At 42.7% G+C, this 230,686-nt stretch carries 215 protein-coding genes, 57 tRNA genes, 9 rRNA genes, 1 other RNA gene, 6 pseudogenes and 1 other annotated feature (1 of these 289 running past the window's edge); of the genes and pseudogenes, 79 read left to right on the forward strand and 209 right to left on the reverse strand.

The window, feature by feature from the left end:
• Positions 1 to 39: 39 nt before the first annotated feature.
• The 59 genes from ACKPCD_RS00320 to ACKPCD_RS00610 form a co-directional block, all read right to left on the reverse strand.
• Positions 40 to 112: transfer RNA gene (locus ACKPCD_RS00320), tRNA-Asp, on the reverse strand.
• 2 nt (positions 113 to 114) lie between these two features.
• Positions 115 to 187, reverse strand: a tRNA-Val gene (locus ACKPCD_RS00325).
• 79 nt (positions 188 to 266) lie between these two features.
• Positions 267 to 338 (reverse strand) — tRNA-Glu (locus tag ACKPCD_RS00330).
• Between the two features lie 100 nt (positions 339 to 438).
• Positions 439 to 510: transfer RNA gene (locus ACKPCD_RS00335), tRNA-Glu, on the reverse strand.
• A 98-nt stretch (positions 511 to 608) separates the two neighbouring features.
• Positions 609 to 680: transfer RNA gene (locus tag ACKPCD_RS00340), tRNA-Glu, on the reverse strand.
• Positions 681 to 704: 24 nt separating this feature from the next.
• Positions 705 to 777, reverse strand: a tRNA-Val gene (locus tag ACKPCD_RS00345).
• 62 nt (positions 778 to 839) lie between these two features.
• Positions 840 to 911 (reverse strand) — tRNA-Glu (locus tag ACKPCD_RS00350).
• A gap of 27 nt (positions 912 to 938) precedes the next feature.
• Positions 939 to 1,026: transfer RNA gene (locus ACKPCD_RS00355), tRNA-Ser, on the reverse strand.
• A gap of 37 nt (positions 1,027 to 1,063) precedes the next feature.
• Positions 1,064 to 1,137: transfer RNA gene (locus ACKPCD_RS00360), tRNA-Ile, on the reverse strand.
• An 11-nt stretch (positions 1,138 to 1,148) separates the two neighbouring features.
• Positions 1,149 to 1,219: transfer RNA gene (locus ACKPCD_RS00365), tRNA-Gly, on the reverse strand.
• A gap of 1 nt (position 1,220) precedes the next feature.
• Positions 1,221 to 1,296 (reverse strand) — tRNA-Asp (locus ACKPCD_RS00370).
• A gap of 90 nt (positions 1,297 to 1,386) precedes the next feature.
• A tRNA-Met gene (locus ACKPCD_RS00375) sits at positions 1,387 to 1,459 on the reverse strand.
• Between the two features lie 102 nt (positions 1,460 to 1,561).
• Positions 1,562 to 1,651: transfer RNA gene (locus ACKPCD_RS00380), tRNA-Ser, on the reverse strand.
• A 21-nt stretch (positions 1,652 to 1,672) separates the two neighbouring features.
• Positions 1,673 to 1,746, reverse strand: a tRNA-Ile gene (locus tag ACKPCD_RS00385).
• A gap of 14 nt (positions 1,747 to 1,760) precedes the next feature.
• Positions 1,761 to 1,834 (reverse strand) — tRNA-Met (locus tag ACKPCD_RS00390).
• A 13-nt stretch (positions 1,835 to 1,847) separates the two neighbouring features.
• Positions 1,848 to 1,920 (reverse strand) — tRNA-Ala (locus tag ACKPCD_RS00395).
• 15 nt (positions 1,921 to 1,935) lie between these two features.
• Positions 1,936 to 2,009, reverse strand: a tRNA-Pro gene (locus ACKPCD_RS00400).
• An 18-nt stretch (positions 2,010 to 2,027) separates the two neighbouring features.
• Positions 2,028 to 2,101: transfer RNA gene (locus ACKPCD_RS00405), tRNA-Arg, on the reverse strand.
• A 5-nt stretch (positions 2,102 to 2,106) separates the two neighbouring features.
• A tRNA-Leu gene (locus tag ACKPCD_RS00410) sits at positions 2,107 to 2,192 on the reverse strand.
• Positions 2,193 to 2,238: 46 nt separating this feature from the next.
• Positions 2,239 to 2,310, reverse strand: a tRNA-Gly gene (locus tag ACKPCD_RS00415).
• 3 nt (positions 2,311 to 2,313) lie between these two features.
• A tRNA-Thr gene (locus ACKPCD_RS00420) sits at positions 2,314 to 2,389 on the reverse strand.
• Positions 2,390 to 2,400: 11 nt separating this feature from the next.
• Positions 2,401 to 2,482 (reverse strand) — tRNA-Leu (locus ACKPCD_RS00425).
• A gap of 3 nt (positions 2,483 to 2,485) precedes the next feature.
• Positions 2,486 to 2,558 (reverse strand) — tRNA-Lys (locus tag ACKPCD_RS00430).
• A gap of 15 nt (positions 2,559 to 2,573) precedes the next feature.
• Positions 2,574 to 2,647: transfer RNA gene (locus ACKPCD_RS00435), tRNA-Asn, on the reverse strand.
• 23 nt (positions 2,648 to 2,670) lie between these two features.
• Positions 2,671 to 2,786, reverse strand: a 5S ribosomal RNA gene (gene rrf, locus ACKPCD_RS00440).
• 94 nt (positions 2,787 to 2,880) lie between these two features.
• Positions 2,881 to 5,795 (reverse strand): 23S ribosomal RNA (locus tag ACKPCD_RS00445).
• A 212-nt stretch (positions 5,796 to 6,007) separates the two neighbouring features.
• Positions 6,008 to 7,566: ribosomal RNA gene (locus ACKPCD_RS00450) — 16S ribosomal RNA — on the reverse strand.
• Together the 16S, 23S and 5S rRNA genes with 24 tRNA genes alongside form the textbook arrangement of a ribosomal RNA operon.
• Before the next feature lie 553 nt (positions 7,567 to 8,119).
• Positions 8,120 to 8,716 (reverse strand): anthranilate synthase component II, encoded by a 597-nt coding sequence (locus ACKPCD_RS00455; protein ID WP_321433710.1) that lies wholly within the window; start codon positions 8,714 to 8,716, stop codon positions 8,120 to 8,122.
• Positions 8,717 to 10,147 (reverse strand): anthranilate synthase component I, encoded by a 1,431-nt coding sequence (trpE, locus tag ACKPCD_RS00460; protein WP_321433711.1) that lies wholly within the window; start codon positions 10,145 to 10,147, stop codon positions 8,717 to 8,719.
• A gap of 647 nt (positions 10,148 to 10,794) precedes the next feature.
• A tRNA-Leu gene (locus tag ACKPCD_RS00465) sits at positions 10,795 to 10,878 on the reverse strand.
• A 42-nt stretch (positions 10,879 to 10,920) separates the two neighbouring features.
• Positions 10,921 to 10,991: transfer RNA gene (locus tag ACKPCD_RS00470), tRNA-Cys, on the reverse strand.
• A 22-nt stretch (positions 10,992 to 11,013) separates the two neighbouring features.
• Positions 11,014 to 11,085 (reverse strand) — tRNA-Gln (locus ACKPCD_RS00475).
• A gap of 7 nt (positions 11,086 to 11,092) precedes the next feature.
• A tRNA-His gene (locus tag ACKPCD_RS00480) sits at positions 11,093 to 11,165 on the reverse strand.
• Positions 11,166 to 11,183: 18 nt separating this feature from the next.
• Positions 11,184 to 11,254: transfer RNA gene (locus tag ACKPCD_RS00485), tRNA-Trp, on the reverse strand.
• Between the two features lie 25 nt (positions 11,255 to 11,279).
• Positions 11,280 to 11,360 (reverse strand) — tRNA-Tyr (locus ACKPCD_RS00490).
• A 14-nt stretch (positions 11,361 to 11,374) separates the two neighbouring features.
• A tRNA-Phe gene (locus ACKPCD_RS00495) sits at positions 11,375 to 11,447 on the reverse strand.
• 232 nt (positions 11,448 to 11,679) lie between these two features.
• A tRNA-Asp gene (locus tag ACKPCD_RS00500) sits at positions 11,680 to 11,752 on the reverse strand.
• Between the two features lie 2 nt (positions 11,753 to 11,754).
• Positions 11,755 to 11,827, reverse strand: a tRNA-Val gene (locus tag ACKPCD_RS00505).
• A 62-nt stretch (positions 11,828 to 11,889) separates the two neighbouring features.
• A tRNA-Glu gene (locus ACKPCD_RS00510) sits at positions 11,890 to 11,961 on the reverse strand.
• A gap of 27 nt (positions 11,962 to 11,988) precedes the next feature.
• A tRNA-Ser gene (locus ACKPCD_RS00515) sits at positions 11,989 to 12,076 on the reverse strand.
• 37 nt (positions 12,077 to 12,113) lie between these two features.
• A tRNA-Ile gene (locus ACKPCD_RS00520) sits at positions 12,114 to 12,187 on the reverse strand.
• 11 nt (positions 12,188 to 12,198) lie between these two features.
• A tRNA-Gly gene (locus tag ACKPCD_RS00525) sits at positions 12,199 to 12,269 on the reverse strand.
• Between the two features lies 1 nt (position 12,270).
• Positions 12,271 to 12,346: transfer RNA gene (locus ACKPCD_RS00530), tRNA-Asp, on the reverse strand.
• A gap of 37 nt (positions 12,347 to 12,383) precedes the next feature.
• Positions 12,384 to 12,456 (reverse strand) — tRNA-Met (locus ACKPCD_RS00535).
• 102 nt (positions 12,457 to 12,558) lie between these two features.
• Positions 12,559 to 12,648 (reverse strand) — tRNA-Ser (locus tag ACKPCD_RS00540).
• Positions 12,649 to 12,669: 21 nt separating this feature from the next.
• A tRNA-Ile gene (locus ACKPCD_RS00545) sits at positions 12,670 to 12,743 on the reverse strand.
• Positions 12,744 to 12,757: 14 nt separating this feature from the next.
• Positions 12,758 to 12,831 (reverse strand) — tRNA-Met (locus tag ACKPCD_RS00550).
• A 13-nt stretch (positions 12,832 to 12,844) separates the two neighbouring features.
• Positions 12,845 to 12,917, reverse strand: a tRNA-Ala gene (locus ACKPCD_RS00555).
• 15 nt (positions 12,918 to 12,932) lie between these two features.
• Positions 12,933 to 13,006, reverse strand: a tRNA-Pro gene (locus tag ACKPCD_RS00560).
• Between the two features lie 18 nt (positions 13,007 to 13,024).
• A tRNA-Arg gene (locus ACKPCD_RS00565) sits at positions 13,025 to 13,098 on the reverse strand.
• A 5-nt stretch (positions 13,099 to 13,103) separates the two neighbouring features.
• Positions 13,104 to 13,189: transfer RNA gene (locus ACKPCD_RS00570), tRNA-Leu, on the reverse strand.
• Positions 13,190 to 13,235: 46 nt separating this feature from the next.
• Positions 13,236 to 13,307, reverse strand: a tRNA-Gly gene (locus ACKPCD_RS00575).
• A 3-nt stretch (positions 13,308 to 13,310) separates the two neighbouring features.
• A tRNA-Thr gene (locus ACKPCD_RS00580) sits at positions 13,311 to 13,386 on the reverse strand.
• A gap of 11 nt (positions 13,387 to 13,397) precedes the next feature.
• Positions 13,398 to 13,479: transfer RNA gene (locus ACKPCD_RS00585), tRNA-Leu, on the reverse strand.
• Between the two features lie 3 nt (positions 13,480 to 13,482).
• Positions 13,483 to 13,555: transfer RNA gene (locus ACKPCD_RS00590), tRNA-Lys, on the reverse strand.
• Between the two features lie 15 nt (positions 13,556 to 13,570).
• Positions 13,571 to 13,644: transfer RNA gene (locus tag ACKPCD_RS00595), tRNA-Asn, on the reverse strand.
• 22 nt (positions 13,645 to 13,666) lie between these two features.
• Positions 13,667 to 13,782 (reverse strand): 5S ribosomal RNA (gene rrf / locus ACKPCD_RS00600).
• 94 nt (positions 13,783 to 13,876) lie between these two features.
• Positions 13,877 to 16,791: ribosomal RNA gene (locus tag ACKPCD_RS00605) — 23S ribosomal RNA — on the reverse strand.
• 212 nt (positions 16,792 to 17,003) lie between these two features.
• Positions 17,004 to 18,562 (reverse strand): 16S ribosomal RNA (locus tag ACKPCD_RS00610).
• A gap of 534 nt (positions 18,563 to 19,096) precedes the next feature.
• Here ACKPCD_RS00610 and ACKPCD_RS00615 point away from each other — a divergent pair.
• From ACKPCD_RS00615 to mscL, 5 genes are all read left to right on the forward strand, one after another.
• Complete coding sequence (locus tag ACKPCD_RS00615) at positions 19,097 to 19,942, forward strand: Cof-type HAD-IIB family hydrolase (RefSeq protein WP_068562378.1); 846 nt, start codon at positions 19,097 to 19,099, stop codon at positions 19,940 to 19,942.
• A gap of 318 nt (positions 19,943 to 20,260) precedes the next feature.
• Entirely contained in the window at positions 20,261 to 21,067 is an 807-nt protein-coding gene (proB, locus tag ACKPCD_RS00620) for a glutamate 5-kinase (RefSeq protein WP_407702686.1), read from the forward strand.
• A gap of 13 nt (positions 21,068 to 21,080) precedes the next feature.
• On the forward strand, positions 21,081 to 22,331 hold the full coding sequence (locus ACKPCD_RS00625; protein WP_321433713.1) for a glutamate-5-semialdehyde dehydrogenase: 1,251 nt from the start codon (positions 21,081 to 21,083) through the stop codon (positions 22,329 to 22,331).
• A gap of 100 nt (positions 22,332 to 22,431) precedes the next feature.
• On the forward strand, positions 22,432 to 23,559 hold the full coding sequence (locus tag ACKPCD_RS00630) for an NAD(P)/FAD-dependent oxidoreductase (protein ID WP_321433714.1): 1,128 nt from the start codon (positions 22,432 to 22,434) through the stop codon (positions 23,557 to 23,559).
• Between the two features lie 88 nt (positions 23,560 to 23,647).
• Positions 23,648 to 24,043 (forward strand): large conductance mechanosensitive channel protein MscL, encoded by a 396-nt coding sequence (gene mscL, locus ACKPCD_RS00635; protein WP_086988449.1) that lies wholly within the window; start codon positions 23,648 to 23,650, stop codon positions 24,041 to 24,043.
• A gap of 181 nt (positions 24,044 to 24,224) precedes the next feature.
• Here the strand turns inward: mscL and ACKPCD_RS00640 are convergent, their stop codons facing one another.
• From ACKPCD_RS00640 to ACKPCD_RS00680, 9 genes are all read right to left on the reverse strand, one after another.
• Complete coding sequence (locus ACKPCD_RS00640) at positions 24,225 to 24,866, reverse strand: bifunctional 4-hydroxy-2-oxoglutarate aldolase/2-dehydro-3-deoxy-phosphogluconate aldolase (protein WP_321433715.1); 642 nt, start codon at positions 24,864 to 24,866, stop codon at positions 24,225 to 24,227.
• Positions 24,867 to 24,898: 32 nt separating this feature from the next.
• Positions 24,899 to 25,966, reverse strand: a complete 1,068-nt coding sequence (gene uxuA, locus ACKPCD_RS00645) for a mannonate dehydratase (protein WP_068562372.1) — start codon at positions 25,964 to 25,966, stop codon at positions 24,899 to 24,901.
• A 29-nt stretch (positions 25,967 to 25,995) separates the two neighbouring features.
• Entirely contained in the window at positions 25,996 to 26,442 is a 447-nt protein-coding gene (locus tag ACKPCD_RS00650; protein WP_086988452.1) for a PTS sugar transporter subunit IIA, read from the reverse strand.
• Positions 26,443 to 26,478: 36 nt separating this feature from the next.
• On the reverse strand, positions 26,479 to 27,366 hold the full coding sequence (locus ACKPCD_RS00655) for a hypothetical protein (RefSeq protein WP_321433716.1): 888 nt from the start codon (positions 27,364 to 27,366) through the stop codon (positions 26,479 to 26,481).
• 95 nt (positions 27,367 to 27,461) lie between these two features.
• Complete coding sequence (locus ACKPCD_RS00660) at positions 27,462 to 27,965, reverse strand: PTS sugar transporter subunit IIB (RefSeq protein WP_086988454.1); 504 nt, start codon at positions 27,963 to 27,965, stop codon at positions 27,462 to 27,464.
• Between the two features lie 30 nt (positions 27,966 to 27,995).
• Entirely contained in the window at positions 27,996 to 28,865 is an 870-nt protein-coding gene (locus tag ACKPCD_RS00665) for a PTS system mannose/fructose/sorbose family transporter subunit IID (RefSeq protein ID WP_321433717.1), read from the reverse strand.
• Between the two features lie 31 nt (positions 28,866 to 28,896).
• Positions 28,897 to 29,721 carry a PTS mannose/fructose/sorbose/N-acetylgalactosamine transporter subunit IIC gene (locus ACKPCD_RS00670; RefSeq protein ID WP_086988456.1) on the reverse strand — a complete coding sequence of 275 codons (825 nt, stop codon included), beginning with the start codon at positions 29,719 to 29,721 and terminating at the stop codon, positions 28,897 to 28,899.
• Positions 29,722 to 29,724: 3 nt separating this feature from the next.
• Positions 29,725 to 30,828, reverse strand: a complete 1,104-nt coding sequence (locus ACKPCD_RS00675; protein WP_068562366.1) for an iron-containing alcohol dehydrogenase family protein — start codon at positions 30,826 to 30,828, stop codon at positions 29,725 to 29,727.
• A gap of 16 nt (positions 30,829 to 30,844) precedes the next feature.
• A complete protein-coding gene (locus tag ACKPCD_RS00680) occupies positions 30,845 to 31,849 on the reverse strand; it encodes a D-isomer specific 2-hydroxyacid dehydrogenase family protein (RefSeq protein ID WP_068562365.1) in 1,005 nt (334 codons plus the stop codon).
• A gap of 253 nt (positions 31,850 to 32,102) precedes the next feature.
• On the opposite strand from ACKPCD_RS00680, the gene ACKPCD_RS00685 reads away from it, so the two are divergent.
• Together ACKPCD_RS00685 and ACKPCD_RS00690 are read left to right on the forward strand one after the other, a co-directional pair.
• Positions 32,103 to 32,978 (forward strand): MurR/RpiR family transcriptional regulator, encoded by an 876-nt coding sequence (locus ACKPCD_RS00685; protein WP_321433718.1) that lies wholly within the window; start codon positions 32,103 to 32,105, stop codon positions 32,976 to 32,978.
• Entirely contained in the window at positions 32,978 to 33,868 is an 891-nt protein-coding gene (locus ACKPCD_RS00690) for an HAD family hydrolase (protein ID WP_068562363.1), read from the forward strand. The genes ACKPCD_RS00685 and ACKPCD_RS00690 overlap by 1 nt, the downstream gene beginning before the upstream one ends.
• 82 nt (positions 33,869 to 33,950) lie before the next feature.
• On the opposite strand, the gene ACKPCD_RS00695 is transcribed toward ACKPCD_RS00690, so the two are convergent.
• From ACKPCD_RS00695 to dnaX, 16 genes are all read right to left on the reverse strand, one after another.
• Positions 33,951 to 34,973 (reverse strand): YdcF family protein, encoded by a 1,023-nt coding sequence (locus ACKPCD_RS00695; protein ID WP_321433719.1) that lies wholly within the window; start codon positions 34,971 to 34,973, stop codon positions 33,951 to 33,953.
• A 16-nt stretch (positions 34,974 to 34,989) separates the two neighbouring features.
• Positions 34,990 to 35,862 carry a 16S rRNA (cytidine(1402)-2'-O)-methyltransferase gene (rsmI, locus tag ACKPCD_RS00700; protein WP_321433720.1) on the reverse strand — a complete coding sequence of 291 codons (873 nt, stop codon included), beginning with the start codon at positions 35,860 to 35,862 and terminating at the stop codon, positions 34,990 to 34,992.
• 48 nt (positions 35,863 to 35,910) lie between these two features.
• The gene (locus tag ACKPCD_RS00705; protein ID WP_288925421.1) at positions 35,911 to 36,201 is read right to left on the reverse strand and encodes a GIY-YIG nuclease family protein; all 291 of its coding nucleotides are present in this window, start codon (positions 36,199 to 36,201) and stop codon (positions 35,911 to 35,913) included.
• A complete protein-coding gene (locus ACKPCD_RS00710) occupies positions 36,188 to 36,940 on the reverse strand; it encodes a tRNA1(Val) (adenine(37)-N6)-methyltransferase (RefSeq protein ID WP_288925419.1) in 753 nt (250 codons plus the stop codon). The genes ACKPCD_RS00705 and ACKPCD_RS00710 overlap by 14 nt, the downstream gene beginning before the upstream one ends.
• Before the next feature lie 111 nt (positions 36,941 to 37,051).
• Complete coding sequence (locus ACKPCD_RS00715) at positions 37,052 to 37,402, reverse strand: DNA replication initiation control protein YabA (RefSeq protein ID WP_068562380.1); 351 nt, start codon at positions 37,400 to 37,402, stop codon at positions 37,052 to 37,054.
• A gap of 59 nt (positions 37,403 to 37,461) precedes the next feature.
• The gene (locus ACKPCD_RS00720) at positions 37,462 to 38,256 is read right to left on the reverse strand and encodes a PSP1 domain-containing protein (RefSeq protein WP_321433721.1); all 795 of its coding nucleotides are present in this window, start codon (positions 38,254 to 38,256) and stop codon (positions 37,462 to 37,464) included.
• A 25-nt stretch (positions 38,257 to 38,281) separates the two neighbouring features.
• Positions 38,282 to 39,271: a DNA polymerase III subunit delta' gene (holB, locus tag ACKPCD_RS00725; RefSeq protein WP_321433722.1), complete on the reverse strand. Its 990-nt coding sequence runs from the start codon at positions 39,269 to 39,271 to the stop codon at positions 38,282 to 38,284.
• A gap of 14 nt (positions 39,272 to 39,285) precedes the next feature.
• Positions 39,286 to 39,615: a cyclic di-AMP receptor DarA gene (locus ACKPCD_RS00730; RefSeq protein ID WP_086988465.1), complete on the reverse strand. Its 330-nt coding sequence runs from the start codon at positions 39,613 to 39,615 to the stop codon at positions 39,286 to 39,288.
• A gap of 296 nt (positions 39,616 to 39,911) precedes the next feature.
• On the reverse strand, positions 39,912 to 40,553 hold the full coding sequence (gene tmk / locus ACKPCD_RS00735) for a dTMP kinase (RefSeq protein ID WP_276641717.1): 642 nt from the start codon (positions 40,551 to 40,553) through the stop codon (positions 39,912 to 39,914).
• Between the two features lie 393 nt (positions 40,554 to 40,946).
• Complete coding sequence (locus ACKPCD_RS00740; RefSeq protein WP_321433723.1) at positions 40,947 to 42,767, reverse strand: ABC transporter ATP-binding protein; 1,821 nt, start codon at positions 42,765 to 42,767, stop codon at positions 40,947 to 40,949.
• Positions 42,764 to 43,204: a MarR family winged helix-turn-helix transcriptional regulator gene (locus ACKPCD_RS00745; protein ID WP_321433724.1), complete on the reverse strand. Its 441-nt coding sequence runs from the start codon at positions 43,202 to 43,204 to the stop codon at positions 42,764 to 42,766. Before ACKPCD_RS00745 ends, ACKPCD_RS00740 begins: the two co-directional genes overlap by 4 nt.
• Positions 43,205 to 43,348: 144 nt before the next feature.
• Complete coding sequence (locus ACKPCD_RS00750) at positions 43,349 to 44,830, reverse strand: MFS transporter (RefSeq protein ID WP_321433725.1); 1,482 nt, start codon at positions 44,828 to 44,830, stop codon at positions 43,349 to 43,351.
• 439 nt (positions 44,831 to 45,269) lie between these two features.
• Positions 45,270 to 45,581 (reverse strand): YaaL family protein, encoded by a 312-nt coding sequence (locus tag ACKPCD_RS00755; RefSeq protein ID WP_068562352.1) that lies wholly within the window; start codon positions 45,579 to 45,581, stop codon positions 45,270 to 45,272.
• 35 nt (positions 45,582 to 45,616) lie between these two features.
• Positions 45,617 to 46,213, reverse strand: a complete 597-nt coding sequence (gene recR, locus ACKPCD_RS00760) for a recombination mediator RecR (RefSeq protein WP_086988468.1) — start codon at positions 46,211 to 46,213, stop codon at positions 45,617 to 45,619.
• Between the two features lie 118 nt (positions 46,214 to 46,331).
• A complete protein-coding gene (locus ACKPCD_RS00765) occupies positions 46,332 to 46,646 on the reverse strand; it encodes a YbaB/EbfC family nucleoid-associated protein (RefSeq protein WP_068562350.1) in 315 nt (104 codons plus the stop codon).
• A 65-nt stretch (positions 46,647 to 46,711) separates the two neighbouring features.
• Positions 46,712 to 48,661: a DNA polymerase III subunit gamma/tau gene (gene dnaX, locus ACKPCD_RS00770; RefSeq protein WP_321433726.1), complete on the reverse strand. Its 1,950-nt coding sequence runs from the start codon at positions 48,659 to 48,661 to the stop codon at positions 46,712 to 46,714.
• Positions 48,662 to 48,948: 287 nt separating this feature from the next.
• Between dnaX and ACKPCD_RS00775 the strand changes: the two genes are divergently transcribed.
• Positions 48,949 to 49,794, forward strand: a complete 846-nt coding sequence (locus ACKPCD_RS00775) for a VOC family protein (RefSeq protein ID WP_321433727.1) — start codon at positions 48,949 to 48,951, stop codon at positions 49,792 to 49,794.
• 153 nt (positions 49,795 to 49,947) lie between these two features.
• Here ACKPCD_RS00775 and ACKPCD_RS00780 read toward each other — a convergent pair whose 3' ends face one another.
• Together ACKPCD_RS00780 and ACKPCD_RS00785 are read right to left on the reverse strand one after the other, a co-directional pair.
• Positions 49,948 to 50,286, reverse strand: a complete 339-nt coding sequence (locus ACKPCD_RS00780; RefSeq protein WP_068562347.1) for a type II toxin-antitoxin system PemK/MazF family toxin — start codon at positions 50,284 to 50,286, stop codon at positions 49,948 to 49,950.
• The gene (locus tag ACKPCD_RS00785; protein ID WP_086988471.1) at positions 50,280 to 50,522 is read right to left on the reverse strand and encodes an AbrB/MazE/SpoVT family DNA-binding domain-containing protein; all 243 of its coding nucleotides are present in this window, start codon (positions 50,520 to 50,522) and stop codon (positions 50,280 to 50,282) included. The genes ACKPCD_RS00780 and ACKPCD_RS00785 overlap by 7 nt, the downstream gene beginning before the upstream one ends.
• 287 nt (positions 50,523 to 50,809) lie before the next feature.
• Between ACKPCD_RS00785 and ACKPCD_RS00790 the strand changes: the two genes are divergently transcribed.
• Positions 50,810 to 51,025 carry a hypothetical protein gene (locus ACKPCD_RS00790; protein ID WP_147413860.1) on the forward strand — a complete coding sequence of 72 codons (216 nt, stop codon included), beginning with the start codon at positions 50,810 to 50,812 and terminating at the stop codon, positions 51,023 to 51,025.
• Positions 51,026 to 51,241: 216 nt separating this feature from the next.
• Here ACKPCD_RS00790 and ACKPCD_RS00795 read toward each other — a convergent pair whose 3' ends face one another.
• Both ACKPCD_RS00795 and ACKPCD_RS00800 read right to left on the reverse strand, forming a co-directional pair.
• Positions 51,242 to 52,096: a DUF368 domain-containing protein gene (locus ACKPCD_RS00795; protein WP_068562345.1), complete on the reverse strand. Its 855-nt coding sequence runs from the start codon at positions 52,094 to 52,096 to the stop codon at positions 51,242 to 51,244.
• A 169-nt stretch (positions 52,097 to 52,265) separates the two neighbouring features.
• A complete protein-coding gene (locus ACKPCD_RS00800; protein WP_321433728.1) occupies positions 52,266 to 52,649 on the reverse strand; it encodes a hypothetical protein in 384 nt (127 codons plus the stop codon).
• A 55-nt stretch (positions 52,650 to 52,704) separates the two neighbouring features.
• Here ACKPCD_RS00800 and ACKPCD_RS00805 point away from each other — a divergent pair, with 55 nt between their 5' ends.
• The 6 genes from ACKPCD_RS00805 (at position 52,705) to ACKPCD_RS00830 (ending at position 57,929) form a co-directional block, all read left to right on the forward strand.
• Positions 52,705 to 53,283: a recombinase family protein gene (locus ACKPCD_RS00805; RefSeq protein WP_321433729.1), complete on the forward strand. Its 579-nt coding sequence runs from the start codon at positions 52,705 to 52,707 to the stop codon at positions 53,281 to 53,283.
• A gap of 133 nt (positions 53,284 to 53,416) precedes the next feature.
• Positions 53,417 to 54,220 carry a MurR/RpiR family transcriptional regulator gene (locus ACKPCD_RS00810; RefSeq protein WP_321433730.1) on the forward strand — a complete coding sequence of 268 codons (804 nt, stop codon included), beginning with the start codon at positions 53,417 to 53,419 and terminating at the stop codon, positions 54,218 to 54,220.
• 113 nt (positions 54,221 to 54,333) lie between these two features.
• On the forward strand, positions 54,334 to 55,695 hold the full coding sequence (locus ACKPCD_RS00815; RefSeq protein WP_321433731.1) for a glycoside hydrolase family 1 protein: 1,362 nt from the start codon (positions 54,334 to 54,336) through the stop codon (positions 55,693 to 55,695).
• 15 nt (positions 55,696 to 55,710) lie between these two features.
• Positions 55,711 to 55,854: a hypothetical protein gene (locus tag ACKPCD_RS00820; RefSeq protein WP_321433732.1), complete on the forward strand. Its 144-nt coding sequence runs from the start codon at positions 55,711 to 55,713 to the stop codon at positions 55,852 to 55,854.
• On the forward strand, positions 55,855 to 57,123 hold the full coding sequence (locus tag ACKPCD_RS00825) for a PTS sugar transporter subunit IIC (protein WP_321433733.1): 1,269 nt from the start codon (positions 55,855 to 55,857) through the stop codon (positions 57,121 to 57,123).
• An 11-nt stretch (positions 57,124 to 57,134) separates the two neighbouring features.
• Positions 57,135 to 57,929: a ChbG/HpnK family deacetylase gene (locus ACKPCD_RS00830; protein WP_321433734.1), complete on the forward strand. Its 795-nt coding sequence runs from the start codon at positions 57,135 to 57,137 to the stop codon at positions 57,927 to 57,929.
• 553 nt (positions 57,930 to 58,482) lie between these two features.
• On the opposite strand, the gene ACKPCD_RS00835 is transcribed toward ACKPCD_RS00830, so the two are convergent.
• Together ACKPCD_RS00835 and ACKPCD_RS00840 are read right to left on the reverse strand one after the other, a co-directional pair.
• On the reverse strand, positions 58,483 to 59,040 hold the full coding sequence (locus tag ACKPCD_RS00835) for a DUF8453 domain-containing protein (RefSeq protein ID WP_321433735.1): 558 nt from the start codon (positions 59,038 to 59,040) through the stop codon (positions 58,483 to 58,485).
• Between the two features lie 123 nt (positions 59,041 to 59,163).
• Positions 59,164 to 59,712 (reverse strand): recombinase family protein, encoded by a 549-nt coding sequence (locus ACKPCD_RS00840; RefSeq protein ID WP_321433736.1) that lies wholly within the window; start codon positions 59,710 to 59,712, stop codon positions 59,164 to 59,166.
• A 344-nt stretch (positions 59,713 to 60,056) separates the two neighbouring features.
• Between ACKPCD_RS00840 and merR the strand changes: the two genes are divergently transcribed.
• Entirely contained in the window at positions 60,057 to 60,455 is a 399-nt protein-coding gene (gene merR / locus ACKPCD_RS00845) for a mercury resistance transcriptional regulator MerR (RefSeq protein ID WP_068624608.1), read from the forward strand.
• A gap of 15 nt (positions 60,456 to 60,470) precedes the next feature.
• Positions 60,471 to 62,111: a mercury(II) reductase gene (merA, locus tag ACKPCD_RS00850; protein ID WP_086988488.1), complete on the forward strand. Its 1,641-nt coding sequence runs from the start codon at positions 60,471 to 60,473 to the stop codon at positions 62,109 to 62,111.
• Between the two features lie 669 nt (positions 62,112 to 62,780).
• Here the strand turns inward: merA and nadE are convergent.
• From nadE to ACKPCD_RS00900, 10 genes and pseudogenes are all read right to left on the reverse strand, one after another.
• A complete protein-coding gene (gene nadE, locus ACKPCD_RS00855; RefSeq protein WP_086988489.1) occupies positions 62,781 to 63,713 on the reverse strand; it encodes an NAD(+) synthase in 933 nt (310 codons plus the stop codon).
• Positions 63,714 to 63,919: 206 nt separating this feature from the next.
• A pseudogene (locus tag ACKPCD_RS00860) lies at positions 63,920 to 64,185 on the reverse strand (ArsR/SmtB family transcription factor).
• Between the two features lie 79 nt (positions 64,186 to 64,264).
• Entirely contained in the window at positions 64,265 to 64,504 is a 240-nt protein-coding gene (locus ACKPCD_RS00865) for an SHOCT domain-containing protein (protein WP_086988490.1), read from the reverse strand.
• Between the two features lie 19 nt (positions 64,505 to 64,523).
• Positions 64,524 to 65,219 carry a PepSY domain-containing protein gene (locus ACKPCD_RS00870; RefSeq protein WP_086988491.1) on the reverse strand — a complete coding sequence of 232 codons (696 nt, stop codon included), beginning with the start codon at positions 65,217 to 65,219 and terminating at the stop codon, positions 64,524 to 64,526.
• Positions 65,220 to 65,892: 673 nt separating this feature from the next.
• Entirely contained in the window at positions 65,893 to 68,061 is a 2,169-nt protein-coding gene (locus tag ACKPCD_RS00875; protein ID WP_321434519.1) for a heavy metal translocating P-type ATPase, read from the reverse strand.
• A 123-nt stretch (positions 68,062 to 68,184) separates the two neighbouring features.
• Positions 68,185 to 68,346, reverse strand: a pseudogene (locus ACKPCD_RS00880) (cation transporter); the annotation flags it as partial.
• A 34-nt stretch (positions 68,347 to 68,380) separates the two neighbouring features.
• Positions 68,381 to 68,989: a CadD family cadmium resistance transporter gene (locus ACKPCD_RS00885; protein WP_321433737.1), complete on the reverse strand. Its 609-nt coding sequence runs from the start codon at positions 68,987 to 68,989 to the stop codon at positions 68,381 to 68,383.
• 16 nt (positions 68,990 to 69,005) lie between these two features.
• A complete protein-coding gene (locus tag ACKPCD_RS00890) occupies positions 69,006 to 69,380 on the reverse strand; it encodes an ArsR/SmtB family transcription factor (RefSeq protein ID WP_177187488.1) in 375 nt (124 codons plus the stop codon).
• 248 nt (positions 69,381 to 69,628) lie between these two features.
• The gene (gene lspA / locus ACKPCD_RS00895; RefSeq protein WP_068624595.1) at positions 69,629 to 70,117 is read right to left on the reverse strand and encodes a signal peptidase II; all 489 of its coding nucleotides are present in this window, start codon (positions 70,115 to 70,117) and stop codon (positions 69,629 to 69,631) included.
• A gap of 207 nt (positions 70,118 to 70,324) precedes the next feature.
• Positions 70,325 to 72,256 (reverse strand): heavy metal translocating P-type ATPase, encoded by a 1,932-nt coding sequence (locus ACKPCD_RS00900; protein ID WP_177187487.1) that lies wholly within the window; start codon positions 72,254 to 72,256, stop codon positions 70,325 to 70,327.
• A gap of 503 nt (positions 72,257 to 72,759) precedes the next feature.
• Here ACKPCD_RS00900 and ACKPCD_RS00905 point away from each other — a divergent pair.
• Positions 72,760 to 73,074, forward strand: a complete 315-nt coding sequence (locus ACKPCD_RS00905) for an ArsR/SmtB family transcription factor (protein WP_068624590.1) — start codon at positions 72,760 to 72,762, stop codon at positions 73,072 to 73,074.
• A 380-nt stretch (positions 73,075 to 73,454) separates the two neighbouring features.
• Here the strand turns inward: ACKPCD_RS00905 and ACKPCD_RS00910 are convergent, their stop codons facing one another.
• Complete coding sequence (locus tag ACKPCD_RS00910) at positions 73,455 to 73,625, reverse strand: transposase (RefSeq protein WP_084254016.1); 171 nt, start codon at positions 73,623 to 73,625, stop codon at positions 73,455 to 73,457.
• A 555-nt stretch (positions 73,626 to 74,180) separates the two neighbouring features.
• Between ACKPCD_RS00910 and ACKPCD_RS00915 the strand changes: the two are divergent.
• Positions 74,181 to 74,642: pseudogene (locus ACKPCD_RS00915) on the forward strand (mercury(II) reductase); the annotation flags it as partial.
• A 96-nt stretch (positions 74,643 to 74,738) separates the two neighbouring features.
• Positions 74,739 to 75,281: a DUF2703 domain-containing protein gene (locus ACKPCD_RS00920; RefSeq protein WP_068624586.1), complete on the forward strand. Its 543-nt coding sequence runs from the start codon at positions 74,739 to 74,741 to the stop codon at positions 75,279 to 75,281.
• Positions 75,282 to 75,796: 515 nt separating this feature from the next.
• Here ACKPCD_RS00920 and ACKPCD_RS00925 read toward each other — a convergent pair.
• The 5 genes from ACKPCD_RS00925 to ACKPCD_RS00945 form a co-directional block, all read right to left on the reverse strand.
• Positions 75,797 to 75,934, reverse strand: a complete 138-nt coding sequence (locus ACKPCD_RS00925) for a recombinase family protein (protein ID WP_321433738.1) — start codon at positions 75,932 to 75,934, stop codon at positions 75,797 to 75,799.
• Between the two features lie 371 nt (positions 75,935 to 76,305).
• Positions 76,306 to 76,905: a YdhK family protein gene (locus tag ACKPCD_RS00930; RefSeq protein WP_068624584.1), complete on the reverse strand. Its 600-nt coding sequence runs from the start codon at positions 76,903 to 76,905 to the stop codon at positions 76,306 to 76,308.
• Between the two features lie 282 nt (positions 76,906 to 77,187).
• Positions 77,188 to 77,469 carry a hypothetical protein gene (locus ACKPCD_RS00935; RefSeq protein ID WP_068561767.1) on the reverse strand — a complete coding sequence of 94 codons (282 nt, stop codon included), beginning with the start codon at positions 77,467 to 77,469 and terminating at the stop codon, positions 77,188 to 77,190.
• 198 nt (positions 77,470 to 77,667) lie between these two features.
• The gene (locus ACKPCD_RS00940) at positions 77,668 to 77,907 is read right to left on the reverse strand and encodes an SHOCT domain-containing protein (protein ID WP_068561768.1); all 240 of its coding nucleotides are present in this window, start codon (positions 77,905 to 77,907) and stop codon (positions 77,668 to 77,670) included.
• Positions 77,908 to 77,927: 20 nt separating this feature from the next.
• Positions 77,928 to 78,617: a hypothetical protein gene (locus ACKPCD_RS00945; RefSeq protein ID WP_086988494.1), complete on the reverse strand. Its 690-nt coding sequence runs from the start codon at positions 78,615 to 78,617 to the stop codon at positions 77,928 to 77,930.
• A 310-nt stretch (positions 78,618 to 78,927) separates the two neighbouring features.
• Between ACKPCD_RS00945 and ACKPCD_RS00950 the strand changes: the two genes are divergently transcribed.
• Entirely contained in the window at positions 78,928 to 79,104 is a 177-nt protein-coding gene (locus ACKPCD_RS00950) for a hypothetical protein (protein ID WP_177187486.1), read from the forward strand.
• A gap of 161 nt (positions 79,105 to 79,265) precedes the next feature.
• Here ACKPCD_RS00950 and ACKPCD_RS00955 read toward each other — a convergent pair whose 3' ends face one another.
• Complete coding sequence (locus ACKPCD_RS00955) at positions 79,266 to 79,832, reverse strand: adenylate kinase (RefSeq protein WP_086988495.1); 567 nt, start codon at positions 79,830 to 79,832, stop codon at positions 79,266 to 79,268.
• 333 nt (positions 79,833 to 80,165) lie between these two features.
• Here ACKPCD_RS00955 and ACKPCD_RS00960 point away from each other — a divergent pair, with 333 nt between their 5' ends.
• Positions 80,166 to 80,852, forward strand: a complete 687-nt coding sequence (locus ACKPCD_RS00960; protein ID WP_068561771.1) for a response regulator transcription factor — start codon at positions 80,166 to 80,168, stop codon at positions 80,850 to 80,852.
• Entirely contained in the window at positions 80,849 to 82,246 is a 1,398-nt protein-coding gene (locus ACKPCD_RS00965) for a sensor histidine kinase (protein ID WP_086988497.1), read from the forward strand. Before ACKPCD_RS00960 ends, ACKPCD_RS00965 begins: the two co-directional genes overlap by 4 nt.
• A 71-nt stretch (positions 82,247 to 82,317) precedes the next feature.
• Here ACKPCD_RS00965 and ACKPCD_RS00970 read toward each other — a convergent pair whose 3' ends face one another.
• The 4 genes from ACKPCD_RS00970 to ACKPCD_RS00985 are packed head-to-tail and all read right to left on the reverse strand — an operon-like array spanning position 82,318 to position 85,229.
• The gene (locus ACKPCD_RS00970) at positions 82,318 to 82,734 is read right to left on the reverse strand and encodes a NusG domain II-containing protein (RefSeq protein WP_370684631.1); all 417 of its coding nucleotides are present in this window, start codon (positions 82,732 to 82,734) and stop codon (positions 82,318 to 82,320) included.
• A gap of 23 nt (positions 82,735 to 82,757) precedes the next feature.
• Positions 82,758 to 82,991, reverse strand: coding sequence for an SHOCT domain-containing protein (locus tag ACKPCD_RS00975; RefSeq protein WP_068561773.1), 234 nt, complete (start codon positions 82,989 to 82,991; stop codon positions 82,758 to 82,760).
• Between the two features lie 35 nt (positions 82,992 to 83,026).
• Positions 83,027 to 83,869: a prolipoprotein diacylglyceryl transferase gene (gene lgt / locus ACKPCD_RS00980; protein ID WP_068561774.1), complete on the reverse strand. Its 843-nt coding sequence runs from the start codon at positions 83,867 to 83,869 to the stop codon at positions 83,027 to 83,029.
• A 43-nt stretch (positions 83,870 to 83,912) separates the two neighbouring features.
• On the reverse strand, positions 83,913 to 85,229 hold the full coding sequence (locus ACKPCD_RS00985) for a M23 family metallopeptidase (protein ID WP_086943876.1): 1,317 nt from the start codon (positions 85,227 to 85,229) through the stop codon (positions 83,913 to 83,915).
• A gap of 260 nt (positions 85,230 to 85,489) precedes the next feature.
• Here ACKPCD_RS00985 and ACKPCD_RS00990 point away from each other — a divergent pair, with 260 nt between their 5' ends.
• Together ACKPCD_RS00990 and ACKPCD_RS00995 are read left to right on the forward strand one after the other, a co-directional pair.
• Positions 85,490 to 85,699 carry an adhesion protein gene (locus ACKPCD_RS00990; RefSeq protein ID WP_069286380.1) on the forward strand — a complete coding sequence of 70 codons (210 nt, stop codon included), beginning with the start codon at positions 85,490 to 85,492 and terminating at the stop codon, positions 85,697 to 85,699.
• A gap of 13 nt (positions 85,700 to 85,712) precedes the next feature.
• Positions 85,713 to 86,351: a TIGR01906 family membrane protein gene (locus ACKPCD_RS00995; RefSeq protein ID WP_321433739.1), complete on the forward strand. Its 639-nt coding sequence runs from the start codon at positions 85,713 to 85,715 to the stop codon at positions 86,349 to 86,351.
• Between the two features lie 174 nt (positions 86,352 to 86,525).
• Here ACKPCD_RS00995 and ACKPCD_RS01000 read toward each other — a convergent pair whose 3' ends face one another.
• The 4 genes from ACKPCD_RS01000 to ACKPCD_RS01015 form a co-directional block, all read right to left on the reverse strand.
• Positions 86,526 to 88,622 (reverse strand): heavy metal translocating P-type ATPase, encoded by a 2,097-nt coding sequence (locus ACKPCD_RS01000; protein WP_321434520.1) that lies wholly within the window; start codon positions 88,620 to 88,622, stop codon positions 86,526 to 86,528.
• 221 nt (positions 88,623 to 88,843) lie between these two features.
• Positions 88,844 to 89,047: a heavy-metal-associated domain-containing protein gene (locus tag ACKPCD_RS01005; protein WP_068561777.1), complete on the reverse strand. Its 204-nt coding sequence runs from the start codon at positions 89,045 to 89,047 to the stop codon at positions 88,844 to 88,846.
• 352 nt (positions 89,048 to 89,399) lie between these two features.
• The gene (locus ACKPCD_RS01010) at positions 89,400 to 91,859 is read right to left on the reverse strand and encodes a heavy metal translocating P-type ATPase (RefSeq protein ID WP_321433740.1); all 2,460 of its coding nucleotides are present in this window, start codon (positions 91,857 to 91,859) and stop codon (positions 89,400 to 89,402) included.
• A gap of 15 nt (positions 91,860 to 91,874) precedes the next feature.
• Positions 91,875 to 92,330, reverse strand: a complete 456-nt coding sequence (locus ACKPCD_RS01015; RefSeq protein ID WP_068624654.1) for a CopY/TcrY family copper transport repressor — start codon at positions 92,328 to 92,330, stop codon at positions 91,875 to 91,877.
• A gap of 308 nt (positions 92,331 to 92,638) precedes the next feature.
• On the opposite strand from ACKPCD_RS01015, the gene ACKPCD_RS01020 reads away from it, so the two are divergent.
• On the forward strand, positions 92,639 to 93,175 hold the full coding sequence (locus ACKPCD_RS01020; RefSeq protein WP_321433741.1) for a hypothetical protein: 537 nt from the start codon (positions 92,639 to 92,641) through the stop codon (positions 93,173 to 93,175).
• Positions 93,176 to 93,267: 92 nt separating this feature from the next.
• Positions 93,268 to 93,504 (forward strand): hypothetical protein, encoded by a 237-nt coding sequence (locus tag ACKPCD_RS01025; protein WP_068561782.1) that lies wholly within the window; start codon positions 93,268 to 93,270, stop codon positions 93,502 to 93,504.
• 169 nt (positions 93,505 to 93,673) lie between these two features.
• Here ACKPCD_RS01025 and ACKPCD_RS01030 read toward each other — a convergent pair whose 3' ends face one another.
• Together ACKPCD_RS01030 and ACKPCD_RS01035 are read right to left on the reverse strand one after the other, a co-directional pair.
• Complete coding sequence (locus tag ACKPCD_RS01030; RefSeq protein WP_068561783.1) at positions 93,674 to 94,126, reverse strand: DUF305 domain-containing protein; 453 nt, start codon at positions 94,124 to 94,126, stop codon at positions 93,674 to 93,676.
• Between the two features lie 267 nt (positions 94,127 to 94,393).
• Positions 94,394 to 94,705, reverse strand: coding sequence for a BRCT domain-containing protein (locus tag ACKPCD_RS01035; RefSeq protein WP_086988504.1), 312 nt, complete (start codon positions 94,703 to 94,705; stop codon positions 94,394 to 94,396).
• A 407-nt stretch (positions 94,706 to 95,112) separates the two neighbouring features.
• On the opposite strand from ACKPCD_RS01035, the gene ACKPCD_RS01040 reads away from it, so the two are divergent.
• Positions 95,113 to 96,309: an ATP-binding protein gene (locus ACKPCD_RS01040; RefSeq protein WP_086988505.1), complete on the forward strand. Its 1,197-nt coding sequence runs from the start codon at positions 95,113 to 95,115 to the stop codon at positions 96,307 to 96,309.
• A 481-nt stretch (positions 96,310 to 96,790) separates the two neighbouring features.
• Here the strand turns inward: ACKPCD_RS01040 and ACKPCD_RS01045 are convergent, their stop codons facing one another.
• The 7 genes from ACKPCD_RS01045 to ACKPCD_RS01075 are packed head-to-tail and all read right to left on the reverse strand — an operon-like array spanning position 96,791 to position 101,891.
• Positions 96,791 to 97,474: a ribulose-phosphate 3-epimerase gene (locus ACKPCD_RS01045; RefSeq protein WP_321433742.1), complete on the reverse strand. Its 684-nt coding sequence runs from the start codon at positions 97,472 to 97,474 to the stop codon at positions 96,791 to 96,793.
• Positions 97,475 to 97,509: 35 nt separating this feature from the next.
• A complete protein-coding gene (locus tag ACKPCD_RS01050) occupies positions 97,510 to 98,313 on the reverse strand; it encodes a Cof-type HAD-IIB family hydrolase (protein WP_086988507.1) in 804 nt (267 codons plus the stop codon).
• A 9-nt stretch (positions 98,314 to 98,322) separates the two neighbouring features.
• Positions 98,323 to 99,231: a class I mannose-6-phosphate isomerase gene (locus ACKPCD_RS01055; RefSeq protein WP_086988508.1), complete on the reverse strand. Its 909-nt coding sequence runs from the start codon at positions 99,229 to 99,231 to the stop codon at positions 98,323 to 98,325.
• Positions 99,232 to 99,272: 41 nt separating this feature from the next.
• Positions 99,273 to 100,082: a PTS system mannose/fructose/sorbose family transporter subunit IID gene (locus ACKPCD_RS01060; RefSeq protein WP_068624642.1), complete on the reverse strand. Its 810-nt coding sequence runs from the start codon at positions 100,080 to 100,082 to the stop codon at positions 99,273 to 99,275.
• A gap of 21 nt (positions 100,083 to 100,103) precedes the next feature.
• Positions 100,104 to 100,928 carry a PTS mannose/fructose/sorbose/N-acetylgalactosamine transporter subunit IIC gene (locus tag ACKPCD_RS01065; protein WP_068624640.1) on the reverse strand — a complete coding sequence of 275 codons (825 nt, stop codon included), beginning with the start codon at positions 100,926 to 100,928 and terminating at the stop codon, positions 100,104 to 100,106.
• Between the two features lie 17 nt (positions 100,929 to 100,945).
• Entirely contained in the window at positions 100,946 to 101,440 is a 495-nt protein-coding gene (locus ACKPCD_RS01070) for a PTS sugar transporter subunit IIB (protein WP_086988509.1), read from the reverse strand.
• A gap of 37 nt (positions 101,441 to 101,477) precedes the next feature.
• A complete protein-coding gene (locus tag ACKPCD_RS01075) occupies positions 101,478 to 101,891 on the reverse strand; it encodes a PTS sugar transporter subunit IIA (protein WP_319215899.1) in 414 nt (137 codons plus the stop codon).
• Between the two features lie 181 nt (positions 101,892 to 102,072).
• Between ACKPCD_RS01075 and deoC the strand changes: the two genes are divergently transcribed.
• The 3 genes from deoC (at position 102,073) to ACKPCD_RS01090 (ending at position 104,675) form a co-directional block, all read left to right on the forward strand.
• Positions 102,073 to 102,786: a deoxyribose-phosphate aldolase gene (gene deoC, locus ACKPCD_RS01080; RefSeq protein WP_321433743.1), complete on the forward strand. Its 714-nt coding sequence runs from the start codon at positions 102,073 to 102,075 to the stop codon at positions 102,784 to 102,786.
• A gap of 66 nt (positions 102,787 to 102,852) precedes the next feature.
• Positions 102,853 to 103,569, forward strand: a complete 717-nt coding sequence (locus ACKPCD_RS01085; protein WP_319466934.1) for a GntR family transcriptional regulator — start codon at positions 102,853 to 102,855, stop codon at positions 103,567 to 103,569.
• 128 nt (positions 103,570 to 103,697) lie between these two features.
• On the forward strand, positions 103,698 to 104,675 hold the full coding sequence (locus tag ACKPCD_RS01090; protein ID WP_086988513.1) for a Gfo/Idh/MocA family protein: 978 nt from the start codon (positions 103,698 to 103,700) through the stop codon (positions 104,673 to 104,675).
• Positions 104,676 to 104,815: 140 nt separating this feature from the next.
• On the opposite strand, the gene ACKPCD_RS01095 is transcribed toward ACKPCD_RS01090, so the two are convergent.
• The 3 genes from ACKPCD_RS01095 to istA all read right to left on the reverse strand — a co-directional run bounded on the left by ACKPCD_RS01095 (position 104,816) and on the right by istA (position 107,548).
• Positions 104,816 to 105,118 (reverse strand): hypothetical protein, encoded by a 303-nt coding sequence (locus ACKPCD_RS01095; RefSeq protein WP_321433744.1) that lies wholly within the window; start codon positions 105,116 to 105,118, stop codon positions 104,816 to 104,818.
• A 412-nt stretch (positions 105,119 to 105,530) separates the two neighbouring features.
• On the reverse strand, positions 105,531 to 106,313 hold the full coding sequence (istB, locus tag ACKPCD_RS01100) for an IS21-like element helper ATPase IstB (protein ID WP_086990953.1): 783 nt from the start codon (positions 106,311 to 106,313) through the stop codon (positions 105,531 to 105,533).
• 11 nt (positions 106,314 to 106,324) lie between these two features.
• Positions 106,325 to 107,548 carry an IS21 family transposase gene (istA, locus tag ACKPCD_RS01105; protein ID WP_319215877.1) on the reverse strand — a complete coding sequence of 408 codons (1,224 nt, stop codon included), beginning with the start codon at positions 107,546 to 107,548 and terminating at the stop codon, positions 106,325 to 106,327.
• 198 nt (positions 107,549 to 107,746) lie between these two features.
• Here istA and ACKPCD_RS01110 point away from each other — a divergent pair, with 198 nt between their 5' ends.
• The gene (locus tag ACKPCD_RS01110; RefSeq protein ID WP_321433745.1) at positions 107,747 to 108,442 is read left to right on the forward strand and encodes a GNAT family N-acetyltransferase; all 696 of its coding nucleotides are present in this window, start codon (positions 107,747 to 107,749) and stop codon (positions 108,440 to 108,442) included.
• Between the two features lie 239 nt (positions 108,443 to 108,681).
• Here ACKPCD_RS01110 and ACKPCD_RS01115 read toward each other — a convergent pair whose 3' ends face one another.
• Together ACKPCD_RS01115 and ACKPCD_RS01120 are read right to left on the reverse strand one after the other, a co-directional pair.
• Positions 108,682 to 109,131, reverse strand: coding sequence for an NUDIX domain-containing protein (locus ACKPCD_RS01115; RefSeq protein ID WP_086990857.1), 450 nt, complete (start codon positions 109,129 to 109,131; stop codon positions 108,682 to 108,684).
• A gap of 129 nt (positions 109,132 to 109,260) precedes the next feature.
• A complete protein-coding gene (locus ACKPCD_RS01120) occupies positions 109,261 to 110,109 on the reverse strand; it encodes an AraC family transcriptional regulator (protein ID WP_086990855.1) in 849 nt (282 codons plus the stop codon).
• Between the two features lie 128 nt (positions 110,110 to 110,237).
• On the opposite strand from ACKPCD_RS01120, the gene ACKPCD_RS01125 reads away from it, so the two are divergent.
• The 3 genes from ACKPCD_RS01125 (at position 110,238) to ACKPCD_RS01135 (ending at position 112,924) form a co-directional block, all read left to right on the forward strand.
• Positions 110,238 to 111,164 (forward strand): YobF C-terminal domain-containing protein, encoded by a 927-nt coding sequence (locus ACKPCD_RS01125; RefSeq protein WP_086990854.1) that lies wholly within the window; start codon positions 110,238 to 110,240, stop codon positions 111,162 to 111,164.
• Positions 111,165 to 111,169: 5 nt separating this feature from the next.
• Complete coding sequence (locus tag ACKPCD_RS01130) at positions 111,170 to 111,610, forward strand: hypothetical protein (RefSeq protein WP_034537918.1); 441 nt, start codon at positions 111,170 to 111,172, stop codon at positions 111,608 to 111,610.
• A gap of 459 nt (positions 111,611 to 112,069) precedes the next feature.
• Positions 112,070 to 112,924: a CPBP family intramembrane glutamic endopeptidase gene (locus ACKPCD_RS01135; RefSeq protein WP_321433746.1), complete on the forward strand. Its 855-nt coding sequence runs from the start codon at positions 112,070 to 112,072 to the stop codon at positions 112,922 to 112,924.
• A 170-nt stretch (positions 112,925 to 113,094) separates the two neighbouring features.
• Here the strand turns inward: ACKPCD_RS01135 and ACKPCD_RS01140 are convergent.
• Positions 113,095 to 113,505 (reverse strand): annotated as a pseudogene (locus tag ACKPCD_RS01140) (recombinase family protein); the annotation flags it as partial.
• Here ACKPCD_RS01140 and ACKPCD_RS01145 point away from each other — a divergent pair.
• Positions 113,501 to 114,784 (forward strand): annotated as a pseudogene (locus ACKPCD_RS01145) (IS1634 family transposase); the annotation flags it as partial. The pseudogenes ACKPCD_RS01140 and ACKPCD_RS01145 sit on opposite strands and share 5 nt — an antisense overlap.
• A 200-nt stretch (positions 114,785 to 114,984) precedes the next feature.
• Here the strand turns inward: ACKPCD_RS01145 and ACKPCD_RS01150 are convergent.
• Genes ACKPCD_RS01150 through ACKPCD_RS01160 form a run of 3 tightly spaced genes read right to left on the reverse strand, consistent with a single transcriptional unit; the run spans position 114,985 to position 116,940 of the window.
• Entirely contained in the window at positions 114,985 to 115,716 is a 732-nt protein-coding gene (locus ACKPCD_RS01150) for a hypothetical protein (RefSeq protein ID WP_119093536.1), read from the reverse strand.
• A 1-nt stretch (position 115,717) separates the two neighbouring features.
• The gene (locus tag ACKPCD_RS01155; protein ID WP_086989635.1) at positions 115,718 to 116,575 is read right to left on the reverse strand and encodes an ATP-binding cassette domain-containing protein; all 858 of its coding nucleotides are present in this window, start codon (positions 116,573 to 116,575) and stop codon (positions 115,718 to 115,720) included.
• Complete coding sequence (locus tag ACKPCD_RS01160; protein WP_086989651.1) at positions 116,572 to 116,940, reverse strand: GntR family transcriptional regulator; 369 nt, start codon at positions 116,938 to 116,940, stop codon at positions 116,572 to 116,574. Before ACKPCD_RS01160 ends, ACKPCD_RS01155 begins: the two co-directional genes overlap by 4 nt.
• A gap of 334 nt (positions 116,941 to 117,274) precedes the next feature.
• Between ACKPCD_RS01160 and ACKPCD_RS01165 the strand changes: the two genes are divergently transcribed.
• Positions 117,275 to 117,787 (forward strand): GNAT family N-acetyltransferase, encoded by a 513-nt coding sequence (locus ACKPCD_RS01165; protein ID WP_321434522.1) that lies wholly within the window; start codon positions 117,275 to 117,277, stop codon positions 117,785 to 117,787.
• A 680-nt stretch (positions 117,788 to 118,467) separates the two neighbouring features.
• Here the strand turns inward: ACKPCD_RS01165 and ACKPCD_RS01170 are convergent.
• On the reverse strand, positions 118,468 to 119,001 hold the full coding sequence (locus tag ACKPCD_RS01170) for a hypothetical protein (RefSeq protein ID WP_321433747.1): 534 nt from the start codon (positions 118,999 to 119,001) through the stop codon (positions 118,468 to 118,470).
• A 603-nt stretch (positions 119,002 to 119,604) separates the two neighbouring features.
• Between ACKPCD_RS01170 and ACKPCD_RS01175 the strand changes: the two genes are divergently transcribed.
• The 5 genes from ACKPCD_RS01175 (at position 119,605) to ACKPCD_RS01195 (ending at position 121,644) form a co-directional block, all read left to right on the forward strand.
• Positions 119,605 to 119,832, forward strand: a complete 228-nt coding sequence (locus ACKPCD_RS01175; protein WP_119093267.1) for a hypothetical protein — start codon at positions 119,605 to 119,607, stop codon at positions 119,830 to 119,832.
• A 137-nt stretch (positions 119,833 to 119,969) separates the two neighbouring features.
• The gene (locus ACKPCD_RS01180) at positions 119,970 to 120,227 is read left to right on the forward strand and encodes a hypothetical protein (protein WP_119093268.1); all 258 of its coding nucleotides are present in this window, start codon (positions 119,970 to 119,972) and stop codon (positions 120,225 to 120,227) included.
• A gap of 61 nt (positions 120,228 to 120,288) precedes the next feature.
• Positions 120,289 to 120,636 carry a DUF1648 domain-containing protein gene (locus ACKPCD_RS01185; protein WP_321433748.1) on the forward strand — a complete coding sequence of 116 codons (348 nt, stop codon included), beginning with the start codon at positions 120,289 to 120,291 and terminating at the stop codon, positions 120,634 to 120,636.
• A gap of 71 nt (positions 120,637 to 120,707) precedes the next feature.
• The gene (locus tag ACKPCD_RS01190) at positions 120,708 to 121,055 is read left to right on the forward strand and encodes a hypothetical protein (protein WP_321433749.1); all 348 of its coding nucleotides are present in this window, start codon (positions 120,708 to 120,710) and stop codon (positions 121,053 to 121,055) included.
• 181 nt (positions 121,056 to 121,236) lie between these two features.
• Complete coding sequence (locus ACKPCD_RS01195; RefSeq protein ID WP_321433750.1) at positions 121,237 to 121,644, forward strand: hypothetical protein; 408 nt, start codon at positions 121,237 to 121,239, stop codon at positions 121,642 to 121,644.
• Positions 121,645 to 121,922: 278 nt separating this feature from the next.
• Here ACKPCD_RS01195 and ACKPCD_RS01200 read toward each other — a convergent pair whose 3' ends face one another.
• A complete protein-coding gene (locus ACKPCD_RS01200; protein ID WP_068562245.1) occupies positions 121,923 to 122,507 on the reverse strand; it encodes a LysE family transporter in 585 nt (194 codons plus the stop codon).
• A 110-nt stretch (positions 122,508 to 122,617) separates the two neighbouring features.
• Complete coding sequence (locus ACKPCD_RS01205) at positions 122,618 to 123,517, reverse strand: LysR family transcriptional regulator (RefSeq protein WP_086989649.1); 900 nt, start codon at positions 123,515 to 123,517, stop codon at positions 122,618 to 122,620.
• A gap of 793 nt (positions 123,518 to 124,310) precedes the next feature.
• Between ACKPCD_RS01205 and ACKPCD_RS01210 the strand changes: the two genes are divergently transcribed.
• From ACKPCD_RS01210 to ACKPCD_RS01220, 3 genes are all read left to right on the forward strand, one after another.
• Positions 124,311 to 125,051, forward strand: a complete 741-nt coding sequence (locus tag ACKPCD_RS01210; protein WP_232309380.1) for a MurR/RpiR family transcriptional regulator — start codon at positions 124,311 to 124,313, stop codon at positions 125,049 to 125,051.
• A 94-nt stretch (positions 125,052 to 125,145) separates the two neighbouring features.
• Positions 125,146 to 126,579 carry a 6-phospho-beta-glucosidase gene (locus tag ACKPCD_RS01215; protein ID WP_086989608.1) on the forward strand — a complete coding sequence of 478 codons (1,434 nt, stop codon included), beginning with the start codon at positions 125,146 to 125,148 and terminating at the stop codon, positions 126,577 to 126,579.
• On the forward strand, positions 126,569 to 127,174 hold the full coding sequence (locus ACKPCD_RS01220) for a YczE/YyaS/YitT family protein (protein ID WP_245734440.1): 606 nt from the start codon (positions 126,569 to 126,571) through the stop codon (positions 127,172 to 127,174). The genes ACKPCD_RS01215 and ACKPCD_RS01220 overlap by 11 nt, the downstream gene beginning before the upstream one ends.
• 276 nt (positions 127,175 to 127,450) lie before the next feature.
• Here ACKPCD_RS01220 and ACKPCD_RS01225 read toward each other — a convergent pair whose 3' ends face one another.
• The gene (locus ACKPCD_RS01225) at positions 127,451 to 128,680 is read right to left on the reverse strand and encodes a glycoside hydrolase family 2 TIM barrel-domain containing protein (RefSeq protein ID WP_086989607.1); all 1,230 of its coding nucleotides are present in this window, start codon (positions 128,678 to 128,680) and stop codon (positions 127,451 to 127,453) included.
• Between the two features lie 357 nt (positions 128,681 to 129,037).
• Here ACKPCD_RS01225 and ACKPCD_RS01230 point away from each other — a divergent pair, with 357 nt between their 5' ends.
• Together ACKPCD_RS01230 and ACKPCD_RS01235 are read left to right on the forward strand one after the other, a co-directional pair.
• A complete protein-coding gene (locus ACKPCD_RS01230) occupies positions 129,038 to 129,613 on the forward strand; it encodes a helix-turn-helix domain-containing protein (protein ID WP_218142828.1) in 576 nt (191 codons plus the stop codon).
• Positions 129,614 to 129,726: 113 nt separating this feature from the next.
• Positions 129,727 to 130,122 (forward strand): putative periplasmic lipoprotein, encoded by a 396-nt coding sequence (locus ACKPCD_RS01235; protein ID WP_086989603.1) that lies wholly within the window; start codon positions 129,727 to 129,729, stop codon positions 130,120 to 130,122.
• Positions 130,123 to 130,383: 261 nt separating this feature from the next.
• Here the strand turns inward: ACKPCD_RS01235 and ACKPCD_RS01240 are convergent, their stop codons facing one another.
• From ACKPCD_RS01240 to ACKPCD_RS01250, 3 genes are all read right to left on the reverse strand, one after another.
• Positions 130,384 to 130,797, reverse strand: a complete 414-nt coding sequence (locus ACKPCD_RS01240; RefSeq protein ID WP_086989601.1) for a Rid family hydrolase — start codon at positions 130,795 to 130,797, stop codon at positions 130,384 to 130,386.
• A 247-nt stretch (positions 130,798 to 131,044) separates the two neighbouring features.
• Positions 131,045 to 131,293, reverse strand: a complete 249-nt coding sequence (locus ACKPCD_RS01245; protein WP_068562239.1) for a GlsB/YeaQ/YmgE family stress response membrane protein — start codon at positions 131,291 to 131,293, stop codon at positions 131,045 to 131,047.
• 230 nt (positions 131,294 to 131,523) lie between these two features.
• The gene (locus tag ACKPCD_RS01250; protein ID WP_086989598.1) at positions 131,524 to 132,507 is read right to left on the reverse strand and encodes an aldo/keto reductase; all 984 of its coding nucleotides are present in this window, start codon (positions 132,505 to 132,507) and stop codon (positions 131,524 to 131,526) included.
• Positions 132,508 to 132,974: 467 nt separating this feature from the next.
• On the opposite strand from ACKPCD_RS01250, the gene ACKPCD_RS01255 reads away from it, so the two are divergent.
• The 3 genes from ACKPCD_RS01255 (at position 132,975) to mgtE (ending at position 137,043) form a co-directional block, all read left to right on the forward strand.
• Entirely contained in the window at positions 132,975 to 133,703 is a 729-nt protein-coding gene (locus ACKPCD_RS01255) for a MurR/RpiR family transcriptional regulator (RefSeq protein WP_160117040.1), read from the forward strand.
• Between the two features lie 115 nt (positions 133,704 to 133,818).
• Positions 133,819 to 135,264 (forward strand): glycoside hydrolase family 1 protein, encoded by a 1,446-nt coding sequence (locus ACKPCD_RS01260; protein WP_287510691.1) that lies wholly within the window; start codon positions 133,819 to 133,821, stop codon positions 135,262 to 135,264.
• Between the two features lie 426 nt (positions 135,265 to 135,690).
• Positions 135,691 to 137,043, forward strand: coding sequence for a magnesium transporter (gene mgtE / locus ACKPCD_RS01265; protein ID WP_321433751.1), 1,353 nt, complete (start codon positions 135,691 to 135,693; stop codon positions 137,041 to 137,043).
• A gap of 156 nt (positions 137,044 to 137,199) precedes the next feature.
• On the opposite strand, the gene yeiL is transcribed toward mgtE, so the two are convergent.
• Positions 137,200 to 137,871, reverse strand: a complete 672-nt coding sequence (gene yeiL / locus ACKPCD_RS01270) for a transcriptional regulator YeiL (RefSeq protein ID WP_321433752.1) — start codon at positions 137,869 to 137,871, stop codon at positions 137,200 to 137,202.
• Positions 137,872 to 137,948: 77 nt separating this feature from the next.
• Here yeiL and ACKPCD_RS01275 point away from each other — a divergent pair, with 77 nt between their 5' ends.
• Entirely contained in the window at positions 137,949 to 138,644 is a 696-nt protein-coding gene (locus ACKPCD_RS01275; RefSeq protein ID WP_160117042.1) for a YjjG family noncanonical pyrimidine nucleotidase, read from the forward strand.
• A 145-nt stretch (positions 138,645 to 138,789) separates the two neighbouring features.
• Here the strand turns inward: ACKPCD_RS01275 and ACKPCD_RS01280 are convergent, their stop codons facing one another.
• The 3 genes from ACKPCD_RS01280 to msrA form a co-directional block, all read right to left on the reverse strand.
• Complete coding sequence (locus tag ACKPCD_RS01280) at positions 138,790 to 139,311, reverse strand: general stress protein (RefSeq protein ID WP_321433753.1); 522 nt, start codon at positions 139,309 to 139,311, stop codon at positions 138,790 to 138,792.
• A gap of 158 nt (positions 139,312 to 139,469) precedes the next feature.
• Entirely contained in the window at positions 139,470 to 140,291 is an 822-nt protein-coding gene (locus tag ACKPCD_RS01285; RefSeq protein ID WP_321433754.1) for a MetQ/NlpA family ABC transporter substrate-binding protein, read from the reverse strand.
• Complete coding sequence (gene msrA, locus ACKPCD_RS01290; protein WP_119093283.1) at positions 140,275 to 140,823, reverse strand: peptide-methionine (S)-S-oxide reductase MsrA; 549 nt, start codon at positions 140,821 to 140,823, stop codon at positions 140,275 to 140,277. The genes ACKPCD_RS01285 and msrA overlap by 17 nt, the downstream gene beginning before the upstream one ends.
• Positions 140,824 to 141,081: 258 nt before the next feature.
• On the opposite strand from msrA, the gene ACKPCD_RS01295 reads away from it, so the two are divergent.
• Positions 141,082 to 141,948, forward strand: coding sequence for a DMT family transporter (locus tag ACKPCD_RS01295; RefSeq protein WP_321378707.1), 867 nt, complete (start codon positions 141,082 to 141,084; stop codon positions 141,946 to 141,948).
• A 225-nt stretch (positions 141,949 to 142,173) separates the two neighbouring features.
• Here the strand turns inward: ACKPCD_RS01295 and ACKPCD_RS01300 are convergent, their stop codons facing one another.
• From ACKPCD_RS01300 to ACKPCD_RS01335, 8 genes are all read right to left on the reverse strand, one after another.
• Positions 142,174 to 143,559, reverse strand: a complete 1,386-nt coding sequence (locus ACKPCD_RS01300) for a M24 family metallopeptidase (RefSeq protein WP_407702687.1) — start codon at positions 143,557 to 143,559, stop codon at positions 142,174 to 142,176.
• Between the two features lie 83 nt (positions 143,560 to 143,642).
• Complete coding sequence (gene map, locus ACKPCD_RS01305; protein ID WP_321433756.1) at positions 143,643 to 144,386, reverse strand: type I methionyl aminopeptidase; 744 nt, start codon at positions 144,384 to 144,386, stop codon at positions 143,643 to 143,645.
• A 94-nt stretch (positions 144,387 to 144,480) separates the two neighbouring features.
• Positions 144,481 to 144,864 (reverse strand): hypothetical protein, encoded by a 384-nt coding sequence (locus tag ACKPCD_RS01310; RefSeq protein ID WP_321433757.1) that lies wholly within the window; start codon positions 144,862 to 144,864, stop codon positions 144,481 to 144,483.
• Between the two features lie 32 nt (positions 144,865 to 144,896).
• Positions 144,897 to 145,295, reverse strand: coding sequence for a DUF3021 family protein (locus tag ACKPCD_RS01315; protein ID WP_321433758.1), 399 nt, complete (start codon positions 145,293 to 145,295; stop codon positions 144,897 to 144,899).
• 288 nt (positions 145,296 to 145,583) lie between these two features.
• On the reverse strand, positions 145,584 to 146,819 hold the full coding sequence (locus ACKPCD_RS01320) for an RNA-guided endonuclease TnpB family protein (protein WP_321433759.1): 1,236 nt from the start codon (positions 146,817 to 146,819) through the stop codon (positions 145,584 to 145,586).
• Positions 146,820 to 147,253: 434 nt separating this feature from the next.
• Positions 147,254 to 147,502, reverse strand: a complete 249-nt coding sequence (locus tag ACKPCD_RS01325; RefSeq protein ID WP_321433760.1) for a hypothetical protein — start codon at positions 147,500 to 147,502, stop codon at positions 147,254 to 147,256.
• 450 nt (positions 147,503 to 147,952) lie between these two features.
• On the reverse strand, positions 147,953 to 148,402 hold the full coding sequence (locus ACKPCD_RS01330; RefSeq protein WP_321433761.1) for a hypothetical protein: 450 nt from the start codon (positions 148,400 to 148,402) through the stop codon (positions 147,953 to 147,955).
• Between the two features lie 93 nt (positions 148,403 to 148,495).
• Positions 148,496 to 148,825, reverse strand: a complete 330-nt coding sequence (locus tag ACKPCD_RS01335) for an arsenic metallochaperone ArsD family protein (RefSeq protein ID WP_321433762.1) — start codon at positions 148,823 to 148,825, stop codon at positions 148,496 to 148,498.
• Between the two features lie 338 nt (positions 148,826 to 149,163).
• On the opposite strand from ACKPCD_RS01335, the gene ACKPCD_RS01340 reads away from it, so the two are divergent.
• Complete coding sequence (locus ACKPCD_RS01340; RefSeq protein ID WP_321433763.1) at positions 149,164 to 149,445, forward strand: hypothetical protein; 282 nt, start codon at positions 149,164 to 149,166, stop codon at positions 149,443 to 149,445.
• A 101-nt stretch (positions 149,446 to 149,546) separates the two neighbouring features.
• Here ACKPCD_RS01340 and ACKPCD_RS01345 read toward each other — a convergent pair whose 3' ends face one another.
• Entirely contained in the window at positions 149,547 to 150,014 is a 468-nt protein-coding gene (locus ACKPCD_RS01345; protein WP_321433764.1) for a hypothetical protein, read from the reverse strand.
• 294 nt (positions 150,015 to 150,308) lie between these two features.
• Here ACKPCD_RS01345 and ACKPCD_RS01350 point away from each other — a divergent pair, with 294 nt between their 5' ends.
• The 6 genes and pseudogenes from ACKPCD_RS01350 to ACKPCD_RS01375 all read left to right on the forward strand — a co-directional run.
• Entirely contained in the window at positions 150,309 to 150,830 is a 522-nt protein-coding gene (locus ACKPCD_RS01350) for a helix-turn-helix domain-containing protein (RefSeq protein ID WP_321433765.1), read from the forward strand.
• 1,194 nt (positions 150,831 to 152,024) lie between these two features.
• Entirely contained in the window at positions 152,025 to 152,171 is a 147-nt protein-coding gene (locus ACKPCD_RS01355) for a hypothetical protein (protein WP_321433766.1), read from the forward strand.
• Positions 152,168 to 152,434: a hypothetical protein gene (locus ACKPCD_RS01360; protein ID WP_321433767.1), complete on the forward strand. Its 267-nt coding sequence runs from the start codon at positions 152,168 to 152,170 to the stop codon at positions 152,432 to 152,434. The genes ACKPCD_RS01355 and ACKPCD_RS01360 overlap by 4 nt, the downstream gene beginning before the upstream one ends.
• A 177-nt stretch (positions 152,435 to 152,611) precedes the next feature.
• Positions 152,612 to 153,085 carry a hypothetical protein gene (locus tag ACKPCD_RS01365; protein ID WP_321433768.1) on the forward strand — a complete coding sequence of 158 codons (474 nt, stop codon included), beginning with the start codon at positions 152,612 to 152,614 and terminating at the stop codon, positions 153,083 to 153,085.
• 170 nt (positions 153,086 to 153,255) lie between these two features.
• On the forward strand, positions 153,256 to 153,444 hold the full coding sequence (locus ACKPCD_RS01370) for a DUF5626 family protein (protein WP_407702676.1): 189 nt from the start codon (positions 153,256 to 153,258) through the stop codon (positions 153,442 to 153,444).
• Positions 153,417 to 153,632, forward strand: a pseudogene (locus ACKPCD_RS01375) (DUF5626 family protein); the annotation flags it as partial. The gene ACKPCD_RS01370 and the pseudogene ACKPCD_RS01375, both read left to right, overlap by 28 nt.
• Here the strand turns inward: ACKPCD_RS01375 and ACKPCD_RS01380 are convergent.
• Positions 153,633 to 154,148, reverse strand: a complete 516-nt coding sequence (locus ACKPCD_RS01380) for a helix-turn-helix domain-containing protein (RefSeq protein ID WP_321433769.1) — start codon at positions 154,146 to 154,148, stop codon at positions 153,633 to 153,635. It abuts the pseudogene before it with no gap.
• Between the two features lie 265 nt (positions 154,149 to 154,413).
• Between ACKPCD_RS01380 and ACKPCD_RS01385 the strand changes: the two genes are divergently transcribed.
• The 10 genes from ACKPCD_RS01385 to ACKPCD_RS01430 all read left to right on the forward strand — a co-directional run bounded on the left by ACKPCD_RS01385 (position 154,414) and on the right by ACKPCD_RS01430 (position 161,392).
• Positions 154,414 to 154,665 carry a hypothetical protein gene (locus tag ACKPCD_RS01385; protein ID WP_321433770.1) on the forward strand — a complete coding sequence of 84 codons (252 nt, stop codon included), beginning with the start codon at positions 154,414 to 154,416 and terminating at the stop codon, positions 154,663 to 154,665.
• A gap of 522 nt (positions 154,666 to 155,187) precedes the next feature.
• Positions 155,188 to 155,592 carry a hypothetical protein gene (locus tag ACKPCD_RS01390; RefSeq protein WP_321433771.1) on the forward strand — a complete coding sequence of 135 codons (405 nt, stop codon included), beginning with the start codon at positions 155,188 to 155,190 and terminating at the stop codon, positions 155,590 to 155,592.
• A gap of 57 nt (positions 155,593 to 155,649) precedes the next feature.
• Positions 155,650 to 155,862: a hypothetical protein gene (locus tag ACKPCD_RS01395; RefSeq protein WP_321433772.1), complete on the forward strand. Its 213-nt coding sequence runs from the start codon at positions 155,650 to 155,652 to the stop codon at positions 155,860 to 155,862.
• 327 nt (positions 155,863 to 156,189) lie between these two features.
• Positions 156,190 to 156,588 carry a hypothetical protein gene (locus ACKPCD_RS01400; RefSeq protein ID WP_086630018.1) on the forward strand — a complete coding sequence of 133 codons (399 nt, stop codon included), beginning with the start codon at positions 156,190 to 156,192 and terminating at the stop codon, positions 156,586 to 156,588.
• Complete coding sequence (locus tag ACKPCD_RS01405; RefSeq protein WP_321433773.1) at positions 156,585 to 157,475, forward strand: hypothetical protein; 891 nt, start codon at positions 156,585 to 156,587, stop codon at positions 157,473 to 157,475. The genes ACKPCD_RS01400 and ACKPCD_RS01405 overlap by 4 nt, the downstream gene beginning before the upstream one ends.
• Positions 157,468 to 158,121 carry an ABC transporter ATP-binding protein gene (locus tag ACKPCD_RS01410; protein WP_321433774.1) on the forward strand — a complete coding sequence of 218 codons (654 nt, stop codon included), beginning with the start codon at positions 157,468 to 157,470 and terminating at the stop codon, positions 158,119 to 158,121. Before ACKPCD_RS01405 ends, ACKPCD_RS01410 begins: the two co-directional genes overlap by 8 nt.
• Before the next feature lie 605 nt (positions 158,122 to 158,726).
• Positions 158,727 to 160,112, forward strand: a complete 1,386-nt coding sequence (locus ACKPCD_RS01415) for a Y-family DNA polymerase (RefSeq protein WP_321433775.1) — start codon at positions 158,727 to 158,729, stop codon at positions 160,110 to 160,112.
• Positions 160,081 to 160,503 (forward strand): hypothetical protein, encoded by a 423-nt coding sequence (locus ACKPCD_RS01420; protein WP_068562206.1) that lies wholly within the window; start codon positions 160,081 to 160,083, stop codon positions 160,501 to 160,503. The genes ACKPCD_RS01415 and ACKPCD_RS01420 overlap by 32 nt, the downstream gene beginning before the upstream one ends.
• Before the next feature lie 108 nt (positions 160,504 to 160,611).
• A complete protein-coding gene (locus ACKPCD_RS01425; protein WP_086989544.1) occupies positions 160,612 to 160,956 on the forward strand; it encodes a general stress protein in 345 nt (114 codons plus the stop codon).
• 64 nt (positions 160,957 to 161,020) lie between these two features.
• Complete coding sequence (locus ACKPCD_RS01430) at positions 161,021 to 161,392, forward strand: general stress protein (RefSeq protein WP_321433776.1); 372 nt, start codon at positions 161,021 to 161,023, stop codon at positions 161,390 to 161,392.
• A 129-nt stretch (positions 161,393 to 161,521) separates the two neighbouring features.
• On the opposite strand, the gene ACKPCD_RS01435 is transcribed toward ACKPCD_RS01430, so the two are convergent.
• Positions 161,522 to 161,974, reverse strand: a complete 453-nt coding sequence (locus tag ACKPCD_RS01435; RefSeq protein ID WP_245734410.1) for a helix-turn-helix transcriptional regulator — start codon at positions 161,972 to 161,974, stop codon at positions 161,522 to 161,524.
• Between the two features lie 95 nt (positions 161,975 to 162,069).
• Between ACKPCD_RS01435 and ACKPCD_RS01440 the strand changes: the two genes are divergently transcribed.
• On the forward strand, positions 162,070 to 162,648 hold the full coding sequence (locus ACKPCD_RS01440) for a hypothetical protein (RefSeq protein WP_321433777.1): 579 nt from the start codon (positions 162,070 to 162,072) through the stop codon (positions 162,646 to 162,648).
• An 11-nt stretch (positions 162,649 to 162,659) separates the two neighbouring features.
• Positions 162,660 to 162,827, forward strand: coding sequence for a hypothetical protein (locus ACKPCD_RS01445; protein ID WP_177187563.1), 168 nt, complete (start codon positions 162,660 to 162,662; stop codon positions 162,825 to 162,827).
• Positions 162,828 to 163,101: 274 nt separating this feature from the next.
• Here the strand turns inward: ACKPCD_RS01445 and ACKPCD_RS01450 are convergent, their stop codons facing one another.
• The 4 genes from ACKPCD_RS01450 to ACKPCD_RS01465 all read right to left on the reverse strand — a co-directional run bounded on the left by ACKPCD_RS01450 (position 163,102) and on the right by ACKPCD_RS01465 (position 165,421).
• Complete coding sequence (locus ACKPCD_RS01450; protein ID WP_321433778.1) at positions 163,102 to 163,431, reverse strand: DUF1905 domain-containing protein; 330 nt, start codon at positions 163,429 to 163,431, stop codon at positions 163,102 to 163,104.
• A 119-nt stretch (positions 163,432 to 163,550) separates the two neighbouring features.
• An RNA gene (ffs, locus tag ACKPCD_RS01455) (signal recognition particle sRNA small type) lies at positions 163,551 to 163,637 on the reverse strand.
• 41 nt (positions 163,638 to 163,678) lie between these two features.
• On the reverse strand, positions 163,679 to 164,194 hold the full coding sequence (gene tadA, locus ACKPCD_RS01460) for a tRNA adenosine(34) deaminase TadA (protein WP_276646741.1): 516 nt from the start codon (positions 164,192 to 164,194) through the stop codon (positions 163,679 to 163,681).
• Between the two features lie 18 nt (positions 164,195 to 164,212).
• Positions 164,213 to 165,421, reverse strand: a complete 1,209-nt coding sequence (locus ACKPCD_RS01465; RefSeq protein WP_321433779.1) for an MFS transporter — start codon at positions 165,419 to 165,421, stop codon at positions 164,213 to 164,215.
• 208 nt (positions 165,422 to 165,629) lie between these two features.
• Between ACKPCD_RS01465 and ACKPCD_RS01470 the strand changes: the two genes are divergently transcribed.
• Positions 165,630 to 166,526, forward strand: coding sequence for a PucR family transcriptional regulator (locus tag ACKPCD_RS01470; protein ID WP_321433780.1), 897 nt, complete (start codon positions 165,630 to 165,632; stop codon positions 166,524 to 166,526).
• Between the two features lie 206 nt (positions 166,527 to 166,732).
• Here the strand turns inward: ACKPCD_RS01470 and ACKPCD_RS01475 are convergent, their stop codons facing one another.
• The 12 genes from ACKPCD_RS01475 to ACKPCD_RS01530 all read right to left on the reverse strand — a co-directional run bounded on the left by ACKPCD_RS01475 (position 166,733) and on the right by ACKPCD_RS01530 (position 175,935).
• Positions 166,733 to 167,068, reverse strand: coding sequence for a hypothetical protein (locus ACKPCD_RS01475; RefSeq protein WP_068562199.1), 336 nt, complete (start codon positions 167,066 to 167,068; stop codon positions 166,733 to 166,735).
• Positions 167,069 to 167,168: 100 nt separating this feature from the next.
• The gene (locus ACKPCD_RS01480; RefSeq protein WP_321433781.1) at positions 167,169 to 169,655 is read right to left on the reverse strand and encodes an ATP-dependent Clp protease ATP-binding subunit; all 2,487 of its coding nucleotides are present in this window, start codon (positions 169,653 to 169,655) and stop codon (positions 167,169 to 167,171) included.
• Between the two features lie 25 nt (positions 169,656 to 169,680).
• Positions 169,681 to 170,142, reverse strand: a complete 462-nt coding sequence (locus ACKPCD_RS01485) for a CtsR family transcriptional regulator (RefSeq protein ID WP_086989528.1) — start codon at positions 170,140 to 170,142, stop codon at positions 169,681 to 169,683.
• A gap of 331 nt (positions 170,143 to 170,473) precedes the next feature.
• A tRNA-Pro gene (locus ACKPCD_RS01490) sits at positions 170,474 to 170,547 on the reverse strand.
• 19 nt (positions 170,548 to 170,566) lie between these two features.
• Positions 170,567 to 170,640: transfer RNA gene (locus tag ACKPCD_RS01495), tRNA-Arg, on the reverse strand.
• A 37-nt stretch (positions 170,641 to 170,677) separates the two neighbouring features.
• Positions 170,678 to 170,749, reverse strand: a tRNA-Gly gene (locus tag ACKPCD_RS01500).
• 9 nt (positions 170,750 to 170,758) lie between these two features.
• A tRNA-Thr gene (locus ACKPCD_RS01505) sits at positions 170,759 to 170,831 on the reverse strand.
• Positions 170,832 to 170,877: 46 nt separating this feature from the next.
• Positions 170,878 to 170,950: transfer RNA gene (locus ACKPCD_RS01510), tRNA-Lys, on the reverse strand.
• Positions 170,951 to 170,955: 5 nt separating this feature from the next.
• Positions 170,956 to 171,028 (reverse strand) — tRNA-Val (locus tag ACKPCD_RS01515).
• A gap of 11 nt (positions 171,029 to 171,039) precedes the next feature.
• Positions 171,040 to 171,155, reverse strand: a 5S ribosomal RNA gene (gene rrf / locus ACKPCD_RS01520).
• 94 nt (positions 171,156 to 171,249) lie between these two features.
• Positions 171,250 to 174,164: ribosomal RNA gene (locus ACKPCD_RS01525) — 23S ribosomal RNA — on the reverse strand.
• Positions 174,165 to 174,376: 212 nt separating this feature from the next.
• Positions 174,377 to 175,935 (reverse strand): 16S ribosomal RNA (locus ACKPCD_RS01530).
• A gap of 499 nt (positions 175,936 to 176,434) precedes the next feature.
• Here ACKPCD_RS01530 and ACKPCD_RS01535 point away from each other — a divergent pair.
• Complete coding sequence (locus tag ACKPCD_RS01535) at positions 176,435 to 177,172, forward strand: prepilin peptidase (protein WP_321433782.1); 738 nt, start codon at positions 176,435 to 176,437, stop codon at positions 177,170 to 177,172.
• Positions 177,173 to 177,456: 284 nt separating this feature from the next.
• On the opposite strand, the gene rpoC is transcribed toward ACKPCD_RS01535, so the two are convergent.
• The 27 genes from rpoC to ACKPCD_RS01670 all read right to left on the reverse strand — a co-directional run bounded on the left by rpoC (position 177,457) and on the right by ACKPCD_RS01670 (position 208,035).
• The gene (gene rpoC, locus ACKPCD_RS01540) at positions 177,457 to 181,101 is read right to left on the reverse strand and encodes a DNA-directed RNA polymerase subunit beta' (protein WP_321433783.1); all 3,645 of its coding nucleotides are present in this window, start codon (positions 181,099 to 181,101) and stop codon (positions 177,457 to 177,459) included.
• A gap of 119 nt (positions 181,102 to 181,220) precedes the next feature.
• Positions 181,221 to 184,748, reverse strand: coding sequence for a DNA-directed RNA polymerase subunit beta (gene rpoB / locus ACKPCD_RS01545; protein ID WP_177208661.1), 3,528 nt, complete (start codon positions 184,746 to 184,748; stop codon positions 181,221 to 181,223).
• Positions 184,749 to 185,057: 309 nt separating this feature from the next.
• On the reverse strand, positions 185,058 to 185,666 hold the full coding sequence (locus ACKPCD_RS01550) for a class I SAM-dependent methyltransferase (RefSeq protein WP_086942742.1): 609 nt from the start codon (positions 185,664 to 185,666) through the stop codon (positions 185,058 to 185,060).
• A 135-nt stretch (positions 185,667 to 185,801) separates the two neighbouring features.
• A complete protein-coding gene (rplL, locus tag ACKPCD_RS01555) occupies positions 185,802 to 186,167 on the reverse strand; it encodes a 50S ribosomal protein L7/L12 (protein WP_321433784.1) in 366 nt (121 codons plus the stop codon).
• Positions 186,168 to 186,252: 85 nt separating this feature from the next.
• Complete coding sequence (gene rplJ / locus ACKPCD_RS01560) at positions 186,253 to 186,753, reverse strand: 50S ribosomal protein L10 (protein WP_321433785.1); 501 nt, start codon at positions 186,751 to 186,753, stop codon at positions 186,253 to 186,255.
• A gap of 37 nt (positions 186,754 to 186,790) precedes the next feature.
• Positions 186,791 to 186,917, reverse strand: a sequence feature (ribosomal protein L10 leader region).
• Between the two features lie 40 nt (positions 186,918 to 186,957).
• Positions 186,958 to 187,647 carry a 50S ribosomal protein L1 gene (gene rplA, locus ACKPCD_RS01565; protein ID WP_086942743.1) on the reverse strand — a complete coding sequence of 230 codons (690 nt, stop codon included), beginning with the start codon at positions 187,645 to 187,647 and terminating at the stop codon, positions 186,958 to 186,960.
• A gap of 104 nt (positions 187,648 to 187,751) precedes the next feature.
• Positions 187,752 to 188,177 (reverse strand): 50S ribosomal protein L11, encoded by a 426-nt coding sequence (gene rplK, locus ACKPCD_RS01570; protein WP_068562458.1) that lies wholly within the window; start codon positions 188,175 to 188,177, stop codon positions 187,752 to 187,754.
• A 127-nt stretch (positions 188,178 to 188,304) separates the two neighbouring features.
• The gene (nusG, locus tag ACKPCD_RS01575; protein ID WP_086989356.1) at positions 188,305 to 188,853 is read right to left on the reverse strand and encodes a transcription termination/antitermination protein NusG; all 549 of its coding nucleotides are present in this window, start codon (positions 188,851 to 188,853) and stop codon (positions 188,305 to 188,307) included.
• Positions 188,854 to 188,994: 141 nt separating this feature from the next.
• Entirely contained in the window at positions 188,995 to 189,165 is a 171-nt protein-coding gene (gene secE, locus ACKPCD_RS01580; RefSeq protein WP_068562460.1) for a preprotein translocase subunit SecE, read from the reverse strand.
• A 35-nt stretch (positions 189,166 to 189,200) separates the two neighbouring features.
• On the reverse strand, positions 189,201 to 189,353 hold the full coding sequence (gene rpmG / locus ACKPCD_RS01585) for a 50S ribosomal protein L33 (RefSeq protein ID WP_072763840.1): 153 nt from the start codon (positions 189,351 to 189,353) through the stop codon (positions 189,201 to 189,203).
• Between the two features lie 191 nt (positions 189,354 to 189,544).
• The gene (locus ACKPCD_RS01590; RefSeq protein ID WP_321433786.1) at positions 189,545 to 191,719 is read right to left on the reverse strand and encodes a PTS sugar transporter subunit IIABC; all 2,175 of its coding nucleotides are present in this window, start codon (positions 191,717 to 191,719) and stop codon (positions 189,545 to 189,547) included.
• A gap of 260 nt (positions 191,720 to 191,979) precedes the next feature.
• The gene (locus ACKPCD_RS01595; protein ID WP_321433787.1) at positions 191,980 to 192,462 is read right to left on the reverse strand and encodes a GNAT family N-acetyltransferase; all 483 of its coding nucleotides are present in this window, start codon (positions 192,460 to 192,462) and stop codon (positions 191,980 to 191,982) included.
• Positions 192,459 to 193,400: a 1,4-dihydroxy-2-naphthoate polyprenyltransferase gene (gene menA, locus ACKPCD_RS01600; RefSeq protein ID WP_321433788.1), complete on the reverse strand. Its 942-nt coding sequence runs from the start codon at positions 193,398 to 193,400 to the stop codon at positions 192,459 to 192,461. The genes ACKPCD_RS01595 and menA overlap by 4 nt, the downstream gene beginning before the upstream one ends.
• An 11-nt stretch (positions 193,401 to 193,411) precedes the next feature.
• On the reverse strand, positions 193,412 to 194,479 hold the full coding sequence (locus ACKPCD_RS01605; protein WP_321433789.1) for an FAD:protein FMN transferase: 1,068 nt from the start codon (positions 194,477 to 194,479) through the stop codon (positions 193,412 to 193,414).
• Between the two features lie 115 nt (positions 194,480 to 194,594).
• Complete coding sequence (locus ACKPCD_RS01610) at positions 194,595 to 195,140, reverse strand: FMN-binding protein (RefSeq protein ID WP_321433790.1); 546 nt, start codon at positions 195,138 to 195,140, stop codon at positions 194,595 to 194,597.
• A gap of 209 nt (positions 195,141 to 195,349) precedes the next feature.
• Positions 195,350 to 196,330 (reverse strand): polyprenyl synthetase family protein, encoded by a 981-nt coding sequence (locus tag ACKPCD_RS01615; protein ID WP_321433791.1) that lies wholly within the window; start codon positions 196,328 to 196,330, stop codon positions 195,350 to 195,352.
• 35 nt (positions 196,331 to 196,365) lie between these two features.
• A complete protein-coding gene (locus ACKPCD_RS01620; RefSeq protein WP_321433792.1) occupies positions 196,366 to 196,788 on the reverse strand; it encodes a NusG domain II-containing protein in 423 nt (140 codons plus the stop codon).
• 72 nt (positions 196,789 to 196,860) lie between these two features.
• A complete protein-coding gene (locus ACKPCD_RS01625; RefSeq protein WP_321433793.1) occupies positions 196,861 to 198,729 on the reverse strand; it encodes an FAD-dependent oxidoreductase in 1,869 nt (622 codons plus the stop codon).
• A gap of 227 nt (positions 198,730 to 198,956) precedes the next feature.
• The gene (locus tag ACKPCD_RS01630; protein WP_321433794.1) at positions 198,957 to 199,544 is read right to left on the reverse strand and encodes a Gx transporter family protein; all 588 of its coding nucleotides are present in this window, start codon (positions 199,542 to 199,544) and stop codon (positions 198,957 to 198,959) included.
• Between the two features lie 382 nt (positions 199,545 to 199,926).
• Entirely contained in the window at positions 199,927 to 200,532 is a 606-nt protein-coding gene (locus tag ACKPCD_RS01635) for a sigma-70 family RNA polymerase sigma factor (RefSeq protein ID WP_177187623.1), read from the reverse strand.
• A gap of 1,106 nt (positions 200,533 to 201,638) precedes the next feature.
• On the reverse strand, positions 201,639 to 202,250 hold the full coding sequence (locus tag ACKPCD_RS01640) for an AAA family ATPase (protein ID WP_321433795.1): 612 nt from the start codon (positions 202,248 to 202,250) through the stop codon (positions 201,639 to 201,641).
• Between the two features lie 7 nt (positions 202,251 to 202,257).
• Positions 202,258 to 203,121, reverse strand: a complete 864-nt coding sequence (locus ACKPCD_RS01645) for a class II fructose-bisphosphate aldolase (protein ID WP_321433796.1) — start codon at positions 203,119 to 203,121, stop codon at positions 202,258 to 202,260.
• Between the two features lie 26 nt (positions 203,122 to 203,147).
• On the reverse strand, positions 203,148 to 203,564 hold the full coding sequence (locus ACKPCD_RS01650; RefSeq protein ID WP_321433797.1) for a tetratricopeptide repeat protein: 417 nt from the start codon (positions 203,562 to 203,564) through the stop codon (positions 203,148 to 203,150).
• A 25-nt stretch (positions 203,565 to 203,589) separates the two neighbouring features.
• Entirely contained in the window at positions 203,590 to 204,873 is a 1,284-nt protein-coding gene (locus tag ACKPCD_RS01655; RefSeq protein WP_321433798.1) for a PTS sugar transporter subunit IIC, read from the reverse strand.
• A 26-nt stretch (positions 204,874 to 204,899) separates the two neighbouring features.
• A complete protein-coding gene (locus ACKPCD_RS01660; RefSeq protein ID WP_321433799.1) occupies positions 204,900 to 205,208 on the reverse strand; it encodes a PTS sugar transporter subunit IIB in 309 nt (102 codons plus the stop codon).
• A 57-nt stretch (positions 205,209 to 205,265) separates the two neighbouring features.
• Positions 205,266 to 207,344 carry a BglG family transcription antiterminator gene (locus ACKPCD_RS01665; RefSeq protein ID WP_321433800.1) on the reverse strand — a complete coding sequence of 693 codons (2,079 nt, stop codon included), beginning with the start codon at positions 207,342 to 207,344 and terminating at the stop codon, positions 205,266 to 205,268.
• A 433-nt stretch (positions 207,345 to 207,777) separates the two neighbouring features.
• Positions 207,778 to 208,035 carry a helix-turn-helix domain-containing protein gene (locus ACKPCD_RS01670; protein WP_321433801.1) on the reverse strand — a complete coding sequence of 86 codons (258 nt, stop codon included), beginning with the start codon at positions 208,033 to 208,035 and terminating at the stop codon, positions 207,778 to 207,780.
• A gap of 349 nt (positions 208,036 to 208,384) precedes the next feature.
• Here ACKPCD_RS01670 and tnpA point away from each other — a divergent pair, with 349 nt between their 5' ends.
• From tnpA to ACKPCD_RS01685, 3 genes are all read left to right on the forward strand, one after another.
• Positions 208,385 to 208,795, forward strand: a complete 411-nt coding sequence (gene tnpA, locus ACKPCD_RS01675; RefSeq protein WP_321433802.1) for an IS200/IS605 family transposase — start codon at positions 208,385 to 208,387, stop codon at positions 208,793 to 208,795.
• A 34-nt stretch (positions 208,796 to 208,829) separates the two neighbouring features.
• Positions 208,830 to 210,344 (forward strand): transposase, encoded by a 1,515-nt coding sequence (locus ACKPCD_RS01680; RefSeq protein ID WP_321433803.1) that lies wholly within the window; start codon positions 208,830 to 208,832, stop codon positions 210,342 to 210,344.
• A 229-nt stretch (positions 210,345 to 210,573) separates the two neighbouring features.
• On the forward strand, positions 210,574 to 210,945 hold the full coding sequence (locus tag ACKPCD_RS01685; protein ID WP_321434523.1) for an aldo/keto reductase: 372 nt from the start codon (positions 210,574 to 210,576) through the stop codon (positions 210,943 to 210,945).
• Positions 210,946 to 211,349: 404 nt separating this feature from the next.
• Here the strand turns inward: ACKPCD_RS01685 and ACKPCD_RS01690 are convergent, their stop codons facing one another.
• Together ACKPCD_RS01690 and ACKPCD_RS01695 are read right to left on the reverse strand one after the other, a co-directional pair.
• Positions 211,350 to 212,303, reverse strand: a complete 954-nt coding sequence (locus tag ACKPCD_RS01690) for an ROK family glucokinase (protein WP_321433804.1) — start codon at positions 212,301 to 212,303, stop codon at positions 211,350 to 211,352.
• 51 nt (positions 212,304 to 212,354) lie between these two features.
• Entirely contained in the window at positions 212,355 to 214,724 is a 2,370-nt protein-coding gene (locus tag ACKPCD_RS01695) for a glycoside hydrolase family 3 C-terminal domain-containing protein (protein ID WP_321434524.1), read from the reverse strand.
• 245 nt (positions 214,725 to 214,969) lie between these two features.
• On the opposite strand from ACKPCD_RS01695, the gene ACKPCD_RS01700 reads away from it, so the two are divergent.
• From ACKPCD_RS01700 to glf, 3 genes are read left to right on the forward strand one after another with little or no spacing between them, the layout of a single operon-like run.
• Complete coding sequence (locus tag ACKPCD_RS01700; RefSeq protein ID WP_321433805.1) at positions 214,970 to 215,668, forward strand: LytR/AlgR family response regulator transcription factor; 699 nt, start codon at positions 214,970 to 214,972, stop codon at positions 215,666 to 215,668.
• A 9-nt stretch (positions 215,669 to 215,677) separates the two neighbouring features.
• Complete coding sequence (locus tag ACKPCD_RS01705; RefSeq protein ID WP_321433806.1) at positions 215,678 to 217,003, forward strand: GHKL domain-containing protein; 1,326 nt, start codon at positions 215,678 to 215,680, stop codon at positions 217,001 to 217,003.
• Between the two features lie 18 nt (positions 217,004 to 217,021).
• Positions 217,022 to 218,137 (forward strand): UDP-galactopyranose mutase, encoded by a 1,116-nt coding sequence (gene glf / locus ACKPCD_RS01710; protein ID WP_321433807.1) that lies wholly within the window; start codon positions 217,022 to 217,024, stop codon positions 218,135 to 218,137.
• Positions 218,138 to 218,251: 114 nt separating this feature from the next.
• Here the strand turns inward: glf and ACKPCD_RS01715 are convergent, their stop codons facing one another.
• From ACKPCD_RS01715 to ACKPCD_RS01755, 9 genes are all read right to left on the reverse strand, one after another.
• Positions 218,252 to 219,235, reverse strand: coding sequence for an alpha/beta hydrolase (locus ACKPCD_RS01715; RefSeq protein ID WP_321433808.1), 984 nt, complete (start codon positions 219,233 to 219,235; stop codon positions 218,252 to 218,254).
• Positions 219,236 to 219,247: 12 nt separating this feature from the next.
• Positions 219,248 to 221,788 (reverse strand): family 78 glycoside hydrolase catalytic domain, encoded by a 2,541-nt coding sequence (locus ACKPCD_RS01720; RefSeq protein WP_321433809.1) that lies wholly within the window; start codon positions 221,786 to 221,788, stop codon positions 219,248 to 219,250.
• An 18-nt stretch (positions 221,789 to 221,806) separates the two neighbouring features.
• The gene (locus ACKPCD_RS01725) at positions 221,807 to 224,194 is read right to left on the reverse strand and encodes a glycoside hydrolase family 3 protein (protein WP_321433810.1); all 2,388 of its coding nucleotides are present in this window, start codon (positions 224,192 to 224,194) and stop codon (positions 221,807 to 221,809) included.
• A 17-nt stretch (positions 224,195 to 224,211) separates the two neighbouring features.
• Entirely contained in the window at positions 224,212 to 225,333 is a 1,122-nt protein-coding gene (locus ACKPCD_RS01730) for a glycoside hydrolase family 5 protein (RefSeq protein WP_321433811.1), read from the reverse strand.
• A 15-nt stretch (positions 225,334 to 225,348) separates the two neighbouring features.
• Positions 225,349 to 226,818, reverse strand: coding sequence for an MFS transporter (locus ACKPCD_RS01735; protein WP_321433812.1), 1,470 nt, complete (start codon positions 226,816 to 226,818; stop codon positions 225,349 to 225,351).
• A gap of 80 nt (positions 226,819 to 226,898) precedes the next feature.
• The gene (locus tag ACKPCD_RS01740; protein WP_321433813.1) at positions 226,899 to 227,726 is read right to left on the reverse strand and encodes a helix-turn-helix domain-containing protein; all 828 of its coding nucleotides are present in this window, start codon (positions 227,724 to 227,726) and stop codon (positions 226,899 to 226,901) included.
• A 256-nt stretch (positions 227,727 to 227,982) separates the two neighbouring features.
• Positions 227,983 to 229,353, reverse strand: a complete 1,371-nt coding sequence (locus tag ACKPCD_RS01745) for an ATP-binding protein (protein ID WP_321433814.1) — start codon at positions 229,351 to 229,353, stop codon at positions 227,983 to 227,985.
• Entirely contained in the window at positions 229,350 to 230,054 is a 705-nt protein-coding gene (locus ACKPCD_RS01750) for a LytR/AlgR family response regulator transcription factor (RefSeq protein WP_321433815.1), read from the reverse strand. Before ACKPCD_RS01750 ends, ACKPCD_RS01745 begins: the two co-directional genes overlap by 4 nt.
• 270 nt (positions 230,055 to 230,324) lie before the next feature.
• Positions 230,325 to 230,686 carry the 3' portion of a hypothetical protein gene (locus tag ACKPCD_RS01755; protein ID WP_321433816.1) on the reverse strand. The gene runs 115 nt beyond the window's last position, so the window shows 362 of its 477 coding nt (coding positions 116-477); its start codon lies beyond the right edge, outside the window; its stop codon occupies positions 230,325 to 230,327.

Below are 230,686 nucleotides of genomic sequence, written 5' to 3' on the forward strand. Positions count from 1 at the left end.
CATCTTGTTAGAAGCATAGCCCACTTTCCAGAAACAAAACGGCTCCGACGGGATTTGAACCCGCGATCTCCTGCGTGACAGGCAGGCATGTTGACCCCTACACCACGGAACCAATGGAGGTTGACGGGATCGAACCGCCGACATCCTGCTTGTAAGGCAGACGCTCTCCCAGCTGAGCTAAACCTCCATAATGCTGGAAACACTGTGAACTGATGTTCAAGTGTCTCATGTCTGTACAACAGCTGAAGCTGCAACAGCCATGACAATGATCCGTACGGGAATCGAACCCGTGTTACCGCCGTGAAAGGGCGGTGTCTTAACCGCTTGACCAACGGACCGTTAAGTTAAAAATACTATTAAGATGGAAAGTGTTGCTTGGAGTTGGGCTCCATTTGTATCCTGTCTGCAGAACAGCCGAAGCCGCAACAGACATGACAATGATCCGTACGGGAATCGAACCCGTGTTACCGCCGTGAAAGGGCGGTGTCTTAACCGCTTGACCAACGGACCGTAAATTTGAAAACTATTTAAATAGGAATAATTGGATGGAGCTAACATCCATTCTTATCCTGTCTAGAAAGCAACTAAAGCCGCAACAGCTAGGATGATGATCCGTACGGGAATCGAACCCGTGTTACCGCCGTGAAAGGGCGGTGTCTTAACCGCTTGACCAACGGACCATAAGTTTAGAATACATATTGCAATGGAGGTTGACGGGATCGAACCGCCGACATCCTGCTTGTAAGGCAGACGCTCTCCCAGCTGAGCTAAACCTCCAGGGATTGAAAATCGTAGAGCCTAGGCTCCGGTGTATCCTGTCTGTGCAACAGCTAGGATAATGATCCGTACGGGAATCGAACCCGTGTTACCGCCGTGAAAGGGCGGTGTCTTAACCGCTTGACCAACGGACCATCTTGTTTATTTTTCTGATAAAGCTACGGAGAAGGAGGGATTTGAACCCTCGCGCCGCGTTAACGACCTACACCCTTAGCAGGGGCGCCTCTTCAGCCACTTGAGTACTTCCCCTAAAAAAGAGAACTCCACTATCTGTATGCTTTATCAATGGGCCTAAATGGACTCGAACCATCGACCTCACGCTTATCAGGCGTGCGCTCTAACCAGCTGAGCTATAGGCCCTTCTTAAAAAAAGCGGGTGAGGAGAATCGAACTCCCGACATCAGCTTGGAAGGCTGGGGTTTTACCACTAAACTACACCCGCATGGCGGCTCCGACGGGATTTGAACCCGCGATCTCCTGCGTGACAGGCAGGCATGTTGACCCCTACACCACGGAACCATGCGTTAAAACTTTTATGAGGTTACACTGTGGGCTTTCGCCCAAGTGTATCATGCTTGTAAGCTGCTGAAGCAGCGACAATCATGACAATTGCGGGGACAGGACTTGAACCTGTGACCTCCGGGTTATGAGCCCGGCGAGCTGCCAACTGCTCCACCCCGCGATAATGAATAATAAGGAAACACTGTGCGCTTACGCTCAAGTGTATCATGTCTGTACTGTCGCTAAAGCACCAACAGCCATGACAATGGCCTAAGGCCACCAAAGGAGGATAAGGGATTCGAACCCTTGCGCGCTTTTACACGCCTGACGGTTTTCAAGACCGTTCCCTTCAGCCGGACTTGGGTAATCCTCCATAAGCTGATACATTTTTTCATGGACCTTGCAGGACTCGAACCTGCGACCGGACGGTTATGAGCCGTCTGCTCTAACCAACTGAGCTAAAGGTCCGAAGCAAGGCATTATAGCGGCGAAGGGGGTCGAACCCATGACCTCCCGGGTATGAACCGGACGCTCTAGCCATCTGAGCTACACCGCCAAAAATGAAAAAATGGAGCCTAGCGGGATCGAACCGCTGACCTCCTGCGTGCAAGGCAGGCGCTCTCCCAGCTGAGCTAAGGCCCCGTGAAGATTGTTGAATCGGGAAGACAGGATTCGAACCTGCGACCCCTTGGTCCCAAACCAAGTGCTCTACCAAGCTGAGCTACTTCCCGGTAATAATTATTAAAAAATGCACCCAACAGGAGTCGAACCTGTAACCGCTTGATTCGTAGTCAAGTACTCTATCCAATTGAGCTATGGGTGCCTAAATGCCGAGAATCGGAATCGAACCGATACGGTGATCACTCACCGCAGGATTTTAAGTCCTGTGCGTCTGCCAGTTCCGCCACCCCGGCATGTTACTGTTGTTTCTTTCATAAGATCTGGCATAGTCCTTATGAAAGCGGAAGACGGGGTTCGAACCCGCGACCCCCACCTTGGCAAGGTGATGTTCTACCACTGAACTACTTCCGCGAATGGTGCCGGCTAAAGGATTCGAACCCTCGACCCTCTGATTACAAATCAGATGCTCTACCAACTGAGCTAAGCCGGCGTATTCAATTATGCGGGTGAAGGGACTTGAACCCCCACGCCTTGCGGCGCTAGATCCTAAATCTAGTGCGTCTGCCAATTCCGCCACACCCGCAAATGAGTTATGCAGGGCTCGAACCTGCGACCCTCTGATTAAAAGTCAGATGCTCTACCAACTGAGCTAATAACTCATCCTAAGAAAAAAACTCCGCAAGTAGGACTCGAACCTACGACATCATGATTAACAGTCATGCGCTACTACCAACTGAGCTATTGCGGAATAATTCACTAAACAAAAAAAAAGCGCGGCAACGTCCTAGTCTCACAAAGGGAAACCCTTCACTACAATCGGCGCTAAGAAGCTTAACTTCTGTGTTCGAGATGGGAACAGGTGTGACCTTCTTGCCATCGTCACCGCACATTTTTAATTAGAGAACGTTGTTCTCTCAAAACTGAATCTACAAAAGTAAAGGGATTCCGAAAACACCGCTTGAGTTTTCTTCTTTTTAAAAATTGGTTAAGTCCTCGACCGATTAGTATTGGTCCGCTCCATACATCGCTGTACTTCCACTCCCAACCTATCTACCTGATCATCTCTCAGGGGTCTTACTCACTTAAAGTGATGGGAAATCTCATCTTGAGGGGGGCTTCACGCTTAGATGCTTTCAGCGTTTATCCCGTCCACACATAGCTACCCAGCGATGCTCTTGGCAGAACAACTGGTACACCAGCGGTGTGTCCATCCCGGTCCTCTCGTACTAAGGACAGCTCCTCTCAAATTTCCAACGCCCGCGACGGATAGGGACCGAACTGTCTCACGACGTTCTGAACCCAGCTCGCGTACCGCTTTAATGGGCGAACAGCCCAACCCTTGGGACCGACTACAGCCCCAGGATGCGATGAGCCGACATCGAGGTGCCAAACCTCCCCGTCGATGTGAACTCTTGGGGGAGATAAGCCTGTTATCCCCAGGGTAGCTTTTATCCGTTGAGCGATGGCCCTTCCATGCGGAACCACCGGATCACTAAGCCCGACTTTCGTCCCTGCTCGACTTGTAGGTCTCGCAGTCAAGCTCCCTTCTGCCTTTACACTCTACGAATGATTTCCAACCATTCTGAGGGAACCTTTGGGCGCCTCCGTTACATTTTTGGAGGCGACCGCCCCAGTCAAACTGCCCGTCTGACACTGTCTCCCTGCTCGCTAAGAGCAGCGGGTTAGAGTGGTCATATCACAAGGGTAGTATCCCACCGTTGCCTCCTCCGAGACTGGCGTCCCGGTATCTTCGGCTCCTACCTATCCTGTACATGTGATACAAACACGCAATATCAAACTGCAGTAAAGCTCCATGGGGTCTTTCCGTCCTGTCGCGGGTAACCAGCATCTTCACTGGTACTATAATTTCACCGAGTCTCTCGTTGAGACAGTGCCCAAATCGTTACGCCTTTCGTGCGGGTCGGAACTTACCCGACAAGGAATTTCGCTACCTTAGGACCGTTATAGTTACGGCCGCCGTTTACTGGGGCTTCAATTCAAAGCTTCGCTTGCGCTAACCTCTCCTCTTAACCTTCCAGCACCGGGCAGGCGTCAGCCCCTATACGTCATCTTTCGATTTTGCAGAGACCTGTGTTTTTGATAAACAGTCGCTTGGGCCTATTCACTGCGGCTGACCTTGCGGTCAGCACCCCTTCTCCCGAAGTTACGGGGTCATTTTGCCGAGTTCCTTAACGAGAGTTCTCTCGCACACCTTAGGATTCTCTCCTCAACTACCTGTGTCGGTTTGCGGTACGGGCAGTTACTTTCTCACTAGAAGCTTTTCTTGGCAGTGTGACATCAGGAACTTCGCTACTAAATTTCGCTCCCCATCACAGCTTGTCCTTGAGAGAAAAAGCATTTCACTCGTTCTCAGACTTGCTGCTTGGACACACATTTCCGATCGTGTGCATTCCTTAGCCTCCTGCGTCCCTCCATCGCTCAAACAAAAGCAACTGGTACAGGAATATCAACCTGTTGTCCATCGCCTACGCCTATCGGCCTCAGCTTAGGTCCCGACTAACCCTGGGAGGACGAGCCTTCCCCAGGAAACCTTAGTTATTCGGTGGACGGGATTCTCACCCGTCTTGCGCTACTCATACCGGCATTCTCACTTCTAAGCGCTCCACCAGTCCTCACGATCTGGCTTCGATGCCCTTAGAACGCTCTCCTACCACGGAACCCATTGGGTTCCATCCACAGCTTCGGTGATCTGTTTAGCCCCGGTAAATTTTCGGCGCAGGGTCACTCGACTAGTGAGCTATTACGCACTCTTTAAATGATGGCTGCTTCTGAGCCAACATCCTAGTTGTCTGTGCAACCCCACATCCTTTTCCACTTAACAGATACTTTGGGACCTTAGCTGGTGGTCTGGGCTGTTTCCCTTTTGACTACGGATCTTATCACTCGCAGTCTGACTCCCGGATCTAAATCAATGGCATTCGGAGTTTATCTGAATTCGGTAACCCGAGAAGGGCCCCTAGTCCAAACAGTGCTCTACCTCCATGATTCGCATATCCGAGGCTAGCCCTAAAGCTATTTCGGAGAGAACCAGCTATCTCCAAGTTCGATTGGAATTTCTCCGCTACCCACACCTCATCCCCGCACTTTTCAACGTGCGTGGGTTCGGTCCTCCAGTGCGTATTACCGCACCTTCAACCTGGACATGGGTAGGTCACTTGGTTTCGGGTCTACGACCTCATACTTATTCGCCCTATTCAGACTCGCTTTCGCTGCGGCTCCGTCTTTTCAACTTAACCTTGCATGAAATCGTAACTCGCCGGTCCATTCTACAAAAGGTACGCCATCACCCATTAACGGGCTTTGACTACTTGTAGGCACACGGTTTCAGGTACTGTTTCACTCCCCTTCCGGGGTGCTTTTCACCTTTCCCTCACGGTACTGGTTCACTATCGGTCACTAGGGAGTATTTAGCCTTGGGAGATGGTCCTCCCGGATTCCGACGGAATTTCTCGTGTTCCGCCGTACTCAGGATACTGGTAGAGCTGATTTGGATTTCGCATACGGGGCTATTACCCTATGTTGCGCAACTTTCCAGTTGGCTTCTGCTATCCATTGCAGTCTCATGTCCCAGTCCTACAACCCCAAAGAGCAAGCTCTTTGGTTTGGGCTTTTCCCGTTTCGCTCGCCGCTACTAAGGGAATCGAATTTTCTTTCTCTTCCTGCAGGTAATGAGATGTTTCAGTTCCCTGCGTGTTCCTCGATACACCTATGTATTCAGTGTAACGTAATATCCTATCAAAGATATTGGGTTGCCCCATTCGGAAATCTCCGGATCAAAGCTTACTTACAGCTCCCCGGAGCATATCGGTGTTAGTCCCGTCCTTCATCGGCTCCTAGTGCCTAGGCATCCACCGTGCGCCCTTATTCACTTAACCTATGGTTAAGCTCGCCATTGCTGGCTTGCTAACTTATTTCGTTAAAAACTCATTTAAGTCAACTTAAAACGCGGTAAAATGTTTAGGTTTCTTACTTTATTTTTGTAGTATTCAGTTTTCAAAGAACAACTTTTTTCTTGCTTGAGAGATTGATCTCTCAAAACTGAACAAAGAATGATTGAACCAAGCAAGGATTCCATTATATTCCTTAGAAAGGAGGTGATCCAGCCGCACCTTCCGATACGGCTACCTTGTTACGACTTCACCCCAATCATCTGTCCCACCTTAGGCGGCTGGCTCCATAAAGGTTACCTCACCGACTTCGGGTGTTACAAACTCTCGTGGTGTGACGGGCGGTGTGTACAAGACCCGGGAACGTATTCACCGCGGCGTGCTGATCCGCGATTACTAGCGATTCCGGCTTCATGCAGGCGAGTTGCAGCCTGCAATCCGAACTGAGAATGGCTTTAAGAGATTCGCTTGACCTCGCGGTCTTGCTGCTCGTTGTACCATCCATTGTAGCACGTGTGTAGCCCAGGTCATAAGGGGCATGATGATTTGACGTCATCCCCACCTTCCTCCGGTTTGTCACCGGCAGTCTCATTAGAGTGCCCAACTGAATGCTGGCAACTAACAATAGGGGTTGCGCTCGTTGCGGGACTTAACCCAACATCTCACGACACGAGCTGACGACAACCATGCACCACCTGTCACTTTGTCCCCGAAGGGAAAGTCCTATCTCTAGGATTGTCAAAGGATGTCAAGACCTGGTAAGGTTCTTCGCGTTGCTTCGAATTAAACCACATGCTCCACCGCTTGTGCGGGTCCCCGTCAATTCCTTTGAGTTTCAGCCTTGCGGCCGTACTCCCCAGGCGGAGTGCTTAATGCGTTAGCTGCAGCACTGAAGGGTGGAAACCCCCCAACACTTAGCACTCATCGTTTACGGCGTGGACTACCAGGGTATCTAATCCTGTTTGCTCCCCACGCTTTCGAGCCTCAGCGTCAGTTACAGACCAGAGAGTCGCCTTCGCCACTGGTGTTCCTCCATATATCTACGCATTTCACCGCTACACATGGAATTCCACTCTCCTCTTCTGCACTCAAGTTCCCCAGTTTCCAATGACCTTCCACGGTTGAGCCGTGGGCTTTCACATCAGACTTAAGGAACCGCCTGCGCTCGCTTTACGCCCAATAAATCCGGACAACGCTTGCCACCTACGTATTACCGCGGCTGCTGGCACGTAGTTAGCCGTGGCTTTCTGGTCAGATACCGTCAAGGCTGGAGCAGTTACTCTCCAACTTGTTCTTCTCTGACAACAGAGTTTTACGATCCGAAAACCTTCTTCACTCACGCGGCGTTGCTCCGTCAGACTTTCGTCCATTGCGGAAGATTCCCTACTGCTGCCTCCCGTAGGAGTTTGGGCCGTGTCTCAGTCCCAATGTGGCCGATCACCCTCTCAGGTCGGCTACGTATCATCGTCTTGGTGAGCCGTTACCTCACCAACTAACTAATACGCCGCGGGTCCATCCATAAGCGACAGCACAAAGGCCGTCTTTCCTTTCCCGATCATGCGATCAAGAAAACTATGCGGTATTAGCACCCGTTTCCGGATGTTATCCCCCTCTTATGGGCAGGTTACCCACGTGTTACTCACCCGTTCGCCACTATCTTCTCAGTGGAAGCAAGCTTCCATAGAAAAGACCGTTCGACTTGCATGTATTAGGCACGCCGCCAGCGTTCGTCCTGAGCCAGGATCAAACTCTCATGTAATGTGGGCTCTTGTACAGAAACCCTCATGAAAAGCTGAATAGCTCTTAATTTCTTGCTGACTTTATGTTTGCGATACGATGTATCGCCTTCGTTTGCTTTGACCGAAGTCTAAGCTCCCTGCACATTTGGTTCGTTCATTCTTTGTTCAGTTTTCAAAGGTCAATCGCGCATCACGTATTACGTGATTGCTTATTCATAATATCACGGCTCCTGCTGTCCGTCAAGCCTTTTCTGAAATTTTTTCAGAAGCATTATCGGCTTGCAGATGCGTGGATCAGCAACTTTTATATAATATCACGCTCTAAATCGTCTGTCAACAATTTTTTCAAATCATTTCAAAGCCGATTCTGGCGGACAACTTCTATATACTATCATCGCAGCCAAATGCTGTCAACGATTTTTTAATTTTTTTTTAAGGCTTCCGTCACCACCCGTATAAACACTGGCGTTCTTCACAATATGGCATGCGGATCAGCGGTCCAACCTCCCTGGATTCCGACTTTCGCATTCGGATTCTCTGATGGATTTGTCCCGCTCACCATGCCTATTTATATCAATTCACAGGTTGTGCTGTTTTTTTGGCGATATTCTCCAAAAAGTTCCGGATAAGCGTCTGACCATCTTTTGTGAAGATGGACTCGGGATGGAACTGCAGGCCATAGACGGCATGCTCCTTGTGCTTCATCGCCATAATGACGCCATCATCGACACTTCTCGAGAGTATTTCCAGTTCATCGGGAAGGCTATTTTCTTCGACAACCAGCGAATGGTAACGCATGACCTCGAAAGAGGAAGCGATCCCTTGGAAAAGCGGATCTCCGTTATGCGTGACCATGGATGTTTTGCCGTGCTTCAGCGTTTCCGCACGAATAACATTCCCGCCATAAGCATACCCGATGGCCTGATGCCCAAGACAGATTCCTAGCAAAGGTACTTTTCCGGCAAACTCCCGGACCACATCAACGCAGATCCCGGCATCTTCCGGCACGCCCGGTCCTGGGGAAAGGATGATGCAGTCCAGGTCCATCCCTTTCATTTCATCAAGTGTCAGAGCATCATTGCGCAGAACCTGCACATCCGGATTGATTTCTCCGATGTATTGATAGAGGTTGTACGTAAAGGAATCATAGTTATCGATCAATAAAATCATTCAGATTACCTCCTTCAAGGCCATTGCTTTGTTGAGCGTCTCGGTATATTCAGATTGCGGAACGGAATCGTGCACAACCCCTGCGCCGGCTTGAACATAGGCGAAGCCGTCCTTCAGAATGATGGTCCGGATGGCGATGCAGGTGTCCATGTTGCCATTATAGGAAAAATAGCCGACCGCACCGGCATAGATGCCCCGCTTCGTTTTTTCCAATTCGTCGATGATGCCCATCGCCCTTATTTTCGGCGCACCTGATACGGTCCCTACAGGCAAACACGCGCTCAAGGCTTCAAAGCAGGTCAGACCCGGTTTCAATTTGCCGGTCACCTTCGAAACGATGTGCATAACGTGTGAATAAATATCCACTTCCATGAACTTATCCAGCTTGACGCTGCCGAATTCGCTAATCCTGCCGATGTCGTTCCTTCCCAAATCCACCAGCATCACATGTTCTGCCCGCTCCTTCTCATCCGCAAGCAGCTCTTTCTTCAATTCATTGTCTTCCTCTTCGTTCTTCCCTCTTCTGCGTGTTCCGGCTATCGGATTCGTCATGACTTCGCCATCCTGAACGGTGACCAGACTTTCCGGAGAGGAACCGACCACCTGGAAATCACCCAGATCGATATAGAAAAGGTAAGGCGACGGATTCTTTGTGCGCAGTCTTCTGTAGATGTCGAACGGTTCGGATTCCGATTTGATAGTCAAGCGCTGCGAAAGGACAACCTGAAAGATGTCGCCCGCTTTGATGTATTCTTTTGCTTTCTCGACGAGTTTACAAAATTCCGCTTCGCTGACATTTGAAGAAACTTCTTGATTCGGATTCACCTCTTGGAAAGGTCGGATGCCATTCGTCTGGTTCATCGTTTCGGCTAACTTTTCCAGATTGGCAGTGATTGTTTCATAATCCTCCGTGTCCTCGGGGAAAACATTATGGACAAGCGTCATCTTGTGCTGATAGTGGTCGTAGCTGATGAATTGCTTGTAGAACATCAAGTAGGCTTCAGGCGCCTGCAGTTCATCCGGGTTCACATTCGGCAGCTTTTCATATTGTCGGATGACATCGTAACCGACATAACCGATCGCGCCGCCGACAAAAGGCAACGGGATATCGGTCTTGAGATACGGAATCGACACCTGCTCTTTTACGTAATCGAGCACCTTGCCTTTTTTGTGCACGGGTTGCCCATCGGTGATGATCGTGACGTCTTCGCCCATACTCGTGATGCTCTTATAAGGGTTCGAACCCAAGAAGGAGTACCTCCCGATTTCCCGCTCCGAAAAGACACTCTCAAACAAAAACTTATGCTCCCCTTCGAGATTGTAGTACATACCGATAGGCGTCAATTGATCCGCATTGACCGTCAAGTGTACCGGAAACACCTTATTATGCTTTTTTGCTGCTGCAAATTCTGTTGCTGTCAGATTAAACATTCCATTCACCCCTAATGAGATTTTTTGCTGTTTCTGCTTGATTCAGGGGATTTTGGGTACAAAAAAAGCCACAACATCCCCTATAATGGGACGATGTAGCCGCGGTGCCACCCATATTAGTTCTCTACTGTTGACTCACACCCGACACTGTCGTTCTTTGCGCTCCTTGCCTCCTTATCGGAATCAAGGACCCAATGCGTCACCAAAAAATGGGCTATGCATTGTTTTCGCGCTAATACTACAGAATCAAAAAAACACTTCCTCCTCAAAAGGACGAAATGTTTCCATTCGTTTGCCACCTCAGTACAAAACTCGCTCTGCGGGTACGGATGTTACTCGATACCCCGTCCTTTTAACGGCGGACTCCCGGTTTTTGCTACTATAATTTTCGCATCACGTCTCAGAGATCCATTCACCGACAGCTACAGTGCTTGGCTTTCACTGCCCCAAACTCGCTTTGACTAAACGCCATTGGTTACTACTTCTCATCACAGATTTTATTAATTTAATTTCAATTAATTATAATCCTTTTCTCATTATTGTCAACTGAAAAATATTTGTCTTTCGAAAAACCACTGAGCCCAGGCAATAGAAAAAGAAGCCGTTCATAACAAAGTACTCCTTGTTATGAACAGCTTCTTTTGTGATACCGGCGGCCGGGGTCGAACCGGCACGCCCTCGCGGGCACTGGATTTTGAGTCCAGCGCGTCTGCCAATTCCGCCACGCCGGCATAATTATGAAGAATGCAATGTTCCATTTTGTTGTTATGGAAAGGCGGTAACCGGATTTGAACCGGTGATAGAGGTTTTGCAGACCTGTGCCTTACCACTTGGCTATACCGCCGAGATGTTGCTATTTGAAAAAACTGGGCTAGCTGGATTCGAACCAACGAATGACAGAGTCAAAGTCTGTTGCCTTACCGCTTGGCGATAGCCCAATAAGAGGGCGACTGATGGGAATTGAACCCACGAATGCCGGATCCACAAACCGGTGCGTTAACCACTTCGCCACAATCGCCATAATATAATGTTGAGACAGGGGTAGTAGGAATTGAACCCACACCGACGGTTTTGGAGACCGTTGTTCTACCTTTAAACTATACCCCTATTCAGAGGATGCTTTTTAAAGAAATGGAGGGAGGCAGATTCGAACTGCCGAACCCGAAGGAGCGGATTTACAGTCCGCCGCGTTTAGCCACTTCGCTATCCCTCCATCATATAAAAAAATGGTCCGAGACGGATTCGAACCGCCGACACCTTGAGCTTCAATCAAGTGCTCTACCAACTGAGCTATCAGACCAGAATATTAAGAAAAGCAGAACGGGTTCGTTCAGACCTGAAAGAATTTTAGGAAATCGTTCCGTATGAGCATCGTAGAGCGCAATATGCTAAGAGACTTCCTGCGTCAGCAGGTTAGTCGAATAGTATCCTTGGCTCGTAGAGACAAGGGGTTCCTTTGTCCTTTCCGAAGGGCTAACCCGTGAAGCTAGACATCTTGTAAGAAGTATAGCACACTTTCCAGAAAGTAAAAACGGCTCCGACGGGATTTGAACCCGCGATCTCCTGCGTGACAGGCAGGCATGTTGACCCCTACACCACGGAACCAATGGAGGTTGACGGGATCGAACCGCCGACATCCTGCTTGTAAGGCAGACGCTCTCCCAGCTGAGCTAAACCTCCAGGGATTGAAAATCGTAGAGCCTAGGCTCCGGTGTATCCTGTCTGTGCAACAGCTAGGATAATGATCCGTACGGGAATCGAACCCGTGTTACCGCCGTGAAAGGGCGGTGTCTTAACCGCTTGACCAACGGACCATCTTGTTTATTTTTCTGATAAAGCTACGGAGAAGGAGGGATTTGAACCCTCGCGCCGCGTTAACGACCTACACCCTTAGCAGGGGCGCCTCTTCAGCCACTTGAGTACTTCCCCTAAAAAAGAGAACTCCACTATCTGTATGCTTTATCAATGGGCCTAAATGGACTCGAACCATCGACCTCACGCTTATCAGGCGTGCGCTCTAACCAGCTGAGCTATAGGCCCTTCTTAAAAAAAGCGGGTGAGGAGAATCGAACTCCCGACATCAGCTTGGAAGGCTGGGGTTTTACCACTAAACTACACCCGCATGGCGGCTCCGACGGGATTTGAACCCGCGATCTCCTGCGTGACAGGCAGGCATGTTGACCCCTACACCACGGAACCATGCATTAAAAAAGTAACACTGTGGACTTGCGTCCAATTGCGGGGACAGGACTTGAACCTGTGACCTCCGGGTTATGAGCCCGGCGAGCTGCCAACTGCTCCACCCCGCGATAATGAATAATAAGGAAACACTGTGCGCTTACGCTCAAGTGTATCATGTCTGTACTGTCGCTAAAGCACCAACAGCCATGACAATGGCCTAAGGCCACCAAAGGAGGATAAGGGATTCGAACCCTTGCGCGCTTTTACACGCCTGACGGTTTTCAAGACCGTTCCCTTCAGCCGGACTTGGGTAATCCTCCATAAGCTGATACATTTTTTCATGGACCTTGCAGGACTCGAACCTGCGACCGGACGGTTATGAGCCGTCTGCTCTAACCAACTGAGCTAAAGGTCCGAAGCAAGGCATTATAGCGGCGAAGGGGGTCGAACCCATGACCTCCCGGGTATGAACCGGACGCTCTAGCCATCTGAGCTACACCGCCAAAAATGAAAAAATGGAGCCTAGCGGGATCGAACCGCTGACCTCCTGCGTGCAAGGCAGGCGCTCTCCCAGCTGAGCTAAGGCCCCGTGAAGATTGTTGAATCGGGAAGACAGGATTCGAACCTGCGACCCCTTGGTCCCAAACCAAGTGCTCTACCAAGCTGAGCTACTTCCCGGTAATAATTATTAAAAAATGCACCCAACAGGAGTCGAACCTGTAACCGCTTGATTCGTAGTCAAGTACTCTATCCAATTGAGCTATGGGTGCCTAAATGCCGAGAATCGGAATCGAACCGATACGGTGATCACTCACCGCAGGATTTTAAGTCCTGTGCGTCTGCCAGTTCCGCCACCCCGGCATGTTACTGTTGTTTCTTTCATAAGATCTGGCATAGTCCTTATGAAAGCGGAAGACGGGGTTCGAACCCGCGACCCCCACCTTGGCAAGGTGATGTTCTACCACTGAACTACTTCCGCGAATGGTGCCGGCTAAAGGATTCGAACCCTCGACCCTCTGATTACAAATCAGATGCTCTACCAACTGAGCTAAGCCGGCGTATTCAATTATGCGGGTGAAGGGACTTGAACCCCCACGCCTTGCGGCGCTAGATCCTAAATCTAGTGCGTCTGCCAATTCCGCCACACCCGCAAATGAGTTATGCAGGGCTCGAACCTGCGACCCTCTGATTAAAAGTCAGATGCTCTACCAACTGAGCTAATAACTCATCCTAAGAAAAAAACTCCGCAAGTAGGACTCGAACCTACGACATCATGATTAACAGTCATGCGCTACTACCAACTGAGCTATTGCGGAATAATTCACTAAACAAAAAAAAGCGCGGCAACGTCCTAGTCTCACAAAGGGAAACCCTTCACTACAATCGGCGCTAAGAAGCTTAACTTCTGTGTTCGAGATGGGAACAGGTGTGACCTTCTTGCCATCGTCACCGCACATTTTTAATTAGAGAACGTTGTTCTCTCAAAACTGAATCTACAAAAGTAAAGGGATTCCGAAAACACCGCTTGAGTTTTCTTCTTTTTAAAAATTGGTTAAGTCCTCGACCGATTAGTATTGGTCCGCTCCATACATCGCTGTACTTCCACTCCCAACCTATCTACCTGATCATCTCTCAGGGGTCTTACTCACTTAAAGTGATGGGAAATCTCATCTTGAGGGGGGCTTCACGCTTAGATGCTTTCAGCGTTTATCCCGTCCACACATAGCTACCCAGCGATGCTCTTGGCAGAACAACTGGTACACCAGCGGTGTGTCCATCCCGGTCCTCTCGTACTAAGGACAGCTCCTCTCAAATTTCCAACGCCCGCGACGGATAGGGACCGAACTGTCTCACGACGTTCTGAACCCAGCTCGCGTACCGCTTTAATGGGCGAACAGCCCAACCCTTGGGACCGACTACAGCCCCAGGATGCGATGAGCCGACATCGAGGTGCCAAACCTCCCCGTCGATGTGAACTCTTGGGGGAGATAAGCCTGTTATCCCCAGGGTAGCTTTTATCCGTTGAGCGATGGCCCTTCCATGCGGAACCACCGGATCACTAAGCCCGACTTTCGTCCCTGCTCGACTTGTAGGTCTCGCAGTCAAGCTCCCTTCTGCCTTTACACTCTACGAATGATTTCCAACCATTCTGAGGGAACCTTTGGGCGCCTCCGTTACATTTTTGGAGGCGACCGCCCCAGTCAAACTGCCCGTCTGACACTGTCTCCCTGCTCGCTAAGAGCAGCGGGTTAGAGTGGTCATATCACAAGGGTAGTATCCCACCGTTGCCTCCTCCGAGACTGGCGTCCCGGTATCTTCGGCTCCTACCTATCCTGTACATGTGATACAAACACGCAATATCAAACTGCAGTAAAGCTCCATGGGGTCTTTCCGTCCTGTCGCGGGTAACCAGCATCTTCACTGGTACTATAATTTCACCGAGTCTCTCGTTGAGACAGTGCCCAAATCGTTACGCCTTTCGTGCGGGTCGGAACTTACCCGACAAGGAATTTCGCTACCTTAGGACCGTTATAGTTACGGCCGCCGTTTACTGGGGCTTCAATTCAAAGCTTCGCTTGCGCTAACCTCTCCTCTTAACCTTCCAGCACCGGGCAGGCGTCAGCCCCTATACGTCATCTTTCGATTTTGCAGAGACCTGTGTTTTTGATAAACAGTCGCTTGGGCCTATTCACTGCGGCTGACCTTGCGGTCAGCACCCCTTCTCCCGAAGTTACGGGGTCATTTTGCCGAGTTCCTTAACGAGAGTTCTCTCGCACACCTTAGGATTCTCTCCTCAACTACCTGTGTCGGTTTGCGGTACGGGCAGTTACTTTCTCACTAGAAGCTTTTCTTGGCAGTGTGACATCAGGAACTTCGCTACTAAATTTCGCTCCCCATCACAGCTTGTCCTTGAGAGAAAAAGCATTTCACTCGTTCTCAGACTTGCTGCTTGGACACACATTTCCGATCGTGTGCATTCCTTAGCCTCCTGCGTCCCTCCATCGCTCAAACAAAAGCAACTGGTACAGGAATATCAACCTGTTGTCCATCGCCTACGCCTATCGGCCTCAGCTTAGGTCCCGACTAACCCTGGGAGGACGAGCCTTCCCCAGGAAACCTTAGTTATTCGGTGGACGGGATTCTCACCCGTCTTGCGCTACTCATACCGGCATTCTCACTTCTAAGCGCTCCACCAGTCCTCACGATCTGGCTTCGATGCCCTTAGAACGCTCTCCTACCACGGAACCCATTGGGTTCCATCCACAGCTTCGGTGATCTGTTTAGCCCCGGTAAATTTTCGGCGCAGGGTCACTCGACTAGTGAGCTATTACGCACTCTTTAAATGATGGCTGCTTCTGAGCCAACATCCTAGTTGTCTGTGCAACCCCACATCCTTTTCCACTTAACAGATACTTTGGGACCTTAGCTGGTGGTCTGGGCTGTTTCCCTTTTGACTACGGATCTTATCACTCGCAGTCTGACTCCCGGATCTAAATCAATGGCATTCGGAGTTTATCTGAATTCGGTAACCCGAGAAGGGCCCCTAGTCCAAACAGTGCTCTACCTCCATGATTCGCATATCCGAGGCTAGCCCTAAAGCTATTTCGGAGAGAACCAGCTATCTCCAAGTTCGATTGGAATTTCTCCGCTACCCACACCTCATCCCCGCACTTTTCAACGTGCGTGGGTTCGGTCCTCCAGTGCGTATTACCGCACCTTCAACCTGGACATGGGTAGGTCACTTGGTTTCGGGTCTACGACCTCATACTTATTCGCCCTATTCAGACTCGCTTTCGCTGCGGCTCCGTCTTTTCAACTTAACCTCGCATGAAATCGTAACTCGCCGGTCCATTCTACAAAAGGTACGCCATCACCCATTAACGGGCTTTGACTACTTGTAGGCACACGGTTTCAGGTACTGTTTCACTCCCCTTCCGGGGTGCTTTTCACCTTTCCCTCACGGTACTGGTTCACTATCGGTCACTAGGGAGTATTTAGCCTTGGGAGATGGTCCTCCCGGATTCCGACGGAATTTCTCGTGTTCCGCCGTACTCAGGATACTGGTAGAGCTGATTTGGATTTCGCATACGGGGCTATTACCCTATGTTGCGCAACTTTCCAGTTGGCTTCTGCTATCCATTGCAGTCTCATGTCCCAGTCCTACAACCCCAAAGAGCAAGCTCTTTGGTTTGGGCTTTTCCCGTTTCGCTCGCCGCTACTAAGGGAATCGAATTTTCTTTCTCTTCCTGCAGGTAATGAGATGTTTCAGTTCCCTGCGTGTTCCTCGATACACCTATGTATTCAGTGTAACGTAATATCCTATCAAAGATATTGGGTTGCCCCATTCGGAAATCTCCGGATCAAAGCTTACTTACAGCTCCCCGGAGCATATCGGTGTTAGTCCCGTCCTTCATCGGCTCCTAGTGCCTAGGCATCCACCGTGCGCCCTTATTCACTTAACCTATGGTTAAGCTCGCCATTGCTGGCTTGCTAACTTATTTCGTTAAAAACTCATTTAAGTCAACTTAAAACGCGGTAAAATGTTTAGGTTTCTTACTTTATTTTTGTAGTATTCAGTTTTCAAAGAACAACTTTTTTCTTGCTTGAGAGATTGATCTCTCAAAACTGAACAAAGAATGATTGAACCAAGCAAGGATTCCATTATATTCCTTAGAAAGGAGGTGATCCAGCCGCACCTTCCGATACGGCTACCTTGTTACGACTTCACCCCAATCATCTGTCCCACCTTAGGCGGCTGGCTCCATAAAGGTTACCTCACCGACTTCGGGTGTTACAAACTCTCGTGGTGTGACGGGCGGTGTGTACAAGACCCGGGAACGTATTCACCGCGGCGTGCTGATCCGCGATTACTAGCGATTCCGGCTTCATGCAGGCGAGTTGCAGCCTGCAATCCGAACTGAGAATGGCTTTAAGAGATTCGCTTGACCTCGCGGTCTTGCTGCTCGTTGTACCATCCATTGTAGCACGTGTGTAGCCCAGGTCATAAGGGGCATGATGATTTGACGTCATCCCCACCTTCCTCCGGTTTGTCACCGGCAGTCTCATTAGAGTGCCCAACTGAATGCTGGCAACTAACAATAGGGGTTGCGCTCGTTGCGGGACTTAACCCAACATCTCACGACACGAGCTGACGACAACCATGCACCACCTGTCACTTTGTCCCCGAAGGGAAAGTCCTATCTCTAGGATTGTCAAAGGATGTCAAGACCTGGTAAGGTTCTTCGCGTTGCTTCGAATTAAACCACATGCTCCACCGCTTGTGCGGGTCCCCGTCAATTCCTTTGAGTTTCAGCCTTGCGGCCGTACTCCCCAGGCGGAGTGCTTAATGCGTTAGCTGCAGCACTGAAGGGTGGAAACCCTCCAACACTTAGCACTCATTGTTTACGGCGTGGACTACCAGGGTATCTAATCCTGTTTGCTCCCCACGCTTTCGAGCCTCAGCGTCAGTTACAGACCAGAGAGTCGCCTTCGCCACTGGTGTTCCTCCATATATCTACGCATTTCACCGCTACACATGGAATTCCACTCTCCTCTTCTGCACTCAAGTTCCCCAGTTTCCAATGACCTTCCACGGTTGAGCCGTGGGCTTTCACATCAGACTTAAGGAACCGCCTGCGCTCGCTTTACGCCCAATAAATCCGGACAACGCTTGCCACCTACGTATTACCGCGGCTGCTGGCACGTAGTTAGCCGTGGCTTTCTGGTCAGATACCGTCAAGGCTGGAGCAGTTACTCTCCAACTTGTTCTTCTCTGACAACAGAGTTTTACGATCCGAAAACCTTCTTCACTCACGCGGCGTTGCTCCGTCAGACTTTCGTCCATTGCGGAAGATTCCCTACTGCTGCCTCCCGTAGGAGTTTGGGCCGTGTCTCAGTCCCAATGTGGCCGATCACCCTCTCAGGTCGGCTACGTATCATCGTCTTGGTGAGCCGTTACCTCACCAACTAACTAATACGCCGCGGGTCCATCCATAAGCGACAGCACAAAGGCCGTCTTTCCTTTCCCGATCATGCGATCAAGAAAACTATGCGGTATTAGCACCCGTTTCCGGATGTTATCCCCCTCTTATGGGCAGGTTACCCACGTGTTACTCACCCGTTCGCCACTATCTTCTCAGTGGAAGCAAGCTTCCATAGAAAAGACCGTTCGACTTGCATGTATTAGGCACGCCGCCAGCGTTCGTCCTGAGCCAGGATCAAACTCTCATGTAATGTGGGCTCTTGTACAGAAACCCTCATGAAAAGCTGAATAGCTCTTAATTTCTTGCTGACTTTATGTTTGCGATACGATGTATCGCCTTCGTTTGCTTTGACCGAAGTCTAAGCTCCCTGCACATTTGGTTCGTTCATTCTTTGTTCAGTTTTCAAAGGTCAATCGCGCATCACGTATTACGTGATTGCTTATTCATAATATCACGGCTCCTGCTGTCCGTCAAGCCTTTTCTGAAATTTTTTCAGAAGCATTATCGGCTTGCAGATGCGTGGATCAGCAACTTTTATATAATATCACGCTCTAAATCGTCTGTCAACAATTTTTTCAAATCATTTCAAAGCCGATTCTGGCGGACAACTTCTATATACTATCATCGCAGCCAAATGCTGTCAACGACTTTTTTAAGTTTCTTATAAAATTGTGGTTTTCATGTCAGCACACGGTTCCTCTGGCTAGCATTTTCAGGTGTTCCATTATATAGTAGAAATGAAAAACGGACAGCCCCATCGGAGGGCAGAAAGCGAGAATTATAATTGGATAAAAAAATCATTTTTTTGGATATTGATGGCACTTTGGTGACGGATGACGGCTGGGTTCCCTCCTCCGCTGCGGACGCATGCAGACAGGCACGCTTGAATGGGCACGAAATTTATTTGTGCACCGGCCGCTCAAAACCGGAAATCTATGATTTCATCATGGAAATCGGCTTTGACGGCATCATCGGTGCTGGCGGCGGCTTTGTTGAACTGAATGACGGAATGCTTTACCATAAGACAGTCCCGGCCAGCGAAGTCAGACGGATGGTGGATTTCTTTGATCAGCATGGCGTTGATTTTTACTTGGAATCAAATGGCGGGCTGTTCGCCAGCAAGAATTTCCTGCCTCATGTGGAACGTTGCATTTACGGTGACATCGCCAATGATCCGGATGCCCGTAGACGTAAAGAAGAACAGCCGCATCCTTTCATCGAGGGATTGATCTACGGTGAAGAGGATCTGTATAAGACTGATGTCAATAAAGCCTGTTTCCTTCAGAGCGACAAACTTTCTTTCGCACAGATCAAGGCGGAATTCGAAAACGCCTTTGACACGATTCAGTGCACCGTCCCTCAGTTTGGGGATGACAGCGGTGAACTGATGGTACCAGGCGTACACAAAGCGACCGCAATTGAAGCGTTACTGACACATCTGAGCCTTCCCAAAGAGCGAACGATTGCAATCGGCGATGGCTTGAACGATTTAGAGATGTTCGACTATTGTGCGGTCGGGATCGCCATGGGGAATGCCAAGGAAGAACTGAAGGCTGTCGCGGATCATATCACAACTTCAGTGGACGATGATGGTCTCTATCAGGCATTCCGTACTTTCGGACTGGTCTGACTGCGTCAGCATAAAAGCTTATCCATTTCATAAAATAATCTTCACAGTTTCTTCATAATTGAGTTTTACTATGAGTGTAGGCCAATCACAAACAATCTTTTTCAATTTCTTTACTCCTCCAAAGTAAAGAGCAACTCCTTTAGGGCTGCCTGATAACTTCAGGCAGCTTTTTTTTGCTATATCTTAATTTTTTCGCCATTCCATGATACTATATGAAGTAATACCTCGCTGGATGCGAGCTCTGCAACACATAAAAAAACTATTCTTTCTATAGAGGAAAAAAATCAAATCGTAAACGGGGATGTGCATATGGAACCTATTCGCAACAAAATATTGGACTGCAAAAGGATCGTCATCAAAATCGGCACAAGTTCTTTGATGCTGGCGGACGGATCCGTAAACTACCAGACTATCGACCGACTTGCTTATGTCTTGACCGTTCTGCGCAATCAGGGGAAGGAAATCGTTTTGGTATCTTCCGGTGCGATCGGTGTCGGACTCAACCACCTGAACCTGCCGCACCGTCCGAAATCCATACCCGAGCAACAGGCAGTCGCTTCCGTCGGTCAGGCCGAATTGATGAACCTCTACACCCGCTTTTTCTCGCACTATAACCAGATCGTCGGGCAAATACTCATGACTTTGGATATCGTGCAGTTCCCGGAAAGCCGCAGGAATGCCGTAAACGCCTTCGAACAGTTGTTGAAAATGGGTATCATCCCGATCGTAAACGAGAATGATGCTGTTTCTGTCGAAGAACTGGATCACCTGACAAAATTCGGAGATAACGACCGCCTTTCCGCAACGGTTGCGGAGATAATCTCCGCCGATCTGTTGATCATGCTGTCCGATGTACCTGGTTTTTACAATAAAAATCCAACGGCGCATCCAGATGCTGTGCTCTTCCACACCATTCATGCCGTCACTTCAAAGGAAATGGCTTTGGCTGGCGGGAACGGTTCGAAATTCGGGACCGGCGGCATGGCAACCAAATTGAAGGCTGCCGAACAAATACTGAAGAATAAGCAGCAGATGGTATTGACGCAAGCCACCGACCCGACCGTACTATTCGATATACTGGCTGGAAAAGAAATAGGAACCTATTTTGTGAGAGAAGACAAGTAGAGGAGGATATTCGATGAACAGTTTATTGCAAGAAATGGGCATTGCCGCAAAAGCCGCAGCCAACAGCCTGAGGAAAGCCTCAACCAAACAAAAGAACGAGGGACTTTTGGCCATGGAAGCCGCCCTTTACACGCATCAAGATGCTATCCTGACTGCAAACGCGAAGGACATCGCAGCTGCCGCGGCCAATGGTTTGCCGACGCCGATGATCGAACGTTTGACTTTGAACCCGCAACGGATCAAAGGGATGGCGGACAGTTTTAAGGAAATCGCACAACTGCCTGATCCGGTCGGCTATGTCGAAGAAATGACGAAATCAGCCGATGGTTTGACGATAGGCAAGCAACGTGTTCCGCTTGGCGTTATCGGAATCATTTACGAATCGCGCCCAAACGTCACGGCGGATGCGAGTGCTCTTTGCTTTAAATCCGGGAATGCTGTCATTCTGCGTGGCGGAAAAGAGGCTTTGGAATCCAACAAAGCCATCATGACTGCATTGCAGGCCGGACTCGCGGACGCCGGTTTCGCTAAGGAAACGCTGCAACTGATCCCTGATCCGTCCCGCGAACTGGCCAATGAATTCATGAAACTGAATGGCTATCTGGATTGCCTGATCCCTCGTGGTGGAGCCGGACTGATCCAGAACGTATTGAAAAACGCGACTGTGCCGGTCATCGAGACAGGTGTCGGAAATTGTCACCTGTACATCGATAAGAATGCCGAATTGGAGATGGCTACACGCATTCTGGTCAATGCGAAATGTTCCCGTCCTTCCGTCTGCAATTCCATCGAGACGCTGGTTGTCCACGAAGCCGTGGCCGCTGCCTTTCTGCCCGTTTTCGCGGAAGCTTTGGCGCCTTATAAAGTGGAATTGCGCGGCGATGCGAAGACCTGCAGCATCCTGCCTGAAGCTTTGCCAGCAACAGGAGAAGATTTCGCTGCCGAATTCTCGGATTTCATTTTGGCGGTAAAAGTGGTTTCTTCCTATGACGATGCCATCGCGCATATCCAAAAATACAGCACAGGCCATTCCGAAGTGATCGTCACCGATCATTACCAAACGGCACAGAACTTCCTGAACGATATCGATGCGGCGGCAGTATACATCAACGCCTCTTCCCGCTTCACGGACGGCGGCTGTTTCGGCTTCGGTGGAGAGATCGGCATCAGTACGCAAAAACTCCATGCCCGCGGACCGATGGGATTGAAGGAATTGACTTCCTACAAATACATCATCTACGGCGAAGGCCAAATCAGATCCTAAGAAAGACCGTTCTCAAAAATGCTTAGAGCCGGGACACCGTTCCCGGCTTTTTCTGTCCACAAGGCAACAACCGGCTACCGGAGAAAGAAGGGTTCCACAAATGCAAAAGAAGATTGCAGTCATCGGCGGCGGTATCGTCGGCGCCACCGCGAGTTATTATTTGGCAAGAGCAGGCCACAGCGTCAGCGTGTTCGACAACGGCAACGGCCAAGCAACAGCCGCAGCGGCAGGGATCATTTGCCCTTGGCTATCCAGACGCCGCAACAAAAAATGGTACCGCCTCGTCTCCGAAGGCGCGGCTTTTTATGACAAGCTGCTGGCCGACTTGGCTTCCGATGGCTTGAAGACGGATGCCTACGCACGCTGCGGTGCCCTGATTCTAGGGCAATCCGCCGATTATATCCAGGAAGTCCACGACCGTGCGCTGGAACGGCGCAAGCAGGCGCCTCTGATCGGGACTCTCGCTATCCTGAATGGAGCCGAACTCCAAAAGAGCTTCCCGTCTCTCAGCAATGCCGAGCAAGCCCTTTACGTGGGAGGCGGCGCCCGCGTGGACGGTCGGGAATTAACGAAGACGTTACTGCAGGCGACAACCCGCTTCGGAGGCAGCATCCACAAAGGGACCGTCTCCATCGCCAAAGAGGACGACGGCACCTTGTCCGTCCTGACGCCGGAAGGACAGCAACAATTCGATGCAGTCATCCTGGCGGCTGGCGCTTGGCTGCCTGAGCTACTCCAGCCGCTCGGGTACACAGTCGACGTCCGCGGACAAAAAGGGCAGCTGGTTGTCCTCCAAACTGAAAACAGCGCTCTGCAGGACTGCCCGGTCATTATGCCTCAAGGTGAAATCGATCTGCTTCCGTTTGGCCAAGGGAAAACAGTCGTCGGCGCAAGCCATGAAAACGACAAAGGCTATGATCTACAGCCCGATGCTTCCATTACGGATCCGATGCTGGAACAAGCCTATGCTTGGCTCCCTGACCTAAAAGAAGCGCCCGTCGCGGATATCCGTGTCGGTACGCGGGCCTACACCTCCGATTTCAGCCCCTTTTTCGGTAGTGTCCCGGGTCTGGATAACTGCTTCGCGGCAAGCGGTCTCGGCTCATCCGGGTTGACTTCCGGCCCATTGATCGGGTATTTGTTGACCGAACTGGTCCGTGAGCAACAAAGCACCTTGCCCCTCGAAGACTATCCGATTGACGCTTACATCAAACAGACGACTTGCTAAAAACACAAAAATATTATCCATTATACTCCGTATTTTTTGCCATTTCGCCGAACTTGAAATATACTTATATTAGATGGAGGTGAAAAATATGTGGAAAGAATTTAAAACATTCATCATGCGTGGGAATGTGCTTGATCTTGCCGTCGGGGTTGTCATCGGGGGTGCATTTACAGCAATCGTTAATTCATTAGTCAAAGATATCATTACACCGATCATCGTAGCCGTAACCGGTAACGCTGACTTGACAGGCCTTTCATTCAAGATCGGCCAGGCCGACTTCACGTACGGTAATTTTTTGCAAGCCGTACTGAACTTCCTGCTGATCGCCCTTGTCCTCTTCCTGATGATAAAGGTAATCAACAAACTCAAACGCAAAATGCCTGAGGAAGAACCCGTGGAAGTTGAAGCAGAAGTACCGGTTGTTGAACTTTATCTGAAAGAAATCCGTGATTTGATGGTTGATCAGAACAAAAAAGCCGAATAAGAGCGGAGTGAGCGTTGGATGATCGAGCATCCAACGTTTTTTTGTCCCAAAACAGACATGCAACAGTTTATCCAATCGATATGCAAAAATAGCCGTATGCGCGAAATGAATCACAACGCATACGGCTATTTTTTGCATTTCTGCCCAATACTCCTGAACATGCATTACCCAGCAACCAATTTTAAGCTCTGATTTTATCCACCAGTGTTTTCAGTATTTTATCGGCTGTCTTTCCATCATCTTTTTTGATGACTGCTTCAGAGATGATGAACGAGCCGCCTACCGCTACGATGTGGTCATTTTCGACATAGTCCATAAAATTGTCAGCGTTGATTCCGCCGGTCGGCAAGAATTTGACGTCATAGAAAGGACCACTCAAAGCGTTGATCGCTTTTAACCCTCCGTAAATATCTGCAGGGAAAAACTTCACAACCTTGATACCGTATTCCGTAGCCCGCTGGATATCTCCTGGCGTTGCCGTTCCAGGAAATACAGGGATATCCTGTCCGATACAGTACTCGATTACGTCCGGAACGATTGCTGGTGAAACAATGAATTTTGCGCCATTTTCAACCGCATCCTTCGCTTCTTTCAACGTCCGCACAGTGCCTGCACCGACAATCAATTCTTCGGACTGGGCTAACTTCCTGATGGCATCCAAAGCTAAGTCACTTCGGAATGTCACTTCGATAAAACGCACTTCGTTCTTGACTAAAATCTCTTCCAACCGCTCCAGACAAGAAAGATCAGTCGCTGTATAAAGAGGCAACAATTTCGTTTCTTCGATTTGTCGATAGATTTCGTGTTCCATATTTGCTGGCATTTTCAACTCTCGCTTTCTGGCATCGCGGAAATTTATCCTTTTGCCTTCGTAATTGCTTCAAGCAATCCTTGCAGATACGTAATGCCCATCGCGCGGTCATACAATCCATAACCAGGCATTGCGACTTCGCCAAAAACAGTACGCCCGTGATCGGGACGGATAACTCCGTCAAATCCGACATCTACTAAAGCTTTCATAATGGCATACATATCCAAGGAGCCATCCGTGCTCAAATGTGCGGACTCCCTGAATTTACGCTCGCCTAAAAATTCGACATTGCGGAAGTGAACAAAGTTGATTTTGTTCCCGACTTCATGGATGATTTCAACCATATCATTGTTTGGTTCAGCTCCAAGGGAACCTGTGCAAAGCGTAAGTCCGTTGTATGGAGAATCAACAATGCTGAGGATTTTTTTCAGGTCTTCCAAATTCTTCGTGATGCGCGGGAAGCCAAAAAGTTCAAACGGCGGATCATCCGGGTGAATAGCCATCTTGACATCCATTTCCTCACAAACTGGAATGATTTTTTTCAAGAAATAACTTAAGTTTTCAAATAAGATTTCTTCCGTTACGCCTTCGTACATTTCTACCAATTTGCTGAATTTATTCAGACGCTCTTCTTCCCAACCAGGCAGGCTGAAGCCTTTCGATTGGCTGTGGATCAGTTTATACATATCAGCCGGTTCCATCTTGTCCACGACAGCTTGATCGTATACAAGCGAGAAGCTGCCATCTTTGTTTTCATAGAATAAGTCTGTCTTTGCCCAACCAAAAATCGGCTTGAAGCTGTAACAAATCATGCGAACATCGCATGCGGACAGGTTCTTGATTGTCGTAATGTAATTTTCAATGTATTGATCGCGTTCAGGTGTTCCTGCTTTGATTGCATCATGAATCGCTACACTTTCAATCCCCAATAATTCCAGACCGCCTTTTTCCACGGACTCTTTCAATTCTTGGATTTCAGAAACTTCCCATACATCTCCAGGCAACTTGTTCAATAACGTTCCCACAACTCCGTTTATTCCAGGAATTTGGCGAACATGATCCAACGGAATCGTGTCGCCCTTTTCTCCGTACCATCTAAATCCCCACTTCATTCAGCATTCCCCTTTTCCTTCTATTTTTCTTAAAAAGTATCGTCCTCTTCATCATCTTCTGTAACCATGGACACATGCCAATCGCTGATGCTGCTCTTCCCTTGCGCAATAATTGCTTTAGCGGCTTGATCAACCTGTGTTCCTATCAATTGATGGTTGATTGCTTCCAACAGCATCGGAAGGTTTACTCCGCCAATGATATGCACAGAATCTTGCAGTGGTTTCTCCAGACTATTCGTCACAAGCACCGATTGGTTATACGGGCTGGCGCTCACCAGATCCACCAACACAATGATTCCATCCCCTTGATCTACTTCATGGATGGATTCCTTAATTTTTGCGCCTAACGCCTGCACGTCATCTCCAAGATTCAAGTTCGCTGTTTTGATATTATTTGTCGGCCCAAAAATCACTTCCGCCGAATTTTTAAGTCCATCGCTTAACGTTCCATGTGTCGCAACGATAATCCCTAACATTAATAATCCTCCTTTGTTTTGGAGAATGCACAGCATTTATCTGCACAATTCCATAACTTTTGTGATATTTTCCATATTTAAATTCTTTTTGTTCAACTCCGATTTATCCAGATGAAATTGCGTTTTTTGCTCTTTTTCCGATATTTTTGCACTGAAGATATAATTGATTTTTTCGTCCGATGACTGATGATCAATACTCATTACCGATAATTTCGCCTTAGAAATATCATTTCCGATGACATGCAGCGGTGCATCCGCACCTACGCAATCCAGATAAAATATCTTTGCTTTCTTATTTTTGGGCGTAAGCATTGCTTCGAGACCACTTTCACCAAAACTACCTTCATCCACAAAAGCAAAAGCTGTCTTCTCGTCTTTTACCTTTGTATCATTGATCATCGCCAACAAAGCCAAAACTGACGATGTATTCCGGACCACAGTTCTTCGATCAGGTAGTCCCTTAGTGATTTTTCCGAACAAGTAAAAATAGACGCCATATGCAAGAGCAATAAGTGCGGTACGAACAGAAATCAAGTCAGCCGTACCTGAAGCGTACCGCATATAAAGGAGCGTTCCTGCTATACCTGCCAGAAGCAATAACACGGAAGTGGCAACGATGAAACTGGTCGTCCGTTTTTCCTGTTCTTTTCGGTCAAATAAAACATAAGGACCAAAATGCTGAATCGGCGTATCATAATACGTGCAAATGATCTGATCCGCTTTTTCGATATCGCCAACGTAAACGTTCCTTGAAGCATACTTTTCGTGTCGATTGTACTCGATCACCTGCACATCTTCCCGCATCTCTGAAATATCCGCCACCAATGCCGAGAGAAACCGCCGTTTGCTTTTATCCGTGCGACGCACACGATAAAAGGACTGATATCGAAATAGCCAATCTTTAAATTTTTCATTTTGCTGCATAGTATTTGCCACCTATCATCTTGCTCACTATTTTCATGTTTGAGAAAAGCAGCTATTGCTGTTACTCAATAACTGCTTCCTCGCTCAGATTTATTTTATAACCCGAATTGCTTCAATACATCCGCTAAACTGGAGCTTGAAGAAGAGGGCGTTGCTTGGAAGTAGATGTTTTCGACACCATATTCTTCATTTAATTCTTTCAATTTCAGCGCATCTGCTTTGTTCAGATAAACCGATTTTGTAACCAGAATATCGTCATCGCCTTTTTTAGCGATTCCGCCGATATTCAGGTCCTTGATCGGAACACCATGTTTGACCAAGTTGTAGATGCCTGTCACTGTTTTTGTGATCAGGATAGCACTGTACTCTTTAAACTTGAACTCATCCCAATAAAATTTGCACTTTTCTTCCGTCATGACAATCGTTTTTTGTCCGGTACGGCTTCCCGCACTCTTGTATAAATCTTTCATGAATTTATCTTTGGCAACAACATCATCAACTACAAAGATCGAATTGACCCCGTCTCGTTGGGATAATGTCAACATGACTTGACCATGGATCAATCTTTCATCTACACGCGCTAAATTTACTGCTCCCATTTTTCACACTTCCCTTTCTTAATGAACCTTTTATAGAATACCTATGCCTGCCAGAACAATCAGAATCAGCGTCAACCCTACTAACGCACGTGTTACTTTCAGACCTTTTTTGATGTAGTAGAAGTATACACCCAGAACAACAGCCAACGGCAACATGCCAGGCATGATTTTATCCAGCGTTTCCTGAAGGACAAATGGCCGTCCGGAGATTGCAAATTCTAAACTTGACGAAACTTTAACGTAATTTCCGGCTAAAATCCCCATCATGAACATACCCAGGATAGACAGCATTTCGATGACAGTCTGGATTCCAGCACTGTGCATCACACCAGTCGCATTTTTACCTGTCTTGAATGCGCTTCGTGCAAAGAATACACCTAACAATACTTGGTAAAGAGCAAAAGCGACGAATGGGAATAAGGCGCCGATTGGGCTACCCATTTGTGCCCAAGGAACAGCGATGGCGATGAAAATGTATTGCACAGTCCCTGAGTCAATCGAATCACCGATCCCTGCCAAAGCGCCCATCAAACCAGCTTTCGTATTGTACATCAGATCGTCAGTCATGGTAACTTCTTCGCCGTTCACAACTTCTTTGGCGCGTTCTTGTTCCATCGAAGACATCAGCCCTGTGATGACGCCGCCACCCCATGAAAGTTGCGTATTGAAGAACAGCAATTGACGTTTGTAGGCAGCTCTCAATTGATCCTCATCTTTGTACAGTTTGCGCAGAATCGGCATCATCGCATAAAGCAGCGAAGGCGCCAGATAACGTTCGAATGAGTGGGGAATTTCGTTCGCAAAGTGCCAGCGTAAATAGGTTTTCGTAACATCTTTAGCGGTTATTTCTTCTGGTGCTAACATGTTTTTTTCTTTAGCATCTAGATTAGCGTTTATCATTTTTTCATCTTCCTTTCAATTTGCCTACTTTTTAGAAATCGTCATCATCGTCATCATCAAGAGAGGCACTGCCCGCGGAAGCAGGAGCTGCTTTTGCACCCTGTCCTTTAGCCAGTACGAAAATGGCTGCAATCAAAGCGCCGATGATGGCATAAGTTACCATTGTGATTGACAAGGAAGCCAACACAACGCTCATCAAGTAAGCTAACAGGAAGAAAACCATATAGTCTTTACGGCCGATGACATAAATCGTTGTTGCAATACCGATAGCCGCTAAACCGCCGCCGACAACTGTAAGGATGTGGAACACAACCGTACCTTCAAGAGCGGTGATGACATCAGCGATAACAGGTGCTCCGAAGTACAAAGCAATGAATACTAACGGCACAAACAAAAGGAAAGAAGCGATTGTCGGATAAAGGATGATCGATCTCACGATTCCGCCGTCATTCAAGTCTTCTACGGCTTTATCGGTGTATTTACCCAGAAACGTGTTGATGAAAAATCTGAATTGGTACAGATAAGCACCCAGTAAACCTACCGGAACAGCTACCGCTATCGCGGCTTCAGGCTGCAGGTTACCCATCAAAGCGACCGGAACCGCTATCGCTGCTGCGATTGCTGGTTCAGAAGGCATCGTTCCCCCTGGAGAGAAAACCCCCATATAAATTAGTTGGATCGCTGCTGTGATAATCATTGCTTGTTGAACATCCCCCATTACGATACCTGCGATCAAACCCGTCATCAACGGGGAAAAACGTAACGTTAATGTCGCTCCACCTAAAAATGCACGTGACATGACTGCCCCTACCCAAAGTGCAATCAGCAAACTTTGTATTGCGGTAATATTTTCCATTGCCTATACCTCCATATTTATGTATTTTTCTAAATCTATTATTGCTTTTTTCAAGATTGTTTCATTGATCGGGATCGGCAGCAAATGCACTTTTTCTTTTTTGTTGATCAATGCCACTATGTTGTCCAACGCTTCTTCCGATAATGGGTACTCGCCCATTTCCGTCAAAGACTTTGGTAGATGCAAGCTCTCGTACATCGGGATCAGCTCATCAATCACTTGCCATTTCCCTTCCAAGGCCAATTGATAAAAAATGCCATAAGCCACTTTTTCGCCATGCAAATAGTCATGGACTCCGGGCAAGTAAGCCGAAATCGCATCATGGATGGCATGAGCGGCAGTGTTACGGGCATATTTGTCACCGAATCCGCCGACCAAACCTGCAACACCGAAGATGATTTCAGATACTTTGATAAACTCTGCCGATGCAACGCCAGTACGCATGTCTTCGATTGCCTTTAACCCGTCTTCAGCAATGACATCTTTGCAAATCCTTGCCGAATGCCGGGCAAGCATCAAAAAATTATTCGCTTCAAACTGCGGCTGTTCCAATATCATGTCGGATTCGTACCACTTCGCTAAGGTATCGGCAAGTCCGGCGATAAAGAATTTGATCGGGGCATCGACAACCAGCGCAGGATCAGTGATCAGAAAGGCTGCTTGTCTTTTATAATGTTCTGTTTTGCCTTCAGCAAGCCCGTTGTCTTTGTACATGACAGATAACGGTGCCCATGGCGCACAATTGCTCGCCAATGTCGGAACGACCCCAAAAGGTTTTTTCGCAAGCGCTCCAACGTAGTACACTAAATCGCATAACTTTCCTCCACCGACACCGATTATGAAATCAAAGTTCCCCTCTTCGACTATCTTTGCCAACCTGTTTGCTTCATTGTAGCTGCATTCCCCGTTGTATTTTTCGTATTGGATTGTAAACTCCTCATCCAAAAAATCCAGATACGGTCTTGCCTTCTCCCATGAAACCGTTCCGTGGACCAACAACACCCGTTTCACACCATATTCATTCAGTATGTCCGGGATCACTTCCATGGCACCCTGCCCGTATTTATAAAATTGCGGGCCGACTTTGACATTTACTGCTGTATTCATCTATCGTTCCACCCTCTCATTTTGTGATGTAAGGACTGATCGGTTGCACTGCTCGTTGCGGCATCCTCCCTTCCACGATGGCTTCACAATCGGAAACACATTTGTCGCCCATCCCCTCCAAGCATTCCATCGTATAAGCAGATGTATGCGGTGTCACAATGATGTTCGCAAAATCCAGGAACGGATGGTCACTACGGCCCGGCTCCACCTCCAGAACATCGGTCGCGTATCCGCGCAGTTTTCCGCTCTCGATCGCTTCGATGATGTCCGATTCTTCAACAAGCGCCCCGCGAGCTGAGTTGGAGATGTAGATACCGTCCTTCATTTTCGCGATGGTTTCTTTTGAAATAAGGTGGTAATTCGTGTCATTCAGGCTTGCACAGAGGCAAATGACCTCGGCCCGCTCCAGCAGTTCATCCAACTCGACTTTCTTACCGCCGAAAATGTCGATTTCCAACGCGGTCTTGTTCGGATCGACTCCCAGCACTTCACATCTGAATCCATAATGTAGAATTTCAACTACTCGGCTACCGATATTACCGACACCGATTACGCCGACCGTTTTGCCGCAAAGACCGTTGCCGATGAACTTAGCCCGGTTTTCCCAGCGGTCTTTCTTGACTTCCGCTGCCGACTCGATCGTTCGCCGCATCAGTGCCAGCAAGTTGGTGACATTGTTTTCGGCTACAGCATCGCGCTCTATCAATGCCGGAACGATCGTCACTACGGTTCCATGCTCTTTGGCAGCTTCCAGATCGACATTGTTGAACCCGATTCCGTGACGCGCAATCAGCTTCAGCTCATCTTTATGTTCGAAAAATTCCCTTGTGAAGAATGGCGTCACACTCGCGATGATGATGTTGTATCCTTGCAGAGCCTCCGCCAGTTCCTTTCCCGGTATCTCGCCGTCGAAATCGAAACGATCGACCGGTCCCAATTTTCCCACCCTTGCCAGATGCGCGTCAAACATTTTCCCGAAGCTGCTTGAATTTACGATTGCGATTTTGTTTTTTTCAGTCATCCTTTTTTGCTCCTCCACTCGCAAGACTTTATGTCCAACAAATCCATTCCGGATCGAAGTACCCACACAATATTAAGACTCATCTTACCAACCTCAAATACCGATGCTCAGTTCAAACCCTCGACTGTAATCGTTTTCTTTCTTTACACTCTGATTATAGTAAATAATTTTTACTTTGTAAAGGCTTAAAAAATAATATTTATTTATTTATTTTTGTATTTATGCTATTCTATAGAAAAAGGAGGTGCTCATCATGGCAGAAAATTATATCCAAAAACTCTTAAAGCCGCATTATCCGGGTTTTTCAGCGACCGAAACAAAAATTGCCGACTATTTTGTGAGTTTGGGCATGAACATAGTGAACAAAACATTAGCCAACCTTTCCGAGGAAACAAAATTTTCCGAAGCGACAATTTTTAAATTCGTAAAAAAAATCGGCTTCAAAGGATTTCAGGATTTCAAAATCAGTGTTGCTTCAAACTACCGTACGGCTGAAGAGCGCACCCGTCAATTGGCAGTTTTTACGGATATCAAGCCTTCGGATACGCCAACGGATATTTCTAAAAAAGTGATTCATTCCTCTCAGATCATGCTGCAAAGTCTTATGAGCACACTGTCTGGCGAAACTCTGCAACAAGCGCTTGATATCATCATCCATTCAAAAGCACTCCACTTTTTTGGCCTGGGCGCCTCTGCCGTCACTGCTTTGGATGCCTATCACAAATTCTTGCGGACGGCTATCCCTGTAAATTATGTTTCAGATTATCACATGCAACTGATGCACACTTCCAAAATGACGGAGAATGATTGCGTCTTCCTTTTTTCACACTCGGGCAAGACAGCCGAAACAATCAGGCTGGCCGAAGTGGCTGCCCAAAACAACGCGAAAATAATTTGTCTGACCGGGAATCCGCCAGGCATTTTGAATCAATTGAGTGATGTCAGCATCGTAGTGGAAACGGAAGAATCCATTTTTCAGTCCGAAGCTCTTTCAGCTCGGTTGCTTTACCTCACGATTGTTGATATCATTTACCTGTCCTATATCTATCATGACGAGCACACAAATCTCCGCTCCATTGATACGATACGCCAGGTTCTTTCGACAACAAAAAAGGAAGTGGATAGATAATGCCCATCAAAGCAATCGTTTGCGATATGGACGGCACCTTATTGACTGCTGCCCATGACATCAGCCCCAAAACTCAAGAACTCCTTCTGACACTCCAGCAAAAAGGCATCACGCTGGTATTGGCAAGCGGGAGAAGTTACTTGCGTTTGATGCCGGATGCCCTGAAACTGAAGATGGATTCCCATCAAGGTTACTTGATCGACGTAAACGGCAGCTCCATTTATGATTGCACCTCTAAAGTCCGGGAAAGATTAGGGATAATGGATTCCGAGGACATCCGAAAAGTCACATCTGTCTTCCGTACATTCAATGTTGAGATCCAATTCTCCCAAGATGCCGGCCTGTACACCTACTTGCCGGATTCACTGTATGACCTGAAAAAGAGGATCCGCGGGGAAATGAGATTGCCCGATGATTACCCTTGGGCCAGCGGCATGTACGGTTGGCTGTGCGATATGCGCGACGGCTATCCGGAACAAAAACTGATCCTTGATCTGAAGGAAGCGCCAACTTCCTGCAACAAAATTTCGATCAGCCAGGACCCCCATTTTATGGAGGCTGTGACGCAATCCTTGCCTCACTTAGGTCTGCATGACGATTACGAGCTGGTCTTTTCTGATGAGAGGAAACTTGAGATCACCAAAAAAGGCATCAATAAAGGTAAAGCCTTGGATACCTTATTGGAAAAACTCGGCCTTTCCAATGAAGAAGTGGCTGTTTTTGGCGACAGCGAAAATGACATCTCCATGCTTTCCGGCAGACCCTACTCCTTCGCAATGGACAACGCGTTGCCCAAAGCCAAGAGCGTGGCAAACTATGCAACGCCTTCCAATGATGACGAAGGCGTCTATCATGGCTTGAAGCAATTGATTTCCGAAGGATTGCTTTAAACGAGCGAACATAAAAAAGCCGTATACTTGCGAAATATCGCATGGTATACGGCTTTTTGCACCCAAATCGGCGCTTATGATTTCACAAATAGATCCGCCACAATCCAAACACCAGCACGAGTGCCAGCAACAGCGTGTGTCCTTTTATCTGCATGAATACAACAGCGATGAATTCACGCAAAAACGCATAAGGCAGAAAATAAAACGGCGTCCAGGCACCCAAACCGTCCGTATCCAATCCCACTCGGTGAGCGTAAAGACTGCTGCGGACAGTATGAAAATTATTCGTGATGAAGAGGCACTTGTACTTTTCTTTGTACGTATCCATGATGCCCTTCGAGTACAGCAAATTCTGATACGTATTAACGGACTTGTCTTCCTCAATGATTAGTTCTTCCGGGATACCTTTCGCAATCAGATAGCGTTTCATGGCATACGCTTCGGAAAAGGGTTCATCCACACCTTGCCCCCCGCTCACAATCATCCGGCAGGGCCTCTTCTGCGTATGCTCCGTCTGATGCCTAAAAAACCGGATTGCTCTGTCCAAGCGTTTCTCCAACAAAGGACTGATTCTTCCATCCGGCAGCAATCCTGCGCCCAAAACAATGATGAAATCTTTATCAAGGGAAACCGGAATGAGTCCGTAAAAGGTTGTCGCGACAAAAAATAAGATCAGCACTACCCCGAAATAGATAATGAAGTAGCTCATCAAGCGCATGAAGCGCCAAATCAGATAATGATGGAACACAAAATAGTTCAGCAGGAACAGCAGATCCATCAACAAAATGAAGATTCCCACCGCAAGCAGAAGCGCATAACGCTTAGCCCACCCTTCTTTTTTGATCAGCAGCACGCCATTGAAGACAAGGGCCAGGCCAAAAAACAGGAAAGCAAACGGTGAAATCAAGCCGAACAAGAGGCGAAATAGCATCACCGCGTAACGGATCCATACTATTTGGGGCGATTCATTGCCTTGCAGCATCCCTGCAAAGAGGGACAGCACCGCCGCAACCAGCAAGTAGCTTTGGAATTGTCGACTTTTCCCCATCAACCGGAGCATCAGGATCCCGCCGAACGAGCATATACTCAATAAATAGAACAGCAACGGTCATCCCTCCTGTTTAGAAGCCGTGGAAAGCTTGATATACTTCCTGTTTCTTCAGATCCCTGATTTTTGCGGTCTCTTTGATCGCATCTTTAGAAGAAAGCCCCTGCTCTGTCATCAGCTTTTCCACCAATTCAGCGACGCTGAGGTCATCAAATGTCTGTTCAACAGGCATTTCCGGGTTATCATTGCCGGCTATCATCAGGCATATTTCCCCTCTGATCTCCGTTTCTTCAGCCCAAGCAGCCAACTCTTCCGCCGAACCCCGAATGAACTCCTCAAAGCGTTTCGTCAATTCGCGGCAAATGACGACTTGGCGCTCCGCACCCATGACGGTTGCGATATTTTTCAGCAGCTCCTTCAGCCGGTAAGGCGACTCATAGAAAATCATCGTTTCTTCCCTGTTCTTCAACGACTCCAACTGGGCCACTTGCTCCTTCTTCTTGCGCTCCAAAAAGCCGAAAAAGTAGAAGGGCTGTGGTGCCAATCCAGAAGCGATCAATGCGGTCACACCGGCATTGGCTCCAGGCAACGGTACAACCGGCACGTTTGCGTTGATGCAGGCGCGCACCAAATCATGACCCGGATCGCTGATCGAAGGCATTCCCGCATCGCTCACTTGAGCGATCGATTGTCCACCAAGCAGCTTATCCACCAATTGCGGAATGCGCTCCTGGGTATTGTGTTCATGGAAGCTGATCTGGGGTGTATCCACTTCGAAATGCGTCAGCAGTTTCCGCGTATTGCGCGTGTCCTCCGCCGCAATCAGATCCACTTCGCGCAGTATCTTTATGGCACGGAAGGTCATATCCTCCAGATTACCGATTGGTGTCGGCACTAAATAAAGCGTTCCGCACGCATGCTGTTCATAGCTTTTTTGCAGTTGCATCTTTTTTCTCCTCTGATTTCGTTTCATTTTGTTGACTCTGGCGACCCGCTAAACCCCGTTCGATTCAGAGCTGCATACACCGATAGCGCGCCCCTTCAAAAAATTCTCTTTCTGCTTGCGGCTCAGTTTCTTGAATGCCGCCTCCGCTTTGGTCGCTTCCGTTCTGGAACCGAAGACTTCTTTGTAGATCATTTGGACAGGGCGGCGGGCCTTGGTATATTTACTGCCGATGCCTTTGTTGTGCTCCCGTTCGCGCCGAAGCGTGTCCGTCGTGTAGCCGGCATAAAAAGAGTCATCTGCGCAAAGCAGCACATAAAAGTAGTGCTCACTGCTCGCCATAGAGGACGTCCTTTACCTTCTGGCTGTATTCCCCTTCTTCATTGTACACAACGAGCGGCGGCAGCACACGGAAACCGTCTTCTTTACCGTCCTTGATGCCTTCGATCAGGATCATGTTCGCTTCCTTGTTCTGTTTCGGGTAAATGAACTGCAGTTTCTTGGGCGCAATCCGGTTGTTCCGCATCGTTTCCAGGATCTCCATCAAACGATCCGGGCGATGGACGAAATAGGCCTTGCCTTTCATCTTCAGCAGATGGCTCGTCTGTTTCATCAATTGGTCCAACGTCAGATGGATTTCGTGCCGCGCAATCGCAAAAGCATCCAATTCATTCGTGAAACTGGATTCGCTCAGCTTGAAATAGGGCGGATTGCAGGTGATGACATCGACGGAATCCGGTTTGATGAAGCGGGTCACGTCGTTCACATCCGCGTGCAGAAAGGAAACCTTCTCCTCCAGCTGATTCAACTGGACTGTCCTGCGGGCCATATCCACTAACCGGTCCTGCAGTTCCACCCCGATGATCGGATTCTTGGTCTTTCCTGTCAACAGAAACGAGACTGCCCCGTTCCCGGCACAAAGATCGACTATCTTTGCCGGCTTCACGCGCGGTAATTCCGCGAAATCAGCCAACAGCACCGCATCCAGCGAAAAAGAGAACACGGCTGAACTTTGAATGATCTGGATATTTTCCCTCTTCAGCACATCAAGTCGTTCGCCTTCCTTTAATACATTTTCCATTCCTCTACCCCTTTACCTTATCCTCAAAACAGAGGCCAGGACTTCTGTCCCCGCCTCTGTCTATTTGTTCATCCATCATTTATTGACAGTACCCCCAACGCGGGACACTTCTCAGTTTTTCCGATCTCTTTCGCCGTAGATGACATCGATACAGAAAACACAGGGCTCATCATTCAGACGACGGGAACCATAATAAACATTGCAGACATGAAAACCGTCCTCGTAAAGCTTCTGTAAATTCAGACGGGACTTCGACATTTCTGGCTCTTGCTTCTGCGCATCTTCTTTTTCCTTCGTAAGGAAATCGATCCGATCGCGCAGATGCTGGTTCTCGATTTGAAGATTTGCGTTCTCTTCTATCAAGTCATCCATCTTCTCTTGAATCTCTTTAACATCTGCTCCCATCGATGAAATACGGCTTTCCACCCGATGAAATTGGTCATACAAGGCACGTTTATCCATTTTATCCACTCGCATTTTCCATACTTATTTTTCAATCCTATCGTGCAGATCCTTAAACCTTACAATTCTGAACCGGCAAACTCAACCGTTTTATTATGCTCAAACAGCCGCACTTTGACGACTTGGCTGAGCACATTCAGTTCCACAACTTTCCCCTTACCTTCAGGCGTCATTACTTCCTGCCCATAATCAGGCATTGCTTTTCTGAGAGAGACATACGTATCGTTCTCATAGTTCAGACAGCACATCAAACGCCCGCACAAACCGGATATTTTGGCAGGATTCAAGGACAACCCCTGATCCTTCGCCATCTTGATCGAAACCGGCACAAAGTCCCCCAAGAACGTCGAACAGCAGAGAGTTCTGCCGCAAGGTCCGATTCCGCCTAGAATTTTGGCTTCATCGCGGACACCGATCTGATGCAATTCGATCCGCGTGCGGAAAACAGCCGCCAACTCGCGGACCAATTCCCGGAAATCGATCCGGCCTTCCGAACTGAAATGGAAAGTCAAACGACTGCGATCAAAAGTGTATTCCGCTTTGATCAGCTTCATCTCCAATTTCAGCTGCTTCATTTTGGTCTTGCATACGGCAAAAGCTTCCTTCGCTTCTGCGCGATTTTTTTTATCCTGCTCAAGATCTTTTTCGGTCGCGACGCGGATGATATGTTTATGTGCATGGATGCCACTTTCATCATTTTTGCATTGTTTATCAACAATGACGACTTGACCTATATCGACAGCATTCCCATTATTTATGATTAATTTTTCGTCCATTTTGTACTTTGTCTGGCCTGCTTCATAATAAGAGATGGGCCCGACAGGCATAAAACGAACACCAATGACGTTTTTCATTTTCTTTCTCCTCCAGAAGCTTTATCTATAGGCTATTCCCGAGTGCGATTTCTTCCAGTACCCCTTGGAGCTGGACATTTGCTTCCAAATGTTTTTTTCCTTTGAGGATATTTTCCATATGCCGGGTGATTTCCTGAGGATGCAGTTTTTCTGCAATGCGCTCGTACTCTGTTCCGTGATTTTTGTTGACGATAGCTTGCTTATTGCTGTACTTGGTATAAAGTAAATCACGGTAATAGAATAATAGCAAGTCCAAAAAGAAGTGGCCATCATTTTTATCCTTCAGACCATCCATCAAGTCGGTCTGCACAAACACAAATGCTTGGGGATTTTTAGAAGTCATCAGTTGGAACCAAGCCCATGTCCGCTTCTTGGATTCATGGAAACTCTCTTCCTGATTCAGCAACAGAGCTGCTTCCTGGTTATTGGTGATGGCCGCCAACAACGCCGCATTTTCAGGCTGTATGCCTTGCGCCTCCAAAGTTTCCCCTAACGCTTGCTTGTTGACGACCCGAAAATGGACGATTTGGCAGCGCGATCGGATGGTCGGCAGGATGTTCTCTTTTGCAGTAGTCATCAGAATCAGGTACGTATCGTTCTGCGGTTCCTCCAAGAACGTAAGCAGACTGTTCGAAGCACTGACCGTCATTTTTTCGGCGTCATAAATCAGATAGACCTTACGGCTACCTTCCATCCCGCTTTTGGAAAGCTCTGCCTTCAATTCACGGACTTGATTGACTTTGATGGTGTTGCCATCCGGACTGATTTCCGCCACATCGGGAAATTCACCTGCCGCAATCCGTAGGCAATGATTGCAGTGCCCGCATGGCTGACCATCCTGCAATTCGTCGCAAAAGAGCGTTTGGGCTATCCAACGCGCCAATTCTTCTTTGCCGGTTCCGCGCGCTCCTTCAAACAAGTAGGCGTGAACCAGCCGCTTTTCCTGAATCGTCCGTTGGAACCTTTCGAGCAGTTCCGGTTGTTGCCTCATCAAAAGCTGTGTCACACCATCCATCCTTTCCTTCGTCATCAGAATCTGTAAAAACTATCTATCGGCAAAACAAACACAGTCGCTCCGCCTACGTGCACTTCCATCGGGTAGGCGATTGCGTTGTCCAACGGCACATCCATGCTGACTGGGGTCGCTACAAATTGCTCGCGCGCTTCGCAGTTGGTTTTGATGATCCGCAATACTTCATCGACCCGTTCGTCCTCTACACCGATCATGAAGGTGGTGTTGCCGGCGCGCAGAAAACCGCCTGTCGAAGGCAATTTCGTAGCGCGGACATTCGCTTCCACCAACTCATCGGACAGGATAGCGCTGTCTTTATCTTGAATGATAGCCATAATTAATTTCATAACAAATCCCCTCTTTCTATAATATATAAGAAAAGCGGAACGGGTTCGTTCAGCCCTGAAAGAAATTTAGGAAATCTGTCCGCATGAGCATCGAAGAGCGCAATAGGACAGATTTATCTAATTTCCGAAGGGCTAACCCGTGAAGCTGGACATTATTTTAAATGCATGAAACATGTTGCAAACTTGTGAAACACCTACGGTGACGCACTTTTGAGTTGAAAAAATTTTATAAACTCCTATATGCTGAGAAAAGCGGAACGGTCCGTTCAACTTTTGTTTCGGCAAATGATTTTACTCTAAAAATAGCTTGGATATCTGTTTTTGATGATGTGATAGCAAGCTTCCGCTACCTCTTCACGGCTCATCGTCCCATCGACGACCACTATCCGTTCCGGATTAGCCTTCGCCAATTGCAGATAACCAGCGCGGACTTTTTCATGGAAAGCGAGCTTTTCCTGGTCCAAACGGTTATATTCCCGTTCATCCAGATTTGCATGGATCCTTTGAATGCCTACTTCTGCCGGAACATCGATGTACAACGTCACATCCGGCTCGATGCCTTCTGTTGCGAATTGGTTGATTTCGCGGATACCCTCTTCACCGATGCCTCTTGCGTAGCCTTGATAAGCGATGGAACTATCGACAAAACGATCACAAAAAATGACGTCTCCACTTTCCAAAACGGGCAACACCTTTTCGATCAGATGCTGGCGGCGGCTTGCCGCATACAATAAAGCTTCTGTCCTAGAATCCATGTCCGTATGTGAAGGATCCAGTATCAACGAGCGGATCTTTTCCGCGATCGGACTTCCACCCGGTTCTCTCGTCGCTACCACTTTGCGGTTCATCTCTTGTTGCAGACGCGGCACTACTTGCTGCAACGCGGTTGTCTTCCCTGAGCCATCCGGCCCTTCGATTGTGATGAAAATCCCTCTCACTTTGCACACTCCTACGATTCTAATACTTCCATTATACGCTAAATGAAAGTTTTTTTATACAGATGAAACCGATATAGCTTTGTCAATTTTGCAACAATTAATTGTCTTGATTGCCTTTTTCTGAAAATAGAGCCATGAAACTGTTTCCGGCTCCGGGTGCGCCTGGATTACGTGTGCCGACAAGCTGAAAAGATGAATACCCGTTGCTTATTCATGTTTCCGACTACATTCCGGCCTCTAAACATGAATACCCGAGATTTATTCATGTTTTCGACCACATTTCGACCTCAAAAGATGAATTCTTTCGATTTATTCATGTTTTCGGCGAACATCCGCCAATCCCCACAAAAAAAGGGACAACCCCATTCCACATGGGCGCCCCTCTTGATAATCCTATGTTTGCTTCATTTGCGTATTGTACAGCATCGTGTAGATGCCGCCCTTTTTGACGAGCGTCTCGTGGTCGCCTCGTTCAACGATTTTGCCTCTCTCCAGCACCAAGATTTCATCAGCCGACAGGATCGTCGAAAGACGATGCGCAATAATCAGGCTCGTGCTCTTGGCTAGGATCGGCTCGATCGCTTCCTGGATGGCGTGCTCAGAGATGGAGTCCAATGAGGAAGTCGCTTCGTCGAAGATGATCAGCCCCGGTTTCCGAAGAATGATCCGCGCAATCGAAAGCCGCTGCTTTTCGCCGCCGGAAAGCTTCATGCCGCGGTTACCCACTACGGTGTCGTAACCTTTCGGCAGCCCACTGATGAACGCGTGGATATTGGCTTCACTGCAAGCTTTTTCGATTTCGGCCTGCGTGGCATCGGGCTTGGCGTAGAGCAAATTCTCTCTGATCGTGCCATTGAACAAGTACGTGTCCTGCGTCACCACGCCGATGTGCTGGCGCAGATAGGCCAGATCGAGTTTGCGAATATCGACGCCGTCCAATCGGATTCTTCCGCCTGTCACATCATAGAGGCGCGGAATCAGGTTGATGATGGTGGATTTGCCCGCTCCCGAAGGCCCGACGATGGCGACGGATGATCCCGGCTTCAGTTCGAAACTGACGTTATTCAATATCGGCTGGTCAGGATCATAGTGGAAGGAAACCTCTTCAAAAGCCAACTCGCCTGCAAACGACTCAGGCCGGAGCGCCTGCGGATCATTGTCGATTTCCACAGGCAGATCGAAATACTCGAAGATGCGATCAAAAAGTGCCATCGAGCGGATCATATCAACCTGGATGTTCAGCAAGGAATTGACTGGTCCGTACATCCTGCCCAGGAGCGCCACCATGACGGTAATATCCCCGATTGTCAGATCCGTGTTGCCGTATTCAATAATGAGAATTCCGCCGACCAGATAGATCAACATCGGACCGATGTTCGTGAAGACGTTGATCACGACCCGGAACCATTTGCCCGCCATACTTTCCTTGATGTTCAAGCGAATCATCTGTTTGTTGGCTTCCTGATAGCGGTCGAACTCGTAGTTTTCCGTGACGAACAATTTCGAAAGCAATTGCCCGCTGACACTGAGCGTCTCGTTCAGGATCTGGTTGATGTCGTCATTGTGCTTCCGTGACTCAAGCGTTATTTCCCAACGCCTTTTGCCCACGCGCTTCGTCGGCAGAATGAACAATGGCACCACCACAATGCCGATTGTCGCCAGCAACGGACTTTTCGTATACATCGTGACGAGCGCAACCGTCAACGTCGCGAAATTCTGCAGGATGCTCGTCCACGTGCCCGTCAGCACGCTCTGCACACCGCCGATATCGCTGGTCATGCGGGTGATGATGTCGCCCTGCTTGCTGGTCGTGAAGAACCGGTGCGACATCCGCTGCAGATGGCTGTACATCTTGTTGCGCATGTCAAAGGTGATATTTTCTGCCATCCAGACATTGGTATAGCTCTCCAGTACGCTGATCAGATTGGCGAGGATCAACACTCCGAACGAGAGGCCGATCAGACGGATCAGCACGGGCAGATTCTGCTCCAATAGCCCTTCATCGATGATGCGGCCTGTCAGGATCGTCGGAAACACGCCGAATACCGACGAGGTGATGATCGCCAACACGGAAACGATGAGTTGCTTCCAATAAGGAACGAGATAACTGAACATCCGCTTCAGTAACGGCGCCGTGATTTTGGGGCTGTTCTGTTTTTCTTCCTCCGTCAGGAAACCACCGCGGCCCCCTTTGAACCCGTTGCCGCCCATCATTGCTCACCCGCTTGGTTTCTGAAGTCCTCCAAGGATTTTGTCAGTTTTTCGCAGATCGCAACAAATTGTTCCTGCTCATCCAGCGTCAAGCTATGATTGATGCGCTCCCGTTCCATCTGGCGTACTGCCTTCATTTTCTTCAATAAAGCATCCCCCTTTTCCTGGATGAAAATCCGGTTCCTGCGCTGATCAGCCGGGTCTGGCTGACGCGTCAAAATCCCGTCCGCCTCTAGTCGGTTCAGCATTTCCGTCAAGGAAGCCGGACGGATCCCCATCCGGTCCGCCAATTCCCGCGAACTCATTCCATCATTTTCCTGTAATATCCGTAAAAGCTTTCCCGCTCCGCGCGATTCGTGCTTAGCGGGATTCTCTTTACGCCGCAGCGTACGCACCAGCTTCATCGCACTGCCGATGACATCTTTATTTTGTTCTTCCATAATAAGTTCCTCCTCCAGATAGTTAGGTACCTATCTATCTCCCTTCATTATATTAGGTACCTAACTAAAATGCAAAAGAAAAGAATGCGGCCGGGACATTTTTGTCCGCAACCACATTCTCTTTCATGTATGCATTCTATTCAATTACTGTTCAATGGCTGCTTTTTTTGCGTCTCTGCGGTCAGCCAACTCCATTTGGATTTCCGCCATGCGTTTGTCATCCAATTCATAGAATTTCATCGCAATCAGAGAGGCTACCCAACCCAAGATCATCATACCGACAAACAAGAACATCGTTACCCAGAAGATCTCTTCGCTCGGTGGCGTATCCACAGAAGGGAATACTTCTTTGAAGCCGATGTATGCCAATAGTATGCCGATGACTGTTTGTCCAAGAGAAGAAATCATTTTATCAACGAAGGAGAAGATTGTCCCCATCACACCGGGAGCGTAACGATCATTCTTGTATACTTCATAGTCTGTAATATCAGGAATCATCGGAATAACGATTCCTCCTGACACATTCCGCACGCCTGTCGCCAAAATGTACAAAGTAACGAATGCGATAGACATAGCGTTCATATCCGTCATGCGGATTTGCGACGGATCACCCAGCCAAAGCAACAGGAACATTGCGGCATAGAGAGCGATACACATCCAAGTAGATACAACGAGTGCTTTTTTCGAACCAAATTTACGGGCATAGCGCGTTCCGATTTGGATCAGGATCAACACGGGAATCATCGTGATAGCTGAAATGGAACCAAAGACACCGTAATCACCGATAAGAATACCGAACAGCATGACCATTACGATGGAATTTGTAGAAACAGTTGAAGCCAACTTATCAGTTGATGCAGCTACGATAAGCATCTGTAACGGGCGGTTGCCTTTGATGATGTTGAACATATCTTTCAACTTGATAGGTTCTTGTACACCACCTGTACCAAAATTTTCAGTTCTGTCATGTTCCCATAGACCTGCTACAGCAATTGCCGTCATAACACCGGAAGCGATGACTACAGTGATGACAAATTCATGGAAGAAAGATTCTGTGAAGCCGCCATGTTTGGGTACCATGTAATTCGACACATACATTGCAGCACCCGCAAACAATAATGACGTATAGGACATGTCAAATGTCGAAAACAAAGGACGCTGTTCCGGATCATTTGTCAAAACCGTTTGGCCAGCTTTTGTGCAGGCCGTTTGGAACGTATAGCCAACGATATAGACCAGATAGAGGATAATGAAGTAAATTAGGCGCATATTTTCAGGAACCAAGTGTGTCGTGAAGAACATCAATAAGGTAATGATCGTCATTACCACCCACCCCATAATCATGAAAGGCCTGAATTTACCCATTTTTCCGTCTGTCTTATCGATCCACAACCCGATGATTGGATCAGTGATTCCGTCCCACATACGGCTCATCGTAATCAGAGTGGATACAATGACTGTCCCCAAACCAACGACTCCTGTAGCGTAATAGGATACGAACATCATCAAATATAAAAATATGTTTGTTGCAGTGTTGTTCAGTGCAAATGCACCAATCTGCCATGTTTTTGCACGTCTGTAACGGGACTCTTGTCTTGCTTTAACTTCTTTTACTGTAGTTTCCAAATGAATACCTCCAATTTTGTATTTCTTCTAACTCTAAACTCCCCAAATAATAGCGGTTACATAACGAAATCTAATTACCCCAACGGTCATCTTAATTGCCTGCTCACACCCTTCCTCCAAAACAAAAGTATCCTGTTTTTATGAAACAAAATATAATTTCCTATTTCGATACAAAGTATCATATTGCAAAACCAACATTTGATATACATAACTTTATATTAAAAGCGCTACCAAATCAATGTAACGCTTACATTATTGTTGTATGTTTTTTAAATGTTCAAATCTTCGTAACATACCATTGACCTTAAGTCTTTTGGTCGTAATTCTCTTGACTGAAAATGCAGTGGCGGATATTTCATTAATGGAGGTTGGCAATTACTCTTGTACCGATTTATCTATGGAACAAAAAAAACAGACCGCATAGTGGCCTGTTTCTTCATTATTCCGAATGGAAAATATCTTCCGCGCGGTTCGTGCGTTTGCGCCACCGGAATTGCTTGGCTTTTTTCGGTGCCGAAATGTCTGCCTGGAGCTGGCGTTCTTTGGCTTCCCGCAGCAGGAACAGATATTTCGCTTCCGCAATCTTCTCAAAAATACGCAACTCTTCAGGCAAATCATAGGCATTCTGTTGCAGTTGGGCCAAGGTCGTGTAATGTTGATGGATGTCGCGGATCAAATCAATCAACTTTTCGTCGTATTGCTGCTTTAAGTGTCCCTGCTTCTTGCTTGCGCTGTTTAAATGGAATGCCATCTTTTTCCTTGTTCCCCCCGTTTTTGCTGCCTTTGTTACAGTTCTCGGCGTCCATCGATGGCACGAAAGAGCGTCATCTCATCCGCATATTCGATATCGCTGCCGACAGCCAGTCCGTAGGCAAGACGCGTCACTTTGATGCCCGCCGGTTTGATCAAGCGCGAAAGGTACATCGCCGTCGCTTCCCCTTCGGCTGTCGCATTTGTCGCGATGATGATCTCCTTGACTGTTTCGTCCTGTAGCCGTTTTATCAGGCTGGCGATGTTCAGATCTTCAGGTCCAGTCCCCTCCATCGGCGAAAGCACCCCGTTCAACACATGGTATCGACCGTGGTACTCACGGATTTTCTCCATAGACATGACATCGCGGGGATTTTCGACCACCAGGATGATGGACGCGTCCCGCGTCGTGTCCGAACAGATATTACACGGATCTGTTTCGGTAATATTACCGCAGATGGCACATTGGTGTAAATCCCTTTTTGAACGAATCAGCGCGTCCGCGAACGCGAGCACAGCCTCCTCATCCATGTCCAGACAGAAAAAAGCCAATCGGGCGGCCGTTTTTTGTCCGATGCCCGGCAATTTCATGAAACTTTCGATTAATTTAGCTATGGGTTCTGGATATTGCATCTCGAAAAATCCCCTTCTCTTCTCTCAAAAGAAACGAGGCTGGGACTAAAGTCAACACTGCCCGACTTGTCTCACCCTCGCTCCCCTCATTCATTTTGGTTATTACTTGCGGCCTGGCTTAGAAGCCTGGGATCGCATTGGCAAATTTGCCCAATTTCGCTTTCGTTGCTTCATCAATCTTGCTTAATGCGTCATTCGTCGCCATCAGGATCAGATCCTGCAGCATTTCCACATCTTCCGGGTCGACCACTTCGGGTGCGATGACAACATCAGTGACTTTTTTGTCCCCTGTCATCGTGATTTTGACCAGATCATTGGATGCCGCGCCGACAAACTCCGTTACGTTCAGTTGTGCTTGCGTCTGCTCCAATTCTTTTTGCATTTTTTGCATTTGTTTCATCATGCCTTGCATATTTCCCATTCCGCCTCGCATTGTATGACTCCCTCTCTGTGTGTGTATTTTATTTTTTTCATAGCTTGTATTTATTTCGAACGCCGTCAGTCCTCGACGACCGTTACAACTTCGTCTCCGAAAAGGCTCAACGCCTGATCGACGACTTCTTGTTCCTTTTGTTCCTCTATCACGATTGGATCGGTCTCGACCGAAAAATCATCGGCGAAATTTCCGGGGTGATAGTCACCGCGATAGCCATCTTCCATTTCCGGCATCGGTGGTTCCGGCGGCAAATCCAGATCGACAGGTTTATCTTTATCGCCAGTTGCCGAAGCAGGCTGTTTCGGAGCAGCCGATGGTACCGGAGCCTGCTTCGGAGCGGCTTGTTTCAGTTCGCCATCGGATTCGGCAGCAAGGCTGCCGTTCCGGTTCTGGATGTAGTTGCGTCGCACCGATGTCCATTGCTCTTCCGTCAAACACACCAATTCGCCGGGACGCTGCAGCATCCGCTGCGTTGCTGCATCCACAGCCGCCTGCAGTTCCGCATCTTCCGTCGCTTTTTGGCAAAGGATATCATACTGGAACGACAGGATGAAACTGGTCGGACTCGCTGCCACCGGATTGGCTTGCTTCAGGACAGCACGCTGGGTAACCGAGAGAACATCCAGGATATCCGTCCAGAAATCACGGACGCGGGCAAGATCTTGCTTCGTCGCCTCACCCAAAATCTGGTACGTCCGCCCCATATTGGGCTTGAATCCGGCAGACGTGTTCGACTGGCGGGCCGTTTCTTTCTTGGCAGGCGCCGCTTTGGCACCCTCCTGCGAAACAGTCAGATTCCCGGAAGCGATCAGTTCCTGCAGCTTCGCGAGTTCCTTTTTGACGAGTTCCAACTCGTGCGCCAGCCGCTGGACTTCTCCGTTCGGCGCCGCTTGTGCGCTCGGAACTGCGGCCGTTGCATGAGCATGCGCCTTGGATTGAGACAGCTTCACCGCCAACACTTCCAGATAGATGTCCGGTTGCGTCGAGAAACGCATCTCGCCTTGGGTCTCGTTGAAGGCCTCGATCATCTCGTAGAGGAACGTTGCCGGCGCCTCTTGCGAAAAAGTCTGGAAAGCTTCACTGTATTGTTGCGTATTGTCGGCAAAGGCCTTGCCTTTTGTTTGTTGGTAGACCAGCACATCCCGCGCAAACAGGATCATCTCCTCAAGGAAACGGCCAGCCTCTTTGCCGGCACTCAGAATTTCCTGCAGCAGTTGCAGTGCCGATTCCGTCTCTTCATGCAGCAACGCGCTTGAGAAGGAAATCATCATTTCTTCCGTCAGACTGCCGGAAACTTTCACCGCATTTTCGAAAGTGACCGCATCCGATCCGTAAGAAATGATCTGATCGAGCAAGCTGAGTGCATCCCGCATCCCGCCGTTCGCGGAGCGCGCGATGACATGCAGCGCCTGCTCATCGTAGCCGATCTTCTCCTCCTGCAGGATGTAGGCCATCCGGTTGATGATGTCCTGATAGGAAATACGTTTGAAGTCAAACCGTTGCGTTCTGGAAATAATCGTCAACGGGATCTTGTGCGGCTCCGTCGTCGCCAAAATGAAGATGACATTTTCCGGCGGCTCCTCCAGCGTCTTCAGAAGCGCGTTGAAGGCACCAGTCGAGAGCATGTGCACCTCATCGATAATGTAAACTTTATAGTCGGCTTGGGTCGGGGCATAACGCGCTTTGTCGCGGATATCCCGGATTTCCTCCACACCGTTGTTGCTGGCGGCATCGATTTCGATGACATCGTTCAAGCGTCCCTCGGTGATGGCACGGCACGTTTCGCATTCGTTGCACGGTTCCCCGTCGACGCGATGGTGGCAGTTGATGGCTTTCGCAAAAATCTTGGCTGCACTCGTCTTACCCGTTCCCCGCGGCCCGGTAAAAAGGTAAGCATGGCTCGTTTTCCCCTGTATTAAGGCATTCTTCAACGTCTGCGTGACCGCTTCCTGACCTGCGATGTCTCCGAACCGCTGCGGGCGCCAAACCCGATATAGTGCTTGATAGCTCATCCTTTTCCCTCTTTCACTTTTGCTTCGTCCATCTATTATAAGGGAAAAGCAGGAAAATAGGAAGGCGCGGCTCTATGGCTTTCGGGTGGAATATAAGCTTGTATTTTGCTTTCTTTAGAAGGCGATTCAGCTCAAATAAAAGAATTAAATAATAATGATTGACAAAAAGTAAGTTAGGCATTATAGTAAATCCATCAAGTATTTCGAATTCGTATTAATTAAATTTGTGATATTATTCCGGAAAAAATAAAATTCAAATAAAAACGATAATAAAGGGGAAAATGAACATGACAGCATTTTGGGATTTGGGCAAGGTTGCCTTGAAAGTCAATGATCTTAAGAAAATGACGCAATTTTATCAGGAAGCAATTGGCTTGGATTTAATGGAAGAAAAGGAAAATTCGGTTGTGTTGGGGGTTGCTGCGGGCAACACGCCTTTAGTGGAGCTGATCCAACTCGCTGCCCCCTCCAACCGCAAACGGACAACCGGACTTTTCCACTTGGCGATTCTTTTACCGACTCGCGCAGATTTGGGATCCATCCTTTATCATTTGTTGACGAAAAAATATGCCATTGATGGAGCGAGTGACCACGGCTACAGCGAAGCGATTTACTTAAACGATCCAGAAGGCAATGGCATCGAAATCTACCGCGACAAAGAGATGTCGGATTGGGATATCCGTCCGGATGGCAAAATCGAAGGCGTTACCGAAGCGATGGACGCTGATGGCGTAATCGGCGCGATGGTCAAAATTTATGATGGCATCCCTTCCGGCTCCATAATGGGACACGTCCATTTGACCGTTCACGATCTGGTCGAAACGCAACAATTTTACCAAAACGTACTCGGTATTTCATTGAAGTCAGACTTCTTCGGGCAAGCAAAATTCTTCGCCGCCGGAAACTATCACCATCACATCGGTTCGAATATGTGGGCTGGAAAACAGTTACCCGCCGCTGAAAAGAGCCAACCCGGTTTGGCCTACTTCACTTGGGTAGTTGCCGACAACACTGCCTATGAAGCGCTGAAAAGCAGACTGGTTCAGGCAGAAGTTTCGTTTGAAGAAGCGGACAACGCCCTTATTTTCAAAGACAACAGCGGCATCGAGATCCATGCGGTCATTCATCAATAATAGTCATTTATTTATCATCCAAAAAAGCGCGACCGGCGGATATTCCTGCCGGTTGCGCTTTTTTTGGATATAGTCGAAAAAAATACCAAATCAAAAAGTTTTTCGAGTATACCCTAGGTTACGGGAAGTGTGAGAGGTACGCATTGAGATTCATCAAACAATTTTTTCGTTTTTTTGAAAGATTACTTTTACTTTCATCAGCAATTCATCGATTAGTTTTTCTGGTACGGTTTCAACATAGCTATACTTCCTCGCGTTGTAATCGATTGTTACTAGTTGATCCAGCAAAACTTTTCCTGAAGACTCTGTGCCTCTTAATGGCACATACAAAGGATAATTGCGTTCTGTATTTGAAATGGGAGCGAATACAGCCACATTAGCATAGTCACTGACCCCATGATAGCTCAAACAGATATACGGTCTGTATCCTTGCTGCTCGTGCCCTTGTTTTGGGTCTAAATTAATTTTAACAATATCTCCTTGTTTTACCATTTCTCATTCCCCACTGGCGAAAGGTTTTGTAATTCTGAAGTGAATTTTTCTCCGTCGTACCCTTTGAACAGTTCTTGAAAAGTCAGGTCCTTTTCGGCTTTGGTCAACACAATCGAATGATTGACAATTTCTACATTCAGTTCATCATCTTTCTCTACTTCCAGTGCTTCCAATACACTTTTTGGCAAGCGTATTGCGTGACTGTTCCCCCATTGTTTGACAGGTAATTGCAGCATCATAAATCCTCCTTTCTTTGAGTTCATCTTACCACCAAAGTATCTACTTTGTATACACATCTACTTGCCTTTTTTAATTACGAGCAATGGAAGAAGTTTATACAGAAGCGGTAGACGACGAGCTACAATTTATTCAGCAGTAATTTCAGCAACATGGAGAGGAATCGATTGAGCAGCAGCTTTATCAGTTCTTAACGGAACATAAAGAACGCTTTCTGACGAATCCGAACACAAAACTGATGCTGACTATTTCTTTTCTTGTACCGGATGAGATGCATGAAGATGTTATGCAAAAAATCTATAAATATATAGAGATATTGACTGCAACGTTAGGATCTCGCTTTGCAAAACAACCATTTCGTATCAGAGCGAAAGAGTGTGCGCTAGCTTTTGTCACATTGTTGGATGGCCTGGACGTTCAATTAGTCTATGAAGATAGCCAAAGGTATGAAGAATTACAAGCAATAGTCTGGGATATCTTCTGGAAAGGTATCAGTCTGTGATACTGGGGAAAACAGCCACTCCAATCAGCAGATATTCCACTGATACTCCTAAGCTATGAACGCGATCATCTAAAAAAACTAAGACGCTAACCCTGCCCTACAGGATTAGCGTCTTAGTTTTTTTAGATTTCAGATACGAAGACTTTTGTCCCAGCTCCGTTCGGATTTATTCAGCAAGATAGCTTTCATATGAAGAGCCGGTAATCTCTCAAAGGATTACTTATAAGTGTCTTCCAATTTCCCCATCCACAAGCCAAGTGCTAAGCCGGCAAAGAAGAGCAAGAGAACGACAGCATAATTAAGGAAGGTGAAGCCGCTGTATAGTTCCAATGAGGGAGCAATGATGGTGGTGGAGGCAATCACCACGCCGAACACAAAATGGAAGACTGTCGCATACGCAATGTTCAGTAAGTACCGTACCGCTTTGGCAAAAAGAAAAATGCAGAGAACAGCTCCGATGGCCACGGGAATCAAGATCGAAAAATCAAGCAGGCGAATGCCTTCTGTCAGAGGCTGGTACAAATTCAGATAAATTAAAAAGTTTGAGGGGCTCAAGCCAGGGACAATGAAACCAGAAGCAAAAATGGCACCCGCTAGTAACCAGGTGAAGAAATTTTGACCCACATGCAGATTGAGATTCTCATTGGACCAGAACAGAATGAAAAACATGACAATGGCAACCGTTAACGCTAGTATGATATGCCCACGCGTGCGTCCATGCTTGCCCGCTTCCCGGTAAAGCGAAGGAAGCGTTCCGATGATGGCTCCTATGAAAGCCCACAATACATGGACGGGATAATACTGCAGCCCGTAGTCCAAGGGATAGGCCAGTACGAAGACGCCCAAGATTCCCCCTACCCCAACCGGCAAGAAGTACATAACCCGTTTGACAAAATCATTCGTGATATCCGAGAGAAAGACAATCAATGGTTCGTATAAGCCAAAAACAGCCGCAAGTGCGCCACCGCTGACTCCCGGAAGGATAGCCCCCGACCCGATCATCATCCCTTTCATCATCCTAAGCAACCAGTCAATCACTTGAATCCTACTTTGTTCTTTATGCGTTTTCATGAACCAAATTCCCCTTTATTTTTAAAAGTTTCTATAATTATCCTATTTCATCAAACACGTGCATCTCTTTAAAAATTCCAGAGGCACGCTGCCCCATCTCTCGTTCCCACTTCTGCTGATCTTTTCATCCTATAAGCGTACATGGAGAATCAACATAAGTCCAATTATTTTAAAAATAATAGACTTTTCTTAAAGATTTGGGAACTTTTGCTGGAATCTGGATAGCTATTTCATTATACAAGCTTTTCATCCACAACAAAAGCACCATCTGGAGGGTTACTTTTATTGTGGATGGGATAAGGTAAAGATGGTTGGGTATTAAAGGAAAACCAATGGCAGAACCAGCCCGTTCCCTTCCTTGCGAATATTTTTTTCCGGACGGTGGAATACCGACAGGGGAGCGGATTGATAAGTTGCTACTTTCGCAGGTGTTGGAAAACGAAGAGCAGTGTCCAGAAAATGGTTCATTTCTGGACACTGCTTTTTTGGTATGATTTTTCTCTAAATGATCTGAAATACGTGTCCATAAACCTGTCACAAATTCTATGTCCAATTAATCACCTTAGATGAAGTTATGGTACAATTAAATAAAAAAAGAAGGTGATTTTTTGAAAATTGGATATGCGCGCGTTTCTACGGGTTTACAGAATTTGGATCTCCAGGAAGATAGTCTGGAAAAATTTGGCTGTGAGAAAGTTTTTACAGATCACATGAGTGGCGCAAAGAGCAATCGCCCGGGATTAGAAACAGCGATTGAATTTGTTCGATCAGGGGATACACTCGTTGTTTGGCGATTAGATCGGCTTGGACGGAATATGGAAGACTTGATTACGATCGTCAATCGCTTGAACAATCGCGGTGTTAGTTTTCACAGCTTACAAGAAAATATCACGATGGATAAATCAAGCTCGACTGGTCAATTAATGTTCCATCTGTTTGCAGCATTTGCGGAATTTGAGCGAAATCTGATTCTGGAACGATCTGCAGCCGGCCGTGCAGCGGCACGGGCACGAGGTAGATTTGGTGGACGCCCTGAAAAGTTAAGCAAGAGTGACTTGGAACTTATGAAGACGTTGATTGATAATGGAACGCCTATTAAAACAATTGCCGAACGATGGAATGTTTCCCGTACAACCATTTATCGTTATCTCAATAAATTAGAGGGAATGAATACAAAAAGGCCGTAGGTCCATCAACACTTAATATTTTAGAGCCAAAAAATAATTTGAATGTATCACAAATTATTTTTTTAGCTGTCTAGCTTAATTTTACAATCGGCGTTGTATATTTAAGAGAGAACATAATTGGGAGGTAGAGAAAATGAATAATAAAGGATCCTCTGTCAGAAGTATTATACTTCGCTATATAAATAATCATAAAAAGCAGGACAATAATTACTTTATTGCGCAAGAGATTTTAAAAAATTTCGTAAACATTCCTCAGATGACAATATATGACTTATCAGAGAAATGTTTTGTTTCAACATCGGCTATTTCCCGTTTTATTCGTTTGATTGATTTTTCTTCCTATACAAATTTTAAATATGCTGTGGAAAAGGAAATTGATATTGTTAGTGACTATTCCAAAAGGCTAACAGAGATTTCTACAGGAAAGCCTGATGATTTTATCAATGAGTATATAGAAAATCTTCTTACTAATTTGAAGTATGCTAAAAAACATATTGCTGTTTCACAAATTGAAACAGTGGTGTCAGCTATTCATTCAGCAGAAAATGTTGCCGTTTTTGGTTTGGAATTTGCTGCTTTTATGGGTCAGCATTTCCAGAGTAAAATGGCAAGTATGGATAAAATCGTGCAAATCAGTTTTACAATGACAGAACAATTGAGAATCGTAGAAGAAATAAAGCCTAATAGTTTAGCATTGATTTTTTCTATGGAGGGTGGATTTTTCTATTTTAATGAAAAAGTTATCTCTGGTTTAAAGAAAAAGAATATCAAAATTATTGCATTTACTTTTAAAAGTTCAGCGATTATTGAGCGAAGTGCGGATGAAATTGTCGTTTGTGGAGAAGTCAATGACAATACTGAAGGACGAATCTCGATCTTATATATGATGGAGTTGCTTATTTATTATTATATGAGAACAATTTATTTGACTACTTAGTTTCATATTTTGAAACAAGGCATCTGGATTTGAAATCAGAGGCCTTTTTTTGCTGTCGTGCCAGTAAATTCATCATGCTATCATTTACTTGTAAAGAAAGGACGGATGCATGAATGGTTAAGAATGATTTTTATTGGGGCGCATCGACCTCAGCATTTCAAGTAGAAGGAGGTTTTGGAGAAGGGGGCAAAGGCGTTGCAACAACAGATGTCCGAAAAGTACCTGAGGGAATTGCTGATTCAAAAATTGCATCGGATCATTATCACCACATGTTGGAAGATATTGATCTTATGGAAGAATTGGGAATTAACCTTTACCGGTTTTCATTTAATTGGACACGGGTAATGGGAGACGGAATGGAGCCCAATCAAGAAGGAATTAAGTTTTATAACCAATTAATAGATGCATGTATTGAGAAAGGAATTACACCATTTCCTACACTTTATCATTTTGAAATGCCACAAGCCCTTGTTACAGAATTTGGTGGGTGGAAGTCGAGAAAATGTATAGATCGATTTGTGGAATATGCAGAGGTTTGTTTTCAAAACTTCGGTGACCGGGTCAAACTGTGGGGAACAATTAACGAGCAGCTAATTGTAAGCGCAGCCTCAGATTTAAATGGTAACCACGAAACGAATACAGAGGAAAAAATGAAACAAATGTATCAAATGAGCTATCACATGTCATTAGCAGAAAAAAAAGTAATCCAATGTTTTAGAGAAATTGTAAAGGATGGAAAAATCGGTCCGATTTGTTCCATGCAGGTCGTTTATCCTGAAACACCATCACCAGAAAACATTTTGGCTTCAAAAAATGCAGAGGATTTTCTACAAAATTGCTTTCTCGATATGTCAGTAAATGGGGAGTATCCTAAAAGTTACAGCAATTATTTAAATAAAAAAGGTTGGTATCCGGAAATGGAACCAGAAGATCAAAGGATTTTACTAAATTACAAGCCTGATATAATTGGTATTAATTATTATTCTAGTACCTGCATACGCGCTGTGAAAACTGATGAAGATACGAGTAAGTTACCACCATTCTATCGTAATGAGCTGTTTACATTGGGAGTGAATCCTCATTTAATCAAAACGAAATGGATGGAATTCGGTATCGATCCTGAGGGGCTTTATATAGGGATGCGCACAATTTATGAAAAATACAAATTGCCAATGATTGTCACTGAAAATGGCCTAGCTTATTCTGATGTTCTTGAAGATGGAAAGATTCATGATGATTATAGAATTGATTATTTAGAAAATCATATCGCACAATGTGAACGCTTCATTGAGGAAGGATATCCTTTATTGGGATATAGTCCGTGGTCTTTATTAGATCTCGTTAGTTCACATCAGGGCTTTAAAAAGCGTTATGGTCTTATTTATGTGGATAGAACAGATACTGATTTGAAAGAATGCAGTAGAATTCCAAAAGACAGTTTCTATTGGTACAAAAAGAGAATCTTTAACCAATAAGTTGAAATAATAGACATGGAAAATGAAAATTGTTTTGCAAACTGGCTCTGGGTAGATTGGTTTAGTAAAAAAATTCGGATGACTCCAATTTTCTTACTTAAGGGAGAAAAAGTAAAAGTTTTATTTACAAGAGATTTGGTAAAGGAAGGAATGGAATAAATGACAAAATTTATTGCTAGATTAACAGCTGTATCTGAGAAAATTGCTAACAATACCTTGTTGCAGATTATAACTGGTGCTTTTATGATGATGCTACCAATTACTATGACAGGAGGATTTGCAGGACTTTTTAATGGTATTTCCTATGAACCATATCAAAAAATTTTAACTTCATTTGGTATTAAGCCAATATTGTCAGTAATTTACCAGTGGACATCTGGTACGATTGGTTTATATCTTGCATTTTTAGTTGCCTATTCATTTGCACAGAAAAAAGATATTTCCAGTTCAAAGCTTATTGTAGGGATTACTTCATTTATTTGTTTTTTTATCATTACACCATACACAGTACCGTCAGAACCATTTGCAACGAGTTCTTTACCGCTTAATTGGTTAGGTAGTTCTGGTATGTTCAGCTCGATTCTTGTCGCTTTCATTGTAGGTTCAATTTTCGTTTTGTGTAAAAAATACCATTTGGGAATTAAGTTACCGGATCAGGTTCCAGCATATATTGCCGAACAATTTACGGCGTTAATTCCAGTTATTCTTTCCACAATTGTATTCGGGTTAATTAGTTATAGTTTTTCAATCACCTCATTTGGCTCATTTCATCAGTTTGTCTACACATTAATTGGAACACCTCTGAATGCTTTAGGATCTAATATTTGGGGGCTTTGGATCCTCCAAATTATCATGTATGGTCTATGGTTTTTTGGTATTCATGGAGGAATGACAATTGGTCCCGTTCTTATGACATTGTTTATACAACTACAATTGGAAAATTTGACAGCGTATCAAGCAGGAAAACCGTTGCCTCATATGTTTAGTGGAGATACTCTCAGTTTTGGTACTGGATCTCTCCCATTGTTAGTAGCTATCTTGATTTTTGCTAAATCAGAAGTGAATCGTTCAATTGGGAAACTTAGTTTAGTACCAGCTATTTTCGGAGTTGATGAACCAGCATACTTTGGAATCCCCATGATTTTAAATCCAATCTTTTTCATTCCTTGGGTTCTCATCGCGCCAACATTATCTGTAATTGGAACGCATTTCTTAAAAGTAGTTGGTCTTCTAGGATATAGTACAGGAGCAGGTGGACAAAATACTGCGAGTTTACCATTTTTTATTGGAAATTGGGTAAATTACGGACTTCAAGGCTTAATCTGGGGGTTCATATTATTTGTAATTGTCACTATCTCTTATATTCCATTTGTGAAAGCTTACGATAAACAGAAATTTGATGAAGAAAACTCAAAAACTACAAAATAAGGTGGAGAAAAATGAAACTTTTGATTCAAAGTGATGACTTTGGGATAACTCGAGCTGTTTCACAGGGCTGTATTTTTGGAATTCAAAATGGTGTCATAAAAAATACAGGAATGTTTACCAACATGCCATGGATTGAAGAATGTGTGTTTTTGTTGAAGCCATATATAAGTGATATTGCTTTTGGTATTGACTTAAACTTGTCAACTGGATCTTCTTTATTATCGCATTCTGTTATCCCAAATTTAACAAAATTAAACGGTCAATTTTTAACAAGCTATGAAAATCGTCAGTTAGATTGTGAGGAAAATGGGTTTGATCACTTAGCAGATTTTAGTGGGCAAGTATATGATGAATTTAAAGCGCAAATTGAAAAATACATTCAGTTAGTGGGAAAAAAGCCAGACTATATTCACAACCATGCGTATGGGACAGCAACTATCGATACAGTAACAAAAAGACTAGCTAAGGAGTATGATGTCATTTGCACATTGCAATTGATGGAAAAAAATGTGGTGAAGCAAGCTGGAATGGGATGGTATATGCCCGGTGATGCCCAAAGCCAATTGAGCGGAAATCTCACAAACTATATTATTGAAGATAAAGGTAAACTAATCGGCTCAGAATATGGGTATCTAATTTCTCATTGTGGTTATCTAGATGCTGAAATTTTTCAGCTCTCAAGTTTCAATACTTGCCGAGCTATGGACTTACAAGCGTTAACCAGCAATGACGTTAAAGAGTGGATTGAAAATAATCAAATTGAGTTGATTACTTTTAAAGAATTGCCAGAAAGTTGGAAGAGATGAGGTTTTGATACTTCCTCATCTAGGGAATTACAATATGATAAAATCTCATTTTTTTGATGAAAATCATGAATAACTAAGATTACAAGGTTCGACTTGCCAAGTAAAAATCTAATTTTATAGAATAGATAATAACGTCAGGGAAGCAAGGTTATGATTTGTTTTTTTAAATAAAAAGGGTGGACATTATGATTGAACTGTAAGCCCGAAATATAAAAAAAATAGAGGCTGGGACAAAACCCCACTGAATAATAAAAATAGACGCGAGCTTACCTAAGTTGGGTAAGCTCGTGCCTATTTTTTTATCCTCCTACGGAGGTTTCTGGTAAACAAAAAGGATACCTTTTGATAGAATTAAAGTAACGACACAATAATCGATCGGAGGTATCCTTATGTTTAAACATTATACTATGAACCAAGTCGTTTTGCCGTAAGCTGTCAGCAATGGACTTTTTATATTGCAGCGTTGTGTAGTTTTCTTCTGAAAAACTCTGTACTTTTATGTTGCACTAAATATCTGGATTCAGTATTTGGGGAATTTATTTAAAAATCATCATTATTTGAATGCTTTAACAATATTTTGAGAAGCTTGTTTTATGGCAGTTACTTCATCAGTATCCTTAGAATTTCGTATATTTGACCAACGTAATTGTGAAGACATATCAGTTTTTATGTTCAACTTTTCCTCATAAATAATACCGTCTAAATCTTGGTATTTTATTTCACCAATAACCGTTTCATTGAAGTGAGGATCCATACTTGTAGTGAATTTTTGATTTGGAGCAATGATTCCACCAACTAATGATCCTAACTGATAAATATCATTTTTCTTGTCTAATTTGGAAGTAAAGGTTAAATCTAAAACTCTAGCAGCGCTTTTTCCAAAATTCTTAATGACAATATATTTTTCAAAATATACTGTATCTAAAGTTTCTATGTAAATCATAACATAGGGTCTGTTTGCGCTTAATATTGATTTTTCAGTCAACTGAATAGATTTTTTAGATTGATATAGAGCGACCAGCGCTATAGCTAAACTAATACATGAAATAAAAATTTGAATAAATTCTGATAGTGAAATATAAGGTTGAAGTAATTCAGTTATTTTTTCCATTGCAATAGTCTCCTCTATCAAAAATAGGTTATTTGATGTTTGTTTCTTTTTTATTGGGTTTGTCTCAAAGGTTACAGATTATATATATCTTTCTTAGATTAGACTCTATACCTCAGTGTTCAACTACATTTTTCTTTTGTTACGTGTCAAAGTACTTTTACTGATTCCGGTCATTTTTTCTACCTCTTTGTAGGAATGGTCCTTCAATAGGTTCATGGCTAGATTGATTTGTTGCTGATTGAATTTCTTTGGGCGCCCTTCCCGGAAATCGGGTTTCTGTTTAGCCAGTTCTTTCCCTTCCTGCGTACGATCCACAATCAGATCCCGTTCAAAATCCGCAAAAGCGCTGAAACTCGTGAAGATCAATCTTCCCGTGGACGTATTTTCAATAATCCCCAGATTCAGCACATTGATCCGCACGCCCTTCTCAAATAAGAGCTTGATTGTATTCAATGCGTCTTGTGTGCTGCGAGCCAAGCGATCCAACTTCGTCACAATCAAAGTATCCCCTGTTTCAATTTCCTGAAGGAGTTTTTGAAATTCGGGACGATCACTTTTTGTTCCGGTAATTTTCTCGAAGTAAACCCGATCGCAGCGTTCCTCCTCGAGTTGACGCAGCTGCCCTTCCAAATCTTGCTGGCGGGTACTCACCCGTGCATAGTCATATTTCATATTTTTTTACCCTCACCTTTAAACATAAGTTATGACACCTTTGTATCCCTTGATTTTACTAGAGCAAGGGAGCATAGTCATTACTCTTGAGTTATGGCTATGAAATATAAGATTCAGAGCTAGAGAATGCTACGAAGAATAAAAATGAAGGAAAGTTAGATAGAACGTGACTCATAAAGTTGACTCTTAAGAAGAGATAAGGCCGCTTTTTTCTTTTGAAAAGCGGCCTTCCTTATTTGTCTTGTAATCGATTATTTTGGAGATTACATTTCCTAGATATTAAATTCTTTGCTTGACTACGTACCGTGGTACATGGTTTATAATATAGAAAAGGATGTGATTGCATGGCTTATCGTATTAGTTCTTTTGCTGAAAAATGCGGTGTGAATAAGGAAACGATTCGGTATTACGAGAGAAAAAAATTACTACCAGAACCTGATCGAACCAATACCGGGTATCGATCCTATTCAGAAAAGGACATAAAACGGGTAAAATTTATTAAACATCTCCAAGAACTTGGCTTTTCTTTAAGTGAAATTTATAAATTGCTTGGTGTGGTGGATAAAGACAACGTTCGTTGTGAGGGTATGTTTGAATTTGTCTCAAAAAAAGAAAGAGAAGTTCAAAAACAAATAGAAGATTTGAAAAAGACGGAACACATGCTCAAAAATTTACGACGAAGATGTCCAGAGGAAAAGGAACTGTATGCGTGTCCTATCATAGATGAGCTAATAGAAAATTAAGGGGGAAACAAGAAAATGAATCAATTTAAAATGGGCATTCACGGCATGACTTGTACAGGGTGCGAAGAGCACATAGAAAAAGCGCTTGAAAGTATCGGAGCGACCAAGATTAAAGTTAATTTTCGTCGGAACGAGGCGGTGTTTCAATTGCCTGACGACTGTGCGATAGAAACTGCGATTAAAGCAGTGAAAGAAACAAATTATGAGCCCGGAGAAATAGAGAACTTATCTGCTCGAGAGCATGTGGTGTCAGTTAATAAAGAGGAATATGATTTGCTCATTATCGGTTCTGGCGGAGCTGCTTTTTCAGCAGCTATAAAAGCAGTCGAGTATGGAGCAAAGGTGGGCATGATTGAACGAGGAACGGTAGGCGGCACCTGTGTGAATACGGGGTGTGTTCCCTCAAAAACGCTTCTTAGAGCTGGAGAAATCAATCGATCCGCACACACGAATCCTTTTGAAGGATTACACACTTCTGCGGGAGAAGTAGAATTAGGTCGCTTAGGGAATCAAAAAAATGAACTAGTCAGTGATTTACGGAACCAAAAATACATTGATTTAATTGATGAGTATGGATTTGATTTAATTAAGGGAGAAGCACATTTTATCAATGAAAGTACTATTGAAGTGAACGGACAAGCATTTTCTGCCCACCGCTTTTTAATCGCAACCGGGGCTTCTCCCCTCATACCCGATACTCCAGGACTTGAACAAGTAGATTATCTGACTAGCACAACTCTTCTTGAACTTAAAAAAGTCCCAAAACGCTTAACCGTTATTGGATCGGGTTATATCGGAAGAGAACTCGGACAGCTCTTCCATAATCTGGGTTCAGAAGTTACCCTAATTCAAAGAAGCAAGCAATTCTTAAAAGAGTATGACCCTGAGATTTCTGAAGCAATGGAGAAATCTCTCATCGAACAAGGAATAAAACTCATTTCTGGAGCAGCTTATGAGCGAGTGGAGCAAGACGGAGAGATTAAAAAAGTCCATATTATTGTAAACGACAAGAAAAAGATTATTGAGTCAGACCAGCTACTAATCAGCACAGGAAGAACGCCCAATACTGAAGCATTGAACTTAAGTGCAGCAGGAGTTAAAGTTGGAGCCCACAACGAAATCAAAATAAATGATTTTGGTGAGACAAGCAATGAAAAGATCTATGCAGCGGGAGATGTCACATTAGGGCCTCAATTCGTCTACGTGGCTGCCTATGAAGGAGGAATTGTTGCAGACAATGCGATTGGTGGGTTAAATAAAAAAATCGATTTAACAGTGGTCCCTGGTGTTACGTTTACAAGTCCCGGATTCGCAACCGTTGGTTTAACAGAAAAGAAAGCGAAAGAAAAAGGATATGAAATTAAAACGTCTGTGTTGCCGTTAAAAAATGTTGCTAGAGCGCTTGTAAACCATGACACGGCAGGTGTAATTAAACTTGTAGTTGATGGAAAAACGCGAAAAATTCTGGGAGTGCATGTGGTCGCTGACAATGCAGGGGAAGTTATTTACGCAGCCACTTTAGCCGTTAAATTCGGATTGACCGTAGACGACTTAAAAGAAACGCTTGCACCTTACTTAACAATGGCAGAAGGCTTAAAATTGGCAGCCTTAGCGTTTGACAAAGACGTATCAAAATTATCCTGTTGTGCAGGATAAAGTTGCTTTTTTAATAAGTAAATTACCCGAAAAAAGCGAAAAATATAATAAAAAGGCTATTCCTGATGCATGAAAATCAGGATAGCCTTTTTTGTATGGTAGATTTACTTTGCGTTTGCAAGGCCAAAAATTGACTAGCCATCCTGTCCACGAATACCAAACTGCTCGAAGAGGAAATTTTACGCCTATATGGAAATCATTTGGATACAGTGCGCTTCTTTAAGATGGCGAAATCACACGTAGATTTGGACAAAGAATTTCAGTACTGCAATTACGATGCGATGGTTTACCCACACAACGATTGTCTTCACGCGCTACATTATGATCGCCCTCCGTACCCGTGAAGAGAAGGATTCCCGGACCATCGGTCTGCTTTTAACTGGAAGATATCCGATTTGCAGAGGCAATCTTGTTAGTCTTGAACTGCCTGAAGGCATCTCTTACAACTGAACCTGCTATATCCGAAAAAATAGTTCAATCGCTTCTGGATAAGTTCTTCCGTAATATGCCTGCCTTTCTGAAGCGAGCCTTTAATCAGGCTATTAGCGGTCTGTCAAGGGCTTTAGCGGCATAACTATATCGGTAGAAATGTTTTTATATCAAGGATTAACCTTGATTTTTATGGTGCGAAAGTTGAGTTAATATGAAACTTCTTGTACAGCAAGCTACTCAATATTCCAAAATTGGCGCCAATGCATGATTTCGCATGTGTTTGCTTAACTGAACAATCTCATATATTTCATTAACTGCTTGCTCATTCATTCCAAGCTGGTTTGCAATTTCATGAGCGGTTAATCCCTTTTGCTGACCAAAGAGTATCAAATCAATCTTAAGGTAATCCATCTCAAAATAACTCATATATTTATCTGTTACTCCAGGTAAAATATCTGGATTTGGAGAACGATGTAATATTTCCAAGGGCACTTCTAAGAATTCTGCTAACTGAAGAATATGGCTTCGATATATATTTTTCATAGGCATGATATCAGCACAATCATCTATTCCGTATTTGCAGAAGAGCCCAACCATATCCTCCGTTTTATGTGCAGAACCAGCGACCATATAGTTGTTCTCTTCAGCAAATTTATAAGCTACCAGAACCCTCGCTCTTTGTTTAGAAGTGATTTTTGCAATCATCTTCCTTTTCCACGGATTGAGCTTTCCTTTGAGTGAATCTAAATAATCTTCTTTTTGTGAACGCCCACTCTTATACACTATTTTATTTACAATATCTTTCCAAAATGCGCGGCCTGATATTACAGACAAAAGAAAATCAGAAGTTCCCACCCCCCTTAAAATAGGGCTAATACTAATTTTTACTGTTTCTATGCCAAGGTGTTTGCTGATCATTCGACCATAATAATCAGCTTCAGGATTCCCCCATCTTTCAGGAAGCATCAAACCTTTGACCTTATCATTGCCAATAGCACGCGTACAAAGTGCAGCCGTTACACTGGAGTCCAGTCCTCCTGAAATAGGAACTACAATACCATCTCGATATGACTCGGAAAATTTTTCATTTATGAAATCTTCAATTTCCTTGCACCATTGTTGAGCATCAATTTGAAAAACATCTTTAGTTAGCTTCATATGTTCATTCATAACTTCTCCTCCATGATAAAGCTTCTTCTCTCAACATTTTTTACAATGTTAGATACTTTTAGTAGTCATTACACGTATTATATTTAAAAATGCCATGACAGCAACTCCCGCGTCTGCAGATACTGCTTCCCACATTGATGTTACGCTTGAGGCCCCAAGCACAAGGAATATAGCCTTAACTCCTAATGCAAAAATAATATTCTGCATTACAATGTTCTTTGTTCTTCTGTATAGGTTGAGACTTGCTCGAGGATACTAAATACGTGAATGTCATCTAGACTGTAAATCATAATTTTCCGTCTCTTCTTACTTTTACTGAACATGAACCTTTCAAAGTTTTTAACTGATGAGAAACAGTAGACTGTTGCATGTCTAAGGAAAGTGCAATACGAGTTCTTTATTCTGTAAAAGAAAAAAACGATAATCTTGTTGGATCGCTGATAATCTTAAATAATTTGCTTATTGATTGAATAGTCTCTCAATCTAACGGAGAAGGTAATGATGTTTCCATATAGTTTTAACTCCTTCACAGGAGGGTTTGTTCATATCCTCTATTTTTTCAATATTTTCTTCTTTTGTTGGTATTCTTCATCCGATAGTTCTCCTTTTGCATAACGCTGATTAAGGATTTCAAGTGCCTCATCCCGGCTATTTGAAGTTGTGCCAGCATTACTGCCTCCTTGGACTAGCTTCATCACCGCGTATACGATAATAACGATTAAGATTACCAGGATAATCATCATGAAAATTCCCCAACCGCCCATCATGTCATAACCATAATAATTCATCATTTTTCCCGCTCCCCTTCTGTTAATGTTCGGAAATCACTTGTTCCAGTTCGCCATGCCAATCATGGTGCCAGACTTCTCCAGTAAGATCATTGACACTCAGCATCCCGATTACTTTGTCGTCCTTCATGATATGAAATGTGTAATAGCCATAAAACGCATGCCCTTCACCCGGAACCGAAAAAGCTTCACCTAGCTGGCTTTTCACGAAATCGTCCGCGATTTTGACGGCCTCTGTTCGGGCCACAGTTGCCGTATACGTTGTGTTCGCATTGTAGAGGAATGATCCGCCCATCATCATGCTGTATTTTTCGTTCCACATCATGTTGGGACCCGGTTCGGGGTAAATCTGTCCCGTATAAGGATTGACCAAAATTTCCATTGCCCCTCTGCCGGTGTCTGTCTCTTCCACCGAAACGTAGTAATCTGCATCTTGGAAGACAAAAATATCCGCCACTTGAAGGTTATTTCCGTAACCCTTCAAATAATTTTCGACATCCGACAGAATCTGTTCGGGCGTCAATTTCTCATTGCTGCTGTTCTGAATCTGGTTGCTGTTGACTCTGCCGCCCATCATGCCGCCGTTGTAATATCCTTGATTGTATAAGACTGTATCAGCACTTTTTGCGAACATAAACAACCAAATGCTGTACCCAATCAGGATAGCAATTGCACCAAACAGGATTACACCCCAGACTAATTGATGTTTGTTTTTCATATCCTGCCCTACTTTCTTCGCTAAACCTTTAAAGCGATTCTAGATCGGCACCTATTATTGAGACCTTTTGATAACTGATGCTTACTGAGACCTGTGTCGACAAAATACATCCCTATATTGTTAATTATAGTTCCTTGGATTTCTAAACGCCAATTCTAATCCTTATTTTTATTGAATGCGTAATCTCTATAATTAGATAATTTATCTTCCAATCCTTTTATATCTTAAAATAAAAATTAATCCGATGTCTGTTAAACTGTTTCTTTCTGATATTCCATAAATCAAATTCAGCCTTTACAACAAATGCAATTGATGTAATTTCAGACTCGCCGAATCTCCAAAAGCACCCTCATTACCTTGGCAAATGGTCAGTATGGCGTCATTTCTCTCTACATCCACTTGTAAGATACATGGAGCATAGACCTCCTTAAAAATAAGAGCGCAATCTGCGAGGAACGCAAATACCTGACCTGACAGTATATTATCTATTAGGTCAGGTATTTGTTATAGAATTTAAAAAATACACTTGCTACTTATTTTGGCCGTTTTTTTATGAGGCATAGAAAATAGCCACCTTGACTTTTTAAGCTGGGAAATTATAAAGATAATGGGTGCAAAAATAAAAAGGGGAACTTCTTTTTTATTTAAAGAAGTCCCCTCTTGCTAGCATAATCTACTTTTTGAGGATTCTCATAGCATTTAAAACGGCTATGACAGTTACCCCTACATCCGCAAAGACAGCTTCCCACATCGTGGCCACACCGAAGGCACCCATAATGAGGAATAATCCTTTCACCCCAAGGGCAAAGAAGATATTTTGCCATACAATGCGACGGGTATCCTTGGCCACCTGCATGGCAGTAGCAATCTTAGAGATTTTGTCATCCATGATCACAACATCCGCGGCCTCAATTGCCGCGTCTGACCCCAGGCCACCCATGGCAATACCGATATCAGAGCGAGCCAGTACTGGAGTGTCGTTGATTCCATCTCCTACGAAAGCAACTTTCTCATTTTTTTCTTTACGAGAAAGGATTTCTTCAAATTTTACTACTTTGTCTTGAGGAAGCAACTCACTATAAACTTCCGTAATGCCTAGTTTCTTAGCTACTGCTTCTCCAACTTTTTTGGAATCCCCGGTTAGCATAATAATATTTTTGATTCCTAAGTTTTTCATTGCAGCAATGCTTTCAATGGCATCTTCTTTGATTGCGTCAGCAATCAATAAATGCCCCATATACACTCCATCAACAGCTAGATAAACGATTGTTCCGATTTCTTTTACTTCCTCAAAATTAATCGAGAATTTTTCCATTAGATGGGCATTTCCTGCCAACGCTTCTTTTCCGTCAATAGTGGCTTGAATTCCGTAACCAGCAATTTCATTATATGCCGTAATTCTTTCTTCGTGAATCTCTCTTCCATACTGTTCTTTAATGGAATCAGCTATTGGGTGAGTAGAATGAGCTTCTGCGTAAGCAGCTAACTCAAGTAACTGCTGTGAATTGATTCCATTCTTTGGTTCTATAGCAGTTAGTTCAAATTTCCCTTTTGTTAATGTACCTGTTTTGTCCATCACTACATACTTGAGGTCGTTCAAACCTTCCAGGAAATTACTGCCTTTCACTAAAATTCCTTTTCGAGAAGCAGAACCAATTCCGCCAAAAAACCCAACAGGGATGGAGACGACTAAAGCACAAGGACAAGAAATGACCAAAAAGATACTGGCTCTGTATATCCATTCATTAAAAGTAGCTCCTGGGAATACCAATGGCGGTACAACGGCCAACAAGAGCGCGGCCACCACGACAACGGGCGTATAGTAGCGAGCAAATTTGGTGATGAACTGCTCGGTGGGAGCTTTTCGCCCACTGGCATTCTCCACTAGATCCAAGATTTTTTTGACGGTGGATTCCGCAAAAGGTTTCTCCACCACTACTTTTAACACACCATTGCGATTGATAAAGCCACTAAGGACAGAATCACCAGGAGTCACGCTCCGCGGTACGGACTCCCCGGTCAAGGCGGACGTATCCATTGCGGAAGTCCCGTCCACTACCTTTCCGTCCAAGGGTACTTTTTCACCCGGGCGGACCAGAATGATATCGCCCACCTTGATGGTTTCCGGTGCGACCTTCTCGATCCCGTTTCCTGTATCCAAATTCGCATAATCGGGACGGATATCCATCAGGTCCGCAATCGAGCGACGCGACTTCGAAAGAGCGACTTCCTGGAACACTTCCCCTACTTGATAGAAAAGCATAACCGCAACAGCCTCCGGGTATTGCTGAATGTAGAAGGCACTAAGGGTCGCAATGGTCATCAGGAAGTTCTCATCAAAGACTTGTCCGTGGAAAATGTTCCGTATGGCACGCCATACGACATCATAACCTGCAATCAGATAGGCACTCACAAATAGGGTAACGGAAAGCCATCCTTCGAGCGGCAGGAAGATCCCGGCCAGCATGAGGGCGAACCCGAGTGCCAAACGAATAATGGTAGTCTTTAATTCGTCTCCTGTCCCTGTCTCCTCATCACGCTCTACTTGTTCCGGATTCTCAGAAAGCGCTACCCTTTGACTGTCCGCTCCAATGAGTTTACCGTCCGCCTTATTTTTCAAGACAATATCAGGTTCTAACTTGTTCACTTTTTGTTTCACTTGGGATAAGACAAGGTCTTCTCTTTCCTCTGTTACATCGAAACTCAATGTTTGCGTCATATAATTCACATTACTATTGGCAACGCCCGCCACTTGGGAGACGCCTCTTTCAACCTTGCTGGCACAGTTTGCGCAGTCGATCCCATCCAAGATCCACTCGTAGTGTTTTTTGTTTTCATCTATTAGATTTTTATCATTTCCTTGGGTGCCAACTTCGATCAATCGGCCGTCCGCCTTATTCTTCAAGACAACACCAGGTTCCAACTTGTTCACTTTTTGTTTCACTAGGGATAAGACAAGGTCTTCCCGCTCTCCTGTTACCTCGAAACTCAATGTTTGCGTCATATAGTTCACATTACTATTGGCAACACCTACAACTTTGGCGACGCCTCTTTCAACCTTGCTGGCACAGTTTGCGCAGTCGATCCCATCTAGGATCCATTCGTGTTGTTTTTTGTTCTCGTCCATTGTATCTCTCCTCTAATGAATTGAATGACTTCCTTTATAAACTGAATAATGTTTGAATGGTGCCATTCTCGACCATGATATAAATACCTAAGCCAATGAAAATCAGCGATACAACCGGCCGCTTATATTTTTCTATGGTTTCGGATACCAAGGAAATCTTTGACAATTTGTAACTGAAATAGCAAAGAATCGCTATAGAAATTGCAAAAACGATTAACGCTACAGTAGTTTCCGGCCAGGTAAGGGCCGTGAAGTAGGGGATATAAATTCCTAGATTATCCCCGCCAGAAGCAACGGTAATCAGGGCTATCGTCCAAAATAATGGATTGGAGCCACGTGCTTGCATTTTTTCAAGCACATTCTCATCTTCCGGATCCTCCCTTTTTAGGGCCAACCGGATCCCTAATGACAAGGGGATTAATCCCAGCAAACCGATAACCCAGTCTTGCGGAATAAAATTTAATACAAAAGCTGCAAATAAACTAAAGGCGACTAAGATTCCCATTCCTAAATATTGTCCCCCAATAATCATCTTTATTCTCCTTCTTGTATCGTTTTGGGAGAAAATAATCATGAGGATTAGTAGGTAATCAATATTCGTAGAAACATATACCGCAAGGGCAGATACAATCGTTGGCAACATGGTTAGTCCCTCCAATCTAAGAAGTGAGCTGCAGGCCTTCCGATATTTTCAGCAAAGAACCAATAGCATCTGAAATTTCTTGATTCGCGAGCGAATAATAAACCATTTTCCCTTCTTTATACGATTTGGTTATGCCATTTTTTTTCAGAAAACGTAAATGATGAGAAGTGGTGGCCGTGCTCGCATCAATAATAGCTGCTAAGTCACAGACACACATTTCCTTATAAGTGGATAATGCATATAGAATTTGAACTCTGGAGAGATCTCCCAGGCATTTACTTAGTACCAGTAAGTCCGCAAAGTTTTTACCGTGTAGTTCGGATTTAACATAATTAACTTTTCCCTCATGAACAATCGTAGTTTGACAAACTTCTAAGTCCACTTCTTCCATTTTTAAGCCCCCTATCATTCAAATGTTCATTTGAATGAATTGTATCAGTATTTGTTAAAAATTTCAATGGTATTGTATATCATGCCAAGAAAGGATTAAGATATCTCCTCCGTTACCTGACTAGCAGCTCGATGTGAATCACTTTGAAAAGCACCTACTGCAAACAGGAAGCAATAACAACTGAAAAAGCTGATTCCGGGGGGGAATACCGGAATCAGCTTTTGAAATAAACTGTCTGCGCTCTTTTTTTAGTTGCCCTTTCTTTCTATGTCCCTACTGGACGTATTGTCTTCCTCTTTCTCGAAAAAGAGAATATAGATAATCATGCTGCTGACTCCTAAGGTGAGGAAAACATCTGCCAAGTTGAAAATCGGGAAATTGATGAAATCAAAACGGAGCATATCCACTACATAGCCGATACGCATCCGGTCAATGAAGTTGCCCAAAGCCCCTGCCAGAATGAAGGAGAAGCTAATGCCGGACAAGCGGCTATTTTGCAGCTGCTTATGGAAGGTGTAAACCATATACCCCACTACCACGACGGTGGTGAGGAAGAAGAAACCTATCCTTCCTTCAAGGATTCCCCATGCTGCCCCGCGGTTTTGAATGTAGTACAAGGAAAAAATGCCTGGAATAACTTCCATCTGGTCGTACAGGGAAAAATTTTGGACGATCCCCCATTTCATCAGTTGGTCTGTGGCAATCAAAAAAGCTGCCAGTAGGTAATATAAAATCATGCAGTAACCTCTCTTTGTAAGGAATAGATTCACTAACTATTGTATAAGACTGCGACGAGGAAGTATAGTTCCCAGCTGGCACATTGAAAGCTGGGGATTCTATTGAGTTTATTTTGACAAACGAAAAAATAAAAGAGCTCGTGCAAAGATGTGCGCTCTTACCCTTTGCACGAGCTCAATCCTTTGGCTTTACTAGAAGGACAACATTTAGTTAGACCTTAACAATCGAAGTCCATTCAGAATTACAACGATAGTACTCCCCTCATGAACAATGACACTGATTGCAATATCAGTTAACCCAAAAAGGCTAACGATAACTAAGAAGACCACGACGGCCATGGAAAAGTAGATATTTTGCCAAATCACTTTGTTCATTTTTTTAGAAATTTTATGTGCTTGGACTAGTTTTGATAGATTATTTTGCATTAAAACGAGATCAGATACGTCTACCGCAACATCCGTACCATCTCCCATCGCAATCCCGACATCTGCCTTCACGAGGGCTGGCGCATCGTTCACACCATCTCCTACCATGGCGGTCACACCATATTTTTCTTTTTGTTCACTAATAATATTCGATTTGTCTTCAGGCATGACATTCGCAATCACTTCTGCGACACCGAGCTGTTCACCTACAGCTTTCCCTGTCAACTCCGAGTCACCCGTAATCAACGTGGTGTGGATCCCCAGTTTCCTAAAGTAATCAATGGTTTCTCGCGCATGTTCGCTCGGAATATCCATGAGGGCAATAAACCCAATCACTTTTTCATCTTCCGCTACATAGACAACTGTATTTCCTTGTGAAGACCATTCATTGTTGGAACGGAGATACTCATCCGGGACCGTATCAAAAGAAGACGGTTTTCCGATACGATAATTTTTTCCGTTATAGCCCCCTGTTAGACCTTTCCCGATTTGATTAGTCACTTCGATGTTTAGGTTAGTTTTGGCTTCAAATTTTTCTAAGATTGCATTGGCCAGTGGGTGATTTGCTCCTTTTTCAAGAGCCACTACGATATCAATAAGCTGTTCCTCATTCACAGAATCAGCAAAATAGTAATGGGTTACTTCCGGTTTTCCACGCGTAAGGGTCCCGGTTTTGTCGAAGGCAATGGCATCGATATCCGCTAATTGGGAGAGAAAGGTACTTCCTTTGGAAAGCACGCCTCGTTTCGCCAGATTAGAGGTTGCGGACAGAGTCGCGGAGACGGTGCTTGCTGCCAGGGCACAAGGGGAGGCTGCCACTAAAAGAACTAAGCCTCTGTAAACACTTTCGGACCATGTCCAATGAAATAAAATGGGAGCAGATAAAATGAAGAGTGGGATTGCGATCAAAACAAAACTAACATATCTTGGTTCAAACTTTTGGATAATGCTAGCAGCTCTTGTTTGATTTTCTTGGTTTTGACTGACGAGTTGTAAGATTTTGGAGAAAACAGTGTCTTTCGGTTCTTTTGTGACTTCCATTGTAAACGTACCTGTGCCATTAATCGTACTCCCAAATACAATGTCTCCTTTAGACTTCTCTTTTGGTATACTTTCACCATTAATGGAAGATTCATCAATGGAAGTGATGCCCGATAAAATCATCCCATCAATAGGTACTTGGTCCCCATTTAATACTTGGAGTCGATCTCCCACTTTTAATTCACTAACGTCAACGATTTTTGTATTTCCGTCTGGAAGGATTAACCTAGCTGTTGTTGGGTTCATTTCGAGTAATTTCGTAATTTCTCTTTTACTTCGTCCTTCAGCATACTCCTCAAGAAAATGGGCGCCAGAAAAAATAAGAATCAACAGGGTTCCTTCCCAAAAATTGCCCATCAAAGAAGCGCCAATGGCTGCCAATCCCATTAAAATATGAGAGTTAGGGGTAAATTTTTTTTTAATTTTTGTGTTCTTAACCGTTTCTCCCATGCCCTCAAGAATAATGACATGATAGCTCGCACTGATTGTCGCCAGTGAGAATAAAATATTTTGCAGTATCAAATATTTTTCACTTAAAAACAATGCAACAAGTGCCACAACTAACCCAATGAAATACATGACAATGGGCAATTTTCCGTGATTGTGATCGTGATCGTGCTTGTGATTGTGGCTATGATTTTCGTGTGTGTGTTGTTCTTGTATATTTTTCATTTCCATCACCCTTCTCGATAAACTTAAATATTTATCAATTGCATTAACCAAGCTGCTACAATAATGACTGTGCCTATACCCAAACGAAGAAAAAGCGGAGTTATATCAGCTACATTGCGCTGGTACCACCTGCAACATAATCATGCTTCTTTCCAGCTTATTTAAATGGTTTGCGCTGTCAACTCATCCCATAGCTATGCAAGATGGTCTCCATTATGAGACATTTAAGAATCACCTCTCTACTTCCCTAAATCGGAATATTTTCGTTTTAAACATGATTTGCAATTCATATGTTTATACATTCATTTTAAATGATTTGCTATTCAATGTCAAAACTAAACTTTTCATTTTGCTATTTTTTTAAATTTTTTCAAATTTTCAATTCATTTTTTAGTGAGCCAAAAAAAGGTATACCCTTATCTCAAGATAAAAAATTTGCATTTCATCAAACGTATGTTACCCTAATCATGAACGTTTGGTCATGTAAAAAGGAGAGAGTGCAAGTGAATACACCAATAACACCGCAGTTGGACAAAAAATCCATCCAGTCTGTCAGCAAGATTTTTAAGATTATCAGTGATCCTACCAGAATATCGATCCTCTTTCTTCTGCAACAACAAGAATTAAGCGTAGGCTCAATTACCACTTCCTTGGAAATGGAGCAATCCGCTATCTCCCACCAATTAAGAACTTTGAAAGAGGCGCGCTTGGTTAAAGCAAGGAGAGAGGGAAAAGCGATTTTTTACAGCCTCGATGATCCCCATGTTGTACATATCTTAGAGCAAGTCCTGGACCATGTTCGGGAGATAGCAGAATAAATCTATACATTAGAAGGAGGAATTCATAATGTCCAAACTTGCTGCAGACTATGCTCATAAGGCGCAGCCGAGAAAGAACATTAATATTGCTTTTTCCATCTATTCATGTTTCCCTGAAGTTGGGATATAACTAGTGTAAGCTAATGAAAAAAGGTTCCAATCACCGAATCGGGGTGGTTGGAACCTTTTTGAGGACCTAGGTGCAGATTTCCTCCTAAGGAGGGCTGCTTGGGAGGCGTATTTGCACACATTCACCTTTCCTCTGACAGAGAATCGAGTGAAGCACAAATTAGCCTCCAGCAATCCGAACGCTCGTTCTACATCGATCTTCCATTTTCCGTAGATTGCGCCAGTCTTTGCATCCGAAAGCAAATCTTTAATTATTTTCTTCTGTTGTTCCCTTCTTTCGCCTTGGTGCATTGCGCTCGCAAGGGGCATCCTGAGCAGTTTGCGCACTCATAAACCTTGAAAGTTCGAGAGAAACCATAAGTATCTTTCCGAGGGGCTAGATAACGGAAGGGGCTTCTGCCCATTGTGGGACATGAAAGCATCCTCTTTCTTATAATGCTCCCAATTGGAGAAGGGGAAAGGATTATTCCGATATTTCTTCTGCTCTAAACTCAGAACCCGTGAATGCAACTGGCGTGTTCTAGCTGTCTCTAGGATCCATTGGAATCATCGATTACTTAATCAGAGCAATTATTACAATCTATTTCTCACTAGCCCTCATCATGCCCACAATCTGATTCAAATGTACGGAAACTCGCTCAAGGAAGGTCTTCTCCGATAGCAAGCAAATAGGTCGGCCTTCTTGCTGTAAAGCTTCAACTTTTTGCATCTTCAGACTTCGCGGGTCCTCTTGGAAAAGATTGGTGTTCGCCTTTCCTACCACCAAGATTGTTGTATCTTTGGTGACAGTTGCTTGCGTTTTCCCTCCTAGGGCGGACGCTTAATGTAAAAGTTAGCGTGTTAGTAGTTGGCTTGTTTCCGGGATAATGTATCCAGTTTGCCTGTAAATACAATCTTCTCTTCTCGTAACATATGCGCGTCATTCCCTTCTTCACAAGAGACCTTTCTTATCGCGGATCCGTTCTTCTCTTCCATAATTCGTCTACGTGGCTGCCTATGAAGGAGGAATTGTTGCAGACAATGCGATTGGTGGGTTAAATAAAAAAATCGATTTAACAGTAGTCCCTAGGGCAGCGCTTACAAGTCTCGGATTCGCAACCGTTGGTTTGACAGAAAAGAAAGCGAATGAAAGAGGATATGAAATTAAAACATCTGTGTTGCCGTTAACAAATGTTGCTAGACCGATTGTAAATCATGGTACGACGGGTATAATTTAACTTGTAGCTGATAGAAAAATGCGAAAAATTCTGGGAGTGCATGTGGTTGCTGACAATGCAGGGGAAGTTATTTACGCCGCTTCTTTATCTGTCAAGTTGGGATTGACCGTAGACGACTTAAAAGAAACGCTAGCACCTTATTTAACAATGGCAGAAGGCTCAAAATTAGCAGCCGTAGCGTTTGACAAAGTCCTATCAAAATTATCCTGTTGTGCTGGCTAAAATTGTTTATTTAATAAGTAACTTATACGAAAAAGCTGATTATGCCTGGGTTTTTATGATCCAAACCTTATCTTTATCTTACAAGGAGTGTTAAATATGACTAATAAAAGCAATTCAGGATGTTGTTCAGGTACAACAGGATGTTGCGGAAACGCAGAAGAAATTAAAATTGAAAAAAATAAAATAATAATTGATTTTTTATATCTGGATTTGAGTGTATGTACTCGCTGTCAGGGCGCAGAAGACAGCTTAGATGAAGCTTTAAAGGAAATTGCAAATGTACTTGAAGCAACTGGGACAGATGTACATGTAAACAAAATCAATGTGAATACTAAGGAGTTAGCGGTAACTCATAAATTTCTTAGTTCGCCTACAATCCGTGTTAATGGACACGACATTCAGATGGAGTTTAAAGAAAGTATATGCGAATCCTGTGGTGATTTGTGTGGGAACGTAGTTGACTGTCGAATTTGGATTTATCAAGGTCAAGAATATACCGTCCCCCCTAAGGCTATGGTTATTGAAGGAATCCTTAAGGCGGTGTACGGAGGAAGTTTAGCTGATAGTATAGCTGAGCAAGAATACGTACTTCCTGAGAATCTAAAACATTTCTATTACGTTATGGAAAATAAAAAGTAAGATCGGTGACGTTTGATTCAGAAGGGAACGATTTTACTCTCACCCAATGAACAGTCACAGATAAGAAGAATCTGCAAAAATAGAACTGTGACATAAATCAAATTTTGGCGGAAATTAGCTAATAGAAAAATAGAAATCGCATGAAATCAACATTTGTCAGTTTGATTCATGCGATTTTTTCTCTTTTTTAATACTTCTGTCCCAACCTCTATTTTTAAATTGGGTTATTTTAGAGGCGTATTTTCAAGGCGGGAAGTTTTTTTGTTCCGATTCAAATTGTTCAGCAGTGCCCACAGAGCCGGGATTTCTTATCTACTTAACAGGAGTTGATAAGTTATATCCGATTTCAATTGATAGGCGACCGGCAATATTTCTCCGCATTCGTTTTGGGCGGTCCAGGACAGCAACTATAAAGTCATATTCCGAATTAGTTTCTGCAGATTAGGATCTCCCAGGTCATGGTTCAGAATCGGTAAATTCAATACTTGGAGTCCAATTTCTTTCCGATCCAGGCGCTATTGTTCCATCTGACCGATATCATCATAGTTTCGACCCAGTCGATCCAATGACTCCACAATCAGGACATCTTTCTCTCGCAGGAACCCCAAAGCCTGCTGAAACTCCTCACGATCTGTCATACTTTTACCGGACATTCTCTCTTAAAATATTTTTTCTGCCTTGCTTTTTTCAGGACTTTGATCTGTCGGTCCAGCTTCTGGTCTGTGGTGGACACACGTGCTTATCCGATGTTCATCTGTTTTCCCCCTTTCTCGAACTCGATTTATTCGACACATGTACTCCACATTAAAAATCCAATAAAATCAACATTTTACAGGTGGTGATTTTGGGTACACCCCAAAACTACAGATAATAAAGACCACCTAATTTTTAGACAAAAATAAAGGGCAAAACTCACTTATGTGAATCTTGCCCTTTATTTTTTGTCCAATGTTTCTTTAATATATGATCTATTTGATCAAGTAACAGATAATCTTTATCTCTTCAATGCTGGAAAGGTAAACATTTAATTGGGCGATAGTTCAGCTTCTGTTACCCATTTATGGTTCCTGACCATTTCTTCCCCTGTGGTCGGCTCAAAGTCAACCATATATACGGTAGTGTCTTCTGCTGATTCTATCGTGGCAGTTGCATCTTGCATGCCTTCCATATGACTCGCTTCCAGCGTAACCTCTGTGCCAGGTTCCAGTGGTTCTTCGACATCTTTTGCTTCAGCTATTTCTTCCTTGATAACCCATTGATGGTTTGTTACTCGCGGATCACCATTAGTTGGATTGAAGGATACTTCGTAAACTGTAGTGTCGAATGCCCCTACAATAGTAGCCTCTGCACCCTGCATTCCTGTCATATGGTCTGAATTGATGGTAACAATGTCCCCTATCCGATATGTTGGGTTTTCTGCTGCTAGTAATCCTTCTGGTATTTCTCCAGAATCATCATGCATCATTTCACCCATATTCGAAGTAGAAGCAATACTTTCTATATCTGATGAAATATTTCCCACGGACTCAGAATCTACGTCTCCATCTTGATCAATAGAACATGCGGCCAATAATACTAATGTAGAAAGACCTAGGATACTTTTTATCAATCGGTTCTTATACATGTTTCATTACCCTCCTTTATTGACTATTATCGAAAGTACTCTACATTACACATTCTGTCCTTCCTTTTTTCAATAGTCAAATAATTAGTCTTATAATCAATTTACCTAGTCAGGGCTATAGGTTCATTTTTAGTAGTCAAGTACAGCACAATCAGATGCATACAATCGGTATCCAAAAAAATGTCGCATTAATTCGTAGCCATTATTTGGGCCCCACTTTTTTATTTAAAAACTATTCCTTCAATTTTTAGATGCTTTAATGGCTTCCTACAAAAAAATCGCTCACTCTTCCGGTACAGTATCACTTTCTTTTTTCGAACAACAGTTTTCCTTTTTCTTACCACCTAGCATTGATAGCATCATTCCTCCCATCATAATGGGGCATATAAATGGCGCAATAACTCCTAATATAGTAGCAAGTCCGAGATTATATTTAGCAATAAATGGTATTGATACTATAATCAGTATTGGTAGGCCACAACAAATAATCATATGGATCATATGATGTAATGGACTGTGTTTATGCGTTCCTGATTTCTCTTCTTTACTTTCATGGTGGTGCATAATTTATCCCCTTGCTTTGATTTATTTTATGTTTCTGTTTTTATAATAATATATGAATGTGTTGATTTTATGTAGAAAAAAATCATATCAAAAAGCCAAGATTTGTATATGATCTTGGCTTTTTGATATGAATAGTTCATTTCCGGAATATATTTTTGAGAAAACTCAGTTCGAGCATGAAACTTCAGACTTACCCAACTAACTTTTCAATATTTTCTTCTTTTGTTGGTATTCTTCGTCTGATAATTCTCCTTTTGCATAACGCTGATCAAGGATTTCAAGTGCCTCATCCCGGCCATTTGAAGTTGTGCCAGCATTATTGCCTCCTTGGACTAGCTTCATCACCGCGTATACGATAATAACGATTAAGATTACCAGGATAATCATCATGAAAATTCCCCAACCGCCCATCATGTCATAACCATAATAATTCATCATTTTTCCCACTCCTCTTTCTGTTAATGTTCAGAAATCACTTGTTCCAAATCGCCATGCCAATCATGGTACCAGACTTCTCCGGTAAGGTCATTGACACTGAGCATCCCGATTACTTTGTCGTCTTCCTTGATATGAAAAGTGTAATAACCATAAAATGCGTGCCCCTCACCCGGAACCGAAAAAGCTTCGCCCAACTGACTCTTCACAAAATCATCCGCATTTTTGACTGCTTCTGTTCGGTTCACAGTTGCCGTATCCGTTGCATTCGCATTGTAGCGGAAGGATCCTCCCATCATCATGCTGTATTTCTCATTCCACATCATGTTGGGACCCGGCTCGGGGTAGATCTGTCCCGTATAAGGATTGACCAAGAGTTCCATGGCCCCTCTGCCGGTATCTTTCTCTTCCACCGAAACGTAGTAATCCGCATCGGTGAAGACAAAAATATCTGCCACTTGAAGATTATTTCCATAGCCCTTCAAATAATTTTCGACATCCGACAAAATCTGATCCGGCGTCAATTTCTCGCCACTGCTGTTCTGGTTGCTGTTGACTCTGCCACCCATCATGCCGCTGTTGTAAAACCCTTGCGTATAAACGTCTGTTCCCGCATTTTTTGCCAGCATAAACAACCCGCTGCTGTACACAATCAATACGGCAAGCGCACCAAACAGGATTACACCCCACACTAATTGATGTTTGTTTTTCATATCCCTGCCTTCTTTCTTCGGTAAGCCTTAAAGCGATTTTGAATCGGCACCTCGTCTTTAGAAAATTGGATAAATTGTGCTTACTGAAATCCATGGCATCAATTACGCCTCTACATTTTTAATAGTACCCTCACTTACTAAACGCCAATTCTTACTACTTATCCATACTTTGAGGATTTGTTAACCCTAATATACCGGAGCAATGTGTAGATTTAATGGAGTTTTGCTTCTTCATACAGTCTACATAATCACCTAGTATGCTATGACTATGAAATCTAAAAAAAACAATCCAGAAAGAAGGACATAGACTATGCAAACAACTCTATTTATCATTTTAGTACTACTGGTTCCTGTTTTGACGATGGTAATCCTAAGTGCAGTTCGTAAACATAATTCTGTTTTAAGCGCAGATGTAAAAAGATTACGGGTAGAAAATGAGGCTTTGAGGAAAGAGCTTCTTAAACGCGGCATCATCGAATATGTTTAACAGTGGTAAAAAAAATAAACCTTAAGGAAAAGCATGCAGACAAAAAGTCTCCATGCTTTTTTTTCTTGATTTCTACCTTTTCATCAAGGCATTCGTCCAATAGCTCGTAATCTTGGAGAGCCTAATAGAAAGATTATCTTCTGGATTAGAACGAATCCTCATTAAGAATGAAACTGAAGAACTTCTTGTATCTTTTCGAATACAATGTCGGGCTTTTGTTCGCCATTGACCATAGAAACGATTCCCGCTTCCTGATAGAAACCCGTCAGTGCTTCCATTTCGAGCTCACTCACTTGTAGCCGTCTTTCTATGACTTCTGATTTATCCTCTGACCAAGGCAAATTGACCCTCTTTTCTAACCTTTTCCGTAAGACCTCTTTCCCAACAGCCAGATAGAGGACAACATCCAGCGACAGTCTTTTGCTTTCCAGATATGCTTCTAACGCTTCCGCTTGCTGACGCGTTCGCGGATATCCATCCAAAATGAAACCCTCTTTCATGTCATCTTCTCCCATGCGATCCCAGAGGAGTTTATTGACCAATCTATCGGGGACTAGTTTTCCCATATCCATGAACGTTTTGACTTCTAGACCGATCGGACTACCCATCTCAGCGAAAGATCGGAAGATTTCACCTGTAGAGATATACGGAATCTGATAGGTAACTGCGATTTCCCTCGCTTGGGTTCCCATTCCAGCGCCGGGCATTCCCATTATAATGATATTCATTTTCTAACACTCCTTATCTGCATTATGCCTCTATCGAATCGTACACAACCATTCACTACTAAGATAGCGCATGATTGTGTAGGGCGTATGGAGAAACAAAAAAACAAATATTTGCAGTAGTTCTAAAGGCATTAATAGGCCGACAGAACTTTTCCTACTGCTTCTTTAAAAACAATAGGACATCTTCTACTCCATAAAACCCACACAATGAAAAGGTAAACTCAATTCAGCAATATTGGAAAACTACCATCGTGCATTGCTCAGGAAAGATGGTGCGGTGGGACAATTTTTAGTAGTACAGAATCAATCGTGTGAATGATGGAGGGAAAACATATGAAAATTTTGATTGTAGATGACGAGGAAAACATTTTGGAGATTGTAGAGGCGTACTTGGTTGCTAAAAACTACCAAGTATTCAGAGCCATGGATGGAGAAGAAGCCTTGCGGAAAGCCGAAACCATCCGGCCGGATCTCATCGTCCTGGACCTCATGCTGCCGGATATCTCCGGTCTTGAGGTCTGCCGAAGAATAAGAAAATCCTCCAGCGTGCCTGTGATTATGCTGACGGCGAGAACAACGGAACAGGATATCCTGAGCGGACTGCAAATCGGCGCGGACCATTATATGACGAAACCCTTCAGCCCCAAAGAACTGGTGGCCCGAGTACAGACTGTACTGCGACGCTCACATCCGGAACCCCAAGAGGTGAAATGGTCCTTCGAAGGTGGTTTATTGGAAATCTATCCCGATAACAAGCAAGTATTCAAAAAGGGCGTAGAAGTGGGACTAACGCCAACTGAGTACAGGTTGCTGACTCTTCTGGCGTCACATCCTCAGCAGATTTTCCCTAGGCAACAGCTCTTGCAGGTCGTAAAAGGATTAGATTTTGACGGAACAGATCGAGTCATTGATGTCCATATTAAGAACCTGCGACAAAAGATAGAAGATGATGATACGCGAACCCCCTACTATATCCTGACAATCTATGGAGAGGGATACCGATTTGGTGGTCAAAAATGAAGCGAACAATAAAGTGGCAACTTCTCCTTTCCTTCGTTTCGCTTTCTTTTATTCTGGTAGGAGCCTTCAGCTGGATAACACTGAACTTACTAGAGAGCCACTTTGCTGACTATGTCAGGGAGAGACAGGAGTCAGAGTTGGAAGAATACAGCACTGATTTAGAGAATCTCTATCAACAAAACGGTACCTGGGAAGAAAATTCGCAAGCAATTCAGCGTATTGGGCGAAATGCTCTCCAACAGTCAGTGATTGTGAGGATTTTCGACGAGGACGGGCAACTGTTATGGAGCCCATCCGCTTCTGAGGAAGAAGATGCGAAGAACAAGGTTCAGGATCATCTCCTGCATATGCAGCAAATGGTGGGAGGTATGGAGAGTGACTACGTGCAAAGCCGTAGTCCCCTTTATGATGGTACCGAAGAAATTGGCATAATGGAGATTCAATCCGTGGGTCCCTATGCTTACACAGAACATGACGCCCTCTTTATTTCCGATATGGAAAGTAAATTGGTTTTTGTGGCCTTCATATCGCTCCTCATTCCCCTCTTCTTTGCGCTAGTGGTGTCCAAAAAGCTTAGCTCCCCCATCGTCACAATCAATGATTTTACCCAGAAAATTGCCAAAGGGCGTTACAGCAGTCTTTCTCTGGAAGAAACAGGAATCCGGGAGATTGATGACCTGCTGGTATCAGTGAATGATCTTTCCTTGCAGCTTCAACACCAACAGAAGATCCGAAACCGTTTGTCCTCCGATATTGCCCATGAAATCAGAACGCCTTTGACGACCTTGAAAGGGAATATTGAAGCCATGATAGATGGTGTCTGGGAAATATCTGAAGAGCGGCTCTATCGTTGTTACGAAGAGATAAGCCGAATTACGCGTCTGATTGGAGAAATCGATCGGATCAACGAACTCGAAAGTCAGGAGTCTCAACTACAGAAAACCACCTTTGATCTTACGGAACTAGCCCAACAAATCGTGGATAATTTCCAACCCATGCTGGTTGAAAATAAACTCAACTGTTCCGTTAGCGGTAATCGCGTTTTTATTTCCGCGGACCGGGATAAAATTCATCAGGTCTTAACTAATTTGTTGGCAAATGCCATTAAGTTTACCCCTTCAGGAGGAAGAATCGACCTTTACGTTTCGCAAAGTAAAGGCACCGCTTCCTTTCGAATAATCGACAACGGACAAGGAATCCCTCCGGACGAGGTGGGCCAAATATTTGAACGGTTCTATATGGCGGAGCCCTCCCGAAACAGTAAACTAGGGGGGCAAGGAATAGGCCTTTCCATTGTAAAGGGCATTGTGAATGCGCATCAAGGGACTATTTCCGTAGATAGTATTTATGGGAAAGGCACAACATTTACAATCAATCTTCCCAAGGCAAAATAAAATAGGGTTTATAAAAAAGTACTCCAACTAATTAAATAGGGTTGGAGTACTTTTTTCAGTGGTCTATTCTCTTATCGTGCAAGGACATCAATCTCCGCCTCTGTCGGATTATCGGATACAATCTCAATTAGCATGCGGTGGGGTAAGTTTAGACTGGTTTGTCCAAGTGATTGGATCCACCCTGTCCTCACGGCGATTTGCTGGGGGCTGTTATCCGATTTGTCACGAATCCGCTCCCCATCAATTTCGATAATATTATACTTCCCGGGAGCAGGATAGTAGGTGATAAGCCGCTGTTTCTCATTTCCGGTCAGGAGGAAGCGGTCCACTTCCTCGCCGTTGAACGAGATAACTGCATACAGCTTGCTCTTTTCTATGTGCGCAGTTTCAACGGCGAAGATCATTGTCGGTAAAAAAGATAGAACAAACAGAAAAGAGACAATAATGATATCAAAAGGTTTCACCATTCTGCGATACTTTTTAATCATGATTCTCCCCCTTTTTCTCTCGTTTACTCTAACTGTTTTTTTCTCTTCAAGTACTCTGCTTCCGTAATATTATCTCTGGCAAATTCTTTTTGAATCTGTTCCAAAGAGGTCTCATTCGCAATTCGACTATCTGTTCGATCGGAAAGAATCTTGATAAGGAGGTACGCCACCATAAACAGCACTACAATCCAAAGCAACCCCATCAATCTTAAGGATCCCAATCCGTCATGATTCAGCAGATTCCAATAACTCGACATGCCACTCACACTCTTTCCTGTTATCCGTCTTTACTTCAATCTCTTTCTCCTTTGAGGTTCCATCCTTCTAGATAGTAGGTTTTGGGCGGATAATCCCTTCTCCGGTAAATCCAAATACCAATCGCACCCACAAACAAGAGCAAGGACAATCCCTGTGACACCCGCAAGAAATCACCAATCCACAAACTATCCGTGCGCAGGCCCTCTATGAAGAATCTGCCCGCTGAATACCAGATAGTATAGCTGAGGGCCACTTCGCCTTGCCGCAACAACCCCTTGCGGTTTCGCAAGGCAATGATTACGCCAAATCCGAGGAGACTCCATAATGACTCGTAGAGGAAGGTGGGCTGGTAGTACACACCGTTAATTTGCATCTGATCAATGATAAACTTCGGAAGGTACAAGTTCTCCAGAAAGGTTCGAGTCACTTCTCCACCATGTGCTTCCTGGTTAGTGAAGTTGCCCCATCGACCGATGGATTGGGCCAAAAGGACATAGGGAGCCAGCACATCCAACATCAAGGCAACGGGAATCCTCTTTTTCTTGGTGTACCAATAGACAGTGAATCCCCCTGCAATCAACCCCCCATAAATGGCAATTCCACCATTCCAGATTTGGACGATTTCGCCCGGATTTTGCAGATAGTACTGCCATTCGAAGAGAATGTAGTAGATTCTGGCTCCAATCAGCCCAATGGGAATCGCCCACATTGTCATATCTGTAACGGTATCTTCTCCTAAGCCTCTTTTCGTGCCCTCCTTGGACGCCAAGGAGATTGCCAATAGCATAGCAGCCCCAATGATAATCCCATACCAGTAGACGGTGAATGGGCCAAATGAGAAAGCTACGCGATCAATTGTTCCTACTATTGTTTCCATACTTTCCTCCTTATAAGAAAAAAACGTTTATTTTATAGTGCTTTTACAATCCCAAGTAAGGTTCTGGGTCAACCTGAACCCCATTCTCATAAACCTCGAAATGCAGGTGGACACCTGTTGAATCCCCCGTTGTTCCCATTATCCCTAATTGTTGTCCTTGGGATACTTTTTGTCCGGGAGCAACCCGAAGGCTGCCCGCTTCCATGTGAGCGTATAAAGTTTGGAGTCCGTTTCCATGGTCGATTTTCACGTAGTAGCCCCATGAATTATGGTACCCGGCTACTAGAACGGTTCCCCCCTGGGCTGCGACAATCGGTCCCGATCCGGCAAAATCCATGCCCGCATGCAATTTCCACTCCCCTGTAAGAGGATGGATTCTGTATCCAAAAGGATCTGTTACAATCCCATTACTCGGACGAATGAAACCAGACGCGGTAACGCTCTTCGCTTCAGGCAGGGTTTCCCCCGCAGAGGCATACTCCACTACCTTGCTTTCTTCGAAGAAGCTTTCAGGAACAATCTCACCCGCCATTGCAACCGCGACCTCTTGTGCAGCCTGTTGTCGTACTACTTCTTCATCAGCGATCCGGCGTTGCTCCTCCTTCAGTTGATCGGAGAGGGTGCTCACCGTTCCGGCAAGATTCTGTTGCTCCTGATCAATCGCTTCTTTTTGTTCCACCGTAAGATCATACTCTTGGGCTAGCTGCTCGATTTGATTCTCCAGCCCTGCTTTCTGTGTCACCAAATTGGTTTTGGCTACTTGGATTTCCGCACTCAGTATTTCGAGGTTTTCCTGCTCGTCCTCAGCTGCCTGCTTTTTCTCCACCAGATCCATTTTGTCATTTTTCTGCTGGACGAGTATTTCCTTGTTGATGTTCATAATGTAAGTTACTAAGCCTATGTTCCCTATCATTTCCGCAAGGTTCTCCGAGTTGATAACTGCTTCCAGGAGAGTACGTGGATTTGTATCTGTTTGGACGGCTCTGGCTTGCACTTTAAGTTTTTCCCCTCTTAGTTCAATCCGTTCTTCCAGCGTTTCTGCTTCTTTACCCAATTCCTTTATTTTTTCCTCAGAAATCTGCAATTTTCCCTGCTGTTCAACTAATTGTAGGGTGAGCTTGTCGATTTCCTTTTGCAGGGTGATTGTTCCAACCCCAAGTTGCTCTTTCTTTGCCTCCAATGTGTCCAATAGCTCTTGTTGCCCTGAAGAATTCTCATCCAATTCTTGGATTCTGCTTTCCAATTCCGTTTTTTGTTGATTGAGCTCTTCCAGCGTATCAGCTTTCACATCCAAAGGTACCACCAGTAAACTTAAAAGCGTGGGAATTCCTAAAATCCTGAACATCTGCTTTCTATTCATGTATCCTCCTTAAATGCCGGCAAAATTTGCCCCTTTCTTTTGCTTATTTTACTGTACCAAGGAATTATGTAGGTTTTATGGAGTTGTTAATCTCCATAAAACCTACATAGTTTTACTCTATTCTTGTCTTAGAAAGTTATTCTGAATCTTATTTGCTTCACTAATGGAATTGGGTTCTTCGTAATTTTTTAATCTATCGTCCATTTCTTTACTAACGTGTTAGTTGTAGCATTGACGAAAAAATAAAAGGAGAGTTGAACATGGAATCGATTATATTTGTGGTACTGATGGTGGTTGGACACATGCTCATGATGTTTCTCATGCCTGGTATGCATGGCGGTCATAACCATAAAGGACATGGTCACGCGGATCCCGAATCGGAAGACAAGAAAAAGTTGGAAATTGAAAACAAACGGTTAAAAGAGGAATTGAACGTAGTAAAATCAAAAATAAATCAAAATGAATTGTGAGGGCAATTCCACATTGAAGCAGAAAATCATTCAAATTTCAGGGTTTATTTTCATTACCTTTTTCATCTTATCCCTTTCGGTGGCAGCAACCATCAACTTTACCTTCCTCTACTCGTTTGATATTGGTTACTTGAATATATCGGAATATGTAGGCATGCCGAAAGAGCAAATCTTAATGAACTATCGTATTCTGCTAGATTACCTGAATACCCCATGGATAGCGAAACTGGATATGCCGGATTTCCCTAGCTCAGTTAGCGGGTTATTCCACTTCACTGAAGTGAAGAAGTTGTTTATGCTGGACTACCTGATTCTGATTACTTCAGGGATAGGCTCCTTCTGGTTTATGCAGTATCTAAACAGAGAAGGGCAATACTGGCGACTTCTTCGATACTTCCAGTGGGGAATCTTGCTTCCGCTGGGTGTTGTTTTGGCTCTATTGATCAACTTTGATGTGCTGTTTGTGCTATTCCATCAGGTATTCTTTAACAATGATGCTTGGCTATTTAATCCCGCAACTGATCCCATCATCTTAGCGCTGCCGGCGGAGTTCTTTATGCATAGCTTCCTCCTGGCCTTCGGATTAATCGAAGTCCTGCTTGTAATTGGGTACTTCACTACTAAATATCGAATCTCTGCCCCAAGCCGTTGATTAAAAAGGTTATGGTTCATAAGAAAAGCAGGGCTCTCCATCGAAAGCATGGGAGCCCTGTTTTTATCGAAAATTTATCGATCTATGATTTTCCTTATACAGCATACTGGCTGGTCTGACCCGATTCTGGAAGGGGGTCAAACCAGCCAGTGCTTTTTTCGTTCCTGCTTCGTTTTATTTAGGGTCTAATTTCAAAAGCATGGCATTGATCGCAACAATAACGGTCGATAAGGACATGAGGACGGCGCCGAAGGCCGGACCCAAGGTAATGCCGATAGGAGCAAGGAGGCCAGCAGCAATTGGAATCGCGATAAAATTGTAGCCTGCTCCCCATACCAAGTTTTGTTTCATTTTACGTGTCGTCTTGTTTGCTAACTCGATAAAGGATTCAATATCCCCTGGATCAGACTGAGTAAGGATAATATCCGCAGAATCCAAAGCTACTTGCGTTCCAGCTCCGATTGCAATACCTACGTCTGCCAAGGCAAGGGAAGGTGCGTCATTGACCCCGTCTCCCACCATGATAACCGTCTTGTTTTGGTTTTTCATGGACTCGACCAGCTTGTACTTATCTTCCGGAGATTGATTGGCTTGGTATTGAATACCTAGAACTTCTGCAACTCCTTGTGCAGCTTCCTCGTTATCACCAGTAGCCATGAGTGGTTCAATTCCGTATTTTTTCAGCACCTCGATCAAGTTTCTGCTGGTTTCTTTCAGTTCATCTCCCAATGCGACAGCGCCGATTGCTTCATTATTTTCTACAAGGATACTTAAAGTAGCGCCTTTCGGAATATCCATACGCAATGCTTTTCCGTATGCCTTTTGGCTGATTAATTGATAGTGGTGGCCGTTCGCCTCCCCTTCTATTCCTGCTCCCGAAACGATTTCAATGGAGTCAAAGGAAACTGACTTAATGCCTTTCGCTTCAGCGTGGTTCACAATCGATTGGGCAATCGGGTGACTGGAGCCCGCCTCTATACCCGCCAACAAGCCTGTAATTTCTTCTTCAGAATATTTATCACTCAAAACAGTGACGTCCAACACTTTAAATTCACCAGTTGTTAAAGTACCTGTTTTATCCAATACCATAACATCCGCTTTAGTAGTTAATTCCAAAGCTTCTCTATTTTTAACCAGTAATCCTCGGCTTGCACCCAAACTAGTACTACGTGATACTACCAAGGGAATAGCAAGACCCAAAGCGTGTGGGCAGGCAATAACTAACGTAGTCACAGTAAAGATAACGGCTGTGGGTAGGTCCGCAATGATCATCCAGACTATTAGAGCGATTAAAGATACTACAACGGCAATGTAGAACAACCAGCTAGCTACTTTGTGAGCCACATTCTCTGCTCGAGATGGTTGGCTTTGTGCTTGGCTAATTAATGTTTGTACTTGTGAGATAAAGGACTTATCCCCTGTTTCTGTTACTTCTACATATAGGACACCACTACCATTTGTTGATCCACCAATGACTTGATCTTTAACATTCTTTTCGATTGGCTTAGATTCACCTGTTAAGAGGGCCTCGTTTACACGGGATTCTCCGCGAATAATGATACCATCAGCTGGAACATTTTCTCCTGCTTGAACACGGATAACATCTCCAACCTGAAGTTCAGACACAGGACGAGTTTCAATCGAATCATCTTCTAAAACAACATGAGCGGCTTTTGGCAATAATTCTGCTAGAGCTTTTTGCGCATCCCCTGCTTCACCCAATGCCTTCATTTCAATCCAGTGTCCTAATAACATGATTAAAAGTAACGTTGCAAACTCAAAGAAGAAGTCCATAACATGTTCTCCGGTCACATATCGAGCGGCCACTGCGTAAACACTATAGGCATAAGAAACCGTTATTCCCAAAGTAATCAAGGACATCATGCCTGGAGCTTTTGAATTAAACTCATCTTTCGCACCCATGTAGAATGGTTTTCCGCCATAAATGTATAGAATTGTTGCCAATACAGCTGCTACAACGTCTGCATAAGGAAAGATAATTTGGAAAGGCAACTGAATATCCATCAAAGGAGTAATGAGTAAGATTGCAATTCCTAATGGGAGTGACTTCAAGAAAATCTCCTTAAAGCTACCGTGATGGTGGTGGGCATGCCCTCCCATTGCGCCATGATCCATTTCACTGTGATCCATCTTGCTGTGATCCATCTGACTATGATCCATCTTGCTGTGATCCATCTTGCTGTGATCCATCTTGCTGTGATCCATCTTGCTGTGATCCATCTTGCTGTGATCCATCTTGCTGTGATCCATCTGACTATGGTCCATCTTGCTGTGATCCATCTTGCTGTGGTCCGTTGGTTTATTCGAACCGTTCTGTTGCTTGTTGTTCATAAACTTATCCTCCTCTTACCTCGATTAAAGAATGAGCCTCAGCTGTTCTCCCTGTTTCTTCATGAAGGATAAAAACTGAGGCTCCCCGAATAGAATCTGAATACAAAAAATTACCTAACTTACAAAATTTTTAAACTACCTTACTCCACTACTGAATACTTTGTGTCCTCTAAAACTGCGACAAATGTTGCTTTATCAATAACAGATCGTGTATTTATAGTAGCTTTTTTGCCTTTCAAATCAACAGACACTGATTCTACTCCCTTTATGGATTCGAATTTTTCTTTTACTCCCTTGGCGCAACCTTCACATTTCATGCCTTCTACGAATACTTCTTGTTTCATAAATTTTTCCTCATTTCTTTTTTTTATTATTAAATTTCTCTTTATCCTTTTTTGAAAGAAATGTTTCAACCGTCAGTCAACTATTAATGAAAACTAAAATGGGGTTGTGTGCAACAGTCGCAATTCTCCGCTTCATTGATCTCCCTTAAAAGATAGGGAATATCGGATAATGCTCCCAGAAACTCATCTTGCTTCGTTTTATTACCTTGAACGAGTGCAATTTTCTTGCTTTCATCAATAGACACGCTCTCCACTGCAGGGAATTTTTTTGTCTTTTCCGCTATTATGTTTAAGCATTTGAAACAAGATAAACTTATAGTTAACTCCATCCTCATTCTACCATCCCCAGTTTTTATTTCATAACAGAAGGTTGAAATCCTTTTAAACGTAATGCATTCAACAAAACAGAAATGGAACTGAAACTCATTGCTGCTGCTGCAATAACCGGGCTGAGCAGAGGACCTCCAAATGCATAAACAACACCCATCGCAAAGGGGATACCAAATATGTTGTACGCGAATGCCCAAAACAAGTTTTCTTTAATGTTTCGGATGGTGGATTTACTCAATTCAACAGCAGTAGGTACGTCCATGAGATCACTCCGCATTAAGACGACATCTGCTGATTCTATGGCTACATCCGTACCCGAACCGATTGCAATCCCTACATCTGCCTGGGCAAGAGCTGGAGCGTCATTGATTCCGTCGCCAACCATCCCTACCTTTTTGCCTTCATCCTGCAACTTCTTCACTTCATTAGCTTTATCTTCTGGTAAGACTTCGCTCAACACCCGATCGATGCCCACTTGCTTGGCGATGGCCTCAGCGGTCCGTTTGTTGTCTCCGGTGATCATGGCTACTTCGATTCCCATCTTATGCAGCTTCTTGATGGCACGTAAGCTGCTCTCTTTTACAGTATCCGCTACCGCAATGATTCCAGCGATTTTACCATCCTTTGCAATGTACATAGGCGTCTTACCTTGGCTTGCTAATGCATCGGAGGCAGATGCCAAATTTCCCAGACCAATATGCCTTTCGTCCATCAGCTTCTTGTTTCCGAGCAAGAGGTGTTGGCCATTGATTGTCACTTCAATCCCATGTCCTGGAATAGCATTAAACGTTTCTGTTTTCAAGAATGCTAGGCCCTTCTCTTCTGCGCTATTCACGATTGCCTCACCAAGTGGGTGCTCCGAGCCTTTTTCGGCGGAAGCAGAAAGAGTCAGTAATTCCGTTTCGGAAATCCCTTCAGCGGTGATAATATCCGTTACTTTTGGCTTCCCTTCTGTTATCGTACCCGTTTTGTCGAACACAATGGTGTTCAGCTTATGGGTCGTCTCCAACGCTGTCCCGCTCTTGAATAGCACGCCATGCTCTGCACCTTTTCCTGTCCCGATCATAATCGCTGTGGGAGTAGCCAGACCAAGCGCGCATGGGCACGCAATCACCAGTACCGAAATGGCTATAGTCAAGGCGAATACACCTGTTTGACCAGCAAAGTACCACGCTATCGCGGAAAGAATTGCAATCGCAATGACAATCGGAACAAAATACCCGGAAATGATATCAGCCATCTTAGCAATAGGGGCTTTGGATCCTTGGGCATCTTCCACTAGCTTGATAATTTGGGACAGCGCAGTGTCTTTTCCCACTTTTGTCGCCTTGTACCGAATCGTCCCATTTTTGTTGATACTCGCACCAATAATAGCATCTCCCACAGATTTTTCCACGGGGATACTTTCACCTGTGAGCATGGATTCATCTACCGACGTCAATCCTTCGATAACCACGCCATCTACCGGCATTTTCCCACCTGGCCTCACAACGATAATGTCGCCAACCACCACTTCATCAATGGAAATCTCTGACTCTTTTCCGTTTCGTACCACCAGTGCGGTTTTAGGTGCCAATCCCATAAGTTTTTTAATGGCTTCAGAAGTTTTTCCTTTTGTTAAGATCTCGAGATATTTCCCTAGGACAATTAAAGCTAAAATAACAGCTGCCGTTTCATAGTACAGTTCATTGGCATAGGCTACTTCTCCACGGAAAATCATCACTGTTGCAAATACCCCGTAAAGGAAAGCTGCACTAGTTCCTAGAGAAATCAGTGAATCCATATTAGGGTGCCCTTTAGACAATGCCTTGAACCCATTGCGATATATTTTACTGTTGACCACAACCACAGGGAGTGTCAGAACGAGTTGAACGATAGCAAAGGCTTCCGGGTTCATCATCGGGTTAATGAAATCAGGAAGGGGCGCATTTACCAAATGCCCCATTGCGATATAGAGTAACGGAGCTGTAAATAGCGCGGATATTAGAAACCTGTTCCAGAGACTCTTGATTTCTTTCTGTTTTTTTTCTTTATCCTGGTCTACCGTATCAGCAGTTGCTACTTCTTCATGTGCCTCATAACCTGAATCCATAACCGCCTTTATGATATCGGTAAGGTTCACCATACCCGGATCATACTCCACTACCAGTTTCTCCGTGGCCAGATTTACGGAGGAAAGATTTACTCCTCGTAGTTTCTGAGTTGCCTTTTCAATCGTCTGGGCGCATGAAGCACATGTCATCCCCTCAATATTGAATGTTTTCTTAACCGTATTTGAAATGGCTGTGTATCCTGCATCTGCCACTGCTTTTTGAATGTCTGCTTCCGTCAATGCTGAACTGTCAAACTGGATATTCATTTTTTCGGTTGCGAGATTAACGTTCGCAGTCTTTACTCCTGGTAATTTCTGAGCAGCTTTCTCTACAGTTTGTGCACAGGACGCACAGGTCATGCCGTCTATACTGAATACTTTATTCTCCATTTTTGCTTTTCCTCCCTATTTTCCATGTTGGTGTAGGTTGCACTGACATTGCCTAGGTAGACATCGGCAGCTAACCTCTTCCACAGCGGAAGTTCTTTTCTTTTCCAAAATCTCTTCCAAGTAGCGGATATCATTAAAGCTCAATACGTTGTCCTTGATTATTTCCCCAATCACATGTCCTATATCTTTGTTGCAAATACGGCTGAAAATATTGCCTGTGTAGTTTCGGACAGTAACTTCCTCAGCAACACGTGCCGTGTAGATAAACTTTTTCCCCTCTTGCTCAGTCGATAACGCGCCCTTTTCAACCAAACGACCCAACAGAGTTTTGATGGTGGTTGCCTTCCAGTTCATCTTATCTTCCAGGATCGAAATAACTTCCTTACTCGTGACATGATGGTTTGCCCAAACAACACGCATGACTTCCCATTCGGCATCAGTTATATGGGGAGTTAACGTTCCTGTTTTCATTTTTACCCCTTCTTCCCTGTTATTCGTTTACAAACGTAAACGTTTCTATGCTTATAATTTACACTTGTAAACATTATTTGTCAACTACTCTTTTCTGAATTTACAAAAAGATATACCGAGTCGATAGCGACGCGGTATCAAGGAAGTATGCTAATCTAACAATGCACTGAAATACGAGATTCTAACCTTCATTTGTAAATATTTAGCGTGTTCGCTTTACACGAACAAACGTACGTTCGTATAGTAGGGTATAGAACTTGCAGGAAGTCCTTATTCGTAACACGAACAGAATGGTGGAAGGTGAAAGTATGATAAAGGAACCCAGAAAGCGAACAGAGAAAGTATTTGAAGAGTACAACGACTACCAGGATAGAGGCATGGTTAAGTGGGCAACGGCATTCTCAATGGAAGAACTGACAAGGTCCATTTCTGCTGGAAAAGAAGAGGCTCTGAAGGATATCCCTATCCTCGCTCAAATGAATGCAAGTGATATTGACGAAGTATTAGCGGAGGCTCTGCAGAAAAACAGACCCGTATCCATTCAATTGAATCAAAAAGATTACCTCGGGCGCCAAACTGAATCGATAGTAGGGTATTTCAGAGGCTCTCTTACGGGAAATAAAATCTTCATTAACAATCAATGGATTTCACTGGAATCTATTCGCAATATACAGCTTTTACAAGAGGAAAAATGGTTCCAGATTCACGTCTTTACAAATATTCGAATGCAAAGAACCGGAAAGAATCCTAATCCAACCTCTTCCCCTATTGAAGAAAAAAACACGTTAGATACGGAAATTACCTGGGTTGAAGACTTCAATCAGAGCACGGAGTGGATAGAGTAATCGGATACTGCTGTTCAGCGCTTTTTCTGGTTTTCAAACTATTCCTTTCCTGATTCAGAAAGCGTATACTTGAACTTAAGGGGGAAGAATTCTTGGAATATTATGCGAGAGTAGTTGAAAGACTAGAATCCAGAGTAACTTCTACAACATCTTCTATTAAGATAGTAGAAGCATATATACATATGCAGTTGAATGCCGGTGTATCAGAAGAATACCTATCTGATTATTATGCAATCATAGACATTGAGACAGGTAGACTCGATGGCTTGAAAGAAGCACTGAGAATACTGCAATCAGAATTACTAAACTACCACTTGAGTCAGCTGTAGAAGTTGACCTCTTATTTAGAAGAGACTCTCTATACTAAAAGAAGGAACAAAGCTATATTTTATTAGCTGTGTTCCTTCTTTAATGTTCCGAGGTTTTTCGTCTGTAAGGAGGCTTTTTTTAGAGTCGTACCCTCTACCCGCAATTAATTCGTCTCTATCAAAATATCTGTTACTCTCTTTGCTGAATTTCCTCAATTAAAATTTTCATCTCCGCGATCTCTCGCTCCTGTGCAGCTATGATCTCATCTGCTAATTTTCGAACACGCTCGTCTTCTATCGTTGCTCGTTCACTAGCCAAGATGGCAATGGAATGGTGTGGAATCATAGCTTGCATGTAATCCACATCATCTATCGTCGCCTGACTGCGCACCAACCATAAAGAAACACCGAAGATTAAAAAACTCGCTCCCAGTATGATAATATTCCATTTCTTATTATCATACATCTTCCACATAAACGATAGCATCACAACCGCCATCACGGATCCCATAATCAACGTCATTAAGAGCCGCATCTCGCTGAAATAAATATGATTTAGCTGAAATACATTCAAGAACATCAAAAAATACATAATTACCGTAGAGACCAAAATCATAATTCCAAAGCGTACATACTTCTTCATAACAATCTCCTCCTAGTTGTAATTACTCTTTACATCTCCTATCTCCATTATAGCCACACGCGGATGACGGGTCAAAAATCCTATTTCAATTTTGAGGAGGTCGCCCGTCAATCCATCAAACGCCTCTAGGGCTAGTAGGCGTGTAAAAATTAGAAACTTTGACTAATCCCTATATTCGAGAATTTTGAAATGCATTTACTTTTAAGTTGATTTTCATTCAGTGCTCTCTCTTTTTAGACCTTCTGAAACAGAAGAGGTGGGTTCATCCTACCTTCTAGATCCACTCATAATCCCCACCACTTGATTTAGGTGTAACAGGGCTTTCTCCAAGAATGCCTGCTCGGACAAAACACAAACAGCGTGGCCTTCTTGTTGCAAAGCTTCCACTTTTTGCATCTTCAGACTTCGCGAATCTTCTTGAAAGAGATTGGTGTTCGCCTTCCCCACAACCAAGATTGTTGTATCTTTAGTGACAGCTGCTTGCGGTTTTCCTCCTAAGGCAGTGACTAATGCCTGCGCTTGTTTCCGAGAAAACGTATCCAATTTACCTGCAAATACAATTTTTTCGCCCCGCAACATAGTATCACCTGCCTTTCCCCTCAGCTGGAAGGGTTCTTTTCTCTATTTTACCCTTCTCGAAAGACTTTTATCAAGAACGATTAGCGAACGTGTATTCTTTTTGCAGAAAAAGGCCTTATATTACTCTCAACCTAACCTTAGACCCCTTTTTACTTTAAAGTGGGTGGGAAAATAAAGGGTTTTAAGACACTTTCAGATTGAAGAATGAACGACTCCCATTCAAATCTACTAAATTTAACGACAAATAAAAAATTCCTCGAGTATAATCGAAAAAACAAACAAATAAATAAGTTTTTAGAGTATAATCGAAATATATGCATAAAAATAAAATTATTAGCGTATGCTCGAATAAATATTTGGAAATGAGACATATTTCGCTTATGTCACAGGATTTTAGGAGGAACAGTATGTTTAATCGTCAGAGTTATTTAGATAAATTGATTCAGGCAAAAGACAGCGATTTTGTAAAAGTACTGACTGGGGTCCGTCGCTGTGGGAAATCAACCCTTTTAATGCTGTATAAAGACTGGCTGCTGGAGCGTGGCGTCGAAGAAAATCAAGTTATCGAAATCAGTTATGAGAGGATGGAAAATGAACCTTTGAAAGACGGCCACCGCCTCCATGCTTATCTAAGGGAACGGATTCCAGGACAGAAGCGGGTGTATCTGCTGATTGACGAAGCGCAGGAAATTCAGGGATGGGCTAAGGTTATCAATAGTCTCAAGGTGACGTTCAATGCGGATATTTATGTGACTGGGTCAAACTCCAGTCTTTTTTCTGGAGAATACCTTACTTATTTATCCGGACGGTATATTGAAATAAAGGTCTATCCCTTGTCTTTCCGTGAGTTTTTGGAGTTTAAACAGTACGATACGGTAAATAACCTAGAACAACATTATCAAGAATATCTCCGCAGCGGATCCTTCCCCGCAGTGAACCTGGTGGAAGACGAAAATTTGATTCGAACGATTAACCAAGGACTCTTTGATTCTATTTTCTCAAGAGATATTATTAGCCGCGGTGAAATAAGAGAAATTGGTGGCTTCTACAAGGTCGCAAAATTTGTATTTGATAACATTGGCAACAGTCTGTCCACCAATAAAATAGCCAATACGTTGCGCTCTGAGGGATCAAAAATCAGTCATGACACAGTGGATAATTACTTGATGTTGATGTGTAACGCCTATATTCTCTACCAGTGCAGTCGTTATGATATACGCGGGAAAGAGCTCTTACGGACAAACGGAAAGTATTATATTGTCGATATGGGGTTACGCAATCAATTGATCGGCTATAAGTCTTCCAATATGGGACATGATCTTGAAAACATTGTGTTCTTAGAGTTAATCAGACGAGGATACCAGGTTTTTGTTGGCAAAAACGGGACCGCCGAAATTGATTTCATTGCGGAAAGATCGGAGACGAAAATGTATATTCAAGTCTCTCTATCGGTGATGGACGAGCAGACAAAAGAACGAGAATTCAAAGCTTTTGAAAAAATTACCGATAACTATCCGAAATGGTTGATTACGATGGATCGCTTGGATATGTCCCAAAATGGCATCCTTCACAAAAATGTATTTGATTTTCTATTGGAAGAGTAGCGGTATCCATTTAAAGCCGTGAGCAACTCTTCTGTTCTTCCTTCCATTAAATGAAAAGCGACTCTTTCTGATTTATCTACAGAAAGAGTCACTTTTTATATAAGTCAGTGCGAAATTAAATCCTTGCGGGTAATTCTCCTGTTAAATAAAATTTTAAATAATACGCTAAAAATGCATAGAGTTCCCATCTATGCATTCAAATATAGTAAGTTTACTGTAAAGAAATCAGTACAGTGGCCGTTAACAGAGACTAATAAAAGCCTATCAGCGCTAAACTAAATTGGCTCTTACATAAATTTGGTGAGTATCATAATACATCTGTTTGTATTTATTGGAGTATGAATCATAGTAAGTACTTTTGAGTTTTGACTATTTTATTCTCACTTGCAAAGTATCAACCCGTAAAAAATAAGTATGTGCTCATCAATTGAAGATGGCACATACTTATTCTAGTTGCTTATGGAATTATATTACTTTCCTATTATCTTGTTTTAGTTTGAAGATTTAGTACCTGTCTAGACCTGTAATTTGAAATCAATTCATCGTAACTTTGATTTTTACCAAATAGCGCAGACGTACCAAGAACAAAGCCTTTCACGCCTAAGGACCTCCACTTTTGAATCTTATCTGGGGTTATTGCACCATCAACAACTAATTCAAAATGATGATCAGTTTTGAGTATTAGTAGTTGATGGATTTTATCATCAACAAAGTCTAAATATTTTTGGCCCGAAAAACCTACATAAACCGTCATTACCAAAACATAATCTACAAGAGGTAATAGTTCTTGTATCTCAGAAATTGATGTACCTGGATTTAGGACGATACCCGCCTTTTTTCCGTAACTTTTTATTTTATATAACGTTGATTCAGGTAGGTTCTCAGAGTTAGGATGGATATATATGATATCCGCTCCTAATTCAGCGAACATTTGGACATAGGCACTTGGTTTTTCTACCATTAAGTGAACATCTAGCATTAAATCAGTCGTTTCTCGAATGACCTTAAAATCTTGTAACCCCATACCAATTGTAGGAACATATTTTCCGTCCATAATATCAATGTGGAATATATCTGCACCGGCCTTTTCTAAGCTGGTTACTTCATTTTTCAAGTTACCAAAGTCTGCGCACATCATTGACGGACATAAGTATATATCAGCCATTGAATCCTCCGTTTCATTCTAAATTTATCATTTACTCAGAAAAAAATATCTGATAAAACTTGACTAACTCCACTACTGTTATTATCTGGACAAATTATATCTGCCATTTCTTTAACTAACGGTGAAGCGTTATGCATTGCAATAGCTAAACCAGATAAATTCAACATTTGTATGTCATTCTGTTGGTCACCTATAGCAATTACATTTTCTCGATCAATCTCTAACGAGCGCATAATTTTCTTTAAACCAGATGCTTTATCAACATTTTCTTTCAAAATCTCAAAATACATTTCATCACTACGTACGCAGTTATATTTTTCGACAAACCACTGAGGGAGTAGCTGAGTTTTATGATTCAACATTTCGCTATCAGCTGTGAATAAAGCTTTATGGATATGCTCATGATTAGCAAGGGCTGACGGAGTTTTCGTAAAGATATCCATATCAGATAAATAAGCGTCTAAAATAATGTACTTGTTGATTGGATTGTTATGGGTAATCAATTGATTGCTATCTAAGAAATGCAAGCTTATTTCTAAGTCATCAGCCATTTGGATTATCTCTTCGATTTCACTCCGCTTAAAATGCTCTTCATGAATGATTTTGTCTTGAATCACGTTATACACGACTGCACCATTGTTGCAGACCAAAAAATCAATGTCCCCGTGCTCAAACATATTTAGATACGGCTTTACTCCAGAAATTGGTCTACCTGTACTTATGACAGTAAAGATACCTTTTTCTTTGACTTGTTTAATTGCTTTTATGTTTTCCTCAGTCAATTTCTTTTCATCATTAAGCAATGTCCCGTCCATATCCATCGCTATTAGTTTGTACAAATTATACACCTACTTAAAATATAGTTTTGGGGTTGCAATGACTACTTCCTCCGCAGCTTGAGAGATACTTATCGCTTCGTCCGGTAAAACAAGGATGCTCATCCCAGCCAGTATGCTATGACCATCAACACACATACTTCCTTTGGAAACGGTGATAGCTACCGCCACGTCTGTGGTATTGTGATATACATTCTCTAAAGTTTTTCTTACCATAGTATATGGCTGTTCTGATACCAGAGTGTCTTTTGGAAATGCGCTGCTTTTAACACGGTTTTCGGTATTCAAGGTCTCTATTGCATCGTCTAAATGTAGGTCTCGAAGTTTTCCGTCATTGTCTAAACGATTATAGTCAAAAAAACGATATGTGATATCTGTCGATTGTTGGATTTCATAAACAAGGGATCCACGTGTCAAAGCGTGAAGAGTACCCGAAGGGATATACACTACATCATCTTTCGAAACAATGATTTTACCAACTACACTTTCATAGTCTCCGTTCAGAATACTCCGCTTGATTTCCCTTTTATCCTCTATCAGTGAATCAGCATATATCCAGCCTTCGCTGGGAGGCTCAATAAAATACCATGATTCACTCTTACCATATAAGGCATTTTCATGAGTTATAGCATACTCATCGGTTGGGTGAACTTGTATACTTAGATTTTCATCTGCGCTAGTGAACGAAATAATGATTGGATAATCAAAACCTGCTGTGATTCCGAATTTTTCAGGGGCTGCTTTTACAGCTTCATAAAGGGTACGGTGCTCATCCCCTGCTAAAATTTCATTGCTCAGCGCTTCAATGCCGGATACAGAATAGACCGATCCTATTCTATCAATATGGGAATCTCCTGAGTATTGGTGCAGCCGAGGGGTTCCCCAAATTCTTTCCTTTGAAACTGGCTTAAGTACTATCATTTTTCGATCTCCCTTACATCATTACTTATTGATTTTGTAGTTTAAAATACTCCTAGCAATACACCCACAGTAACAATTGCTGTCAAAATAAGTATAACTTTGGTAGCACTCATTCTTTTTTTAGCAATTAGCCACCACGATAATATGACCATCAATAATGGTAGCAATCGCGGGAAAATTCCATCCATGACTGACTGGAGCTCCTGTACCTCAGTCCCCATAGGTATTGTTAATGCAGTTGATAAATAGATATTAGAAGCTGCTAGTCCTCCAACTACCATAATCCCTAAGATATTAAAAGCATCTGTGATTCTCTGGGCATTTTCTCCAACAATAACATCGATTGCATTGACACCTAATTTATAGCCATAATTAAAGGATAAGTAGCTTATCAATGGACCTGCGATACCAAATGAAATCATGTAGAATAATGGTCCGATGGCACTTCCGTTAACAGCCATTCCCATGGCGATGGAAAGTAGTAACGGAACAATGATACCTTGAATGATTGAATCGCCAATTCCTGCTAGAGGGCCCATTAAAGTAGCTTTGATATTGACAGGCATATCTTCACTTACTTCTTCACCTAAAGCAATCTGTTCTTCTAAGGACGTCACAATTCCATTAATTAATTGTCCGGTTTGTGGTTCTGTATTGTAAAACATAGAGTGTCTAGTCATCAATCGGCGTTGCGCTTCGAGATCATCTTTATAAAATTTCTTTGCGAATGGAATAAATGCATATGCCCAGGCATGAGCTTGTAACTTTTCATAACTCATGGATGACAGATGAGTAAAACCCCAACGAGCCCAAATTTGTCTACGATCTTTAACTGTTAATTTTTCTTGCATTGCTGTTCACCTCTCCGCTCTTTAAAATAATTCGTCATCTTCGAATACTGCTGCACTAGATCCTCCGCTCTCAGTTACAACACCTCGGCGCTCTGAAGCAAGGTATACAACATACGCAACAAGTGCTGCAATAAAGACTAAAGCAATCATACTTAGTCCAGCGAATGCCATCAGTACAAATCCAGCAAAGAAGAATATAAAATGACTACTTTCTTTAATAACAATATTCATTAACATTGCGATACCTAATGCAGGAAGTACGCCACCTAGGACTGAAATAATATGTGTAACTACTTCTGGAATGGTATTCAGCAACCCATCAACTAGAGGTTGTCCATAATAAACGGCTAGAAATACAGGTACTGCACGAAGTAAAAAGGTGGTAATTTGTGGTCCAATTACATGATTGAATGTGATACCGTTGTAATCAAGTTCTTCTGCAGCCTTTTGTGCTTTCGTATTCCAGAAAGAATACGCTGCCATTCTACTATTATAGAAAATCAACCCGAAGGTTTGTCCGATTAAAATTGCAAGAGTGACTGCAATTGCGGGATTCCCTCCAGTTGCCATTGCTAAACCAATTCCGCCATAAGAGGCATAAGTGATTTCGCTATTGGTAGCCCCACCAGTTGACAAATTTGCGATGAACACCCCTTGGACAGCGACACCACAGAGAACGCCTGCCGTAACATCGCCAAACGCTAAACCGACAAGTAATCCAGCAACTAACGGTCTCCCTAAGATATAAAACCCACCAGTGATACCGAACAACCACGGTGTTTCAATCGCACCGAGATAGCAGAAAATCCCTGTTAGTAATGCTGATAGCAACAAACTAGTTTCCATTTATATAACCTCCCTCATTAACTCATAGAATCATATTTTTTCTTCATTGTTGGCCAATTTTTAATGTCATCATCCGGTAATAATTGGAATTGAACATCTACCCCCTGATTATAAATATAATCGAATGCTTCATAATCTTCCTGATCAAGAGCTACAGTTCGACCTAAAACTTTTGTACCTGGCCTTGTATTCATTGGGCCAACATTCAATGTTTTACCAAAGTCAACACCAGCACGTAATAAGCTAGCAAATGTCTTTGGGGAATCACTAATCAAAAAATAGTCCTTAGGGCCTTCTATAGCTTTAGCAATTTTTTCAGGAGCAACTTCTTCGGAATAGACTCCTAACTTTAGATTACCAGCTGCCGCTCTCAACACTTTCTTACGTAATTCATCACTTGCAATATTATCCCCCACAACCAGTACCCCAAAGACATTTCTTGCTTTAGTCCAACGTGTTGTAGTTTGTCCGTGAATGACGCGATCATCGATTCTTACTAAGGTAATAGACATAAATACTCCTCCAATTTAGATTAATAAAACTGTTATTTTATAGTCCCAAGTCGTCTTCCGAATCAGATTCTTCCAATGAAATTGATTCTTTACCAGTATCAACGGCTAACTGTGCTAGCTGATCTAAGTCATTAATAGATGAAAGTGATAACCCAAGCTCAACTAACATAGGTAAATTCATTCCAGCTATTAAACGTACTTTATCTTCATGCATTAACTTATAACTATAGCTCTCGTTATGGGGCGTTCCTCCTTTGATATCTGTCAGAATTAACACATTATCGTTAGATGTCAGTTCATCTAACAATTCATTGAGCTTATTCCTAAATGTGCCAATTCCACTATCATCTAAACTGATAGCATGAATGTCTTTATTTTTTCCCGCGATCATCGTATAGCTCTCGAATAAACCGTGGCAAAAATTCCCATGTGACGCTAAAACAATTTTCATAATATCCTCCCTTTATGTAATGTCATATTACTTGTTAACGATTTCATTCTATATCAGTTAAACGCCCATGTCAACGCATTTTTGTTATTATTTTAACATTTAAGTGTTGACATATAGTTAAAAGGTGTTTTATAATTCGAATATGTAATAACATAAAAAAAGAAATGGGAGATGATCACCAATGACAAAGAAGTACACTATTGATGAATTAAGCCGTTTTATAGACCATACCAATCTTGCCGCCTATGCAACTGCAGAAGATATGAGGCTGCTGTGCGACGAAGCTAAAGAATATCATTTTAAAATGGTAGCGATTAATCAAGTTCAATCAAAGATATGCGCTCAATTTTTAAAAGATACTGATGTCAACGTCGGTGCAGCGATCTCTTTTCCATTAGGACAAACGTCGATAGAATCAAAAGTTTACGAAACTGAAGATGCAATTAAAAATGGCGCCACCGAGATTGACTATGTCATTAATTTAACCGAAGTAAAAAATGGTAATTTTGATTACATCAAAGATGAGATGGAGAGAATTGTTAGCGTATGCACTGATCATAACGTAATATCAAAAGTGATTTTTGAGAATGCGTATTTAAGTAAAGAAGAAATCGTTACGCTTTCAAAAATTGCGAAAGAAGTAAAGCCAGATTTCATCAAAACTTCTACCGGGATGGCACCAACTGGCGCTACCCTAGAGGATGTTAAATTAATGAAAGACGTTGTAGGTAATGAAGTGAAAGTTAAGGCTGCTGGAGGAGTCCGTGATGTTGACACATTCATCAAAATGGTTCAAAATGGAGCTGAAAGAATCGGAACTAGTGCTGGTATTAAAATAATTGAGGATTTTAAAAAACAGTTACTAGCTTCCGGAAAAGAATTTATGGAATTTTAAATAAATTTAAACTCTCTTATTATTTGATAATACTAAGAGAGTTTTTTTGGAAGGATAATTTATCTAATGGACAATAAAAAATTACACGAAGGAATAAGAGAGGATTTACTTGAGAAAATACTCAACAACACATATAAATTGCATGAAAAAATCCCCAAAGAGCTCGATTTAGCCGAACAATATGGAGTGAGTCGCCCAACCGTAAGACAAGCAATACAAAGTCTTGTAAATGAGGGGTATTTAGAGAGAATCAAAAGAAGTGGGACTTTTGTTCGTCAAAAGAAAATTAATCAAGAATTCACCCATATGATTAGAAGTTATGAAGATGAAATACAGCAAAAAGGGCTACATCCGGTAACTAAAATCATTTCCTTCACTAAAGAAAATGCATCCCAAGATGTAGCACATAACTTAAATATCAACGAGAATGATAAAGTATTCAAATTAACGAGATTAAGATATGCAGGAAATGAACCTGTTGTATTAGTTACAACATATTTCCCATATAAAGGATTAGAGAAACTGGAGAACGTAGACTTTGCACACAGGAGCCTATATAAAGAATTAGAATCGTTAGGCTATCCCGTTGTTTCTATACAGCGGAAACTAGAGGTAATAAAAGCTGATGAACTTTCTGGAGTCATGCTTAACATTCCGATTAATGATCCAGTATTCTATTTCCATTCTGTTGGGAGTACAGTTGATGCAACTCCAGTTGAATATTCTGTTTCTTGGTATCGAGGGGACGTAAACTCGTTTGTATTTAACATCAACATCACGTAATCAGCTAAGGAAATAAATCCTATTCCATTAGATAAAGAATTCTTCACCACTTATCGTAAAAAATATCGGAGTAACAATTTAATAGGTTTATTTGAATCATACAGGAGATATGAGGAGGACACGCCAAGATGGAAATGCTATTAAAATGGGCGATAGTAGGAACTGGAGGTGTTGCCCATGAATTTGCCAATCAGTTTCAATCAGACAATGCTGTTATAGAGGCTGTAGTATCCAGAAATCAAAACGCGGCTGATACTTTTGCAAATAAATTTCATATTAATAAGGCATACAGCGATTACGAAAGCGCTCTATCAGATAGTGAAATAGACATAATTTATATTGCGATTCCGCATAATATGCATTACGAGTATATCTATCGGGCATTAGAAGCCCACAAACATGTGGTCTGCGAGAAAGTTATTGTGTTGAATAGCAGACAATTACGTGTATTGAGAGAACTTGCCGATAAGAACGGTTTGTACCTATTTGAAGCTATGACAATTCACTTTATGCCTGTTTATAAAGATGTAAAAGAGTGGATCAAAACAAACGATTTAGGTCCTTTAAAAATGATTCAGGTCAATTTCGGGAGCTATAAAAACATAGAAGATCGCTATTTCTTTAAAAAAGAACTAGCTGGCGGTGCACTTTTTGATATAGGGGTCTATGCCCTAAATTTCGCCCGGTTCTTCTTGTCGGAACAGCCTAACAGCGTCCTCACACAAGTCGTTATGAATAAATCGGGTGTTGATGAAAGCTCTACTATAAGTTTAAAAAACGAGAAAGAAGAATTGGCTAATATATCTCTAACATTCAGAGCAAAGATGCCAAAAGTAGGGATAATTGCTTTTGAGAATGGTTATTTTACAGTTGATAATTATCCGAGCGCAAATAATATCTTATTCACATCTCATTCAGGAGATAGCGTATCATTTGAATCCGGATATTCTACCAAAAGGCTTAATTATGAAGTGAAAGAAATATCTCAAATTGTTTTAAGTAAAACATCTAATCCATACATAGATTTAACCTCAGATGTCCTTGAAATAATGGATAAAGTACGGAAGGAATGGAACTTAACATATGATGGTTTCGAAACTATTTGAATGTACAGCAACAGCCAGCCACACAACTATTATCTGTTAATCTGAATTAATATAGTTAACTAAACATAGCATTTTAAATGTTAAAATTAGTAAGAGTAGTAAAGGGGAATCTTGAGTCAAGATTCCCCTTTACTACTCTATTATATTGCATTAATATTCATACTCTGTATAAAGGGATTATGAAATCCTACTAGATAGTGCAACGATATATATGTGAACCAAATGCTACCAATAACTATAAGTACTCCTTTCATTATGTTATTTAATCCTTCCCAAGAGAAACCAAAAAATATCATAAAAGTGGGAATGACAAAGTTACTTACTATTTCTCCAGACGTCATTGCATAACCCCTGTTCATTTGTACTGAAAATCCTATAACCATAAGCATGATAATATACACTATTGCTCTGCTCTTATTTAAAGCAACTTTACCAAAAAGCATTATAACTCCCCCTAACGTGACTTTATTGTACTATCTTTATATTGTAACAAAACATAGAAGGTTTTTCTCGTTCTCTGTGTGTCTCTAGGTAATTGAACCTTAAATCTTCTGTGGCGGGTTACACTAGCATCATAAAAGAGAATTTATCTGGACGGAGTAAATGGAAAGAATAAGCAACAAAAAGGAAGTGCTATGTTGTTCATTTCTGATTTCAGGGTACGGTGAATAATTCGGCAAAAATAATAATTCAAGTATGATATAATTTCTTCAATTATTAAGGCTTGTCAACACCGGTTCAAAAATGTTGTTTTTCACCGGTTTAAAAAATGTCGTTTTTCAGCGGTAAGACGATGTTGCTTTTCACCGGCTTCTGCCGAAAAACAACGGGGGACTGTCTTTTTTCACCGGTCGATCACGGAGGATCGTCCGGTGTTTTTTTCTTGGAACGCTGCTCGCGTTCCAGCTTGTAGTCTTTCATGCGATATGAGTTTCCGGTGATCTGGAATACTCTGGAATGGTGGATCAGGCGGTCAAGAATGGCTGCTGTCACGGCGCTGTCCTGAAAAACGTCTCCCCATTTGGAAAAGGGAATGTTAGTCGTCAGGATGGTGGAATGCACCTCGTGCCTCAACCGGATCAGTTGGAAGAGGAGACTGGCCTCTTGTTTGGCAATAGGCAGGTAGCCGATTTCATCGATGATTAGGAGCTCGTAGTTCGAATAACGTTTTAAAACCCGTTCGAGTGTTCCTTTTTCATAAGCTGATTGGAGCTTTTGGATCAGCTCATGACAGTTGATGAATATGGCCTTAACGCCTTGATGGCAGGCTTCCACGCCGAGGGCAGTCGCCAAATGCGTTTTCCCGACACCTGAATTACCGATGAATATAATATTTTCGGCTTTTTCAAGAAAGCCCATGTGCTGCAGATCCAGAATTTCATGCCGGTTGATGCTTGGCTGAAAGTAGAAATCGAAGTCTTTGAGTGCACGAATGACCGGAAACCGCGCGTTTTCTACAGCACGCTCCACTTTCCGATCGGACCGAAACGCCAGCTCTCGATTGGTTAATTCCAGTAGGGCTTCCGTGAAGGGAATCGCTTCGCGGTTTACGACTTCCTGGTAGTTGGGGAAGTATTCCCGCATCCGAAGCAGACCGAGTTTTTCAAAATTATTGAGGAGTTGGACATGGTTACTCATTGCAGCACCTCCTACACATCATCATACTGCGCCAAAGAATTTTCAATGAACGCATAGATTTCTTCGTCCTCTTTATGCTTAAACACATCAGACTTCAAAATCTCGTAGGCGTCATGAGTGTCGTACGTATAGGATCGCTTTTTTTCACTAATCGGATGCGTTTGAATCAATTCTCCATTATAATAAATGTGTATGAATGCGGTAGTGAGTCGAATTTCGACTTCCTCGCCGATATATTTAATGGGAACGGAGTACTTACTCGTTCGAAATTGGACCATGGATTCTGTGCTGACGATACGGCGAATATCGTCACAACTGTATTCAGCCAACAGTTCAAAATCGAATGCCTGTAGGTGCTCTTTTTCGTGTTCCCATAAGTCGATTGGCCGTTGGCCTGTCGCTTGGGAAACCTCATAATTGAGCTCTTCGGCTAAATCATGGACGTAGTGACAGAGCTCGAGCTCATCATCAAATTCGCCATTCATAACGCGCAACCGTTCGCAGGTTCTTGCCAAAGCCTCCACCTTTCCTTTTGTCTGAGGCCGGAACGGACGACAAGCGATAGGCTGAAAACTGGCATCCTTACTGAAGGCGTAGAAGGTGTCGTGGAAGACGACCTTTTTGTATTGGGATTTGGCATGATTGACCACTGTTTTCATATTGTCGAACCAGATTTCCCTGGGTACACCGCCGGTTAAATAAAAGGCATCGTTTAAGCACATGAATAACGTATCTTGCTTTTTCTCAAAAGTCAGTTCCAAATATTTCATGCGTGAATAACCCAGCACGTACAAGAAGATATTGAATGTGACGGGCCGCCCGGAACTCGTGTAAAGGGTCATATTCTCCTTCCAATCCACTTGCGCCGACAGACCAGGGTTCGTTTCAATTCGAATTGTTGCCTTCTTGGTTTTTGTTTGTTTCAGTGTTCGGCAATAGTCCCGAAGAATCGTGATTTTTCCTTCGTATCCTCGCCGTTTAAGGAGCGAATAAATCGCCGTAGCGGAACAGCCTTCCGAAACCTTTTCGTCAATCAGGGTCCGATAAGGATCCAATTTACTGGCTTTCTCCGGCACGGGTTTCCTGGGCTTAATCAACTCAGGATTCTGTTGTTCCTCAAAGTGTTTTTTAATGGTACGTGGATCACTGTCGTATTGACGTGCCATCTGTGCAAAATTTGGTTTGATGTCGTTCATAATGTAGAACCTCACTCCTTCTCGAATATCTTTTCTCATGCTCATTACCTCCTTGTGTAGATGAGATGAAATAAGTATATTCAAAAAAATGTATGATTTCCGACATTTTTCAAACCGTTGTTTTCCTACATTTTACTACCGGCGTTAACAAGGCTACTTATATAGACGTAGTTTTGAATTTTTTTTGAGCAAAAGCATAGATACCGATTCACAAATTAATTTTTAGGAGATGATAAAATGGAATATAACTGCTACGGGCAACCTATCGGACCAAGTTTAAAAGAAAGTTGTTTTAGAGAACTGAATGCAACAATAATAGAAGGAAACACTTGCGATTTAATCCATGCATCAGAGGGCCATGCACACGTATTCTATACCGATATTTTCAAAAAAGGACTTACTCCGCCAGATTGGACTTATCTGCCCTTCCCATCCTTTCCATCAGAAGAAGCGTTTGCTGATATCTTCAACAAGACTTTTTTGTCCGAAGACCCTTACTTTTTTGGAATTTGGAATAAAGAGCATTCAAAAGTGCTGGGCACTCTTTCGCTAATGCGTAACGATCGACAAAATGGCGTTATTGAAGTAGGTTATGTAATATACAGTCAGCAATTGAAAAAAAGCATTCAAGCTACCGAAGCCCAGTATTTGTTGGCAAAGTATGTTTTTGAGACTTTAGGGTACAGAAGATACGCGTGGAAATGCGATAGTCTAAATGAACCTTCTAAATTAGCTGCAAAGAGGTTAGGATTTGAATATGAAGGCACATTCCGGCAGGCAGTTGTATACAAAAATAGAAACCGTGATACATCATGGTTCTCAATGCTTGATTGTGAATGGGACCGGAATAAAAAAAGACTCGAAAAATGGTTATCGCCGGATAATTTTGACCAAGACAGAAAACAGCTGCTTTCTTTAAACAACCTAAAATAATTGGTAATTACCTTTGTCAGTTTTGGGTACACCCAAATTAGACATAATTAAAGAAAAAACGTAGGCTTCTATTTTCGATACATGATTTTATCCGATTATGGTATATAATCGTTTATTTCTGGCGGTCATAAAAAAGAACCCTATGGGTATAGGGTTCTTCATACATGATTTTATCCAATTTCATGTATGAATCAAACTTTGAGAATTGTCTTAATAGTGATTATTTTGGATACATTTCATTAATCAGTATTTACTAAGTGAATTATATGATTTTTATTTTTGAAACCAGCTAGCTCACTAAAGATACTAGGTTTTAATTCATTTATAATTTTTAAAGATTCCCATGTAATATCTTGATCATCATTATCTATACCATGATATTCTTTTTTCTCTTTTATTTTACCTTTATAAACAAAAAGAAATTCATGAAAATCCTTTTTTGATTGTTTTTCTAAGAAAAAATTTTCAATTACTGAAAATAATTCTACATCATAAAATTTTTCTCCAGTTTCTTCCAAAACTTCACGTTTTACTGCTTCACTAGTAGTCTCTGAAAATTTTACTCTACCACCTGGTAAAGAAATTATTCCATCAACGTATTTAGAAACTAGTAAACTATTTTGGCTTTCTATCCATGCTGCTACCCTAATATTTAATTTTCCTGAATCTGTATCTAAAGTTAAATCCATATTAAATTACTCCTTAACGTTTATTTAAAATAATAAAAATGAGTTAAAAATATACCTTATTTTAAAAAGGTTCTTGATACACGACTTTATATAATTTCATGTATTGTTAAATAATAAAAAAATATTTGCTTACGCTATATTGTTATTTTTCTCTATTGGGACCCATATCTGCATTTGATATTCATTAGAATTAGTAACTTTTTCGGGGTAGAATTCTAAATCGACGTCTCCAGAATATGTATAACCACTTTCCGGGAAGAAGTTCTTCCACATATAATTCCACGCTTTATGTATTGAATCGGGGATTTTTCCATTACATGGGATGATAACAAATGTTGATGATTTTACCTGAATGACTTCAACAGGTAGATGGTTAACTTTATCTGGGTTTTCAACTTCCCACCCAGCCATATACTTAATTTTCCCATCATCTGTGATTCCATAGCATACTCCGAAGCTTCTTCCACTACTAAGATTTATTAAATCGTCAATTAAGTCAGAATGAGATAACTGATTCCAAAGAATTGAAATATCGGGATTCATGATAGTCGTTTCTATTGAAATACCAGCCACATAAAAAGCAGGAAGTACCTTTATTTCTATCGGAAGATTGTTCCCTCCTTCGACTGATAAATTTAATTCTAAAGAATTAAATAGGTTAATTGGAGCATCTTTACGGGCTGCGGACGGAGTAGCCCCATGTTGTTTTTTAAAAGCAACAGTAAAAGCATCTGGCGTTTCATATCCATATTTTAAAGCAATCTCTAAAATATTATGTTGTGTGTGTTTAAGTTCAAAAGCAGCTCTTGTTAATCGTCTTTTTCGAATATAATCAGAAAGTGTGATATTAAAGAGCACTGGAAACACACGCTGTAAAGAACTGCTGCTTATACTCAAACCTTTACAAAGTTGAGTATAGTTTACGTCTTGGTCAATATTATTTTCAATGCGGTTTATAATCTCTAATAAATCATCCATTTTATACACTTCCTTTTGTAAGTATCATACTAGCATTGAAAAAGATTGTAAAATCCTAATTTTCTTGTACAGAAAATGACGGGAAAGAACTCGTGAAGAAAGATAGAATCTAATCAGGAGGTGTTAAAATGAATTCATTTATTGGAGATGTACCTTTATGCTACACTAACTCAGTCGCTATGGTGCTAAAGTCTTATGGGTATCATTTTCAACCTGAGTATATAGAAGCCCTAATGGTAATGGGTAATGGGGCAAGCTTTGTTGATAAGAATACAAAACACCCATTAGTTTTTTTTGACAACGGACTACCCGATTTATCTATTAGTAACTCTTTAACTATGCTTGGATTCAATTATGAAGAATTTTACTTAACTGATATTGACGAAAATTCCATCGAACTTAGTAAGAAAAAATTAGAACAGTTTTTGAGAAGGGGGTCAGTTATTGTTGGTCCCTTAGATATGGGACACTTAAACTACAATCCAAATTCTATCAATCAAAGCGGAGTTGATCATTTTGTTTCAGTAACAAATCTAGAAAATGATTATATCTATTTACATGACCCTGCTGGTTATCCTTATATGAAAATGAGATTTGAAGAGTTTGTAAAAGATTGGAGAGCCGAAGATGTTGATTATAAAAGAGGATCATTTTCAATGTGGGGAAATTTATACCGAACTAAAACACCCACTGCTAAAGAAATTTTTCATTGCGTATCAATTGTTATGAAAACTCGTTATGAACAGGGAGATACAAAAGTAATAGAGTATTACGCGAATGCGATTAAAACAAATGGTTTAAATCAACAGCAACAAAAAATTCATCACTATTTTAGTTTTCGATTAGCTTCTGCTAGAAATTTATATATGAGTGAGTTCCTTAAAGAATTTGACTTACCTAGAGCCGAAATTAAGGAGAAATTGGCTATTTCGTTTGGACAAGCACACTTGGACAGCATGAAAAAAGAATACACCAACTTGGCAAATACACTTATGGACATTGCTAAACTAGATGAACTATTTAGAACATTATGTATTCAACATAAAGGAGACTGATAATTATGGATAAAACCATTAATACAGAATTGGGGATTATACAAGAGGTTACTGTCGAAAAAATGAACTTTCTTTATATAGAAATACCGAATGATATAGACAATCAAAAAAAAGCTTGGCCCACATTTGAAGCCCGCTTTCCTTCTTTAACAGGCAGGAAAATGTATGGACTAGATTATGGAGAGAGCAAATTATACAGGGTATGTACACTCGTTCTGGAAAGTGATCATGGAGAATTATTTGGATTTGATCAATTCGAATTTGAGGGAGGAACTTATATACGATTACGCCTCAAATTTGATCCACCAGAACTATATGAAAAAATCGGTCCAGCTTATCAGTTATTAATTGGTCATTACGAAGAGGATATCAATTGGTCATTTCCATTTATAGAACACTATAAGGCAAAAAACATACTAGATATCATGATTCCAATTACAAAATGATAATATCGATTTTATTATACTTACTACACAATCAAAGATAGTGAATCGCCATATGACAGAATTAAGTAATAGTAAATTTCAAGTTTAAGTTAGCCACCTATTTTATCAAATGTATCTTTGCTTAAATAGTAGTGCTTTAATTGATTAATAGAAAGCCGATTGAACAAGTGACCTTTAAACGAGGAAGTATTTTATTCAACTGGGTGACTAACTTGAAATTTACGACCCGAATCTTTTTATAAATCCTTATAAATTTCTTATAATTATCTTTTATACTCTACTTATAGGCAAAATATAAGTTTATTAGGAGGTAATTAAGATGTCAGATTATATTTTTTCTTTTTTTTGTGCCTTATAATTAAAGGTGTTAGATTGCGTCATAACTCAACGCCATAAACACATACCTTTTTTTCTGTAAAAGTACAAAATTTGCTATCTAAATCAGATTGGAGACATAATATGAAATATTTACCACTAACAAAATCTGCTGAACTCACGAAAAATTACAGGCGCGGAGGATGGATTACTTTAATAATTGGATTACTTATTTTTTCATTAGTTAGTAGTTTAGTCATTCAAATAGGTTCCTTTTTTTCTGATAGTTTTGGAATCCTCATTCAACTTTATTTCTATTCATTAGTAATTTTAGCAATTATTCTATACTCTAAATTTGTAGAAAAAAGAGATATTCAATCGTTAGGGATAAGTTCTAAAAATTTCACAAAAAATTATTCTTTTGGTGCAATTTTGGGTTTCGTAATGATAGGAGCAACTATTATAGGCAATTTGATTATGCAAAGTATTTCAATCAGCATAAATAATAACGTTAATATATTATATTTAATATTACTTCTGTTTGGCTTTTGTATTCAAGGCTTTGCAGAAGAGCTTCTCTTTAAAGGATATATTATGAATACTATAGCTAGCATGAGCAATATGACTATAGGAATAGTTATAAATTCTGTTATTTTCTCATTAAATCATGCAATTAATCCTAATGTTACGAGTATTGGATTAATAAACATATTTTTACTTGGTTTCTTACTATCGTTAATATTTTTTTACAGTGATAATTTGTATTTAGTAGGAGCTTTGCATAGTAGTTGGAATTTTTTTATTGCTATTTTAGGGTTACCAGTTAGTGGAAAGATAGTTAATGAAACCATATTTAGAATTAAAACAACTGATAGCCTTTCGATCTTAAATGGTGGCAATTTTGGATTAGAAGGTGGATTATTAGCAACTATAATACTGATAGTTGGCGTTGGAACATGTCTATCTTTTATAAAAATAAAACTAGAAGTGGCCCTGTAAAAGTACAAAATTTGGTTCTGTTGCAAAGTTACCAAAAGAACCGTTCGAGTCCTACAGGGTACATTTCAAAAGCAATTTCTCCAAGTTGATTGAACCTACTCATTTCACAGGAATATACTGAGTTTGTACCTTTTCATATTGTACCAACTCCTAACCACTGGCTCACACATTCATTGTGTGGGTCTTTTCTCTTTTTCAACTCTGATAACACCGTACTTTTGGCGATATCTACGAAAAGTTCTTCTGTTAATCCCCGTTTGCTGCTCCACTTCTTTATCGGTTGCTCCAGCCAAGTATAATTTAAATGCTAACTGAAGACGCGGATCATTTTCCTTGTATTTCGGTTTACCACCTTTATATTTACCCTTAGACTTTGCAATCGCTATTCCTTGTTGCTGCGTTTCTCGAATATATCTACGTTCTTCTTCAGCTTGGTACTTATACAGCTCGATGATTAAATTGTTGAGTAATCTTCTTAAATTATCATCACCAATACCCGTTAACGCTGGCAAATTTAGAACTTCTAGCGTAGCTTTCTTCAACTGAATTCGATTCATAGTGTCCGTCAATTCTCGATTGTTCCCTGGTTCAAAACGTTCCACATTTGAGGGGAAAGATCGCTTCGCAAGCGAATTCCCTTGTGAATTGGAACAGATGTATCGCGCCTTGCCTTTTTTGGCATCACAGAAAAACCAGTTAGAGGAACATTTGAACAAGCAGATCAGTCAGTTTTTCGACCGCAACCTTTCGGTTGCCTTCTATGACGTCACGACTTATTATTTTGAGTCGGTCAAAGCAGATGATTTGAAGAAATTTGGCTACTCAAAGGACAACAAAGTGAATCAGGTTCAGGTTGTGATGGGACTCCTCATCGATGACAAAGGCATTCCGATCAGCTATGAATTATTCCCTGGAAACACCAATGATTTCAAGACTTTGGAGCCTGTACTCATACGATTGAAGGAGCAGTACGGCATCTCCAAGATGATCATTACAGCGGATCGAGGGCTGAATTCCAAAAAAAATCTGGTGTTCCTAAAATCCATCGGATTCGAATATATCATGTCCTACAAAATCCGTTCCGGTTCGAAAGCTGCCAAAGCAATGGTTCTCGAAGAAGAAGGCTACACCTACTCTTCAACTGATTTCAAATGGAAAAAATGCGGCTTTCAATCGACGGTCCGGATAGATAGCAAGAGTCATGAGATTCAGGATCAACTCCTGGTCACGTGGTCCTTGAAGCGAGAACGAAAAGATCGTAAGGACCGCGAGCGGATTGTGGAAAAATCCCGTAATCTCGTGGAATCCAAGTCGAGAATGAAGTCAGAAATGAAAAAAGGCGGGAAAAAATATGTTCAACTGACCTTGATGGAAGATGATCAGATTTCATTTAACGAGAAGCAGTTGGAAATTGATGAACGGTTCGATGGCTATTACGGAATCGAATATAGTGATGCCACATTAACACCGGAACAGGTGTTGGGGGCTTATCATGGGCTTTGGAAAATTGAGGAAAGTTTCCGAGTTCTGAAAAGCAATCTGGAGGCAAGACCCATTTACGTCTGGAGCGAAGACAGTATTCAGGGCCATTTCGTTCTCTGCTACTTAGCGTTGGTTCTGCAGCGCCTACTGGAATATCACCTTCATGAAAAAGGAATCGACTTCTCCACGGAGGCAATCCAGACCGCTCCTCGCAGCGCTACAATCACCAGTGTGAATATGGACAATACTGATATTTTTATCAAAAACAAAGCAACCGAAGGTTTCACCGACATTCTGGGTGTGCTTGGGTTAGAAGATATTCCCCCCTTCGGGAAAAAAGACAAACGCAAGCGTGCATATCTACATACCAAAAAATAAAAAAATCCCCATAAACGCATATATAACGCGATTTATGGGGATTTTTCGGTTTAGCAACTGTAAAAGTCGGGAGAGTGCAAGTAAACTGAAAAACTTACGACAGTCAATCACGTTGCCCTTAAATAATATACCCGTGAAGCTTTTTAAAAAAATAGCAGGTAAAGCAATTTTGGCTTTACCTGCTAAAATAATTTGATTCATTACCCATTGATTCTTTTAATTTCCCTTTTTTGATTCATAAGAAAGCTCAGCAACAAGTTGATTGTAATAAGTACCAAAAGTGTGCCAACCAACGGCCATATATTAAGGCCAGTACTAGAGATGCCTAAAATCTCTTTAAGAGAATCGAGAATGTTCATTGTAATCTGTTTATCAATGGTTTGGAAAAGCAATCCTACCAAAGTTGGAATCATGATCAGTGCCAATAAAATCAGAATTTTTTGGATTCCGGAAAACAACTCATTAAAGGTGCCTATGACAACACCAATGGTACTTGCAAAAAACAGAAAGAAAAATAACAAGAACCAGCTTGGAAAAAAGGCACTTTTACTATATAAATCTACCAGAAAAATTTCAAATCGGAAGTTGCTGATCAATGGGCGGTCAAATAGCTTTTGAATAAGTACCAGTAAACCAGAAAATCCTACCGAAATCAAAGCGTTCGTCCAAATATTAGCCAGAAAGATATTCTGACGTGAAAGGCCATTCTGAATGAATAATTTAAAATCAGAATTAATCCCAATTAATGCCAAGATAAACATGAAACAAATGGCACTAAAAATTATGTCCGAATGAACGATTTCCGTTGTATCCGAAAGAAAAATGGCTAAAAGCGGCATCAAGCAAGCGAATACGGTGAAGTATGCCATATAGATTAATAGCGATCGCGTCTGGTAGGTTAAACGATAAGTGATAGCAGTCTTTAGTTTCATATTAAATACCCTTCTTTCCTTTAGTTAACTGAATGAAGTAGGTTTGCAAATTTACCGGGGCAACCGTGATATTCTCAGGAATTGCTTGGTGCAGCTCTCCTGAAACATACACATTTACCAATCCGCCCAGTTCTTCTTTGCCCACCACATTCAGATGCTCCGCAAAGCTTTCGACCTGTTCTCTAGGTCCGGAGATCATATTGCTCTCCCTTAAAATATTTTCCACGGTATCCGTCAGTACTATCTTCCCATGATCGATGATAATGACTTCTTCAAAGAGATTGGTAATTTCCTCAATCAAATGGGTTGAAACAATGAATGTGCGAGGCCGTTTTTCATAAGCTTCAACCAAGTAGCCATAAAATAAGTCCCGGTAATTAGCATCTAAACCTAGCACAGGTTCATCCAGAAATATGTAATCACAAGGTACACAAAGCGCCGTAATCAACTTGGCTATACTGCGGTATCCTGTCGAGAGCTTGCGAAACTTTAAATTTGTATCAAGTTCAAAAGCCGCAACCAGCTCTGTGGAAAATTCCCAATCAAAGGTTCCGTACAAACCTGCACTGATTTTGAAAATGTCTTTCACTTTCATGCTTCCCGGAAAAAGATTGTCTTCGCTCATGAGATAAATCTGATTCAGTTCCTTTTCGTTTTCCGTAAGCGGTTTGCCATCCAGCAAGACCTGGCCGGCGCTAGCAAAGCTACGATTATTGATAATATTGAGCAGGGTACTTTTCCCTGCCCCGTTTCTCCCCAACAAGCCATAAATTTTTTGTGGTTCGAATGACACAGTAACATCTGCTAAAACGGCTTTATCTTGGTATTTTTTACTTATTTGCTCCACAACCAAACTCATAATTGATACCCTCTTTCGATTAATTTTTTTAATTGCTCGGCGGTAATACCTAGTTTTTTGGCTTCTACAACCAAGTGAGCGATTTCTTTTGTTAGGAATTCTTCTTTACGGATACTTTTAACTTTATCTTGTGCACCTGCTAATACAAACATACCTAATCCTCGTTTCTTTTCAATTAATTCTTGATCAACAAGCAAGTTCATCCCTTTTAAGACGGTCGCCGGATTAATTTGATAGCCTTTCGAGATTTCTGTAGTGGAGGGAATCTGCTCTAGCTCTTTATATGAGCCATTCAAAATACCTTCCGTAATTTGATCCGCAACTTGTTGAAATAAAGGTTTGCTTCCTGAGTATTCAAACTTCAATTTTTTCACCTCAGTCATTCGGTTAATTACTTATGTAACTAAGTTTATACGTGAAACATAGAGAAGTCAACATATACTATCTAAAAAAATATTTGCGTTCTATCGTTTAAAAAGAAAAATACCGATTTTCTGACACTTTGAAGCTGTCAGAAAATCGGTATTGAAAAATATTTAACTAAGATTTCACACCCTAGAAAGGAATGTCGATCATTGATACGATAATGGGTCCCCTATAACATAATTATGCCGCGAAAACCGCGCATCAGAGGGCCATGCACACGTATTCTATACCGATATTTTCAAAAAAGGACTTACGCCGCCAGCTTGGACGTATCTGCCCTTCTCATCCTTTCCATCAGAAGAAGCGTTTGCTGATATCTTCAACAAGACTTTTTTGTCCGAAGACCCTTACTTTTTTGGAATTTGGGATAAAGAACATTCAAAAGTGCTGGGCACGCTTGCGCTAATGCGTAACGATCGACAAAATGGCGTTATCGAAGTAGGTTATGTAATATACAGCCAGCAATTGAAAAAAAGCATTCAAGCTACCGAAGCCCAGTATTTGTTGGCAAAGTATGTTTTTGAGATTTTAGGGTACAGAAGATACGAATGGAAATGCGATAGTCTAAATGAGCCTTCTAAATTAGCTGCACAGAGGTTAGGATTTGAATATGAAGGCACATTCCGGCAGGCAGTTGTGTACAAAAATAGAAACCGCGATACATCGTGGTTCTCAATGCTTGATTGTGAATGGGAACGGAACAAAAAAAGGCTTGAAAAATGGTTATCGCCGGGTAATTTTGATCAAGACGGAAAACAGCTGCTTTCTTTAAACGACCTAAAATAAGCACCTTTCAGATACACAAGAAGAATCCCTTCTTATGGTCAGATTAGTGCACCGAAACCATAGCAAGGGATTCTCTTCATGTCTGCATTACGTAAAAATGATAATATTGCGAGCATACTCTCGAGTTATGACCATGACTATCTAACTTATGCACCTAGCCAAAACAAAAACTGATTATGAGTCCCGTAATCAGTTTTTTGTTTGTATTGAATCTAATATCTTCTATATAATACGGTTATTTTTAACTTCATCGACTACTTAAGTAAGTTACTTTGAATTGCAAGCTGTTCTCCCAAATAAATTAGGAAAGAGCTATGAAAATCTGCCGTCAAAACTCCGAAAATCTCAAGTCTTGCTTGGCGCATTCACCGCAAACCATCGGTGCGTTCTCATAGCGTAGAGCCAATGAAGGCATTATTTGAGTATGAAAGTGGCTAGGTGGAAGACTCCACTTCATCCAGCACTTCTCTCCCGCCTCAATCACCTTATTGCAGTTATTGCAGTGGAATTTCTTATCCGGTTCACTGTACATAACTTCCCCTCCTTCAATTCTAAGTTTCTATAATTCAATTCGCTTTTAAAAATCCTTCATCCCCATGTGAATTATAACGAGGAATGCAGGCTAATAGTATAAATAGTCGGATACGCGCGAAAAAATCAACCAGTATTTCTAAGAGCCCTTACAAAAACCTTGTCCATACGAGGTTTGCAGGACAATAAACAGTAAAACTGTCTTCAGGGATATGCATTTCCTGGCTGATGACTTCCTTAAATTGCTCTACTGACATTCCCAGCCACAATCGATAACGGTTTTTTCCGTACGTGTTCCAGATCGCCAGCTCCGCTAAATGAGGGTAATCCTCAATTTCAGGCCGAGGAATCTTTTTAAAAGTTACGATGTAGTCGAAGCTGGTTTTCTCTATTGGAAATACTTTGACTTTGAAATTTTCCAAAGGAACCTCAAGCTCCTTATGAATTAAATGAACGATGTCTTCCGCATTCGTAGCTACAGTTCCTTTGAATGAATAAGGTCCAAATTTTTCCCAGTGTGTAAGCTTTCGAAAGACTTCAAACCACCGTATGTCTGTATAATGTTCGGGGTCAAACGTGATAATTGCATTGAAACTGGACGTTGGAGATAAATACTTCTTTGATTGTTGCCAGGAATAGCCCAATATCCCTACGACGACCACCAATATTACAATCTTATCCAATTTATTTCCTCCCTTTTGTCATCCTGCAACAATTGTCTACCCTCGCAACTATAACGCTCTCATGAATGTCGTAAATCCAGCTAGATAGTCTTACGATTCTGGTAAACCGCGGCCACTAACCCATTTTCTTCCGCCAACTGATTGTAATGCTTTTCAAGGTACTCCTTAACAGCTTGGGCTCCCTTTTGATAACTTAACTGGATTTCCCACTATTTTTATTTTTCCCGCTTTTCCACATCAAAATAACAATCAGTGCGATATATCCGATTGAAATACAATAAAAATGTATCTATAAAAGTCTCTTTTCATTTTTTTCTCCTATTCATAATAATCCTAAGAGGTGGTTGTTTAATGGTTAATTAGAGCCGTAAAATGATTGCTTCTCTCTGGCTATAATTATAGGATCACTCGGATATTCGGCAGCTCCTATCAGTGAAGTACAAGCTAATATGTATACATTAAGTTTGTGCTTTTTCACAATCAGGGAAAGCCTAATTTGCATGCTCATATAAATATGTTTATTTTCAAACATTTTTTTATGTTACTATTGTAACAAATAATTTATTTTTTCTATAGTTAGAACTTCAGAAAAGGGGTACTGGCATGAATTTTCTCAGAAAAATGTGGCGATTTTTAGATCGCTGGAATACATTAACCGGTTATTTTATAGGCGGCGTTTGGCTTTTATTTAATGGAAATTTCTACAACAATGGCATTACAAACATTAGATATGTTTATTTCTTTAATATAAGTGGCATATTAATGCTTGTTCTAGTGGCTCTAAAGATATTAGAAAAGGTCTTGAAAAAAAAGAAAGAAAATACGTACTAATGTGGGACTACTAAGCTACGCCATTGGTAATTACCATCCAAGCCAACCAAACAATTCGACAAAAAGTACACGTCAGCAACATAAAACGGTTTAAAGTTACTTGCATAATAACTACAGAGATAAGGGGCCAAAGCGATATGGACAATAATATACCACCCTACGTTGATTTTCCTGAGTATAACGAAGTCTCCCAAAGTTACTTGTGGCCTGTAATAGTAAAATACAAAGGACAGCCAGAGATTCATTTTTCTGTTTCAAAGTCGGAGATGATACATGCATTTCACTCAATCGAAAACGGTTCAGAAGATCCTATCCTGATTGGGTCCCGCTCTTTCGAAAGAAAAAATCTAGACTTTATGGCGTTTGAAGGCCGCACTTATGCTTTTTCCAACTGACGGGCCTTTATCCAATGGTTTGTGAATTTAATAACAAAAATGAACAGAAAGAAGAGAGAAAATGAATCCTAATCAGCAATTCTCAATATTCAGTGTTCAAAGCTCCTTTGCAGTATCTCTTCTTCCTCTTATCAGCGGAATCTTTTCTTATTCGTACTTGCCTGACCGAATCGCCATCCACATTAACGAACTGGGACAAGCGAACAACTATCTCTCAAAGTTGGCATTCTTAATCGGGCTTCCTGTTGCAGGCTTGCTTTTTCAACTGTATAGAGTGTTACGCTGCAAGAAAAAAGACCCTGCAATTAATGTTTTCGGCTGGAACCGAACGAGCTCTAGTATCCTGTTATTCCCAGTCTTCTTTGACATCGCTTATTTCTCTGCAGTTCTTTACAATTTGAATGTTTGATTGGATAGGTAAAATGGAGTAATATCCTTGCGTTTACAAACGATGTTTTGCCAACTTAAGGGGGCTACTTTATGTATGAATATGCATTTGTAGGTTATTTAGATCATGAAACAGAAGTGAATTTCCGAAGATTATGGAAAGATTTAAGTGAGCAGAATATTAGTCACTATGGCGTGGAAACTAAAGGAAAAAGGCCTCATATCACCATTGCTGATTATGATGCTTTAGATAAAAATAGATTTATACAATTAGCAGATAGATTCTATGAAGATAAAATGGTGCAAGCATTTAGCTATTGTAAAAAAAATATAGACCAAATCCACGGTACATTAAGTGGAATTGCTCTAATAGAACTTAAACTTAACAATGATGGTGTGGTAGTAGAAGATACCGTTATTTTTTCCAAGGAACTAAAATAATTCAAAACAAATTTTCTCAGATGTGTTTAAAGGAACATTTTACGGTATCCCTAGTCACTCCTGTCTCATCTGCAATCAATGAATGCCAAAAGAGTTACTACAAAGGAGTTGGTACTGAAAGGAGTGACGAGGTATGGAGAAGGTAGTTAACTTTAGATTTATAAAGAAATGAGGACTATAAATGAAAATAATAGAAAGTATCCCCTGGGTATATTATTTAGCAGAAACTAACGAATTTGAATACGACAAAGTCGGTAAATGGATGTATTTTTTTAAGGACAAAAAAGTTGCAGCGGAAAAATGTGAGAACGCAGTAAAGGATAGAATTGTTACACAGGCCAAACATAGTAATGCCGAAACAGGTGTAGCCTGCTTTTATCTTAATTGTGATGATATAGATGCACATAAAAAGGTCATATCATATTTTATCAAAAATAATATGATAGCTAAAACAGCTAAAAATCGATTTTATAATATACCTTTTAAATTAGATCAACAGACTCGTAGAGGTGAATATGGGGAAACCTTTAAATCTGAAATAACGTTAGATAAATTTATAGATTTAGACTCGGGAGAATGGCTGATTTGATAGCAGCTGCCCAATAATTTATGAAAGAGATAAATTTTAATCAATGATTGATACGAATACGTAACCTGCCTTATCTTATCTCTTATTAGTTAATATTTAACCAACACTTCTCGTCTATCAAGAATTCAATAAAATCAACATTTTACAGGTGCCGGTTTTAGGTACGCACTAAACCGACAAATAAAAAAACTGATTATGAGTCCCGTAGTCAGTTTTTTATTTGTATTGAATGTAATACCACCCTCATTTTTTAAGACTTATGCGATAAAATTCCACACTCACTTTAGCATACTATAAATACACTCCAGCAATGAAGCTGCCAGAATAATATTGATGAGCCTAAAATGTTTTTGATACATCCTTTGTATCATCATACCCATTCCAATCCAAGTGATTGTGGCAATGGTTCCGATTGTGGCAACAATCAGTTCAAACAATATTAGATCAAAAAAAGAAGTGTAGTAATCCGTTATATATCCGGTCAGAGCGGTTATACCAAACAAATAGATTTTCACATTCACAAATTGGAGCAAGAATCCTTTAAAAAAAGAGGCCGATTTTTCAGTACTTTCTGACTCAGGTTTGCTTACCGCGATATGAATGGCGAGCCATAGAATATACGCAGCACCAATATATTTCATTATGCCAAGGATATTCGGCATAAAAGCACTCACACCATAGACAAACAGTGCACAGATAATTTGAACTACATAATACCCTGCGAAGATGCCAAAAAATAAAGAGCGACCTTTTTTGTATCCATAATTTGTGACTGTATTCAATGCTAAAATATTCCCCGGCCCCGGAGTAAACGCGTTAATTATCGCATAAATAAAGAAATTCCCTAATACATATCCAGGCATTATTTTCTTCCTTTCTGTTTTTTTAGACTATAACATAAACCCTGTTTGTATAGGTTATTCCGATATTTTATGTTTTTCCATAGTTTAAAACTATGATAAAAATATAAAAATTATACTCTGTATTGTCGCAAAGCCTCAGTATATGTTACCCCCAATTCTGATAGTGCTTGCCCTTTGTTTAAAATGTACCCAATACGCATTTGTTCATTCTCTGCAAGTGGAAGTGCCACGATAGAACCGCCATGCAGATATTTCGGGAAAATTCCGCTGGAAATCGTATAACCATCCAAACCAATCATGAGGTTCACGATTGCCGCACGATCACTGACTTTGATACTCTTTTCTGCAGGTTCCATACTGAAAAGTTCTTCTGCAAAATAAGTGGAATTGTAATTGCCTTGAAGAAAACTTAAGCGAGGGTAAGGCTCTAAATCTTTAAGGGTGACAACACCCCTTTTTGCCAAGGGATGATCCGTTCTCAAAAATACATGGGGGCTGACGCTAAATAACTCATAAAAGTCCAAATTATTTTTCTCTAACACTTTTCGCATGATGGTTTCATTGCTGTTGCTTATGAAGAGTATGCCTACATCGCTAAAACGATTCTTCACATCATCAATGATTTGAAATGTCTGTGTTTCATTTAAGATAAATTCAAAACGTTCCTGTCCGAACTGTTGCACCATTTCCACAAACGCATTAGCCGTGAACGTGTAGTGCTGTGTTGAAACACAAAACCGCTGTTTTACGGGTACATTAAAAACATATTTTGATTCCAGCAAATCCATCTGTTGCACTACTTGTCTTGCATAGCCTAAAAATTCCATGCCTTCTTTTGTCAAGGCAATTCCCGTCCGACTTCGCGTAAAAATACTGAACCCGATTTCTTTCTCCACCTCTTTAATCGCATTTGAAAGGCTCGGTTGTGAAATGAATAATCCCTTTGCCGCTTCTGTAATTGACCCTTTCTCTGCAACTGTGAGTAAATATTTCAAATGTTGAAATGTCATACTGTTCCCAACTTCTTTCATTAGCTTTTCTGACCTTATAATATTCTATTCTAGCACATACGACTGCGCTTACTGATCAAACGATGAAAACTGACATAGAGTCGTTATTTTTCGGCTGTAGCCGATGAAATTCAACATTGGCTATCATAAGAAAAGCTGAACGGGTTCGTTCAGCCCTGAAAGAAATTTAGGAAATCCGGCCCTGAATGAGCATCGTAGAGCGCAATGGGTCAGATTTATCTAATTTCCGAAGGGCTTACCCGTGAAGCTGGACATCATTTTAGATGCATGAAACATTTTGCAAACTTGTGAAACTCCTACGGTGATGCACTTTTGAGTTGAAAAAATTTTACAAATTCCTATCACTAAAAACGAAATTTTTGAACCGGTGCGGACAATTGATTGCGGCATTCTTTTTTAAAGAGTAAAAATGATATAACCGAGTCTTTAATAGTCTTCTTTTATAACGAAGGGTAAGCGAATATAAAATACCACTGGCGTAGCATGAAAATTTTGATCATTCCATAGCATAAAAAAATCCTTTATAATGAGGGTGAATGACCTATCTAAGACCCTTACAAAATGGCTAACGACATGACTGTATATTAAACAAAAATAATCCTATGATTTATGGGAAAGACCGTGTCCATTCTGAACAATTCTAGATACCAATGCTTACCATCACGATTACGGTTCCCTTGATGTTGTTTTTGAATAAGCCCTTAGTCACTTCATTGAGCTATTTATTCTCTCTGTTTTAACTTCACATTATAAAGGACTGATACGATTGATAATGGATAAACTAAATGATGTGACAAATTCCTATAAAAAAAATTCAACTTTCTATATATTGAGTTTATTTTTTCAAGAACATATTCATGAGATTCCTTATATTACAATGGATGAGGTTGCTATTAGAACGTTTGTATCAAAAAGTCAAATTTCTAAATATGTCAGATATTTAGACTATAAAACATACATTGACTTTAAAGATGCCTGCTTAGAATACCTTGAATCCTTAGAGAGACGCCGTCACGATTTTGATGTATATGATAATATGAAAGATAATATTTTAAATTTTACAAATACTATGATTTATTTTCTTAACTCTCTAACAAATTCTTTAGATTATAATCGCCTGGAGTTATTAATTAAACAGCTTACCTCAGCAAATACTATATATGTGTTTGCTCAAGGCGATGCTCGTTACCTCTGCCATCAGATCCAAACAGAACTACAAGTGATCAACAAGAATGTTATTATTTGCGATGTTGATTTTAATCATTCCTACGATATTAACGACAATGATTTATTATTAGTACTCAGTATAGACGGCAATACTTTCAAGTACAACAAACGCGTAGTGAAGAGACTTGAGGAAACAAATGGAACAAAATGGCTCATAAGTTGTCAGAGTAATATCAGATTCAAAGGGAAACAGTTACATGTCCCCATACAATATGAAAAATTCAATGCCTACTTTTTTAAATATGTTATTGACTTATTAATCCTCAATTTAAAGCAAACCTATTAAGCTTGTTCGTCAAGGAAGTTTCTTTTAAAGAAACTTCCTTTTTGATTACCGACATACCCCTTATACTTTGTGATAAGAACAAGGAGGAATATATATGTCATTTCCAAACAATTTTTTATGGGGCGGAGCAACTGCTGCGAATCAAACAGAAGGAGCTTACACTATTGATGGACGAGGCCTTTCAAATTTAGATTATATGCCTTACGGGGAATCACGTTTCCAAGTAGGTACAGGAAATTTGGATCCTAAATCTTTACCCGAGGATACTTTCTTTCCATCAAGAGTCGCCATTGACCATTATCACCATTACAAAGAGGATATTGCACTGATGGCCCAAATGGGATTCAAAGTCTACCGATTATCCCTCTCTTGGTCAAGAATTTATCCTAAGGGAAATGAATCCAAACCTAACCAGTTAGGCCTGGATTACTATCTGAATGTCTTTAAAGAGTGTCGAAAATATAATATTGAACCCTTAGTAACCATCAATCATTTTGATATCCCTATGTATTTAGTTGACGAATATGGTGGATGGAAGAATCGTCAAACTATTGATTTTTATTTAAAATTCACTGAAACAGTGTTTACCCATTATAAAGATTATGTCAAATATTGGCTTACTTTTAATGAAATCAATATGGTCTTACATTTCCCTTTTGTAGCAACAGGCTTAACTTTTAAACCAGAGGATAATAGAGAGCAGATTACAACTGATGTGATCCATCATCAATTAGTCGCCAGCTCTAAAGCAACTCAGCTTGCTAAAAAAATAAACCCTGATTTTCAAATTGGATGTATGTTGGCTGCTGGAAGTTATTATGCTCAGACGCCGCGTCCAGAAGATGTATGGAAATCCATCCAAGATTCACGTGAAAGCTATATGTTTTCAGATGTCCAAGTAAGAGGAAGCTACCCTAATTATTATTTAAAACAAATCGAACAACAAAATCTCACTCTTCCTATTAAAGATGGTGATATCGCAGTTTTAAGAGACCACACTGTAGATTTTATTAGCTTTTCTTATTATTCTTCAAGAGTAAGCAGCGCCCAACCTGATGCTGCGAATCAAACCGAAAGCAATATTTTTGCTTCAGAAATCAACCCTTATTTAGAAACTAGCGAATGGGGTTGGCAAATTGATCCATTAGGATTTCGAATTACAATCAATGAAATTTATGATCGTTACAACAAACCTATGTTTGTTGTAGAGAATGGTTTAGGGGCTGTCGATAATTTAACAGAAACTGATGAGATTCATGATGATTATAGAATTGAATACCATAAAGAACATATCAAAGCCATGTCTGACGCAATCACTCTGGATGGTGTCGAATTAATCGGCTATACCTCATGGGCATGTATTGATTCTATTTCTAATGGAACTGGTGAAATGGCTAAGCGCTATGGTTTTATTTATGTTGACCGAGATAATTTCGGTAAGGGAACATTCAGACGTATTCCGAAAAAATCTTTTTATTGGTATCAAGAAGTAATTAAAAATAACGGTGAAAATTTAAATGAAAAATAAATTTAATCTAACCTCATTATTTCATTTCTTTCTTCTTTTATTCGGATCTTTAGTCATGGGTTTCGGAGTTTCATTATCCATATCAACAGGTTATGGGAGCGATTCTCTTTCTTGGGTCTGGCAAGGGATTTCACTTCATACTAATTTAACTTTAAATCAATCCAATATGATCATCACTTTACTAATGCTGATTCCACCTTTACTTTATGACCGCGCTCAATTAGGTATTGGGAGTATTCTCCAACCTTATATTGTTGGAGCAACTGCCGAATATACATTAAACCAAGGACTCAGTAATCCGGGCAACTTTCTTTTCTTGATTATGGGTATTTTATTACTTGGGATTGGAGCCGGTATATATACTAGTGCAAATCTAGGTAAAGTACCTTATGATGCATGTGTTTTTTGGATTAGTAAGGTCACTAAGAACTCAATTGGGTTGATTAGAAGTTTAGGAGATCTGTGTCTCTTTATTATTGCTTGGTTGCTTAACCAGCATCTTGTTATTGGTCCTTTAATCTCCGTATTTCTGATTGGTTACATTCTAAACACTACGTATAATTTAATTAATAAGTTTTTACAAAAGAGTAAATAAACGGCATTTGAACCCTAGTGTTGCATTAAATCAATAGATTGATTGATATTCCGTTAGGTCTGAAAACAGCAAAAAAATAGTGACTTTTTTATAATTTTATCAACAAAGGATACCCTTTTTGTTCACCATACCCCTACGGAGGAAGATAAAAAATAGACGTAACCTTACCTAACTTGGGTAAGCTCGCGTCTATTTTTCTATTTAGTTGGGATTTTATCGCAGCCTCTTTGGTCGTGATTGTATGTGATAAAGAGTAGTTCAGTTAGAAGTTCATCCTTACTGTTCACTTTTTTTAATTTGGGATAGTTTCTTGTTGAGGGTGTACAGCATTTTTTCGCTAAATTGATCGGATGCAATTTGAGACATGGCATCGATTGTAAAACCTTGCATCATATCGAACATCGGATGTTCTTCCACGTTACCTAAGTATGTCGTTACGATCGCTTTTGTTTCTTCGTTTTTAAAAAGTTCTCCCACTGTGCAACGGGTAGAGTAGACATCATCCGTTATGACAAGTTCTTCCATTTCCACATCGCCTAATTCCGGCATATCGAACCAGTTGGCGACGAATCCCCCTTCTTCTTCAGGGGTAAAATAGCTTTCGTTCGGGTTGTCCACTTTATTGAACATCGCTACATCTTGCAGGCTAATATTCCCATCCTTGGCGAATACCTTGACTTCATTTATTCCCTCTTTCAGGGAAATGTTTTCAAAGACAAAGATTTTATCCTCACTCGTAAGGGTAGTCGTTTCCCCTCCGTTTACAGATAGGTTCACTTCATTACAGTTAGAATAGACTTTGATATCGATCGTATCATCCGTCCGATCGACAAAACGTTTGCCTGTAATATGCACAAATTTTTCATCACTCCAATGTGCCTTATACAGATAAAAAGCATCCTTCTTAATCTTTCTATCATAGGTGATGAGCCCTTTGTTGTTTCTTCCCTGTACACCGCCCTCATCTCTGATGTTCGCACCGAAGTCAAACATGTTCCATGCATACGTTGCCCAAAGGAAGGGACGTTTTTCAAAAATCTTCCACACGGTTTCATGATAAAGCGCATGGTATTCCTCAGAATAGTCTTTTATTTTTGGTTCACTGCTATGGTATTGTAAAATTCCTTCTGCACCATATTCTGAAATCGCCAGTTTTACAGTCGGATTTTTCTTATGGAAACCATCTAACCAGCCCGCAAAGTCCCCTGCTTCACCGTTATACCAACCAAAATATTTATTGTATCCAATCGTATCCGTCACATAATTATAGTCATCTTCATCTTCAACGAACATGACGTTTGCCATTGTAGTCAATCGGGTAGGGTCTTCCTTTTTCGTTAACTCATTCAATTCATTCACGAGTTTCCTTAGCTCAGGTCTTTCCCCACTAATTTGAATTTCATTCTGGATTCCCCAGAACAGGATAGACGGATGATTAAAGTTTTGTCTAATCAGTTCAACTATCTGTTGTTTGGCATTAATGCCTTCTAACTCTGTTTTAGACATCAAAGAGATATTGGATTAATCAGCGATATTGTTGCGAAAAACAACGCACCCATAAGCGAACGAAAATCACTCGAAGAATTTTATCACTCTTTATCCGTTGTCAGCAGAAAAAACGCCCAAAGCATCGGTGAATTACTCGTAAATTTATTTGCACATGCTTATATTGAAACGCAATCGCTAGGGGCAGAACGGGTTGTCTCCACTCTCAATAGAGAAGAATTAAAACTAGCAATAGCTGAGAGTAACGATCAGATAGAGGAGCGTTTTCGATTAGAAAAAGAGATTGTCGATGCTATCGCCCAAGGAAATAAAGATAAAATTACCCGTATTTTAAACGACTCCAACAAAGATATTTTATTGATTTTTTTAAATCGAATACCTGAAAGCCCTATTCGATCTGCAAAAAATATCGTATTGGTTATGAACACAATTTCCAGAACCGCAGCTGAAAGAGGCGGTGTTCATCCTCTTTACATTCATCATATTTCCGAAAAATTTGCGATTTTGATTGAAAGAGCCTCCAGCCTTTCCGTCTTAAAACAGTTGGGGGAAGCGATGGTTTATGAATACTGTGCAGCTGTAAGAGATTTTTCTACCCGTCATTATAGTCTTCTTGTTAAAAAGGCCGTGAATTACATCCATATGCATCTAGAAGAGGATTTATCATTATCTATCATTGCTGATGAACTTTACGTGAATGCCTCACATCTTTCACGTAAATTCAAAGCAGAAACGAGCAAGAGCATCGTTGACTATATTAATCAAAAGAGAATAGAAGAGGCGAAACGCTACTTGGAACGGGGAAATGTATCGATTACAGAGGTTGCGCTCATGGTAGAATTCAATGATCTAAATTATTTTAGTAGGGTATTTAAAAAAACGACTTCGCTTTCTCCTTCGCAATATAGTAAGCACTGTTTTACGGAGACTTAACAAGGCATAAGCGATTTAACCCGGAGACTTTATTTTATATTTGAGTTAATATTTGAACATTTATTGTCGTGTGGGTTATACTTGGATTATCTGAACAACAAGGAGGAATTTGTTTGAAAAAGTTAATCTTATGCTTTCTCACTACGGCTCTGCTGAGTGGCTGTGGTGCTGCGAGTTCACAGGCGAGCATAAATAGTGAGGTTGCGGAAAATGAAGAAGCAACTGTCCTGTATACAGGAACGGTTATCGACAGCAGCGAAACGCATGAAGGCGGTTTGTTCGTGTCTGACTTAGTTCCGGTAGAATCTTCGGAGGCTGCTTCTTTCGATGAAGTCATCCTGTTGATGGAAGGTGTTGCCTTGACCGACTTATCCTCCGGTGAAAATATACCTCTGTCAGCATTAGAAAAAGGCGACAGCGTAACAGTCACCTTAGTCGAGCATGCCCCCACCACGATGTCCATCCCTCCGCAGATTCCCGGCATGGGGATCGTAAAAGTAGAAAAATGAAATAATCAATCCAAACACCCGATACGAGCCCAACCAAAATTCGGTTAGGCTCATATCGGGTGTTTTTCCAAGAAGTTTATAAAGAGTCAATAAACGATGCGCTACAATTTATTCAGCAATATTTTCAACAGCATGGAGAGGAATTTATTAAACAGCAGCTGTCTCAATTTTTTATTTGGGACGGCTCTTTATAATTAAGATACGCATCTACGCAGTGGATAAGTACCTTTGATAGTTCATGCATTTGCAAATAAATACCCGTTACGCTACTGGTGGTGTTCCTTCGGCGTTTGATACAACTGCATCGATCTGGACTAAAGCATCCATAGGCAGCGCTGAAACTGCGAGCGTTGTCCGTGCAGGAACACCGTTTTGGAAAAAGGTTGTGTGAACTTCATCTACAGCCGCCATATCAGCGCTGTCTTTAAGGAGTACAGTGACTGCGACCACATCATCCATAACATGGGCAACACTTTCGACGATAGCTTTCATATTTTTCAGGCATTGTTCCGCCTGCTCTTTCACGCCACCGGCTACCATTTTGCCAGTTTTTGGATCTAGTGGTAATTGAGCGGAAAGATGATTGTAATGAGAAAAAGCTACCGATTGTGTAGATAGAGCACTTTCGGGTGCATTTTCTGTATTTCTTGCCAATACTGCGTTGTAGCCACTCATTATATTTGTATCCCCTTTTAGATAATTTTTTAGCTTACGGCAGCAACCCATTAAAGCGGTTACTATCGCATTTACTATAGCAAGCGGACTGTTTTTTGAGTATGTGTACCTTGCACGTTTTTACACCGACTCTGTGCAATGGGCACAAAAACAGATAATGCTAGCCAACCACAAGTTCGGCTGACCAGCATTATCTGTTTCTGAATTCATTCTGACATCGCACGTCTGGTTGATGTGCAGAACAAACTTACTTTTTCATCGTTTTAAGGATAAGGGAAAGAACGAATATCAAGATGATGGCTCCTATTAGTGCAGGTGCGATATAAAATCCTCCGATTGCAGGTCCCCAAGCTCCGAACAATGTTACACCTAACCAGGAACCAACAAAACCTGCAATGATATTTCCGATAATGCCACCGGGAACATCTTTACCCAGAAAAGCTCCAGCGAGTGCGCCTAAAATACCACCGACAATTAATGACCAAAGAAAGTCCATTTTTTACTCCTCCTTCTTATATAGAAGCCTACAGTAACCATGTGTCCAAACCTTGCTCGTTACACTGCCATTATATAAGGAATAACCTATATTATAAAGTATTTACACTCGAAGCGAGTCGGCTCCCGAAAAGAGAAACTTGGATGTATCAAATAACTTTCTCACAATGATATAAATTTAGTTGGACACAACTGAACCCATAAGAGGAAAATCACTTTCTACAGCAGGCATTATTTACCTGTTCGGCTGTTTTGTTCTTGATTATAACGATCTCCTACAATTTCTAATTGATCCACTGCATGATTGATGTCGTTCAGTTCTTGTTTGCTGAAATGAATAGCCGTTGCACCCGTATTTTCGTCTATTCTACTCAATTTTGTTGTTCCTGGGATGGGTACAATCCAATCTTTTTGTGCCAATAACCAAGCCAGCGATACTTGCGCAATCGTCGCTTCTTTTTCATTGGCAATCTTTTGCAACAGGTCCAGAACTACTTGATTAGCTTTGAAAGCTTCTTCAGTAAAACGTGGAAGTTCTGCACGATTATCGTTTTCGCTAGCTATAGCATCTCTTGTCAATTTTCCGGTAAGAAATCCTCTACCCAAAGGACTGTAGGCAACTAAACCAATTTTCAACTCTTCCAAAGTCGGAATCACTTCTTTTTCCAATTCTCTCCACCAAATAGAATATTCGCTTTGGACAGCTGCTAAAGGTTCGACGTGATGTGCACGACGAATTGTTTCTGCACTCGCCTCAGATAATCCCCACTGCAGTATTTTCCCTTCCTTCTTAAATTCCTGCATAGTCTGGGCCACTTCTTCAATCGGAATATTAGGATCCACTCGATGAATATAGTACAAATCAATATAATCCGTTCCCAAACGTTTTAAAGAGCCTTCTAGAGAATTTCTCAACGTTTCTTTCTTGCTCTCTGGGTAGTAGGAATTTCCCTTAATGTTAAAGCCGCCTTTTGTCGCTAATTGAATCTCTTTACGAAATGTTTGAATAGCTTCACCGACTAATTCTTCATTGGTGTAGGGACCATATACTTCTGCGGTGTCAAACATCGTCACGCCGGCATCAAATGCATGCCGCACAACTTTCATCATTTCATTTCGATCTTTCACTGGCCCTCTGTGATGATTCAAACCCATACAACCAAAACCTAATTCCGATGTAACTAATCCTTGACTGCCTAAAGTACGTTTATTCATATCGTTACTCCCCTTCTATTTTTATGTAAGAAAAGCTGAACGGGTTCGTTCAGCCCTGAAAGAAATTTAGGAAATCTGGCCCTGAATGAGCATCGTAGAGCGCAATGGGTCAGATTTATCTAATTTCCGAAGGGCTTACCCGTGAAGCTGGACATCATTTTAGGTGCATGAAACATTTTGCAAACTTGTGAAACACCCACGGTGATGCACTTTCACTCTGGAAAATTGTATAAATTCCTATATTTGAACAAAAGAATGAAGCTGAATACCATTGTCCTGTTGTTCATTATTAGTTTACTTGTTAAAGTCCACTTCAAGGCAAGCGTTTTCTTTATTTCTTCACCTTTTACTTGTCTTTCTTTCTTTCTTTCTGCAACTGTATCTCTTATCATCCCTCCCCTCTGTACTAAGTCTGTATAAATGTTAAAATAATGAAGTGATTGAAATCAATTGAAGAGGTGGGAAATGTGGAAACATTGATTTATAATCTTTTAGCTTACATAAACAATTCTCTTGATAAAGATATTAACTACCACATAGCGAAAACATTGCTCGAAAATTCTCATAAAATCGAGGGATTTTCATTAGAAACAGTCGCAGAGGTATGTAATGTAGCGCCTTCTACAATTAATCGTTTCTGCAAAAGAATTGGTTTCAGAAATTTTTCAAGCTTAAGAAATTCTGTAATGAAGTATGGGGCATCTCTTGAAAAAAACGATACTGCCCTAAGTGGCGATAGCTTTATAGCGCAATTAAAAGAAAACGTGGAAATAATTGAAAACATCCCAAAAGAACAGATTGAGCGGATCGTAAAACAGATCAGCAAATCCCGCAGAGTTGTCATACTAGGTTTTGAAAAGAATCAAATCCAAGCTTTGGAGTTGCAAAAAAAAATACTTCTGGCAGGGAAATTTTGTGAATGCAATACAAACATTTTTAAACAAATGGATGCTCTGGATATATTGACAGAGGAAGATATGATCATCACTATTTCTATCCAGGGATACTTACTCTCAGAGGAATTCCTCTTATTTGAAAAACTTAAAAAGACAAAGGGAAAGAAATTACTCATTACCTTCTCGGAGCCACATCAACATCTGGAATTGTTTGATGAAATTTTACAATGCGGAAAAATTGAAAATAGTGCTGTCAGTAGTCAAACCTTATTAAGATTGTTTGATGTATTGTTCCATTGATTCCAATAGCACCATCCTTCTCAGCCTTAAACTGGTCTCCTTTTGACCAGTTTTTTTTGCATCACTAAATTATAATGAAATCAGAAACAAAAAAAGTCGAGAGAAGGAATAGCATATGACATTTCCAAAAGGTTTTTTATGGGGTGGAGCTACGGCTGCAAACCAATTAGAAGGAGCTTACAACGAGGGCGGTAAAGGACTTTCCATTTTTGATATGGTTCAATTTGTACCAAAAGAAGAGCGTGGAAATGAAATTGAAATGGATGTCAGAAGCAAAAAAGAATTAGAAGATCTTTTAGCAGGAAAAGGTGGCGACAATTTCCCGAAACGCCGTGGTATCGACTTCTATCACCGTTATGAAGAAGATATTGCACTGTTTGCAGAAATGGGTTTTAAAACATTCCGTATGTCCATCTCTTGGCCGCGTATTTTTCCAAATGGTGACGAGACAGAGCCAAATGAAGAAGGGCTAGCTTTCTATGACAAAGTCTTCGATGAATTATTGAAATATGGCATTGAGCCACTTGTGACGTTATCACACTATGAAATTCCACTTACATTAGTTCAAAAATACAATGGCTGGGCAGATCGACGCGTAGTTGAATTCTTTGTTCATTATGCAGAAACGGTATTTGATCGTTACAAAGGAAAAGTAAAATACTGGTTAACGTTCAATGAAATAAATGTTTCAACGATGTCTCCATATATTGGTAGTGGTATTCTGATAGATGAGGTAGAACACAAGGAGCAAGCGGTTTATCAAGCTTTACATCATCAGTTTGTAGCCAGCGCCAGAGCGGTCAAGGCCTGTCATGAAATGATCCCTGATGCCATGATTGGTTGTATGCTGGCTCGCATGGAAGTCTATCCGGAAACTTGCAGTCCAGATGATGTATTAGAAGCACTGAAAGAGGATCAAATGAATCTGTTCTTCACTGACGTTCAGGTTCGTGGGTATTATCCAAGCTTCATGTTGAGTTATTTTGAAGAAAATGATATTAAGATTGACATGCTTCCTGGCGATGAAGAAATATTACTGCAACATACAGTGGATTACTTATCCTTTAGTTACTACATGTCAATGGTTGCCAGCGGAGCACCTGATAAGAAGAAGGAAAAAGGGAACTTCTTCAGTGGTGTGAAAAACCCTTATTTAGAGTCATCTGATTGGGGATGGCAAATCGATCCTAAAGGATTGCGTATTACCTTAAAGAAAATGTATGATCGCTACCAAGTACCGTTGTTTATCGTAGAAAATGGACTTGGAGCCTATGATAAAGTAGAGGCAGACGGCTCAATCAACGACGATTATCGTATCGATTACATGCGTGCACATATTGAGCAAATGAATGAAGCGATCAAAGAGGGTGTAGATCTTATGGGGTACACAAGCTGGGGTTGTATCGATTTAATCAGCGCAAGTACCTCTGAAATGTCCAAACGTTACGGCTTCATCTACGTTGACCAAGACGATTATGGCAATGGCACTTTAGAGAGAAGCAAGAAAAAATCATTTGATTGGTATAAGCAGGTAATTACTACAAATGGAGAAAAACTATAGATAGAACTTAAGAAAATACCTCCACTATAATGTTTTGTGCACAATCGTGTGCCTCTTCATTATAGTGGAGGTATTGTTGATTTAACGATTTCGCGAAGAAGAAACCATAGAACAGATCCTTGGTCGGCATTTATTGATTATTTTTTACAGGACCTCATTGTGTATGATCAAGAAAACGATACCAATCATACCCTGTCGTTACAGTTGGCTTTAAAACTATATGCAAAATAGACATAGTCCGCTGCACCAACTATGCAATCTATTCATATAAAAAATGTTATAATGAAGCAGATACTGTCAATATAACTAAACCCAAAGGAGACTATTGAGGAGGTGGCAGAATGGTACCTGACCCCGCTAGGTGGATGAGACGATTCAACTTAACAAAACGGGAAGGCTCGCTGCCTTCTCAAGAGGAGGATTATAATGAAAAAAAATGTATTCAAACACGAGTCCTATTACAATAACATTTTCGCGGTTCTAAAAGAGAATGACCGCGAGCAATTCCGCACCCTTTTGCTGACGCTTCACGAGCGAGACCAGGCGGAGGTGCTGCGCCGCTTATATCCTGAAAATAAGAAGAAAATCGAAATTTTTTTAACAGCAAAAGAATTCGCTGATGTACTGGGCTGGATGGATGTGGATGAGCAAGCAAACTTGCTGAAGGATTTTAAACCCGAATATGTGCGGGAAATTCTCCAGAGGATGTCACGCGACGATGCAGCGAGTATGTTGGCTAAAACAGGATCTGAAGGCAAAGCCATTCTGAATCAACTGAGCGACCAGGATCGAGCCGACTTAGAAGAGTTGCTGGCTTACCCGTCACAAAGCGCTGGCTCGATTATGACAAAAGAATTTGTGAGCGTTTCTCCCAATTCCACTGTCCATCAAGCCTTTAATCAAGTGCGTGCACAAGCTCCAACTGCAGAAATCATCCAATATCTGTATGTCTTGGATGCGCACGGTATCTTACTCGGGATTTTGTCCATACGTGATTTATTCCTTCTCCCTGCAGAAGTGATGATCGGAGATAGGATGTCCTCACACTTCATCCACGCGCGACTCGAGGATGATCAAGAAAAAGTAGCCCGGCTGATCCAAGATTACGACTTAGTGGCGCTGCCTATCCTGGACGAAAAAAATATCCTCAGAGGGATTGTAACGGTGGATGATATCATGGACATCATGGAAGACGAAGTAACTGAAGACTTTAACGAGTTCTCAGCCATTACGACCACTTTTGACCGGCCAGAAACCGTCTGGGAAATTGCTCGTGCACGCTCACCATGGATCATCATCTTACTCTTTATGGGAATGCTTAGCGCAAGTCTAATCAGCTCATTTGAAGAAACGCTCAATCAAGTAGTCGTTTTAGCCGCCTTTATTCCTATCATCATGGACTCCGCGGGTAACGTAGGAACCCAGTCGCTAGCAGTGGCCGTTCGAGGCTTGATTTTGAAAGAACAGGATGAGCGCATCGGACGTACCATTTGGAAAGAATTTATGGTGGGGATGTGTATCGGTCTTTTGGCAGGAATTGTTTTATCGCTTGTCATTCTCATCTTTTACAGAAATGCTGTCCTCGCGCTCATACTGGGGATAACCATTTTCATCACCCTGAGTCTTTCTACCATCAGCGGGACAGTTGTTCCTATCCTTATCAATACGTTAAAATTCGATCCAGCCATCGCATCCGGACCATTCATTACCACCATCAATGATATTTTAGGACTCTATATTTACTTTTCTATCGCTTCATTCCTGCTCCATCTTATTTAACGTTAGAAATAGTATTGTTCTTCATGGAGTAATTGATAAAAAAGCAAAAAACACCTCGACTATAATGAACAAGCCCGCTCGTGGGCTTATTCACTATAGTCGAGGTGTTGTTGATGGAATCGTCTGTTTTACCGAGTGAGAATTTTGGTTAGTGCATCAATTGGTTTTCAAACTTAATTTTTCCAACGCTTCTTTGCTGACAATGAAATATTGTCGGCCTCTTTTTTCCAATAATCCTTCTTCACGGAATTTGTTGAGCGTGTATAACAAATGTCGGTAGCTTACTCCCACATACTCCGCTGTCTCTGTCAGTTTTTCTTGAAAATAGCCATTATTCTCAATTTGAAGAATATACTTTGCTAATCTATTTTTGAGTTCATAATCTTGCATAGCTGTGTAATGCTCTGTTCTTTTAAGCAATTTATCACCTAAATATTTTGATAAATGAAGAAGAAAAGCATTATCCTCCAGCAGCTGTTTTTTCGCTGATGCTAACGGAATCGCCAGACACGTACAGTCATTTATAGCTACAACATCTTTTGAATGTTCTTCTGCCTCGATTAAAGATAATTCACCAATAAAATCATTTTTCCCTAGAAACTGAATGAGTGCGCGCTTTCCGTTCTCATGCACTAAATAGATCTTTGCCCTCCCATCCAACAATAAGAATAAGCAGCGAATATCTTCGTCTAAACGCACAATATATTCATTGCAGGAAAATTTGCAAATGTAGGCTTGATGTAACAGTGCTTCCGGAAAAATTGCTTGCATGCTTCTATATCTATCGACAGATTGTGCAGCATACTCTTTTAGAAGAATCTTCTCCAAATTGTCACCTCACTATGATATATCTCCTATTATTATATTCTGATATAGGATATATTACAAAGAAGAGGTGGATAAGAATGAATAAATATAAACATATCATTTTTGATTTAGATGATACACTACTTGATTTTCAAGATACAGAAGAACAGGCTTTAAAAGAAATTATTACATTGTATAATTTGCCCTACAATAAACAGACTATTGCGTGTTATAAAGGCATTAACGATGGCTTGTGGTCTCAATTGGAAGAGGGCTTGATTTCTCGCGAGAAAGTTTTAAAAACACGCTTCTCCTTATTTTTGAAAGAATTTCAGATAGATGAGAGTGGATCAAAAGTAGAGGCGATGTACCGTGAGCATTTAAACCAAGGCCATTCGACCATTACCCACGCAACTGAATTATTGGACACATTAAGTGGGCAAGGATACAAATTATATATTGGCACAAACGGCGTAGGCAATACGCAAAGAAAAAGATTAGCAGATTCCAAGCTGCAAGGCTATTTTGAAGATATTTTCATATCCGAAGAAATCGGGCATGAGAAACCGAATGCCCTCTTCTTTCAACATATTTTGGATACTTTGAACGCAAGCCATAAAGAAGAATTTTTAATGATCGGGGATCGCTTGTCCTCAGATATCAAAGGCGCTCTCAACATAGGAATGGACTGCGTCTGGTTTGACCGGAAGAAAAGTCAACCTGATCCATTCGCCCCGCAAAGCACATACACTGTATCAAACTTAATGGAAATAGCCGCATTATTGGAAGGTTAGTTGACAGAAATGAGCAGGCAAACACCCGATACCAATCCGACCAGATGTTGGTCAGGCTAGTATCGGGTGTATTTTGTTATAGGATCCAACTTTGTGCGGTTGCTTGTTGCGGAAATTGCCTGGTGGTCAAACAATGCCTTTTATGTCAGATTTTGTCTTCATCTCCCGGAACATATGTTGTTTCTTGTTCCAAAACATCTTCCATTGCCTCGACATCGGGATGAGAATCCTTTTCCGGCGCATCTTCAAGGATATCTTTGGCTACGCCTGGATCTGGGTTCATCGGTTCCAAGTTCAACGCACTTTCCTTATTCAACAAGTCATCCACAATCACAATGATTTCGCCATCATCCAATTGTTTCTGGTACCCATCCAACAAAGTGTCCTCTTCCGCTTCAGAGTCGGAGTTTTCGGTGTTGGTCACGTAATCATCACTCGTGAAAATGGGGAACATATTCAGGATTTTTTCCCAAAGCGAAAAATGTTCGGCATAATGCTCCTCCAATTTGATCTGTGCATCTGTGGAATCATCCAATTCCTTGTATGTGTTATCTTTATTTGTGACAAGCGTAATGTCTGATTCCGCGTACCCTTCCTTACGCAAATCCTCTAGAACAGCATGAACTTCTGAAATGGTGCGGTAGGAGCCTTTTACAAACTTAGCCATAATCATTACCTCCACATTCTTATTCGATACTCTGTTACAACTCTATTTTATAGAAACTTGGCTGCACTATCAAAGATTAACCCTTCAACAACAAAGATGAAGGTAAAAACACCGCCAAAGTCAGCTGATACCTGGCTGACTTTGGCGGTGTTTAGTGTTTATTCCCAAACGGGTATGGACGATTTGTTGGTGACCTCATCTATGATTTTTTCAACTTCAGGAGTTTGATAGTAATCGATGATGATTTGGAAATCAGGGTCTTCGCTTTCATCTTCTCGAGCAGCGATCACGTTGTAATAAGGTTTGGATGAGTCGGCCACGGGTTCAAGGAAAATGGCGTCCTCAGTAGGCACCAAGCCTGCATCAGCAGCCATGTCATTATTGACCACGGAGGCATCGACGTCCGTCATGGCGCGAGCCGTCTGATTGGCAGCCAAGACCGTGAATTTGAGGTTTTTCGGATTTGATGTGATGTCATTTACAGTAGGCAACAAGCCCTTTTCTGCATCCAATTCAATCAATCCGGCAGCCTGCAACAACAGCAAGGCTCTGGATTCGTTCGAAACATCATCCGGTATCGCGATTTCCCCACCATCCGGTATTTCATCTACAGATGTGTGTCTTTCAGAAAAAAGCCCCATCGGATTCAGTGTCGTATACGCGATTGTTGTGTTGCTGTATCCCGCATCTTCATTCACTTGTTCCATGTAAATTTCAGTCAAAGCCGCGTGCAAATCAATTTCGCCCTCTTCCAAAGCTTGGATCGGTTTCACATATTCCGTGAATTTTACCAGCTCGATTCTTACGGGTTCGTTGTTTTCTTCAAGTTGTTCTTGAACATGTTCCCACACCTCATTCCGTTCACCGACAACGCCAATTTTCACAGTCCGGATATCTTCTTGAGCCGCTTCCTGGCCGCACGCAGAGAGAAACAATGCCGCTGCCCCAACCGTTACTAAACTTTTAAATATTTTTTTCATGTTTGTCCGCCTCTCCCCATACTTCGTTTAAGCGATTTTGCCTGTCTTCTTCCAAAGGGATCATTCGCTCATGATTTCCCTCTTTTTTATAAAAATCCTGATGGTACTCTTCCGCAGGATAAAAGATGCTTGCAGGTGAAATTTGCGTGACGATCGTTGCAGCGATTGCCAGCTTATCTTTCAGCTCCTCTTTTGAGCGTTCCGCAATTTCTTTCTGTGTTTCCGAGTGATAAAAGATTTCCGGACGGTACGACGAGCCGCGGTCCATGAACTGTCCCATGGCATCTGTCGGATCCGTTTGTTGCCAATAAATATCCAGCAACTCCCCATAGGAAATCACACTATTATCAAAAGTGATCTGGATCGCCTCTGTGTGCCCGGTTCCTCCTGCCTTCACTTCCTCATACGTCGGATTTTCTTTGAAACCGCCAGTATAGCCGGAAACAACGGACTCGATTCCAGGTCTTTCATCAAACGGTTCAAGCATGCACCAGAAACATCCTCCGGCAAGCGTTGCAATTTCTTTGGACATAGTCTTATTCTCCCCCAAAAATGGCGTTCCGCCAATTCATAACATTTTTTCATTATATAGCAGGAAGTTACTTTTAGATAGTGAAACAAAATCGATCACTGATGATCGTTTTTTCCGAACACCACAGAATGTCCCTTCTGAAAATCATTGACTTTTCCTGTAATTAAATTATCCTATAAACATACCAGAAATGAGTGTTATGAAAATCGATGCGTTTTCATCGGAAGCGTATTGATGATTCAGGATAGCGAGGGAAACATGCAAAAGACAAAAAATCAGACACAAATCTATGCCTTTGTTACAGTGCTGCTGTGGGCATCGGCATTTGTCTTCACAAAAATCGCGCTGACTTACTACACGGCAGAAGCGATAGGCGTTCTCCGTTATGTGATCGCTTCGCTATTATTCATTGTAATCGGGGTTTTCCAAAAAATTGGATTGCCGGAGAAAAAAGATATCCCTAAATTCCTGCTGGCCGGTGCTTTAGGGTTTTCGCTCTATATGATCACCTTCAACCAGGCTTCAAAATCGCTGACGGCCGCAACAGGCAGTGTTGTCATCGCCTCCGCACCTATCTTGACGGCCCTGTTTGCTTGGATGATATTCAAGGAACGAATCCGCTCGCTGGGATGGGTCGCAATCATCATTGAATTCATCGGAATACTGATTTTGACATTATGGAATGGCATCCTTTCGGTGAACGCAGGTATTTTCTGGATGTTTGGCGCAGCCGTCTGCATCAGTGGCTATAATCTGCTGCAACGTTCCTTGTTGAAAAAATACTCTGCCTTACAATCAACAGCTTACAGCGTTTTGGCTGGAACCCTGTTTCTGCTGTGGTATTTACCGGATGCGGCGGTCCAATTCGGCAATGCCCCACTTCAGCAGTTGCTGGTGATGATTTTTCTGGGCGTATTCCCCAGTGCACTTGCGTATATGTTGTGGGCAAAAGCGCTGATGCTCGCACGAAAAACAAGCGAGGTGACGAATTACATGTTTGTTACGCCATTGCTGGCCGCTTTGATGGGCTTCCTCATAATGGGAGAGATCCCTGCATTGTCGACATGGTTGGGCGGCCTGATGATCTTTGCCGGCTTGTTGCTGTTCAAAAAAGCCAATACGTGATAGGCACATCGTCAACAACAACGTTATCTTAGAGGATATGTTCGCAAAGATTCGCTATCATTTCGGCGACTGATTCGTTGAATGGATTTTTGTTAAAGCATATGAAAAGCGCCTTCCGATACGGACTTTCGTATCGAGAGGCGCTTTTGCTATCTTCACTTTTGAATCCAAACTTAGCTTCTGCTGACATCCCTTGGAAAAAAGAATGCTAGTGCTTGAAGTTAGTTATTCTATCTTAAAAGCTTTTTCCTTCGCTAAATAGAATGGGCGTAAATACGCGACTGTGTTGGATAATGGCAACACATCCGCACTTAGATTGATATTCAATACATTTGTTAAATAGTCCCTTCTGACAGAAATCCGTTCCCATAATTCCGGATAGGATTTTTGTATTTCATGCTGGAGGTTTTCATCAGCTATAGCAACGCACTCTTCGGCACTCACTCCGGTATACCCAGGTACCGATGGGATGATATCGATCTGCAGAATCATGCCGCTTTTCAGTTTCTCAGAAGAATCTGCATAGATTGGGGAGGACATCCATTCTTCATCCGCTGTCAGATGCCCTGGATTCAAATGCCAATGATATTTGCTTTTAGGGAATACATCCTCAATAAGCTGGTACAATTCATTTCCGGCCATTCCAACTTTTATGTTTTCCAGCCAACTGACTACAGCTGCAAAATACGGTTTTGCTACGGCTTCCAAATAATCTCTTTGCGTATCCGGAAGTTGCTCTGCTTGCTCAACCACAAACCCGGTTCGACTGGATAAACCACCTTTGAATCCGGTGGTCAGGGACATAGGCTCGCCCAACTGAATTTCTTTATGAGTGGGATATATATTGGCAAGTTCAAAGCGCTGCCCTGCTGCCGCAATCGTGACGACTGAATTGTACTGCCCATCGGCGTTCAACAAATTTCCGATTTCTGTTTCTTTGCAGCCCGGTTCAATAGCATTCATGGCACGTAACATACAGCGCGAAGAAAGGTTAGCGCCATATTCGTAATGCGCGATTTCGTTGGCGTTATTCGTGGTCCGGACTCCGTTATCCCCAATCATCACATACGCACCATTAACTAACTCACACTCTGTTGGGATGGTATTTTTGAGGGCATCTACAATAAAATACGGTACATCAAACAGTGTGGACGGATCGCTTTGCTTCGTCGTAAACATTTTCCAGCCGATCACACCGACCCGTTTCTTTTTGGCGATACCCAAATCAAGGAATATGGATTCAAGTGTTTTTTCATTCTCCATCGGCTGGTTAGGCAATGAGAACTGTGGGTAATGGATCAAATCGGCCGGAACACGTGCATGCGCACATAGTTTTAAGTTCTCATTTCCAAGAATCAAAGTAAATTTCTCTGGATTTTGGACAACTAACAGACCTTCTTCAAAACGGGGAATAAAACCGGTTAAATACTCAAAATTGCTTGCATGCTCTTTATCCGCATAAATAATCAAAGCTTCAAAGTTTTCTTCACTCATTCTCTGCAACAGTTTTTGTTTCCGTTCAGCAATCGTTTCAGCATTTAAAAAAGTAGGGGCGACACGCTCGAACACTTGCGGCTCGGGTATACTCTCTAATGTAATTTTTTTGTTCAGCATACTATTCTCCTCTTTCGTCTTTGATAATAGCTTTTACGTCACTTTAAAATCAACTTCCGCACTCTTATGTTTTGATTGCCTTACAACGTGATAACGATCGGGCCTTCCTTCGTCACAATGATCGTATGCTCGTATTGGGCTACCATGCTTTCTTCTGTAAAAAAGGTCCAGTCGTCATCTTCAACTTGGAAAACTTCCTCTTCGAATGTGGAAATGAAAGGCTCGAAGGCGATGACCATGCCCTCTTTCAGAATTTCGTCATCCCAGCGCGAGTAGTAATTGAAGATATGATCCGGTGCTTCGTGGATTGCGCGTCCGACACCGTGTCCGGTCAGGTTTTTGATGACCGTCAAGCCATGGCGTTTCGCCACGTTGTGCACCGCTTTTCCTAAGTTGCTTGTTTTTGCGCCCGGTTTTACCTTCGCAAGTCCGGCGTCGAATGCTTCCTTGGCGACTTCGCAGATTTTCTGCAGCATGACATGCCCCTCACCGACTACAAAGGAAATGCCGGTATCCGCAAAATAGCCGTTTTTGGAACCTGAAACATCGATATTCACTAGGTCCCCTTCTTCAATGATCCGATCGCCCGGAATCCCGTGCGCCACTTCTTCATTCACGCTGATGCACGTATATCCAGGGAAATCGTATTCCCCTTTTGGTGCCGATTGCGCTCCTGCTTTTTCAAAAAGCTCCTTCGCGATATCATCAAGCTCTTTAGTGGTGATGCCGGGTTTCGTGGCTTTCACCATTTCATCGCGTATCGCTCCGCAAATGCCACCAATTTCTTTTAATCCTTTAAAATCCTCTTCCGTCGTTGCAATCATCTTGTATCCTCACTTCTTACAGCATTTTTGATTTCGTTCCAGTTAGATTCTATCACAAACGGAAGGGATATTTCTTCAGCGATACCAAATAAAGCTATCTCTTTTTGGATGGCAAAAATTTTTTAACAATCCATTTTGCACTGAAAAATCCGATCGCCAACGAGCCGAGTAATAGCAGTAGCGAAGGGAGTAACTTATTGAGTCCCTCGCCATAGAAGTAATCGTGAAAGATCTGCATACCTGCGAATAGTATCGCGGCGGAAATGATACTGCCCACCACGTAATAGATAGCCGTAGTCAAGGAGCTGCTCCTATGATGCACGTGCTCATCGGGATTGTTCATGCTCCCTCCCGAATGCGTGAGGTTAGGGCCATCAAACTTATTGTTTGCGCCTTGACCAATATTTACTCTGGAATAGATGGAACTGTCCACATTGCTTTTGTCATCGTACTTTTTCTGATTGTCTCGCGTACTCATTCCTACACCCGCTTTCTTTCAAATACCAAGGTTCAGTTTTTGAGATCCGTTTGCTTCAAATTCATAAGGCTATTGCGTACTTTGGAAATAAGAGCGGTCGTTACAAAGAGAATGACACCAACCTTGTTGAACTGCAGAAACACCTGGAAAATAGCGCCAAAAGAGCCAGTCTTATAATAGCCACTCAGTAAGAGCAATGGAAAAACCGTGGCCATCATTGTGAGGTAATGAACAAAAATTTGCTTGCCGAAACTCAGTTGCTTAATCTCGTATATGATGCTTGCCAGTCCCAAAAACAAGGCCATAAATCCATAAAAAAGAAAAGCCTTGGCATCTGCTGCTCTTCCCTGAAAATTATTCCATGCATACATCGACAACATAACAGCAAAGGGAAGAGTTCCCCTGATTAATCCTTTTAAGAAAAGCTTCATTTTGATCCCCTTTCGTAAGTACCACTTGAATCAATTCACTACTGTCAACTACCCATGACTGAAGTCACGGGCTTGCCTCTCGCCACTGCATGACGAGTGCATTAGCTTCGCTAATACTTTTTAGGTTTACGCCTAACGCTACGCAGTTCAAACGTCCTGCGGACTCCTGAGTAGTTTGAGATCGGTTGGTCTCTCAAAATGTTGGCGTTACTCACTGCCCCATTCTTATTCAACCAGAATGGGGCAGCCCGACAGTTGACTTTGCCGGCAATCCAGCACATTTATGCGCTAGGAATTTGCTTTTTGTTTCTCAAATTTGGGATTCTCTACGCCGCTTACGTATTGTGTCCCAAGTTGTTGAATATTCATTGCGCCAACACGGTCATCGTTTGAGCGGTACCCGCAGGGGCAGTGATATTCGTGATGGTGCTTATCCCGATTGGATTTTTTGATTGTGCCACACTTGGGACAACGTTGACTTGTGTACGCGGCACTTACTTCAACCACCATGGAGCCAACTTTGTTGGCTTTGTAAGTGAGCATTTGCCCGAATTGAAAGAAAGCCCACGATACTTGCTCATAGCGTTGTGCTTTCGCAACTTGTTCCGTGGCGAAACGCACGCCAACCAAATCTTCCAACACAAATACCGTATCGGAACCATATAGGGAGACGAGTGTCTTAGACAGGCAGTGGTTCACATCTGCCATCCAACGGTTCTCTCGACTTTCCATTTTCCGGATACGACGTTTGGAGTTCCTGGTGTTGCGTGCCTGCAAACTGCGGCGCAGTTCTTTGTAGTGCCCGCGCTTTTTCAAGACTACATTTCCGTTGTAGAAAGTGGTTTTGTCTTTTTCGTCATAGGTTGTCACTAACTGACGCAACCCTCTGTCGATTCCGACAACGTGTTTGATGTCTGTCAATTCCATTTCGGCGACTTCTTTTTTTACCGAAATATGCAAGAACCAATGCTTGTCTGACTTGACCAATTTCGCCAAACCAAACGCCCAGGTACCGTCAAGATACTCTTCAAAACCCTTGAGGAAAAAACCGCACTTCACGCGCCCCTTCAGCGTATTGATTGAAAACGTTTTGCCGTTATCGACAATACTCCAATCGCGATTGCGCACCAAATCTGCTTGTGGTCGAGAAAACTGGATAGGGTGCCAGAGCCAATTCAGGTCCTTTTGAACGTGAGTGTACACTGGCTTTCCGGCCCCATCCTTTTTACCGCTGTCATATTTGTTGGAATTGCGACGGAGTTGCGTTTGAACGGTTTTGTATCGGGCCGTAACGGTCCGAAAGGTTGATTGGGTCAATTGGGATTTCAAATGAAACCGCTGGCGAACATCCTGGTACAAAACTTCGTTTAATCTAACGGAATTTAACTGGAAATTGTGGTTAAAAACATAATCAGATACGTAATTGCATGCCTGCCTATACTGTTCGCAGACTTCTTGAAACGCCAATGCGTCTTTAGGGTCCGAGAGCTTCAACTTTGTTTTGATCGTGAGACTTAGTTCCACGGCATTCACCCTCCTTCAATAACCCTATTATACTAAAATCGTCAGTGAAAGTACATCAAAAAGAGAACGTATGTTCGAATGAAATAAAAGAGGAAGGAGCTCGGAAATCAAGGAGGATTGTTGGCCCGCTAGGCCAATCGTGTTCTCCTCCCACGACTGAAGTCGCGGGTTTCCGAAAACCAAAAAACCATGAAAAATGAACACACCGACTTGTAGACCGCTATCTCTTTTTGAAGAAATAACGGACGATCCAACCCAGAATAGCGATAATAGCTAGTGCGCTTACTAACGTCCACCCAGCATCGAAAACCTCAATCATGGCCCTTACCCCCTTCGTGTTTCATTCCTTCCGCAAATTGGTTGAGTTAATTAACTAACAAAAGAATGCTTGTTAAATGAAGAACAGGTAACCCGATTCACACTGTCCATTTGAATCAACCAAATAAAACCATCACATACTGGATCAACAGCGTTGCGAACAGGACAATTGCCGTAAAAACAAAGACATTCCAGCGCCGACCCTCTTTCTTTTTTGATTCCTCAACGCCGAGTACGCTCATGAACAATCCCAAAAAGAATAAAGTGATGTTCTGGTAAGTAAAGTCCTCTGTCCACAGGCTGTACACACTCATGATAAGCACCACTGCACCAAAAGTGATCTTCAAAATTTTTGTGTTTTGCATTCGGTTCTCCTCTCTGAATAGCGCACAGGACTCCATAAAATGTTTTATCACTGCTCAGCCTTCTTCTCGATGTAAACGTTCCGGACAACAACCAAAAGAAATAGAAAGATCAAAAAAAGGATTACTTCAACTATGGAAGTCGGCCAATTTCCAGGAATCCATCTGACTATCAACATGAGAATCATATAGAAGAGTACTGATTTATTATTTTTTGATTTATACTCCGGAATTTTACGTTTGACTGCATACGCCACTAAGTAGGAAATTATTACTCCTGATACAATCAAAATCAAAAACAGAATAGCGTTCTCTTTCACGTTATCAAAGTTCAAAAAAGTGTTGCATACCAAACTTATAAGAATCAGCCCGATATAGTTTATGAAATCATTAACCAATACAAACCGATCCATTTTAGCCACCATTCCTCCCCTTTGCTGAAAATTGCAGAACTTAATTTTTATCTAGAACCACTTCTACTTCCTCCCTGACCTCGAGAGAGTTTTTTTCATATACAAATTCAACGTAAATTGTTTCTCCCACTTCAATCTGCTCAATTTTCAGCACGGGACCAATTAATTCCCCGTCAAACGGCGATGTCCTAGTGTCGAGGACGCCATACTGATTTTCTCCAACATTAAGGGAGTAAATCAGATTCTTCTTGCTGTCATAGATTTTTATGCCTGCACCACTGACCACTTCCGCTTCGTTGTCCAATGTTTCAATTCCGTAAAGTTGAAAAGTGGGTTGCACATAAGCTTCGGTCCCGTTTGAAACCAAAATAAAATTTTCCAGCGCAACGTCTTTGGTACGAGCATCAAATGAGAAAACTTCCAGTTTCTCATTACTTGAGCACGCGGCCAGTAGCGCCATGCTTATGAAAGTTATAAATATTTTCTTCATTGTTACCTCCCGGGATCCTGAATGCTTACATGATTCTTTGCCTTTTATAATAGAGCGTTTTTATATTTGGTCTTAGTGGATGTGGGATTCTTTTCAAGAACTTGTATCATCTATTTGATAAGAAATGGCACTATTCGTCAGCGCTCCCATTTCCTCTACACTTAAAACATCTTTTGTTTTGTATATTTTCTTGTCTATACAAACAATAGGCAAGATATCCATTCCATGCGTCTCTATTAAATTCCAAACATCTTTATTTTCTTTAAATTCTTTTTGCGAATGTATTAAAGAATACAGAAAATAATTATTGGAATCTTTAAATAAGTCTTTGTACATGCTTAGCGAACGCATTATTTCAATAGCTACTTCCACTTTTTCAGACTGTACGTTCATTTTGTCAAACACATAATATTCAATATTCATAATGAACCTCCCAATGCAACTCTGCCAACACGAATAGTATCCGTCGTTTATTTTCAGATGATGTTATCCAAGCATCGGGAAGAAAATAAATCAGTTATAACGCAATAATTGACTATAGAAGTACTACCGATTATCTTCAACATATCTATGATACTGCTAATCCATTTTTTTTGCGAGAATTTCATAATATGTCAGCCCTCAAAATATAAGTAATTTGTTGATCTTTATTTAATCGTAGTTAGGCGTCCTGGAAATACAGAGTGCTTTTTAAGCTAGATATTAGGTATTATGCTAATCTATTCACATACCAAATAAAAAATAGGAGCTGACATAACAATATGGATTATAAAAAACAATTAATGCAACCGTTCTACGACTTCCCCGAGTATAACGACCTTACCGAAGATTATCTGTGGCCAGTTGAAGTAAAGTATTATGACCAATCAACAATTGAATTTCACCTTCCAAAATCGGACATAATAGAAGCTATGTATTCAATCGAACAACGATTAGAAGATGAGTCAAATGAACCATTTAAGATAGGTGACCGTTCTATTGCAAAGGAAAATTTAAATTACATCTCTTTTGAAGGCCGAACGTATGCTTTTGCTAAAGAGTAAATAACTAAATAATATGTCAGAAATCTATAAACAGAAGAACAAATCCGCTAAAGCAATTTGCTGCTTCTTTGCCTGCTCGACTACATATCTGACCGAAACATTCAGTATTCGTAGAAACTTTTTTCCCAATCAGCATAGCAATCCATCGTATGCATAAGACGAATCGCTTGATAGAGTTCTTTTTGGTCCTGATAAGTGGACTCATCTGTTCTGAAGAAACAATCGTCGCCATTAGAAAAGCAGAAAAAAGCTTGGATGGTCTCATGCAGTTCCGATCCGGGCAGGATTTCTTGACTGAAGGGATCGGAATGAAGCCGCCCCGCTCCGATCACGACTACCGGTATTTTTCGGGCGATTTTTTGCAAAGACTCCCGATACTCCTTTTGAGCCACAATGCGGAACTGAGAGGGATAGATGAATAACGCAGCGGCATCTTTTAAGGTGCTCTGAAACAGCGAATCGTTTATCAACTCTTGTGATCTGATGGATTCATAGTAGAAGAACGCACTTTGAATGTTGTTCTTTTTTCCGAGCGTTGCTACTTTGAGCCGTCTATCTGTTCGGGCCATTTTGGATTTTCTTTTAAAAAATAAAACTGGCAGGAAAAACGTAAAAACAAAAACAGCACACAGAATATAAGAAATCATTTCGCCTCCTCGCCTCCTTTCAAGTTTTGATGCGAATACATTCAACTTACGCCAAAACTAATGAATAGACTAGCAACCAGTGGTTTACATGGCCGCACTTTATCAGGTTCTACGCCATCCGCAACCAATAAGTGCGGATATGCACGCATTCGTTTCTAGAAAAAGAACGCTGTCTACGCTATCATGGAGGAAAGTATTCTAAAGGGGTGCAAAATAATGTTATTAGGAGAACGATTGAGAGAAACCCGCCAAAAGAAAGGCGTATCACAAAGTACAGTTGCTGAACATCTGAATATCAGCCGTCAGTCCATTTCCAAATGGGAAAACAACAGCAGTTATCCGGACCTGGACAATCTCGTGCGATTGAGTGAATATTACGAAGTCACTGTTGATGACCTTTTGAAAGAGAATCAGGGATTAAAAAAAAAAATAGAAGAAAACAACGAGAAGATTAAAGACTCCCAAAAGAAGTTGGCCTATATCCAGGCGAATGGTGAGCGGGATGAAGGATTAGTCCTGCTGATGCTTAATCTTCTCAGTTGTTTGATCGCTCCCTTAGGTTTGTTTATCACTCCAATTATCCTGAAAAGAAACAAAGCAACAAACACCTTCTATAAACTGGTGTTTGTTGCGGGAGTGATCAGTCTCTTGGTCAACGCATTTGGTTTATATGCGCACTTAGGCAATCTATTCCACTGGGGCGGACCCTCCAGCGTGGAGTACATAGGAAATCAATAGGGAATGAAGATGGCATCACTTTTGATAAGCATTCATTGGTTTCATCGCCAGCAACGATTGGTTGCGGCTTGATTTAAATAGGCCTTTACCCGGAACAGCATGGGAGGAGATGATTTCATGGTGGCATTTTGGAGCTTTTTGAACTTAGCAGCACTACTATACTTGATCTATTTACTTATTACGATTGTTAAAAAAATAAAGTAAAGTTATCTGATTGAGGATTTGTAAAATCCAGAACTTGGTATTTTTACTTGTCCCAGCTTGTATAAATTGTGGAAGAAAAAATTGAAAATTTAAATAAATGAATCTACAAATTACTATTTTGAACACTACGCTTGTTTTTTTTGAAGAAACAACTAAATAATAGATGTGCAACGCTAAAGTATGGGGATGCAAACAGCGGATGCTTAGCAAAAGCAGTTTGAAATGAGATAGTGTCCTTAGCAGTCACAAAAAGTGTGTGATTGTAAAAAAAGGAGGTTTCTACATGAATAAGATTGCTTTTAGTTTATTATTTAAGTGCTTCTTTCATAAGAAATTACTATTGGGCAATTGGTGCAGCAGCAACCCTTATCGGGGTAATGGCTCCTGGCATTGGATGGGGACTTGCTTATGCTGCAGTAGCACTCGTTGCTGATTTAGTCAGCTCAAACACTCAAAACGGATATGTCGTTTCCATTAGAAACTATGGAATCTCAGGTGCGTACATGCAATAAGAGGAGGCAGACTGATGACCAACTTTTTAAAATATATAAAAGGAAAGAACTTAGCTCTACTGGTTTTTACAACGTTTTACTTTTTCCTAAGCCGGTTTATGCTTGAAATAGATCGAATTTTTCTTAATACACCAACTGGGGTTTACGTATCCTATACATTTTTCACTTTAACATTCATATTGATTGCACGATCAATTAAAATTGAAAAGCAAGTAAAATTATTCATACTTGTCTTAGGTGTTCTTTTTGGGATACTCATAGGTTTCGCTTTTCTATAACAAAAATTGTAAGCTACGCATTTTTTAATACACTTCTTGTACTCCTTTATAATTCAAAGACCACGTATGTGAAACAACGTGAAAACTATTTTCAGTATAATAATTACACAGGATTTGTAAAATCTAGAACTTGGTATTTTTACTTATCCCAGCCTATATAAATTGTGGAAGAAATAATAAAAAGTTAGAAGGTGGTAACAATGGACGCGATAAAAAATTTTCTTTTAGCCTTTCTACCATTCGTTGCTATTTATCTAGGTGCATTATCAGTTGTAAGGAATGATATCAAAAAATTAGAGAAAAAAATAAGCGACTTGGAAGAAAAAATTGAAAACTTAAATAAATGAATCTACAAAATTATTATTTTGAACACTATGCTTATTTTTTGAAGAAAAAGCTAAATTATAAATGTGCAATGCTAAAGTATGGTGATGCAAACAGCGGTTGCTTAGCAAAAGCAACGCAAAAAAATGTGATTTACGCTACCAATACGAATAAAGAAGAACCAGATATAATGAAAAATAGATCCGTTGGTACTAGTAAATCTGTGTTCGTAGCGGGAGACTTTGTAGGATATGTCGCAGCTGGAGTTGTGATATATCCTAAATGACATTCTGCTGTAGGAAGGATTGGTGGAGCATGGCAAATAAATACCTAGTATTATTGTTATTAGGAATATTGTGTTATTTTTTAGTAAGTTTTCTCTACTTTTTCATCATTGAATAAATCTCTTTCCAATAACTATCCGGCGAACCATGGTATCTATTAAGAATAGAGGTGTCACGATATGAAAAAAATCACATTTCTCATACTGGGGCTATTGCTGCTGTATGGGTGTGGGGGAACGAGCGAAACAGTTGCGAACCCTGCTGAAGAAGCGCTGAACTCCCTCCATATTTCAGCGTCAGACTATAATCTAAGCAGCACTTCCCAACCATTTTTCGTAATTACGATTGAAAATTCTTCGGACCAGGATTTCGTAAATGCAAATTTTTATCTCTCCATTCACAACGAAGGGGATGAAGTTTCTCCAAATCCTTTTTATCTGCTTCCTACAGAACAAAGAATAACTATTCCTTCAAGAGAAACAGTTACTGTAAATTTTGAAATCCCTTTTGGTTTTCTTGATGAGAATGCTATACAGGAATTTGAGGGAATGGGCAGACTAATTGCTTTTATCCAGGCAGATGGCTACATAAAAAATAAAGAAAAGGATAATTACTATTCTTTCGGTGAAAGTGTGGAGTATAAGACTTACTAGTGTTCTGATGAGCTATTATTCAAGGCGAAAAATAGTATAAATCAATCAGGTAAATAATTTAATTATGGGCGATTTCTTTTTTGAAAAAGATCTTATTAGTTTTTGTTTTGTTTTTTTCTTTCAATTTATTTAAAACTGGATAGGCGCAGGCAAGCCCAGCAGCTGACATAGTGTCTTACGACTTAGAAAAAGGTGGAACCCAAGAGTTTATAACTTCGGATTCCGAAGGCTACACTATACATATAGTGGTGGAAGAGCTCCCTGGTATATCCCTTTTCTCCATGAACAATGGAAGCTATAAGATTTCTGGAAGCACAAAGTCGGATTTTGGGAGGCAAGCTACTATGTCAGTGTACTAAATGAAAATATCACTCGGGCATTTTTCCCAAATGCTACCGCAATAACCGTATCTTTTTCAAGTACTCGTCTAACTCTGGATAGTAGCAAGCAGGCAACCTTTCATGTGGCTTGGAAAGCAAGTTTTTTAAATAGTAGTATCTACTTGCGTTCTATAATTAGTAACGGGTTATTACTAATTACGTATTAGTCATCCTAAATATTCTACAGTAGTAGTTACTCCCCAACCAAACATAGTGCTGAGAAAACCGTACACTCCCCAAAAATTAATCAACATGCACACTATCGAAGTAACAATCACTCCTCTATGGAAAGTGTTTGTTGCTTTGTTTCTTTTTAGCACAATCGGCGCAATCAGGATTCCTAAAGGTGTGACTAAACAGCCAATGAGAGAAATAATTAATAAAGCCAATCCCTCGTCCCGTTCGTGACCAGACCGGATATGGTCGAGCTTCTGTTGGGAATCCTTAATTTTAAAATTATTCTCGGCTATCTTTGTTTTTAATCCTTGATTTTCCTTCAAGAGGTCATCTATCGAGATTTCATAATACTCACTTAAGCGGACCAGATTATCCAAATCAGGGTAGCTGCTATTATTTTCCCATTTGGATATGGACTGGCGGCTAATATTCAGATGTTCAGCTACTGTACTTTGGGAAAGCCCCTTGTTCTGCCGCGTTTCCTTCAATTTTTCTCCTAGTAACATTCCATACGCTCCTTTAAACCCATTTCCTTCATGATAAGGTATATTGCCCCTTTTTACCAGAAATCGATTAGGCACAAATTAGCAGCCAGCAGTTACTATTGGCACATGCACCTGAAAAGTGCGAAGATGTAAGCCACTGGTTGCTTTTAAATCCCTTCCATTTAGCCTAAAGTAAAGACATAGATAAAAAATATCTATAAATCATGTTATTATACGGAAAGTACATTTTTCGTATAATAACTAGAAAAAGAAAGTAAGAGGTCCTATGAAGAATATAAAGATTATAAAAGCTATCCTCTCCATCACAGTTTTCCTTTTAGGCGCTTATAGTTTACTCACTAAGAATTTTGCCTACCAGAATCTCAGTATGTTCTGTGCGGGTTTGCTAGTAATCACAATCGGTATTGAAGAAAGTAAGAAAGGTAAAAATCGGGGATGGACTCTCCTTTCTTTTGCCGCAGCCTGGATACTAGGACTGGCACTGATTCACTCTACTATTCTATTTTTTACTTCCTGACTTTTGAGCTCCCTTCTGATTTTCTGGATGAAAATACTGTACAGGCATTTGAAGGAATAGATAGACTAAGACTTATCAGTATTCTGATTAGCTATTATTAAAGGAAAAATTCTATTGAGAGCCCTATGACTCAAACGGCGAAAAAGAGCGAAAAGTCTATGATAAAATGACTTTTTGCTCTTTTTTGAATAGCTGACGGTTTAGTCCGGAAAAATGGATTCATGGACCAAAAGCAAGCTCATCATATAAATATATTATTATTTATACATTTTTCATGATACTATTGTAACAAATATCTTGTTTTTGTATGGATGCAAGGACCGCTTGCTTTACTCAGCGCATACTTTCTGGGATAAAAAGAGCATATAAGTGCATGCTACTATTATACTGATAATACTTTGTCATTAAAAAGGAACTCCTCTCAATGGACGATGACAGTTCAAAATATCCTTTTCCAAAGTGGCGGGATGGTTCTTAAGTAATTTCTTTGCAAACAAATTAGAGGTAAGGGGCTGATAGGAAATGAATTTTATTAAAACTAATTTAGTTTCCGTAATTTATTTATTTTTATTTACTACTCTGTTTATGCCTTGGATTTTAGTTCCAGATCCGGCAACACTAACCGTTCAGCCTGTAACGGGTTTACGCTTCTTATCCGATAATGTTCTAATGTTAATCTTTCTGTCCTTAATTATTTTTACCTATGCTTTTTCACTAAAGGTTAAAAGTATAAGAATCCTAATTTTATTAGAGCTTGAACTAATCTTTCTGATAGCGCTTTTTTTATCACCTATCGTTAGTCAAGGATTAGTATTTTTTTCAGGAGTGAAATATGGCTATTTTTTAATCTTAATCCTTCTGATTGGTCTTGCTTTTTATTATTACCTACTCATTACAAAGTATATTCAGAATAAAGAAAATAGTTAGGAAGTCCATTTAGACTGAATTAAAAAACTTATACATACATATGTGGGAGGACATACAATGAGAATTGCAATTTTTATCATTACCACAGTAAAAAGTATTGTGATTGGTTTGTTGCCGATCCTAATGATTCATACAATGGGCGATGAGAACTATTCTGAGAGTTTCTATCTGTCCATTTACATCATGAAGTGCATTTTTTCTTTAATCGCAGTTTGGGGAATAAGCGAAGGCCTTGTGACATTGTTGCATTCATTCGATAGCGATAAGTAAATCAGCAATCAACTCAATTGCCACTTGGTATTTTTGAAATGTAACGCCTTATTTAAATTTTTTTTTTGAGAGGATGTCAGATTATGCAATTCCCCCGAAAAAAACGAAATCGTGGTGCCCTAGACTATCTCAAAAAGAATAAGTACCTTCTTTTCGTATTCATTTACTGCATTGTAGCTGCTTTATTTTCTTCCAGACTCATTTTTGAATACGGCGAAACTAAGTTTTATACAACCTTTTTCCTGGGTGGCTTCCTGCTAATAGTTTTCCTTAAAATCGCTTCTTTGGTAACCTCTTCTGAAAAAGAAAAGTAAAGTGAGGATAACTATGCCCAAAAAAACAAACATATCCATTGCGGTATTGAACCTATACACGATCATTCTAATAGGCATGTTTTTACTTTTTCAAGATCAAAGCAGAGCAGTCTTGTTTATTTTGTTTTTGATGTTTATCAATCTTGCTGTATTTACAGTTATTGTACTGTCTAATAAAAAGGAAATTAGAATTAATTTTATAGTAGGCAAATCCCGGAAAAAGGAAATGGTAGACAGCTTTATTTTAAATGGATCGACTCAATTTCTTGCTGTGATTCTATTTGAAATTTTTTCCTGGATTGTGTTAAAAAATCGTGATATTGCTCAAACAATACATTTATGTATGATTGCTGTTGTCTTACTTGTTCTAAAAATAACCACTTTATCCGTATTGTTGAGGAAAATAATATGAAAAAAATAAACAGCTTGATTATGAGGAAAAGGTTTTTTCTGTTTGTATTACTGTTTTTAACAACCTTTCTAATGAATCTCTTTCTTTGGAACGAAACTACTCAGCTGATACGGCAAATGCCTTTATTGGTTTCTTTGAAGGAAAAAAGCGCCGACGATGTTTATGAGCTTCATTTTCAGCCTTCAGCAGATGAGCATAATGTGATTCAACCGTATTCACAAAGTGAACAGGATCGTATTTTACAGTTTCTGGAAAATAGTTTTTTTGATTCTGATGGAAAACCCAATCTTTATAGTGGTAAACAAAGTTATCTATCTGATTCAAGTGCGAAAATGGACAAAGAGAACTTAACACCTGTCACGAAAGAAATGTTAAATAGCGAAATACGAAAAGATTTTATTGATGCAACGTTCATGAATGACATACTCATTCTCAATATAGAACAATCCGTCACGAATGACATTGAAAAATCTGCCGAAACGTTAGATTTTCGAATCGGATTAAATTCCTTAAATGAAAAATTCCGTGAAGAATTCAATTATTATTTTGGCAACTTCATTTTTGGCCTTGCCTTATCGTTGGTCTTTATGTCTTTTGGACTTTTGATTGTATATTGGATCATCTCTTCCAGCCTTAAAATATTCCAACAGGATATTAGATTACATCGCGTGATGGGGCTGACAAATCGAAAGATAACGAATAATTTCAAGCTTTTACTGATGCTTCCGGTTAATGTCTCTTTTATGGTATTCCTAGTGTTCGCTTATTCCTCAGGTTTCCACATTTTGCCTGTTGATTATCTTTATCTTCTTTTGTTAAACGCTAGCTTACTCATTTTTTCAAATCTGATCATCAAAAAGAAGATGGGGGGGATATTGGATGCTTAGCCTAAAGGACATTACAAAAAAATACAAAGATAAAGTGATATTTCAAAATGCTGATTTTGAGGCTGCTACAGGCGAAATAGTATTGCTTATGGGCCAATCGGGAATTGGCAAGTCCACTTTTCTTGATATTATCGCTGGCATAAAAAGCTTTGATTCGGGAAACTATTATTATCAAAACCAAGAAATCTTTCCAAAAAATGACGAACAAATGAGTGCATTCAGAAATCAAACGATAGGCTATATATTACAAGACTTTGCATTAATAGATGACTACAGTGTTCTGGAAAACATCATTTTGCCTTCATTTTATAATGCAACTATGGATACGGAAGCGGCAAAAGAAAGAGCAATATATTTGTCGGATAAATTTGACTTAACAGAAATTCTCCATAGCAAAGTAAAGAATATTTCTGGCGGTCAAAAACAACGGGTTGCGATAGTCCGAAGTCTGATTTTAGATCCACCCATTATCTTAGCTGACGAACCCACTACGAACTTGGATGCGAAAAATTTTGATTTTGTCATAGAAACTTTCAAAGAAGCGGCACATAAAGGAAAAATAATCATCATTGCAACTCATGATGAACGTATTCTGAATATAGCGGATAAGGTTTACCACGTTGAAAACTATAAATTGATTGTCTGACCGTTTAACGTGTCCTGTATCTGCTCATCCCTACTCTAGTTTTAAATGGTAATCTTGATGATCACAGGGTGGACTCCAGTAATACACTTTTAACAAAAATAATTGATACTGTTTTTATGTCGCTGTTCAGTCTTGTTTATGTTTCGTATGTGTTGAGTTTGTTTATGCTTTACATTCACACGCTCTGATCCCATGTATAAAGGAGAGGCCATGAAAAAAATCTACTTGTTTATGTATACGGCAGCATTCCTTCTCTTCCTTCTATATTTCGTGGTAATACCTCGCCAACCATTGCCTTTCTCAAATAAAGTCCATCTACTTCTGATATTAAGTAGCGCGGCTATGGCATTGGGGGCAATCAAACAAAATAACCGGATCAGTATGTTTTGTGGCATAAGCGTTTTTGTACTTATATGCATGAGTTGGATTGTGCAGATCATGGTTCAGCATTTTTAACATATATAACAGGGAAACTTCCTTTTTGGGGAGCTTCCCTGTTTTTTCATATTTCTTTTATCATTTCCCAAAAATATTTTTCACTGTTCGCTTTACAAAACCAAACACACGTTCGTATAATAGGGACATAGAGATTGGAGACGATTTTTATGTATGAAACGGAATTGGTTTTTGATTATGCGAAGGAACCCAGTCGCGATATCCTTTGCATCGACTGCAAATCCTTCTATGCGAGCGTGGAATGCGTGCGGCGCGGGCTGCATCCGCTCGAAACAAAGTTGGTTGTCATGAGCTATCCCTCAGCCGACCCGAAAGAGCGCGGCAGCGGATTGATCTTGGCTTCCTCCCCGGCCGCCAAAAAGGCGTATGGGATATCGAACATCAGCCGGGCCAGGGACTTGCCCTTCCCCTATCCGCCGGGACTGGTGATTGCAGCGCCACAGATGCGGTTGTACATGCAGAAAAATACTGAAATCAACAACATCTACAAGAAGTATGCGGATGAAGACAATCACCATGTCTATTCAGTTGACGAGAGTTTTGTCGATATCACCGGTACCCAGAAACTTTTCGGGAAAAACTCGGCTTACGAAATGGCCAAACTCATCCAGGCCGACGTATTGCAGACGACCGGCATCTACACAACAATCGGCATCGGCGATAACCCGCTGCTGGCTAAGTTGGCGCTCGATAACGCGGCCAAGCATCAGCCGGATATGATCGCGGAATGGCGTTATCCGGATATACCCGATACCGTCTGGAAAATCCCGGACATGACCGATTTTTGGGGCATCGGCAAACGGACCCAACTGCGGCTCAACCAGTTGGGCATCTCCTCGATCCATGACTTGGCGCACACCAATTACTATTATTTGAAGAGCAAGCTCGGCGTCATCGGCGCGCAGCTGTATGCTCACAGTTGGGGGATCGACCGCAGCTTTCTGGGCGAAAAAGTCAAAGTCAGCTCGAAATCCATCGGCAATTCACAGGTGCTCAACAAGGATTACGTGGTCCGATCGGAAATCGAAATCGTCTTGATCGAAATGGCCGACCAGGTGGCGACACGTCTGCGTAAATCCGGCGCCAAGACCCAGCTTGTGAGTCTGAGCATCGGCTACAGCATCAACTACATCGATCAGCTGGGCCGGACCGGCTTCCATCAGCAGCTGAAAATCCCGCCCACCAACGCATCCAGTGAGTTGGTTACACATATCCTGATGATTTTTGACCAGCATTACAAAGACCAGTCGATCCGGAACGTCGGCGTGGGTGCCGGAAATCTGATCTACACGGATTTTCTGCAGCTGGACCTGTTTCAGGAGCCTGATGAACAAGTAAACGAGCAAAAGAAGGATCTGATTGTCGATTCGATCCGCAAAAAATACGGATTCCGCTCACTCGTGCGGGCAGTCAGCCTATTGGAAGGCGGCCGTGCAATTGCGCGTAGCTCATTGGTGGGAGGACACGCGGGCGGCATGGCCGGATTGGAGGAAGGTGAGGAAAATGCTGAAAGAACCAAGAAAACGGACGGATAAGGTGTTTGAGGACTACAACGACTACCATGACCGCGGCATGATCAAATGGGTAACGGCCTACGCGATGGATGAACTTGTGAAGTCCATCTCTGCAGGAAAAGCGGAAGCCGTGAAGGACATCCCGATCCTCCCGCAGATGAGCCCTGCCGAAATCGATGAAACCTTGGCGGAGGCCTTGAAAAAAAATCACCGTCTCTCGGTCCAACTGAACCAAAAGGATCGCTTCGGGCGCCAAACTGAGTCCATTGAAGGCTTTTTTAAAGGCTATTGCGGCGAGGATGAGATCCTGATCGGCGAAGCATGGGTTCCGCTCGAACTCATCCGCAATGTGCACATTTTGCACAAAGAAAAATGGTCCCGAGTGGCGGTATTCAGACAAAATCAGGACTGATTATACAGAACCTTGCTCACAGGACGATTGTTGTCTTTTTCGAACGGAAGGCTTATACTCAAGAAGAAAGAGAACGCTTTCTTTTCTCTTGAGAAGGGGGATATCGTCATGACTTACATCATCCAGACCAGCGTCCATTCCATTGAGGAATGCAAACGTGCTGTAGAGGAACTGCATAAAAAAGGCTATACGAAAGAGCAGATCACATTGGTGACGAACAATGCCTACCAGGAAGCCATCTTGGAGAATTGGGACCTTCGCGGCGCGGACGGCGCGATTTTTTCCAGCCATTCGTTGCTGGAAAAGGTCAACAATCTGTTCAACCTGAAGCAATACGAACATTTCCAGGAGAAGACCGGGACTTTCCCCGGAGGTACGGACTTTCTTGCCGACCGCATCGCCGCCATCGAGAGCGGCAGCATCGTCATCATCACAAAAGAAGCGGACGAGTAACGGTTTCCTGATCGACTCATCAAACAGCTCTGTAACCCATAGAAAATGAAAGGACTGATGTGATATGCCAAAATTTGTGGCAGGTTCGTACCCGACCGTTGAAGCTGTGGAGGCAACCATTAAAACACTCCTCGAAAAAGGGCACAAACAAACCGATCTCCTGTTGGTCACCAACGCTTCGGACAAAAAAGAGCGGCTGACAAAAGAAACCGGCATTGAAGTCATCACCGAAACCGGACAGGATGAGAACTTCGATTGGAAGGAACTCGCCCCGCTCTACCCGTCCTTCGATGAGGAGGCCCTTTATGAACCATCCCCCCAGCATCCTTATCCGCAGTTGTCCTCGGAACAGGAAGAAGAACAGGGACGCAAGATGCAGGGATACTTCTCCGAACTGGAGGAAGGGAATATTTTGATCATCGTCAGCGAGGGTTAAAATAGATTTGTTCATCACTAAAAATGACCGTACTCTTATTCAGAGTACGGCCATTTTTCATTCTTCAAAAAAAGAGAGGCTCTTTTTTGCAAAGCAAGGGTGCTCACCATACTAGTACCGCTTGCACCACTAGGTAGAGAAATATATGAGCACAGCTATAAGAACAAATACATTAATAGATGAAATAATAGTGAGGTATCCACATGAAATCTTGAATAATATTGCTGGAATCTTCTCTCTCCACTGCATCACAATATACAAAGAAAGAATAGCCGCCAAAGGAATGAACATTGAAATGAAGTTCAGAAAAATAACAAAGAAATTTGTCAATCGATCATTTTTGACTGCTTCATTCTGGATTATTGGGTGCTCATCGGAATGAGGCTCCGGATCGTTTGCATCAAAAATAGTTAACAGATCAGAACCGTAGATATCGGTAAGCAATTTTATGGAATGAATGTCTGGGGTTGTTCTACCAGTTTCCCAGTTTGATATTGTTTGTCTAGAGACGTGAAGCTTTACAGCTAAATCTTCTTGCGTATAATGATGCTCTTTTCTTAATTTTTTCAGAATGTGGTTCATACCCGTAACTACCTCCGTATGCATTGATATACAAGCACTTGCAAAAGAAATTTGACAAGCAAAATTGCGCTTTTGTCAAAGAGTTTTGATAGATAATGAAGCAAAATAGCTTCATACTAATTGTAACAAACAAAAGGAGTGGTAGAAATGGAAATAAAAAAATAGTAGTATTATCTTCAATACTGTCTTTGTTAGGGACCATGGTTGTCCCTACTGCACAAGCATTCGCTAGCCAAACTCAATCTGAATCTTCATTCCAAGAAAATGAAGGTTACTTTTTGGATGGCAGGAATCAGCACTTTATGACCGTAGTCGATACTATTAGGAGCAATGGTAACAGTGCCCTTGCGGATGATCTATATTCATTTTTCAATGGTAAAATTGTGACTTCCCAAAATAGAGACCAGTTGGTTCTTGAATTTGAGGACTATTATAATCGTAGACCACAGACCCGCGCTGCCATGAGCACAGTATTAGCGACCATTGCAGCAGCTATGGCTGTGACTAGAGGGACGTATGAAGCTGGATACTACGCTGCCAGGCAGTTACATACAAGAGGGATGCTAACAAAAGAACAATATAAGCCAAATGGCGGTTGGTGGATGGCAGGAATTGCAGTCGCATTTGGAATTCCCGCTTCATTAGGTTTCGATGACTATATGTACAATAGGTAAGGAGGGATAAAATGGAGTTATTACGCTCTGCTCTGGGCTTTTTCCTAAGTAATGCTGATATTTTAGCAATCATACTTCTTTCGATCGCTGTGATTAGATTAAGCATTGACAGTACCACTCAGGAAAAAGAAATTAAAGATCTAAAGGTACAGATCGAGAATATCAAGAAAACTAAGTAACTCGACTTTCGCACTTGAAAGATCTATCTAATCCATTGATATATCAAGGTTTGTTTTAAAACCCTCAATATCAAAAATATACGCAAAAAGACACCTCTACTTTGTAAAATGCAGTTAGCACACAACACATACGAAAGAGGGATGTCTTATGACGAATATTTTACCAGAAAATCAAATTAATCAGGAATTAAATTCTTTTGTTCATCCATTTTTTCGCGAACAGAAACTGGGAACGTTACCGATTCAATCCAATCTCTGTAAAGAAGCAAGCATCTCACCGGTAATGCTGAGCCAGAATGTCATTACCCAGAATATGCTCCTCAGCATCCAACAGCCACATCGTCACCACTACCTTGTCCCCGCCACCCCTACCGATTGATTTACGGATTTTGGCATTGACGGACATGATCGCATTTTTATCCCGCAGCGGCATCAGGTTCATCACTCCAAAGTCATAGCCGTCGATGGTGCCTCTGACTTTGATGCTTCCCCAAGGTCCACTGATTTGTTTTGTGTCCGGGACTTCAATATGATAGGTCCACGCACCTTTGCCGGATACATATTTGAGTTCCAGTTCTTTGTTGTCCACTATTTTCTCTTCCAAAGTCTTTTTCCCCTTCCATTATGAGCGGTGAAGATTGAACGGAATTTCGAAATGATTCGATTCAAAAAAGAAGCAGGAGAACCGTTGGACGGTTTTTCCTGCTTCTTTGTATAAGTTATATTAACTTACAGCACATGGCGATACCTACTTATAGCTGCTTCCTTCCGGATCTGACTCAATTCATAAGATCGCCATTGCCATAAGGCCTTTCGGCATTTCTTATCATACCATAGCCAAAAATAAAAAGCTAGCCTTTATTTTCTTCCTGCATGTGTTCGCGGAGATGCTTGCGGCTGTTTTCCTTACGTTCTTTGCGCAGCGCCCGGAAAAAATCCTGCAGCAGCGTCCGGCATTCTTCCTCCAGCACACCTCGTTCGACCTCGCTCTGATGGTTAAAACGTTCATCCTGGAGCAGGTTCATCAGCGTACCAGCCGTCCCGCCTTTCAGGTCGGATGCACCATAATAGACTTTCTTGATCCGCGACAACAGGATCGCGCCGCAGCACATCGGGCAAGGCTCCAAGGTCACATAGAGCTCCGCTTCCTCGAGCCGCCAATTCTTCTTGAATGCATTGGCCTCCCTGATCGCTGTCATTTCCGCATGCGTCGTCGCATCATTCGTCACTTCGCGTTCATTGTGGCCGCGCCCGATGATTTCACCTTTCCAGACGATCACCGCTCCGATCGGCACTTCCCCTATGGCCGCAGCCTTTTCCGCCTCCTTGATGGCTTCCCGCATGTACTGTTCCTTCAACTCATCCATCTTCCCATACCTCGTCCCTTATGCTTCTTCAATCTCAGCAAGTGACATTTCACTTGCTTGTTTTTTCTTCAGTAAGGCCTCATGCATCATAATCATAACAAATAAGATGACGCCCAGATAGAGGGGGAACAAGGAAACAGTGATATGGTCGGCGATCAGGCCGAATACGGGCGGCATCACCAAAATCCCCACATAAGCGGCTGCCATCTGAACACCGATGATTGCCTGTGAGCGATCGGCACCGAACAATTCAGGAGTGGAATGGATGATGCACGGATAAATAGGTGCACAGCCCAGTCCGACTAGCACAAGACCCAGCAACGCAGTCGTTTCGCCGAACGGCAGCATCAAAGCAGACACGCCTGCCACTATCAAAACTTGTCCCAAACGGATCATGGCGGCATCATTGAACCGCATGGTCAGAAAACCGCTGATTGCCCGTCCCACGGTAATCCCGATAAAGAAAAGACTCGCAAAGCCGGCAGCCGTTTCCGCGGATACGCCTTTATGCAGGACAAGATAGCTGCTTGCCCAAAGCGCTGCCGTCTGCTCCAAGGCACAGTAGCAGAAGAAAGTGATCATGATCTCTTTCGCTCCAGGAATTCTGATGATCTGCTGCAAAGAGAGGGCCTTCCCATGCGTTCCTTGTTCCTTGCCTTCCTTTTCAGAAAAATCCGCACGCTTCTTTCCCCAAAGCGGCAAGCTGAACAAGAGCACGGCTGTCAAGGCGACTTGAACAATAGCGATATAATTGTAGCCCATGTTCCAACGATTTCCACCGTTCAAAGCGTATGCCAACACATACGGTCCCAGCGACGCACCGACTCCCCACATACAGTGAAGCCAGCTCATGTGCCGGCTGGAATAATGCAAAGCAACGTAATTATTCAGCGATGCATCCACTCCGCCGGCACCCAGCCCATACGGAATGGCCCATAAACATAGCGACCAAAAGGACTGACTCATGGAGAAACCAAACAAAGCGGTCGCGGTCAAAGCAACACTCACAGCAGTTACTTTGCCTGTCCCGAACCTGCGCGTAAGGCGGTCACTTTGCAAGCTGGACACAATGGTTCCCACCGCGATGATCATTGAAATACCCCCAGCATAAGAAACCGGCACACCGAATTCCCTGTACATCGTCGGCCAAGCGGAACCCAACAATGCATCAGGCAGGCCTAAACTGATAAAAGCAAGATAAATGATTGCCAAAAGTAAACTGAACATCTTTTTGTGTAGCCTCCTTGTCTCTTTGATTCCAATCTCCATTTTACCTTAAAAGAAAATAATTAGACATTATCTTTACATTGAAAATCCCTCATTGTCTGACGATGGCCAGTTTCCTATTTTTTTCGCGCAAATAAGCGATAATAGTGCTAAAATAGATAAAAAGGCCTTGCAAACGACAGGCTATCCCGAAAAATGAGGTGACGGTTTGAATCAAAACGAACTCCAACAATTATTCCCGGAAGCAAAAATCACAACTGCGCCCAGTCTCGGGCCAGCTTACTTCACCCTGCCTTTCCAGAGCCGTTGGGTACATATCCCAGAACACACGCTGAATGGCCGCGAAAAAGCACTTTTGAAGCAATTGCTGCTCAACGAGGACCAGACATCCGAAATTCCGCAAAATCCTTGGGCACAGTTTTTGTTGGGCCATAAAACCGACATACCCTCTGGACTAGCGCAGACCCAATTGCTCCAGTTCAGCCTTTCCTATCGGGAAGAGGATGCGGGTTCTTTCGATCAAGCACTGTGGCTCGATGCTTTCAGCCAGACATTGCCACTTGTCCGCGATTGCTTCTTTTTGAATAGCAAAAGCGGCGTATTCATCCTCGATAGCCCGGAGCCTTACTGCATCGATGAAGAACTAGCGGCGGTGCTCGATATTCTGGATGATGACTTCAGCCTGCGCACAACCCTTTACCTCGGCCAAAGGTGGCCTGTCGATGCCCGCTTGCCGCTCCTTTTCGAAGAGGAGAGGAAAATCTTTGCGGCCAGCCGAACAATCGCTAAAGGCAACAAGATCACAACGCTTGCCGCAATCGCGCTCCCTTACTTCATCTCAGATTCAGGAAACCAAAATCCAGTCCTACAAGCCTTGCAGACCACGATTGGGTCTAGCGACAGCACTGACGAACTGATCACAGCCATGTGGCGGAACCAAGGAAACCTGTCGAAAGCGGCTGCTGACCTTTACCTACACCGCAATACGCTTCAGTATCGGATTGATCGCTTTTTCGATGCGACCGGCTTGTCCTTGAAGAACATGGATGACCTGGCCTTGGCATATCTCGCCATTACTGCGGTCGCGGGGATACCCAACAACTAAAAAACGGCTATCCCACATCGGGACAGCCGTTTTTCCTTTTTAAAGCACGTTACTTGCCGGAAAAATGTCGATTAGATCTCCATGGAGAAGCGACTAGGATACCGTGGCTCCGGTCGTCCGATTCTTCCTATTTATCGGACATCTGTCAGAATACCGCACAAAAAAAAGGATTGTCTGCAGATGAGACAATCCTTGCTTCAACATTCTTATCTATGCAACTTATCGCCTACGCTGTCTTTTACATCGCCGGCCTTGTCCTTAAAATCAGAGAATAGGTCCATTGCTGACTCTTTCCAATCGCCTGCTCTGTCGACAACGCGCAAGAATCCATCGATTTCATCATCCGTCAAATCCTCGATTGCCTTCAAAAACTTTTGGCTGCCCTTGAGATGGTCCTTCACAAAATTTTTCATGCGCTGACGGTTCAAGTAGGAGCCGATTTTGTCCACTGCTTCTTCCTCATATGCCAAAGCTGCTGCAATTGCCGCAATCGCTGCTGTAGCACCCAAACCGATCAACAATGCTTTTTTAGAATTCTTCATCTTGTTTGTTCCCTCCTCTAACTTCTGTACCTGTATTTTAGCACAAACGGTAGCGATAGCCGAACAATAACCCTGCCTGCCAAATGTGGACACGCCACTTTTAGGAATTTACGGGAATTTTTTTGTCTTTGTTTTCCTGCTTAGCGGGCTTCACTGCAATCCGGATCGTGCCTTTTTGGGCGCCGATCGTAACGGTGTCGCCGAATTTGATCAAGCCGCTCAGCATTTCTTCACTCAACTTATCTTCGATCTCTTTTTGGATCGCGCGTCTGATCGGACGTGCACCATATTCCGGATCGAATCCAGCTTTTGCGATGACATCGATGGCTGCAGGCGTGATGCGCACATGGATATCGAGATCCTTCAGACGTTTCACGATGCTGTTCGCCATCAATTTAACGATTTCATGCAATTCGTCCTTCTCCAATGAGTGGAAGACGATCGTTTCGTCGATACGGTTCAGGAACTCCGGACGGAAACTGTTCTTCAATTCTTCACGGATACGTTTCTCCATCGCCTTATAGTCATGCTTGAGGTTCTTCGCCGCGAATCCGACTGACTTCTCATCACGTAAAGCTGTTGCCCCTAAATTGGAGGTCATGATCAAGATCGTATTGCGGAAATCAACTTTCCGACCTTTTGAATCAGTCAGATGACCGTCATCGAGCACTTGCAGGAGGATATTGAAGACGTCCGGGTGGGCTTTTTCCACCTCATCAAGAAGAATGACCGAGTACGGTTTTTGACGGATTTTCTCTGTCAATTGACCGCCTTCATCATAGCCGACATAGCCGGGTGGAGAGCCGATCAGACGACTTGTGCTGTATTTTTCCATGTATTCGGACATATCCAAACGAACCAAGGAGTCTTCTGTCCCGAACATTGCTTCCGCCAACGTTTTCGCAAGCTCTGTTTTGCCGACTCCAGTAGGGCCCAGGAACAGGAAGGACCCGATTGGACGGTTTGGATCCTTCAAACCGGAACGTGCGCGTCTGATGGCGCGAGCCACCGCACTGACCGCCTCGGATTGCCCAATGACGCGTTCATGCAACACTTTTTCCAGCCTCATCAAACGATCGCTTTCCTTCTGCTCCATCTGGTTGACAGGAATCCCGGTCCACAAAGCCACGACTTCAGCTACATCATTTTCGGTTACTTTCAGGTCGTAGTGCGTGATTGTTTGGGCTTGTTGTTCCACCATTTTTTGGAATTTCTGCTTCTTCGTCATTTCACGTTTGCGGATGCGGGCAGCTTTATCAAAATCCTGGTTCAGGATCGCTTCTTCTTTGTCTTTCGACAACTTCGCAATTTCCATCTCCAGTTTTCCGATCGGTGTATCCCCGTGTGTGACATCCAAACGGACTTTCGCGGCCGATTCATCAATCAGATCAATCGCTTTATCCGGCAATCGTCTGGAAGTGATGTAGCGCACCGATAGCTGGACCGCTGCTTTCAAGGCCTCATCCGTGATTTCCACGCCATGGTGCTCCTCATAACGGGAACGCAAGCCACGCATGATTTCAACCGATTCCTCAGGTGTAGGCTCATCGATATGGATAGGTGCGAAACGTCTTTCCAGCGCCGCATCCTTTTCGATATATTTTTGGTACTCATCTAGGGTGGTGGCACCGATCGTCTGCAATTCGCCCCTTGCCAATGCCGGTTTCAGGATGTTGGAAGCATCGATCGCCCCTTCCGCTCCGCCTGCACCGATCAAGGTGTGCAACTCATCGATGAAGAGGATGACATTGCCGTCATTGTAGATTTCATCAATGATTTTTTTCATTCTTTCCTCGAATTCACCGCGGTATTTCGTACCCGCTACCAGCGAACCCATATCCAACATCATGATGCGCTTGTTTGCCAATGTGTCCGGAACATCGCCGGCTACGATTTTCTGTGCCAAACCTTCCACGATGGCGGTCTTGCCGACTCCCGGTTCCCCTACCAAAACAGGATTGTTCTTCGTTCTGCGGGAAACGATTTGCATGATACGACGGACTTCCTTGTCGCGTCCAACGATCGGATCCATCCGGTTTTCACGCGCCAAGTCAGTCAGATTGCGGGCCAAGGAATCCAACGTCGGCGTCCCTTCTTCCACTTTATCCGTCTTTTTGGCTGAACGCATATCCGGTTTGGTTGGTTGTTTGATGCCCAGTTTCTCATAGAGAGACTTACGCAACAAATTCGGATCGATCTGCAGATTTTTGATGATTTTGACTGCAAGAATTTCTTCTTTCAATAAGCCCAACAAAAGGTGTTCGGTTCCTACCAAGGGAACTCCTAATTTGTGTGCTTCGTTTGTCGCATACATAATGACTTTTTTTGCCCGAGGAGAAAATGGCAACGGTGCATTGAAGTCTTCCGCATTCATTTGACCGAAACCGGTCAGATGAACAATCTCTTCGCGGACTCCTTCCTCATCAATATCGTAGCCACGCAACACTTTTCCGGCAATGCCTTCTTGTTCCCGGACTAATCCGAGAAGCATATGTTCCGTTCCGATGGATTGATGCTTAAATTTGTGCGCTTCTTCTGTTGCCAACAACAATACTTGGCTGGCTTTTTCTGTAAATAATTCATCCATTTTTAACGCCTCCTCTACGGGCTATCTATTCAAAGCGCAGACTGTTCAAGAAATTCCTCAACAGCAAGGCTCGTATTCTTTCTTCATGTTCGCCTGTGTATGGGGCAAGTGACTTATCCAATACCGACAACATCAGGTTTCCTTCACGTTTCGTGATGATCCCGCGACTGTATAGATTTTGGGTTACCGCAAACGCATCTTTCTGGGTGATGCTTTCGCCTACTATAGCGATAAGTTTATCCAACAATTCTGCTTGATCGAGGATCTTCACTTTCATGATGCGTATATAACCGCCCCCGCCGCGTTTGCTTTCGACCGCGTAGCCTTGCTGTTCCGTAAAACGGGTATTGATGACATAGTTGATTTGTGAAGGTACGCAATTGAAACGATCCGCCATTTCATTCCTTCTGATTTCAATCTGCTCTTCTGCATTCAGAATCTTTTTGATGTATGCTTCGATGATATCTGACATATTCTGACCATGCATGGAATGGATGCCTCCCTTCCCCTGACTAATTTTGACTATTATATATTTATATTATGCTATTCCTACATAACTGTCAAATGGAAAGAGCTATCCGAGGGCTTTTACAGCAAATTATTCAAGAGAGCTTTGAAGCTCATCCGTACTGCTCTGCAGACTCTTTATAACAGCATATTTCACTAACATCTTCGACAAGATTACCGAAGAATGTTACTCATTATATACTGAAAGGTGAAAAACGGCAATATTTCTATCTGAAAAGCTGACAGGGGTTGGTTAATACAAAAATAGACGCAGAAATCATCGGAATGATTTCTGCGTCTATTTTTATTTATCGGGAAGACAGGATTCGAACCTGCGACCCCTTGGTCCCAAACCAAGTGCTCTACCAAGCTGAGCTACTTCCCGGTGATCATTTTGTAAAAAATGCACCCAACAGGAGTCGAACCTGTAACCGCTTGATTCGTAGTCAAGTACTCTATCCAATTGAGCTATGGGTGCTTCATGAATGATGATAAACTTCATTAAAATAAAAAAAAGCGGAAGACGGGGTTCGAACCCGCGACCCCCACCTTGGCAAGGTGATGTTCTACCACTGAACTACTTCCGCGTTTTTGAATGCCGGCTAAAGGACTTGAACCCTCGACCCTCTGATTACAAATCAGATGCTCTACCAACTGAGCTAAGCCGGCGTTTCAATATATTTAATTATTCTATCATTGTCGCAAGAATGATGAATGAGTTATGCAGGGCTCGAACCTGCGACCCTCTGATTAAAAGTCAGATGCTCTACCAACTGAGCTAATAACTCATGGATGGAGGTTGACGGGATCGAACCGCCGACATCCTGCTTGTAAGGCAGACGCTCTCCCAGCTGAGCTAAACCTCCAAAATATAAATGCGCGGCAACGTCCTAGTCTCACAAAGGGAAACCCTTCACTACAATCGGCGCTAAGAAGCTTAACTTCTGTGTTCGAGATGGGAACAGGTGTGACCTTCTTGCCATCGTCACCGCACATTTTTAATTAGAGAACGTTGTTCTCTCAAAACTGAATCTACAAAAGTAAAGGGATTCCGAAAACACCGCTTGAGTTTTCTTCTTTTTAAAAATTGGTTAAGTCCTCGACCGATTAGTATTGGTCCGCTCCATACATCGCTGTACTTCCACTCCCAACCTATCTACCTGATCATCTCTCAGGGGTCTTACTCACTTAAAGTGATGGGAAATCTCATCTTGAGGGGGGCTTCACGCTTAGATGCTTTCAGCGTTTATCCCGTCCACACATAGCTACCCAGCGATGCTCTTGGCAGAACAACTGGTACACCAGCGGTGTGTCCATCCCGGTCCTCTCGTACTAAGGACAGCTCCTCTCAAATTTCCAACGCCCGCGACGGATAGGGACCGAACTGTCTCACGACGTTCTGAACCCAGCTCGCGTACCGCTTTAATGGGCGAACAGCCCAACCCTTGGGACCGACTACAGCCCCAGGATGCGATGAGCCGACATCGAGGTGCCAAACCTCCCCGTCGATGTGAACTCTTGGGGGAGATAAGCCTGTTATCCCCAGGGTAGCTTTTATCCGTTGAGCGATGGCCCTTCCATGCGGAACCACCGGATCACTAAGCCCGACTTTCGTCCCTGCTCGACTTGTAGGTCTCGCAGTCAAGCTCCCTTCTGCCTTTACACTCTACGAATGATTTCCAACCATTCTGAGGGAACCTTTGGGCGCCTCCGTTACATTTTTGGAGGCGACCGCCCCAGTCAAACTGCCCGTCTGACACTGTCTCCCTGCTCGCTAAGAGCAGCGGGTTAGAGTGGTCATATCACAAGGGTAGTATCCCACCGTTGCCTCCTCCGAGACTGGCGTCCCGGTATCTTCGGCTCCTACCTATCCTGTACATGTGATACAAACACGCAATATCAAACTGCAGTAAAGCTCCATGGGGTCTTTCCGTCCTGTCGCGGGTAACCAGCATCTTCACTGGTACTATAATTTCACCGAGTCTCTCGTTGAGACAGTGCCCAAATCGTTACGCCTTTCGTGCGGGTCGGAACTTACCCGACAAGGAATTTCGCTACCTTAGGACCGTTATAGTTACGGCCGCCGTTTACTGGGGCTTCAATTCAAAGCTTCGCTTGCGCTAACCTCTCCTCTTAACCTTCCAGCACCGGGCAGGCGTCAGCCCCTATACGTCATCTTTCGATTTTGCAGAGACCTGTGTTTTTGATAAACAGTCGCTTGGGCCTATTCACTGCGGCTGACCTTGCGGTCAGCACCCCTTCTCCCGAAGTTACGGGGTCATTTTGCCGAGTTCCTTAACGAGAGTTCTCTCGCACACCTTAGGATTCTCTCCTCAACTACCTGTGTCGGTTTGCGGTACGGGCAGTTACTTTCTCACTAGAAGCTTTTCTTGGCAGTGTGACATCAGGAACTTCGCTACTAAATTTCGCTCCCCATCACAGCTTGTCCTTGAGAGAAAAAGCATTTCACTCGTTCTCAGACTTGCTGCTTGGACACACATTTCCGATCGTGTGCATTCCTTAGCCTCCTGCGTCCCTCCATCGCTCAAACAAAAGCAACTGGTACAGGAATATCAACCTGTTGTCCATCGCCTACGCCTATCGGCCTCAGCTTAGGTCCCGACTAACCCTGGGAGGACGAGCCTTCCCCAGGAAACCTTAGTTATTCGGTGGACGGGATTCTCACCCGTCTTGCGCTACTCATACCGGCATTCTCACTTCTAAGCGCTCCACCAGTCCTCACGATCTGGCTTCGATGCCCTTAGAACGCTCTCCTACCACGGAACCCATTGGGTTCCATCCACAGCTTCGGTGATCTGTTTAGCCCCGGTAAATTTTCGGCGCAGGGTCACTCGACTAGTGAGCTATTACGCACTCTTTAAATGATGGCTGCTTCTGAGCCAACATCCTAGTTGTCTATGCAACCCCACATCCTTTTCCACTTAACAGATACTTTGGGACCTTAGCTGGTGGTCTGGGCTGTTTCCCTTTTGACTACGGATCTTATCACTCGCAGTCTGACTCCCGGATCTAAATCAATGGCATTCGGAGTTTATCTGAATTCGGTAACCCGAGAAGGGCCCCTAGTCCAAACAGTGCTCTACCTCCATGATTCGCATATCCGAGGCTAGCCCTAAAGCTATTTCGGAGAGAACCAGCTATCTCCAAGTTCGATTGGAATTTCTCCGCTACCCACACCTCATCCCCGCACTTTTCAACGTGCGTGGGTTCGGTCCTCCAGTGCGTATTACCGCACCTTCAACCTGGACATGGGTAGGTCACTTGGTTTCGGGTCTACGACCTCATACTTATTCGCCCTATTCAGACTCGCTTTCGCTGCGGCTCCGTCTTTTCAACTTAACCTTGCATGAAATCGTAACTCGCCGGTCCATTCTACAAAAGGTACGCCATCACCCATTAACGGGCTTTGACTACTTGTAGGCACACGGTTTCAGGTACTGTTTCACTCCCCTTCCGGGGTGCTTTTCACCTTTCCCTCACGGTACTGGTTCACTATCGGTCACTAGGGAGTATTTAGCCTTGGGAGATGGTCCTCCCGGATTCCGACGGAATTTCTCGTGTTCCGCCGTACTCAGGATACTGGTAGAGCTGATTTGGATTTCGCATACGGGGCTATTACCCTATGTTGCGCAACTTTCCAGTTGGCTTCTGCTATCCATTGCAGTCTCATGTCCCAGTCCTACAACCCCAAAGAGCAAGCTCTTTGGTTTGGGCTTTTCCCGTTTCGCTCGCCGCTACTAAGGGAATCGAATTTTCTTTCTCTTCCTGCAGGTAATGAGATGTTTCAGTTCCCTGCGTGTTCCTCGATACACCTATGTATTCAGTGTAACGTAATATCCTATCAAAGATATTGGGTTGCCCCATTCGGAAATCTCCGGATCAAAGCTTACTTACAGCTCCCCGGAGCATATCGGTGTTAGTCCCGTCCTTCATCGGCTCCTAGTGCCTAGGCATCCACCGTGCGCCCTTATTCACTTAACCTATGGTTAAGCTCGCCATTGCTGGCTTGCTAACTTATTTCGTTAAAAACTCATTTAAGTCAACTTAAAACGCGGTAAAATGTTTAGGTTTCTTACTTTATTTTTGTAGTATTCAGTTTTCAAAGAACAACTTTTTTCTTGCTTGAGAGATTGATCTCTCAAAACTGAACAAAGAATGATTGAACCAAGCAAGGATTCCATTATATTCCTTAGAAAGGAGGTGATCCAGCCGCACCTTCCGATACGGCTACCTTGTTACGACTTCACCCCAATCATCTGTCCCACCTTAGGCGGCTGGCTCCATAAAGGTTACCTCACCGACTTCGGGTGTTACAAACTCTCGTGGTGTGACGGGCGGTGTGTACAAGACCCGGGAACGTATTCACCGCGGCGTGCTGATCCGCGATTACTAGCGATTCCGGCTTCATGCAGGCGAGTTGCAGCCTGCAATCCGAACTGAGAATGGCTTTAAGAGATTCGCTTGACCTCGCGGTCTTGCTGCTCGTTGTACCATCCATTGTAGCACGTGTGTAGCCCAGGTCATAAGGGGCATGATGATTTGACGTCATCCCCACCTTCCTCCGGTTTGTCACCGGCAGTCTCATTAGAGTGCCCAACTGAATGCTGGCAACTAACAATAGGGGTTGCGCTCGTTGCGGGACTTAACCCAACATCTCACGACACGAGCTGACGACAACCATGCACCACCTGTCACTTTGTCCCCGAAGGGAAAGTCCTATCTCTAGGATTGTCAAAGGATGTCAAGACCTGGTAAGGTTCTTCGCGTTGCTTCGAATTAAACCACATGCTCCACCGCTTGTGCGGGTCCCCGTCAATTCCTTTGAGTTTCAGCCTTGCGGCCGTACTCCCCAGGCGGAGTGCTTAATGCGTTAGCTGCAGCACTGAAGGGTGGAAACCCTCCAACACTTAGCACTCATCGTTTACGGCGTGGACTACCAGGGTATCTAATCCTGTTTGCTCCCCACGCTTTCGAGCCTCAGCGTCAGTTACAGACCAGAGAGTCGCCTTCGCCACTGGTGTTCCTCCATATATCTACGCATTTCACCGCTACACATGGAATTCCACTCTCCTCTTCTGCACTCAAGTTCCCCAGTTTCCAATGACCTTCCACGGTTGAGCCGTGGGCTTTCACATCAGACTTAAGGAACCGCCTGCGCTCGCTTTACGCCCAATAAATCCGGACAACGCTTGCCACCTACGTATTACCGCGGCTGCTGGCACGTAGTTAGCCGTGGCTTTCTGGTCAGATACCGTCAAGGCTGGAGCAGTTACTCTCCAACTTGTTCTTCTCTGACAACAGAGTTTTACGATCCGAAAACCTTCTTCACTCACGCGGCGTTGCTCCGTCAGACTTTCGTCCATTGCGGAAGATTCCCTACTGCTGCCTCCCGTAGGAGTTTGGGCCGTGTCTCAGTCCCAATGTGGCCGATCACCCTCTCAGGTCGGCTACGTATCATCGTCTTGGTGAGCCGTTACCTCACCAACTAACTAATACGCCGCGGGTCCATCCATAAGCGACAGCACAAAGGCCGTCTTTCCTTTCCCGATCATGCGATCAAGAAAACTATGCGGTATTAGCACCCGTTTCCGGATGTTATCCCCCTCTTATGGGCAGGTTACCCACGTGTTACTCACCCGTTCGCCACTATCTTCTCAGTGGAAGCAAGCTTCCATAGAAAAGACCGTTCGACTTGCATGTATTAGGCACGCCGCCAGCGTTCGTCCTGAGCCAGGATCAAACTCTCATGTAATGTGGGCTCTTGTACAGAAACCCTCATGAAAAGCTGAAAAGCTCTTAATTTCTTGCTGACTTTATGTTTGCGATACGATGTATCGCCTTCGTTTGCTTCGACCGAAGTCTAAGCTCCCTGCACATTTGGTTCGTTCATTCTTTGTTCAGTTTTCAAAGGTCAATCGCGCATCACGTATTACGTGATTGCTTATTTATAATACCACTTAACCAGCCCGGTGTCAACGCCTTTTCGAAATATTTTTTCGAGATACTTCAGACGTTTTTGAACTGCAGTAGCAACTCTTATATATTATCAAATCCAGGGCCATCTGTCAACAAATATTTTTCATCAGGAAAAAGGATTAATTCGACAACTTAAACAGTCTACCACCTGACGAACACTCTGTCAATACTAAATGGAATGTTTTTCAAAAAAATTTCCCCATCCTACGAACAAAAAGATTCAACAGACTAGTTGCGGATACTATCATCAGTTTGTTCGTAAAGGAGGAATTGTTTTGATCATCATCGTTTACATATCCATCTTTTATTTCGGAGCCATTTTCGGATCCTTCTTCACTGTACTCGGAACGCGTATCCCGATCAAAGAAAACTTCACCACCACACGCTCCCACTGCGTCCATTGCCAGCATACACTGCAGACAACAGATCTTTTTCCGATTGTTTCTTATGTATGTCACCGAGGCAAATGTGCTTACTGTACAACAAAAATAGATCCGATGTACTTCGCTTCGGAAATCATTTCCGGTTTTGTGACATGCCTTCTCTATTATTTCTACGCAACAGACTTGTTGCAGTTACTCGCTCTCGCCTTTATGTTCTCGTTGCTGCTGGTCATATCGATTACCGATTATCTCTATCTGTTGATTCCTGATCGCTTTCAGCTCTTGTTGTTTTTCGGTGTCGTATTTCATCAAATGACTCTTCCTACTACGGATTGGCCAGCAGCCTTTATCAGTTTTTTTGTGATCTTTTCATTGCTGTTCTTCACCGGCCTCGCTCTTCCTGACGGAATTGGGGGCGGCGATGTCAAACTGCTTTCGATCTTGAGCCTCGCTTTCGGGCTAGAACCAACCTTGTTCATCATCCTGTTGGCCAGCCTCTTCGCAGGCTTTTGTTTTTTGCACACCTACCTGACAAACGGTAGCTCCTTGCAGCGCAGATTACCGTTCGGGCCCTTTCTCGCCGCATCTGCCGTTGTGGTGCACTTTGCGCAAATGGTTTTGGTGCTTTGACGCCTCTCTAATTCTGTTCGAGGATTTTATTTATGCACAGAAATAACCCGTCAAAACCATTTTGACGGGGAAAATCAGTTCAAATCACAGTCAGAAAAACCGCCGAAACCACCTTGGCGGGGAAAAATATCCGCGGACAGCATGATATTCCCCGCCAAACCCATTTTCGCAGGGAATCACGCCAACAAACCCATTTTCAAATCCCAATCCTAGGAAAAAAAACATACAAACGACAAAAAAACGCCCCGGAAAAGCAAATTGCTTTTCCGGAACGTTTGTTGTTTTTATCCTCTGTAATCAGATAGGTCAGAACCCATTTCGGCTGTATCAGTGATGCTATAGACGCTCTCACTTTCGGCTTCGACGGCTTTTGGCTCCATCTTACGGTAGCGGGCCATACCTGTACCAGCAGGGATGATCTTACCGATGATAACATTCTCTTTAAGACCCAACAAGGAGTCTTTCTTGCCGCGGATTGCAGCATCCGTCAGGACACGAGTCGTTTCTTGGAAGGAAGCAGCAGACAAGAAGCTGTTTGTTTCCAATGACGCTTTTGTGATTCCCAAAAGAACTGGACGGGCTGTTGCTGGAACTTCCCCAGCGTTGATGACAGCACGGTTGCGGTCTTCGAAATCTGAGATATCCATCAATGTACCTGGCAGGATATCTGTTGAACCCGGATCCATAACGCGAACTTTACGCAACATTTGACGAACCATAACTTCGATATGCTTGTCGCCGATTTCTACCCCTTGCATACGGTATACTTTCTGAACTTCGCGCAGCAAGTACGTCTCAACAGACAATACATCGCGGACGCGCAACAAGCTCTTAGGCTCGATGGACCCTTCAGTCAACGGATCCCCACGGTGAACGATGTCGCCTTCAGCCACTTTCGTACGTGCAGTGTAAGGAATGGTATACGTTCTTGTATCCGTGATCCCTTTGACTGTTACTTCTTTAGAACGATCGGACGCACTCTCATCAATGGAGACAACTTCCCCGGTAACTTCTGTGATGACAGCTTGCCCTTTCGGATTACGCGCTTCAAAGATTTCTTGGATACGCGGCAAACCTTGTGTGATATCGTCTCCGGCAACCCCACCCGTATGGAATGTACGCATGGTCAATTGAGTACCCGGTTCACCGATGGATTGGGCAGCGATCGTACCGACTGCTTCACCGACCTCAACATTTGAACCAGTAGCCAAGTTACGGCCGTAGCAACGTTTGCAGACGCCGTGTCTTGTGTTACATGTGAACACGGAACGGATCGTCACTTCTTCGATACCAGCATCAATGATTTCCTTGGCCATATCTTCTGTGATCAATTGGTTATGAACTGCAAGAACTTTGCCGTTTTCAGGATGAACCACTGTTTTTTGAGCATAACGGCCAATCAGACGCTCTTCCAAGGCCTCAATGACTTCATTGCCTTCTTGGATCGAACGGACGATCAGACCACGATCGGTGCCGCAATCGTCTTCACGGATAATAACATCTTGCGCAACGTCAACCAAACGACGAGTCAGGTAACCTGAATCGGCTGTCTTCAAGGCTGTATCGGTCATCCCTTTGCGAGCTCCATGGGTAGAGATAAACATTTCCAAAACGCTTAGTCCTTCACGGAAGTTCGAAGTGATCGGCAATTCCATGATCTTACCATTTGGAGCGGCCATCAGACCACGCATACCGGCAAGTTGCGTAAAGTTGGAGATGTTACCACGGGCTCCGGAATCACTCATCATGAAGATCGGATTTTCTTGTCCCAATGTCTTCATCAGTTCGATCTGGATTTCATCTTTCGCCATATTCCAAGTTGTGATGACGCTGTTGTATCTTTCATCATCGGTGATCAGACCACGACGGAATTGTTTCGTGATGTTATCGACTTTTTTGTGCGCTCTTTCCAGAATCTCTGCTTTGGATTCCAATACCAAGATATCGGCGATCCCTACAGTGATACCTGCACGAGTCGAGATTTTGTAACCCAGGTCCTTCATTTTGTCCAACATCTTCGAAGTTTCCGTTACTTGGAACTTCTTGAAGACGGCAGCAATGATATTTCCAAGGTATTTCTTCTTGAACGGTCCGACAATTTCTTGTTTCTTGATGAACGCCTGAACGTCTTCGCCGGCTTCAACAAAGTATTTATCCGGAGTCGCTACATCCAAGTTGAATTGCGTTGGTTCGTTCAAATACGGGAATTCATCCGGCATGATTTCGTTAAAGAAGATCTTACCGACTGTCGTCACCAACAGACGGCCTCTTTGCCATTCTGTCCATGGTTTCTTAGGCAACGAATTCGTGCTGATCGCTACTCTGGTATGCAGATGGACAAATCCACCTTCATAAGCCAGACCCGCTTCTTCAGCGTTGGAGAAGATCATTCCTTCGCCGACTTTATTGATTTCTTCCAGCGTCAGGTAATAGTTACCCAAGACCATATCCTGGGATGGGGTTACGACTGGTTTACCATCTTTTGGATTCAAGATGTTCTGTGCAGCCAGCATCAATAGACGCGCCTCTGCTTGTGCTTCTTCGCCCAGCGGTACGTGGACGGCCATTTGGTCACCATCGAAATCGGCGTTATAGGCTTCACATACCAACGGATGCAGACGGATTGCTTTACCTTCGACAAGTACCGGTTCAAACGCTTGGATACCCAAACGGTGAAGCGTCGGTGCGCGGTTCAGCAATACCGGATGTTCTCTGATGACATCTTCCAATACATCCCAGACATCATCGTCCATACGGTCGATTTTGCGTTTTGCATTTTTGATGTTGCTTGCGATATCACGGGCAACCAATTCTTTCATCAAGAACGGTTTGAACAACTCGATCGCCATTTCTTTCGGCAAGCCGCATTGGTACATTTTCAGGAAAGGTCCAACTACGATTACGGAACGTCCGGAGTAGTCAACACGTTTACCCAGCAAGTTTTGACGGAAACGTCCTTGCTTCCCTTTCAACATGTGCGAAAGTGATTTCAATGGACGGTTACCTGGTCCTGTTACAGGACGGCCGCGACGACCGTTATCGATCAAAGCATCGACAGCTTCCTGCAGCATGCGTTTTTCATTCTGAACGATGATGTTCGGTGCGTTCAGGTCCAACAAGCGTTTCAGACGGTTGTTACGGTTGATGACACGACGGTAAAGGTCGTTCAAGTCACTTGTTGCGAAACGGCCGCCTTCCAATTGAACCATCGGACGCAAATCTGGAGGGATAACCGGGATTACATCCATGATCATCCAGCTAGGTTTGTTCCCTGAAGAACGGAAAGCATCCAGGATATCCAAACGACGGATTGCACGCGTACGTTTTTGTCCAGTCGCGGATTTCAAGTCTTCTTTTAATTGTTCACATTCAGCATCGACATCGACGCGATCAAGCAATTGCTTGATTGCTTCCGCACCCATGGCCGCATGGAAACTATTTCCGAATTGCGCCCGTTTGTCACGGTATTCTCTTTCTGTCAGCAACTGTTTCGATTCCAAGACAGTATCACCTGGTTCGATGACAACGTAGGAAGCGAAGTAAATGATTTCTTCCAATGCACGCGGGCTCATATCCAATACAAGTCCCATACGGCTAGGAATCCCTTTGAAGTACCATACATGGGTTACAGGAGCAGCCAATTCGATATGGCCCATTCTTTCACGACGGACCTTAGCGCGGGTTACTTCAACGCCACAGCGATCGCAAACGATGCCTTTGTAACGGATACCATTGTATTTACCACATGAACATTTCCAGTCCTTTTGCGGTCCAAAAATTCGCTCACAGAACAAACCTTCTTTTTCAGGTTTCAGTGTTCTGTAGTTGATTGTTTCTGGTTTTTTAACTTCCCCGTAAGACCAGCTACGGATCTTATCAGGAGAAGCCAAAGAGATTTGCATACTTTCAAATTTATTAACGTCTATCAAGGGGCCAACCTCCCTTTATTCTTTGAGCTGCCCAAAATGCTCTATCTACGTTTCTCGTGAGGCAATGCGCTTTGATCAAACATGCGCCCGAACGCTTCAGCAGCGTCCGGGAACACGGATTAGTCTCTCTTCATTGCTTCAGATTGTTTATTTAATCTTTCCATATTCACAACATCGTCTTCTTCATCCATGTCGCGCAATTCGATTTCTTCTTCTGCTTCATCAAGCACTTTCATATCCAATCCGAGTGCTTGCAATTCTTTCACCAATACGCGGAATGATTCAGGTACACCTGGACGAGGAATTGTTTCGCCTTTGACGATCGCTTCGTATGTTTTCACACGACCGACAACATCATCTGATTTGTATGTCAAGATTTCTTGCAATGTATAGGCAGCACCATAAGCTTCCAGTGCCCAAACTTCCATCTCTCCGAAACGTTGTCCACCGAACTGAGCTTTACCACCCAATGGTTGTTGCGTAACTAAAGAGTATGGTCCAGTTGAACGAGCATGCAATTTATCATCAACCATGTGGGAAAGTTTCAGATAGTACATGACGCCGACGGATACACGGTTATCGAACGGTTGACCTGTACGGCCATCATAAAGGATGGTTTTGGCATCGTTCGCCATACCGGCTTCAGCCACAGTACCCCAAACGTCATCTTCATCCGCACCATCGAATACTGGAGATGCGACGTAGATGCCTAATGAACGGGCAGCCATACCTAAGTGAAGTTCCAATACTTGTCCGATGTTCATACGCGATGGTACCCCTAGAGGGTTCAGCATGATGTCAACAGGCGTGCCGTCTGGCATGTATGGCATATCTTCTTCAGGCATGATACGGGATACAACCCCTTTGTTACCATGACGTCCGGCCATTTTATCCCCTTCGTTGATCTTACGTTTTTGAACGATGTAGACACGCACCAACAGATTCACACCAGGTGACAATTCATCCCCTGCTTCACGGGTAAAGATCTTCACATCGTGTACGATACCGCCGCCGCCGTGAGGAACACGTAGCGATGTATCGCGCACTTCGCGGGCTTTTTCACCGAAGATGGCATGCAATAGACGTTCTTCCGCGGACAGTTCCGTCATCCCTTTAGGAGTGACTTTACCGACTAGGATATCCCCATCTTTGACTTCCGCACCGATGCGGATGATGCCGCGCTCGTCAAGATCTTTCAAAGCATCTTCGCCGACGTTAGGCAATTCGCGGGTGATTTCTTCAGGTCCAAGCTTCGTATCACGTGCTTCTGATTCGTATTCTTCGATATGGATAGAAGTGTACACATCATCACGGACAAGACGTTCGTTCATGATAACAGCATCCTCGTAGTTGTAACCTTCCCAAGTCATGAAGGCAACCAAAACGTTCTGTCCAAGAGCCATTTCGCCTTTTTCCATAGATGGGCCATCCGCTAATGTCTCGCCGACATCGACACGGTCACCCAAAGCTACGATTGGACGTTGGTTATAGCAAGTTCCTGAGTTGGAACGTTGGAACTTGATGATTTCGTATTTATCCAAAGCGCCATTGTCGCGACGGACACGGATTTCTTTGGCATCCACGTATTCAACCACACCATCATTTTGGCACAACAGGGCTGCACCTGAGTCATGGGCTGCTTTGTATTCCATCCCGGTACCGACGAACGGTGCTTGCGGGTTGATCAGCGGAACAGCTTGACGTTGCATGTTGGCACCCATCAAAGCACGGTTGGAGTCATCGTTTTCCAAGAACGGGATGCAGGCTGTCGCGACAGCAACTACTTGTTTTGGAGAAACGTCCATGTAATCGACGCGTTCGATCGGAACTTCCAAGTTGTCATGGATATAACGGGCCATGACGATATTGTTGGCGAAGCTTCCGTCTTCCAATAGGACCGAGTTGGCTTGCGCTACGGTGAAGTTATCTTCTTCGTCAGCAGTCAAGTAGTCGATGATATTGGTAACCTTATGCGTGTTCCAGTCAACACGGCGGTAAGGTGTTTCAATGAAGCCATATTTGTTGATTTTCGCATAACTGGACAAGCTGTTGATCAGTCCGATATTCGGGCCCTCAGGCGTTTCGATCGGACACATACGGCCATAGTGGGAATAGTGAACGTCTCGGACTTCATATCCGGCACGGTCCCGCGTCAAACCACCGGGTCCTAAGGCAGAAAGACGACGTTTGTGCGTCAATTCGCCCAACGGATTCGTTTGGTCCATGAACTGCGACAATTGGGATGAACCAAAGAATTCTTTGATTGCAGCCACTACCGGGCGGATGTTGATCAATTGTTGCGGTGTTACGGTAGAAACATCCTGGATGGACATTCTTTCGCGCACGACACGCTCCATCCGTGACAAACCGATACGGAATTGGTTCTGCAACAACTCTCCGACCGAACGGATACGTCTGTTACCCAAGTGGTCGATGTCATCCGTTGTTCCCAGTCCTTCAGAAAGATTGAAGAAGTAGTTCATGGAAGCAAAGATATCGGCAGTCGTCAGATGTTTGATATCGTCAGCAATTTCGGAATTTCCGATGATGTTGATGACTTTCTCAGGGTCTTTCTTAGAGTAGACTTTCACTACCTGCATAACGACCGGATCAGTCACAACACCATCATCAGTAGGGTACAACGTCACTTGGTTCAAGCCGTTATCCAAATAAGGCGCTAAGCGTTCCATTACGCCGCGATCCAATTCGGTTCCTTTTTCCGCGATGATTTCACCTGTCTCAGGATCGACCAATGTTTCAGCCAATGTCTGGTTGTACAAGCGTGTTTTGACATTCAATTTTTTGTTTACTTTATAGCGTCCAACCGGAGCCATATCATATCTTCTTGGGTCGAAGAAACGGGCATTCAGCAAGTTACGCGAGCTGTCGGCCGTTTTCGGTTCGCCTGGACGAAGTCTCTCGTAGACGTCTTTCAACGCTTCTTCTGTTCTGGAGTCCGATGCGTTCTTATGTACATCTTTTTCCATAGTCAGCCGTAAGCTTTCGTTGTCGCCGAAGATCTCAAGAATCTGATCATCCGAACCGAAGCCCAATGCGCGGACCAAAACGGTCAACGGGATTTTTCTGGTGCGGTCGATACGGACGTAAGAGATATCTTTCGCATCCGTTTCATACTCCAACCATGCGCCACGGTTAGGAATCAACGTGTTGCCGAAACTTTCTTTCCCGTTTTTGTCCATCTTGTTATGGAAATAAACGCCTGGAGAACGAACCAATTGTGAGACGATAACACGTTCCGCTCCGTTGATGATGAAGGTACCCATATCTGTCATTAATGGGAAATCACCAAAGAAAACTTCCTGGTCTTTGATTTCGCCTGTTTCTTTATTGATCAAGCGTAGTTTTACATAAATCGGCGCCGAGTAGTTGGCATCATGTGCACGTGCTTCTGAAACAGTATATTTTGGAGCATGGAATTCATAATCGACAAATTCCAATGCTAAGTTCCCTGTGTGATCTTCAATCGGCGTGATGTCCTTGAACATCTCTTTGATCCCGGTTTCCAGGAACCATTTGTAAGAATCCGTTTGAATCTCAATCAGGTTAGGAAGCTCTAACACTTCACTGATACGCGAATAACTTCTGCGGGTACGTTGTTTCCCGAATTTTTCATTATGCCCTAACAACTTCTTCACCCCTACTTAAATTTAGACCTTTAGCGACAACACACTCTTATGTTGCATTTTCGCAACAAGTGTTACGTTTTTGTTACATATACAATCCGCAACGTTTTTTTGGCAAAAAAAAACCAAAAGAAGGTTGCAATTTCTGAGAAAATTACTCTTTCTTTTGTTTTCTGCCTCGAAAAGCGCGTCTGGACAATATTTCAGTCGCATTTTCTGAATTATCTTATGCGTCTATATTACCTTACTATTCTACACACATGATTTTCATTTGTCAACAGTCTTTCGCTCGCATCCGATCCGGGACACGTGCTAGGCTTTGACCGATTGAATGATCCAATAGCCTTTGTCGCGGGCAATGACTGCGACATTCCCGAAGACATCCAACATCTTTTGCTCAGCACTCGGCGCGCCTTGCTTCTTTTGGATGACTACAGTCAGCGTGCCGCCCGGCAAGAGATGCACGTGCGCTTCCGACAGGATGCGATGAACGACCTGTTTACCGGCGCGGATCGGCGGATTACTGACGATAGCCGCGAATTGCCTTTCTTCTGGCACTTGGTCGTAGGTATTCGACTCGTAGACTTTCACATTGCGGATGTTGTTGGCTTCCGCATTTCTGCGCGCTAAAGACATAGCCCGCTCGTTTACGTCCACCATCTCCACCAATCTTGCAGGATAGGCATAGGCAAGCGCCAGCCCCATCGGACCGTAGCCGCAGCCGACATCCAAGATATCCCCGGCAACCTCCTCATTCAAACGGAACGTTTCGATCAGCAAGCGCGAACCGAAGTCGACCGTTTTTTTGGAGAAGACACCACTGTCCGAGATGAACCGGAATTCACGGCCCCTCAAAGGGAAAGTCCAGGAAGCTTCCTTGCTTTCGGTCTCAGGATTCTTTGTGTAGTAATGATTTGACATATTTCCAACTCCTTCTGACGGAAGTCCGACACTGCAGGGAAAATACAAGAAAAGCCAGGATAATTGCTTATCCTGGCTAGTCTATTTACACAATCTAGAATTGTGTTTCTGTAGAAATAATCTTTTGAAAAAAGATTATTTAACTGTTACAGAAGCGCCAACTTCTTCTAATTGAGCTTTCAATGCTTCAGCATCTTCTTTAGATACAGCTTCTTTGATAACGCCAGGAGCGCCGTCAACTAGAGCTTTAGCTTCTTTCAAGCCTAGGCCTGTAGCTTCACGTACAACTTTGATTACTTTGATTTTAGCATCTCCAGCTGAAGTTAATTCAACGTTGAATTCAGTTTGCTCTTCTTCTGCTGCTGCTACTGCGCCTGCTGCTGCTACTGGAGCTGCAGCTGTTACGCCGAATTCTTCTTCGATAGCTTTTACTAAGTCGTTTAATTCTAGAACTGTTGCTACTTTGATGTCAGCAATGATTGCTTCGATGTTTAATGACATTTTGTGTTCCTCCGTTTTTGGTTTAAGTTTTTTTGTGCCTCCATTAAAGAGGCTTGTGTTTTGGTTCATCTAGCAGAACTGCAAATTATGCAGCTTCGCCGTCTTTCTCGGATACAGCTTTAATAGCCAACGCAAAGTTGCGGACTGGAGCTTGTAATACTGAAAGCAACATAGAAAGCATACCTTCGCGGTTTGGTAGTTTTGCCAAAGCTTCGATTTCTTCTTTAGAAGAAACGTTACCCTCAACGATACCACCTTTGATTTCTAGTTTATCAGCAGTTTTTACAAATTCAGCCATGATTTTGGCTGGAGCTACAACATCTTCAGAACTGAATGCAACAGCAGTAGGTCCTTTGAAGATGCTTTCCATGCCTTCCAAACCTGCAGCGACAGCAGCACGTACCATTAGAGAGTTTTTGATAACTTTCATTTCTACGCCAGCTTCACGCAATTGTTTTCTTAATTCAGTCACCTGTTCAACAGTAAGACCTAAATAATCAACAACGACTACAGATGCGGATTCTTGGATTTTTGTTGTCAGTTCTTCAACCAACAGTTGTTTTTGTGCAATAGCAGCTTCACTCATCTTATATTTCACCCCCTGGATTTTATGATAGAATTTCTTGTAAAAACAAAAAACTCTATGTCACCTAGACATAGAGGATCCATAAATATCTCATTGGATTCTTCCTCGGCAGGTATATTAAGGCTCGCACCCCCTGCTGTCTTCGGTAAGCATATATTAACCTCAACGACTATACCAAAGATAGTCGCTGAGGTCAAGGTTTTTTTATAAAGAGCTTGCGTCCACTTTAACGCCAGGTCCAAATGTAGTTGTTACACTTACATTTTTAACGTATTGGCCTTTAGCAGTTGCTGGTTTAGCTTTCAAGATTACATCGTGGATTGTACGGAAGTTTTCCATCAATTTAGCATCGTCGAATGATACTTTACCGATAGGAACGTGGATGTTACCAGCTTTGTCAGCACGGTATGTAACTTTACCAGCTTTGATTTCGTCAATAGCTTTTGTTACGTCCATTGTTACAGTACCTGTTTTAGGGTTTGGCATCAAGCCTTTAGGTCCCAATACACGACCCAAACGTCCAACTTCACCCATCATGTCAGGAGTTGCAACGACAACATCAAATTCAAACCATCCGCCTTGGATTTTTTGAACCATATCTGCGTCGCCTACGTAGTCTGCCCCAGCAGCTTCCGCTTCTTTAGCTTTTTCGCCTTTAGCGAACACTAAAACGCGTTGTGTTTTACCAGTTCCGTTTGGAAGCACGACTGCTCCACGGATTTGTTGGTCATTTTTACGAGTGTCGATTCCTAAACGGTAAGCGACCTCAACAGTTGCGTCGAATTTTGCAAAATCGACTTCTTTCGCTAATGCTACTGCTTCTTCTACTGAATATGCTTTAGTAGAATCTACTTTTTTCGCAGCATCTTGGAATTTTTTACTTTTCTTAGCCATTGAATTTTCCTCCTAGATTGTGGTTTTAACGGATTAACCTCCCACGTGTGGCCCGGAACACCTTATGAGCGTTCGAAAGGCCACATGAGAAGCTGCATTTTGAATTAGTCTTGAACTGTAATACCCATTGAACGGGCAGTACCTTCGACCATACGCATAGCAGCTTCTACGTCTGCTGCATTCAAGTCTACCATTTTTGTTTCAGCGATTTCTTTAACTTGGTCACGTGTTACAGTACCAACTTTTTTCTTGTTCGGTTCGCCTGAACCTGATTCGATACCTGCAGCTTTTTTCAGCAATACTGGAGCTGGAGGAGTTTTTGTAATGAAGGTGAATGAACGATCTTCATATACAGAAATGACGACGGGAATGATCATACCTGCTTGGTCAGCAGTACGTGCATTGAATTCTTTACAGAATCCCATGATATTTACTTGTGCTTGACCCAAAGCTGGACCTACCGGTGGAGCAGGAGATGCTTTACCTGCAGGAATTTGTAACTTAACTAATTTAACAACTTTTTTAGCCACGAGACATACCTCCTTGATTGTTCGTGATGTGGTTTAATGGGGTTAAGATTTCCCCTCCCACTCAATCCATACGCCTGAACGTACCGATATATTATATCAGTACACCCAAATAAATGCAATAGTTTTTTTAGCCTTTGTCGACTTGGTTGTAATCTAGTTCGGCAATCGTTTCGCGGCCGAACATTTCGATCATGACTTTCAACTTGCCTTTTTCGCTGTCCACTTCTTCAACGAATCCTGACAGACCGTTGAATGCGCCATCGGTGATGGTGACGGGCTCGCCTTTTTCAAAGTTCACATCATGCGTACGCGTGCTCATACCCATACGCTTCAGGATGACTTCGATTTCTTCATTCAATAACGCAGACGGCTTGCTGCCCGCTCCGTGCGATCCAACGAAACCGGTAACGCCCGGCGTGTTACGGACTACGAACCACGCTTCATCAGACATAATCATTTCAACCAACACATAACCAGGGAAGGTTTTTTGCGTAGTCGCCTTCTCTTTTCCGTCCTTCACTTCCACTTGCTCTTCTTCCGGGATCACAACGCGGAAGATATGGTCTTCCATGTTCATGCTTTGCGCACGTGATTCGATGTTCAGTTTCACTTTGTTCTCATAGCCTGAATAAGTGTGCAACACATACCATTGTTTTTCGTTTTCGATCGTTTCCATTTTTCGCATCTTCCTTCTTGGTGGATTTTTATTAGACTTCATTTATTGTAAACAAAAAAACCTTCCTGTCGTTGAAAGGTTTCTTCTGTACGGCGTTAACATTATAGCATCACGAAGACTGTATGGCTACAAATCTTCTTTTTAATTTAAGATTAAACTCATTGCTTCTGTGATCCCAAAATCTACTACGGCAAAAAATATTCCGAATAGAATGGTTGTAACGACAACCGTATTTGTATATTTTGCTAATTCCTTACCAGTCGGCCAAGTCACTTGCTTCATTTCATCCGCTACGCTCTTCAGAAATTTCATGCTTCTCCTCCTACTATCTGTTGCCAGTTTCGTCTTTATTTCGTTTCTTTGTGCAAGGTATGCTTCCCGCAATACCGGCAAAATTTCTTGACTTCCAAACGTTCTGTACGACCTTTTTCAGTAGGTGTGATGGTATAGTTCCTTGATCCACATACGGTACAGGCTAATGCGGCTTTTCTGATAGCCATGTCGCTCACCTATTTTCTCTCTATTTGTGTACACAATACAAGCTAATATTAGAGCGCCTATCCCAAATAGTCAACCCTTTTATTTTTGCGGATGCGCCCAAAATACAAAAAGGCTTCCGGATCTGAGACCGGAAACCTTTTTGTTGCGCTATTCATTTCTGCATTACCTTATCCGTGTTGAATCTTACTTCTTATTGAACTGTAACGATTGCGTCGCCAAGATCTACAGTGCCTTCTGCAACAACTTCAATGTTTTTGTAATTGAAAGTGTTTGTGATTACCATAGGAGTCGTTGTTTTGTAACCGGACGCCTTGATGAAGTCGATATCGAAATCAACCAATTTGTCTCCGATCTCAACAAGATCTCCAGCTTTAACATGGGTAGTGAAACCTTCACCCTTCAGATTGACTGTATCCAATCCGATGTGGATCAAAATTTCAACACCTTCGTCTGATTCAAGACCGATAGCATGCTTCGTGTCGAAAACCATTACGACTTTACCATTGATCGGCGAAACAACCTCTCCGACTGCAGGTTCGATTGCGACCCCTTTACCCAATGCTTCGCTAGCGAAGGCAGCGTCATCCACTTGTGTCAAGGGAATAGCGGTACCCGCGATCGGCGAACGTAAAGTAGTGGCAACTGTCGCTTTTTCTTCAGCAGCAGGTGCTGCTGTCTTTTCTGCAGCTTTTTCTTCTGTTTTTTCAACAGCCTTCAGACCATAATAGTCTTCTTTGGAAGGCAATTTCGCGGCACTGCCGCTTTCGATGAATTCTTCCAGGTTTGATTTGATGACAGAAACTTTCGGTCCGTAAACAACTTGAACGCCGTTTCCTTTATGGATGACGCCGGATGCTCCCGTGCCCTTCAATAATTCCGCATCAACCAAATCTCCGTTTGCAACGGTTGTACGCAGACGAGTTGCACAGCTGTCGACGTCCACGATGTTCGCTGCGCCACCCAAACCATAAACGATGGAAGCGGACATTTCATCCGTTTCGTTTTTCACGACTGAGGCAATGTCTGCAGCGCCTTCTTGCGCTTTCGCATTCATGTCAGCACGTGTATACAATTTCACTTCAGTCGAATCATCTTCACGACCTGGAGTCTTGTAGTTGAACTTCTTGATCAAGAACGAGAACAGGAAGTAGTAGACCACGAAGTACGCAAGACCGATGAATACAATCCAGATCCAGTTTGTTTTGGCATTCCCTTGCAGGATACCGTAAAGGAACATGTCAATGAATCCGCCTGAGAAAGTCATACCGACGCCAACGTTGAACATATGCATCAACATGTAAGCAGCACCGGCCAAAACAGAGTGGATGACATACAACGGTGTCGCCACAAACAAGAATGTGAATTCCAATGGCTCAGTGATACCAGTAAGCATGGAAGTCAAGGCAGCAGACAACAATAGTCCGCCGGCTTCTTTCCTTTTTTCTGGTTTAGCTGTGTGGTACATCGCTAAAGCAGCACCAGGCAAACCGAAGATCATCAACGGGAATTTACCTGACATGAAGCGGGTAGCTGCAACGCTGAAGACAGTTGTGTCAGGGTCAGCCAATTGCGCGAAGAAGATGTTTTGTGCACCTTCGACCATTTTTCCGCCGACTTCCATCGTTCCGCCCACTGCTGTTTGCCAGAAAGGCAAGTAGAATACGTGGTGCAGACCGAACGGAATCAACGCACGCTCCATGAAACCATAGAGCCATGTTCCAGCGTAACCGGAACCTTGTACCAAAGCACCGATCGCATTGATGCCTTCTTGCACTGGCGGCCAGATAAAGACCATCAGGATACCTACGAACAAGTAGACGATCGATGAGATGATCGGAACAAAACGAGTGCCTTCAAAGAACGAAAGAGCAGCTGGTAATTGAATTTTATAAAAGCGATTATGAAGTGCAGCAACACCCAAACCGACGATCATACCTCCAAAAACACCCATTTGCAATGACTCGATACCCAATACGTTTGAGATGGAACCTTCGATGAACTGATCTGCGCCGCCACGGGCTACGATCATAGCGCCGATGGATGAATGCATGATCAGGAAGGCGATGACAGCAGCCAAAGATGCAGTCGCTTTTTCAGCTTTCGCCATACCGATGGCACAGCCGACAGCGAAGATCAACGGCAAGTTGCCAAAGACAACAGATCCAGCCTGGTTCATTACGTTCAGAACATCATAAATGAATGTCCCTTGACCCATCAGTTCTGTTAAACCATATGTTTCTAGTGTCGTAGCATTAGTAAATGACCCACCGATACCCAAAAAGAGTCCGGCTACTGGCAAAATGGCGATTGGCAGCATAAACGAACGCCCAACACGCTGCAAAATACCAAAAATTTTGTCCTTCATTTTAAATCCTCCAAATAGGGACAAGGAAAGCTCCGTTACAGGACAACTGACCTTGTTCTCTTTATTTAAACGGACGGATAATGCAGGAGATGAATATAGCGCTTTATTGATTAATAAATGAAGATTCTGAAAGATAAGGTACTTTGAATCCTCAGCCATTATAACGCAACTGCCTTTTCATTAAAAGCGTGAAGTAACATTTCAGACACAATTCCAAGGGCATTCTTAAGTAATTTTAATGAAAACGCTAACTTGTATAGTCATGTTAGTCCAATCAACATTGTGCAAGAATTTTTCTGGTTTTTCACAAGGGAAAATCCGTGCCGCTCATAGAGCTTGCGCGCCGGATTAGAGCGGGACACACTCAAGGACACTGCCTCCAAACCCGTTGCATGCAGATGCGTCAGCATCTGCTCCAACAGCGCCGTCCCGATACCGCGCCCGCGGAAGGCCGGCAGCACCGCGATTGCGAGTTCGGGCACATCTGAGCGTACGAAACCGTAGCCTTTTTGGGCCGTTGTCGCAAGCCGAACCCACACCGCTCCGACGGCTTTATCATCCGATAATGCTATGAATGCCACGTCGCCTTCTCTGCCGAAGTCCGCATAGTAGCGCCGGATTGCAGGTTCTTCCAATATTTTACGCGGCAAAAAGCCCCCGCCTTCGGGCGAATAAATCGCCTGATAAGTCATTTCCTTCAGGAAAAACTCATCCGCAGGGGCTCCGTCTCTAATGGTGATCATTTCAGAATCAGAGACACGATCAACAGGATGATCTCCAACCCATGGTAAAGAATCAGGTTTTTGATTGCCAAGTCAAAAGTTGTCGCTTTTTCCTGTTTGGCTTTGAAACGGTTGATGTTACGCTGAACAATCGGGAAGATTGCCCAAATGAACAGCATCCAAACCGGATAGATTCCGAACAACACCGAAAAGGTCGTTGCAGCGAAAGCCCCATAATACAACCAGGCGTAAAGACGCACTGCAACTGGCTTCCCGATGTAGAAAGTCAACGTATAGCGGTGGTTGGAAATGTCCGTTTCATAGTCGCAGATATTGTTCGCTAGCATGATGTTGGCGATGCTGAACACAAGTGGAGCCGACTGCAAGAGAATGATCAGCAGATTCGCGCTGTTCCCCGCCAGCGTGAAGTTCGGCCACTGCAGCAGGAGCGAAGCCAGCGTTCCGACCGGCACATTCACGAAAACAGCGATGAAAAAGATTCCGAAGCCCATCGTCAGCCCTGATGCCACTTCACCTAAGGGCATCCGCGAAATCGGAAAAGGCCCGAATGTATAAAGAATCCCAATCGCAAAGCAGAGTGCCCCAATCATCAGCAGCAACAGATCGGTCCTCACGGTCAGGATCAATCCCAGCAGCGCTGCAAAGGCAATCATTGAAACGATGATTTTGGCTGCTTGTTTGACGGAAATCCCAGCTTTTCCGAGGATGTTTTCCTCATCACGGTAAACCAGGTTCTTCGCCTTTACATAATCCATCGTGTTATTGATGGCCGTCGTCGCCATATCAAATACGACCATCGCTATAAAGAATAAAATAGTGTTCAGCGCATTGATGCTGCCGAAATGATAAAGCGTAAACAAGGTACCCAGCACAAACGGAAACAAACTGGCTAACTTAGTCTTGATTTCCACAAATTCCAAAAATACAGGTACATTCATCTCTTTCACCCCTATTCATTTTCCCAAACATACTCGTCGTTCGTCAGTTCAAAATTATCAATCAATCCATCCGAAACGTAGACTTTCTTGTCCTTAGTCACAAAAACGGCTTCGATATCATCCCGTTCGTTGACATAGGCCAGACCAGCTTCCAGCCCGAGGCCAAAGACAAGCGTCGACAAGGCATCGCCATCGATCGATTTATCGGACAAAATAGAAACACCGGCGATATCGTTATCGAACGGATAGCCTGTTTCCGGATCCATCAGATGGTGATAGCTGACACCCTCCACTTCGATATAGCGTTCGTAAATGCCTGAAGTCACGATCGAACGGTTTTTTTGTTTCGTTTTGCCGATCGTTTCCCCACGCGCAGCCATCGGATCCTGGATGCCTACATTCCAAGACTCCCCTTCACGCAAAGGCGAACCGCCCATGACATAAACGTTGCCGCCAAGATCGATGATGGCCGTCGTAACACCATTCTCCGCCAACAAATCCTTCACTTCGTCGGTGATATAGCCTTTTGCGATGGCACCCAAGTCCAAGCGCATCGCCGCATCAGCCAACTGAACCGTCCGCGCTGCATCATCCAGCACGACGCGTTCGTAATCGACCAACGCCAGCGCCGCATCAATCTCACTCTGCTCCGGCTTCCTAGCATCCTCGAAGCCGATGTGCCACAGTTCCGTGATCGGCCCAATCGACAGGTCGAAATTACCATCGGATGCCTTGCTGTAATCCCAAGCACTCCGTACCAACGGGTAGATATCCTCAGATAGTTCAACCGCTTCCGTCCCGGCAACAGCGTTGATCGCATCGATTTCAGATCCAGGTTCATTCACCGTAATCTTATCGGCTAGTTCCTCGACACGCGCGAAAGCTTCTTCCAGCACCGCCTCTTTGCCTTCATCATAAACGCGCACCGTCACATAGGTGCCCATCAGAAATTCCGTTTTCTCGTACGGCTCTTTGCGTATCGCCGTTTCTTCCTGCACGCCGCCGTTGCCGCATCCCCCGATAAGGAGCGTCAGCAACAAGGCGCCGATCAAGACGATCTTATTCATATATTTTCTCATCGATTCACCCCATATTCCCATTTAAAAAAGACAGGCAGGAACAAGAACGCTGTCCCTACCTGTCTATAATAATCTTTTTTCTTGCTGAATCCACCTAAAAAAGTGGAAAAACGCCTTATTCTTCGACTGCGTTGTCGATTTCGATTGTAGTTGTGTCGCCAGCTTCAGCTGCTTCAACCAACAATGGTGCGTACTCTTTGAAAGAATCATAAGAGCTTGTAGCGCCAGTAACGACTTCCACCGCTTCAGGATCTTGTTTTTCAACCAATTGGCTGTTGTATGCCGGGAAGTAGTCAGCAGGACCTACGCCAACTTTTTCTGACATGTTCGCTTGGTATTCTGCATCTTCGGATTTTTTCACGCCGGCTTCGTTCACGTTGTCAAAAGTTGACTCTGTGATTTTGCCGTCCACGACAGTGATCGAAAATTCAGTTTTCCAGCCCCGAGCGTCAAAGTTCTTTTCAACCAATGTGTATGTGCCGTCTTGTAATTCAGCCATTGCTTCTGAAGCAGCTTCTGAAGAAGATTCAGCCACAACTTCTGATGAAGCCGCTACTGAAGATTCTGTTTCAGTTTCTGTATCCGTTCCGCCGCAAGCTGCTAATACGAAAGTTGATGCCAGCAAAAGAGTTGCTGTAGATAACGTTTTCTTTAATTCCATAATCTATCCCACCCTGTTCTTTTTATTATAATGGTTAGATATGTGATTCCAATCACAAACTCCCGATATCTATCCACTTACTTATCATACCATTTGTTACATCTTTAGCCAAATAAAATTCATATATTTAACAAAAAACCCATTATTTTCTAATGATTTGTTTTAAAATGAGTGGCTATCCATCCGCATAGCGTGCAGCGGAAGCTTTGCTACATATTGCGATAAAGCAATTGCTCAGTTAATTTCGTTAGCGTTTCCTTTGCCGGATGATTCGGCAATTTTTTGATCAGCTTCAGCGCTTTTATCGTGTACTTCTTGGCAAGTGCCTGCGCGGCGCGGTTCCCGCCGTATTTTTCCACCAAAGCATGGATTTCCGCGAGCTCCATGGCGGTCACATCCGCCCCCTTGGCGATATAACTAGCGAAAGCTTTACGGTCAACCTGCATCGCATACAGCACAGGTGCCGTGTAGATGCCGTTACGGAAGTCGCTCAGAGCCGGTTTGCCCAAAGTCTCTTCATCCTGCGTGTAGTCCAAGATATCATCCATGACCTGGAAGGCCATGCCGATGTCGTGCCCGATCCGATAGGCCAGCCGAGCCAACTTCTCATCCTCATCCGATCCATAGGCCCCTGCATAGCAGCTCAAGGCGAACAGTTGGGCCGTCTTGCCTTGGATCTGGCGTAAATAATCACGCATGCGCATATCCGGATTGTAGCGCATATCCATCTGATTGAGCTCACCGATCAGGATACTCTCCATCCCATTCGTATCAATTTTTAACACCGCTGCGTCACCCGCGTATTCGGACAGCAAGCGGAAGCAGACCGTGAAGAGATAATCCCCCGAATAGACAGCGATCTGATTGCCGAATGCCCGGTTCATCGTCTCCTGGCCGCGACGTGTGCCGGCTTCATCGATTACGTCATCATGCATCAACGTAGCCGTATGCAACAACTCCAATGCAGCCGCGATTGCCTGCGCCCGTTCCGCATCCCGTTGCGGGGAATAGTACGAAAACAAGAGACAATAGGCCGGCCGCAGCATTTTCCCACCTGAAAGCAGGCGCGCGAGAATCGCTTCCCTTACCGCCTGGTTTTTGAGCGTTATATTTTTTTTCAACAGCTCATTGGTGGCGACCAATTCCCCTTGCAACAGCGGATACTGGTCCCACATCGAATGAATTTTCATACTGAACTCCTTTTTGTTCTGCCCTTAAGTAATTATCAGGAGATGATGTCGAGGGCCTCTTCATCTTCATCGGTCGCTCCTTGAGTACCCCGCACCTCCACCAGTACGCGGTTCGGCAGACACACGATCGTCTCCCCGATGCCATCCTTCGCGCCCATGCGCACACACAATTGGTCGTCGCAATCGGCGGAATCAATCCGGATTTGGGTTCCTTCGCGCACAATCACGTTCTCGTGCCCATGGTCGTCCTGGAAAACATACGTCTCCGTTTGGCCGTCATCCTTCAAGACAAATTCCTTCACCACGTTGCCGTCCACACTGATGACCGCAATATGATCGGCACTCTCAGCGTTGGCTTGATGATAGCTGAAGACCCCCAACGGCAGGAAGGAAGCTCCCATCAAAAAAAGAATGATGAGCAGATCGCCCCTGCGGATCATTTTCAGGTATTTCCTCATTTCCCCATCCCTCTCTTTCGAAAAGAAAAGGGTTAAGGCAAGTCTCCCCACCTTAACCCTGTTAGATCGTTATTATTGACCAATACCCGGTCTATAGATTGATTTTGTCTTACCATACCACCAGTTGTCAAGTTTCTTCTGGATCCAAGGAATCACATAGTAGTCCAACCCAAAGGCTCTGCCTGAACCGTTCATCAAAGCGATAGCCACTGGAATGAACCACATGTTCACCCAATAGAACATGCCGGATAAGGAGAACGAGACCACCAATGCGATCGTTGCAGCATTCGCCAAGAACGTAAACAAGCCCGCGATGATCGCCAAACCGATCAGTAACTCGACGATTGTCATGAATTTTTGGAAGAACAAAGCCATTTCCACGTTCGGGATCATGATTTTCATGATGCTGTTGAACCACTCAGGTGCTTCTTTGAAGATCATCATCGGTTCTTCACCGTATGCATAGCTCAAACCGAAGACAGGATGACTGACTGTTTCCGTTACTGCTTCGGATGCACCAGTCGTCGCTTCCTTCAGCCAAGCGAAAGGCAAGACGACATCATCGCCGAACCAAGAAGTCGTACCGTACAAGCCGAAGATCTTCTTGACCGCTTCCCATGTCCACATGCTGCCGTAGAAGACGCGCAACGGCAGTGCCCAGAGTACATTGCCCAAACGCGACAAATGCCCACGGAAGATGTTGCGTTTTTCTTTGATATGGAAGAATTCATGATAGATGTATTGTACGAAATAATAGCCCGATCCGATTGTCATGAAGTAGAACAAGTTCACGATATGCTTCACGAGCATCGCGAAGAAACCGCTCAAATGGATTTTGTCCATCAAGTAGGCCACACCGTAACGGGAACCGATCGAGATCATGAACCCTTGATACGTACCTTTATGTTCGTGCTTCTCAGTGCCTTCAATAGAAGCAATGATATTGGCGGCCGCTGTGTGTCCCGTCTGTTCGGCGGATTGCACGATTTGCGGCACCGGCGCATTGTCTTTATCCGGCTCTTCGTAGTAGACCAAATCCCCCGCCAAGTAAACGCCATCGGAATCTTTCGCTTCCATGTATTTATTGGCTACCAAACGACCCGCTCTTGCTTGCTCGATGCCGTAAGCTGCTGCATCAGAGTTCGCTTTTACCCCTGCCGTCCAGATCAACGTGTGTGTCGGAATGACCGTTCCATCAGACAACTCGACGCTGTCCTCCTTGACGTTTGCGACCCCATTGCCTTTGATGATCTGGATGCCTTTTTTCAGCATGTATTTTTCGGCTTTTTGTTGTTCCTTTTCGGTAACGACACCTAAAATCTGTGGTGCAGCTTCAACCAAGTAGAGGCTGAATTCAGCCGGATCCAACTTGTTGGCTTTTGCCAGATGGTCTTTCCATTCCATCAAGTCGCCGACCAATTCCACGCCGGTAAAACCAGCCCCACTGACTACTGCCGTCAGCATTGCTTTACGTTTCGCATCATCATGTTCATTAGAGGCTGCTTCGACTGTATCCTGGATATGACGGCGAATTTTGTTCGCATCTTCCCAAGACCACATCGTGAAGGCATGCTCATCGACACCTGGGACGTTGAACGTATTCGGCTCGCCACCCATTGCCAAGATCAGGTAGTCATAGTTGAAGCTATGGCTGCTGGTCGTCACGACTTTCTTCTCACGGTCCACGTGCGTTACTTCATCTGTGACGATATCCACATTCCGGTTACGGCTGAATAGGCGTTGCAGATCGTATTGGATTGCATCGGGCTGTACGCGTCCCGCCGCCACCTCATGCAACTCGGTCATATAGGTTTGGTAGGAATGTCTGTCGATCAAAGTGATCAAGACATCCGGATTTTTCTTGAAATGTCGGGACAATTTCTTCGCGGCGGCCACACCGGCGAAACCTGCTCCGACAACCACAATATTCTTCTTACTCATTAGGTAGTCTCCTTTTTTCTATGTTCAGCGCCTTGCAGCGCTCTTTCACTTATTTAAAATAACCACATTTATAAGTATAGTGGATTTGTGAATAATTGTCCATGCAAAATCTGAAAGTAGTATGAAAAAGTTCTCCAGCTAGCACAATTTCATCCTTTTTTGCTTGTTTCCTATCTCACGCGTCGTCTTAAAACCTCTCGTAATCGAAATATCAAAACAATAAAATGCTAGTCTTGCTCTTTCCGATAAACCAATGAAGCCTCATACCATGCTTTCGTTAATTTGCTTTTAGCAGCCTCCTCCGACTGGAACTGACGGATTGTCGCGACGTGCTCCAGCAAATAGTTCGCCGCCACCCCGACAGCGACCCCCGAGAAGATACCGGTTATGGAGAGGATCGGCAAGTAGAGCATGACGCTGAACGATTGCGCGATCAGACTTGCCATCGCCAACTGCCCGACATTGTGCAGAATCCCACCGGTCGCACTGATGCCGATCATGCTGACCCGCTTCGGACCCAAAAGTCGGACCAAAAGCATCCCACCATAACTCAAAAAAGCCCCCGCAAAACTGTAAAGGAAGGTCGATAACGTCCCGCCCAACAACGTCGAGATCAACAACCGCATCCACACGACCTTCAAACTGTCCTTATAAGGCAGCGTAAAAATCGCCAGCAATGTAATGATGTTCGCCAACCCCAGCTTCGCACCCGGCGCAAACGCGAACGGAAACGGAATCGCCCGCTCCAGCATCGTGATGACCACACCCTGCGCCGCCAATAATGAAATATAGATCAAACGTTTATTTTTATTCATAGCTTTATCCCAACTTATTAAAATTCATATGTAAAGTGTAGCACAATTGGGCCAAAGAAATGAACTAAGGACCTATATTTACTAAAAGAAAAAAACAGGAATGCCTCACAAAGAGCCAGCCCCGTTCTTCCTCTCCTCCGGCGAACGGAAGCTTCGCCGCAGTTCGTCCAACATTTCCTCTTCGTTCTCCGATAGGCTCGGCCTCTCCGGAGTTGAGGTTGAAAGTTACCTCTGTCCTCCGACGAGCGACCGCTGCCCGGAGCTACGCATTCACCCGAGCGCTGTCCTCCGTCTAGCAGCCCGGTCCTTTCTTCGCTCCACTGCTGCTTGCCACGAAGAAAAGACCGCCTCCAAAGGGAGACGGCCCCGCATTATTTGGATATCATTCCAACAAACGCTTCATTTTTCGGTGGCATCTATCATAAGCGTTCTTGATGGATGTCACCTCGCAGTCCAATTCATCCGCGATGCTCAGGAAATCCGATCCATTGAGAAAACGGATGAACACAGCTTGTTCGAAATCAGAAAGACTTTCGAAGTAACCCGATGCACTTTCCTTCACCATAACGATTTCCTCAGGAGAGAAGCTCATCGACACAACACCTTCAAACGAATGTTCCGTATGGTTACTATACTGATTTTCCAGAATTGCATCCAAAGATACTGCGCCTTTGTCGATCCTTCTCTTGACTGCACTCTCTTTCCTGATCAAGCTGAAAATGTGATGTTTGAGAGTTAGTTTATAAAAACTCGCAAACTGCAAGCCTTTCTCGGGAACATAAGACTGAACAGCCTTGTGCAATACCATCCGAGCCTCTTGCCAGAAGTCATCTTGTTCCAAAGACTTCAAGTAGTAGGCTCTGTTGAACTTCTTGACTAGTGGTAAAAACCTATAGAATAGTTCTTCAAAGTGCATAGAGTGCCCTTGCTGGATTAGTGCCACCAATTGTTCCGGACTGTATTCCGACAGTTCCATTTCTTCGTTCATTTTCAATCCCCCAAGATAATTTTTGGCAAATATATAATACATCTCTAGAAAATGCGTTACATATTGCCTAATACCTATTATACCGATAAAGAAAGCGCTGTCAAACATTAGTTTGAATTTTTATTCATTAAATTTTCCCTGTATCTAAATTCTCGGTACAGCATTAGACGCTCATAGTGATAACCCTTATTTATCAATCCTAGGAGGCAATTGAGCTGAAAATAAAAATTTAATAACGCTTACTTAGTTTTTAGTTAATATTATCTATTATATAGATAATATTAACTAAAAACTCTCTTAAATAGATACCTACATGTATTAATCTTCTTAGAGGGTTCCTACCCTATCGGCAGTTCCGCCATCATCTTGGTACTTTTATCAGATATTCTCAAACTGTAACAGCTATCAGGTGGCTCCATAATTCTTTCCTTGGTCATTCAAAAGGCCTGCTTTAAACCATTTTTTGGTTTAGGGCGAGCCCTTTTGTTTTGCTTTTTCTGTTCTAATTTATCTGTCGGCAATCCGTTCTTAGCTCACATACACATTCGTGTTGTACCTTTCGTTTGCCGTTGATTTTTTGGGATTGTCAGATATCCTCTTTCAATCAATTTTTTTCTGATGCTTCCTGAATCGGTCCTCGCACATGCTGAGATCCTTGCTGATTTCGCCCACCGTGGAGGAGCTTGTGTCCTCGCCCCTGATGCATGAGGTAAAGTATGCATAGATCACCCTCAGCTCGGTCGTCAGATTCCAATTACTTATCGCCATTCTCAGAATGATGCCACGACTCATCGAAAGTACATTTATCTATTTTTCCATCTTATTCATCATTTACCCTACTTACCTATAGTAGGTTTAGATATTATCGCTACAATGAATGTGAATTGATTTTTAGTTTCTACTTAAATATAGGTGGTAGAGATATTGAGGGTGTATCCCCAAAAATTATTCTATCCAAAGTTGCAAAATGAGATTATTGTAATAAGTACTTCTATAAATCTACAAATGATAATAGGATGGAATTTTAAATATACAACCAAATAAAAACAAACGTTAAAGACACATACAATTAATGTCTTTAACGTCTGTTAATTGATTCAATTATACTATTCACTGGTAAAGCTTCTCAATTTTTCCAACAACTCAGAGTAATCTACCTTAGAAAAATCAGACACATCATACTCATACAACTCGCCTAACGAAAACTCGTTGTATTGTCGCGCTTCAATAATATTCCTGAATGCTTCCTCTGTAATCAGACTGTCTGCTTTTGAGCGATCCTCCAGTGTATCGCCAAAATGATAGTGCGACATGATGTGACTCAAATGCCGATCCTTTTCGATGTCCCGCACTTTTCTTCTGGCCCATAAAGCATCAAAGTCGGCCACTAGTCTAATTGTTATCACTTTATATGAATATTTGTTTGCTAAACTTTCTAGGTTGGAGCGTTGCTTATTGGAGAACGGATATTCCGATAAAATAAATCGTTTGCCTGCGCCCATATACAGATCTAATACCCCGTAATAGAACTCCCAAACCCTTTTTTCCAGCTGAGCCTTCTCCTCTAGGCTATCAAACCCTACCGAATCAGCGAACATCTCCTTGCCTTCATCCGGAGTAAGGATGAACATATCCGGCAGTACTTCTTTTATCAGATTGATTAAGTAACTTTTTCCTGTTGCTGGACTCCCTGCGATTAAAATAAGATACTTATCCATTTGAAGCCTAGCCTATCTTTAATGGACTATCTACATTCATAAATAATCCAATTTTATGTTTTACAATCTCTTTCACTTTCATGTTCGCAGGGATGACATTATGTCTGAGTGATTTGTTCAGTTCAGTGGTGCTGAAGCAGTCTTTTGCCTCTTTGTTCCAGTTAACAAGCAATTCAGTACCTACATTAAATTTGCGGATGCCGTTGTTGATCAGCTCTGGATAATCTTCTTCCTTTACGCCGGTACCGCCATGGATGACTAAAGGCACATCAACTACAGCATTGATTTCTTTAAGCAATGGAATATTAACATCGGTTTTGGATTTGAATTGGCCGTGGTTCGTTCCGATTGCGATGGCTAAAGCATCCACACCCGTTTTTTCAACAAACTCAATGGCATCCTCTGGTTTCGTGTACACTTTATCATTTTCCGCAACCGAGATGCCTTCTTCTGTACCGCCGATCGTTCCCAGTTCGCCTTCTACAGAAACGCCATGGGCATGGGCATATTCCACGACGGCTCTTGTCTTCGCGATGTTCTCTTTGAACGGCAAATGCGAACCGTCATACATCACGCTTGAAAAGCCTGCATCAATAGCTGCCTTGATTTCATTAAAATCTCGCGCATGATCTAAGTGTAAAGCGACATCAACCATTTCATCTGCTGCTAATTCTTTGACTACAGCAACAAGGACTTTATAGCCGATATATTTCGCGGTATCGATACTCGTTTGGATTATGATTGGGCTACCCATTTCCTTTGCTGCCCGAATCATTTCCGGTAACATCTCCAGATTGTGTGTATTGAATGCGCCGATTGTCATATTCAGTTCTTCTGCCATTGCGGTAACTTCTTTTAAATTTTTATACATATTTGCATCATTTCCTTTGCTGTATATTATTTTGATCCCGATATGGTTACTTTCTTAGCAATTTGTCTCATGTTATCCATTTTCCCCATGTATTCTTCAATACCTGCATCACTGCCATTGCGAGCCGCTTCTGCTCTTTTCGCATTGTAGATGCTCATCAATTTTTTGTAGCCATCTCCAATTGTCAACTTGTAATCCAAACTCTTTTCTAAACTGACCAGCGCCTGGTCATCCTCACCAAGCTCAGCATAAGCCAATCCTAACTTTTCATACAGCGAAGCCAACAATTCATTTATGTTTGCAGCTGCTGGATCAATTTCACTTATTTCTGCAGTGGTTGTTTCGATTACATCCCGTAATTCAGAGATGCGCTCATCAGATAATTGAATTTTTTCTTGTACTGCTTGAACTTTTTCCTTCTTTTTTCCAAAAAAGTTAAACATTGATTTTTCCTCCAATCCTTACTGATTAGAACGCCTTTAAGATTGGGCTCAAGATCCATGCGTACAACAATGCAGCTGCGACTGTATCAACGTCTGTTGCTGTAGCGTTTATGAATCCCATGCTGTTGAAGATTGTCACCAGGAGTGCCGGCAATAATGTAATGAAGAATCCATGGGCAATACCACCAATGATCGCTCCTCTACGCCCACCTACAGCATTACCGAAGATACCTGCTGTACCGCCAGCGAAGAAGTTTGTCAACATTCCCGGCAAGATCATTGCCAGTCCGAATGCTGGTAACGTGAACATTGCGATAATTGTACCGATTGTTGTTGTGATGAATCCTAAGATTACCGCGTTTGGAGAATATGGGAAGAATACTGGACAATCCAATGCAGGGATAGCATCAGGAACCAATTTCATTGCAATACCTCTGAATGCTGGTACGATTTCTCCAAGCAATAAACGTACACCGGCTAACAATACATATACCCCAACAACGAATTGGATGGCTTGCAGGAATGCGAACATCAAGTAATGCTGAGCTCCAGGATCGCCTACACCAGGACCAGCAAAGGCTGCTGTGATGACATATAAAGGAACCATAACTACCATTACAGAGAGATAAGTATCTTGCAGAAATTCAAACGATTCAGGTAATTTGATATCCTCAATCGATTTTTTGTTTTCGCCTTTTTCGCCAAAAATCTTAGCAACGCCGGCTTCGAATAAATAACCAATAGTACAGAAGTGACCCAAAGCGATGTCATTTGATCCAGTGACGATACGAATGATAGGCTGAGCAATTGCTGGCATTGCTACCGCAAAAATACCACCGACTAGACCGCCGACCAGAATTAGCGTAACACCTCTTAAGCCTGCAAAGAATCCGAATACAGTGGTCATTGTTGCCATCCATAGAATAGCTTGACCGGTTAAGAAGATATATTTCCATTTAGTGAATCGAGCAATCAGAATATTAAATACAAAGATAGCTAAGAAAGTAAGGGCAATATCTCGACCTAGCCCCAGTTCGTTCATGGCTTGGCCGTTAATGGCTTCAATCGATGGGATAATACCTTGCATATTGAAACCCGCTGTAAATATCTCCCCAAAGTAAATCAAGCTGCCTACGATGATGCTGGAACCCGCGCTCAATACTTGGAAGCCCAGCAACGTTTTTAAAGTACCCGATATGACCTGGCCGGTCGCTTTTTTCTGAAGCAATAAACCCATCATAGCAATTAAAGCAATCGTAATTGAAGCTTGTGTGAGAACGTTATCAATAATAAAATTTACAACACCCATTATAGTCACCTCTTATGATTTTTTAATTATATTGCGCCTTTAGCTACGAGAACCGGTAAAAGTTTTTCTTCAATTTCAGCTTTGGATACGATGTTTTTCAAGTAAACAATGGCTGTCTTTGTTTCATCAATGCTGAATTTTTCGAACTGGGACTTGAAATTTTGGGCTGTAATGATGATGTCCGGTTGTAGGGATGCCGCACTGGAAATATCTACATGATCCAATTTTGCTTTAACATTGTGACTGTTCAATACATCCTCGGCTGCCATTTGCGCTGCAAAGCTACTACCTAGCCCTGCTCCACACACGAATAGAATATTTACTTTTTTACCCATAAAAATCACGCTCCTATTTCTTTTTCTTATATTATGGAAATAACTACCATTTCCTAATTACCCGAATAACAGTTGCTTGAATTCCTCTTCAGATTTCACCTCTGCTAATTGATCGATCTTTTCCTCGTCATTAATCAAATCAATCAGGTTCTTCATAATGTTCAAATGGGAAAACGAATCGATAGCTGATAAGCAAAATATAATCTTAACCGGATCATTCATTTCATGCCCAAAACTAACGGGATCCGCTAAAGTAGCAACGCTCAATCCAAGTCTATTGGCCCCTTCTTCAGGTCGCGCATGTGCTAAAGCAAGGTGTGGCCCGATTACGATATAAGGACCAAACTCCTTGACCGTATCTATCATTGCTGTTACATACTGATCTGTTATTGTCCCATCCTCCAGCAGTGGCTGGGAAACAAGTTTTATCGAATCTTCCCATCCACTCGCTTTCGCTTGGATTATGATATCTGTATCCTTCAAAATGTCTTTAATCATAGGCTGAATCTCCTTCGTGTTGATTGACAAACGATTTTCTCTGAAAATTTCTTCCACATCTCCATAAATCTCTTTGGTAATTTTGATGTCCTGCTTCTCCATCAAACTAAGTATCGAAGAGAACATTTGCGTAGCATTTTCGTGACGACTTATTAACCGCTTGCAAGCAGAATTTTGATTTAAGAAGCTGTATATTACTTCCTTACTTTCACGTTTGATTATAGGATCGATTACCAACAATGGCTTTGACACCTCTGATATAGGTACAGTGGCAAACACCAAATCCACATCTAGCTTATTGATCAAGTCAGTCTCTCTTGAACTAAGGACGGCAAGAACTTCAATATTAAACAGCTCTTTTAGATTTTCCGCCAGGAGTTTTCCCGTAGCTACACCATGGTTGCAAATGACCACCGCCCGATAACAATATTCAATCTCTTGGTTCAATTCACTTAATGATGTTGAAAAGTGAATAGTAAGAAATGCGACTTCATCATCAGTAATTTCTTTATCCAGCATTGTGCTCATAACTTTCGAGAATCCTTCAACCGCTTTGTAAATTTCTCCGTAGTTACTTTTGATGTTGTCTTTCATAGGATTAGAGAATTGGGTGTCATAGCGAAGCCGATTCAACAACCCTCCTATATGTTTATACAGTCCTTCCTGTAAAGCCTCTTCTTTTTTCGAAAAGGGTATTTTTGTTGCGTTCTCGACATACTGAATCAGCTGTATGGATAGGATTTGAGCCTGCGCCCACTCGACGGAGTTGTTCATGTCCTTAGAATTGAATGTATTCAGCATAAATACTAGGTAGTTGAATTCATTTTTATCCGGCGATAATCCGAACCGTTCGAAAATAGCGGTTACAAAAACATGCAAGCCATTGGGAGCATTTTCGGGAGCCCTTACCCAATTTGTATTCTTAACATAAAATCCCATGTTGTACCTTGCTAACCAGATAGCAGTAAACAGAATCCGGTTTTTTCGGTACAAATTCTCCTCACTTGAGGAAATGGAATGATCGTACAGTTGATTGATTTCATTTATCATCCCCAAAGGAATATATTTGAAAATAATCTGCTGGATAGTGGATTGATTTTTTATATTGTCTATCAAAGCAACGTTGTCGATAGCCTTATTGACCAGAGAGTACAGCATGGTCCGGATAATTCTTTCCTTCGCTTCAAAAACCAATCCTTGTTTCGGTATGCTCAATACCTCAACACCGTATTCTTTTAATAACGTTCTTAACCTCCTCATGTCTTCATCCAAAGTACTTTTAGATATTTGGTATTCCTCTTCCTTCTGATAAAGAAAGACTTTATTTTGCCCCAGTGCTATGTCCAGGACTAAATCGAGTATCCGTTCATCCCTACTGTAAAATTCATCTTTAAAATCATTCTCAAAAAGCCCCATTAAATCGATTGTTTGACTTTTACTCAACGTCAACTGAAATCCCTTTCCTCTAATGGTCTCTATGATAGGAAATTCATTTTCCACCAAATAATCATTCAGGCTCTTTATCTCACTCCTCAAAGTCCTTTGACTTAACTTGAACTCCTCGCATAGTGTCTCTATGCTAACCGGAAAACCAGATATAACAAATTTTCTCAATAATTCTAATGATCTATCTCTCATATTCTTTATCTCCTTGTCTGATTGAAGTATATCTTCCCTCCGATTATTTTGTTAGTAGATATTATTGCCATCTAATTTTGCAAAAATGTAAACGCTGTCTTATTGTTGGGTATATGCAGGTTGCATCCCTTCTTTAACTCCTAATTCCAGAAGTGGTTCTTCATAAGTTTTGTGCATTCGTTACGACTAATCATAAAATATTGATTATACCATCTTCGCAAGGGGTGATAAATCATCCTGCACAACCATGATTATCCTCTCGACAGTTCCACCTTCTTTATATGTTGATTTCGTGTTTAAGGATGGCTCCCTCCAATTGTCTGGAAAAGTTATCAGATGGCTCCATAATGATTCCTTTGGTTGCGCAAAAAGGACTGCCCTGAACCAAAAATGGTTTAAGGCAGTCCTTTTATGTTGGATTTTCTTTTCTATTTTATCCGTTGGCAATCCGGTCCTGGATTACATACACATTCGTACTGTATCTTCCGTTTGCCGCTGCATTTTTTCGGATTGTCAGATATCCTCTTTCAATCAAATTTTTCTGATGCTTCCGGAATCGTTCCTCGCTCATGTTCAGAACCTTGCTGATTTCGCCCACCGTGGGGGAGCTTGTGTCCTCGGACCCGATGCATGTGGCAAAATACGCATAGATCGCCTTCGCCTCGACCGTCAGCTGCCGATCACTCATCATGCTCGCAGGAACCGTTCCATGCCCATCGAAAGTACATCAACCACCTATGTTGTCATATCCATTATTTTCCCTGCTTTCCGTTTCTATGTTTCGACCGTACCGCTGACATCCTAAAGATGAATCGCTGTCTCGGTCTCTGCTTTTAAAGACTAAAGATGGCTGGAATTAGCTTCCGAAACCTATATACGGATAGCAATTGATCTGGATACGCACAGAATATGACCGGCTCGGATGGACTGCCGATGCTAGTTATTACCGAAAGAGCGTCGTAAAGCCCCTTGCTTTAGCTATGGGGATATAAGACGTGCACTCAGTTGTGTTATGTGGGAATTCGCTGTATAATCAATGTATGGAAAATAAAAAATATAAATCAAATAATAACATCACTTATTCTTGTATCTACCATGTTGTCTGGTGTCCAAAATATCGGCGAAAGGTCCTTGTCGGACCAGTAGCGGCACGCTTAAAGGAGCTCATTGTAGAAACGTGCACCGGTCTATCCGTCGAAATTCAGGAAATGGAGATCATGCCAGACCACGTTCACCTCCTATTGGACATAGATCCACAATTCGGGGTTCACAAAGCAGTCAAACGCATCAAGGGAGTTTCTTCCCGCGTGCTGAGACAGGAGTTTAAGGAACTGACGACGAAGCTACCCACTCTTTGGTCGAATAGCTATTTCGTTTCCACAGTGGGTGGGGCGCCGCTTGAAATGATTCAGCAATACATCCAAAGCCAAAAGACCTCACAACGCCAGTAAATGCAAAGCAATCATCAAGAAAGGAGGAACACGTATGGCTAAAAGCAAAACAGCTTCATTCGTCGTAGAGCTGGGACTTGTTACACATCAAAATGAACAAGCAATACTGGATAAGCGTTTCAAAATCGCTGAAAAACTGTATAACAAGGTCTTGTACCATGCGCGGACGCAGCTAACAGAGTTGTACAAGAACCGTCGATACCAAGACGTGCTGGCAGAACGCCGCTTGCCCATCAAAGCAAACGACAAGAATCGTGTGACGGCGTGCAACAAGGAATTGCAAACGATCCAAAAGACCTTCGGTATGACGGAATACGCTTTGCATGCTTACATCGGGCGGATGCGCGAGGCGTACAAGAAGCATATCGACAGCTTCACAGCACAAAAAATCGCTTCTACGGTCTGGACAAGTGTGTCCTCCCTTCTGTATGGCAAAGGCAAAAAGGTACACTTCAAAAAGTTCGGCCAGCTGGAATCGCTGGAAGGCAAGTCGAACGCTACGGGCATCCGCTTCAAAGGCGACCGTTTGGAGTGGAACGGGCTGGTTCTGCCTGTCACTATGCGTGCCAACGATTTATTCGTTCAGGAATCCCTCTCCTTGCACCGGGTGAAATACTGCCGCATCGTACGCAAGGCGTTCAAGGGCGGCAATCAATACTTCCTGCAACTGGTGCTGGAAGGTATCCCGCCAGTGAAACGCAACAATAATACGGGGATGCCCCGCCGACAACCCGCTCCGAATGCGGAAGTGGGCATCGACATCGGCACCTCTACGGTGGCGGTGGCAGGTGATGACGGCGTCATCTTGAAGGAATTATTTCCAGAAGGAGCGTCCTATGACCACGCGATTCATCTGTTGCAACGAAAACTGGACCGGAGTCGCCGCGCAACCAACCCCGCCAACTTTACTGTCGACGGCACCGTCAAGCAGGGTGTCAAGTTGACCTGGGTACGGAGCAAGAACTACATGAAAATAATGTTTCGCTTGAAGGACCTCTACCGCCGTCGGGCGGTGGCATTAAAAGAAGCCCACAACAAAACCGCCAATGCCATCCTGGCACTGGGTAATCAGGTTTATGTGGAGGACATGGATTTCCGTGCATTGATGAAGCGGGCTAAAGAAACGACCGTCAACAAGAATCGGCGGTTCAACCGCAAGAAACGCTATGGCAAGTCCATCGGCTATCATGCGCCGGCCATGTTGGTCGGTATCGTGAAGCAAAAAGCACCCCAAGAAGGGGGTGCGCTGTACGAGGTGGATACCTTTAAATTCCGTGCCAGCCAGTATAACCACGTAAACGATACGTATATCAAAAAGACACGTGATGAACGTACGACCTTTGTTGCCGGGCAGCTTGTCCAACGAGATCTGTACAGTGCATTCCTCCTGAAAAACAGCCAACCGACACGCAACGAGACTGACCGCACAAAATGTAGCGCGACGTTTGCGACCTTCATGGCGCACCACGACACCTGCATCCAGACGCTCTGCCAATCAACCGGACGCCAGTCCTGCAATTTCGGACTGCGAGATTTTCAATTAGCTTAACAAATGTAAAGAGCAACCAAAAGGTTCAGCTGTGAGCCTTCAACGCGAATGGTGCCATCGGGCGCCTTGTTGAGAAAGTCTAAGGGCTTTTGGGAATAGAACGGAAATAGAAAAACGACATCTCCACTTTTTTGGAAATATCGCCAGTACGGTCCGTGACGTCCCAACAGCCATTGGAACCCCCTGGATTTATCCATGGGGAGCAGTCAGAGGACCCGAATTGGATAAGGTGTTAGCTGAAGGAACGATCAAACCTGCTGTAGTGCAGGTGGAATGCCACCCTTATTTCCAACAAAAAGATTTGAAAGCAAAACTTGCTAAGGACAATATTGCGCTTGAAGCCTGGTACCCCCTTGGCTCAGCTGACAAAGACTTGCTTGCCGAACCCATCTTTGCAGAATTGGCAAGTAAGTACAATAAATCCGTTGTGCAAATCATCTTGCATTGGCATGTCCAAACAGGAAATATTGTCATTCCAGGCTCGAAAAATCCAACTCACATAGACAGTAATCTGGCTATTTTTGATTTTGAACTATCATCCGCTGAATTGGAGCAAATCGCCCAACTCGACAAAGACAAACGCTTCCTCAATCTGCCATAATGGATGCACCGTCTGTTTTTGCTGGCACGCTTGAACTACGATAAGCAAGCATAAAAAGTTTTCAAAAAAATGAAATTTCCCACTTGCTGTTGATTCAACTCCACACTTTATCTTCTATCCGACAGAAGACTCCCCCACGAAGGAGCAACAGATTTTGATTTGGAAGACCTTGGCTGTGTGAAAAGAACTGTCATTAGATTCCATTGCTATTCAAAAAGGACTGCCTTGAACCATTTTTGGTTAAGGCAGTCCTTTAATGTTTGATTTTTATCCGTTGGCGACCGGTTCCTGAATCACGTACCTATTCGTGCAGTACCTTCCAATTGTTGCCGCATCTTTTCGGATTGTCAGATCTCCTTCTCTTCTGGTAGAGGTATGAACTATTTTTAGTTATCCTACTAAACTTACAGGACTAGCGAACCTGCTCCAATAACACCTGCATCATTACCAAGTACCGCTAATTTTATTTTGGTAGATTGCGCCACTTCCGGAAAAGCAAATGTGTTGAAATATGTCTCAACACGACTTCTTAAAAACTGTCCCGAGGCAGAAACGCCACCGCCGATAACAATGCTGGAAGGATTCAGCGTATTAGCAATATTTCCGCAAGCAAGCCCTAAATAAAAGCAGACGCGATCGACTACCATCACTGCAAATTTGTCTTCATTCTGGGCAGCTTCAGAGATGCCTTTACAGGTAACCTCTTCTCCATTATCTAACTGCACTTTCAATTCAGACGACCCAGCAAATTTCTCCGAGAGATGGCGTGCTAATCGGACTACTCCCGTGGCACTGGATACCGTTTCTAAACATCCTTTTCTTCCGCAAGTACATTCAAATCCATCCGGATCGACTATGACATGCCCTATTTCGCCTGCACATCCAGCAGTTCCGTGCAATAATTTCCCTTCCGAGATAATTCCACCGCCAACACCCGTGCCTAATGTCACAAAAACGACATTGGGATCATTATCTCCGGCACCTTTCCATTGCTCCCCCAGAGCAGCAACGTTGGCATCATTATCAATTGCCACCTGAATTTTTGTTTCCCGCTCGATTTGTTCCTTGACTGGTTGTACGGTTCTCCAATTGAGATTGTAGGCACCCACGATCGTCCCTGCTTCCCTATCGACTTTCCCGGGAACCCCCAACCCAATTCCGATAAAATCGGAAGAATCCATATCATATAAGCCCAATCGATGGTTCACAGACTCAATAATTTCAGGAACAATGCGCGAGCCTTCATTTAAAACATTCGTATCGATACTCCATTTTTGTTGTATTTCTCCATCACTAGTCAAAATCGCAAATTTTGTCGTAGTCCCACCTAGATCGATGCCAATTATTTTCTTCTCCAAAAAAATCTTCCTTTCAATACCCGAGACACATCATCACTAGATATTGTTAATTTAGCCTCGCTCTAATCTCTTCTTGAAATTCCTTGTGTTCGAAATGCGCGAAAAGCTTTGACCGATAAGTCTTCCTGTCCCTTTGAAAAACTTTCCGTTGACCATCAGCAGAATGCCATCCAGCATTTCCATGGTCACTATGCCATTGGTCATTTTAGCGATTGCTCTGAGAGGCATATTGTATATGAAAAGAAGATTTAAATTTGTTTCCCCTGATTTTTCAGCTTTTGCAATCATTTTTGAAATACGGCCCTGTACAAATCTTGCCAGCAACCCTTTTGCTGTTCCCATGTCTGAGATAGTACTGTTTAACTCTAGGATTGTAGCCGATTCATCAGGCTTATCTTGAATTTTGTGCCCTAACAGTGCTTCGAACTCTTCTTGATCCACCTTGCTTATTTCACCTTTGAAGTAGCTCTGAAGTTTTTCTGGATTGTAAGGTTGCTCCGTTGAATTTCCCTTTACGAGTAATTGACCTTCTAATCTGATATCTCTTGAACTGGAGCCAATCCGCAATTTGTAGGTTTGGGTTTCGATTTCCCATTTTTGAGTTTTACTATTATAGAATCTGAAACTGAACTCATCGAAAGGGATAGATATAGATTTAGTCTCATTAACTTGAATTCCTATTTTTGTGAACCCTTTCAATTCGTTTACAGGTCGTAAAACTTTTTCTGATGGGTTACTGATATAAAGTTGGGGGACTTCCTCAGCAAAACAATTTCCAATATTTTTGATCTTGAATGATACACTATCTTCTTCGATGGTTAAATCGCTGTATTCAAATTTTGAATAACTTAACCCGTGGCCAAAAGGATAGCGAACTTCCTTGCGGGCTTTATCATAGAATCGATAGCCTACGAAGAGCCCTTCCTTATAAAGAACTTGTGCAGATTTTGAAGGGAATTCTTCTCCAAATGGAATATCCGAGTAATCCAAGGGGTAGGTTTCATTCAGTTTACCGCTCGGTGAATAGACGCCGGTAATGACATCCAACATGGCTCCTGCACCAGCTTCTCCCGAAAGATAGCCATGCAGGATGGCATCCACTTTATCTTCCCACGACAGATCAACTACCGAACCTGCCGATACGACAGCCACAATTTTTGTGTCCAGCTTAGCTAATGCATCAATCAGTTGAAGTTGGTTATTGCTCAGGGAAATGGAGTCTCTGTCCTTACCTTCACTTTCAGCAAGTTCGTCCAGACCCACATAAAGCAGTATAACATCCGCTTTCTTCGCTAAATCGACCGCTTCAGAGATTAATGGAGCACTTTCTTTTCCGTTTCTGTCAAAGCCTTTTTCGAATCCGATGATATTGAGTGGATAATTCCCCATAATATCAACTGTATTTTCCAGGTTCTTCGCGTTAACGACAGAAGATCCCGCCCCCTGATATCTTGGCTCACTGGCAAAATCCCCAATTATGCCAACTTTTGCTGTTTGATTGAGCGGTAAAAGCTGATCCTCATTTTTTAGTAACACAATGCTTCTCATTGCAGCTTCTTTCGCAATTGTATGGTGCTTTTCATAGTCGATGGTATCCTGATCGCTTCGTCTTGGAATATTCATTATGACAGTCAGAATTTCTTTGACACGCTCATCCAAAGCCGCCATGGACAGTTGCTTGTTTTCAACCGCTTGAACGATTTCCATAGGACCGTTATAGCCCGTGCTTGGCATTTCCAGGTGTGAACCGTGTCGGACCCCTTCAACGTGATCATTGCTGCCGCCCCAGTCCGACACTACAAAACCGTCGAATCCCCATTCATCCCTTAAGACCGTTCTGAGCAGCCATTCGTTCTCATTGGCATAAATCCCATTGACTTTGTTATAGGCAGACATAATCGAACGAGGATGGCCTTCTTTGACAGCGATCTCAAATCCTGTCAAATAGATTTCCCGCAATGTTTGTTCATCCACGATTGAATCGGATGCCATCCTTCTTAATTCCTGATTATTGACCGCAAAGTGCTTTGGACAAGCTACGGTTCCATTTTTTTGAATGCCGCGGATCATCGCAGCAGCCATCTTTCCGGATAAATAGGGATCTTCACTGAAATATTCGAAATTCCTGCCGCATAAAGGGTTTCTCTTTATGTTCAACCCTGGTCCCAGAAGCACCTGGACATCGTTGTTTTTGGCTTCATTGCCTAAACATTTGCCAACTTCTTCAGCAACTGTTGTATCCCAGCTGTTGGCAATCGTAGCAGCGGTCGGAAAACAAGTAGCAGGAACACTCTTGTTTAGTCCCAGATGATCTGAAGCACCTTCTTGTTTCCGCAATCCATGCGGTCCGTCAGATAAGAAAATGGAAGGGATTCCCTTGCTCTCAATATCAAAAGTTTCCCAAACCGTTTTGCCGGACATCAATAATGCTTTTTCTTCTAAGGATAATGAATCCACAATTTTGTCTATCAACCTCGTCACCTTCTTATTCTTGTATTTATGTGAAAAGCTTATCAACAAAGAAAGCGCAAACAAACACTTCTTTCATAATCTGTTGTTTATATTTCATATTCTGTCATCCCCATTCATGAATACATGAAAAAAAGTAAGAAAGGATTGTATTTATTGTTTTTGTCTTGTATCTTATGGATGTTAGGGGTGATTTTATGCGGATTGCAATTGTGGAAGATGATGTACAACAACAAGAAAAATTAAGTAAATACATAACCAAATGTGCAACTGAGAATCAGGTAACTATCCAGATCGACCACTTTTCGGATGGCATACAAATTGTAGATAACTATGATTCAGGTTTTGATGTCATTTATTTTGATATAGAAATGGCGCATATGGATGGCATGACTGCTGCCAAAAAAATACGACAGATCGATACTGAAGTCATCATTGTTTTCATCACAAATCATGTTCAATTTGCGGTGGAAGGATACTCCGTCGATGCCGCCGATTTCCTGCTCAAGCCTTTGCATTACTTTAGTTTTTCTGAACATTTCAAAAAAGTCAAAAAATCTTTTGACACTAAATCCAATCGTAGTATGTCATTTAAAGCGTCACAGGGATTCAGAAAAATTAATCTGGATGAATTGCTGTATGCAGAAAGTCAAGGGCACTATATCCATTTATATTTATCGGATGAAACACTATCGATTTGGGATACGATGAAAAATCTGGAGGAAAAACTTCTGCCGTTCGATTTCTTCAGATGCAACAATGGCTACCTAGTAAATTTAAAACTGGTCAAAGGCATTGAGAATAATCATGTTCTGATAGGAAATGAAAAGCTTACGATAAGTCGGCCCAGGAAAAAGGAATTTTTATCCGTCCTGACGAATTATCTAGGTGATTAGGAGGGATGAATGATATTGAATGAAGTATTGCCCAACATACCCAGGGTGTACACAGCTCTTGCCGAATGGCTAGCTTGTGTAGTAATCATCCTGCCCTTCTCAAAAAAAGATTACTGGATTTTCAAATTAGCCTCAGGGGGACTTGTCCAAATATTGCTGCAAGTGCTTGTAGGCACGTGGCCTTTGCTATTCTGGATTCCTGGAATGATAATCAATGTAACTTGGATGTTGTTCGTTATTTATACCACTGGAAATCTCAGAAAATATGATGTCCTCTATTTCGGATGCAAAGCTTTTATTCTGGCTGAATTTATTGCCTCTTTGACGTGGCAATTCTATTACACACTGATACTGGAGGAATACGGCAACAATACTTTTGTATCTTCGCTATTTATGCTGACATGTTATGCGCTTCTGTTCTCGGTCTTCTTTTTTATCGATGGCAGATTGACACATAAGAACATGGCCCGGCAATTTACCAAACGTAACGTTATCTTGGCAGTTTTGACTGCTGTGATCATCTTTACTGTCAGCAACATCGGTTTTATACTGACCAATACTTCCTATCCTCTCGGGGACACTATGGCGATCTTTATTTTCCGGACGCTCATCAACCTTTGTGGCATCTGTATTTTATTCATACAGGAATATCAAAAGTATGAATCCTACTTGCATGAGGAACTGTCAGTCATCAACAATACGCTCCAATCTCAGTATGAACAATACAATGCTTACAAAGAAAGCAGCGAAATCATCCAACGTCAATTTCACGATCTGAAACATCAACTGGAAATGATCCGTTCAGAACCAGACTCCAGAAAAAGAGAGCAGCACGTGGAAGAAATGACACATGCCATCAACACTTACAGCGCCACCATCAGTACCGGAAATGCAATTTTGGATACTATCCTCACTTCCAAAAATGCGATCTGTATCGAAAACGGCATCACTTTCACTTGTTTTGCGGATGGAAAGCAGCTGGACAACATGGATGCGATGGATATTTGCAGTTTATTTGGGAATGCGTTGGACAATGCCATCGAAGCCGCCAAAAAGATTCCGGACAAGGAAAAAAGACTGATAGAACTGCGGGTTGCCAAAAAAGCGCTGTTCCTAGTCATATCCTTACGCAATATTTCCTTTGAAAAGCTAGCGTTTGAAAACGATCTCCCGATAACCACAAAAGCACGGAAAGATTTACATGGATATGGGTTGAAGAGTATCGCTTTGATTACCGAAAAGTATCAGGGCACTATGACCATCACGATGGACGAAAACTGGTTTTCGTTGAAAGTAATCATTCCAGTGACAGAAAACGGTATTCAGCAAGTCTAATTATTTGGATAAAGAGGTGTGAGCATGTTTGATTATTTGATTGTAGGAGCCGGTCTTTATGGCTCGGTATTCGCAAGAGAAGCAGCATTGGCAGGAAAAAAAGTAAAAATAATAGATATCAGAAGTCATGTAGGCGGAAATATCTATACTGAGGAAATGGAAGGGATAAACGTCCATAAGTACGGCGCACATATCTTTCACACCAATGACAAAAAAGTATGGGATTACATTCAGCAATTTGCCGAATTCAACAGATTCACCAACTCTCCGATGGCGAACTACAAAGGCCAACTTTATAATCTGCCTTTTAATATGAACACTTTTCATCAACTATGGAACGTAACGACTCCAGATGAGGCAAAGACAATAATTCAAACGCAACAAGCTGAATTCGGAAGCAGTGAACCTAGTAATCTGGAGGAACAGGCAATCTCTTTGGTAGGAAAAGATATATATGAAAAATTGATCAAAGGTTACACTGAAAAGCAATGGGGACGCCCTTGCAACGAATTGCCTGCTTTCATCATAAACAGGCTGCCAGTCAGGTTCACTTATGATAACAATTATTTCAATGACAAATATCAAGGCATTCCCATAGGCGGCTATACAAAAATCATTGAAAAAATGCTTGATCACCCTAATATTGAAATTCAGCTCGGAACCGACTACTTCAGCCAGAAAGAACAATTGAATAGTGAGGCAAAAAAAGTCATCTACACAGGAATGATTGATCAATATTTCAATTATGAGTACGGACATCTAGAATATCGTTCCTTGCACTTCGATACAAAAGTATTGGATATTGAAAATTATCAAGGCAATGCTGTTTTTAACTATACGGATAGCGAAACGCCTTACACGAGGATTATCGAACATAAGCACTTTGAATCCGGCAACCAGGAAAAGACCGTTATAACTTATGAATACCCCGTTGAATGGACTCCGGAAAAAGAGCCCTACTATCCCATCAACGATAAAAAAAATTCGGAACTGTACAGGAAATATTATCAAAAGGCCCAATCAGAACAAAAAACAGTTTTCGGAGGAAGATTGGGACTTTACCAGTATTTTGACATGCATCAAATAATCAAAGTCGCTCTCCAAACTTTCAAAAAAGTGATTGCAGACAATTAACTGATCACACCCCAGAAAAATATACTCCGGCATTCAAAAAGACCTCTTATACAATAGCAGCAGCCTTTCGGTATGCTTCACTATTGTATAAGAGGTTTTTGTAGTATCTAAGGGCTATGCAAGAAACCTTTCCCAAAAATCAACAGCTTCATCCAGCCAAACTTCGGCGTTCGTCCCTTCACCTAATCCTACCCCGTGAGCGGTTCCTTCTACAGTATGGTACGAATAGGGGATAGCATTCTGATCCAATGCATCCACAAGGAATACACTGTTTTTACTGCTGACGCAATCATCATTTGCAAAAGTCCATATGTAGACTGGGGGATAATTCCGATCAACTTGCTTCTCAGCGGAATACTTATCCTGAATGGCCTTGTCTTTCTTCTTTTCCCCCAAAAAACTGTTTCTTGTTTCTTTATGGGAATATTCCCCCATAGTAATCACTGGATAGGATAGGAACAAAGTAGCGGGCTTGGGTAACCCATAGCTTGCATACCCTAGCGTGGATGCCCCAAAGCAGGCAACCATATGACCGCCAGCTGAGAATCCTCCCACTGAATACCCTGTAACTTCAATATTGAATTGTTCTTTTCGTTCTATAATCCATCTGACAGCATTTGCAATATCATCGATCGGATTAGGGAAGTGAGCATTTTTCTTTGTACGATAGTGCAGTACAAAAACAGGATATCCCAACTCATTTAAGCGTTCTGCCACCGGAAATGCTTCTGCAACCGAACAGACGCACTGATACCCACCTCCAGCGCACAATAGAACAAACGGCTTTTTTTCCTCTTTTTTCGAAGGGAAATGTATCAAGGCTACTTCTTTTTTTGAATCATCCTCACTTTTTTCCTCATCTGAGTAGATTGAATACATTTGGTTCTCGAGGTTAGCCACTTCATTCAGCCTATTCAAGCCGTCAACGATTGCATCCAATCCTTGATAATGGAATAATCTGCAAAACGTCTGAAATTTGAGTAGGCCAAAAAGCCTCACTTTGGTTATCGGCATAGGGAATATGGCCGGGTGATACATTTTCAGCAACGGATCATTCACTATAGCTTTAATTTGAGTATTTCCAGTTATTTTTTTCACCACAGTCCCCCCTCAATCATTGTCGCTTATTTCAACTTGAAATGAGTAACGACCGCTTCCGATTGTCTTGAGACTATGATCGGGAAGAGCCAATTCGCAAGTTGTTCCTACTGGTACAATCAAATCAATTCTGAACTTCTGGTCCTCCAGTTCCCAATTGACAAAAATCAACCCATAAGGAGTGTCCACTTCTCCGCTAGCCCAAAATAGTTCCCCACCTATAAGCGGCTTGACTTGGAATCTTTTATACCCGGCCTCTAAAGGCTCAATACCGACCACTCGTCTGTACAAAAAGTCTCCGACAGCTCCGCTGGCATAATGATTGAAAGAAATCATGTCGCCTTCTTTTGCACGGCCATCTTCCTCAATACCATCCCAGCGTTCCCAGATGGTTGTTGCACCTGCTTTTACTTCATAGAGCCAAGAAGGGCAAGCTTCGTTCAACAACATTTTATACGCGTCTTCTGCATATCCATTATCCGCCAAAGTAAATAAAATATAGGGCGTGCCAGGGAAACCCGTCCCAATACTGTAATTATTTTCCCGGACCAATTTCACAAGATTGTCCACGGCCGCTTTTTTTTCGTTGCCTTGAAAGATGTCGTAATAGATAGGAAGCACATAGGCTGTCTGAAACTCTTCATGCAATTTGCCCATTCTGTCCGTAAACACATCCAAATAGGCGGTCGCCGTTTCCTCACTCAATTTTTGATAATAGTCACGTTCATCCTCTAGGTTTAAAATTTCCGCAACTTGGGAAACGATCTTACTGGAATTCATCAGACAAGCCGTTGCCGTCCATTTGCCACGTTTGATCCAATCTTTGTATTCTCCCTCAGGCGCGCACCAGTCCCCATAGTGAAAAGAGACCTTCCAGATTCGACGTTGCTTGCCTACCGATAAAAATTCCGCCCAAAATTTGCAGGCCTTCAAATATTTCTTCATGACAGGATACATGTTGCGTAATACCTCGATATCGCCACGGGCCATGTATTCTGCCCAAGGAACCAGGATGCAGCTATCACCCCAATAAGCGATTGCCACTGGGAACATGCTTTCCAGTTTCCCGAACATTGGTATATGCGGTATCGTTTCCGGTATTGCACCTCCTCGCCTTTGTTCGGATTTAACGTCCATCAGCCATTTGTCCAGAAAGCAGCTCATATTGAAATTGTAGCAAGCAGTATTACTGAATACAGCGATATCACCCGTCCAGCCCATGCGTTCATCGCGCTGAGGGCAATCGGTAGGGATGTCCATAAAGTTTGATTTGGCTCCCCAAACGATATTGCTTTGGAGTTGATTCAGGCGCGGATCTGAACATTGGAAATCTCCATTTTTCTCCATATCCGAGTGGAGCACCAACGCTGTCAATTGAATATCGCTCACTTCGATGCCGATGACTTCGACATAACGAAAACCCATGTAAGTCATGCGAGGAGAATAGGTTTGTTCCCCTTCAGAACAAGTATATACCGCTTCCGCCTTGGCAGAACGAAGTAAACTTGTGTACAATTCTCCCTCTTGCAATATCTCCGCATGTCGGAAAGTTATGACTTGGCCTTTTGTTCCTTTTATCACTGCATCGACAACTCCCGCAAAATTCTGGCCGAAATCATAAAGTAGTGATCCACTCGGTGTAAGAGTACAGGAAATGGGCGACAGCCTTTCGTTTGCCCGAACGGGTGCCCCATAATGAGCAAGTAATCTCGGACGTAATCCACTATCTTCAAGACTGGCTTTTTTCCAGTTCATAGTACTGCGGTCCAGTGACGCGTCATAGACCTCTCCATTATAGAATTCAGCCATACGGTATCTTCCGTCAGTCGTCACGTCCCAGGTTTCATCCGTTCCGATCACATCCGTGCTGCCATCTTCATAAACTATATGGACTTCAGCCAAAAATGCCTGTTTGTCTGCATAAATCCGGTTTTTTCTTTTGTACGTAAAGGCTCCTACAGCCCACCCTCCGGCTACAACCGCTTCCAGACAACCGGAATCCGCGAGTTGATCCGTCACATCGTAGACTTGATACTGGAGCTGATGCTTATAATCTGTAAAGCCAGGCATAAAATAGTCTGCCCCTATTTTTTTATCGTTCCAGTATAAATCATATATGCCCACAGCCGTTGAAGCGATCCAGGCTTTGCGGACTTCCTTTTCAACCGTTATTTTTTTTCTGAAAGTCAAAGGTCTTGGTGAGTTTTTTTTCTCTTTAAATGTATAAGTAGGGTCCGAAATCCATTTTGCTTTCCATTCCTGCCCCAGCTTCCCCGTCTGAAAAGTAGTCTCCGCATGCGCCTTTTCTCCATGATTATCGAAGGCTTCTACTTTGACTGTATACGCAGTGAATGGTTCCAAGTCTTCTCCTGCGTAACGAACGGAAATCTGTTGCGTTGTTTCGGTTGTCCATTCATTTACTGAAACACTAGCGGATTTTAGGGTAGTTTCGGCCTTATCGCTATTCAATTTAAAGGAAAAGCGCGGCCGGGGATTATCGGTGATACAGCCTTCGCCCAAATTTTCTGTCGTTATATTATTTATTCTCAACATATCCTGTAGATTCTCCTATCAAGTGTACTTGATACAGTAGTTTAATATATTCACTGCGCTTCTTTGGACTTCCGCCAAGGTAATGCCCGCTGGCTTGGACAACGATTTTAACAGACTCCCATCGGATTTCCCTTTATAGAAACCCATATTGGCGCTTCCTGGCATAAATACATCCACCTGCGCCCGAATCCGATAGGCTTGAAGACGAACATTTTCAAAGTCGGGCGATCGATCTGTTCTCATCCACCAATCCGTCATCACACACCCTTTGAATCCCCAATCTTTTCTCAAAATTTGAGAAACAAGATCATAATTATAATAGGTACTGGTTCCATTGACCTTGTTGTAAGATGTCATTACCCAATCTGGTTTCGAGTCATGAATGCATATTTCAAAACCTTTTAAGTATATTTCGCGCAAAGCACGGGGACTGACTCGCGCATCATAAATATGTCGAGACTTCTCCTGATTATTGCAGGCAAAATGTTTGATGACTGCACTTCCCCCGGTAGATTGTACGCCTCTTACATAAGCTGCAGCGATTTTACCAGATAAGAGCGGATCCTCCGAATAATACTCAAAATTTCTGCCGCAGAGTGGATTTCGATGTATATTCATTCCCGGAGCCAATAGAACCTGAGATTGCCGATCCTGCATTTCCTTTCCTAATTCAGTTGCAAGTTGCTCAACTAGATGATCATCAAATGTGCTTGCCAATGCGATCCCGATCGGCAAAAGCGTCGCGTGGGCTTGAATCCGTAAGCCGCTTGGGCCATCATTGGTGCTTACAGTCGGAATTCCTTTTTTTATCAATGATTCGGTAGTTCCCCCGAGGACACCGGCATTACCGGGCACCCCTTTTGGTGAATACATCCCTTCATCAGCCCCGCGGAGCAACGCTTCAAGTTCCTTATCAGTAAGCTGTGCAACAAATTCTTCCATGGTATTCTTTTTGTTTTTAACGTCAGCCAGTTTGATTCCGCAATCTCCCGTATGGGGTATTTCCTCAGGCAAGTTCTCTATAATTCTGGACTTCAAATCTGTAGATCTGACAGGGACGCTCTCATAAACTAAGCCGTTTCGGTTAACCATCCTTTTGAAAGGAATTTCCACCGGACAAGCTTCTTCGAATTGTTTGACCAGTTGGAATTCCAGAGAAAGCTCTTTTATTTTTTTCGCATTACGTACATCTGTCCCCAGATATAGTCCGTACTGACCTTCCTCAAGCACAAGAGCGTTTGGATGACCGCTTATTCCGTTATCATCAAACGATGCCATTTCTGCAATCGGGAAAGCTATATTGACAACCGTTTTTTCGCCTGGTTCAAGCGTTTTTGTCTTTTGATAGGCTGCCAAGCTACGAGATGGTTTCCCCAGTTTCGCCTGGGGAGCTTCAAAGTAGACTTGGACCACTTCTTTTCCGGGATTTGCTCCTGTGTTCGTTACGGTTGCCGTGATATGAACGATTTCGTTCATGATGTTGACAGCAACTTGATTAATCGAGAACGTTGTGTAGCTTAAGCCATATCCGAAAGGAAACACGACCTTCTCTTTTGCAAATGTTTCAAAATATCTGTACCCTATGTAAATGTCTTCGGCATAATTATCATATTTTCTTCCGCCAAAATTTTGAGAAGATGGGTAATCTTCATACGCTGCAAGGGTATCCGGCAATTTCCCACAAGGGGATACTTTCCCGGTCAGAACATCCGCTAGACCGTTTCCGCTCTCTTGCCCACCCATCCATGCATACAGTACGGCATTTATTTGGTACTCTTCCATCCAACTTAAATCCATGAGCGATCCACTATTTACGACAACGCATACTTGCTCGAAATGAGCCGTTACTTCAGAGAGTAATGCTTTTTCTTGATCTGCCAAAAACCACTGACCTTTTTTTAATTGATTATCTTTATCTTCCCCCGCTGCTCGTCCTATCACAACGATTGCGATGTCGGAGTTGTTGCGTGCTTCGCGTACCATATCTTTGGATACGGGCATTTCTTCGTTATTGGATGGCCAATATCCCCAAAAACCGGGATCTATCGGATTATCGTGTACCCATTTTCTATAGTGATGCTCTAAAGTTGTATTGATATTCATGCCGCTGTTGTGTAATCCCTCGATAAGACTAACGCGATAAGGTGCTTTTACGTCTCCTCCACTACCATACCCTACATAAAAATAATCACATTGCGTTCTCCCAAATACAGAGACGCGCTTATCCTTTATGGGCAATACACCCTCATTTTTTAATAAGACACAACTCTCTGCCGCTGCTTTTCTGCATAAATTTTGAAATGCTTCCGTTGTTCCTTTACCATCTTCAATTTCCGGTATAGAGCTCTGCATCAAACCATTGATTATTGGAGCTGTTTTTTTTAATAGATATTTGTGCAATTTCAAGTCGCTAATCTCCTTACTCACTGTAATTGGTCAAGCCAACCCTCTTTTTTACAGATTCGAAAATCCCATTCTCGTAAACCTTCTCTTATGAACGGTTGATCTATATCTTTCTGAAGTTGGTAACTCCAATAGAACCAACCGGCTGCTGTTTCCCAAGTTTGAAGCTGCATCGCCGCTACTTTTTTATTGATTTTGTTGCGCATTTCCAGTCCGTTTTTTGCTTTTTTCTGTTTTTTTATAGCGAGTTTATTGGCAACACACCATTCGCCAATAATCACCGGCGTAAATTTTGATGCTTTTTTTATCTGTCTTTGACACCACCAAAGGTAGGCCTGATACAATGTCATGGATGATATTTTTATTAGATTATCCATGGCAATTAAATAAATGTGCGTGTCTAAGATGACATTCACCATATGTTCTTTCACAAAAAAATCTTTCCATTTTGACAGTCTGAATCCATCATGAAACACAATCACTTTCTCATCGGGTAAAGATGCGCGTAATACTCTATAGGCATCTTTATAGAACTGCTTCAGGAAAGCCATTGGAACATGCGTAGAGCCGTCCGCTTCACTTCGGTCTTTTGCTTGTTTTCTGTTTGGAGATGTCATCCAGACCGACCAACTTATCGGTTCATTCAACACCTCTATTCCATACAGACCTTCGCGTACGGCGTATCTTTTTGCCAACCTGTCCAGAACCGATAGCACAAAGCTGACTTGTTCTTGGCTTTTATGCCATTTGCATACTCCGGTCAGACCGCCGTTGTCATAACCGTTTTGGCTTCCCGGAACAGTGTGCAGATCAATGAGGATTTTTTGATCATATTTTTCCGCCCAATCAAAAGCGCGATCCAAGTAGTCGATACAACCCATGTAAGGAAAGGTATCCCCAAAAACAAAATACGGAATCGGAATTCTGATAAGTTTCATTCCCAGTTCGGACAGATTTTGAAAATCCTGCTCTGTAACATAGGTATCTCTGTGTATGCGCATTTTATCCTGCAAAGCTTGGTGACTAGCCTTGCGATTTAACCAAATTTCATCTTCCGCGCCGGTTGACTCAAAAAAATCCGGGGCCATCCATTTTTCAAGAACTAACCAGTTACCTATATTGACCCCTTTAATTTGCTCCATCGCAATCGCTCATTTCTATTTTTTTATCATTTCAGCTTGTTTACGATCGTGGATTTCCGTTTGCTTCTCTTCAAGTCCTTTTTCTACATTCAGGAACAGGAGAATAGCGATAATGATGATGGATGTGATGATCTCTATGCCTACGAATGAAAAGGTGATGGCGTTTTTTACGGACTCCGTTTGGTTCGCAATCAGGACTCCGTTATCCATATAGGGTTTAACGTATCCAGTTTTTGATAACAGCAAGTTGAAAACGGCAAGAGCTACGCCGGACATGACCGTCATGATACTGCTTGTTACTGAAATTGTGATTCCGTCACAGCGAAAACCGCTCTTCCATTCGATATGGTCCAAAACATCCGCCAACAAAGCTGAGAGCAAATAAGTACACGGAATACTCCCAAAATTTTTGATAAACTGCCCTACCAGCACTCCGGTAATATCATCTGCAAAAGCAAGTGTAATCACGCTCCCAAGCGCATAAAAAACAAAGCCTATCAATATTGCATTGCGTTTACCTATTTTCTTCCCCAACGGCCAAGCAATAAACATCCCGAGTGCCATCGGTATTCCACCAAGAATGTTGATCAAAGTTGGGGTTATGCCGTCATTATAAGAGCCGACCACATAATTGCTGAAATAGAGCAAGCTGGCATTTCTCAACTGTGCTCCGGCAAAGAAAACAAAGAAATAGGCCATCACTAACCACCAGATTTTGTCCTTCACAACTTCCTTAAACTGCATGGATACTGATACTTTCTTTTCTGCAATCCCTAATTTCATATTCTCTTCGGTAACACGTTCTTTTGTGAAATAAAACTGCAATAAGGTCAGTGGCAAAGCAAGAAAGGATACAATTGCCATCGTTGTGATCCAAGCGCCTTTATCCACGCCTATCATCGGCATTATGAAGGTCGGAAAAATTGCCCCGACCACTAGCCCCTGCATACCCATTGATGCCATATTGTTCAATACAGATAGGGGCCCTCGCTCTGATGGATTTCGAGTGGAGAGTGGTACCATCAAACTATTGCTTAAATTAAAAATACTGAATGAGACAGCAAAACATAAATTAAATGAGACCACTACCCATATCAGTTTCAACAACTCGTTATTTTCCGGCACAGCAAAAGCAAGAATACCTGATATGGACATAAGAAATCCTGAAAGGATCAAATAGGGCCTCGCTTTCCCCTGACTTGTCCTCGTCTTATCAATCAAGATACCAAATGCAAAATTTATGATGACATCCAATATTTTGGATATCAGCGGAAAGGCAAACAGAAACATACCGCCTGCAACGTTCGTCAGCCCAAGGACATCTGTATAGTAGATATTCAAATAGGCTACTAAGACCGCATTGAACAGAAACCCTCCGCTGGGCCCTATAAAGTAACCAAATATTTTCTCCTTCATTTCAACATTGTCTGATTTTACAAAACTTCTAAATAGGACAGACTTAATGCCTGATTGATTCTCTTTCATCGTGTGGCTTCCCTTCGTTTTACGCTTTATTTATATTATTTATGTCAGCAATCTAACCATTTGATATTTGAAGCGATAACTCATACTTCCAGTTTGTTAACGTTAAGGATTTCTTGTTTTTTGCTTTTCCTATAAGCCATTGGAGTAATTTGGTATACCATTTTGAAAGTATTTTGGAAGTGGCTCTGCGAAGAAAAGTTCAAATCTTCCGAAATCTCAGATAGCGTTTTATTGGAATTTTCTAAATAATTGGCAGCAACAGTTAACCTCATTTCCAAAATGAACTTATTTAAGTTAATGCCATAAACTTTTTTGAATTTTCTGCTTAAATAAGTGGGATTGTATCCACAATAATCAGCAATCGATTTTAAACTGAGCGACTCCTCTATATTATTTTTTATATATTCCAAACATGCATCCAATCTTCCTTCTACAGCATTTTCTGATAGACTCTTTGTTGAGATGGGTTCTCTTTGAATGGAATACTCAAAGTCAATATCTTTAATATCTATCTTTGTTAAAGAAGAAAACAAAACCAGTAAATGATATTCGAAATTGGTTAGCGACATTTCCGGCAGGTCTTTTTGCTGCTCATACAGTATCCTTTCCTGGGACGTAGTATGTGTAGCGCCTTCAAAATCTTTTTCTGGAATGACTACGGGTCCTACTATCCACTGTTTGTTGTAGCAGCTGAGTATTCCATAGTTTACTCCATAGTCCGTACTGACAAAATTAATGCTATAAGATTTATCGGCGAAAATTTCAACATTACAATAATCTACCCAGGCGATATTACTTTCATTTTTGCCGCTGTTTTTTTTTGAATTCATCAAGTGAACGCCAATACCTGTCATGCGGCTAAATCCTTCTAATACTTTTGAGATTTCATACTGTTCTATTTTTTCCATTTTATGTTTCCACCCTCTTACTGAATGTGACTGGTAATTCTTAATGAAGTATAGGAAAAAGCGTTTTCTTTTACAACACATCTATCATGAACAACTCTTTTCAGGCATAAACGACAGAAAATTCGCTCAAGCTCCCATAGAAATGAAACCTATTTCATTATTGAGAACACAAAAATAAGATGAACCCGACAACCTATCGGGTTCATCTTATTTTGTCTGCATGACTTATTTTTTTAAGCCTATGGTACAGAAAAGTCTAAATCGGGATCATGATTTGAAGTGAAAAACTATGATTTATATCGCTGATCCTAATATCCCCTCCATATTTTCTCGCTAACATTTTTATGCTCTTTACGCCATACCCATGATAGGCGTTATCCTTTTTACTGGTGAGCGGGATTCCATCTTCATATTCCAGAGTGCCTTCAAAATAATTATCGATAAATATGCAGAGAACGTTCCCTCTTTCAAGTATTGAAACACTTATTATCCGCTTTTCAAGTTCATTATATTCCTTCACGCATTCTATCGCGTTATCTATCGCATTCCCTAACATCGTGTACAAATCGACTACCGCAAGTTCACTTAATTTTGTTGTGCTGAGGGAACAGGTCAGCTTGATGTTGTATTTGGTACACAGGAGACTCTTTTCGGTCAAAATAGTATTCAACACTTCACTATCCGTTTTTATAATAGAGTCATAAAATTGGACTACTTCATTTGTGTCTTCGATTAATTTTTCCCGCTCAGAATAATCAGCCATCTTCAAAGCTTGTAAAAAATGTTTCAGATCATGCGATTTTTGATTCATTAGATTTATATTTTCTTTTGAGAAAATATATTGTTTTTCTTTCTCCACTTGAAGTTGTTTTAGAGTCTCAGCCTCTAAGCGGAGGAAAGAAATTTCATACACATTATATTGAATGAGAAATATAACGATAGAGATAAACAAAATGACTCCTATACAAAAATATTGAAGGATGGTTTTTGTGCCCAGCAATTCTTCGAACAGTGATAAGGGTGCCAACACCCACTCGAAAATCCCGATTGTGACATTTGAAAATGTAGAATAAATAAGAATCAATAGCACATAACTCCATAATATTTTTCGACTGTTAAGGAAGTAAAGATGATCAGATGTCTGCATTTTCTTTGCAATCAAGTGATACCCCAATAAGTAAAAGAAAATATATGTTGCAAACGTAATACCGGTGTACAGCAGTGGATAATTTTCCGGGAGGCCTGGAAACCAGATCCCTGCGATACAATAGCGAACAGCTACGGTAATGATTTGCTGTAGCGCTAGCCCCATGATGCATCTATAGATCGCATGTACCGCCGTCAATTCATAACAAAACAGGATATACGCTATCGTGACAAGGCTTGCTAAAAGCCACCAGATAAAGCTAAACGTTGAAACAACAGCAAAGGCGTATTCAGCCATAAAATATTCAATCAGCGGCAAGTAGGTCAGCGATAACAAAATACACAAAATAAAACCTAGAACACTGCGACTTCCGAAGTTTTTCCGTTTGGGTATAGCATGAACAATAAATATCAATTCTGCAAAAATGGTTCCTCCCATAAACCTGAATTGATCAAAATAGTCCAAATATGTGAAGTTCATAGTTCTCCTCTAATATATCTGATGTATTCTTGCATCATGGCATCCTTAAACCCTCTGCCAATAGGAACTCTAACTCCATCAGCGATAATTTCTTTATTTTGGATCGTTTCCACAAATTTCATATTGACTAAGAAAGATTTATGCACTCTCACAAAGTTATATGGCTTTAACTCTTCTTCTTTATTTTTCATGCTCCCTCTTATCCTATAGACCGAATCCACATTGTGAAAATATAAGTAGTGTGAGATAACTTCTATATATACACATTCGGAAATTTTAATCCTGCGTGTTCCTTCTTCTGTATCTATCATCATAAAATAGTCTTTTTGTTGGGCAGCTTTGGCTATCGTTCTTCTGAACTTGGTGGAAAAGTCATAATAGCTGATTGGTTTGATGATATAATCGATTGCGCCCACTTCATATCCGTTTATAGCATACTGAGCCATATTTGTAACAAATATAATCGTCACATTATGATCCACTTCGCGTATTTTTTTAGCTGCGTCCATACCATTTATACCTGGCATATCGATATCAAAAATTATGATGTCATAAATCAGTTTATATCCTTCCAGAAATTGATCCCCGGAAGAATAGGCTGAAGTGTTTACTTTCATTCCCGATTCATCAGCCAAGCGACTGATATATTCCTCTAAAGTAGCTCTAACAAGCGGATCATCATCTACGATAGCAACTCTCATGAACAATTCCTCCTTTCCTCATTGTTGCTAAATAATAACTAAGCAGAAAAGTACAAGCAGCCTCTAATAGTAAGGTAATTGATTTATTAAAAATGAATAGAATGGCATTGTCTGGCCTGACCATATTTTATATCAAAAGAACCTCACAATCAAAGTAATGATAACGCTCTATTCCTAATAAGCAGATAAGGGCAATAAAATGTTGCGTTCCACATTTTATTGCCCTCATCTATGCAGTAAAAATCATCACGTTTACATCAAGGACGACATTTACTGAGTCATTGCTTCTCTTTTTCTGAACGAGGGAGAAAAGGAACCCACTATATTAACAATGCCTGCTATCAGAAAACTTCCCATTGAAACAAATGATAAATAACAGGCTTCCTCACCACCCCGGCCTGCATCAAACTGAGTCAAAACAGTAAATCCGATGCCTTCCATTCGATCGCCTAACAACAAAGCTGCACTAGCAATAAGCAGTGCGGTGATGAAAAACGTCAGCATAGTCAAAATTCCTTCACCTGTAGCTTTTTTTGTCGCAATGACTGATACCGCTACTGACAGCAGACTCGCTATTATTAACGTAAGTATCAATAGGCTATTCATTTCACCAAACGTATAATATCCTGTTG

The sequence above is a fragment of the Trichococcus flocculiformis genome (genome assembly GCF_963662535.1).
Lineage (GTDB): Bacteria > Bacillota > Bacilli > Lactobacillales > Aerococcaceae > Trichococcus > Trichococcus flocculiformis.

Coding starts and splice junctions, on each gene's coding strand:
- ACKPCD_RS00890 (WP_177187488.1), bottom strand. CDS start 69,380: ATGGAAGAAGTGGACTTAGAAGTTTGTCAAACTACGATTGTTCATGAG.
- ACKPCD_RS01620 (WP_321433792.1), bottom strand. CDS start 196,788: ATGAGGAAATACCTGAAAATGATCCGCAGGGGCGATCTGCTCATCATT.
- rplJ (WP_321433785.1), bottom strand. CDS start 186,753: ATGAGTGAAGCTGCTATTGCACAAAAACAACTGTTGGTTGAAGAACTG.
- ACKPCD_RS01400 (WP_086630018.1), top strand. CDS start 156,190: ATGCCCAAAAAAACAAACATATCCATTGCGGTATTGAACCTATACACG.
- ACKPCD_RS01210 (WP_232309380.1), top strand. CDS start 124,311: ATGGATAAACTAAATGATGTGACAAATTCCTATAAAAAAAATTCAACT.
- ACKPCD_RS01110 (WP_321433745.1), top strand. CDS start 107,747: ATGGAATATAACTGCTACGGGCAACCTATCGGACCAAGTTTAAAAGAA.
- ACKPCD_RS01385 (WP_321433770.1), top strand. CDS start 154,414: ATGAAGAATATAAAGATTATAAAAGCTATCCTCTCCATCACAGTTTTC.
- nadE (WP_086988489.1), bottom strand. CDS start 63,713: ATGAATGAACATATGAAGCTAACTAAAGATGTTTTTCAAATTGATGCT.
- ACKPCD_RS01015 (WP_068624654.1), bottom strand. CDS start 92,330: ATGAAAACAGGAACGTTAACTCCCCATATAACTGATGCCGAATGGGAA.
- ACKPCD_RS01280 (WP_321433753.1), bottom strand. CDS start 139,311: ATGGCTAAGTTTGTAAAAGGCTCCTACCGCACCATTTCAGAAGTTCAT.
- ACKPCD_RS00650 (WP_086988452.1), bottom strand. CDS start 26,442: ATGTTAGGGATTATCGTTGCGACACATGGAACGTTAAGCGATGGACTT.
- ACKPCD_RS01335 (WP_321433762.1), bottom strand. CDS start 148,825: ATGAATATTGAATATTATGTGTTTGACAAAATGAACGTACAGTCTGAA.
- ACKPCD_RS01065 (WP_068624640.1), bottom strand. CDS start 100,928: ATGGAAACTAGTTTGTTGCTATCAGCATTACTAACAGGGATTTTCTGC.
- ACKPCD_RS01360 (WP_321433767.1), top strand. CDS start 152,168: ATGAATCTACAAAATTATTATTTTGAACACTATGCTTATTTTTTGAAG.
- ACKPCD_RS01720 (WP_321433809.1), bottom strand. CDS start 221,788: ATGTTGAGAATAAATAATATAACGACAGAAAATTTGGGCGAAGGCTGT.
- ACKPCD_RS01705 (WP_321433806.1), top strand. CDS start 215,678: ATGATATTGAATGAAGTATTGCCCAACATACCCAGGGTGTACACAGCT.
- ACKPCD_RS00955 (WP_086988495.1), bottom strand. CDS start 79,832: ATGAATATCATTATAATGGGAATGCCCGGCGCTGGAATGGGAACCCAA.
- msrA (WP_119093283.1), bottom strand. CDS start 140,823: ATGTCCAAAGAAATTGCAACGCTTGCCGGAGGATGTTTCTGGTGCATG.
- nusG (WP_086989356.1), bottom strand. CDS start 188,853: ATGGAAACGATCGAAAACGAAAAACAATGGTATGTGTTGCACACTTAT.
- ACKPCD_RS00885 (WP_321433737.1), bottom strand. CDS start 68,989: ATGTTGCCAACGATTGTATCTGCCCTTGCGGTATATGTTTCTACGAAT.
- ACKPCD_RS00935 (WP_068561767.1), bottom strand. CDS start 77,469: ATGCACCACCATGAAAGTAAAGAAGAGAAATCAGGAACGCATAAACAC.
- ACKPCD_RS00785 (WP_086988471.1), bottom strand. CDS start 50,522: ATGCTGCAATTACCTGTCAAACAATGGGGGAACAGTCACGCAATACGC.
- ACKPCD_RS00685 (WP_321433718.1), top strand. CDS start 32,103: ATGGCAGAAAATTATATCCAAAAACTCTTAAAGCCGCATTATCCGGGT.
- ACKPCD_RS00765 (WP_068562350.1), bottom strand. CDS start 46,646: ATGCGAGGCGGAATGGGAAATATGCAAGGCATGATGAAACAAATGCAA.
- ACKPCD_RS01060 (WP_068624642.1), bottom strand. CDS start 100,082: ATGCAAGAAAAATTAACAGTTAAAGATCGTAGACAAATTTGGGCTCGT.
- ACKPCD_RS00990 (WP_069286380.1), top strand. CDS start 85,490: ATGGAATCGATTATATTTGTGGTACTGATGGTGGTTGGACACATGCTC.
- ACKPCD_RS01480 (WP_321433781.1), bottom strand. CDS start 169,655: ATGGATGAATTATTTACAGAAAAAGCCAGCCAAGTATTGTTGTTGGCA.
- ACKPCD_RS00795 (WP_068562345.1), bottom strand. CDS start 52,096: ATGAAAACGCATAAAGAACAAAGTAGGATTCAAGTGATTGACTGGTTG.
- ACKPCD_RS01735 (WP_321433812.1), bottom strand. CDS start 226,818: ATGAAAGAGAATCAATCAGGCATTAAGTCTGTCCTATTTAGAAGTTTT.
- ACKPCD_RS01430 (WP_321433776.1), top strand. CDS start 161,021: ATGCCAAAATTTGTGGCAGGTTCGTACCCGACCGTTGAAGCTGTGGAG.
- ACKPCD_RS00910 (WP_084254016.1), bottom strand. CDS start 73,625: ATGCTTTCATGTCCCACAATGGGCAGAAGCCCCTTCCGTTATCTAGCC.
- ACKPCD_RS00940 (WP_068561768.1), bottom strand. CDS start 77,907: ATGATGAATTATTATGGTTATGACATGATGGGCGGTTGGGGAATTTTC.
- dnaX (WP_321433726.1), bottom strand. CDS start 48,661: ATGAGCTATCAAGCACTATATCGGGTTTGGCGCCCGCAGCGGTTCGGA.
- ACKPCD_RS00670 (WP_086988456.1), bottom strand. CDS start 29,721: ATGGAAAATATTACCGCAATACAAAGTTTGCTGATTGCACTTTGGGTA.
- ACKPCD_RS01150 (WP_119093536.1), bottom strand. CDS start 115,716: ATGAAACTAAAGACTGCTATCACTTATCGTTTAACCTACCAGACGCGA.
- ACKPCD_RS00690 (WP_068562363.1), top strand. CDS start 32,978: ATGCCCATCAAAGCAATCGTTTGCGATATGGACGGCACCTTATTGACT.
- ACKPCD_RS01630 (WP_321433794.1), bottom strand. CDS start 199,544: ATGAATAAAAATAAACGTTTGATCTATATTTCATTATTGGCGGCGCAG.
- ACKPCD_RS01345 (WP_321433764.1), bottom strand. CDS start 150,014: ATGGCCCGAACAGATAGACGGCTCAAAGTAGCAACGCTCGGAAAAAAG.
- ACKPCD_RS01285 (WP_321433754.1), bottom strand. CDS start 140,291: ATGAAAAAAATATTTAAAAGTTTAGTAACGGTTGGGGCAGCGGCATTG.
- ACKPCD_RS00825 (WP_321433733.1), top strand. CDS start 55,855: ATGACAAAATTTATTGCTAGATTAACAGCTGTATCTGAGAAAATTGCT.
- ACKPCD_RS01680 (WP_321433803.1), top strand. CDS start 208,830: ATGGCTAAAAGCAAAACAGCTTCATTCGTCGTAGAGCTGGGACTTGTT.
- ACKPCD_RS01605 (WP_321433789.1), bottom strand. CDS start 194,479: ATGAGAAAATATATGAATAAGATCGTCTTGATCGGCGCCTTGTTGCTG.
- ACKPCD_RS00920 (WP_068624586.1), top strand. CDS start 74,739: ATGACTAATAAAAGCAATTCAGGATGTTGTTCAGGTACAACAGGATGT.
- rpmG (WP_072763840.1), bottom strand. CDS start 189,353: ATGGCTATCAGAAAAGCCGCATTAGCCTGTACCGTATGTGGATCAAGG.
- ACKPCD_RS01035 (WP_086988504.1), bottom strand. CDS start 94,705: ATGTTGCGGGGCGAAAAAATTGTATTTGCAGGTAAATTGGATACGTTT.
- ACKPCD_RS01610 (WP_321433790.1), bottom strand. CDS start 195,140: ATGGAATTAAAGAAAACGTTATCTACAGCAACTCTTTTGCTGGCATCA.
- recR (WP_086988468.1), bottom strand. CDS start 46,213: ATGCAATATCCAGAACCCATAGCTAAATTAATCGAAAGTTTCATGAAA.
- deoC (WP_321433743.1), top strand. CDS start 102,073: ATGACAAAGAAGTACACTATTGATGAATTAAGCCGTTTTATAGACCAT.
- ACKPCD_RS01410 (WP_321433774.1), top strand. CDS start 157,468: ATGCTTAGCCTAAAGGACATTACAAAAAAATACAAAGATAAAGTGATA.
- ACKPCD_RS00720 (WP_321433721.1), bottom strand. CDS start 38,256: ATGAAAAACGTCATTGGTGTTCGTTTTATGCCTGTCGGGCCCATCTCT.
- ACKPCD_RS01055 (WP_086988508.1), bottom strand. CDS start 99,231: ATGATAGTACTTAAGCCAGTTTCAAAGGAAAGAATTTGGGGAACCCCT.
- ACKPCD_RS01590 (WP_321433786.1), bottom strand. CDS start 191,719: ATGAAGGACAAAATTTTTGGTATTTTGCAGCGTGTTGGGCGTTCGTTT.
- ACKPCD_RS01355 (WP_321433766.1), top strand. CDS start 152,025: ATGGACGCGATAAAAAATTTTCTTTTAGCCTTTCTACCATTCGTTGCT.
- ACKPCD_RS01665 (WP_321433800.1), bottom strand. CDS start 207,344: ATGAGAGATAGATCATTAGAATTATTGAGAAAATTTGTTATATCTGGT.
- ACKPCD_RS00840 (WP_321433736.1), bottom strand. CDS start 59,712: ATGAAATATGACTATGCACGGGTGAGTACCCGCCAGCAAGATTTGGAA.
- ACKPCD_RS01310 (WP_321433757.1), bottom strand. CDS start 144,864: ATGAGTACGCGAGACAATCAGAAAAAGTACGATGACAAAAGCAATGTG.
- tnpA (WP_321433802.1), top strand. CDS start 208,385: ATGGAAAATAAAAAATATAAATCAAATAATAACATCACTTATTCTTGT.
- ACKPCD_RS00655 (WP_321433716.1), bottom strand. CDS start 27,366: ATGCAGCAAAATGAAAAATTTAAAGATTGGCTATTTCGATATCAGTCC.
- ACKPCD_RS01260 (WP_287510691.1), top strand. CDS start 133,819: ATGACATTTCCAAAAGGTTTTTTATGGGGTGGAGCTACGGCTGCAAAC.
- ACKPCD_RS01000 (WP_321434520.1), bottom strand. CDS start 88,622: ATGGATCACAGCAAGATGGATCACAGCAAGATGGATCACAGCAAGATG.
- ACKPCD_RS01670 (WP_321433801.1), bottom strand. CDS start 208,035: ATGATGAGTGATCGGCAGCTGACGGTCGAGGCGAAGGCGATCTATGCG.
- ACKPCD_RS01440 (WP_321433777.1), top strand. CDS start 162,070: ATGAAGCAAAATAGCTTCATACTAATTGTAACAAACAAAAGGAGTGGT.
- ACKPCD_RS00680 (WP_068562365.1), bottom strand. CDS start 31,849: ATGACTGAAAAAAACAAAATCGCAATCGTAAATTCAAGCAGCTTCGGG.
- ACKPCD_RS01075 (WP_319215899.1), bottom strand. CDS start 101,891: ATGAAAATTGTTTTAGCGTCACATGGGAATTTTTGCCACGGTTTATTC.
- lspA (WP_068624595.1), bottom strand. CDS start 70,117: ATGATTTTATATTACCTACTGGCAGCTTTTTTGATTGCCACAGACCAA.
- istB (WP_086990953.1), bottom strand. CDS start 106,313: ATGAGTAACCATGTCCAACTCCTCAATAATTTTGAAAAACTCGGTCTG.
- ACKPCD_RS01445 (WP_177187563.1), top strand. CDS start 162,660: ATGGAGTTATTACGCTCTGCTCTGGGCTTTTTCCTAAGTAATGCTGAT.
- ACKPCD_RS01420 (WP_068562206.1), top strand. CDS start 160,081: ATGCTGAAAGAACCAAGAAAACGGACGGATAAGGTGTTTGAGGACTAC.
- ACKPCD_RS00455 (WP_321433710.1), bottom strand. CDS start 8,716: ATGATTTTATTGATCGATAACTATGATTCCTTTACGTACAACCTCTAT.
- ACKPCD_RS00870 (WP_086988491.1), bottom strand. CDS start 65,219: ATGAAAAACAAACATCAATTAGTCTGGGGTGTAATCCTGTTTGGTGCA.
- ACKPCD_RS00945 (WP_086988494.1), bottom strand. CDS start 78,617: ATGAAAAACAAACATCAATTAGTGTGGGGTGTAATCCTGTTTGGTGCG.
- ACKPCD_RS00830 (WP_321433734.1), top strand. CDS start 57,135: ATGAAACTTTTGATTCAAAGTGATGACTTTGGGATAACTCGAGCTGTT.
- ACKPCD_RS01070 (WP_086988509.1), bottom strand. CDS start 101,440: ATGTCTATTACCTTAGTAAGAATCGATGATCGCGTCATTCACGGACAA.
- ACKPCD_RS01325 (WP_321433760.1), bottom strand. CDS start 147,502: ATGCAAAACACAAAAATTTTGAAGATCACTTTTGGTGCAGTGGTGCTT.
- ACKPCD_RS01635 (WP_177187623.1), bottom strand. CDS start 200,532: ATGAACGAAGAAATGGAACTGTCGGAATACAGTCCGGAACAATTGGTG.
- ACKPCD_RS01205 (WP_086989649.1), bottom strand. CDS start 123,517: ATGACATTTCAACATTTGAAATATTTACTCACAGTTGCAGAGAAAGGG.
- ACKPCD_RS01405 (WP_321433773.1), top strand. CDS start 156,585: ATGAAAAAAATAAACAGCTTGATTATGAGGAAAAGGTTTTTTCTGTTT.
- ACKPCD_RS01435 (WP_245734410.1), bottom strand. CDS start 161,974: ATGAACCACATTCTGAAAAAATTAAGAAAAGAGCATCATTATACGCAA.
- ACKPCD_RS00865 (WP_086988490.1), bottom strand. CDS start 64,504: ATGATGAATTATTATGGTTATGACATGATGGGCGGTTGGGGAATTTTC.
- ACKPCD_RS00950 (WP_177187486.1), top strand. CDS start 78,928: ATGCAAACAACTCTATTTATCATTTTAGTACTACTGGTTCCTGTTTTG.
- ACKPCD_RS01730 (WP_321433811.1), bottom strand. CDS start 225,333: ATGGAGCAAATTAAAGGGGTCAATATAGGTAACTGGTTAGTTCTTGAA.
- ACKPCD_RS01240 (WP_086989601.1), bottom strand. CDS start 130,797: ATGAGTGGCTACAACGCAGTATTGGCAAGAAATACAGAAAATGCACCC.
- ACKPCD_RS00965 (WP_086988497.1), top strand. CDS start 80,849: ATGAAGCGAACAATAAAGTGGCAACTTCTCCTTTCCTTCGTTTCGCTT.
- ACKPCD_RS01315 (WP_321433758.1), bottom strand. CDS start 145,295: ATGAAGCTTTTCTTAAAAGGATTAATCAGGGGAACTCTTCCCTTTGCT.
- uxuA (WP_068562372.1), bottom strand. CDS start 25,966: ATGAAGTGGGGATTTAGATGGTACGGAGAAAAGGGCGACACGATTCCG.
- merA (WP_086988488.1), top strand. CDS start 60,471: ATGAATCAATTTAAAATGGGCATTCACGGCATGACTTGTACAGGGTGC.
- ACKPCD_RS01645 (WP_321433796.1), bottom strand. CDS start 203,121: ATGTATAAAAATTTAAAAGAAGTTACCGCAATGGCAGAAGAACTGAAT.
- ACKPCD_RS01180 (WP_119093268.1), top strand. CDS start 119,970: ATGGACAATAATATACCACCCTACGTTGATTTTCCTGAGTATAACGAA.
- ACKPCD_RS01700 (WP_321433805.1), top strand. CDS start 214,970: ATGCGGATTGCAATTGTGGAAGATGATGTACAACAACAAGAAAAATTA.
- rsmI (WP_321433720.1), bottom strand. CDS start 35,862: ATGCAACTGCAAAAAAGCTATGAACAGCATGCGTGCGGAACGCTTTAT.
- ACKPCD_RS01485 (WP_086989528.1), bottom strand. CDS start 170,142: ATGCATGGTCAGAATATGTCAGATATCATCGAAGCATACATCAAAAAG.
- ACKPCD_RS00975 (WP_068561773.1), bottom strand. CDS start 82,991: ATGTCGAGTTATTGGAATCTGCTGAATCATGACGGATTGGGATCCTTA.
- ACKPCD_RS00810 (WP_321433730.1), top strand. CDS start 53,417: ATGAATAATAAAGGATCCTCTGTCAGAAGTATTATACTTCGCTATATA.
- ACKPCD_RS00745 (WP_321433724.1), bottom strand. CDS start 43,204: ATGGAAGAACAAAATAAAGATGTCATCGGCAGTGCGATGAAGCTGGTG.
- ACKPCD_RS01615 (WP_321433791.1), bottom strand. CDS start 196,330: ATGAAAATTCATTCGATGTGGGACCAGTATCCGCTGTTGCAAGGGGAA.
- ACKPCD_RS00820 (WP_321433732.1), top strand. CDS start 55,711: ATGGAAAATGAAAATTGTTTTGCAAACTGGCTCTGGGTAGATTGGTTT.
- ACKPCD_RS01045 (WP_321433742.1), bottom strand. CDS start 97,474: ATGGCTGATATATACTTATGTCCGTCAATGATGTGCGCAGACTTTGGT.
- menA (WP_321433788.1), bottom strand. CDS start 193,400: ATGAATGTACCTGTATTTTTGGAATTTGTGGAAATCAAGACTAAGTTA.
- ACKPCD_RS00740 (WP_321433723.1), bottom strand. CDS start 42,767: ATGATGGGCGGCAACGGGTTCAAAGGGGGCCGCGGTGGTTTCCTGACG.
- ACKPCD_RS01115 (WP_086990857.1), bottom strand. CDS start 109,131: ATGGATTTAACTTTAGATACAGATTCAGGAAAATTAAATATTAGGGTA.
- ACKPCD_RS01185 (WP_321433748.1), top strand. CDS start 120,289: ATGAATCCTAATCAGCAATTCTCAATATTCAGTGTTCAAAGCTCCTTT.
- trpE (WP_321433711.1), bottom strand. CDS start 10,147: ATGTTTAATCTGACAGCAACAGAATTTGCAGCAGCAAAAAAGCATAAT.
- ACKPCD_RS01175 (WP_119093267.1), top strand. CDS start 119,605: ATGAATTTTCTCAGAAAAATGTGGCGATTTTTAGATCGCTGGAATACA.
- ACKPCD_RS01365 (WP_321433768.1), top strand. CDS start 152,612: ATGAAAAAAATCACATTTCTCATACTGGGGCTATTGCTGCTGTATGGG.
- ACKPCD_RS00970 (WP_370684631.1), bottom strand. CDS start 82,734: ATGATTAAAAAGTATCGCAGAATGGTGAAACCTTTTGATATCATTATT.
- ACKPCD_RS01650 (WP_321433797.1), bottom strand. CDS start 203,564: ATGTTTAACTTTTTTGGAAAAAAGAAGGAAAAAGTTCAAGCAGTACAA.
- ACKPCD_RS01475 (WP_068562199.1), bottom strand. CDS start 167,068: ATGAAGAATTCTAAAAAAGCATTGTTGATCGGTTTGGGTGCTACAGCA.
- ACKPCD_RS01395 (WP_321433772.1), top strand. CDS start 155,650: ATGAGAATTGCAATTTTTATCATTACCACAGTAAAAAGTATTGTGATT.
- ACKPCD_RS00960 (WP_068561771.1), top strand. CDS start 80,166: ATGAAAATTTTGATTGTAGATGACGAGGAAAACATTTTGGAGATTGTA.
- ACKPCD_RS01660 (WP_321433799.1), bottom strand. CDS start 205,208: ATGGGTAAAAAAGTAAATATTCTATTCGTGTGTGGAGCAGGGCTAGGT.
- ACKPCD_RS00705 (WP_288925421.1), bottom strand. CDS start 36,201: ATGGCGAGCAGTGAGCACTACTTTTATGTGCTGCTTTGCGCAGATGAC.
- rplA (WP_086942743.1), bottom strand. CDS start 187,647: ATGGCTAAGAAAAGTAAAAAATTCCAAGATGCTGCGAAAAAAGTAGAT.
- ACKPCD_RS01415 (WP_321433775.1), top strand. CDS start 158,727: ATGTATGAAACGGAATTGGTTTTTGATTATGCGAAGGAACCCAGTCGC.
- ACKPCD_RS00780 (WP_068562347.1), bottom strand. CDS start 50,286: ATGGTAAAACAAGGAGATATTGTTAAAATTAATTTAGACCCAAAACAA.
- ACKPCD_RS01220 (WP_245734440.1), top strand. CDS start 126,569: ATGAAAAATAAATTTAATCTAACCTCATTATTTCATTTCTTTCTTCTT.
- ACKPCD_RS00930 (WP_068624584.1), bottom strand. CDS start 76,905: ATGTATAAGAACCGATTGATAAAAAGTATCCTAGGTCTTTCTACATTA.
- lgt (WP_068561774.1), bottom strand. CDS start 83,869: ATGGAAACAATAGTAGGAACAATTGATCGCGTAGCTTTCTCATTTGGC.
- ACKPCD_RS01425 (WP_086989544.1), top strand. CDS start 160,612: ATGACTTACATCATCCAGACCAGCGTCCATTCCATTGAGGAATGCAAA.
- ACKPCD_RS00640 (WP_321433715.1), bottom strand. CDS start 24,866: ATGCCAGCAAATATGGAACACGAAATCTATCGACAAATCGAAGAAACG.
- ACKPCD_RS00755 (WP_068562352.1), bottom strand. CDS start 45,581: ATGGCATTCCATTTAAACAGCGCAAGCAAGAAGCAGGGACACTTAAAG.
- ACKPCD_RS01275 (WP_160117042.1), top strand. CDS start 137,949: ATGAATAAATATAAACATATCATTTTTGATTTAGATGATACACTACTT.
- ACKPCD_RS01380 (WP_321433769.1), bottom strand. CDS start 154,148: ATGTTACTAGGAGAAAAATTGAAGGAAACGCGGCAGAACAAGGGGCTT.
- ACKPCD_RS01040 (WP_086988505.1), top strand. CDS start 95,113: ATGTTTAATCGTCAGAGTTATTTAGATAAATTGATTCAGGCAAAAGAC.
- ACKPCD_RS00790 (WP_147413860.1), top strand. CDS start 50,810: ATGCAAAAAATCTATAAATATATAGAGATATTGACTGCAACGTTAGGA.
- ACKPCD_RS01595 (WP_321433787.1), bottom strand. CDS start 192,462: ATGATCACCATTAGAGACGGAGCCCCTGCGGATGAGTTTTTCCTGAAG.
- ACKPCD_RS01740 (WP_321433813.1), bottom strand. CDS start 227,726: ATGGAAAAAATAGAACAGTATGAAATCTCAAAAGTATTAGAAGGATTT.
- ACKPCD_RS01550 (WP_086942742.1), bottom strand. CDS start 185,666: ATGTCAAATCATTACTACACAAAGAATCCTGAGACCGAAAGCAAGGAA.
- istA (WP_319215877.1), bottom strand. CDS start 107,548: ATGAGAAAAGATATTCGAGAAGGAGTGAGGTTCTACATTATGAACGAC.
- ACKPCD_RS00925 (WP_321433738.1), bottom strand. CDS start 75,934: ATGTCCGGTAAAAGTATGACAGATCGTGAGGAGTTTCAGCAGGCTTTG.
- ACKPCD_RS01695 (WP_321434524.1), bottom strand. CDS start 214,724: ATGTCCGGCAAAACGGTTTGGGAAACTTTTGATATTGAGAGCAAGGGA.
- ACKPCD_RS01030 (WP_068561783.1), bottom strand. CDS start 94,126: ATGAAGAAGTATGTACGCTTTGGAATTATGATTTTGGTCTCTACGGTA.
- ACKPCD_RS00665 (WP_321433717.1), bottom strand. CDS start 28,865: ATGATAAACGCTAATCTAGATGCTAAAGAAAAAAACATGTTAGCACCA.
- ACKPCD_RS01020 (WP_321433741.1), top strand. CDS start 92,639: ATGATAAAGGAACCCAGAAAGCGAACAGAGAAAGTATTTGAAGAGTAC.
- mgtE (WP_321433751.1), top strand. CDS start 135,691: ATGAAAAAAAATGTATTCAAACACGAGTCCTATTACAATAACATTTTC.
- ACKPCD_RS00675 (WP_068562366.1), bottom strand. CDS start 30,828: ATGAATACAGCAGTAAATGTCAAAGTCGGCCCGCAATTTTATAAATAC.
- map (WP_321433756.1), bottom strand. CDS start 144,386: ATGATTGCAACGACGGAAGAGGATTTTAAAGGATTAAAAGAAATTGGT.
- ACKPCD_RS01190 (WP_321433749.1), top strand. CDS start 120,708: ATGTATGAATATGCATTTGTAGGTTATTTAGATCATGAAACAGAAGTG.
- tadA (WP_276646741.1), bottom strand. CDS start 164,194: ATGGATGAGTTGAAGGAACAGTACATGCGGGAAGCCATCAAGGAGGCG.
- ACKPCD_RS00625 (WP_321433713.1), top strand. CDS start 21,081: ATGAACAGTTTATTGCAAGAAATGGGCATTGCCGCAAAAGCCGCAGCC.
- ACKPCD_RS01250 (WP_086989598.1), bottom strand. CDS start 132,507: ATGAATAAACGTACTTTAGGCAGTCAAGGATTAGTTACATCGGAATTA.
- ACKPCD_RS00660 (WP_086988454.1), bottom strand. CDS start 27,965: ATGGGAGCAGTAAATTTAGCGCGTGTAGATGAAAGATTGATCCATGGT.
- ACKPCD_RS01090 (WP_086988513.1), top strand. CDS start 103,698: ATGGAAATGCTATTAAAATGGGCGATAGTAGGAACTGGAGGTGTTGCC.
- ACKPCD_RS01195 (WP_321433750.1), top strand. CDS start 121,237: ATGAAAATAATAGAAAGTATCCCCTGGGTATATTATTTAGCAGAAACT.
- mscL (WP_086988449.1), top strand. CDS start 23,648: ATGTGGAAAGAATTTAAAACATTCATCATGCGTGGGAATGTGCTTGAT.
- ACKPCD_RS01085 (WP_319466934.1), top strand. CDS start 102,853: ATGGACAATAAAAAATTACACGAAGGAATAAGAGAGGATTTACTTGAG.
- ACKPCD_RS01640 (WP_321433795.1), bottom strand. CDS start 202,250: ATGGATAAGTATCTTATTTTAATCGCAGGGAGTCCAGCAACAGGAAAA.
- rplL (WP_321433784.1), bottom strand. CDS start 186,167: ATGTCATTAAACATCGAAGCAATCATTGCTGACATCAAAGTAGCAACA.
- ACKPCD_RS01225 (WP_086989607.1), bottom strand. CDS start 128,680: ATGTCTAAAACAGAGTTAGAAGGCATTAATGCCAAACAACAGATAGTT.
- ACKPCD_RS00775 (WP_321433727.1), top strand. CDS start 48,949: ATGACAGCATTTTGGGATTTGGGCAAGGTTGCCTTGAAAGTCAATGAT.
- ACKPCD_RS01125 (WP_086990854.1), top strand. CDS start 110,238: ATGAATTCATTTATTGGAGATGTACCTTTATGCTACACTAACTCAGTC.
- ACKPCD_RS00985 (WP_086943876.1), bottom strand. CDS start 85,229: ATGAATAGAAAGCAGATGTTCAGGATTTTAGGAATTCCCACGCTTTTA.
- ACKPCD_RS01135 (WP_321433746.1), top strand. CDS start 112,070: ATGAAATATTTACCACTAACAAAATCTGCTGAACTCACGAAAAATTAC.
- ACKPCD_RS00835 (WP_321433735.1), bottom strand. CDS start 59,040: ATGGAAAAAATAACTGAATTACTTCAACCTTATATTTCACTATCAGAA.
- ACKPCD_RS01390 (WP_321433771.1), top strand. CDS start 155,188: ATGAATTTTATTAAAACTAATTTAGTTTCCGTAATTTATTTATTTTTA.
- ACKPCD_RS01655 (WP_321433798.1), bottom strand. CDS start 204,873: ATGGGTGTTGTAAATTTTATTATTGATAACGTTCTCACACAAGCTTCA.
- ACKPCD_RS01295 (WP_321378707.1), top strand. CDS start 141,082: ATGCAAAAGACAAAAAATCAGACACAAATCTATGCCTTTGTTACAGTG.
- ACKPCD_RS01095 (WP_321433744.1), bottom strand. CDS start 105,118: ATGCTTTTTGGTAAAGTTGCTTTAAATAAGAGCAGAGCAATAGTGTAT.
- ACKPCD_RS01465 (WP_321433779.1), bottom strand. CDS start 165,421: ATGTTCAGTTTACTTTTGGCAATCATTTATCTTGCTTTTATCAGTTTA.
- ACKPCD_RS01745 (WP_321433814.1), bottom strand. CDS start 229,353: ATGAACTTCACATATTTGGACTATTTTGATCAATTCAGGTTTATGGGA.
- ACKPCD_RS01330 (WP_321433761.1), bottom strand. CDS start 148,402: ATGAAGAAAATATTTATAACTTTCATAAGCATGGCGCTACTGGCCGCG.
- holB (WP_321433722.1), bottom strand. CDS start 39,271: ATGGATGGTGTGACACAGCTTTTGATGAGGCAACAACCGGAACTGCTC.
- ACKPCD_RS01215 (WP_086989608.1), top strand. CDS start 125,146: ATGTCATTTCCAAACAATTTTTTATGGGGCGGAGCAACTGCTGCGAAT.
- ACKPCD_RS01625 (WP_321433793.1), bottom strand. CDS start 198,729: ATGAGTAAGAAGAATATTGTGGTTGTCGGAGCAGGTTTCGCCGGTGTG.
- merR (WP_068624608.1), top strand. CDS start 60,057: ATGGCTTATCGTATTAGTTCTTTTGCTGAAAAATGCGGTGTGAATAAG.
- ACKPCD_RS01155 (WP_086989635.1), bottom strand. CDS start 116,575: ATGAGTTTGGTTGTGGAGCAAATAAGTAAAAAATACCAAGATAAAGCC.
- secE (WP_068562460.1), bottom strand. CDS start 189,165: ATGAAATTTCTGAAGAGCGTAGCGGATGAAATGAAGCAAGTGACTTGG.
- ACKPCD_RS01245 (WP_068562239.1), bottom strand. CDS start 131,293: ATGGACTTTCTTTGGTCATTAATTGTCGGTGGTATTTTAGGCGCACTC.
- ACKPCD_RS00630 (WP_321433714.1), top strand. CDS start 22,432: ATGCAAAAGAAGATTGCAGTCATCGGCGGCGGTATCGTCGGCGCCACC.
- ACKPCD_RS01130 (WP_034537918.1), top strand. CDS start 111,170: ATGGATAAAACCATTAATACAGAATTGGGGATTATACAAGAGGTTACT.
- ACKPCD_RS01350 (WP_321433765.1), top strand. CDS start 150,309: ATGTTATTAGGAGAACGATTGAGAGAAACCCGCCAAAAGAAAGGCGTA.
- ACKPCD_RS01010 (WP_321433740.1), bottom strand. CDS start 91,859: ATGGAGAATAAAGTATTCAGTATAGACGGCATGACCTGTGCGTCCTGT.
- ACKPCD_RS01200 (WP_068562245.1), bottom strand. CDS start 122,507: ATGCCTGGATATGTATTAGGGAATTTCTTTATTTATGCGATAATTAAC.
- ACKPCD_RS00715 (WP_068562380.1), bottom strand. CDS start 37,402: ATGGATAAACGTGCCTTGTATGACCAATTTCATCGGGTGGAAAGCCGT.
- ACKPCD_RS00900 (WP_177187487.1), bottom strand. CDS start 72,256: ATGAAAAATATACAAGAACAACACACACACGAAAATCATAGCCACAAT.
- ACKPCD_RS01750 (WP_321433815.1), bottom strand. CDS start 230,054: ATGAGAGTTGCTATCGTAGATGATGATCCGCTTGTTAGAGCTACTTTA.
- ACKPCD_RS00730 (WP_086988465.1), bottom strand. CDS start 39,615: ATGAAATTAATTATGGCTATCATTCAAGATAAAGACAGCGCTATCCTG.
- ACKPCD_RS01120 (WP_086990855.1), bottom strand. CDS start 110,109: ATGGATGATTTATTAGAGATTATAAACCGCATTGAAAATAATATTGAC.
- ACKPCD_RS01005 (WP_068561777.1), bottom strand. CDS start 89,047: ATGAAACAAGAAGTATTCGTAGAAGGCATGAAATGTGAAGGTTGCGCC.
- ACKPCD_RS00710 (WP_288925419.1), bottom strand. CDS start 36,940: ATGGAAAATGTATTAAAGGAAGGCGAACGACTTGATGTGCTGAAGAGG.
- ACKPCD_RS00815 (WP_321433731.1), top strand. CDS start 54,334: ATGGTTAAGAATGATTTTTATTGGGGCGCATCGACCTCAGCATTTCAA.
- ACKPCD_RS01340 (WP_321433763.1), top strand. CDS start 149,164: ATGGATTATAAAAAACAATTAATGCAACCGTTCTACGACTTCCCCGAG.